We start from the raw sequence: 228884 nt of genomic DNA on the forward strand, positions 1-228884 counted from the left end.
GTCTAGTTGGGCGGGCCGACATGCCCGGGCGTCATTCCCGGCCGGTGGACGGGCCGGGGGATGGGGAGGAGCGGCGGGACGAACCGAGGTTGTGCAGATGTCGGGCGACGCGCCAGGCTGGGCCGCACCGGACCGAAAGGCGTACGCGCATGGCCATCTTGAACTTCCACCTCGTCGTCTCGGGCGACCTCGCCGCGGCCCAGCAGGCTACGCGGACCGCCCTCGACGCCGCGGGCTTCACCGTAACCGAGCAGGCGGACCACTGGAAGGCCGCGCACGGCAGCGTCGCCAAGACGATGTTCCTCGGGCTGCGCGCGCACGAGGCCGACGTGCGCGAGGTGCTCGACGTGCGCTTCGCCGACCTCGGCGGCACCGTGCGCGTCGACCTGCACCGCCCGATCTTCCAGCCGGCCGGCGGGAGCGACGACGGACTCGAGCAGCTCAAGCTGCACAAGGCGTATCAAGACGTCGTCGCCGAGGTCGAGGCCGACCTGCAGCGCCAGGGCGTGCTCGTCAGCGCCGACGTCTGACGCCGTCGCATGCGTGTGGTCGTCGCCCCCGACAAGTTCAAGGGCACGCTCAGCGCGCGCGAGGCGGCGGAGGCGATGGCCCTCGCGGTGCGCGACCGCTGGCCCGGGGCGCAGGTCGAGGTCGTCCCCATCGCCGACGGGGGTGACGGAACGCTCGACGCCCTGGGCGGCGCGAACCGCGACGACGAGGTCACCGGACCGCTCGGTGCGCCCGTGCGCGCACCGTGGCGCCTCGACGCCGAGCGGGCCGTGATCGAGTCGGCCGCGGCATCCGGGCTCGTGCTCGCCGGAGGCGCGGCGCTGAACGATCCGTGGGCTGCGACGAGCCGGGGCGTGGGGGAGCTCCTCGCCCTCGCGCTCGACGCCGGCGCCCCGCGCATCATCGTCGGCATGGGCGGCTCGGCGATGACCGACGGCGGACGCGGAGCGCTGGAGGCGCTCGGCGATCGCGTCCCCTTCGAGCCCGGCCGGGTCGTGGTGCTGACCGACACCACGGCCGCCTTCGGTGACGCGGCGCGGGTGTTCGCGCCGCAGAAGGGGGCGGACGCCGCGATGGTGCGACGCCTCTCGGCGCGGCTCGAGACGGATGCCGACGAGTGGGCCGCGCGATTCGGGCGCGACGTGCGCCGCGTTCCCCGCACGGGTGCCGCGGGAGGCCTCTCGGGGGCGCTCTGCGCGGCGGGGGCGGAGCTGGTCGACGGAGCCGCCGCCGTCGCCGACGCGCTCGGACTCGAGACGGCGATCGCCGGGGCCGACCTCGTCGTCACGGGCGAGGGCGCGTTCGATGAGACGAGCCTCTCGGGCAAGGGTCCGGGGCATGTGCTCGCGCTCGCCGCGGCTCATGGGGTGCCGGCCGCGGTGGTCGCGGGCGTCATCCATCCGGACGTGGCGGGCGAGGGCGTGGTCTCGCTCGTCGACGCCGTGGGCGTGGAGCGGGCGCGGAACGAGCCCGCCGCCGCCGTCCGGATCGCGACCGCGGCGATGTTGGAGCGCTGGGGCGACGGCATCCCTTCGTGACCGCGGGCCGGATGCCGCGTCGCCCCGCCGGGGGACGTCGCGCGGCGACGCAGGCTCGCCGGCATTCGTCCGGGCCCTCGTCGCGAGACGGCACGCGCCGCGATCCGTGGACATGGCGGTGACGGCATCCCGCTGACGCTCGTGAAGGATGCCGCGGCCGGCGTCGTGCGAGGAGGGGGCCGCGCGCGTCGATGGGCGTAGCCTCGTCTCGTGACGTCGCGCCCCGCCGAGATCGCCTCGGGCCCGCCCCTGCGGTGGTCGGCTCTGAGCGCGACGGGTCGTCGGGTGCTCTTGGACCTGCTGGTGCACGGTCCCCGCTCGCGCATCCGCATCGCCGAGCGCCTCGGGCTCTCGCGGGCGAGTCTCACGCGGGTGGCGCGCGAACTCGTCGACGGCGGTCTCGTCCTGCCGGGAGACATGCTCGCGAGCGCGTCGCGCGGACGACCGGCCGAGGAGCTGCACCTGCGCCCCGGCGCGGCGCACTTCGTCGGCGTCAAGGTGACCGCGGAGCGGGTGTACGCGGTGGTCACCGACCTCGCGGCGACCGTCGTCGACGAGCTCGAGATCGCCCTCGCCTCGCCGGCCGAGGGCGAGGTCGTCGACGCGATCGTCGAAGCGACCCGGACGCTGGGAGCCCGGCACGGCACGATGTCGGCGCTGGGCGTCGGGCTCGCGGCCGACGTGCTGCGGCGCGAGGGGGAGCCGCTCGTGGCGAGCTCGCCCCTGCTCGGGTGGAGCGCTCCCGTTCCGCTGGCGCGGCTGCTGGCCGCGCGGGTGGGGATGCCCGTCACCATCGCGAACGACGTGCACGCGTTGACCGCGGCCCATCACTGGTTCGGCAGTGGCGTCGACCATCGCTCCGTGGTGGTCTACGGCGTGGGTGCCGGCATCGGGTGCGGGGTCGTGATCGACGACGAGCTGGTGCAGGGTTCCCACGGGCGCAGCGGCCGGGTGGGGCACACCCGCATCGCGCGGACGGGGCGCCTGTGCACGAACGGGCACCCGGACTGCGTGCACAGCTTCGTGAGCATGCCGGCCATCGAGGCCAACGCGGGCGTGGCGCCCGGCGACTACGCCTCCGCGCTCGAGCGGGCGCGAGTGGCGGACGGGCGCGAGCGGGAGGCGTTCGCCTCCGCGGCCTACGCCCTGGGGGCGGCGGTGGCCGAGACGGTGAACCTCCTCGACCCGGAGCTGGTCTCGCTGATGGGCGAGGGTCTCGACATGCTCGACCTCGCACCCGCCGCGTTCGACGACGGGCTGGTCGAGCATCTCGAGCAGGTTCCGCGGGCGAGCGTCCGCATCGATCGACCGCAGTTCGCCTTCGGCCTGTACGCGCGCGGTGCCGCGGCGACGGCGATCCGCGAGCTGCTCTCGGTCTGACCCCGCAGACGCCACCCCGGGCGCGGGGTGTCCTTCGCGTGCGCGCGACGATGTTTTGTTTCACAGGTTGACAAAATAAGGCGCGGCAGCGAGGGTAGGACGCGAGCACCCGGGGGTCGGCCCCGGGAAGCATCGGCCGCACCGTCGCCCGGAGCCGGTCGCACCTACAAAGGAGTAGTTCGTGAAGCGCAGCAGTCTCTTCCGCGTCGGCGCCCTCGCCGGAGCGTTCGCCGTCGTCCTCACCACAGCCGGCTGCGCCGGTGATGCGGGGCAGTCGTCGGGTCCGGTGACCCTCGAGTACTGGGCATGGGCGCCCGGCATCGGCGACGTCGTCGCCGTGTGGAACGAGGAGCACCCCGACATCCAAGTGAAGGTGGTCGAGGCCGCGGGCGCCGACGACATGATCGCGAAGCTGCTCGCGGCGCAGCGCGCGGGCGAAGGGCCCGACCTCGCACAGGCCGAGTATCAGAAGCTGCCCAACATGGTCGTCAGCGACGTCGCGCTCGACATCAGCGAGTACTCCGACACGTTCGCCGACGGGTTCTCGGAGGGCGCCCTGAGCCTGGTGACCGTCGGAGACGGCGTCTACGCCGTGCCGCAGGACACGGGCCCCATGATCTTCATGTACCGCAAGGACATCTTCGACCAGAACGGGTGGGCCCCTCCGTCCACCTGGGACGAGTACGCCGCTCTCGCGCAGACGGTGAAGACCACGCTCCCCGGGACGCTGCTCGGCGGCTACCCCGACGACGCATCGACGATGGCGGCGTACGCGCAGCCCCTCGGCGCCGAGTGGTGGGCCACCGAGGGCGACGCCTGGAAGGTCGGCATCGACGAGGCGCCCACCCAGCGCGTCGTCGACTTCTGGCAGCCGCTGGTCGAGCAGGGCCTCGTCGACACCACGCACTTCTTCACCCCCGAATGGGGCACGAAGATGAACGACGGCAGCATCCTCAGCTGGACCGCGGGAGCGTGGGCGCCCGCCGCCGCGTTCTCGGTGGCTCCCGACACGGCGGGCCTCTGGGCCGCCGCCAAGATGCCCACGTGGGACGGCGAGAGCGGAACCGGGTTCATGGGCGGCTCCTCGGTCATGGTGACCAAGAACACCGAGCACCCGAAGGAGGCGGTCGAGTTCCTCCAGTGGCTCAACTCGAGCGACGACGGAACGCGGGGTCTCATCGACATCGGTCTGTTCCCGGCCTCCTCGGCCGGCCAGTCGCAGCTCGCGGATCAGCCCGTGCCCGACCTGGTGAGCGATCAGGCCGACTTCTGGGACCTCGCCGTCGGCATCGCCGAGAACAGCGCTCCCTTCACCTGGGGCCCGAACGTGCAGGTGGCCTTCGACGCCTGGTCCGACGGGGTGAAGGCCGCCACGCAGAACGGCGGTTCCTACACCGCCGTGTTGAAGACGGCTCAGGATGCCGTGGTCGCCGACCTCGAGAAGTCCGGTTTCACGGTCCAGTGATCGCCCCGCGGTGGGAGGGCGCACGCCCTCCCACCGCCCACCCAGGAGAACCAACCGTGACCACCACCGTCCCGCGCGCGGCCCCCCGGCGCACCTCCCTCCGGCCCCGTGTGGCCCCGTGGGCATTCCTCGCCCCCGCCCTCGCGCTCTTCACGATGTTCCTCGTCGTGCCCATCGGGTACGCGATCTACCTCAGCGTCATGCAGCTGCGCTCCAGCGGCGGAGCATTCGGCATCCGTCGGCAGACCTTCGTCGGTTTCGACAACTACGTCGCCTCGCTCACCGATCCCGAGCTCGTGGCATCCCTGGGTCGACTCGGGATCTTCGCCCTGATCTCGGTGCCGCTGACCCTCGGTCTCGCGCTGACGTTCGCGCTGCTGCTGGATCTGCCCGGGGTGCGCCTCGCCCGCTTCTCGCGCCTGGCAATCTTCCTCCCCTACGCGGTTCCCGGGGTGATCGGCGCGCTGCTCTGGGGCTTCCTCTACCTGCCCCGCACGAGTCCCGCGACCTACCTGCTGGAGGCCGTGGGGCTGCCCTCGGTCGACTTCCTCAACGGCTCCTGGCTCTACCTGTCGCTGTCGAACATCGCCGTCTGGGCGGGCGTCGGCTTCAACATGATCGTGATGTACACGGCGCTGCGGTCGATCCCGACCGAGCTCTACGAGGCGGCCAAGATCGACGGCGCCTCGGAATGGCAGATCGCCTGGCGCATCAAGGTGCCCCTGCTCACGCCCGCGCTCGTACTGACGTTCCTGTTCTCGATCATCGCCACACTCCAGGCCTACGGCGAACCGACGACGCTGCGGTCGATGTCGAACTCGATCTCGTTCAATTTCTTCCCGCTGATGAAGATCTACCGCGACGCCTTCAACCTCGACAACACCTCGGGGGCGGCGGCCGCCTCGGTCGTGCTGGCCCTGGGCACCCTGATCATCTCGCTCGGGCTCCTCCGCCTTCTGCAGCGCCGCACCTTCGGAGAGAACTGATGGCCACCCTCACCGCCGACGTCCCGACGACGACCGCGCCGCGTCCGCCCGCGCGCCGCCCGCGCCCCGCCGCCCGGGGCCGCGTCATCCCCAGCCTCGTGCTGCTGATGGGCGCGATCTACACGCTCATCCCGATCGTCTGGGTGATCACGGCCTCGACGAAGTCGCGCGGAGAGCTGTTCAGCACCTTCTCGTTCCTGCCCGGGACCGGGTTCTGGCAGAACCTCGTCGACCTGTCCACCTACGGCGGCGGCGTGTACTGGAAGTGGGCGGGCAACAGCCTGCTCTACGCCGGGGGCGGTGCGGTGCTGTCGACCCTCGTGTCGGCTGCCGCCGGATACGCGCTCGCCCGCTACCGCTTCCGGGGGCGCGCGGTGGTGTTCAACGTTCTGCTGGCGGGCGTGATGCTGCCCCAGATCACCCTCGCCATCCCGCAGTACTTCCTCATGGCCGAGCTGGGCCTCGCGAACACCTACTGGGCCGTGCTGCTGCCGAGCATCATCAACCCGTTCGGCATCTACCTGGCCACGATCTACGCGCAGTCGTCGGTGCCGGAAGAGACGGTCGAGGCTGCACGGCTCGACGGCGCCAGCGAGTTCCGCATCTTCCTGTCGATCGCGATGCCCGTGATGGTCCCGGGCCTGATCACCGTGTTCATGCTGCAGTTCGTCGGAATCTGGAACAACTTCCTGCTGCCGTTCATCATGCTCAGCAACGAACAGCTCTACCCCCTGACGACGGGCCTCTACCTCCTGCTGAACCGCGGAACCGGAACACCGGCGCTGTACTCGCTCGCGATCGTCGGCGCCCTGCTCGCCATCGTGCCGCTGCTGCTCCTGATGATCTTCCTGCAGCGGTTCTGGCGACTCGACCTCGTCAGCGGCAGCCTCAAGGGCTGACCTCCCCCCGCTCGCGCCTTCCCCTCACGAAAGAACCATGAACGACTTCTCTTCGCACGCCGCCGACCTGCCCGCCCCCACCCGCTTCGGCTGGATCGCCGACGGCATCGCCTTCGGGGCCGACTACAACCCCGAGCAATGGCCCGAGGAGCTCTGGCCCGAGGACATCGCCCTGATGCAGCTCGCGGGGGTCACCTCGGTGTCGCTCGGGATCTTCTCGTGGGGTCTGCTCGAAACCGCCGACGGGGTCTGGGACTGGGGGTGGCTCGACCGCATCATGGACCTGCTGCACGCCGGCGGCATCGGGGTGAACCTGGCCACCCCGACCGCGGCGCCGCCGATCTGGCTCCTGCGGGCGCACCCCGAGATCGCGACGGTGGATGCCGACGGCCACCGCACCGCGCAGGGCGGGCGCCTCGCCTGGTCGCCGAGCTCGGCGGTGTTCCGCCGCTACGCGCTGCGCGTCGTGCGCGCGGTCGCCGAGCGGTACGGCTCGCACCCGGCGCTGCGCATGTGGCACGTCAGCAACGAGATCGGCAACGAGAACGGGCGGTGCTACAGCGAGGAGACGGGCGCGGCGTTCCGCGTCTGGCTCGCCGAACGCTTCGGCGACGTCTCGCGCCTGAACGCCGCGTGGGGCACGGCGTTCTGGGGACACCACTACACCTCGTTCGACCAGGTCGAGCCCCCGCGCGGTGCGCGGACGGGGCACAACCCCGGTCTCCTGCTCGATTTCGAGCGCTTCACCTCCGACGCGTTGATCGCCCACTACCGCGCCGAGCGCGACGAACTGCGACGGATCACCCCCGGGATCCCGATCACGACCAACTTCATGGTGATGAACACCCCGGGCGCCACCGATCACGAGGTGTGGGCGCGCGAGGTCGACATCGTCGCGAACGACCACTACACGATCGGCGCCGACCCGTTCCGCCACAGCGAGCTGGCCTTCAGCGCCGACCGCGTGCGCGGCCTCGTCGACGGGCGCCCGTGGATGCTCATGGAGCACTCGACGGCGGCGGTGAACTGGCAGGGGGTGAACCGTGCGAAGTCCGCCGGCGAGATGGCGCGCGACTCCCTCGCCCACGTCGCTCGGGGCTCCGACGGCATCCTGTTCTTCCAGTGGCGGGCGTCGTCGGCGGGCGCCGAGCAGTACCACTCGGCGATGCTGCCCCACGCCGGGGCGGACTCGACGATCTTCCGCGACGTCGAACGGCTCGGCGCGACGCTCAAGGCCCTCGCGCCCGTGCGGGGGACGCGGGTCGAGAAGGCGCGCGTCGCCCTGCTGTTCGACCACGACATGGTCGCGGCCCTGCGCAGCGGCCGCAAGCCCAGCGACCTCGTCGACCCGATGGACATGCCCATCGCCGTGCACCGCGCCCTCACCCTGCGCGGTGTCGCGGTCGACGTGCTGCCGTCGTCGGCCGACCTCGACGGGTACGCGGTGGTGATCGTGCCGACGCTCTACCTCGTCGACGACGCGCTGCCCGCACGCCTCGAGCGGCTCGCGCACGACGGTGCCCACGTGCTCGTGACCTACCTCTCCGGCATCGTCGATCCCGAGAACCGCGTGCGCACCGGCGGGTATCCGGGCGCCTTCCGCGATCTGCTCGGCATCCGCGTCGACGAGTTCTTCCCGCTGATGCCCGGGGAGAGCGTGACTCTCGACACCGGCCACTCGGCGTCGGTGTGGCTCGAGAACGTCGACGCCCACGACGCCGAGGTGCGGGCTCGCGCGACGAGCGGCGAACGCGCCGGCGTTCCCGTCTTCACCCGCCGCACGATCGGCCGGGGCACCGCGTCCTACCTGGCCACCCGGCCCGACCCCGAAGGCCTCGACGCCGTTCTCGCTGAGGTGCTCGCCGCCGCGGGGGTCGTCCCCGTGGTCGCATCCGAGCCGGGGCTCGACGTCGTCCGACGCGTCGGAGAGGGCCGTTCCTACCTCTTCCTCATCAACCACACGGATGCCGAGCGCACGGCGTCGGCGTCGGGACGCGACCTCCTGACGGGGGAGCGGCACGACGGCACCGTGCGGGTGGCATCCGGAGCCGTCGTCGTCGTGGAGGAGGAGCGATGAAGTTCACCGACGGGTTCTGGCAGCTGCGGCCGGGGGTGCGCGCGCTGTACGCGCAGGAGGCGGTCGACATCCGCGAGGTCGAGACGATCGACGGTCCGGGCCTGCGCGTGCTGGCTCCGACCAAGGTGATCGAGCGCCGTGGCGACACGCTGAACCGGCCCGTGCTGACCACGACCCTGTCGTCGCCGGCGGAGGGGGTCGTGCGCGTGCGGATCGAGCATCACACCGGTCGGGGGCGCGGCTGCTCCTTCCCACTGCCCGGCGCGGGGACCGAGGCGGGGTCGGTCGATGCGGATGCCGGCATCCTGCGCTCCGGGACGCTCGAGGCGCGGGTGGCCGGCGGCGCGCCGTGGTCGCTGAGCTTCCGCTCGGGCGGTCGCACGCTGACATCCAGCGGCGCGAAGGCGCAGGCCTACGTCACGCTCGACGAAGGGGCGCAGGTCGACCGGGCGATCGTCGACCCGGCGGGATCGAGCCCTCCGCGCACCTTCGTCCACGAGCAGCTCGACCTCGGCGTCGGCGAGCTCGTCTACGGCCTCGGCGAGAGGTTCGGGCCGCTGGTGAAGAACGGCCAGTCCGTCGACATCTGGAACGCCGACGGCGGCACCTCGAGCGAGCAGGCCTACAAGAACGTGCCGCTGTACGTGTCGAACCGCGGGTACGGCGTGCTCGTCAACGACCCGGGTCACGTGTCGTTCGAGGTGGGCTCCGAAGCGGTCGAGCGCGTGCAGTTCTCGGTCGCCGGCGAGGCTCTCGAGTACTTCGTCTTCGACGGCCCCACCCCCGCCGACGTGCTCTCGCGCTACACCGCTCTCACCGGCCGACCCCCGGTCGTACCGGCCTGGTCGTACGGCCTGTGGCTGTCGACGAGCTTCACCACCGACTACGACGAGGCGACCGTCACCTCGTTCATCGACGAGATGGCCCGCCGCGAACTGCCGGTGTCGGTGTTCCACTTCGACTGCTTCTGGATGCGCGAGTTCCAGTGGTGCGACTTCGAGTGGGACCCCCGCGTCTTCCCCGACCCCGACGGCATGCTCCGACGCCTGCACGAGCGCGACCTGCGCGTGTGCGTCTGGATCAACCCGTACATCGGCCAGGCGTCGCCCCTGTTCGCCGAGGCGGCGGAAGCGGGCTATCTCGTGCGCCGGGCCGACGGCTCGGTGTGGCAGTGGGACCTCTGGCAGGCCGGCATGGGCCTGGTCGATTTCACCGACCCGGATGCCACCCGCTGGTTCCAGGAGCACCTGCGCCGTCTCGTGCGACAGGGCGTGGACTGCTTCAAGACCGACTTCGGGGAGCGCATCCCCCTCGACGTGGTCTACGCCGACGGCAGCGCCCCCGATCGCATGCACAACCTCTACACCGAGCTGTACAACCGGGCCGTCTACGACGTGCTGGTCGAGGAGCGCGGCGAAGGCGACGCGGTGCTGTTCGCCCGGTCGGCGACGGCGGGAGGGCAGAGCATGCCCGTGCACTGGGGCGGCGACTCGACGTCGACGTTCGCCTCAATGGCCGAGACCCTGCGCGGCGGGTTGTCGCTCGCGATGAGCGGCTTCGCGCACTGGAGCCACGACATCGGCGGCTTCGAGGGGCTCCCGGATGCCGCCGTGTTCAAGCGCTGGACCGCGTTCGGCCTGCTCGGCACCCACAGCCGCTTCCACGGCTCGGAGTCGTACCGCGTGCCGTGGCAGTTCGACGAGGAGGCGGTCGAGATCACGCGCCTGTTCACGAACCTCAAGATGCGGTTGATGCCGTACCTCTTCCAGCTCGGCCTCTCGGCGGCCGCCAACGGGGTACCGGTCATGCGGCCGATGATGCTGGAGTTCCCCGACGACCCCGCCGTCGCCCACCTCGACCGGCAGTACATGCTCGGACCCGACCTCCTCGTCGCCCCCGTGTTCTCGGCCGAGGGGGAGGTGGAGTTCTACCTCCCCGCGGGGCGATGGACGCACCTGCTGAGCGGCGAGACGGTCGAGGGAGGGCGATGGCGGCGCGAACGCCACGGCTTCGACAGCCTTCCGCTCTACGCTCGGCCGGGAGCCGTCATCCCCTGGGGTGCGCGGGTCGACCGGCCCGACTACGACTACCTCGACGGCCTCGAGTTGCGCGTCTTCCCCGGCGGCAGCGGCACGCGCGAGATCATCGTCACGACCCCCGACGGACGTGCGTCCGTCTTCCCCGTCGACCTCGAGGAGGCCCCCCGATGACCCTTCCTCCCACGGTCGGCGCCGCCGACTACCGCGACAGCGGACTCGTCTTCCCCGAGGGCTTCACGTTCGGCTCGGCCACGGCGTCGTACCAGGTCGAGGGGGCGGCGGCACAGGACGGCCGCCTCCCCTCCATCTGGGACACCTTCAGCAAGACCCCGGGCCGCGTCTGGAACGGCGACACCGGAGATGTGGCCTGCGACCACTACCACCGCTGGGAGGCCGACCTCGATCTCATGGCGGAGCTGGGGCTCGGCGCCTACCGCTTCTCGATCGCGTGGCCGCGCATCGTCCCCGAGGGCACCGGTGCGGTCAACCAGGCCGGGATCGACTTCTACTCGCGCCTCGTCGACGGCCTCCTCGACCGGGGCATCCATCCCGTCGCGACGCTGTACCACTGGGACCTGCCGCAGGCCCTGGAGGATGCCGGCGGCTGGCCCGTGCGCGCGACCGCCGACGCCTTCGAGCGCTACGCCGAGATCATGGGGGCGGCCCTGGGCGATCGCATCCACACCTGGACGACGCTCAATGAACCGTGGTGCTCGGCCTACCTCGGCTACGGCCAGGGCGGGCACGCGCCCGGTCGGCACGAACCGGCGGCCGCGCTCGCCGCGGTGCACCACCTGAACCTCGCCCACGGCCGCGCCGTGCAGGCGCTGCGGGCCACCTCGACCGGCGACCCGGCGTATTCGGTGACGCTGAACTTCCACGTGCCGCGGGGCCGCGGCGAGCAGGCGGGCGAGGCCGTGCGGCGCGTGGACGCCCTCGCCAACCGCGCCTTCACCGGCCCGATGCTGCGGGGGGCCTATCCCGACGACCTGCTCGCCGACACGGCATCCGTCACCGACTGGTCTTTCGTTCATGACGGCGATCTGGATGCCATCCGCCAACCCCTCGACGTGCTGGGCGTGAACTACTACTCCACCGTCACCGCGCAGATCTGGGACGGGGTGTCGCCGAAGCAGAGTAACGACGGACACAAGGCCGCCGCGGGAGGCACGGCGTGGCCCGGAAGCGACGAGGTGCTCGAGTTCCTGCCGCAGCCGGGGCCGTCGACCGCGATGGGGTGGAACATCGCTCCCGAGGGACTCGAGGAGCTTCTGCTGTCGCTGCATGAGCAGTTTCCGCAGCAGCCGCTCATGGTGACCGAGAACGGCGCCGCGTTCGACGACGTCGTGGCCGCCAACGGCTCCGTCCCCGACCCGGAACGGCTCGACTACCTCCGCCGCCACTTCACCGCCGCCCACCGCGCGCTCGAGCAGGGCGTCGACCTGCGCGGGTTCTTCGTGTGGTCGCTGATGGACAACTTCGAGTGGGGCTACGGCTACGCGAAGCGCTTCGGCATCGTGCGCGTCGACTTCGACACGCTCGAGCGCACCGTGAAGGACAGCGGTCGCTGGTACGCCGAACTCGCCCGCACGGGGGTGCTGCCGGCCTGAGGCGGGGGCGGATGCCGCGGCGTCGAGCGCGGTGGCCGTGCACAACGGCGGGTGGCGCGGTCGACACGCCGCCGCACGCGCGCCGGGAGACGGTGTGTCGGTGATCGGCCCGCCGTTGTGCACACGGGCGGGGGCCGCAGCGCGGCGTCGCTCCGGGCCGGAGCCGAGGCGCGACGGCCCGGCTCCGGCCGCAGCGTCAGGCCGTCTTCGCGATGCGCACCCGGATGTCCTTCATCAGCGGCTGGTCGCTCTGGCGGCTGTAGTCGTCGGGACCGAGCAGCACGTTCAGCTCCGGGAAGTAGCCGGCGGCGCTCCCCCGCGGAGTGTCGTACTCCAGGGCGCGGAAGGCGGTGACGCTGCGCACCGAACCGTCGCGCGAGGTCGCGACGATGTCGACGAGGTCGCCCTCGGCGATGCCGCGTTCTTTCATGTCGCGCCGGTTCATGAACACGAGCTCGCGGATGTTGCGCACCCCGCGGTAGCGGTCGTCGGCCGAGTAGATGGTCGTGTTCCACTGATCGTGCGAGCGCATGGTCTGCAGCACCAGCACGTCGGCCTCTTCGGGGATGACGTTGGGGAGGTCGGCCTGCGAGAACTCGGCCTTGCCGGAGGGGGTGCGGAAGTCGCGCTCGCGCGCGGGCTGCGGGATGCGGAAGCCGTACTGCTGCCGCACGAGCTCGTTGAAGCCCTCGAAGCCGGGCAGCGCCTTGGCCATCGTGTCGCGGATGCGGTCGTAGTCGCCCACGTACCACTCCCACGGGGTGGCCGAGTCGGGCATCGTCGCCCGCGCGATGCGGGCGATGATCTCGGGCTCGCTGAGCAGGTGCGGCGACGCGGGCTTGCGGGAGCCGAGCGAGAGCATGACCGAGCTCATGGCATCCTCGGTCGAGATCGACTGGGGGCCCGCCTCCTGCACGTCGCGCTCCGTCCGGCCGAGGCAGGGGAGGATAAGCGCCTCCTTGCCGTGGGTGAGGTGACTGCGGTTGAGCTTCGTGCTGACGTGCGCGGTCAGACCGACCCGACCCATTCCCTCAGCGGTGAGCTTCGTGTCGGGAGCAGCCCGCACGAAGTTGCCGCCCATGCCGAGGAACACCTTGAGGTCGCCGCGGTGCAGGGCCGCGACCGTGTGGACGGTGTCGAGTCCCGGCTCACGGGGCGAGGTGATGCCGCACACCTCGTCGAGCTTCGCGAGCCATTCCTCGGTGGGCTTGTGGTTGATGCCGCACGTGCGGTTGCCCTGCACGTTGCTGTGTCCGCGCACGGGGGAGGGGCCGGTGCCCTTGCGTCCCACGTTCCCGCGCAGCAGGAGCAGGTTGACGATCTCGCGCACGGTGTCGACGCCGTGCTGGTGCTGGCTCACGCCGAGGCACCAGCTGATGACGCACGCCTTCGAGGCGAGGTAGACGGCGGCGGCGGAGCGGATCTCGGCCTCGGTGAGTCCCGCCTGCTCGACGAGCTCGTCCCACGACGTCGCCTCGACGAGGGCGCGGTAGTCGTCGAGACCGCTGGTGTACCGGTCGAGGAAGGCCTGGTCGAGGGCGGTGGGGTCGGTCTCCGACGCCTCGAACACGACCTTCGCCATTCCGCGGACGAGCGCGAGGTCGCCGCCCGGGCGCACCTGCAGGTTCATCGTGCTGGTCGGCGTGGAGTGGAAGGTCGCCATGTCGACGATCTCGTGCGGCACGATCGTGCGGGTGCCCGCGACCTCGCGGAGCGGGTTGACGTGCACGACCTGAGCACCGCGGTCGATGGCCTCGGCGAGGCTCGTGAGCATGCGCGGGGCGTTGGAGGCCGCGTTGACGCCGAGCACGAAGAGGGCGTCGCACGCCTCCCAGTCCTCGAGGTCGGCAGTGCCCTTACCCGTGGCGAGGGATGCCGTGAGCCCACGGCCCGAGCCCTCGTGGCACATGTTCGAGCAGTCGGGGAGGTTGTTCGTCCCGAGCTCCCGCGCGAACAGCTGGTAGAGGAACGACGCCTCGTTGCTCAGTCGGCCGGAGGTGTAGAACGCCGCCTGATCGGGAGAGTCCAGGGCGGTGAGGTGCTGGGCGATCATGCGGAACGCGTCGTTCCAGGAGATCGGCACGTAGTGGTCGGTCGCGGCGTCGTACGCCATCGGCCCCACCAGGCGCCCGGCATCCTCGAGCTCGAAATCGCTCCACTGCGACAGCTCGCTCACCGAGTGCTCGGCGAAGAACTCCTTGCCCACGCGCTTGTGGGTCATCTCCCACGTGACGTGCTTGATGCCGTTCTCGCAGATGTCGAGCGTGACGCCCTTGTCGTCGGGCCACGCGCACCCCGGGCAGTCGAAGCCGCTCTTGGGGTGGTTCATGGTGAACATCGCCTTGGTGCCGGCGAGGGGCTGACGCTGTTCGTAGAGCACCTTGCCCACGGTGAGGGCGGCGCCCCACCCGGCGGCGGGGTGCTCGTAGGGGCCGGTGCTCGACCACTCGCCGTCGACCTGCGGCCCGAGGCCTCCCTGGCGCGGTTCCTCGGTCATCAGCCCGAACGACTCACCCATGCTTACCCTCCGTGGTTTCCGGCGCCGAGTCGGTGGCATCCACACACCGCGCGCACGTTCGTCAGCGTACGCCCGCGACCTCTTCGGTCACGGGGGTTGTGGACGGGGCCATGATGCGATCCATCCGCGTGTACAGGTTCATGCTCGAGCCGCGCACGAAGGCGGCGAGCGTCAGGCCCGCGCGCTCGGCCAGCTCGACGGCGAGCGACGACGGCGCCGACACGGCCGAGAGCATCGGGATGCCGGCCATCACGGCCTTCTGCACGAGCTCGAAGCTCACGCGGCCCGACACCTGCAGCACCGTGCCGCGCAGGGGCAGGCGGTCGTTCAGCAGCGCCCAGCCGACGACCTTGTCGACGGCGTTGTGCCGACCGACGTCTTCGCGTGCGACGAGCAGCTCGCCCGTGGTGCCGTCGAAGAGGGCGGCGCCGTGCAGGCCGCCGGTCTTGTCGAAGGTCTTCTGCTGTTCGCGCAGCCGGTCGGGGAAGGCCGCGACGTCGTGCGCGGACACCGTCAGCTCGTCGCTCGAGACGTCGTAGGTCGACACCTTCTCGACCGCCTCGATCGAGGCCGTGCCGCAGACCCCGCACGAGCTCGTCGTGTAGAAGGAGCGTGCGATGTCGGGGGAGGGCAGGGCGACGCCCGGCGCGAGCGTCAGGTCGAGCACGTTGTAGGTGTTGCCGTCGGCGCCCCCCGTACCCGGGCCCCCGCAGTGGATCGCGCGGGCGAACTGGTCGCCGCGGCTGATCACGCCCTCCGAGACGAGGAAGCCGGCCGCGAGCTCGACGTCGTGGCCCGGCGTGCGCATCGTGACGGCGAGCGGCGATCCCGCGACGCGGATCTCGAGCGGCTCTTCGACCGCGATGGCATCCGGTCGCTGGCGGTTCGCGCCCTCGAGGGTGATGCGCGTCACCCGGCGCGACGTAGTGAGGCGGCCCATGTCAGGACCGCGCCGACGGAAGCAGGGGGGACATGGGTCGAGCGTACGCCCGGCAGACGCGGACCGGCCCGGGAACCCCACGTTCCCGGGCCGGCGCCGAAGCGCCCGCGATCAGACGGTGACGGTGCGACGACCCAGCACGCGCACCACGGCTCCGGCCACGAGGGCTCCGGCGATCGGGGCGAGGATGAAGACCCACAGCTGGCTCAGCGGCAGCGCGCCGCCGTAGACGGCGGTGGCGATCGAGCGCGCGGGGTTCACGCTCGTGTTGCTGATCGGGATGCTGATGAGGTGGATGAGCGTCAGCGTGAGGCCGATCCCGATCGGCGCGAACGCCTGGTACTCGGCCTTGGCGGTGACCGAGAGGATCACCGCGAGGAAGATGCCGGTGAGCACGGCCTCGGCCACGAAGACCGCCGCCAGACCGTATCCGCCCGGGCTGCCCTCGCCGAAGCCGTTCGAGGCGAAGCCCGCCTCCTGTGCGGCCGCGAAGCCGTCGGGACCCCCGGCGAGCACGAGGGCGATGACGCTGGAGGCCAGGATGCCGCCGATCAGCTGCGCGAGGATGTACCCCGGCACGTGGCGGGCGTCGGTGCGACCGGCAGCCAGCAGGCCGAGGGTCACGGCGGGGTTGAAGTGGCCTCCGCTGATGTGGCCCACCGCGGCGATGCCCGCGACCAGGGTCAGGCCGAAGGCGAGGGCCACACCGAGGAAGCCCACGCCGGCCTGGTTGTCGTCGGCGCTGGGGAAGTTCGCCGCGAACAGCGCTGTGCCCACTCCGCCCAGCACCAGCAGGAAGGTGCCGAACAGCTCCGCGGCGTATCGCGCGGGCGACGACCAGCTGCCCGCCTTCTGCCGCTGCTGCTCCGAGGTGGAGTCCGCGATGTCGACCGGCTCGTTGCGCTTCTTGTCCTTCTTGCCCATGATGCTCCGTTCTGTCTGTTCCCACGGGTGTGTCGGGGGGATGACGTTGCGAGCAGGGCGAGTGTCACACCCGAGTTCTCCGGATGCCGCCGCAACCTCCGAATCATGGCGACGTGAAACGAACGGATCGTGCCGCTTGACCGGCCCGCCAGGACAGCGATATACGGCGTAAGCGCATTCGCTCACATACACAACGCGAAAGGAATTTCAATCCCGGCGTGACGATTCCGAAAGCCGGTACGTCTTAGTGGTGTAGGCCGAAGCGCCCACCCCGAAACATCGGGTCACGACATCGAAAGGCACGGACATGGCTGAGAACGCCCCCACCACCCCCGCTGCGCAGAACGTCCCCCAGGCGGCGTCGCGTGTGAACCGTCCCCTCGCCGCACGCGGTCAGGAGACCCACACCGAGGGCAAGACCACGATCGCCGAGGGCGTCGTCGCGAAGGTCGCCGGTATCGCGGCCCGTGAGGTCAACGGCGTGTACGCGCTCGGTGGCGGCGGAGCCCGCGCCCTCGGCGCCATCCGCGACGCCATCAACGCCACCGACCTAACGCAGGGCGTCAAGGTCGAGGTCGGCGAGACCCAGGCCGCCGCCGACGTCACGATCGTCGTCGAGTACGGCGCCCCGATCCAGGAGGTCGCCGACCAGGTCCGCGGCCGCGTGGCCGGTGCGATCAGCCGTCTCGTCGGTCTCGAGGTCGTCGAGGTCAACGTCGATGTGAACGACGTCCACATCCCGGGCGACGACAACAACGACGCCGAGTCCGAGAAGCGCGTCCAGTGAGCGCCACGACGAAGGGCGCTCTCGCCGGTCTCGTGCTGGCCCTCAGCGCCCTGATCTTCGGCTTCTGGGGATTCATCCTCGTCGCCCTCTTCATGGCGATCGGTGTGGTCGTCGCCCGTATCACCGCGGGTGAGATCGACTTCCGCAACGTCGTCAACGCCTTCAAGGGTCGGAGCACATCGTGACCACCGTCACCGCTTCCCCCGGGGTCGGCAGCCGCAGCGCGGTTGCCGGCCCCGGCCTCCCGGCCGGCCGGGTGAACATCGCCGACCGCGTGCTGCAGAAGACGGCCGAGCGGGCCGCCGCCGACATCATCGGGGTGGATGCCAAGGGCGTCCACGTCGAGATCGTCTCGGCCCGCGACACCGCCGCCGTGCGCGTGACGTCGCCGTTCCCGGTGCCGCGCCTCGACGACACCGCGGCCGTGCAGGCCGCCACCCCCGTGCTCGAAGCGGCCGCCGCCGCCCAGAGCGAACTGCGCACGCGCCTGTCGCGGCTGTTCGGCCGCGAGATCTCGCGCGTCGACCTGACCATCTCGGGCGCCACCGCCCCCCAGCGAAAGCGAGTGCTGTGATGCTTGACGCCGTGCTCCGCACCGTCGTGCGTCGCGAGACGCACTCCCCGCGCACCGTGGCCATGCTCGTCGTGGTCGTGCTGCTGCTGCTCGTCCTGGCGTATGCCGCCGTCGAGATCATCCTCGCCCTCACCGGCGCCCAGCCGCTGCTGGTCTCGCCCGGCGAGGCGCTCAACGCCGTCGTCGCGGCCCCCACCGCTCTCATGCCGGTCGCGTTCATCTTCGGCGGCGTCGTGCTCGCGATCCTCGGACTCATCGTCCTCGTGATCGCGCTGAAGCCCGGACGCCTGTCGCGCCACGAGATGGAGTGGGGCCAGCGTGCCGTCGTCGTCGACAACGGCGTCGTGGCATCCGCCCTCGCTCAGCACCTGAGCAACGAGTCCGGCATCGCCCGTGACGACATCGTCGTGGGCGTCGCCCACCGCTCCGTCGACGTGACGGTGCGGCCCCCGGTCGGCATCCCGGTCGACGAGGCGCAGCTGCGTCGCATCGTCGATGACGAGGTCGCCGCCTACAAGCTCACCCCCGCCGTGCGCACCCACCTGCGCGTCGAGCGTCCCGACACCAAGGAGTCCTGATGAACGCCACGCGTCGCGGTCTGAACCGCTTCATCCTGTTCCTGGTCGCCCTCGTGCTGCTGGGCCTGGGCGCTCTCGCGCTCGCCGTCGGGCTGCTGCCCGGTGGCACCGACACCTGGACCTCCGTCATGGGCGGGTTCCAGGGCTGGCTCGAGTCGCTCGGCCGTGAGTCGGCGGGCTGGGGCGCCGTCGCCGCCTTCGTGGTGCTGGCGATCATCCTCATCGTCATCGCGTCGGCCGCCGTGCGCGGACGCCGTCAGGCGCCGCTGCAGTCCACGGGCAGCGCGAGCGACGCCGGTCGCATCACCGTCACCGACGGATTCGCCTCGGAGGCGCTGAAGAACGCCCTCGCCGAGCGCGACGAGATCCTCTCCTCGCGCATCACGGCCGGCGAGATCAAGAACGAGTCGGTGCTCCACGTCGCGGTCACCCCGCGACAGAACACCTCGCCGCGCCAGGTGGCCGAGCACGTCGACACGCTCGTGACCAACCTCGCCGCCCTGACGGGCCAGAACCTGCGCGCCTACATCTCCATCCACTCGGGCCTGCGCGCGAAGCTCGCACGCGACAACACCCGCGTGCACTGACCCCCACGAGGAGCCGTCATGACCACCATCGATGCCACCATCGACCCGCCCGACCTGGATGCCGCGGCGAGCCTCGCCGCCACCGCGGCCGGTTCGGTCCCGGGCGTCCACGCCCTGGGCAGCCTGCTGGGCCGCGCGTCGGACGCCGTCCGTGAGCGCGTGGGCCTCGCCAGTACCGCCCCCGGCGTCAAGATCGACACCGACCGCGCCGACTCGGTCACGGCCACGATCTCGCTGGTCGTCGACTATCCGCACAAGCTGCACGAGGTGTCGGATGCCGTGCGCACCGCCGTCCGTACGGCCCTCGAGCCCCTCGGGCGGGGACGAATCGACGTCGACGTGGTGGTGACCGGTGTCTTCGGCCCCTTCGACCGCGACGTCGTCGAGGAGGCGGAGCAGAAGGCGGATGCCGCCGGCGACCGCGCTCGCGAGATCGCTGGTGACGTCAAGGAGAAGGCGGATGCCGCCGGCGACCGCGCTCGCGAGATCGCCGGAGACGTCAAGGAGCGGACGGATGCCGCGTCGGCGACCGTCCGCGAGAGGACGGCCGACGCTGCCGCCGTCGTGCGCGAGAAGGCCGACGACGCCGCGAAGGCCCTCGGCGACGCGAAGGACGCCGCCTCCGACCTCGCCGCCGGAGCGGCCGCCGCGGCCGGCGAGTTCGGTCGTCAGAACGCGGAGGCCGCGCGCCGCGAGCAGGCGGAGGCCGACACCGAGCGCGCAGCGCGCGAGCTCGAGCCGACCGACGAGGGCTCGGCCCTCGACGCCCCCGCACCGGCGGCGGACGACGACCGCGGCGATGTGCGAGACGTCGTCGCCGAGGCGCTCGAGGATGCAGCGGTCGACATCGCGATCGCGGCCGACGAGGTGCGTGCCGACGACGAGACGCCGGCCACCGACAGCGTGCAGTCGGTCGTGGAGGACGAGCGGCCGCAGAACTGACGGTTCGAAGACAGGGCCCCGCTTCGGCGGGGCCTTGTGCTGTCTCACCCCGCGCGCGCACAACTCCTGAAACTCAGGGCGGGGCCGCTTCCGCAGCCCCGGATCGACGCGGCCCGCCCGGCTTCGCCGGTCGATTTCTCCGGAGTTGTGCACGACGGAGCGGACACCGCGCCGGGGCGAGCGATAGCCCGAGGCGCGCGCACAACTCCTGCAAAACCGAGCTGGGCCGGTTCCGCGGCCCCGGAATGACGCGGACGGCCGGACCTTCGCGATCGGTTCTTCCGGAGTTGTGCGAACGGCGGAGCCGACACCGCGCCGGGGACGAGCGATCGGTGTGATCGCGCGGTGACCTCGGCGCGTGCTCCCCCGGATCGTGGCACTTCGGCCGGGCCCCCCGGCGCCCCGGGCGGCGTCAGAGCGCGCGGAGATACCGCCGCGTCATCCACGCCTGCACGCGGCGCCCGAGTGGAGCGCCGACACGCGTGAACCACCGGCCGGGGCGGGAGAACGCGGCGATGTCGAACGCGACCTCGCCCGACGGCTCCAACGTGAGCGTGAACCTCTCCTCGCCGCGCTCGGGATGCCCGGGCAGCGTGCCGTAGGCGAACCCCGCCACGGTCTCGGTGCGTTCGGCCCACACCACCAGACACGGGATGCGGAAGCTCAGGATGCCGACCCCCAGCCGCATCGTCACGCGGGTGCCCTCGCGCATCGGGGTCTCGCTCAGCTCGACGCGCGCTCCCGCGCGGCGCTGCGCCTCGCCAGCGAGGAGGGCGTCGGCGGCCCGCGCGAAGACCTCGGGGCCGCGGCCGATCACCCGGCGGGCGCGTACGTGGTGGTAGCCCGCGGGCATCTCGCCGGCGGTCGCGCCGACCTCGGCGTAGGTCAGGGCATCCATGCGCACACGGTAGCCAAGGTGCGGTGCCGTGACGCACGGCTTGCGCCGCGGCGCCACGCCCGTCCGAGCCGTTGCCGCCGCGCCTACGCTGAGCACATGCCCCTGTCCCGTCCCCGGTTCCTCGCGTGATCGACGTCAGCGAGCACCTCGCGGCGATCCTCGAGGCGGTACGGCCCCTCATCCCTGAGTCGCGCGACGTCGCCGCCGCGCGCGGCCGGGTGCTCCGGTATCCGGTCTCGGCCGCCGTGGACGTGCCGGGCTTCGACTCCTCCGCGATGGACGGCTTCGCCGTGCGCGACCTCGACGCCCCGGCCACCCTGCGCGTGGTCGCCGACCTCCCCGCCGGCACCGACCTCGACCCGCCGATGGATGCCGGTGACGCCGCCCGCATCATGACCGGGGCGCCCGTGCCCACCGACGCCACCGCCGTCGTCCCCTTCGAGGAGACCGCGCGGGGGCTGGCCGGGGGCCTCGAGCCCGTCGAGGTCGTCGTCGCCCCGCGGGCGCCGGGGGCGCACATCCGCCGCCGCGGCTCGGACGTGCGGCAGGGGGATCTCGTCGTCGAGGCCGGCGTGCGCCTGACCGCCGCCCGGATCGGCGCGATCGCGGCATCCGGAGTCGGCACCGTCGAGGTGTCGCGCGCCGCCCGGGTGGCCGTGGTGTCGACCGGCTCCGAGCTCGTCGCGCCGGGCACCGAGCTGCGTCGTGGCCGGATCCCCGAGTCGAACAGCGTGCTGCTCGCCGGTCTCGCCGAGGAGGCCGGGGCCGACGTCGTGCTGCGAACGAGCGTCGACGACGAGGGCGACGGTCCGCGCCGGGCGATCGCGGCCGCGGAGGCAGCGGGGGCCGACGTCGTCGTCTTCTCCGGGGGCGTGAGCGCCGGGGCGTACGAGGTGGTGAAGAACACGCTCGGCGACCTCATGCGCTTCGACCGCGTGCGCATGCAGCCCGGAAAACCGCAGGGCTTCGGGCGCACCCCCGCCGGCACCCTGCTGTTCGGGCTGCCGGGCAATCCCGTGAGCGCCGCGGTGTCGTTCGAGCTGTTCGTGCGTCCGGCACTGCGTGCGCTGGAGGGCGACGTCGAGCTCGGGCGCGCGCAGGTGCGGGTGGCGCTCGCCGGGGGGTGGCGGGCGCGCCCGGGCAGAACGCAGTACGTGCCGGTGTCGCTCGACCGCTCCGATCCGCAACGCTGGCGGGCGACCCCGACGCCGCGCGGCACGCGGGGCCTCGGTCAGGCCGAGGGACTGGCCGTGATCCCCTCGCGCGACGACGACCTCGCCCCCGATGCCCTCGTGACGGTCGCCCTGTGGTGAGCGTCGACGCGATCCTGCTCGCCGGCGGTCGCGGGTCGCGGGTGGGCGGCGCCGTGAAGCCGCTGTTCGAGGTCGGGGGATCGACGCTGCTCGCCGCGGCGATCGACGCCGTGCGGGCCGGCGGGACGGGACGCGTCGTCGTGGTCGCACCGGTGCTCGACGCCGCGCTCGACGTCGATTGGGTACGCGAGGATCCGCCCTTCGGCGGCCCGGTCGCCGCCGTCGTCGCTGCGCTGCCGGCGGTGGATGCCGACGAGGTCTACGTCATCGCCTGCGACCTCGCCGCACCGGCCGCGGCCGTCCACCGGCTCACCGCCCCCATCCCGCCCGGGGCCGACGGGGTGTGTCTCGACGACGGCCGACGACAGTGGCTCATCGGCCGGTACCGCACCGGGGCGCTGCGGGCAGCGGCATCCGGTCTCCCCGGTGCGGGCCGCGATGCGTCGATGCGGGCGCTGCTCGGCGGCCTGTCCATCGCCGCGATCGCGGCCTCCGCGACGGAGACGCGCGACATCGACACGTGGGACGATCTCCGGAGAGCCCGAGGAGGAGCCATGACCGAGAACCGCACCCTGCCGCCCGAGGCGCTGAACGAGTGGAGTGCCGCGCTCGCCGAGCGCTTCGGCCTCGACGACGGCGACATCCCCATCTCGCTCATCCTCGACCTCGCCCGCGACGTCGCCAACGGCGTCGCGCGCCCCGCGGCTCCGCTCAGCGCCTTCGTGGCGGGTCTCGTCGCGGGTCGGGCCGGGGGCTCCGTGGCCGACACCGAGGCCGCCGTCGCCGCCGTCGTCGAGATGGCGCGCGAGTGGGAGAACCGCTGAGCCCGATTCCGGAAGGGCTCGTTGTCGTGCTCGGCGTCGTCGCCGGACTCGTCATCCTGTGGCTCGCGCTCGTGGTGGTGCTGTGGGTGCAGCAGAAGATTCGACGTCGGCGATCAGCCGCGACAGGTTGTTGCGCGCCTCCACGACGTTGTACATCACGGCGGCACCCTAGCCACCTACCTGGCTAGATCGACCTCATCGCCCCACGTATTCACCCCGCGGGCGAAGCCGCATGGCGGGCTCGGCGTACTCCGCGGCGATGTGCGCGATCCACCCCGCCAGCCGGCCGATGACGAAGATCGTGCTGGCGGCGTCCTCGGGCAGGCGTGCCCCGGATGCCAACGCGGCCAGCGCCAGATCCACGTTGGGCCGCAGCCGCGCCCGCGCGCCGACGACCTCCGAGAGCCGGTGCACGGCATCCATCGTCCCCGCCCCGTCGGGAAGCGCCGCGATGAACGGGAACAGGGCGTCGGCGCGGTCGTCGACGCCGCGATAGAGCGGATGGCCGAAGCCCGGGATGCCGTTGCCGTCCTGCAGTGCTTCGGCCAGGGCCCGTTCGGGGTCGAGGCCTCGTCGCACGCGCGTGAGAAGGCGCGCGGTGCGGGTGGCCGCCGAGATGTGCAGGGGGGAGTCGGCGGCGCCGAGCGCGGCGCTGACGGCGGCGTATCCGTCGGCGCGCGCCGAGGCGGCCACGCGCGCGGCGAAGGTCGACACGGCGAGGTCGTGATCGATGAGCAGCACCAGAGCCGCGTTGACGGCGGGACCGACGGATGCCGGGGCGTTCCACGCGCGCGTCAGCGACAGCGCGATGTCGGGGTCGGGGTCTCCGCCGAGGGCCACCGGGAGTCCGGTCAGCAGCGTCCATCCGATGCGGTGCAGCGTGGCCGGTGATGCGTCGTGCCGCAGGGGATCGTCGGCTGCGAAGCCGGTGAGGGCGGCGCGGAGGCGGTCCATGGCCCCGGCGTGCGGAGGCAGCGCCGCCACCATCTCCCGGGCGCTCCCGATGGCGGGGTCGGGGGCGTCGACGCGCTCGGCGTCCCAGAGCCACGCGACGATCTCGGCGAACGGACGCTCGACGAGGTCGCGGGCGCGGCGCCCCCGGTAGAGCAGCTCGTCGTCCTCGATGTCGGCGATGTCGGTGTGCACGACCCCCAGCGGCATCCCGGTGGTGGGGTGGGTCGGTGCCTGCGCGGCCGCGCGTCGCCTCCCGGTCGCGAAGGCCTCGACCTCGAGGGCGTCGAAGGTCGAGCCGCGCGCGTCGCGCTCGCGGCCGAGCAGCCCGCGGGAGACGTAGGCGTAGACCGTCTCGGGCTTCACGCCGAGTCGGGCGGCGGCCTGCGCGGCGGTGAGGCGGGGGAGGGGCGCTGTCATCTTGATCCGATCAACGTTGACGCTTTCGACGTCATGTTCGCACACTGAGCGCATGAGCGACCTGATCGATGTGCCCCGCGGACTCAACGGCGTCGTGGCGGCCGAAACCGCCATCAGCGACGTCGACGGCGACGCCGGTTTCTACCACTACCGCGGCCACTCCGCGGTCGACCTCGCGCGCACGCGCCGCTTCGAAGACGTCTGGCACCTCCTCGTCGTCGGCGCCATGCCCGACGATCCGGGCGCCTTCGCCGAGCGGATCGCCACCGCGCAGTCCGATGACCGGCTGGCGCCCCTTCTCTCCGCCGTGCGCGCGCAGAGCGACCAGCCGCTCGCGGTGCTGCGCGCGGTGTGGACGCTCGCGGCATCCCTCCGTCGCTGCCCATCGCTGTACGACCTCGACGAGGCCGGGAGGCTCGACGAGGCGATCGCCTTCGCCGCGATGGCACCGCTCGCCCTCGCACCGTCAGCGGAACGGATGCCGGCGGGCCGCGGCGTCGTGTCCGACTACCTCGAGCGGGTCACGGGGGCCACCCCCCACGAGGCGCACGTCCGCGCTTTGTCGGCCTACCTCGTCGCGGCGATGGACCACGGCTTCAACGCCTCGACGTTCACGGCCCGGGTCATCGCCTCGACCGGGGCCGACATGGCATCCTGCCTCACCGGTGCGCTCGGCGCGCTCTCGGGACCGCTGCACGGGGGAGCCCCGGCGCGGGCCCTCGACAGCCTCGACGCCGCCGGCGACGACCCCGCCGCGTGGATCGCGGGCGAACTCTCCGCCGGGCGACGCCTCATGGGCTTCGGGCACGCGGTGTACCGCACGGCCGATCCGCGGTCGGAACTGCTCCGCGAAGTCGCCCGGGGCCTCGGCGGCGACCGGGTGGTGCAGGCGCTGGCGTTCCAGGCGGAGGCGGAGCGGCAGCTCGCCGTCCGGCATCCCGAGCGCCCCCTCCGGGCCAACGTCGAGTTCTACGCCGCGGTCGTGTTGGAGCAGTGCGGCATCCCGCGCGAGATGTTCACCCCGACCTTCGCGCTGGCCCGCACGATCGGCTGGACGGCGCACGTGCTCGAACAGGCGCGGGACCCGAAGATCATCCGACCCGCGGCGCGGTACGTGGGGCCGGGGTCAACCCGCTGACGCGGGGCCGCCGGGCCCGCGGCGCGGCCGTGCGGCGGGCGGTGGCCTCGAGCGGCCGTGTGGCGGGCGGGGTCCTCGTCGGGGCCTTGCGCCATGCGGTGGCCCCGACGCGGTCGTGTTCCGTCGTGCGGAGTCGACCGGCGACGCGCCGAGCGCTGCCGCCGCGCGGCGGCGTGTCGGAGCGCGGCTCCGCTTGACGGTACGGTCCCTCGACGCACGGCTCGCCTCCGCACGACGGCACGGTTCCTCGACGTACGGCTCGTCTCCGCACGACGGCACGGTCCCTCGACGCACGGCTCGCCTCCGCACGACGGCACGGCCCCTCGGCGCCCGGCCCGCCTCCCCGGACGATCGGTCGGATGCCACGGACGAACGGCCCGGCGCGAACCGCGGTCGCCCGCGAGCATCGGAGGATGACCACCACCGCTCCCGTTCCCACGCCCGTCGTCGGGCCGTCCACGATGCGCTACGGCGGCCTCATCGTCGTCATGCTGCTGAGCTTCCTGCTCGTCACCGCGGAGTTCCTCCCCAACGGCGTCCTCACCGAGATGGCCGCCTCACTGGGCGTCACGGCGGGGCAGGCCGGTCAGACGGTCACCGTCACCGCGCTCGCGGGGCTCCTCTTCGCACCGACCGTGGGGCTGCTGCTCCCGCGTCTCGACCGCCGCACGCTGCTGATCGGAGCGGCCGCGTCGGCCACCGTCTCGAGCCTCGTCGTGGCCGTCGCGCCGAGCCTGCCGGCGATCCTCGTCGCGCGCTTCCTGCTCGGAGCCGCGATCAGTGCGTTCTGGTCCATGTCGATCACGGTCGCCGCCCGCCTGTCGAGCCCCGACCGCATCGGTCGCGCGATGATGTTCGGCTCGGCCGGACTCTCGCTGGCCACGGTCGCGGGCGTGCCGATCGGGGTGGCACTGAGCGAGGCGCTCGACTGGCGCCTGGCCTTCCTGCTCATCGCCGTCGCCACCGCGGCCGTGGGTATCGGCGTGCGCGTGGCGCTGCCCCCGGTGCCGCCGGCCGCGGCGTCGAGCCTCGGCATCCTGTTCGACACCCTCCGGCGGCCCGGCAACATCGGAGGCATGGTGGGGCACGTGCTCGTCGTGCTGGGGCACTTCGTCGCGTACACCTACGTGCGCCTGTCGCTCGAGCGCATCCCCGACGTCGGCGCGGGCACGATCGTACTGCTGCTCGCGCTGTTCGGGGTGGGCGGATTCGTGGGCAACATCCTTGTCGGCCTCGTCGTCGACCGCGCCTTCGCCCGTCTCTCCGTCGTCGGACCGCTCGCCATCGCCCTCGCGATCGCTGCGGTCATGCTGCTGCCCGGGTCGCTCGTGGTCGTCGCGATCGCCGTCTCGGTGTGGGGCTTCTTCTTCTCGTCGTGGCTGATCATCGTCAACACGTGGGTCGGACACCGCATGCCCGACCGCCTCGAGGCCGGGGGCAGCCTCGTCGTCACGGGGTTCCAGCTCGCGATCACCATCGCGGCGGGTGTGGGCGGCATCCTCGTCGACGCCACGAGCGTGCAGACGGTGGATGCCATCGGCATCGCGCTCCTCGTCATCGGCGCCGTGCTGTTCGGCGTCTCGCTGCGCGAGCGGCGGTCCGTCCGGGGCTGAGCCGCGGGCGGGGCGGGGTTTGGGGCGCGTTCCTTCGTTCGGGGCGGCAGTTTGGCGCCCCAAACGCCGGAATGCGCCCCGAACCCGGCCGGGGCTGGCGGGATCGCACGAACCCCGCCAGGGACGCGGGATCGCGTCCCGAACCCCGCCGGGTCCGCGGAACGCGCCCCGAACCGGCCCGGGGTCGCGGCCGCGTGGGGGCCGCCGGGAGGGCCGCAGCGACGTCCTGGGTTTGGGGCGCGTTCCTTCGTTCGGGGCGGCAGTTTCGCGCCCCACACGCCGGAATGCGCCCCGAACCCGGCCGGGGCTTGCGGGATCGCGCCCCGGACCCCGCCGGGTCCGCGGAATGCGCCCCAAACCCGGCCGGGGCTTGCGGGATCGCGCCCCGAACCCCACCGCTCGTCCCGCGCGGGTCAGACCGCGAGCTCGCGCCGACCCGCCCGCCACGCCGACGGGGCGACACCGACGTGACGCCGGAACGCGCGCCGGAAGCCCTCGTCGGAGGCGTAGCCCAGTGCGCGGGAGGTCTCGGAGACGCCGGTCCCGGCATCCAGCAGCTCTTTCGCCCGCCGCATGCGCACCTCGGTCACGTACGACGCGGGCGAGGTGCCGAAGACCTGTCGGAACCGCGCCGCGAACACCGACCGCGACATCGCGCCCAGGGCTGCGAGGTGATCGATGGTCCACTCGCGGCCGGGGTCGTCGATGACCGCCGAGACCACCCGAGCGAGGAAGGGGTCGTCGGTGCGGGGCGGCCAGGTCTGCTCGCGCGCGGTCGCCGCCCACGCGCGCAGGGCCGAGAGCAGCACCGTCGTGACCATGAGCTTGCAGATCGTGGTGTCGCCGCCCCGCGGACCCATCGCTCCGGGAGCCGGGATGCCGAGATGCGCGGCCAGGCCGGCGGCGGCGGGCTCGGCGCGCGCGAACTCGCTCACGAAAACGACGGGCGGCAGCGCCCGGGTGTCGCTCGTGGGGGTCAGAGTGAGGGGCACCACGGTGACCTCGGCTCCGGACTGCGACGTCAGGGTGAGGGCGTGGCATCCGAGCGCGACGACGGCGTCGCCGGCGAGGAGCGTGCGGTCGCCCTCGATGGCCGCCGCTGAGCCGGAGGGGGCGTCGACCGCGCAGACCGACCGCTGGGAGGCGCGGCCCGTGAGCTCGCCGGCGCGCAGGTAGACCAGGGCGGCGTCGCCGCGGGCCAGGGTGAGACGTTCTCCGGCGTCGAGGCGTTGCCGCCGGGCGTGACCGGGCGACACGTCGATGCGCGAGAAAGCGCGTTCGAGAGCGTGCGACGGCGTCATGTCACGGTCGAACCCCGAGCCCGGTTCGGCTATTCCACGGCGACGCGCGCCTCACCCGACTGGCACCCCGAAGCCACCTGTCCGAGGATGGACGCATGCGATCCCCCCGCCCGCTGCTTCTCGCCACGCTCCTCGGCGCCGGTCTCGTGCTGTCCGCCTGCACGGGTCCGACGGCATCCGAGACCGGTCCCGTCGACGCCGCTTCGGCGGCCCCCGCTTCGCCGACCGCGGTCCCCACTCCCACCGCCACCGCCTCGGCATCCCCCGAACCCGGCCCCGTCGAACGGTTCGAGTCGTGGTGGACGGCGGTGCGCGCCGCCGACACGGTGGCCGCCTGCGGCGCCCTCGCCGAGCCCCTGCAGCAGCGCATGATCCAGGAGTACAACGACACCGTCGGTGCCGGGATCACCGACTGCGCCACGCTCATCGCGCAGACCTCGGCGCTGTATGCCGCGACCGGAATGTCTGCCGACGTCGATGTGCAGGTCGTCTCCGAGACGGCGTCGGACGCGGTGCTCGACGTCACCTACGCCGGTGGCGATTGCGGCACGGTCCACCTCGACCGCTCGAGCGGGTCGTGGATGCTGACCGAGCTCAGCATGGAGTGCGCCGGCTGACGCCTCAGTTGAGCAGTTCGCTGAAGAAGCCGATCGAGATCGAGAGCAGACCCGCCGCGACCCCGGCGATGAAGCCCGCCGCGGCGAGCTCGCGCGCCATGCGCGCATTCAGACTCAGGATGCCGCACACGAACGACACCGCGGCGAGCACCCACATGCCGATCTGGATCCACGGCATCTCGTCGACCTTCGAGATGGTCTGCACCGTGGCGATGAACAGGTACCAGGCGATGACGATCGCACCGGTGACGATCGCGATGATCGACACGGCCCGCAGGTCGCCCTTCGGGGTGGGCGGCGGGGCGGGTTCGTCGCGCGGCGGGACGTCGGTCGCCGGTTCGAGCGAATCGGGGAGATCCTCGTCTGCCATGCGTCGATCCTCCCAGGTCGAGGGGTGAATCGGGGATGCCTTGTCGCGCCGTCGTTCTCGTGCGACGCGCTCGCTCACGCGGGTCGCGCCGTACTCCCGCCGCGCGAGGCGGCCTAGGCTCGACGCGATGAGAACCGTCGGGATCGACCTCGCCGCGGGAGCGCCCGGCACCGCCCTCGCCGAGCTGGAGTGGGCGGACGGCCGCGCGGTGCTCACGCGCCTCGAGATCGGCATCCAGGATGCCGACATCGTGGCATCCGTCGCCTCCGGTGACGCGTGGCTCGGGGTGGACTGCCCGCTCGGCTGGCCCGACGCCTTCGTCGACTTCGTGCGCGCGCACCACGGCGCCGTCGAGCCCGAGCTGGGGCCCGTCGAGGGTCACGCCGACTGGCGTCGACCGCTCGTCTACCGCCGAACCGACCACGTCGTGCGCGAGCGCATCGGGCGCTGGCCGCTGAGCGTGTCGACCGATCGGCTCGGCGTCACGGCTCTTCGCGGGGCGGGGCTGCTCCGGCGCCTCGCCGCCGTGGGCTTCCCCGTCGATCGCGCGGCCGAGGGACGCCTGTTCGAGGTGTACCCCGGCGGGTCGCTGCGGCTGTGGGGCTTCGACACGACGGGGTATCGGGTGGATGCCGCCCGCCGCGCCGTCCTGCTCGACACCCTGACCGCGCGAGCGCCGTGGCTCGACGTGGGGCCCTTCGCCCCGCTCGCGGTCGCGAAAGCGGACGCCTTCGATGCCGTCATCGCGGCGCTGGCGACGCGCGCCGGGGCACTCGGGCTGTTCGAGGCGCCGGACCACGAAGCCCTCGACGTCGCGCGGCGGGAGGGGTGGGTCGTGTTGCCGGACGGTCCCCTGGAGGGGCTGATCGCCGGCGCGTGAGCGCGCGTCGTGGGCGTCTCAGGCGAGCATCTGAAGCTTCACGTGCGCCCCCGTCGGGCGCGCGCGGCGAACGCGTCCACGGCATCCAGGATCTCGAATGCCTGCCAGATGCGGTTGCGGCTTCCGCCGCCGACCTGGGTCAGCACTCCTGCTGCGGCGAGCTTGCTGATCGCCGTGCTCGCGGCGACCGTGCTGATGACGAGGGTGGAAGCGACCGACGCCGCAAAGGATAGGACCGTAGCCTTTGCTTGGGGCTCTCCAATCCTGCCCTTCCGGCCGATCGGAGAACCCGTCACGCGGCGGACAAGCTCGCGATCAGCCCCTCGACGCGACCCTTGATCTCGTCGCGGATGCGCCGCACGGCGTCGAGGTCTTGACCTGCGGGGTCGTCGAGCTCCCAGTCCTCGTAGCGCTTGCCCGGGAAGATGGGGCACGCGTCGCCGCAGCCCATCGTGATGACCACGTCGGACGTCTTCACGGCGTCGACCGTGAGCACCTTGGGCTGGTTCGCCGAGATGTCGATGCCCTCTTCCGCCATCGCGTCGATCGCGGTGGGGTTGATGGCGTCTTTCGGCGCGGATCCGGCGGAGAGCACGTCGATTCGGTCGCCGGCGAGCTGCTGCAGGTAGCCGGCGGCCATCTGCGAGCGTCCGGCGTTGTGGACGCAGACGAAGAGGACGGTGGGGCGGGTCATGATCTCGCTATCTTTCTCGGTCGAGGTGAACGGTTGGTGACGTACGGGGTGAAGGGTCATCCGCGCCCGTTCATCGCGCTGCGCCGCTCGATCAGCACGGTGTCCCGCCACTGCCCGGCCCACGGACCCACGAGGGAGCGCGCGATCCGCTCGCGTCGGCCCACCTCGCGGAAGCCGAGGCCCTCGTGCAGGCGGAGGGATGCCGTGTTCTCCGGGAACACGCTGGACTGGATCGTCCAGACCCCGTTCATCTCGGCCGAGGCGATGAACGCCCGCACGAGAGCGGCACCGATGCCCCGCCCCTGTGCGCGAGCGGCGACGTACACGGAGTGCTCGACGACACCGCGGTACGCGGCGCGGGCCGATACCGGCGACGCCGCCACCCACCCGACGACCGCGTGCGCGTCATCGACGGCGACCAGTCGACCGAACCGGGCCTTGGCCTGGTCGAACGCGTCCCAGGTCGGCGTCTCGGTCTCGAAGGTGGCGTTGCCGCCCTCGATGCCCTCACGGTAGATGTCCTCCACCGCGGCCCAGTCCGCTCGTTCGAGCGCGCGCACGAGCGTCATGTCAGCAGCACCCACCGGCATCCGTCGAGCACACGCCCGTGGCCGGCAGCGTCAGCTCGACGCGAGAAGCCGAGGACATGTCGCCCGCGAGCCATGCCACGATCGAGCGCACCTGCTCGTACCCGGTGGCCAGTAGGAACGTGGGCGCGCGGCCGTACGACTTCATCCCGACGAGGAAGAAGCCGTGCTCGGGGTGCGTCAGTTCCCGGAATCCGTGCGGCTCGACGGTGCCGCACGAGTGCACGTTCGGGTCGATGAGCGGGGCGAGCAGGCGCGGCGCCTCGACGACGGCATCCAGATCGGTGCGGATCTCGCGCAGCGGGGCGAGGTCGGGCCGGAACCCGGTCGCGTTGACCACGACGTCGGCGGTCACCTCGGCGAGTTCGCCGCGTCGTGTTCCGGAGAGGTGGATGCCATCCGGTCGGGCCTCGACACGGCCGATCTCGAAGGAGTCGATCTTGTCGACGGCGCCGGCCTCGACGTACCGGTCCACGCGCGCGCCGAGCTGCGCGCGGCCGACGAGCTCGTCGTCGGCCGACGACGACACGCGCACGGCGCCGGCGTTGCGGATGAGCCAGGTGATGCGCGTGCCGGGGGCGTCGCGCTGCAGGCGGACGAGCGAGATGAGGGTGTTCGCGGCGGAGTGCCCGGCGCCGACGACGATCGTGTGCCGGCCCGCGAAGCGTTCGCGCTCGCGGCCGAGCACGTCGGGCAGGGCGTGCGAGATCCGCGCGTCGTCGATGGTGGGCAGGCCCGTCGACAGCAGTGAGTTGGGCGAGTCGTACGTTCCCGAGGCGTCGAGTACGGCCCGGGCGAGAAGCTCTCCCTTCGGGGTGCGCACGAGGAACGGGGTGTTCTCGCGGTCGGCGGAGCGCGTGCGGTCCATCCCCTCACGCGCGACTCCGGTCACCCGCGCGCCGTAGCGGATGTGGGCCGCGATGGCGGGCAGCTCCGCGAGCGGGCGCAGGTAGTCGTCGACGAGCTCTCGGCCCGTCGGAGCGCGACCCTCGGCCGGCATGGTCCAGCCGGCGGCCTCGAGCAGGCGGCGGGCGACGGGGTCGACGACCTCGCGCCAGGCCGAGAACAGGCGGGTGTGGCCCCACTGCTGCACGGCGGCCGCGGGAGTGGATGCCGCCTCCACGATGACGAAGGCGATCCCCCGGTCGGCGAGGTGCGCGGCGGCAGCGAGGCCCACGGGCCCCGCGCCGATGACGACCACGGGAAGGGCCGCGAGGCGGTCCGTCGTCCGGGGTCGCGGAGTGAGGGTGAGCGTCGACATGGGACTCCTCGTGCATCGATGACTGTCGATGCCCCATCGTGCCCGCATCCATCGATGGATGTCAATATCGACTACTATCGATGTATGACCACGCTGCCACTCCTGCCGTCCGCTGCCTGCTGCGTGTCCAGCGGGGGCGCCCCGATGTCGGTCGCCGACGCCGAAGGGCTCGCCGGGCGGCTGAAGGCCCTCGGGGACCCGACTCGGCTGCGCCTGCTGTCGATCGTCGCGAGCGCTGCCGAGCAGGAGGCCTGCGTGTGCGACCTCACCGAGCCTGTCGGGCTGTCGCAGCCCACGGTGTCGCACCACCTCAAGGTGCTGACCGAGGCGGGATTCCTCACGCGCTCGAAGCGCGGAACGTGGGCGTACTACCGGCTCGTGCCCGGTGCGCTCGACGCCGTCGCCGGGGCGCTGCGCATCGACGCCTGAGTCGACTCAGCGCCCGAACAGCCGGGAGAAGAACCCGCCGCCCTCGGCGGCGGCCTGCTTCTCGTGCCCCTCGCAGCGGTCGCGCCGGGGAACGCCGGCCATCACCTGATCGACGTGCTGACCGCACCCGGCCCACGTCGCTTTCCCACACGTCTTGCACGTCGCCTGTCGGCACATCTTCGGCATCCTTCCGTTCTCGGCCGCGGTCGCGACCGGCTCGACTATACCCCCGGGGGTATAAGGTAGAGGACATGAAGACGGTCATCATCGGCGGGGTCGCGGCGGGAATGAGTGCGGCGACGAGGTTGCGGCGACTCGACGAGACCCGCGAGATCACGGTCTACGAGCGCGGCGCGTACGTGTCGTTCGCGAACTGCGGACTGCCGTACCACGTGGGCGGGGTGATCGCGGAGCGCTCGTCGCTCCTTCTGCAGACGCCGGAATCGCTCGCATCCCGCTTCGCCCTCGACGTGCGCGTGCGGCACGAGGTGGTCGCCATCGACACGGCCACCCGAACGGTGACCGTGCGCGATATCGATGCGGCCACCGAGAGCGTCGAGACGTACGACGACCTCGTGATCGCCACGGGGGCCGCGGCTGCTCCGGGGCCGTCCGCGGGGGCCGTTCCCACGCACACGCTGCGCAGTGTCGACGACGTCGACCGCGTGCTCGAGGTGCTCGCCGACGCCGGTCCGCAACCGAGCGTCGTCGTGGCGGGAGCCGGCTTCATCGGGCTCGAGGCGGTCGAGAACCTCGTCGCGCGCGGCGCGCGAGTGACCCTGGTGACGCGCGGTCGGCAGGTGCTGTCGCCCCTGGATGCCGAGATGGCCGCGCCGCTGCTGGCCCTCCTCCGTGAGCACGGCGTCGACGTACGGCTCGGCTCGACCATCGTCGGTGCGGAGCCGGGGCGCGTCCTCCTGGATGACGGCGGGACCGTCGAGGCGGTGCTCGTCGTCGAGGCGAGCGGAGTGCGCCCCGATCGCGGCCTCGCCGAGGCCGCCGGTCTCGAGGTCGGTCCGACCGGCGGGATCGCCGTCGACGCACGGCAACGGACCTCCGCCCCGCACGTCTGGGCCGTGGGCGACGGCGTCGAGAAGCGCGACCACGTCGACGGCGAGCCTGCGCTGGTGACCATGGCGGGCCTGGCCAACCGCCACGGCCGGGCGGTGGCCGACGACATCGCGGGCCTCGAGCCGGCCCCGGCGCGTCCCGCGCTCGGCACCGCCGTGCTGGGACTGTTCGGCGCGACCGTCGCCTTCGTCGGGTGGAGCGAACGCCGACTCATCGCCGACGGGCGGGCGCACCGCGTCATCCACACGCACCCGGCCTCACACGCGACCTACTACCCGGGGGCGCAGGCGATGGCGATGAAGCTGCTCGTCGATCCCGCGTCCGACCTCATTCTCGGCGCCCAGATCGTCGGTGGCGACGGCGTCGACAAGCGCATCGACGTGATCGCCGTGGCCATGGCGGCCGGGCTGACGGCATCCGCTCTCTCGCAGCTCGAACTCGCCTACGCTCCGCAGTACGGCTCGGCGAAGGACCCCGTCAACATGATCGGGTACGTCGCGCAGAACCTCGCCGAGGGGACGACGGATGCCGTGCAGTGGCACGAGCTGCCGGCGGCGCTCGACGCCGGGGCCGCCCTCGTCGACGTGCGCACCCCCGCGGAGTTCGCCGCGGGGGCCATCCCGGGGGCGGTCAACCTGCCGCTCGACGATCTCCGCGCCCGCCACGGTGAGATCCCCGACGGCCCGGTGATCGTGCACTGCCAGGTCGGGCAGCGCGGACACACGGCCGCGCGGCTGCTCACACAGCTCGGGTACGACGTGCGTAATCTCGACGGCGGATACCGCACCTGGCTCGCCGGCCGCGAGGCAATGTCCTCGACCCTCGCTGAAGGAGAACACGCATGAGTGACCGCAGCCTCCACGATCCCCAGGCCGTCAAGAAGGTCGCCAACCGCCTCCGCCGCGCGCAAGGGCAGCTCGCCGCGGTGATCGCTGCCGTCGAGGGCGGCGGTGACTGTCGCGAGGTCGTCACGCAGCTCGCCGCGGTGAGCAGCGCGATCGACCGCGCGGGTTTCGCGATCATCTCCACGGCGATGAAGCAGTGCATCACGGACACGGATGCCGATGATGCCGACGCCGCGGGCGACGCCGACGCCCCCGGCCGACTCACGGTCGAGGAGCTCGAGAAGCTGTTCCTCACGCTCGCCTGAGCGGGGGAGCGGGACCGGAGCGCCGCGATGCTCCGGTCCCGCCGCCGCTCACAGGGAGGCGAGCAGGTCTTTCATCGTGGCGATCTCGGCCGTCTGGCTGTCGACGATCGAGCGGGCCAGGTCGACGACCTCGCTGTCCTGTCCGTCGTCGATCTCGTCCTGGGCCATGTCGACGGCACCCTCGTGGTGCTCGATCATCTGCTCGAGGTACAGACGGGCGGCGTCGCCGCCCTCGGCATCCGCGAGTTCCTGCATGTCGGACTCCGACATCATCCCGCCGTGATCCATGCCGCTCATGCCCCCGCTCATCGACACGCCCCAGTCCGAGAGCCAGCCCTTCATCGTCTCGATCTCGGGGCCCTGGGCGGCCTTGATCTGCTCGGCGAGGGCGGTGACGCGGTCGTCGACACCCGCCTTGGCGAGCACGGTGTCCGACATCTCGATGGCCTGCTCGTGGTGCGGGATCATCATCGTGACGAACATGATGTCGGTCTCCGACGCCTCGGCGGCCGTGGTGGCCGTCGCCATCGGGCCGGAGCCGTGATCCATGCCGGGCATGGACCCGGATCCGCTCGTGCCGGAGCATCCCGCGAGGGCGAGCGCGGCGGCCAGAGGGAGGGCGGCTGCAGCCGCGAATCGGGTCTTCATTGGGTTCTCCTTGTCTTTCGCCCGCGTGCGGGCGCTGTGGGGTGAGGGGTCGCGCGGTGTCGCGCGCAGCTCACGTCCGACAGACGCAGAGGGAGATCAACGAGGGGGGTCGGCCGGGGGCGGAACGCGCGCGGCGTCGCGTGCCCTCGGGAGTCAGGAGGTCGCGCAGGGCGAGCCGGCGGAGCACCGACGTCGCCGCGAAGACGAGGAGGGCCGCCGCCACGAGCGCGAGGATGCAGCCCATCTCGGACATGGCGTGGTCGCCGCCGCAGTCCTCGCAGACCGGATCCGCGGCATCCGTCGCCTGTGCGCTCATCGTTGCCAGGCTCGTGTCGACCGGGTGGACATGATCCGACGCCGCCGAGGCGTCGATCGCGGCGGTGCCGTGATGACCGGTCATCGTGGCCCGGTCGTTGAGGACGTGCATCGCGAGCAGGCCGACGATGAGCGCGGCCGCGACCATCGCCAACACGGCGACGAGCGCCGGTCGCCGTGCATGGGCGTCGCGTAGAACCGATGTCCCTGCGAGCATCGTCCTCCTCCTCTCTTCCAGGCTAGGCGGTGACTCAGCGCCCGGGGTCGTCCGCCGGCCTCAGGTCGAGCCTCCGGAGCAGCTGCGCGTTGACGGCGACGACGATGGTCGACAGCGACATCAGGATCGCCCCGATCGACATCGGCAGCACGAACCCGATCGGTGCGAGCACGCCCGCCGCCAGCGGCACCGAGAGCAGGTTGTATCCCGCGGCCCACCACAGGTTCTGCGTCATCTTGCTGTAGGCGGCACGCGACAGGTCGATCGCGGACAGGACGGCGCGGGGGTCGTCGTGCGCCAGGATCACGCCGGCGGAGGCGATCGCCACGTCGGTCCCCGCCCCGATGGCGATGCCCACGTCGGCCTGAGCGAGAGCCGGGGCGTCGTTCACGCCGTCGCCGACCATCGCCACCGTCCTCCCCTCGCGCTGCAACTGCTCGACCTTCGACGACTTGTCCTCGGGGCGCACGCCCGCGAAGTACCGGTCGATCTCGACGGCCTCGGCCACGGACGCGGCGACGGCCTCGGCATCGCCCGTGATCATCACCACCCCGACGCCCCGATCGCGCAGCGACCGCACGGCGCTGATCGACTCGGGGCGCACCTCGTCAGCGAGTCGCAGGGCACCGGCGACCGCACCGTCGACCACGACGTGCAGGATGATCGCACCCTCATCGCGCCACGATCGCGTCTCGTCGATCTCGTCGAGACCCTTCTCCTCGAGCAGGTGCGGTCCGCCGACCTCGACGACTCTGCCCTCGACCCGGGCGCGCACGCCGACGGCGGGAGCGGAGGAGAAATCGTCGGCGCGGGGCACCGTGAGCGCCTCGGCCTCCGCGGCGGCGACGATCGCCCGGGCCAGCGGGTGCTCGGAATCGGATTCCGCCGCGGCTGCCCACGCGAGCACGCGGTCCGCGTCGGCGTCGGAGGTGGGAGCGACGGCCGTCACCGCGGGGGCGCCCGCGGTGAGCGTTCCCGTCTTGTCGAAAAGCACGGTGTCGACGGCCCGCATGCTCTCGAGCGCGAGACGGTCCTTCACGAGCACACCGGCCCGCGCGGCCCGCTCCGTCGCGATGGACACCACCAGCGGGATGGCGAGGCCGAGCGCGTGAGGGCACGCGATCACGAGCACGGTGATCGTGCGCACCACCGCTTCGTCGGGCAGGCCGATGAGCGTCCAGGCCACCGCCGTGATGACGGCGGAGCCGAGCGCGAACCAGAACAGCCACGCGGCCGCACGGTCGGCGATGCGCTGCGCGCGCGACGACGAATTCTGCGCGTCCGACACGAGCTTCTGGATGCCGGCGAGGGCGGTGTCGTCGCCGACCGCGGTGATGCGGACCCGTACGCCCGAGTCGGTGGCCACCGTGCCCGCGACGACGGCATCGCCCTCGGCGCGGCGGACCGGGCGCGATTCGCCCGTGATCATCGACTCGTCCATGCTCGCCGAGCCCTGGACGATCTGTCCGTCAGCGGGCACCCGCGCCCCCGGACGCACCACGACGACGTCGTCGACGCGGAGCTCCGCCGGCGCAACGGTGACCGTGGCGTCGTCCTCGACGCGTTCGGCCTCGTCGGGAAGGAGCGCCGCGAGCGAGTCGAGCGCGGAGGTCGTCTGCGCGAGCGACCGCATCTCGATCCAGTGCCCGAGCAGCATGATCACGATCAGGAGGGCGAGCTCCCACCAGAAGTCGAGTTCGTGATCCAGGATGCCGAGACTCGCCCCCCACGATGCGACGAAGGCGACGGTGATGGCCAGCGCGATGAGCAGCATCATGCCCGGCGCGCGGGAGCGCACCTCCGACACGGCGCCGGTCAGGAACGGCGATCCGCCCCAGACGTACATCACGGTGCCCAGAGCCGGCGAGATCCACCCGAGCCACGCGGCATCCGGCAGCGGATAGCCCAGCAGCATCGCGAACATCGGCGAGAACGCGACGACCGGCACGGCCAGCACGAGCATGATCCAGAACAGTCGTCGGAAAGCGGCAACGTGATCGCCGTGCCCTCCGTGCCCTCCGTGCCCTCCGTGCCCGCCGTGCCCGGTATGGGCGGCATGTTCCTGGTGGTGCCCGTGCTCCGCGTGGTCTCCGGGTGCGGAACGCATCGACTCGTGCTGTCCCGCGCGTCCCTGGTCGGAGGGCGCAGCGTGGACGTGATGATCGCTCATGAGTCCTCCTCTCGTGCCGACCCGGCGAGCGTATACCCCATGGGGGTATAGAGGGGCCGCCTTGCGCCAGGACTCTCCCCCGGTTAGCGAATCCGGGCGGCCGGCTGTCTGAGAGTCGCTGCGGCGCGCCGTCATGAGCCCCTTGCCGCACGGGTCGATCACCGCTAACGTGCAACCAAATGGTTGAACAACAGAGCGACGCCGACATCGACCGGGTGTTCCACGCCCTCGCCGATGCCACGCGGCGCGACATCGTGCGGCGCACGCTGGTCTCCGAGCAGTCGGTGACTCAGCTCGCGGCGGCCTACGCGATGTCGTTCGCGGCGGTGTCGAAGCACATCGCCGTGCTCGCCGAGGCGCGGCTCATCACCAAGCGCGCGGAGGGGAGGGTGAGGCTCGTGCGTGCCGATCCGTCCGCGATCGCCCGGGCGCAGCAGCTGCTCCGCTCGTACGAAGACCTCTGGCGCGGGCGCGTCGACCGGCTCGACGCGCTGCTGTCCGAAGAGGCGGATGCCGCGGCATCCACAGCGGTCCCGCCCACAGAGCCACCGGGTGGAGCGGCATCCACCCCTCGACCCGCCGCAGTTCCGACCACAGGGACGCCGCCCGCCACGGCATCCGCCCCCGAAACCCCCGCGCCCTGACCCGACGAAGGAGTCCGTCATGCCCGTCACATCCGTCGAGAGCGACACCGAAGCGCTCACCATGACCCTGATCGCCGACTTCGCCGTCGGCCCGGACCGCCTCTGGGCGGCGTTCACCGACCCGCGTCAGCTCGAACGCTTCTGGGGTCCTCCCGGGTGGCCGGCGACGTTCGACGCGTTCGACTTCACGGTCGGCGGGCACGCGAAGTACTACATGACGTCTCCGCAGGGCGAGCGCGCGGGCGGAGCATGGGAGTTCACCGCGATCGACGAACCCCGCGGGTTCGAGGTCATCGACTCCTTCGCCGACGAGAACGGCGAGCCCCTCGAGGGGATGCCGTCGATGCGCATGGTCTTCTCGTTCGAGGCCACGCCCGAGGGCTCGCGGATGACGAACGTCAGCCGCTTCGACTCCCTCGAGGCGCTCGAACAGGTCGTCGCGATGGGCGCCGTCGAGGGCTCGACCCTCGCGATGAACCAGCTCGACGCCGTGCTGCAGGGCCTTCGCGAGTTCGCCCAGGGCAAGGGGACGCGGCTCGAGGTCCTGAGCGACCAGCACGTGCGCATCACACGCCTGATCGACGGCCCGCGCGAGCTGGTGTGGCGCGCGCACGTCGACCCCGACCTGATGCGGCAGTGGATGCTCGGCCCCGACGGCTGGCGCATGACCACGCACGAGGTCGATCGGCGCGTCGGGGGTGGATACCGCATCGCCTGGGCCCCCGAACCCGGCACCGAGGGGGAGCCCTTCGGTTTCGACGGCGAGATCCTGCTGCTCGACGATCCCCGGCGCATGGTGCAGACCGAGCACATGACCGGCACCGACTTCCCCTCGACGGTCAACGACCTTTCGCTCTACGAAGAGGACGGGGCGACGCTGCTGACGCTGCTGATCGAGTATCCGGATGCCACGACCCGCGACATGGTCCTGGCCACCGGCATGATCGACGGCATGGAGGAGAGCTACCGCCGTATGGAGCGCGTGGTCATGGGGTGAGGGGGGATGCCGCGGCGCCGAGGCCGTGGCATCCGGCCCTCGATCGGGCCCCTGTCGAAGCTCGAAGTCGCACGCGGTGCTCGCAGACTCCGCCGGGAGATCTGCGAGCACCGCGCCGTTCTGCGAGCTCCGGGGCGAGCGTCAGCTCGAGATGTACCCGTTCGGGTTCAGCACGTACTTGCGCGGGGCGCCCTTGTCGAAGTCGGCGTAGCCCTGCGGGGCCTCGTCAAGGCTGATGGGCGTCGCGTTGACGGCCTTCGCGATCTGCACCTTGTCGTGCAGGATCGCCATCATCAGCTGCCGGTTGTACTTCATCACGGGGCACTGACCGGTCGTGAACGACAGCGACTTCGCCCAGCCGAGCCCGAGTCGCAGCGACAGCGACCCGACCTTCGCCGCCTCGTCGACTCCACCGGGGTCGCCCGTGACGTACAGGCCCGGGATGCCGACCCCGCCGCCCGCCGCGGTCACCGTGAACAGCGAGTTGAGCACCGTCGCCGGGGCTTCATGACCCGCATCGGCCCCGTGGCCGCGTGCCTCGAACCCGACCGCGTCAACCGCGGCATCCACTTCGGGGACGCCGAGGATCTGCTCGATCTGCTCTCCCGGGTCGCCCTTCGACACGTCGACGCTCTCGAACCCGAGTGAGCGCACCTGCGCGAGGCGCTCCGGGTTGAGGTCGCCGACGAGCACCGCGGCCGCACCCAGCAGCTGCGCGCCGACGGCGGCGGCGATGCCCACCGGTCCCGCGCCGGCGATGTAGACCGTCGATCCGGGGCGGACGCCCGCGGTGTACGCGCCGTGGAAGCCCGTGGGGAAGATGTCGGACAGCATCGTCAGATCGAGGATCTTCTCGAGCGCCTGCTCGCGGTCGGGGAAGACCAGCAGGTTCCAGTCGGCGTAGGGCACGAGCACGTACTCGGCCTGACCGCCGACCCAGCCGCCCATGTCGACGTACCCGTAGGCACTGCCGGGGCGGTCGGGGTTCACGTTGAGGCAGATGCCGGTCTTGCCCTCCTTGCAGTTGCGGCAGCGGCCGCACGCGATGTTGAAGGGGACCGAGACGATGTCGCCGACCTTGACGAACTCGACGCCGGGTCCGACCTCGACCACCTCGCCGGTGATCTCGTGACCGAGCACGAGCCCGGCCGGAGCCGTGGTGCGCCCGCGCACCATGTGCTGGTCGGAGCCGCAGATGTTGGTGGAGACGGTGCGCAGGATCGCACCGTGGGGGACCTTGCGGCCCACGTTCGCCGGGTTGACGCCCGGCCCGTCCTTCAGCTCGAACTCGGGGTAGTCGGTGTCGATGACCTCGACGACTCCGGGCTCCTTGTACGCGACTGCTCTGTTCCCTGACATCTTCGTCCTCTCCGGCCGGTCACCCGACCGATCGTGTCGTGCAGGCGGGATCCGTGGATCCCCGCCGCGCGGCATCCGGTGGGGATGCATCGACGCGGCGTCTGCCTCCAGACAACGCCGAGGTCGAGCGTCGGACAAGACGGGTGCGGCTTCGCGCCGCGAGGCGTAAGGTGCAGGGCTTCGAGCGTCAGGCCGCCGGAGCCGCCCTGCGCACGAGAGCGCGGATCGTCTCCTCGACCTCGGGCGTGACCTCGACCACCGCGTACGACACCGGCCACATCGGGCCGTCGTCGAGCTGGGCCGAGTCGTCGAAGCTCACCGTGCCGTAGCGGGTCTTGAACTTGGATGCCGGCTGGTAGAACACCACGACCTTGCCGTCCTTGGCGTAGGCGGGGAAGCCGTAGTACGTCTTGGGCGTCAGGTGCGGCGCTTCGGCGAGCACGATGACGTGCAGCCGTTCGGCGACCGCACGGTCGACGCCGTCGAGCTTGTCGATGGCCTCGAGGCAGGCCTCGTTCTCCTTCTCGAGCTTCGCTGCGCCCTTGAGACCCTTCATCGCCTTGAGTTCCTCGGCGCGCTGTTTCATCGCCGCGCGTTCTTCGTCGCTGAATCCCGCTCCACCTGTGGCCATGGCATCCGCCCTCTCGTCGGTCTGGGGGCAGGATAGCGCCGCGGTCGGCGCGAACACAGGGCCGTGCCGTGGGTCAGGCCTGCCGCAGCCCCTCTTCCAGCGCGACCCACGCGAGCATCGCGCACTTCACTCGCGCGGTGTACTTCGACACCCCCGACAGGGCGGCGGCATCCGCGAAGGTCTCTTCGTCGAGGGGGATCTTGCCGCGCGAGCGCAGCGACTCGCGGAACCGCTCGATCAGGGCCCGGACGTCGGCGGTCGGCATCCCGTCTTCTCCCCCGTCTTCCTGCAGCAGGGCCACGAGCATGGATGCCGACGACTGCGAGATCGAGCAGCCCGCGCCCTCCCAGGTGACGGATGCCACGCGGTCGCCGTCGACGTCGACGCGGAGCGTGATCTCGTCGCCGCAGATCGGGTTGCGCTGGTGCACGGTGGCGCTGTGCGCTCCGGGCTCGGCGAGACCGAAGCCGCGGCGGTTCTTCGCGTGGTCGAGGATGAGCTCCTGGTACAGCGACTCGAGCCCGCTCATGCGCGTGCTCCCGCCGCGCCGACGCCGAAGAACCCGCGAACGCCCGAGACGGCGTCGAGGAATGTGTCGATCTCGGCCTCGGTCGTATGGATCGCGGCGCTCGCGCGCACCGACGCCGTCGCACCGAAGCGGCGGTGCAGGGGCTGCGCGCAGTGGTGTCCCACGCGGACGGCGACCCCGCGGGAGTCGAGGAACTGCCCCACGTCGTGCGCGTGGACCCCCTCGACGACGAAGGCCTGCAGGGCGACGCGCTCCGCGGCATCCGTGTCTCCGAGCAGCCGGATGCCGTCGATCGAGCGGAGCCCCTCGCGCATGCGCTTCTCGAGCGCGGCCTCGTGCGCGTGCGCGGCGGCGAGGTCGTGCTCGCCGAGCCAGCGCACCGCGGCGGCCAGGGCCACGGCCTGCGACACCGGCTGCGTCCCGGCCTCGAAACGCTGCGGCGGCGGGAGGTACTCGGCCTCGTCGAGGGTGACGGTGGTGATCATCGACCCGCCCGTGGTGAACGGCGGCAGGGACTCGAGCACCTCGTCGCGACCCCAGAGCGCGCCGATGCCATAAGAGCCGTAGACCTTGTGTCCCGAGAACACGGCGAGGTCGACCCCGGATGCCGGCAGGTCGAGCGCGAGGTGCGGAGCCGACTGGCACGCGTCGAGCACGGTCAGAGCGCCGACGGCGCGGGCGAGGGTGACGAGCTTGGCGACCGGGTTCACGATGCCGAGGACGTTGGAGACGTGCGGGAAGGCGACGACCTTCGTGCGCTCGCCGATGAGGTCGGCCGCGGCGTGCATGTCGAGCATGCCGTCGTCGAGCACGGGGATGTGACGCAGGCGCGCGCCGGTGCGCCGGGCGAGCTCCTGCCACGGGATCAGGTTGGCGTGGTGCTCGGCCTCGGTGACGACGATCTCGTCGCCCTCGCGCAGGCGCCCCGCGTATCCGAGCGAACCTGCGACGAGGTTGAGGCCGCCCGTGGCCCCGCTCGTCCAGACGAGCTGCTCGGGCTCGGCGCCCACGAAGTCGGCGACCGTGATGCGCGCGTCTTCGAACAGCTCCGTCGCCTCGGCGGCGAGCGTGTGGGCGCCGCGGTGCACGGCCGCGTTCGCCCGCTCGAGGAAGTCGCGCTCGGCGTCGAGCACGGCGCGCGGCTTCTGGCTCGTCGCGCCGGAGTCGAGATAGACGAGCGGGTAGCCGTCGACCTCGGTCTCGAGGATCGGGAAGTCGGCGCGCACGGCGTCGACGTCGAAGGCAGGGGTCACTCTTCTAGGCTACGCGGCGGCGGATGGCCGGGCGCGTTCCGTCAGGGTCGTCGGGCTCCCCGCATGGAAAGCGTCAGGGCCCCACATCCCGGGACGGCGGGGGCGTAGACCGGATGCCATGACCCTCACGGCCTTGCTCCCGACCCTCCGCTCCAGCATCCCGGCGCCCTTCGACGCCGCGGCGTGGCCCGCCGGCTCCGCCCCGACGCTCGACGACGTCACCGTGCGCGCGATGTCGGTCGGCTGCTTCGCCGAGATCTGCGGCACGCCCTGCGTGTGCACGGGCCCGGCGGTGATCCCGGCGTCGGGCGGGGTGGCATCCGCGGTCCAGTCGACGACGGTGGTGGTCGCGACGGTGGTGGATGCCGCGTCCGACACCGTGCGGCTCGACGCGTGCGTCGCGGGTCTCGACGTGACCTGGCGCGAGGCGCGACTGATCGGCCGGGTGTCCCGCGCGTACGACGAGCGGTACGCCGTGGTCGACGCGCACGGCGACTCGTGCGGAGCGGTCGTGCTGCCGGGGGACCTGCGCGTCGGCGATCGCGTGGCCGTCCCCTGCCCCGGATGCCACACCGTCGGCGAGGTGCGCTGATGCTGCTGCACTCGATCGTCTACGCGTGCCGCTGCGCGCGGGTTCAGGCGGAGTTCGAGGCCTGCGGGGTCGACGACGCCGCCGAGGCCGAGCCGAGCTCCTGATCGTCCGTCCGTCGGCGGCCCGGATCAGCGGGGATCCGGCCCCGCATCGGCGGTTCTTCCGGAGTCCGGCTCACCGTCTGCTCCCCATCGGTGCCTGCCCGCGCGGGCCGCGGTGTTCGCCCTACGCCGTGTGCCCGTCGGCGGTTCACCCCGCCTCCCGCGAGCGGGACGCGCCACGCCCCTCACACCACCAGCCGATACCCCATCCCCTGCTCTGTGAGCAGGTGCGCCGGGTTCGACGGGTCGGCCTCGAGCTTCTTGCGCAGTTGCGACATGTACAGCCGCAGGTAGCCGCTGTCGGCGACCTGCTCGCTCGCCCAGATCTCTTTGAGCAGCGTCTGGCGCGTCACGAGCGAGCCGGGGTTGCGGGCCAGGAACTCCAGCATCCGCCACTCCGTCGGGGTCATGTGCACCCGGGCGCCGCCGCGCAGCACCGCCTTCGCCGACAGGTCGACCTCGACGTCGCCGAAGCGCACGACCGCGTCTCCGGATGCCGGGACCGACCGCCGCGCGTGCACCCGCAGACGCGCCAGCAGCTCGTCGATCTGGAACGGCTTGGTGACGTAGTCGTCGGCACCGGCGTCGAGGGCCTCGACCTTGTCGGCTGAGCCCGTACGGCCCGAGACGACGATGATCGGCGCCGTGGTCCAGCCGCGCAGGGCCTCGATCACCTGCACGCCGTCGAGGTGCGGCATCCCGAGGTCGAGCAGCACGATGTCGGGATGCGCCTGGGCGGCCAGCGTGATCGCCGCGGCGCCGTCGGCGGCGGCGACCACGTCGTAGCCGTGGGCGGCGAGGGTGATGCGCAGGGCGCGGACGAGCTGCGGGTCGTCGTCGGCGATCAGGACCTTCACGGGGCGTCCTCTCGGGTTCCGGATGCCGCGGGCCGCGCGGCGGGGAGGAACGGGGGGCGCACGGAGGTCGCGGGCGGGGATGCCGCGGAGCGGGCGCTCGCCGCGGGCGCGGGCTCGGCGACGCCGGTGTACGGGTCGTCGGCGGGGCCCTCGTCGGAGACCGGCAGCGCGATGACCATCGTGAGGCCGCCGCCGGGGGTGTCCTCGGGGGTGAGGGTTCCGCCCATGCCTTCGGCGAAGCCGCGGGAGAGGGCGAGGCCCAGGCCGAGGCCCGCGGTGTTGTCGGTGTCGCCGAGGCGCTGGAACGGCGAGAACATGTCCTCGCGGCGCTCGGCGGCGATGCCCGGGCCATGGTCGATCACGCGGATCTCGGCGGTGCCGCCCAGACGGCTCGTCGCGATGCGCACGCGTCGACCCTCGGGCGTGTAGCGCTCGGCGTTGGTCAGCACGTTCACGAGCACGCGCTGCAGCAGCACCGGGTCGGCGCGCAGGGCGGGGAGATCGGGATCGAGGGCGAGCTCCACGGCATCCGGGCCCAGGTCGAGCTCGTCGAGTGCGGTGAGCACGACCCCGGCGGCATCCACCGCCGTGAGCGACACCGCGAGCACGCCGGCCTGCACGCGACTGACGTCGAGCAGGTCGGTCACGAGCACCGACAGGGTCGCGAGGCTCTCGTCGGCGGTCTCGAGCAGCTCGCGGCGGTCGTCGGCCGAGAGGTTGTCGCCCGCGGCGCGCAGGCCCCCGAGGCTGGCGACGGCGGCGGCGAGCGGGCGGCGCAGGTCGTGGCTGACGGCCGAGAGCAGGGCGCTGCGCACCTGGTCGGTCTCGGCGAGGGCCCCGGCCTCGGCGGCGGTCTCGGCCAGGTCGGTGCGCTCGAGGGCGGCGGCGAGCTGTGCGACGACGACGTCGAGCAGGCGCCTCTCGCCGGCATCCAGGTCGCTGCCGTGGAGCTCGAGGCGCGCGCGGTCGTTGCCCACGGACACGATGGTCGAGCGGCCGTCGCGGACGGGTTCGCCGTCGGTGGCCAGCGTCGACCCATCGGATGCCACGAGCCGCACCCCCGCGAGCCCGAACGCCTCGCGGGCGCGGCTCACCAGAGCCGGCACGGCGCTCTCGCCGCGCAGGACGCTACCGGCCACGGTGGCGAGCAGCTCCGCCTCGGCGGCGGCACGGCGGGCCGCGCGGGCGCGCCGGGCGGCCTGATCCACGACGACGCTCACGAGTGTCGCGATGATCACGTAGAGCGCGAGGGCGATCGCGTTGGCCGGATTGCTGATGGTCACGGTGTACAGCGGCTCGATGAAGAGGAAGTTCAACGTGACACCCGACAGCACGGCCGCGAACACCGCGGGCCAGATCCCGCCGATCAGCGCCACGATCACGACGAGCAACTGATAGACGAGCACGTCGGCGGCGACGGAGTCGTCGGTACCGGTCGACAGCAGCAGCAGGGAGATGAGCGGTCCGCCCACGAGCGCGGTGACGAAGCCCAGGATGCGACGCTTCGCGCTGAGCGCGGGACCGGTGAGGCGGGGGAGGGCGAAGCGGCCGCCGGCGCGCGCGTGGTTGACGATGTGCACGTCGATGTCGCCGGAGAGACGGATGACGGTCGCGCCGATGCCGGGACCGGTGAGGGCGGCCGCCACCCGACCGCGGCGGCTCACGCCGATGACGAGCTGCGAGGCGTTGACCGATCGGGCGAAGTCGACGAGCGCGGTGGCGGGGTCGTCGCCGACCACCTGGTGATACGTGCCGCCGAGCGTCTCGACGAGCGCGCGCTGCTCGGCGAGGGCCCCGGGGGCGCTCGCGCGCAGGCCGTCCTGCGTCGACACGTGCACGGCGAGCAGCTCGCCGCCCGCCGACCGCGCGGCGATGCGCGCGCCGCGGCGCAGCAGCGTCTCGCCCTCCGGTCCGCCGGTGAGGGCCACGACCACGCGCTCGCGCGCCTGCCACGACCCCTCGATGCCGTGCTCCGAGCGGTAGCGCTGCAGAGCGGAGTCGACCTCGTCGGCCAGCCACAGCAGGGCGAGCTCGCGCAGTGCCGTGAGGTTGCCGAGGCGGAAGTAGTTCGACAGGGCCGCGTCGATGCGCTCGGCGGGGTACACGGAGCCCGCGGCCAGGCGATCGCGCAGCGATTGGGGTGCGAGGTCGACAACCTCGATCTGGTCGGCCGCGCGCACCACGGCATCCGGGACCGTCTCGCGTTGCACGACGCCCGTGATCTTTTCGACGACGTCGTTGAGGGAGGCGATGTGCTGCACGTTGACGGTCGTGATGACGTCGACGCCCGCCGCGAGCAGCTCCTCGACGTCGATCCAGCGCTTGTCGTTGCGCGAGCCGGGCGCATTGGTGTGCGCGAGCTCGTCGACGAGGGCGATCTGCGGATGCCGGTCGAGCACGGCATCCAGGTCCATCTCGTCCAGCGCGACCCCGCGGTGGGCGACGGTTCGCCGGGCGACGACCTCGAGCCCCTCGGCCTGGGCGGCGGTGGCGGCGCGTCCGTGCGTCTCGACGACGGCGATCACGACGTCGCGTCCCTCGTCGCGGAGCCGGCGGCCCTCCTCGAGCATCTCGTACGTCTTGCCGACGCCCGGGGCCATGCCCAGCAGCACGCGCAGCCGCCCGCGCTTCACGATGCGCCTTCCACCCGCGAGGGCGACCCCGCGCGGCGTGAGGTCCCTGAGCCTGTCGGAGGGACCGGCGTGGCTGGGGTCGCGGTGGTTTCGACGGGCTCAGCCACCTGGTGGGCAGTCGGCTCGATCGGAACCCAGGTCCCTGAGCCTGTCGAAGGGACCGTGGCCCCCGCGGCCGCGTCGACGCGCTCCGCGCTCGCTTCCGGCGCACGGCGCCGCCGCCGCGCGAGAGGCGCGACGGCGGCGGGTGACAGACGCATGTCCCTGATTCTCGTCGTCAGAGCGCGTCGAGCGCGCGATTGAGCTCGAGCACGTTCACGCGGGCCTCGCCCAGGTAGCCCAGGTCGCGGGACTGCACGTGCTGCTGCACGAGCGCCTCGACGTCGGAGACCGGGATGCCGCGGGCCTCGGCGACCCGCGCCGCCTGGCGCTGCGCGTTCGCGACGGAGATGTCGGGGTCGAGGCCCGAGCCCGAGGCGGTCAGGGCGTCGGCGGGGATCGACCCGGAGCCGTCGAGCTCGCGGGACGCCGCCTGACGCTCCTCGATCGAGGAGATGAGGTCGTCGTTCTCGGGGCCGAGGTTCGATCCGCTCGAGGCGGCGGAGTCGTAGCCGTCGCCGGCGGCGGAGGGACGCGACTGGAAGTACTCCGGCAGCGCCGCGCCGTCGGCATCCGTGAAGGACTGACCGATCAGCTGCGAGCCCGCGACCTGCCCGTCGGCCGAGCGTACGAGCGAGCCGTTGGCTTGGAAGGGGAGGGCGACCTGTCCGACGGCGGTGATGACGAGCATGTAGCCGACGCCGAGCAGGACGGTGAAGACGAGCATCGCGCGGACGGCGACGCCGGCGGTACGCAGGGTGGTGCGCATGAGGGGGCCTTTCAGAAGCCGGGGAGCAGGCTCACGACGAGGTCGATGAGCTTGATGCCGATGAAGGGGACGATGACGCCGCCGAGCCCGTAGACGAGCAGGTTGCGGCTGAGGATGCTCGACGCGCTCGCGGCGCGGTACTTCACGCCGCGCAGGGCGAGGGGGATGAGCACGATGATGACGATCGCGTTGAAGATGATCGCGCTGGTGACGGCGGATGCCGGCGAGTGCAGGCCCATGACGTTCAGCACGGCGAGTCCGGGGAACACGCCCATGAACATCGCCGGGATGATCGCGAAGTACTTCGCGATGTCGTTCGCGAGCGAGAACGTCGTCAGCGCGCCGCGCGTGATGAGCAGCTGCTTGCCGATGCGCACGATGTCGATGAGCTTGGTCGGGTCGGAATCGAGGTCGACCATGTTGCCGGCCTCCTTCGCGGCCGAGGTGCCCGTGTTCATCGCCACGCCCACGTCGGCCTGCGCCAGGGCGGGGGCGTCGTTGGTGCCGTCGCCGGTCATCGCGACGAGATTGCCGCCCTCCTGCTCGCGCTGGATGAGGGCGAGCTTGTCTTCGGGGGTGGCCTCGGCGAGGAAGTCGTCGACTCCGGCCTCGGCGGCGATCGCCTTGGCGGTGAGCGGGTTGTCGCCCGTGATCATCACGGTGCGGATGCCCATGGCCCGCAGTTCGCCGAAGCGCTCGCGCAGCCCGTCTTTGACGACGTCCTTGAGGTGGATGACGCCGAGCACGCGGCCGACGCCGGCGGAGGTGGCTGAGCCCGTCGAAGCCACCGGGAGCTGCGGGGTGCCGGTCCCTTCGACAGGCTCAGGGACCTCGGTTGCAGGGGAGGTGGCTGAGCCCGTCGAAGCCACCGGGAGCTGCGGGGTGCCGGTCCCTTCGACAGGCTCAGGGACCTCGGTTGCAGGGGAGGTGGCTGAGCCCGTCGAAGCCACCGGGCGTCCCGCCGGAGTCCAGGTCGCGACGACCAGGGGCGTGCCGCCCGACTGCGAGATGGCATCCGTCGCGCTCTGCAGCTGCGCCCGCAGCGCCTCGGGGACGGGGGAACCAGATGCCGCGAGCCACGCCACCACGGCAGACGCGGCGCCCTTGCGCACCTGCGTGCCGTCGACGAGGTCGAGCCCCGACATGCGCGTCTGCGCCGTGAACGGAACCGGCTCGGCCCCGCGGGGCATCTCGGCGACGATGCCCTGCGCGGCCGCCAGCTCGACCACCGACACGCCCTCGGGCGTGGGGTCGGCCTGCGACGACAGCGAGGCGTACTCCGCGAGCTCCGGGCCGCCGACGCCCTTCATGGCGACGAAGGCGGAGGCGCGGCGGTTGCCGTAGGTGATCGTTCCGGTCTTATCCAGCAGCAGAGTGGTGACGTCTCCCGCGGCCTCGACCGCGCGGCCCGACATGGCCAGGACGTTGCGCTGCACGAGCCGGTCCATGCCCGCGATGCCGATCGCGCTGAGCAGCGCGCCGATCGTCGTCGGGATGAGGCACACGAGCAGCGCCACGAGCACGGGGATCGAGACGGGCGATGCCGCGTACGAGGCGATCGGGTTCAGCACGAGCACCACGACCACGAACACGATCGACAGGCTCGCCAGCAGGATGTTCAGCGCGATCTCGTTGGGCGTGCGCTGGCGCGAGGCGCCCTCGACGAGGGCGATCATGCGATCGACGAACGTTTCACCGGGCTTCGACGTGATCGTCACGACGATGCGGTCGCTGAGCACGCGCGTGCCGCCGGTCACGGCGCTGCGGTCGCCGCCCGACTCGCGCACGACCGGGGCCGATTCGCCGGTGATGGCCGACTCATCGACGGTCGCGATGCCGTGCACGATGTCGCCGTCGCCGGGGATGAGCTCCCCGGTCTCCACCAGCACGATGTCGCCGACGCGGAGGTCGCCCGAGGGCACGTCCTCGGTGGAGGCTCCGGATGCCGCGGGGTCGGCCGTGGCGTCGTACGACACGACGCGGCGGGCCGAGGTGGTCGTGCGGGTCTTGCGCAGGGTCGCGGCTTGCGCTTTGCCGCGGCCCTCGGCGACCGACTCGGCGATGTTCGCGAAGAACACCGTGAGCCACAGCCAGACGGCGATGCCCCAGGTGAACCCGAACGGCAGCTGCTGGTCGGACGCTGAGCCCGTCGAAGCGTCCCCGAGGAACGGCTCGGCGATCGCGATGAGCGTGGTCAGCGCCGCGCCCACCCACACGAGGAACATGACGGGGTTGCGCCACTGGGCGGCGGGGTTGAGCTTCTTCGCCGCGCCCGGGAGGGCGGCGACGATCTGCGCGGCGCTGAACGCGCGGCGCGGGGCGGGGGCGCCGGACCCTTCGACGGGCTCGGGGGCCGACGACCCTTCGACGGGCTCAGGGATCGTGGAAAGGGAAGTGGACATCAGCGGGTCAGTCCTTCAGCGAGGGGTCCGAGAGTGAGGACGGGGAAGTAGGTCAGGGCGGTGACGATCACGGCGACACCGGCGAGCAGGCCCGCGAACTGCGGGCGGTGCGTCGGCAGCGTGCCGACCGTCGCGGGCACGGCGTCCTGGGCTGCGAGGGCACCGGCCAGGGCCAGCACGAACACGATCGGCAGGAACCGGCCGAGCAGCATCGCCACCCCGAGCGCGGTGTTGAACCACGGGGTGTTGGCGGTGAGGCCTGCGAAGGCGGAGCCGTTGTTGTTCGCCGCCGAGGTAAAGGCGTAGAGCACCTCGCTGAGTCCGTGCACACCGGGGTTCCATATCGACGTCGACTCGACGTCGGAGCGGATGGCGGGGATGCCGAAGCTCAGCGCGGTGCCGGCGAGCACCAGGGTGGGCGTGACGAGGATGTAGAGGCTCGCGAGTTTGATCTCGCGCGGCCCGATCTTCTTGCCGAGGTACTCGGGCGTGCGGCCGATCAGCAGTCCGCCGACGAACACGGCGATCACGGCGAGGATCAGCATGCCGTACAGGCCCGAGCCGACGCCGCCGGGGGCGACCTCGCCGAGCATCATGTTGATCATCGGCATCATGCCGCCCAACGCCGTGTAGCTGTCGTGCATCGAGTTGACGGCGCCGGTCGAGGTGAGCGTGCTCGTCGAGCCGAACAGCGTCGAGCCGAAGATGCCGAAGCGCACCTCCTTGCCCTCCATCGCCGCGCCGGCCAGCCCCGGCGCGGTTCCCGCGCCGACCGTCTCGGCCCACGTGAGCAGCGCGGTGGATGCCACGAAGATCGCCGCCATCACGCCGAGGATCGTGTAGCCCTGGCGGTCGTCGCCGACCATGCGGCCGAAGGCGCGGGGGAGCGAGAACGGGATCACCAGCATGAGGAAGATCTCGAAGAGGTTCGTCCACGGGGTCGGGTTCTCGAACGGGTGCGCGGAGTTGACGTTGAAGAAGCCGCCACCGTTGGTGCCGAGCAGCTTGATCGCCTCCTGGGATGCCACCGGCCCGCCCGGGATCGACTGGGCCGCACCCGTGAGGGTCGTGGCATCCGTGAATCCGGTGAGGTTCTGCACGACGCCGCCCGCGAGTAGCACGACGGCCGCGATGACCGCGAACGGCAGCAGCAGGCGGAACGTGCCGCGCACGAGATCGACCCAGAAGTTGCCGATCACGCCGCTGCGGCGGTACGCGAAGCCGCGCACCAGGGCGACCGCGACGGCGATGCCGACGGCGGCCGAGACGAAGTTCTGCACCGTGAGCGCGGCGAACTGCACCGTGTAGCCCAGGGTGGACTCGCCCGCGTACGACTGCCAGTTGGTGTTGGTGACGAACGAGACGGCGGTGTTGAACGACAGGGCTTCGCTCGGGGCCTCGATCCCCAGCGCGAACGGCAGCACCGGCTGCAGGCGCATCAGCGCGTAGACGAAGACCACGCCGACGACCGAGAACAGCAGGACGGAGCGCAGGTAGGCCTGCCACGTCTGGGCGCTGCGCGCGTCGACGCCGATCAGGCGGTAGAGCCCGCGCTCGACGGCGAGATCGCGCTCGCCGGTGTAGATGCGGGCGATGTGGTCACCGAGGGGGCGGTAGGCCAGGCCCAGGGCGACGATGAGGGTGAGGCTGGTCAGGACGATCGACCAGAGGGTTCCGGCATCCATGGGTCAGAACTTCTCGGGACGGACGAGGGCGACCACGAGGTACACCACGGCGGCGACCGCGAGGACCGCGGCGAGGATGGAGAAGAAGATCACGGCCGGTCGCCCCCTCGCGTCCGAGTGCGGGGCGCCGAGGAACGGGCGTCGGGGCCCAGCTTCTCGACCCCCTTGGCGACGAGGGCGAACAGCGCGAACAGCGCGACGGTCGCGGCGAGGAAGACGGCATCGAGCACGACGACTCCAGGTTCGGATACACAACCGCGGCAGCACCGCGGGCGCCGCGGGGCGGCACGTGTGTCGATACAACTCCGCCGGGGCGCGGCATCCTCGGGCCCTAACGCTTTCCCTACGGGTCGCTGACGGACGCATACGGAGTGCTTACGGGGTCGCTGGAACCGCGGGCCGCGCGGGTCGCGGTGCACAACTCCTGCATGGCGTGCCTCCACGGGAGCCGAAACCGTCGGGACGCCGATTCTGCAGGAGTTGCGCGCCGACCGCGCATGATGGAGGCATGGCCGACATGGACGTGCGCGTGACCGCGGGACTCACCATCCCGGCGGCCGAGCTGTCGTGGCGGTTCTCGCGCTCGTCGGGTCCGGGCGGTCAGGGCGTGAACACCGCGGACTCCCGGGTGGAGTTGATGTGGGATGCCGCGGCATCCGCCGTCCTGTCGACGGTGCAGCGCGAGCGTGTCTTCGAACGGCTCGGCCATCGCCTGGTCGACGGCGTGATCACGATCGCGGCGTCGGAGGAGCGCGCTCAGCTGCGCAACCGCGACGCCGCACGTGCCCGCCTCGCCGCCCTCGTGGCCGAGGCGGTGCGGCCGCCGGCGCCGCCGCGTCGCGCGACGAAGCCCACCCGCGGGTCGCAGGAGCGGCGCCTGAAGGCCAAGCAGCGCCGCACCGACGTGAAGCGGATGCGGCGGCGGCCGACCGACTGACGCGCGCCCTCTCCATCCCACAGCCGAGTGTCCAGAACACCCGGACGTTTTTCGAACGCGTCCGGGTGTTCTGGACACTCGACGGCGCTCCGGTCCACCGGATGCCGAAGGCCCGCGTCGCGGAACGCCGAACGCCCCCGCCGCGCGGGCGAGGGCGTTCGGACGGGGCTCAGGATGCCGAACCCGGCGGCGTCTTCTTCGACTTGGTCGCCGGCACCTCGGCGACTGGCCGACCACTGCGCTGCTGGCCGGGCAGGGGCCGCGAGCGGCGGCCGTAGATGAGCTCCGAGGAGTCCAGCAGCCACGGCACCAGCGTGATCGAGACGCCGTGCACCAGCATGAGCTGCTGCGCGAGGCGGCGGGAGCGTCGGTTGTGCAGGATCGACTCCCACCAGTGCCCGACGATGAACTGCGGCAGGTACACCGTCACGACGGCCGAGCCGTTGTTCTCGCGGTACTTCTTGATGAAGGTCGACACCGGCGAGCTGTAGGTGCGATACGGCGAGTCGATGATCACGAGGGGCAGGGGGAGGTCGTGCTCCGCCCACTCTTTCTGGAGCTTCGCGGCATCCTCGTCGGTGATCGCGACGTGCACGGCGAGGGTCTTGTCGTGGTTGGCCGCCAGGGCGTAGTCGATCGCCTTCATGACGGGCTTCTGCAGGCGGTTGACCAGCACGATGGCCACGTCGCCCGACGAGCCGAAGTGCACGTCGTCGTCCATGCGGATCTCGTGCTCGACGTCGCGGTAGTAGCGATTCACGCCGATCATCAGCACCGCGAGGATCGGGATGGCGATGAAGACCAGCCACGCGCCGTGCGTGAACTTCGTGATGGTCACGATGAGCAGTACGAGCACGGTCATGCCGGCGCCGACGGAGTTGATCCACAGGCCCGAGATGGCCGAGCGGCGCTCGATCGCCGCGGACTGCTGCTTCGCGGCCTCGGGCGAGAGCGTCTTCAGCCCCCGCAGCGCGCGGCGCCAGTGCCGGACCATGCCGATCTGGCCGAGCGAGAACGACACGAAGACGCCGATGATGTAGAGCTGGATCAGCGTGGTGAGGTTCGCCTGGTAGACCACGAGCACGCCGATGGCGACGATGCCGAGGATGATCATGCCGTTCGAGTACACGAGGCGGTCGCCGCGGGTGTTGAGGGCCTTCGGGGCGTAGCCGTCGCGCGCGAGCACCGACCCCAGCAGGGGGAAGCCGTTGAAGGCGGTGTTGGCCGCGAGCAGCAGCACGCACGCGGTGGCGGCCTGGATGACGAAGAACGGGATGCTGCCCATGCCGAAGGTCGCGGCGGCGACCTGCGCCATCAGGCTCGGCTGCGGGTTGTTGGCGCAGTCGAAGCCGATGAGGTTGCAGGGGTTCTCGGCGTAGTGCACGCCCGAGATGAGCGCGAGAGCGGTGAGGCCGACGAACAGGACGATGGCGATGCCGCCCATCATCGTCAGCGTCGTCTGGGCGTTGCGGATCTTCGGCATCCGGAACGCGGGCACGCCGTTCGACACGGCCTCGACGCCCGTGAGGGCGGAACAGCCGCTCGAGAACGCGCGCAGCACGAGCAGGATCAGCGCGGCCTGCGTCAGCGATTCGGCCTGCACCTCGTACTGGGCGCTCGAGGCGACGGGGGCGAATCCGAGGAAGGTGCGGCCGAGGCCCACGACGATCATCAGTCCGACCGACCCGATGAAGAGGTAGGTGGGGATCGCGAAGACGCTCGAGGCCTCGCGCACGCCGCGGAGGTTGACGATGACGATGAGGATGACGAAGCCGACCGCGATCTCCACCCGGAAGGGGTTGAGCTCGGGGAGCGCCGAGATGATGTTGTCGACTCCGGATGCCACCGACACGGCGACCGTGAGCACGTAGTCGACGAGCAGGGCCGCCGCCACGACGACACCCGGTACTTCGCCGAGGTTCTTGCTGGCGACCTCGTAGTCGCCACCGCCCGAGGGGTAGGCCTTGATGAGCTGACGGTAGCTGAGCACCACCACGACCAGCAGCACCACGACCGCCACCGCGACCCACGGGCTGAGGGTCAGCAGAGCCGTCCCGCCGATGAGGAGGATCATCAGCAACTCCTGCGGGGCGTAGGCCACGGAGGAGAGGGCGTCGGAGGCGAAGATGGGCAACGCCATCTTCTTGGGGAGGAGCTGCTCGTCGAGTTTCTCGGAGGTGAGGGGCTCGCCGATCAGGATGCGTTTCGCGATCGGCGTCTCTTCGCCGTCAACGCGACTTTCGTCAGTCACGGCGCGCGACACTACGCGCACTCGGGCCGCTGCGCAATCTGACGCGCAGGTCGTTCAACCACTGGTCGCTGGAACGTGACCAACGAATGCCTCGGATGCCGCATTCCCGATATCCGGAAAATGATTCATCGGGCAGCGATCCGGGCGATGAAGGCGGCCACGGCGTCCGCGCCAGCGTGGTCGTCGGCGGAGATCGTGACGACGGCATCGTCGACGAAGACGACCAGCTGTCCGTAGGCGCCGTGCAGGCGCCACGCGCCGCCCGGACCCTCCCAGCCGGAGAGGGCGTAGAGGCGGTACCCGTCGCCGGCGCTGCCGGTGTCGATCCACCCGGAGTGCATGGCATCCACGGTTCCGGGCGAGACGAGGACGCGCCCGTTCCAGACTCCTCGATCGCGGATGAGCAGGCCCAGGCGCGCCATCTCCTCGGTGCGCAGGGCGATCCCCTCGCCGCCGAGCACCCGCCCGTTCGGGCACCTCCGCCAGGAGACGTCGGCAAGGCCCAGGGGGATGAACAGGCGCGGGCGCAGGTAATCCTCGACGTCACCGGTGCGCTGCGACAGGGCATGCATGGCCGTGTACGTGCTGGCGTTGGAGTACTGGAAGACGCGACCCCGTGAGGGGCGCGAGAGGAACTCGGCGGACAGGTCGGGCCAGTCGGTCATCATCGTCTCCGACCACGGCAGGTCGATCCCGCTCGACATCGACAGCAGGTGACGCAGGGTCACGTCGTCGGCCGCCGTGCCGGGGAGGAGACACGCGACCGGCTCGTCGAGCGACACGAGCCCCTCGTCGGCCGCGATACCCGCGGCCAGCACCGCGACCGCCTTGGCGACCGAGTGGATCTCCTCGCGCACGTCGGGCGCCCAGCGGTGGGTGGCGACGTCGTCTCCGACACGGACGTGCAGGCCGTGGGCGTCGAAGTCGACCCCGGCGATGTGGTCGACGAGGGCGTCGCGGAGGTCGTCGGCCTGGAGCATGTGCACAGGGTACGCGGGGCGTAGTGGCATCCCTCTGGCGTGCGTTCCGAACCCCGAGAAGATGCGGAGGCGGGGAGCATCGCGTGATGCCCCCCGCTTCCCCTGCGTCGGATCCCTACTTCGCGAGCTGCGGGTACAGCGCCTCGAGGGGCGCCGACAGCGCCGCCTTCACCTGGACCGAGGTCTCATCGGCCAGCACCTCGTACTCTCCCGCCTCGGTGGCGTCGAACACCTTCGCGACGAGCACGGCGGGGTCGAGCTTCGGGTCGGTCGATCCCGCGGCCATCGCCGTGTCGACCCAGCCGACGTGCACGCCTACGACCTGCACGCCGGCGGGGTGCAGCTCGAGGCGCATCGAGTTCGTCGCCGACCAGAGGGCCGCCTTCGTCGCCGAGTAGATGCCGCCGACGGCGTACCAGGCCATTGCGGAGTGGATGTCGATGATCGCGGTCTCGCCGGCCCTGGCCGACAGCAACGGGGCGTAGGCGCGCGCGAGCATCAGGGGCCCGACGAAGTTCGTCTCGATGTTGCTGCGGATCTCTTCGTCGGTGTGATTCAGGATGCCGAAGCTCGAGGGCGACGCGCCGGCGTTGTTGATCAGGATCGTGACGTCGGGGGCTGCGGCGACGGCGGCCTCGATCGATGCGGCATCCGTCACGTCGAGCGGCAGGGGGAAGATGCGCTCGTCGACCCAGGTGCGGGGGGTGCGGGCGGTGGCGTAGACCTTCGCCGCGCCGCGGGCGAGCGCCTCGCGCACGAACTGGGTGCCGATGCCCCCGTTCGCGCCGGTGACGAGGACGGTTGCTCCGTCGAGTGAGGTCATGAGGGTGTTTCTCTTCCTTGTCGGGGTCAGGCGTGGGTCGTCGGACAGGTCGTCACCGGGCCGAGGGTGGGAGAATCGAGAAGGCCTTCGACGTTAGTGACTACGCTCATAACCGGGGCTACTCAGCATTAATTCCCGGAGGAGCGAAGATGTCACCGACCTCACCGCCCGTGGGCCGTCGCGAGCGCAACAAGCAGGAGAAGCTCGAGCGCATCATGGCCGCCGCGGGTGCACTCTTCGCCGAGCGCGGCGTCGACGACGTCACGACGCAGGAGATCGCCGACGCCGCCGACATCGGCACCGGCACCCTCTTCCTCTATGCAAAGACCAAGGGGGAGCTGCTCCTCCTCGTGCAGAACGCGCACTACTCCCGCGCCCTCGACGAAGGTCGCAGCGCCGCGGCGGCGGCATCCGGGGCGGTCGACGGTGTCCTCGCGCTGCTGGCGCCGGTCGTCGCGTGCAACCGGGCGCAGGTCGACAACGGCCGCACGTACCTGAGGGAGATGATCTTCGGTGACGCGGCGGAGCCGCACCACGCGGAGGCGCTCCGGGTCGTCGGCGAGAGCGAGCAGACCCTCATCGATCTGATCGTCACGCGCGCCGGACGCAGCGAGGGCGATGCGGCGGTGTTGGCGCGGGTCATCTCTTCCGGGCTGTTGGTCGCGATGGCCTCGGCGCCGACGGCGGAGACGAGCGTCGACGAGATCCTCGCGGTCGTCCGCGCCCAGGTCGAGGCGATCCTCCGCGGCGTCGAGGACGATGAGCGGGTGCCGGCCACGTAGCCCGTACCCGCCTCGTGATCGCGCCGCGTCAGTCGTCCTCGCCGGAGATCCCGACGGGCGCTTCGCTGAGGGTGTCCGCGGTGTCAGCTCTCCGGATGCCGGAGGATCACGCTGCCCGACACGGGTCAGGCGCGGACGTCGTCGAGGAATTTCGCCGCGACCGGCGCGAACTCCTCCCAGTACTGGAAGATGCCACCGTGCCCGGAGTTCGGGTAGATGATCAGCTCGGAACCGGCGATGCGGCGGTGTAGGTCCTCGGAGAGGATGCTGGGGACCATGCGGTCGTTGTCGCCGTTGGCGATGAGCGTGGGGGACGTGATCACCGAGAGGTCGGACGGCGCGGAGCGGCCGAACGCCACGATTGCCTTCAGCTGCGTGCTGAACGCCCTGGTGGAGATCTTCTCGTCACGGTCGACGGTGCGCTCCGTGAGTCGCTCGACGAACGCCTTCCCGGCCCTCTTGCCCTCGGCGTCGCGGTTAAAGAACAGGAACTCCTTCGGGTCCGAGCGTGTGATGACCGACCGGAAGATATCCCCGTAGGTCGTGCCGACGACCTTGTCCATGTCTTTGCCGCCGCGGGGGCCCGTGCCGGTGAGGATGAGACCGCGAACGAGGTCGGGGTGCGTTACCACGAGGTCCTGGGCGATCATCCCGCCCATCGAGAACGAGAACACGTCGATCTTCTCCAGGCCGAGACCCCGGGTGATGAACCGGTAGGCGTCATCGGCGGCGGTGTCGATGGTGTCGGGCACGCGGCCGCTGGAGGCTCCGACGCCGAGCTGGTCGAACGTGATGACGTGACGGGTCTTCGCGATCGCGTCGATGATGCGGGGGTCCCAGTTGTCGAGGGTTGCGGCGAGGTGGACGAAGAAGACGACGGGGATCTCCTCCCTCGGACCGAGTTCGCGGTAGGCGAAGGTGTCCGGGCCGACCGTGACGGTCTTCGCGGGGGCCTGGGCGTACGAGGTGATGACCTTTTCGTTCATGGGAAGACGTCCTTGGGTTCAGTGATGAGTGCGAGGGATGCCGGAGCGCGGGGGGAGGGGGTCACGCGCCGAGGAGGACGGACTTTCCGCGGATGCCACCGCGGTGCAGTGACTCGAGAGCCTTCGGCGCGTCGTCGAAGGGCGACGTGGCGCCGACGATCGGGCGGATCGCCCCGGCATCCACGAGGTCGGCGATCTTCCGTAGCTGCTCGCCGTCGGAGCGCATGAAGAGGAATTCGTAGGTGACGCCGAGCTTCTTCGCCTGCGCGTTGACCTTCCTGCTCAGCGCGCCGGTCACGAGACGCAGAACCGGGTTCAGGCCGATCTGCCGGGCGAACGCGGGCGTCGGCGGGCCGGCGATGCCGACGGCCATACCGCCGGGGCGCAGCGCCCGCAGCGACTTCGCCAGGTTCTCACCGCCGAGGCTGTCGAGCACGAAGTCGTACCCCGACAGCTCCGCCGAGAAGTCCTGGCGGGCGTAGTCGATCACGACGTCGGCGCCGAGGGAGCGTACGAACTCCGCGTTCTTCGCCGAGGTGGTCGTCGCCACCTCTGCGCCGAGGTGCTTCGCCAGCTGGATGGCGATCGTCCCGACACCCCCGGCCCCACCGTGGATGATTACCTTCTGCCCGCCCTTCACCCGGCCCTTCTCGACGAGGGCCTGCCACGCGGTCAGGGCGACGAGGGGAAGGGATGCCGCCTCGACGAGATCGATCGAGGAGGGGACGCGGGCGACATCCGCCTGGTCGACCGCGATGCGCTCGGCAAAGGTGCCAATCCGGTGATCGCGCGGCCGGGAGAACACCTCGTCGCCGGGCGAGAAGGAGCGCACCTGCGCACCCACCCGGATCACCGTCCCCGCCACGTCGTGGCCGAGCGTGAACGGCGGTCGGTAGGGGAGGAACGCTTTGAAGTCGCCGACGCGGATCCGCTCGTCCAGGCCGTTGAGCCCGGCCGCCGCCACCGCGATGAGGACGTCGTTCGGGCCGACGGTGGGCTCGGGGACGTCTGCTTCGTGGAGGGGCTTCTTGTAGCCGTCGATGACGAATGCACGCATTCCGGTATTCCTTTTCTGGGAGAGGGGTTCGGGTCCTGCGTCAGGCGCGCAGGAAAGATCGGATCCGGCCGGTGACGGCGGCCGGGTGCTGCGAGACCGCGCCATGCCCGGCATCCGGGAAGCTTCCCGCTTTGCGAGTAGACTCATTATTGACTCAACTCAGTCAAGAGTCAAGGAGGCGACATGAAACCGCAATCCGGTTCGGTCGGACGACGTGAGAAAGCGATGGCCGACAAGCGGAAGCGCATCCTGGATGCGGCGCGGTCCCTCTTCGCGGAGCGCGGGGTCAGCCGCGTCACCACCCAGGAGGTTTCCGAACGCGCGGACATCGCGATCGGGACGCTGTTCCGGTACGCGGCGACCAAGGCGGAGCTGCTCATCATGGTGCAGAACGAGAAGTTCCGCGCCGCCATCGACGACGGCCTCGCGGCATCCGGATCACCATCGCTGAGCGGCGCGTCGACGGAGGACCAGGTCATGGCTCTCCTCTCGCCCGTCATCGACTGCGTGCGCGAACAGCCCGAGAACGGTCGTCAGTACCTGCACGAGTTGGTCTTCGGCGACCCGCGGGAGCAGCATCGGAGCGCGGGCCTGGCCGAGGCCTGGCGGCTGGAGGCATCCATCGTCGACCTCCTGCGCATGCTCCCCGACGTCGATCAGCACGCGCACACCGCCCTGGCGCGGGTCATCACGGCGATCATCCACGTCACGATGACGGCGACCCTCCACCTCGACGACACCCCGGAAGAGGTGAAGGCCGTCGTGCGGTCACAGCTCACCGCCGTGCTGCGGTCGCCCGCAAGAACCGGGGGGTGAACGTGGACGTCTGCCCGCATTCCCTATGCTCGCGGAGTGCACAACATCGTCGGGTCGGGCCTGCTCGCCATCTTCGCGGGCGCGGTCGTCGCGGTGCTGGCGTTCGTGCCGTTCGTCGCCCTCAGCTACCGCCGCCGCGGGGGACTGACGCTGTGGCGCACGACGCTGTGGGCGGGCGCCGCGGTGTACTTCTGGGCGATCTGGACCTACACGCTCATCCCCCTGCCGGATGCCGAGGTCTACCGCTGCGCGGGCGTCAACCTCCGGCCGTTCGAGTTCGTCGACGAGATCCGCTCCGCCGTCGCCGTCTCGGGGCGCTACCTCACCGATCCCGTCGTGCTGCAGGTGGCGCTGAACGTGCTCCTCTTCCTCCCGCTGGGCTTCTTCCTGCGGGTGCTCGGCGGGCGCGGCATCCTGATCGCGGGGCTGGCGGGTCTGGTCGTCTCGGGGATCATCGAGACGACGCAGCTCACCGGCGTCTGGGGGATCTTCCCGTGCGCGTACCGCGTCTTCGACGTCGACGACCTGATCGCCAACACGTCGGGGGCCTTGCTGGGTTCGCTCCTCGCCTTCGCGGTGCCCACGCATCATCGGGGAGCGCAGAAGACCCCGGATGCCGAGCACCCCCGTCCGGTGACCCGTCGCCGTCGGCTGCTGGGCATCGCGTGCGACGTCGTGGGCGTGTGGCTCGTGGGCTTCGCCGTTTCGGTGACCGTGCAGGCGGTGATCGCCCTCGCCCTGGGCGATGCCGCGACCTTCTCGACCGACGAGGTGGCCTCGCTCGCGGGAACCGTCTCGTCGGCCGCGGTGTGGCTGGTGACCGTGCTCGCGACGGGCCGCTCCGTCGGCGACCTGGCCACGCGCGTGCGCTTCACGAACGGGGTGCTCCCGGCCTGGGTGGCGAGGCCGCTGCGGTTCCTCACGGGGGCCGGGTTCTACGTCGTGCTCGCCGGGCTCCCCGCCCCGTGGTCTCTGTCGGCCTTCGCGCTGGCTCTGGCCACCGGAGCCCTCGTGGTCGTGTGGCCCGACGGACGCGGCCTCACCGGGTGGATCGGGCGCCGTCGCCTGGTCGACGATCGCGCGGGGGTGGTGAGTCCGTCGGTCGACGGGGCGTCGCCGACTCGGGGGAACCTCCGCCCATGACAAAGATTGCCATGCGTGGATAAACTGGCTTCGTGGCCACCATGAACATCTCGCTCCCCGACGACTTGCGGGCTTTCGCCGATGCTCAGGTGAGTTCGCACTCGTTCGCGTCCAGCAGCGAGTACGTGCGGGAACTCATCCGCCGGGACCGAGAGAACGCCGTCGTTCGCGAGGCGGTCCTGGAGGGGATGCGGTCCGGTGAGGGCTCGGAGATGAACGCCGACTACTTCCGGACGCTTCGAGCGCGCGTGAACGACCCGTCGTGACCCGGGTCGTCACGTCTCGCGCAGCCGACGTCGACATCGCTCGAGCCGTCGAGCACTATCGGGACCAGGCCGATCTCGAGACGGCGTCTCGCTTCATCGACGCCCTGGAGCAGGCGACTCGCCGCCTCGCAACATTCCCCTTATCCGGGTCGGCGACGGCCGAGGTGCGCACCGGCATCCCCGGCCTTCGCGCCATCGGAGCGGAGGGCTTCCCCTTCCTCCTCTTCTACACCTGCGACGACGATGCCGTCCGCGTCCACCGCGTGTTGCACGAGCGGCGCGACATCGACACCGAGTTGCGGCCCTGGATCTGACGATCCCGATGGACGTCACCGGTTCGCGGCGAACTCCTCGGCCAGCACGCCCATCAGCACCTCGTCGTGGAAGCGGCCCCCGTGGAACGCCACGGCTCGGCGCAGTCCCTCACGCACGAACCCCGCCTTCTCGTAGGCCCGGATCGCCCGCGTGTTGAAGGCCCACACCCGCAGCTCGACCTTGTGCAGGCCCAGCTCGTCGAAGGCGTAGCGGAGCATCGTGCGGGTGGCATCCGTCCCGTAGCCGCGGCCGACCGCGTCGGGGCCGAGGATGATCGCGAAGGTCGCGACGCGTGCCGGCAGGCTCCCTCCCCACAGCGTGGCGTGGCCGATGAGGTGACCGTCCTCGTCGTCGACGCTGAAGCCCGCGCCGCCGGCGGAGTCGTTGCGGCTCCACGCCTGGAACATCTCCCGCACGGATGCCACGGGCCGGTGCTGCACGCCGCCCTGCTGCAGGACGGCGGAATCATCTCGGCGCCACCAATCGACGAGAGGGTCGAGGTCGGCATCCGTGGTCGCCCTCAGCCGTACGCGCTCGCCGCGCAGGATCCCGCCGCCGTAGGCGAGGGCCGAATCGGTGTCGTGCAGATCGTCCATGCGTCGACCGTAGCCAGCCGCCGACGCCGCAGCGGGGAGGAGGGTCAGGCGAACATCTGGCGGAGAGCACGAAGATCCCCGTCGTCGAGAGCGCGGGCGATCACGTCGGCATCGTCGGCCACGGGGAAGAGTCCCGCCAGATCGTCGCGGAAGATCACGCGCATCGCGTCGAGATCGTCGGCATGGGCGGCGACTCTCATCGCCTCGACGGCCCGCTGATACGGGATCTGCTGGTACCCCCCGGGGGCATCGGGCGGGCTGAAGAAGGGGATCCACGGAAGGGATTCGTCGGGGTGCAGGAGCAGCACATCGCCGGGCTGGATCACGCGCGTGTGGTTGAGATCGGCGATGGCCAGGGGGTTGGCGATGCAGAAACGGTCACCGATCGCATAGAGGGAGTCGCCCGGTTCGACGGTGTAGGCCCTGACGACCCCGTCGTCGTCGACTGCTACGGGGCCCGCGGCGAGCTCGCGCGGGCCGCGGTCGGTCAGGTCGCCGTTGAGGCTCGCACTCATCCTGCCGAAGTGGAGCCACCGCGGGGCGTCGCATCCCTCGGGGTCGTTCCGCGGGATGCTGACGCCGTTGCCGACGTCCACGTAGTCGTCTCCGAGCCCGGCGGGACCGGCGCCGGTGTCGGCGTCCTGCGAATCGGATGCCGTGATCCCGGTCGGAGACGGGGCGGCCACCGCCGCGGCGATCGATGTCACCTGCGCGACTGCGGCTGACACGGCGGGGGCGGCCAGGGCGACGAGCCCTCCCACGACGAGGAGCGACACCCCGGTCGCGATCGCCGTTGCCCTCCTCATGCGATCACCCTACGGGAGAGCCTCGGCGGATGCCGGGGTCCTGCGCACGCGGTCCGCAACCGTGCGGGGACGCCGTCTCCGATTGCCGGTGACCGAGGGGAGGGGTACCGCCAGCCCCGCGGAGACGGCCCGCCCGACGAGGGGGCCCCGCCGCATCACCCGTCGCGCTAGCGTGACCGCATGAGAGAGCCGCTGTCGCCGGCGGACGCCCGCATCCTGGCGCTGGAGTCCGACGTGGTGCGCGGCCACGCCCTCAAGCTGCTCGTGCTCGAGCCGGGCGAGGCGGTCGATCTCGCGGCGCTTCGCGCGAGCGTCGCCGAGCGCCTGCCGGCCTTCCCCCGCGGTCGCCAGGTCGTGGTCGACGACGACGACGGCCCGACGTGGGTCGACGTGGGCGAGGTCGAGGTCGCGGAGCACGTCCGACGATACGCGGCCGACGACCCGGCGGCCCTGCGCGCGGTCGTCGGGCGACTCATGTCGGAGCCCCTCGACCGCTCGCGACCACTGTGGACGATCGACCTCATCGGCCCGCTCGACGACGGACGCGAGGCCGTCGCAGTGCGCCTGCACCACGCGCTCGCCGACGGGCTGACCGCCGTGCGCTTCCTCGAGACGGTGGTCTTCGAGCCCCACGACGCCCCGGCGCACGAGGTCGGCATCCGCGATCCCGCTGCGCGCCCGACGCGCTGGAGTGAATGGGAGCGGATGCCGGTGACCCTGGCCCGCGAGCTCGGGCACCCCGGCTCGCACTCGCCGTTCGATCGCCCGCTCACCGCGCGCCGCGCCCTGGCCTTCGTCGACGTGCCCCTCGCGGAGGCACGGGCCGTCGGCGCCTCGCGCTCCACGCACGCGACGGTTAATGACGTGCTCCTCGCCGTGATCGCGGGGGCGCTGCGGCGGCGGCTCCTCCACCACGGCCACACGCCGCGCGTGAACGCCCAGGTTCCCGTGAGCCTGCACGAGGAGGGGGAGGATGCCGCGGCATCCGGCAATCGCGACTCGTTCGTCGACGTGGGCCTGCACCTGCACGAGCCCGACGACCTGCGGCGTCTCGACCTGCTGAGCGCCGAGATGCGCGCGCGCAAGAAGGGCCGCGACGCCCGGGCGCTCGACGAACTCTTCCAGGCGCTCGCGTCGGCGGGACCCCTCGGAACCCTGGCGCGCGGCCTCGCCGACGACCCGCGCGAGTTCGCCCTCGCGATCTCGAACGTTCCCGGTCCGCGGGTGGCGGTGGCCGTCGCGGGTCGCCGCGTGGGACACGTCTACACGTCGTCGGAGCCGGGCCCCCGGCACGCGCTGCGCGTCGCCGCGATCTCGAATGACCGGTGGCTCGGCGTGGGGTTCTGCGTCGATCCGGCCGCCGTGCCCGACGTCGACCTGCTCGCCGACGCCGCGCACGACGCGTGGGAGGCGTTGCGCTCCGGCTCGACGTGACCTGCGCGGCCTCGCGCGTGCATAACGGCGGGGATCTCGTCTGACACGCCGTTCCCGGATGCCGTCACCCGGCGCGTCGCGATGGCAACCCGCCGTTGTGCTCGGCCGCGGCGCCCGCGCGCCCACCGACCTGTCTCGATGACGGACCACCCCCGTCGAACCGCGCCGCGCGCCGAATAGGGTGGGTGAGAAGGAGTCGCATGTCGTCGAGAGCAGGGCGCGCCCAGCGCGCGGGACGCGGTATCGCCGCGGCCGCTGTCGCGACCTTCATCGCGACCGTCTCCCACGCCTCGGTCGGCGCGGCGCTGCCGCCCGCACTGAACGTCGCGATCGCGCTGTGCCTCGCCGCCCCCGTGTGCGTCATGCTCGCGGGGCGCTCGATGTCGTGGTGGCGCCTGTCGATCGCCGTCGTGCTGAGCCAGGCGCTGTTCCACGGCATCCTGGCGCTCGATCTGCGCGGGGACGGGGTGGCGGCGACCGGCGGGCATCACGGGGGAGCCGCGCTGCTGCTCGATGCCTCGGCGTCCGCGCACCTGCCTGCGGCCCACGCGGCGCACTCGCCGTGGATGTGGGCTGCGCACGCTCTCGCCGCGGTCGTCACGATCCTCGCGCTGGGGCGCGGGGAGCAGGCGGCGCGCGCGATCGTGCGATTCCTCGTGGCGGCCGTCCGGGCCCTGCGGCCTGTGCTCGGCCTCGGGCCGGAGACGGATGCCGTGCTCCCCGCGCCCGCCGCTCCGCTTCTGACGAGGGCGATGACGGTGTTGTCGCCGATGAGGCACCGGGGTCCGCCGCGCGCGGCGTGATCCTCGACACCCTCATCTTCGGCGCGTCCGTCTGATCGGCACGCCCTTTTCAGAAAGCAGCATCCATGTCTCGCAAGACCACTCTTCGTCGTGCCCTCATCGGGCTCACCGCCGGCGCGGCACTCGCCGTCGCCGTCCCCCTGGCGGCCTCGGCGCACGTCACCGTCAACCCCAACACGGCCACTCCCGGCAGCTACGCGACGGTGAACTTCCGTGTTCCCACCGAGTCCGAGACGGCATCCACCGTCAAGGTCGAGGTCGCCCTGCCCACCGACACCCCGCTGAGCGCGGTGCTCGTCGAGCCCGTCCCCGGCTGGACCGCCACGGTCGAGAAGGGCGCCCTGCCCGCGCCGGTCGAGGTCGACGGCAACACCATCTCGGATGCGGCGTTGAAGATCGTCTGGCAGGCCGACCCCGGGGTCGGCATCGGTCAGGACCAGTTCCAGATCTTCTCGGCCGTGCTCGGACCGGTGCCCGACACCGGCCACCTGCTGCTGCCGGCGACCCAGACCTACTCCGACGGGGAGGTCGTCGACTGGGCCGCGACGCCCGACGAGGTCGCGGCCGACGACACGCTCGAGCCCGCGCCGGTGCTCTACATCAACGACACCCCGCCGACCGCCGAGCACAGCCACGGCACCTCGACGTCGACGTCGTCCGCAACGGACGATCACTCGAGCGAGGCGAGCGCCACGACGAGCGATCCCTCGTCGGGCGTCGCCCTGGGCCTCAGCATCGCCGCCCTGGTGGTCGCCGCGGCCGGTGCCGTGCTCGGCGCCCTCGCCTTCGCGCGTCGTCCGAAGCGCGCGTGAGCATGCGCTCCCGCAACGCGCTGCGTCGCGTTCTCGCCGGGGCGGCGGTGATCGCTGCGGCGATGACCGCCGCCCTGGGCGGGGCCACGGCCGCCTCGGCGCACGACAGCCTCGTCTCCTCGACGCCCGCCGAGGGCGACAGCGTTTCGTCGCTGTCGGAGGTCACCCTCGATTTCAGCGCCAACCTGCTCGGTACCGACGGCGGCAACCTCGTCATCGTGGTGGGCCCCGACGGGCGGCACTACGAGAGCGCGTGCGCGGAGCTCGCCGGTCCCACGCTGACGACCTCGGTCGCGCTCGGCGCCCCCGGCGACTATCAGGTCGAGTGGCGCGCGGTGTCGTCCGACGGTCACCCCGTCTCGGGCGTCATCCCGTTCACCTACACCGGCGAGAGCGTCTCGTCGGGGGCGGAGGAGTCCCCGTGCGCCGCCGCCGTCGGTGCGGGGGAGGCCGCGCCTTCGACCGACACCCCGACCTCGGCCGGTATGTCGGGCCTGACGATCGGACTTCTCGCGGGCGGCGGTGCCGTGGTCATCGTCGGCATCCTGATCGTCATCATCTTGCGCACGCGGAGCCGCGAGGACTGAGGCGGTTCCGCCCGCCGACGGGCGTCCGCGGCGGGCGGGCCGTCACGCGGAGGTCGACTGTGACGCGCCGGGTGGTGGCATCCGGATGCCGGGGTGTCGGTGTCGGAGTCCGCGCGACGGTTCGCGGGGTCCGTGTGGCGGGTGTGCTCGTCGTTCCGTGGCTTCGGGGGCGTGCCGTCGTGCGGAGTTCGGTCACGACGCGCCGGGTGGTGGCATCCGGATGCCGGGGTGTCGGCGTCGGAGTCCGCGCGACGGTTCGCGGCGCAGTGCGACACGGCCCGGATGCCGCGGCCTACAGGCTCCCGCCGGGCACCGAGAACGTGTCGCAGGCGTTCACTCCGCCCTGCCTGCCGGCGTCGAACCACCGCGTGCGCTGCTCGCTCGAGCCGTGCGTGAAGCTCTCGGGATTGGTCACCTGGCCGGCCTCGGCCTGGATGTGGTCGTCGCCCACCGCGGCCGCCGCCGACAGGGCGTCGGTGATCTGCTGGTCGGTCGGGGGCTGCAGGTAGGGCGTGCCGTTCTCGTCGACCTGTTCGCCGGCCGCGGCGACCCAGGCGCCGGCGTAGCAATCGGCTTGCAGCTCCGTGCGCACGCCGTTGCTGTCGGGCCCGGTGCCGTTGTTCGGGTACTGGTCCATCACCCCGGTCAGGTTCTGCACGTGGTGGCCGTACTCGTGCGCGAGCACGTAGAGCTGGGCCAGGGGCCCGGCGGTGGTGTCGTACTGCTCCCGCAGAATCGAGAAGAACGTCGGGTCGACGTACACGGTCTCATCGGGCGGGCAGTAGAACGGCCCCGTCGCGTTCGACGCCGTCCCGCACGAGCTCGAGGTCGCCTGGTCGACGATGATCAGCTGCGGCTGGCGGTAGCCGTCGAGGCGTTCCTGCCAGAACTGGTCGATGCTGAGGGTCGCGGCCGCGAGGCGGCAGGTGTCGTCGTTGTTGGCATCCTGTCCGGTCGAGCAGTTCGCGATGGACTCGCCACCGCTCTGCGGGGCGGCGGGCGCCCCTCCACCGAGCAGCCCGGTGAGATCGGTGCCGGTGAACGCCGAGATCAGGAGCACCACGATCGCGCCGAGGCCCACCGCGCCGCCGCCGACGGCCGCGACCGTGCCGCCGCGCCGCTTGGCCGAATTCCCGCCGACGCGGGCATTGTCGTTGAACGTCACGACGGTCACGGTACGCGCGCCCGCGGTCGCGGATACAGGGCTGGACTTCCCGCCGGAGACCGCTCCGACCAGGACTTCACCGATTCCGCAACCCCCTGAAACCCGCTGACCGGGAGCGTACCGTCGCCCCCGAGTAGCAGCGCAGCCCCGGCGTCCGCTCCTCGTTGCGAACCAACGATCGGAGTCCGTCATGCCCGTCACCCGCCGTACCTTCCTCGCCGGATCGGGGGCGCTCGCGCTGCCCCTGCTTCTCGCCGGCTGCGGCTTCGTCCAGTCCGCGCCCGCCGAGAAACGGCAGGGCACCCTCACCTTCACCACCTGGGGGACGGATGCCGAGCTCGCCGGCTTCCGTGCCGCGATCGCCGCCTTCGAGGCCGCGAACGACGGTGCCACGGTGGAATTGAACGCTGTGCCCTACGAGCAGATGTTCACGAACATCGACGCGCAGCTGCAGGCGGGCAACCCGCCCGACATCTTCCGCGTGCCGTATTACACGTTCGGCGCGTACGCCGGTCGCGGGCAGCTGCTCGACCTGAAGCCGCTGCTCTCCGCCGACCGCCAGGGCCAGTTCACCCCGCAGGCCTGGGCGGCCGTGCAGAACGGCGACGGCACCTTCGGCCTGCCGCACCACACCGACACCTCGGCGATCCTGGTCAACCTCGACCTGTTCCGCCAGGCGGGGATCGACCCGTCGGAGATCCCCACCTCGGCGGAAGATGCGTGGACGTGGGAGCAGCTCGACGCCCTCGGCGAGCGGCTCCGCAGCGGACTCTCCGCCGACCGCTGGCCGTGGGCGTACAACTGGCAGGGCAACGGCGTGACCCGCTGGCTCAGCCTGCTGTTCCAGTCCGACGGCGCGTTCCTGGAGTCCGACCAGAAGACCCCGGCGATCGATTCCGACGCGGCGCGTGAGGCGGTGGAGTTCTCGAGCTCCTTCTTCACGAAGAACTACGTGCCCGCCAACAACACCATCGCCTCCTCGAGCTACGCCGCCGAGTCGTGGTTCTCGCAGTCGGTCGCGATGGTGTGGTCGGGGGCCTTCCAGATCCCGGATGCCGACACCACCGCCGACTTCGAATGGACGGCGACCTACGCTCCGCGCAACGTCCGCGCGGGCAGCGACTTCGGCGGTAACGCGCTCGTCGCGACCGCGAACACGCAGCAGCCCGAACTGGCCGCGGCCTTCCTCGAGTTCGTGACCGACGCCGATCCCATGCGGGACTTCTGCCGCGCGGCATCCCTGCTCCCCACGCGCGCCGATCTGCTGAACGACCAGCTCGAGTTCGACGTGCGTCCCGAGCTCGCGCCCGTCTTCGCGGGTCAGGCGGCCCTCGTGCAGCCGCAGGACGTCGCCCAGGTGGCGAGCCCATCGATGTCGGCGATCATCCCGGTGCTCAAGCAGCAGCTCGACCTCGCCTTCACCGGAGCACAGGATGCCGCGACCACGGTGACGAACCTGCAGTCGGGCATCGGGGCGGCCACCGGTGGCTGAGACCGCGCTCGCGCGGCCGGGCCTCTCGAGACCGGACCGCCCGGAGCGGGGGGAGCGTCCGCGCACCCGCCGCCCCGGCGCCGGGCGCGAGGCCCTCGCGGCCTACGGATTCCTCGCGCCGAACTACCTGCTGCTGCTGGTGTTCGTGCTCGTGCCCCTCGTGGGCGCGTTCCTGGTGAGCCTGCAGCGCACCGACGGATTCGGCGCGGGCACCTTCACCGGTCTCGACAACTACGCTCGGCTCGCCGGCGACCCGCTGTTCTGGCGGGCACTGGGCAATACCGTGCTGTTCACGGCGCTCGTCACCCCCCTGTCGATGCTCCTGGGGCTGATCGCGGCGACGCTGCTGAACTCGGCGCTGCCGGCCCGACCGCTCTGGCGGTCGATGCTGATCCTTCCGATGGCGGTGTCGGGTGTGGCGACGGCGCTCATCGGGGTGCTCGTGTTCGATCAGAACTCCGGCATTTTGAATCGCATCCTGACCGCGGTGGGGCTCTCGCCGGTCACCTGGCAATCCGATGCCGTTCCGGCCTTCGCGACCATCGTGCTGGCGACCGTGTGGTGGCGCACGGGGTTCAACATGCTGATCTACCTCGCGGGACTCCAGGGCATCGGCCCCGACCTCTACGAGGCGGCGACCCTCGACGGGGCGGATCGGCTGCAGCGCTTCCGCAACGTGACGGTGCCGCTGCTGGGACCGACGTCGTTCTTCCTCGTCGTGCTGAACGTCATCTTCTCGTTCCAGGTGTTCGACATCGTGTTCGTGCTCACCGGCGGGGGCCCCGGTGGGGCCACGTCGGTGCTGGTCACCTACGCGTACGAGACCGGCTTCGTCACGCGTGACCAGGGCTACGCCGCCGCGATCGGCATGGTGCTGTTCGTCTTCGCCCTCGTGTTCGCCGCGGCGCAGTACCGCGCCTCCCGCACGAAGGACGTGGTCGAGTGAGCGTCGACGAGCGGATGCCGTCCGTGTCTCCCGTCGCACCGCCCACAGCGAGCGCCGGCCGGCGGGCCGCCACCCGGTCGCGTCGCGGCGGGATGCTGGTGCGCACGCTCATCGTGGCGGTGATCGGGCTGGCCGCCATCTCGCCGCTGTACTGGATGCTGGCCGTGGCGTTCTCGTCGCGCGCCGAGCTGCTGGGCGGTCGCGAGCTGCGCCTGTGGCCGCGCGAGGTCACTCTCGAGAACTTCGAGCGGGTGTTCGCATCGTTCCCGGTGGCGACCTGGTTCGGCAACTCCGTCGCGATCGCGGTGGTGGTCACCCTCATCTCGGTGACGACGAGCCTGCTCGCCGGGTACGCCTTCGCGCAGCTGCGCTTCCGCGGGTCGACGGCGCTGTTCTTCCTCGCGCTTGCGACCCTCGTGCTGCCGGTGCAGGTGATCATGGTGTCGCTGTTCCGCATCGTCACGGCGACGGGCCTGTACGGCACCTACTGGGCGGTGATCCTGCCGGTGTCGGCATCCGCGTTCGGACTCTTCCTCGCGCGGCAGTTCATGCTCGGCATCCCGCGGGAGCTCATCGAGGCCGCCCGCCTGGACGGTGCCGGTCACCTGCAGACGTTCACCCGGGTGGTGCTGCCGCTGTCGAAGCCGCTGATCGCGGTGCTGGTGTTCATGAGTCTGCTGTCGTCGTGGAACGACTTCGCCTGGCCCCTGATCGCCCTGCGCGAGAACCGCCTGTTCACCCTGCCGATCGGCCTGCTGTACCTGCAGGGGCAGTTCGGCAGTGACTACGGAGCGACGATGGCCTACGCGCTGCTGAACGTGGTGCCGATCGCGATCGTCTTCCTGGTGTTCCAGCGGTACTTCGTGGCGGGCTTCGCGCGCAGCGGCATCAAATGACCGGGCGAGTGTCCAAGACACGCCGCATCGCGCGAGACCCCTGCGGCGTGTTTTGGACACTCGACGGATACGACCGCGGGGACTCAGCCCAGGAACTCCCGCGCCGCCACCACGAGGTTCTCGACCCCGCGGTCGATCGTGGGCTGCATCACCGGGGCGAAGAACGGCGAGTGGTTGGTGGGGATGTCGCGCTCGATCGTGCCGCCGGCCAAGGCATCCGCGAACTTCTGCGGGTCGACGCCGCCCCAGAACCAGAACACCAGGGGCGCGCCCGACTCGCGGGCGAACCACGACACGTCCTCGCTGCCGGTGAACATGCCCGGGTCGACCACGCCGCCCTCGCCGAACGCCCGTCGGAACGCGGCCGTCAGGCGGGAGGTGGCATCCGGGTCGTTGATGGTGGGCGGGAGGGTGTGGTCGGTGCTGATCGTGGGTTCCTGCTCGGCCCCGGATGCCGCGGCCTCGGCGCGGATGATGCGCTCGACCTTCGTCATCACGCGCTCGCGCGCCGCGTCGTCGGGATAGCGCAGGCTCAGCTCGAGCTTCGCCTCGGCCGGGATGATGTTGTTCTTCAGCCCCGCGTGGATCGAGCCGACCGTGACGACGGCGACGTCGCGCGGGTCGACCTCGCGCGACACGACGGTCTGCAGGCGCATCACGGTGGCGGCGGCCATGACGACCGGATCGATGGTCGAGTGCGGACGCGAGCCGTGACCGCCGCGACCGTGCAGCACGACGGTGAGCCCGTCGGATGCCGCCATCTGGGTGCCCGGGCGCACGCCGATGACGCCCGCGGGCAGGGGCGTGACGTGCTGGCCGAGCACGATGTCGGGCTTCGGGTAGCGCTCGAGCACGCCGTCGGCGATCATCGCCTGCGAGCCCGCGCCGTACTCTTCGGCGGGCTGGAACACCGCAACGACCGTCCCCGACCACTCCGACGTGGTGGCGACGAGCCGCTCCAGGGCGCCGATGAGCGCGGTGACGTGCATGTCGTGCCCGCACGCGTGCATGACGGGCACGGCGTTTCCGGCGGGGTCGGTGCCCCGGGCGGTGCTGGCGTACGCGAGGCCGGTCTGCTCCTCGACGGGGAGGCCGTCCATGTCGGCGCGCAGCCACACGACGGGACCGGGACCGTTGTCGATCTTCGTGACCACGCCGGTGCGTCCGACGCCCTCCTCGACCTCGAGGCCGAGATCGGCGAGGTGGCGCGCGATGACGCCCGCCGTCCTCGTCTCTTGGAACGACAGCTCCGGGTGGGTGTGCAGGTCGGTGTAGAGGCTTTCGAGGTCGACGCTCATGCCCCGAGCCTAGTTCGGGGCATGAGCGTGCGCCGGGGAGGTTCCGCTGTTCAGTCTTCGATATCGGGTTGCCGCCGAATGAACCGGTCCATATTCGGGACGGTGAAACTGACGTAGCCGCGGCGCTCGGCGTAGATGATTCCCTTCTCGATGAGAGATTGCCTCGCGGGGCTGAGGGAGGCGGGAGCCACGTGCAAGTGGTCGGCGATGGCGGCGGTGCTGGCGACCTCGCCGCCGACCGCGACGATGGTGCGGAGGTATTGCCGTTCCGAGGGCGTTGTTCGATCCCACCGGGCGGGAAAGAACCCTTGGTCGAGGTCGGCGTTCCCCTCAGCGATTCCCGCGCGCGCGATCTCGAGGTCGATGTGCCGGTCGGGCGTGAGGTCCCACACGGCTTTGCCATACGTCTGGAGGAAGAAGGGATACCCCTGCGCTTCGTCCACGATCGCGGCGACAGCCTCCGAGGAGAATCTGGCCCCCAATTGCTCCGCTGGTCGGATGACTGCCTCTGTCGCGGATGAGGGCGAGAGTGCGCCCACCTCATGGAGGGCGAACCGCTCGGAGTACGACCGTGCTTCGGCCAGGGTGCGCCGCAGGGTGGGGAGGCCTGCACCGATGACGTAGAAGGGCCAATCCGCCTGCGTCGCTTTGTGCTGGACCGCGAGAAGGGCCGTCAGGAGGTCGCCGTCGAGGTCTTGCATCTCGTCGACGAAGATTGCCAGCGCGCTGTGGTTCTTCTGCAACGGTTCGGCGAGATCCGCGACGAGCTCTTCGAGGTCGACCTCGATGAGCCCCGAGTTGGCGCGGTGGTCTGACGGCTCTACCCCCAGGTTCACAGACACTCCCGCCACGGTCAGCGCGAATGAGGAAACAGTCGACACAGCCGCTCTGACGTCGGCCACCGCCGTCCGGAAACGCGCCATTTTGCGACCCGCCATCGCGACGCCTCGCGCGAGGGACTGGCGCGATACGAGCTTGCCGGCGGCCCCGGGGCGAGCTTCGAACTGCACCGTCACCCAGCCGGCCTGATCGACATTTCTGTGCAGTTCGTTCAAGAGCACGGTCTTGCCCACCCCGCGCAGCCCGTAGGTGATCAGACCGCCGTCGTTCCGACGCGCGCGACTTTTCGCGACCATGAGATCGACGAGATCGATTTCCGCTTGCCGGCCGACCAATTCAGGTGGGCGCACTCCTGCGCCGGGACGGAAGGGATTCAGCTCGTGAAGCACGACGCAACTCTAGAACTCTCTACCTAATATCTAGCTCGATCGCTAGATATTTCACCCGCCACCCACCCACCCATCGGGTGACGGAACCGACGTCAGGCTGTCGTGAGGCGCGGCCCAGGTCGGCTCGCGACGGGGTCCACCTCGCCCGACCCGGTCAGGCGGTGCCCGACCCACCGGAGACCCGAGACGCACCGCGCTACCGGATGCCGCCGACGCTCGCAAGCCGTCCGGTGCGGTCAGGTCCGGCGGCGACGCTAGGCGCATGACGACGACACACTTCGACTACCTCATCGTCGGCGGCGGGATGGTCGCCGACACCGCCGCGCGCGGCATCCGCGAGATCGACGCCGACGGATCGATCGGCATCCTGAGCGACGACGTCGACGAGCCGTACACGCGCCCCGCGCTCAGCAAGAAGCTGTGGACCGACGACGAGTTCACGTGGGACAAGGTGCCGCTGGGCACCGCCTCCGACACGGGCGCCGACATCCGTCTGCGCACGCGCGCCACGGCCATCCGCCCCGACGCGCACGAAGTGGATGCCGACGGCGAGACCTTCTCGTACGGCAAGCTCCTGCTCGCGACCGGGGGCAAGCCCGTGCCCCTCCCCATCGACGACAGCTCGAACGGGGAGCGGGCGCTGTCGTTCCGCACCGCCGAGGACTATCGGCGACTGCGCTCCCTCGCTGAAGACGTCGATCGCATCGCGGTCGTCGGCGGCGGGTACATCGGCTCCGAGCTCGCGGCGGCACTCGTGCAGAACGGCGTCGACACGGTGCTCATCCACACCGGCGCGGTGCTGGGCGACGCGGTCTTCCCCGCCGCGCTCGCGGAGCGTTTCGAGAAGCTCTTCCGCGACGCGGGCGTCGAGATCGTGGCGGGGTCGAAGGTCGAGGGCGGAACGGCGGATGCCGACGGCGTCACGCTCGCGCTCGAGAACGGCGACGAGGTGCGCGCCGACGCCGTCGTGAGCGGTCTCGGCATCGAGGTGGCCACCGACCTGGCCGACAAGGCCGGCCTCGCGGTCGACGACGGGGTGCACGTGGACGCGCAGCTGCGCACCTCGGGTGACGACGTGTACGCCGCGGGCGACGTCGCGAGCTATCCGGACCGCCTGCTCGGACGCCGCCGGGTCGAGCACGTCGACAACGCCAACGAGCAGGGCAAGGCGGCGGGCCGCAACCTCGCCGGTGCCGCCGAGCCGTACACGCACACGCCGTACTACTACTCCGCGGTCTTCGGCATCCGGTACGAGGCCGTCGGAACGCTCGACTCCTCGCTCGAGACGGTGGAGGACTGGATCGACGCCGACCGCGGCGTCGTCTACTACCTCGACGACGACCGTGTCGTGGGCGTGCTGCTGTGGAACGTCGAAGAGGCCCGGGATGCCGCCCGCTCGGTGCTGGCGGAGGCCGACACCCTGACGCGCGACGACCTGGTGGGTCGCATCCGCTGACGCGGGCTCGGGCCGGGCCGGCGACGGCCCGGCCCCGTCCCGTCGTTCCTCGGCGGGGGTCGGCGGTGTCGCGTCATCGCTCGACGGGTCTAGCCTGGACGCGCGCTGTGAGTCTCACGGTGCGTGACACCCGGGAGCACCCCACATGGCCACAGCCGAGCTTCGTCTCACCCTGCCCGTCGACCGTGCCCGCGATGCGGTCGCGGCCGCCCTCACGGAGCAGGGCTTTTCCGTGCAGTCGACCCCGAGCGGATCGCTCGACGTCTCACGGGGCAGCCTGGGCACGACGCTCGTCGCGGGGGCGTTCGCCGGTCAGGACATGCACGTGCGGTTCGACGTGCACGTCACGGAGACCGCCGAGGGCGCGCTCGCCTCGTTCGAGCACTCGGCCGCCGGCGGATTCCTCAAGGGAGGGGCGGTCGGCGCCGCGAAGGTGGGAGACGTCGTCCGCGAAGCCGCACACCTCGCCGGCGCGCGCCTCGCATCCCAGGGGTTCCTCGTCGGCGCCGAGGGAGTCTCGACTCCCGCCGGCCCCACCGGGCCGGAGGCACGGGATGCCGCGGCTCCTCCCTCCGGCGACGCCACCGGAGCGCCCACCCCGAGCTGGCCCGCAGCGGCCGCCCCGACGGCTCCCGCCGACTCGGGGGCACCCGTGCCGCCGGCAGCTCCCGCCCCGCCCTACACCGCGGCGGAACCCGCATCCCAGAACGGATACCCCGGCTACCCGGGCTACCCCGGAGCTCCCGCGCCGTCGGGCTCGGCCTACGCTCCCGCAATGCCGCCCTCCACAGCGGGAATATCGCCGTACGCCCCGGGCGCGGCATCCGGGAATCCCGAACGGACGAACGGCGTGGCAATCGCCGCGATCATCATGGGCTTCGTACTGCCGATCGGGGGGATCATCGCCGGTGCCGTCGCCCTCGCGCAGATCAAGCGCACGGGTGAGAAAGGCCGCGGTCTCGCGATCGGCGGGATCATCGCGGGCGGCGTCATCACGGTCCTCACGATCCTCGCCACGGTCGCCTTCGTGCTGTTCGCGATCCTCGGCGCGGGTGTCGCCGCTTCGTCGGCCGACCCGTTCGACCTGCCCGCGGAGCCGGGGGACGGCGGCGTGACCATCGGCCCGAGCGAGCAGGCGCCCGGCGACCTCTACACGCTCGCCGTGGGCGCGTGCCTCGACGACATCCCGAGCGGCTTCATCTCGCCCTCCAACCTCGTCGACTGCGCGCAGCCGCACACCTACGAAGTGTTCGGCAGCTTCTTCCTCGACGACGGCGCCTTCCCGGGTGACGACGCGATCGAGTCCTCGGCGTACGAGGGATGCGACGCCGCCTACCCCGACTACGTCGGCGTCACGTGGGACCAGTCCGCGCTCGCCTACTCCTTCGTCTCGCCGAGCGAAGAGACGTGGGCCGAGGGCGATCGCGAGATCTCGTGCCTGCTGTACGACCCCGCGGTCGATCAGACCACCGGATCGTTGCGGGGCGCCGCGCGCTGAGGCGAGCCGGCTCGGTGTGCAGTGCTGGGTGCCTCGCTCTGGCGGGCGGAACTACGCGGGCCTTCATCTCGGCTCGCGCATGTCGCGTGTGGGCGTGCTGACCACCGCGAGAAAGGATCTGCCGACGTGGTGACCGTGGTCGAGTGGGCGACGATCGTTCGTCCCGTCGGACGATTCCCCTGGGCGGCCTACCTCTTTCCCTTTGTCGCGATCGTGGGGATGTCCGCGTGGGGCGCCCAGTCCGCCGTCGCGCTCTCGAAGGGGTTCCTCGAGATGGCCTTCTGGATCTCCCTCGGGGTGATCCCCGTGGTCGGCGCGGGTCTCCTCCTGTCACGCAAGCTCGCGGCCGTTCGCAGCGAGGCCCGCGCGGCGACCGACCGCGTCCCGGATTCCGAGATCCGTCTGTTCTCTTCCTCCGCCATCGGCGACGGGATCTCCGGGTGGCGGGACTGGCGGAAGAGCGATGTGACGGGAGAGGGCTTCCTGCAGATCGGACAGCACGACCTGCGGATCTGGACCGCGAGGGACGGTCTCGAACGCATCTCTGCCTGGGACCGTGTCGGGTACGTCGAGGACGTCCGGCTGTGGGGGAGAGGGGTGTGGTCGCCCCAGCTGCGGGTGTGCTTCACCGACGGTTCGCAGTTCATCGCCTCCCTCGACCACGCGGGTCTGGCGAGCGTCCTCGGGGTCAGCGGTTCGGAGATGCGACGCCTGGGCGAGGTCTTCGAGAGCCGAGTTCCCGGGCTCTGCGCGCGGGTGCGAACGGCCTAGACCCGTGCGCCGCTGGACGCTCCTGGCGCTCGGGGCCCGCAATGCCCGGCGCCCCGATCGTCGCGGAATCCCGGTCCTACGGTGACCGACGTCCCGGGTCTGCGGCATTCATCCTCCGGGCGACCGCTCGCCGGAACCACACGCCTGCACCTCCGCCGGCCGCTCGCAGCGGCGCTTGAGGCGGTCGCCGCCACCCCGCAGGAACGGGAATGCGCCGTCCGCCGGATCAGCGCGACGGCGGCGCCGTCGAGCCGCGGTCGACCAGCTCGAACGGCAGGGTTCCGCGACCTCGAGCGGGCTCGGCGCCGTCGAGCTCGGCCAGAACGGCGTCGGCGGCGCGTTCGCCCTGACCCCGGGCGAACTGATCGACGGTGGTCAACCCGAACCAGCGGCCCAGCTCGTGACCGTCGACGCCGATGACCGAGACGTCTTCCGGCACGCGCAGCCCGCGCCCACGCGCGGCGAGAATCGCACCGATGGCCATCTCATCGGATGCCGCGAAGATCGCCGTCGGCGCGGCGGGCGACGAGAGCGCCCGGTCCGCGGCATCCGATCCGCCCTCGATCGTGAAGTCGGCGGGCTCGAACAGCGCTCGCTCGATCCCGGCCTCGGCGAGGGCCTCCTCGAAGCCCCGACGACGGAGCCCCGGCACCGTCGCCCCGGCATCCCTCACGGCATCCGCCCCGATGTGCGCGAGTCGGCGGTGCCCCAGTTCGAGCAGGTGCGTGGTCGCGAGGCGTCCGACGGCCAGGTCGTCGACCGTCAGGGTGGTCAGCAGGGGATTGGGGCCGGCGATCGCGACGATCGGAACACCGAGGCCGCGCAGCGACGCCGACTCCTCGGCATCCAATTCGAGGGCGATCGTGATGACCGCGTCGATGCGGCGGCGGCGCAGGTGGTCGTCGAAGACGCGGCGGCGTCCGGTCGCATCGGTGCTGACGCTGTAGAGCGTGATGTCGTACCCCTGGCGCACGAGGGCGTCGGAGATACCCGCCAGCACGGTGCTGAAGAACCACCGGTCGAGGAAGGGCACGACCACCCCGACCGCTCGCGTGCGCCCCGAAGCGAGGCTCGACGCGGCAGCCGACACCACGTAACCGAGCCGGTCGGCCGCCGCGAGCACGCGGTCCCGCGCGGCGGCCGAGACGGGCCCGCGCCCGCTCAACGCCCGCGAGACCGTGGCCGTCGAGACCCCCGCCGCGCGGGCGACGTCATCGATACCGGCCACGGTCTCGCGCGTTGTCGAACGGACGGATGCCGCGGCTCAGGCCGCCGCGATCCAGACGGTCGTGTCGGTGGGCAGGCGCTCGCCGTCGAGGGGGCCGCTCGCGACGAGCACCTCTCCGGCGGGCAGCTCGACGGCGTCCTCGCCGAGGTTGGCGACCACGAGCAGCGAGCCGTTGCGGAACGCCACGACGTCGTCGCCGAAGCCGTCGACCCACTCCAGGTCGCCGGCGCCGAGGTTCCGCGCGCGACGCTCGGAGAGCAGCGCGCGGTAGAGCGTCAGCGTGGACGAGGGGTCGTCGACCTGCTGGTCGAACGCGAGTTCCGCCCACTCGGCGGGCTGGGGGAGCCACGATTCGCCCGTGCCGTTGAAGCCGTACGCGGGCGCGTCGGCGGTCCAGGGCAGGGGCACGCGGCATCCGTCGCGGCCGTAGCGCTCGCCGTTCGTGCGGAACCACGTCGGGTCCTGACGGGCGTCGTCGGGCAGGTCGATGACCTCGGGGAGGCCCAGCTCCTCGCCCTGGTAGAGGTACGACGAACCGGGGAGGGCCAGCATGAGCGAGGTCGCGGCGCGGGCGCGGCGCAGACCCTTCACGGGGTCGGGCTTGCCGGGTGACTTCGGGCCGATGCCGGCGCCCTGCGGGTTCTCGGCGGTCAGCGCGAGGCGCGAGGCGTGGCGCACGACGTCGTGGTTCGACAGCACCCAGGTGCTGGGGGCGCCGACGGCGCCGTACTCGTCGAGCGAGTCCGTGATCACGGCGCGCAGGGCCGCGGCATCCCAGTCGGTCTCGAGGTAGTGGAAGTTGAACGCCTGGTGCATCTCGTCGGGCCGCACCCACAGCGCCGTCTGCGCGACGGTCGGCAGCCACGCCTCGGCGCACAGCGCGCGGTCGCCGTCGTACTGGGCGAGCACCTCGTGCCACTCGCGCCACACCTCGTGCACGCCCGACTGGCCCCAGTACGGCACCTCGGCGGCGTCGCCGCCCATCGATCCGCCGTCGGGGTCGGGGGTGTAGTCGGGCAGGCCCTCGGCCTTGATGAGGCCGTGCGCGACGTCGACGCGGAACCCGTCGACCCCGCGGTCGAGCCAGAAGCGCAGCACGTCGCGGAACTCCGCGCGCACCTCGTCGTTGGTCCAGTCGAAGTCGGGCTGGCTCTCGTCGAAGATGTGGAGGTACCACTGCCCCGGCGTGCCGTCGGCCTCGGTGACGCGCTTCCACATGCCACCGCCGAACACGCTCTCCCAGTTGTTCGGGGGGAGCTCGCCGTTCTCGCCCTTGCCGTCGCGGAAGATGTACCGCGCGCGCTCGGGGCTGCCGGGGGCGGCCTTCAGCGCCTCCTGGAACCACACGTGCTGATCGCTGGAGTGATTCGGCACGAGGTCGACGATGACCCGGATGCCGCGCTCGTGCGCGCCCGCCAGCATCGCGTCGAAGTCGGCCAGGGTGCCGAAGATCGGGTCGACATCGCGGTAGTCGGCGACGTCGTAGCCCGCGTCCTTCTGCGGCGAGGTCTGGAAGGGGCTCAGCCAGATGGCATCCACCCCGAGGTCGCGCAGGTCGTCGAGGTGAGCGGTGACGCCGGGCAGGTCGCCCAGGCCGTCGCCCGAGGCGTCGGCGAAGGAGCGGGGGTAGATCTGATAGATGACGGCGGTGCGCCACCACTCGGAGCCCGGGGCCGAGACGAGATCGGCGCGCGCGCCCTCCTGCGTGAAAGTCATGGCGTACAGGCTACTGCAAGCGCTTACAGTCGCGTCAAGCGCGCGGTCGGATTGCTCCGGTGAGCCATCGAGTGTCCATGACATCCGGATGGTCTGCGGAAACGTCCGGGTGTTCTGGACGCTGGGGCGCGGGGCGCGGGGCGCGGGGCGCGGGGCGTGGGGCGCGGGGCGCGGGGCGCGGGGCGTGGGCGCGGGGTGCGAGCGCAGGGAGGGGGTGACGGGATGCCGCGATTAGGCTGGAACCCGTGCCCGACGCCTCCGCCCTCACCCGCGCTGAATCGCTGATCACCAGCATCCCCGACTATCCGAAGCCGGGGATCGTGTTCCGCGACATCACCCCGCTGCTGACGGATGCCGCGGCCCTGCGCACCGTCGTCGAGGCGCTCATCGAGCCCTTCGCGGGCCGCTTCGACGCCGTCGCGGGAGTCGAGGCGCGCGGGTTCCTGCTCGCCGGGGCCGCCGCGATCGCCGCGGACGTGGGGCTCATGCCGATCCGCAAGGCGGGCAAGCTGCCTCGCCCCGCGGCGTCGATGTCGTACGACCTCGAATACGGCTCGGCGCAGATCGAGATGCACGACGACAACGCCGCGGGCGCCCGCGTCCTGCTGCTCGACGACGTGCTCGCCACCGGCGGCACCCTGCGCGCCGGACGCGACCTGCTCCAGGCGGTGGGCAGCGAGGTCGTCGGGATCGCGACGCTGCTCGAGATCGACGGCCTCGGCGGCCGCGAGGTGCTCGGCGACGACGTGCACGCGGTCTTCCGCGTCTGAGGCGCCCCTATCGAGGTGCGGTCGCCGTTCGGCGACGTGCGCAACTCCTGAGATTCCGGGTGTTGCGGGGCGGGATGCCGCGCATTTGCGCGGTCGCCGGGTGCGCGGCTCTCGAATCTTCCGGAGTTTGGCTCGGCCACGGGCGCGGAAGCCGCGAGCGCATCGCGCGGACTCAGCCCCCGCGCGCCGCGGAGCCCCTCAGCCCAGGACGCTCGCGCCCAGCTCCACCGGGCTGCCCTCGATGTTGCCGACGATCCCGCGGATGACGCCCGTTCCGTCTTCGCGGCGGAGGCCGTCGTACCACGCCTGGGTCGCGGCGACGTCGAAGGCGTGCGTCTCGTGCGCGCGCTTGCGGGCGCGCAGCACCAGGTCGCCTGCCCGCTCGGTGCGGATGCGCTCGTAGCGCTTCAGCGAGTCCTCGATGCCGAGGGTCGACGTGGCGAAGACGATCCCGAGCGCGAAGCTGTCCTCCAGCGCCGAGCAGGCGCCCTGGCCGATGTCGGGGGCGGTGTTGTGCGCGGCGTCTCCGAGGATCGCCACGCGCCCGCGCACCCAGGTATCGAAGGGGTCGATGTCCCAGATCTCGACGCGGTTCAGCGATTCGTCGGGGTCGATGCCGTCGAGCAGCGCCCGCACGCCGGGGGCGCCCCACTGCCCGAACGCGTGCTCGAGCGCGGCCATGCGGTCCTCGACCACGCCCGAGGGTCCGGGCACGTCGACGAAGAAGTAGAAGCGATCGCCGGCGACGGGCATGACGGCGCAGCGCTTGCCGTCGCCGACGTAGGTGGTCCACTGGTCCAGGGGACCGATCCGCTCGTCGGCGGCGACGAGGCCGTTGTAGTTGACGTACCCCGAGTAGCGGCGTTCCGGGCGGATGCCGGTGAGCTCGGTGACGTAGTCGCGCACGAGCGAGCGCGCCCCGTCGGCGCCGATCAGCAGGTCGGCGGTGTCGGTCGAGCCGTCGGCGAAAGTCGCGGTGACCGTCTCGCCGTCGTCGGCGACGGCGACCAGCTGACGGCCGAGGTGGATGTTCGCCGGGCCGACGGCATCCATCATCAGCGCCTGCAGGTCGGCGCGGGCGACGGGGTAGGGGCGTTGGCCCGTCCGCTCGGTGACGGGGGACAGACTGAAGCGGCAGAGCTCGTCGCCGGTGTGGCCGTCGTAGTACGCCATGTCGTCCATGCGGCCGCCGAGGGCGGCGACCTGCGGGCCGAGACCCAGCCAATTGAGCACCTTGACGCCGTTCGACCACAGCGACAGGGCGGCGCCGACCGGGCGGTTCTCGCGCATGCGGTCGTAGACCACGACCTCGTGACCCAGCTTCTGCAGGGCGAGGGCGGCGGAGGTCCCGCCGACCCCCGCGCCGATGACGATGACCTTCATGACTCTCCTCAGCTGCCGCGGTAGGTCGAGTAGGCGAACGGACTCAGCAGCAGCGGCACGTGCAGGTGGGCCTCGCCGCTCACGGTGAACGCGACCGTCGCCACGGGGTGGAACGACGCGACCCCGCGCGCGCGGAAGTACGCGCCGGTGGCGAACGTCAGCGCGTAGTCGCCGTCGGCCAGGAGCTCGGGGCCGAGCGCGAGGCGGCCGTCGGCGTCGGTGATCGCCTCGGCGATGAGCGCGCCGTCTAGGTGGGCCAGCGTGACGGCGACTCCGGCTGCGGGCGTGCCGGCCGTGGCATCCAGGACGTGGGTGGTGAGGTGCGTCATCGCGCGACTCCTCGGGCGCAGGTGAGGGCGGTGGCTCCGCGGGCGCAGCCCCGGGCGACGGGTGCGCGGAGGGGAGCGGGGGTGCGGCGCGTCATTCCGCCGCCTCCGGCTCGTCGGGGGCGTCGTCGGCGAAGGCGGTGCGCAGGCGCAGCAGGGCGATCTCGGCGAGCTGTCGCGTCGCCTCGATCGTCTCGGCGTCGGGGTCGTTGGCGAGCCGTCGTTCGAGCTCGGCGCGCATCTCGCCCGGCGTGCGTCCGGCTGCGCGGATGAGGAAGACGCGGCCGAAACGCTCCTCGTATGCGGCGTTCCCGGCGGCGATCGCGGCGACGTCGTCGTCGGCGGCGGATGCCATGGATCCCTGTTCGCGACGGGATGCCGCCGCCTCGGCGCCGGTGCCCGACACCCTCGCGCCGATGCGGGGGTGCGCGTGCAGGGCGGCGGCGAGGTCTTCCGGCGACCAGGTCGAGGCGAGGTCGCCGGCGTAGGCGACGAGGGCGTCGACGCTCGTGTACGGCCGACCGGCCACGACGGCGTCGACCCAGCCCGGGATGTCGGCCCACACGCGCACGACGGCCGTGGCCTCCGCGTCGTCGAGGGCATGGAAGTCGTGCAGGTGCATGCCGGTCAGGCTAGGCGGCGCGCGTTACGGGGCTGTGGCGCGATGTGTCGGCGATGTTGCTGTGGGGAACATTCCGGGGTCAGGCATCTCCGCGCAGTCCGCGGGCGAAGGCCTGAACGACAGCCGTTCGTCGTGCGCCGTCTTCCGGTAGCCCGAGGAGCTCTCGGGCGAGGTGACGCGAGTCGAGCTGAGCGAAACGCGCGGCCAGATCATCTGCATCCTCAGGATCCAGTTGTCGGCGCACGTCGCCGCCGAGGAGGGCTGCGGCGCCTTGGGCCAGATCGAAACCGTAGAGCTCGGCGACGTCGATGTCGTCGCCGTAAAGGCGATCGAGGACGTCGTCGCTTTCCGCATACCAGTCGAGCGCGACGGCCAGGTCCTTCGCATCTTTGTCGTCGGGCGACCGGTCTGCCCAGGCGCGAACCTTGAGGAGCGTGTATCCCTCGGGCTGAGGGAGGCGGATCGATTCGCCGCTCGCGAGCTCCAGCGACGCAGCCCGATCGAAGACTTCGCGGAACCCGAAGACGACGATGTCCTCCTCCCGTGGTGCGGGCCGGGTGAGGCCGCGAGGGTCTTCGGCGACGGTCCCGAAGGGCACGATGTCGACGGGGAGATCGGCGATTCGGTAGGCGATGTCGTTGTCTCGGATCGAGGGAAACGTTTCGCCGATTCGCTCGAACTGCTGCCAGGACGCGATCGCGATCGCCAGGTCCAGGTCATCGGTCTGTCGAGTCGGGGTCGTTCTTCCCAGCGCGGAGTGGATGGCGTCACGACACCGCGCCCCGACGAGCATGATTCCGGCGGGATCCACGCCCGCCCTGCTCACCAGCTGATGGACTGCCTCCGCGACGTCATCGAGGAGGCGGTGATCAAGCCGCGCGAAGTCGAGCATTGTTGCCGCGGAGGTGGTGAGCCGCTTCTCGTTCCCGGGAATCGCCGGACGCGAGGAGATCGGCGTAGACGAGAAGTGGGGGCGCGACGAGTACTCGTGTACCTGCGAAGGTTTCCGCGGGCACCGGCTCGGTCCAGAACTTCTGCCGTACGAAGATCGTGGGCTCGAGATCGTCGCTCGCCCACCGGCCCGTCCGTGCGGCGTCTCGGGGGATGCCGTCCGTGTAGATGGTCCAGGTCATGTGCCTTCTGATCCACGGTGCTACGGCCTCTCCACTGAGATACAGCGGCGGCCCGTCGTCGGGGAGAGCGGATGGGTCGAATTCGCCGCGGAAAGTTCGCGTGTTCTCTCGTGACCCGAGGCCGCTCGAGAACGCTGCTGACCACCCGTCGATCAGTGAGTCGATGTTTCGGAGTGACCCCGAATCGCGCGGGCCGAAGGTGTCGAGGTAGTTGGCCGTTTCGAGTGCAACGAGTGTCTTCTGCGTGAAGCTCACCGAAACCCCGGCGGCGCGGGCGAGGTCTTGCAGCCGTCCGGAGAGAAGGTCGGGCCAGCTGATCGCCGCGAGAATGACCTGCGATCGTTTCTCGGTGAAGAGCGAGGCGCTCTTCGTCGGCTTGCGGAGTTCTCCCGGTGTGCGGGGGGTCCGCCCGCGCACGTCGATGAGGGTATCTCCGAACGCGAGATAGCCGTTGCCTGCCTCGTCGAAGTAGTTGATGCCGGCGCCGCGCAGGTGATCGGCGTTGCGCGGAGTGATGCGGGCGCCGAGCGCGAGGACGGGGGCTCCGAAATCGAGGGGCATTACCCGCTCCACGTCGTCGAGGGTGAGGGGTGAGGCCCCAATGGCCGTCATCGCCTGATGCTGAGCCCCGCGGGTCACGATGAGTGAGGTCACGGGATTGTCGGCGGAGGGGATCTCCCCGACCAGGTCGACGCCGTACTCCTGCACCCTGCTCCGAATCTTCTCGCTGTCCACTTTTCCTCCCAGGAGAATTCTCTCAGGAGGAAATTTTTCTCGCAAGGAGAAATTTCCTACCGGAAAATCAGGCGTGCACGATCAGCCAGTGCGCCACGGCATCCGCGGTGCCGGTGTTGTGCAGGCGGTGAGGGACCGAACAGGGGTAGCTGATCGCGTCGCCGGCGCGGAGGATCACGCGCTCGGCCTCAAAGTCGATGGTGAGCTCGCCCGCGACGACCGTGCCGACCTCGTACCCCTCGTGGTGGAACAGGCCGTCGGCGCCGTGGGCGGAGGCGCCGGGCGGGTAGATCGACTCGAAGTAGTCGACGCCGGGGGAGGAGCCGGGGGTGAGCCGGCGGAACGACACCCCGCTGTCGAGCACGATGTCGGGAGACTGCCCCGCGCGCTGCAGGGTGAAGCCCGACGGGCCGGCGGGTTCGACGGGGCGGTCGGATGCCGGGTCGAAGGCCGCGACCAGGGGAACGCCGAGGGCGTCGGTGATGGCGATCAGGCGCGAGACGCTCGGCTGCATCACGCCGCGCTCGATCTGCGAGACGGCGCTGGGGGAGATGCCCAGCGACTTCGCCAGCGCTCGGGCCGAGATCCCGCGCGCCTGCCGCAGGTCGCGGACCCGCGCCCCGACGGATGCCGAGGGCTCGGTCGTCGTGGTGCCCGCGGGCGAGGAGCCGGTCGTCGCGGCGTCGTGATCGACGGCGTCGGCGAGGGGCGGCTGCGTCATGCCCCGAGTCTAGGGAGCCTCTCGACGTGAAGGAGCGACTTCACATGCTCGTTACATGAGCGAAACCGGCCGCGCCGTGTGAACCCATAACTTCACATCAGAGCTCCACTCCGGCCGCGGACTCCACGTCGTGGCATCCATCGCCCTGAGAGGAATGACATGACATCGACCCCGCTCACCGGTCCCCACGATCTCGTGGAGGCCGCCGGCCACCCCCACGGGGGCGGCAACATGAAGCCCCACTACGACGACCGCCTCGCCAACGAGGACCTCGCGCCGCTGCGGAAGCAGAAGTGGTCGAGCTACAACATCTTCGCGTTCTGGATGAGCGACGTGCACTCGGTCGGCGGCTACGTCACCGCCGGTTCGCTGTTCGCCCTCGGCCTGCAGTCGTGGCAGGTGCTGGTGGCGCTGATCGTCGGCATCGTCATCGTGCAGGTCTTCGCGAACATGGTCGCCAAGCCCAGCCAGAAGACCGGCGTGCCCTACCCCGTGATCAACCGCGTGGTGTTCGGCATCCGCGGGGCCAACATCCCCGCGATCATCCGCGGCCTCATCGCCATCGCCTGGTACGGCGTGCAGACGTTCCTCGCGGCGGAGTCGCTGAACATCGTGTTCCTGAAGTTCATCCCGGGCTCGGCCGCCCTGCTCGACGTGTCGTTCGCGGGACTGTCGGCACTCGGCTGGATCTCGTACGCGATCCTCTGGACGGCGCAGTTCCTGCTCTTCTGGAACGGCATGGAGGTCATCCGCCGCTTCATCGACTGGGCGGGACCGGCGGTCTACCTCGTGATGATCGTGCTCGCGGTCTACCTCGTGTCGCAGGCCGGCATCCAGAACATCTCGTTCACCCTGTCGACCACGCAGCTGGACTTCTGGGCCTCGATCCCGGTGATGTTCGCCGCGATCGCGCTGGTGGTGTCGTACTTCTCCGGCCCGATGCTGAACTTCGGCGACTTCGCCCGCTACGGCAAGAGCTTCCGCGCGGTGAAGAAGGGCAACTTCTGGGGCCTGCCCGTCAACTTCCTCTTCTTCTCGCTGCTGACCGTCATCACGGCATCCGCCACCGTCCCGGTGTTCGGCGACCTCATCACCGACCCGATCGCGACCGTCGAGCGCATCGACACGCCCTTCGCGATCCTGCTCGGCGGCCTCACGTTCGTCACCGCGACGGTCGGCATCAACATCGTCGCCAACTTCATCTCGCCCGCGTTCGACTTCTCCAACGTCGCTCCGAAGAAGATCTCGTGGCGCGCGGGCGGCATGATCGCCGCCGTCGGCTCGACGTTCCTGATGCCGTGGAACTGGTACTCCAACGCCGACGCCATCCATTACTCGCTCGGCGTGCTGGGTGCGCTGATCGGCCCCCTGTTCGGCATCCTGATCGCCGGGTACTACATCGCCGCCCGCCAGCGCGTGAAGGTCGACGCGATGTTCACGATGGATGCCGCCGGGCCCTACTGGTACCGCAACGGCTTCAACCCGAACGCGGTCAAGGCCGTCATCGCCGCGGGCGTTCCGACGGTCGCGATCGCGATCTTCCCGAAGCTCTTCGCCGACCTGGGCCTGTTCGACGTCTCGGCGATCAGCGACTACAGCTGGTTCATCGGCTGCGGCCTGGGATACGTGCTGTTCCTCCTGTTCGAGCGCCGGGATCCCCGCATCCCCACCTTCGACGGCGAGACGGAGGGCATCTCCGACGGCACGCTCGACCAGACCGACACCGTGGCCGCGCCCGCCTCGGTCGCCTCGCCCCCCGCTCCCGCCGAGGTTCCGGTGCTCGCGATCGAGACCCCGGATGCCGTGCCCGGGGCGGGTCCGCTGCCCCGATCGGCCGGGGGATCCGCGCGGGAGGCGCTCGCGTGAGGATCCTGCTCATCAACCCGAACACCTCCCGGGCGATGACCGCGAAGATCGCGGCCGCCGCCCGGGGGGTGGCCGGGCCCGGCGTCGAGATCGAGGCGGTGTGCCCGACGAACGGGGCCGCCGCGATCGAGAGCCACACCGACGAGATCGCCGCCGCCGCCGCCGTGGTCGAGCTGGTGGTCGCCGACCGCGACGGACCGACCCCGGCCGACGCGTACGTCGTGGCGTGCTTCGGGGATCCGGGACTCGACGCGGCCCGCGAGCTCGTCGCCGCGCCCGTGGTCGGCATCGCCGAGGCGGCGATGCACCTGGCCGCGATCTCGGGGCGGCACTTCGGCGTCGTGACGACGCTCAGCCGCACCCTCGGGCGGGCGCACGACCTCGTCGCCCGGTACGGCATGGAGCGGTCGTGCGTGTCGCTCGCGGCCACCGGCATCCCGGTGCTCGATCTCGAGGACACCGGATCGGAGGCGGTTGCGACGATCGAGCGCCTCAGCGCCGACGCGGCCGCGGGCGGGGCCGACGTGATCGTGCTCGGCTGCGCCGGGATGGCCGACCTGTGCGCCGAGCTGACGGCCCGCGTGGGCGTGCCCGTGGTCGACGGGGTCGCGGCCGCCGTGGGCATGGCATCCGGGATGGTGCGCATGGGCCTCGGTACGAGCAAACGCGACGAGTACGCGCTGCCGCCGCGGGTGCCGGTTGCGGGCGCGGGTTCGGCTTCGGGTGCCTCGGGTGCCCCGGGTGACCCGGGTGCGGGAACGGCGTCTGCGAGGGCGGCTTCGGGAGCTGCGACCGCTTCGAGGTCCGGAACTCTGGGGTTCGGGGCGCGATCCGCCGTTCGGGGCGAGTCTCTCGCGCCCCGAGGTGCGGAATCCGCCCCGAACGGTGCGTCGCGGGCGGCGGGCTCCGCTACGAACGGTGAGGCGCCCGCGGCTCCTCCCCAGACGAGCGATTTCGCGGTGTTCGCGTGAATGTTGATGACGGTTACATTCGCGAAACGCGGGGCCCCTAGCGTGAACGGCATGAGCACTCGGATCGCCGCCCGTCGGGTCTATCTCGACGGCGCCTTCGCGCCCGCCACCGTCGTGATCGACGACGGCCTCATCGTCGCGATCGAGGAGTTCGACGCCGCCGCCGACACCGTCCTGCCGCAAGACGCGACGCTGTTGCCCGGCCTCGTCGACTCCCACGTGCACTTCGACGAGCCCGGCCGCACCGAGTGGGAGGGCTTCGCCACCGGCACCGCGGCCGCCGCGGCGGGCGGGGTCACGACGGTCGTCGACATGCCCCTGAACAGCGTGCCGGTCACCACCACCGTCGAGGCCCTGGGGGCCAAGCGCGCGGCATCCCGCGGAAAGCTCGCCGTCGACGTCGCGTACTGGGGCGGAGCCGTGCCCGAGAACCTCGGGTCGCTGCGTGCGCTCGCCGACGCCGGCGTGGTCGGGTTCAAGTGCTTCCTCTCGCCCAGCGGCATCGACGAGTTCGGCCATCTCGACGCCGACCAGCTCGAGCGCTGCCTCGCCGAGCTCGCGGAGTTCGACGGGCTCCTCATCGTGCACGCCGAAGACCCCGCCCACCTGCACGCCGACGGAGCCCTGGGGCCGCGCTATCGCGACTTCGAGCGGAGCCGGCCCCCGCTCAGCGAGCGTGCCGCGATCGAACGGGTCATCGAGGCCGCCCGTCGCACCGGAGCCCGCGCGCACATCGTGCACGTGTCCGACGGAGGGGCGCTCGACGCCGTGCGGGCGGCGAAGGCCGAGGGCGTGCGCCTGAGCGTCGAGACGTGTCCGCACTACCTCACGCTCGACGCCGAGCGGGTGCCCGACGGCGCGGCCGCCTTCAAGTGCTGCCCGCCCATCCGCGGCGGCGTCAACCGCGACCTGCTCTGGGCGGGGGTCGTCGACGGCACGATCGACGCGATCGTCAGCGACCACTCCCCGGCGACGGTCGATCTGAAGAGCAACCCCGACTTCGGCCTCGCGTGGGGCGGGATCGCGGGTCTGCAGACGGGCCTGTCGGCCGTGCACACCACGGCGCGCGAGCGGGGCCTGGCCTTCGAGACCCTGCTGCCGCTGATGACGACCGGCCCCGCGCGCATCGCCGGGCTCGCCGGTCTCGGCGTCATCGAGCCGGGCGCCCCCGCGCACCTGGTCGCCTTCGCCCCCGACGAGGAGTTCGTCGTGGATGCCGCCCACCTCGAGTACCGCAACCCCGTGTCGCCGTGGCACGGGGCGACGCTGACGGGGGTGGTTCGCGAGACCTGGCTACGCGGAGTCTCGACCTACCGCCGCGGGGCGCCGGTGACCGAGCGCGAGGGGCGCGAGATCCTCCGCGCGACCGCGACGGTGCAGGCGTGAGCGCCGTGACCGAGGCCTCGGGGCCCGTGCCGATCCTGCAGCCCGGTGTCGGCGCGATCCCCGGCGATCACTACGTCGCCGCCACCCCCGCGACGGTGCTGTGGGGGCGCCTCCCGTGCGCGACCGACGCGGCCGTGCTCGAGATCTCCTCGGGCGAGAGCGTCACCTTCGACACGGTCAGCCACGAGGGCATCCTCGACGACCAGGGCAAAGACCCCCGCGCCTACTTCGCGACCCACGGGGTTCCCGCCGAAGAGGTGCTCGACGACGCCGTCGAGATCGCGGCATCCGTCGCCCGAGACCCCTTCGCCGACGGACCGCACGTGGTGGTCGGGCCCGTGCACGTGCGCGGGGCGCACCCCGGTGATCTGCTCAAGATCACCGTCGAGACCCTCGCGCCGCGCGTGCCCTACGGCGTCATCTCGAACCGCCACGGCAAGGGCGCCCTCGTGGGGGAGCTGCCCCGCGGCGAGCACAACGTGAGCGTCTTCGCGGCGGTGTCGGAGCGCGACGGCGTCCTGCACGGCACCCTCCCGATCGTCGACGGTGGCGAGCCGGTGGTGGCCTTCCCGCTGGCGCCGTTCCTGGGCACCATGGGCGTGGCCGTGGCCGCCGAGGAACGGCCGCACTCCGTCCCGCCGGGCCCGAACGGCGGCAACATCGACATCAACCTCCTCGTCGAGGGGACGACCCTCTTCCTGCCGGTGCAGGTCGAGGGAGCGCTCGCCTACGTCGGCGACCCGCATTTCGCGCAGGGCGACGGCGAGGTGGCGCTCACCGCCCTCGAGGCCTCGCTGCGCGCCACGCTGCGCTTCGAGGTGATCCCCGCGGATGCCGCCCGCGCGGCGTTCGGCGAGGTCACGGGCCCGCTGGTGCGCACGCCCGAATACCTCGTGCCGACCGGCATGGATCCCGACCTCGACGCGGCGATGCGCGCGTGCGTGCGTGCCTCCCTGGCGCTCATCGAGGGGCGGTGGGGCATGGCCGAGCACCTCGCCTACGCCTACCTGAGCGCCGCGACCGACTTCGACATCTCCCAGGTGGTCGACATCGTCTCGGGTGTGCACGCGCGAATCCGCGAGGCGGACTTCGCGGGCGTCGCGGCCGTCGAGCCCGAGGCCATGGCATCCGAATCCGCATCCGCATCCGGATCCGCATCCGTCCCCGAGGGAGACACCCCGTGACCCCTGCTCTGGCCGCCGCCCTCGCCCGCGTCGAGGCGCCCGCCCGTCCGGATCCCGACCGCGTGTCCCCGACACGCGTCGCGGCGGGGCGACCGCTCGGCGTGTTCCGGTCGCTCGGCGCACGCCGGTCATTCGACGCACGCCGGTCGCTCGGCGCACGCCGGGCGCGAGGGGAGGAGAAGCGATGACCGAGACCGTCCCCGCCGACCTGCGCGCGGCGTTCGACGCCTACGAGAGCGCGATCGTGACGAACGACCTCGACGCGCTGGATGCGTTCTTCGCTCCCGGGCCCGACACGCTCCGCGGCGACACCGCCGGGCTGCTGGTGGGGCACGACGCGATCAGCGGCTTCCGCGCGCTGCGCGGCGGCGTTCCGCCCCGCGACATCAGCGAGGTGCATTACCGCCCCCTCGGCGACGACGTGGCCCTTCTGATGTCGGTCTCGGCCTTCCGCGGGGGAGGCCGCGGGCTGCAGACGCAGGTGTGGCAGCGGATCGACGGACGCTGGCTCATCACCGCGGCCCACGTCACCCCGCGCACCCCCGCCCTCGACCGCACGATCTGGCGCAGCGTCGGCGATCCCTTCCTCCAGGGCGCCTGGGAGGGCCCGCTCGAAGGACTCACCGTCGCGGTCAAAGACCTCTTCGCCATCGCCGGATTCCGCATCGGTGCGGGCAACCCGACCTACCTCGAACAGGCGCGGCCCGAGAAGGCCACGGCTCCCGCCGTCGCCGACCTGCTGCGGGGTGGGGCGTCGCTGCGCGGCATCGCGCGCACCGACGAGTTCGCCTACTCGATCGCCGGCGACAACGCGCACTACGGCACCCCGCCGAACGGCGCCGTCGTCGGGGCCCTGCCGGGAGGTTCGTCGAGCGGACCGGCCTCCGCCGTCGCCCTCGGCCACGCCGACATCGGCCTCGCGACCGACACGGCCGGTTCCATCCGGGTGCCCGCCTCGTACCAGGGGCTGTGGGGGCTCCGCACGACCCACGACCTCGTGCCGCGCCAGGGCATGCTCCCGCTCGCGCAGTCGTTCGACACGATCGGCTGGCTCACGCGCGACGGCGAGACCCTCGAGCGCGTGGCCGACTGGTGCCTCAGCTACGACGGCTCGGCCTCGACCGAGAACGTCTACGGCGCATCGGGCGCCGACCTCCCCTGGCGTTTCCTCGTGCCCGAGGAGATCCTCGACTGCGTCGACGCCTCGACCCGCGAGGCCTTCTCGAAGCTGCTGGCCGCCCTGGCGGCATCCGACGATCCGCCGCCCTTCCGGGCGGTGCACGCGGGCGACCTGGATGCCGCCTTCACCGCGTTCCGCACGGTGCAAGGCGCCGAGGCGTGGCGCAACGACGGGGAGTGGATGCGCGCGCACCCCGGGGCCGTGGGCGCCGCCGTCGCGGAGCGCTTCCGCGTCGCCGCGCGGATCACCGCCGATCAGGAGCGCGCCGCTCGCGCCGAGCTCGAACCGATCGCCGCCGACCTCGCCGAGCTCGTCGACGACGCCGTGCTGATCTTCCCCACGGTGCCGGGGCCCGCGCCGCAGCGCACCGCCGACGTCGACGCCGTCCGCGCGGCGACTCTGCGCATGACGGCCCCCGCCGCGATCGCCGGGCTCCCCGCCGTGTCGGTGCCGCTGCTGAGCGTGGAGGGGGCGCCGGTCGGCGTCTGCCTCGTGTCGCGCGCGGGCACCGACCTCGCCCTCGTCCGCCTCGCCCGTCGTCTGGCCGCCCTCGCCGCCGTCCCGCCCCACCCCACGGAGTCCTGATGTCCCACCTCCCCGGCCCGATCGACCCGCCCGCGCGCCTGCTCATGGGCCCCGGGCCCATCTCGGCCTACCCGAGCGTGCTGCGCGCGATGGGCGCCCCGCTCGTCGGGCAGTACGACCCGTTCATGACCGCGACGATGACCGAGACGCAGGAGCTGTACCGCCGGGTCTGGGGCACCGACAACGACGCGACCCTCCTCGTCGACGGCACGAGCCGTGCAGGCATCGAGGCCGCCATGGTCTCGCTCATCCGCCCCGGCGACCGCGTGCTCGTGCCCGTGTTCGGGCGTTTCGGGCACCTCCTCGCCGAGATCGCCGAGCGCGCCCTCGCCGACGTGCACACGATCGAGGTGCCCTGGGGACAGGTGTTCCCGGTCTCGGCGATCCGCGAGGCGATCGCGCGCGTGAAGCCGCACCTCGTCGCGTGCGTGCAAGGCGACACCTCCACCACGATGCTCCAGCCGCTGGAGGAGATCGGCGAGATCTGCCGCGCCCACGGCGCCCTGTTCTACACCGACGCGACGGCCTCGCTCGGCGGGAACCCGTTCGAGATGGACGCCTGGGGGCTCGATGCCGCGACCGCGGGCCTGCAGAAGTGCCTCGGCGGGCCCTCCGGCTCGGCGCCGATCAGCCTGTCCGACCGCGCCGTCGAGGTGGTGCGCTCGCGCGCCCGCGTCGAGGCCGGCATCCGCGAGGAGGGCGACGCCTCGGCATCCGACTTCATCCGTTCGAACTACTTCGATCTCGCGATGATCCTCGACTACTGGGGACCGCGGCGCCTGAACCACCACACCGAGGCGACCACGATGCTCTACGGCGCGCGCGAGTGCGCGCGCGTGCTGCTGCTCGAGGGCCGGGATGCCGTGATCGAACGACACCGGCTGCACGGCGACGCGATGCTCGCGGGCGTCGAGGGCCTCGGCCTCACGGTCTTCGGCGATGTCGCGCACAAGATGACCAACGTCGTCGCGGTGGAGATCCCCGAGGGGGTGGTCGGCGACGCGGTGCGCGCGGAGCTGCTCGGCGACTTCGGCATCGAGATCGGCACCTCGTTCGGTCCCCTGCACGGCCGCGTCTGGCGGATCGGGACGATGGGGTACAACGCCCGGAAGGATGCCGTGCTCACCACGCTCGCGGCGCTCGAGGCGGTGCTGCGCCGTCACGGCGCCGCGGTGGCCGCGGGCGGGGGAGTGGAGGCGGCGCAGGGCGTGTACGCCGGAGCCGGATCGTGACCGCCGCCGCACGCGTCCCCGCCGCGGGGGCAGCCGCCGGTCCGGTGCTCGCCGCCGTTTCCGCCGCGCCCGTCGGCACCTGCGGTCCCGCCGAGCGGCGAGGCCCCGCATGACCCTCGCGACGCGCCTGCAGGTCGCTCCGGAGCGCCTCGCGGCCGCGGCCCGCCGCGTGATGGGCCGCTGCGAGGAGCTCGCCCGCGTCACGGCGACCCCCGGGAGCATCACGCGCGTCTACCTCTCGCCCGAGCACGCCCGGGTCAACCGCCTCGCCGCCGAGTGGATGCGCGAGCTCGGCATGACGACCCGGCAGGATGCCGCCGGCAACCAGGTCGGGCGGCTCGCCCCGACCGGCGCCCTCGACGCGCCCGCGCTGCTCCTCGGCTCGCACCTCGACACGGTTCCCGACGCTGGACGCTTCGACGGCATCGTCGGGGTGCTGATGGCGCTCGAGGTCGTCCGGCTGTTGCGCGACGTCGACGCCGAGGGGGCGGCATCCAGTCCCTTCCCGTTCGCGCTCGAGGTCATCGCGTTCAGCGACGAGGAGGGCACGCGGTTCGGCAAGGCCCTGCTGGGGTCGTCGGCGGTGGCCGGGCAGTGGGATGCCGCCTGGTGGGACCTCGCCGACGCCGACGGCACCACGCTGCGAGAGGCCTTCCGCGAGTTCGGCCTCGATCCCGGTCGTATCGGCGAGGCAGCCCGCCGACCCGACGAACTCGTCGCCTACCTCGAGGCGCACATCGAGCAGGGGCCCGAGCTGCACCGCAGCGGGCAGGCGCTCGCCGCGGTGTCGTCGATCGCGTCGGCCCGGCGCTTCCAGCTCGTCGTCGAGGGGGAGGCCCGGCACGCCGGCGGCACGCCCTACGACATGCGGCGCGACGCGCTGCTCGGCGCGAGCGAGGCCGCCCTCGCCGTCGAACGCATCTGCCGCGGCGAGCACCACATCATCGGCACGGTCGGCCAGCTCGAGGCCTTCCCGGGCGCCGTGAACGTCGTGCCGGGGGAGGCGCACTTCTCGCTCGACCTGCGCGGCGAGTTCGACGACACGCGCGACCACACCTGGGACGAGATCTCGAACGAGCTCGATGCGATCATGGGGCGCCGCGGCCTGCGCTGGCACGCCCGCGAGGTGCACAGCGCCCCCGCGGTGTTCTGCGCGCCGCTGCTGCAGGACGTCGTGCGCGCGGGCATCGGGGGCGAAGCGCCCACGCTGTTCAGCCGCGCCGGACACGACGCGATGTCGATCGGCGCGATCACCGGCGTCGGCATGCTCTTCCTCCGCAACCCCGACGGCATCAGCCACCACCCCGACGAGGCGGTGACCGGCGCCGACGTGGCGGCGGGGCTTCGCGCTCTCGCCGAGGCTGTGCTGCACCTGGGCGCGGAGGTGCGCTGAGCGGGCGGACGCGCCGATAGTGCGGGAGTGCGGGCGCTCCGGTGCCGCGTGCACGGTGGCGGGCGGGAACGCCGACACCCGTCCTCGCGGCGGGGCTGCCCGGCGTGTCGGGGTCGGGGCCCGCGGTCGTGCACGCCGGTCGGACGCAGCGGGCAATGCGGCCACGGCTGCCGGGGTGCGAGTGAGGGGCCACTCGCGGCGAAGTGGCCCGCACCTCTCCCATCGAGGTTCGGCGAGGATGGTGCCATGACCGAGACTCCCGGCATCCTGCAGCTGCTCGCCTTCGCCGCCGAACCCGGCGGCGGCAATCCGGCCGGAGTGGTCCTGGATGCCACGGCCCTCGACGAGGCGCGGATGCAGCGCATCGCGGCCGACCTGGGCCACCCCGAGACGGCCTTCGTGGGTCGCCGCGACGGCCGTCGCGCGGCGGTGCGCTACTTCTCGCCCGGGGCCGAGGTCCCCTTCTGCGGGCACGCCACCATCGCCACGGCGGTCGCGCTCGCCGAGGCGGAGGGCACCGGCCCCTTCACGTTCGACACCGCGGCCGGCGTCGTCGAGGTCTCGACCGACCGCGACGCCGAGGGGCGCATCCGTGCCGGGTTCACCAGCGTCGAGCCATACACGATCGACCTCGAACCCGACGTCGCCGACCGACTCCTCGGCATCCTGGGCCTTCGCCGCGCCGATCTCGACGAGCGGATGCCGTTCGCCCAGACCTTCGCCGGCAACCTGCACCCGGTGGTCGCGATCGCGTCGCGCGAGGTGTTTGACGCCTTCACGTTCGACCCCGCACGGCTGCGGACGCTCATGGACGAGCGCGGATGGAAGGGAACCGTCATCACCGTGCACGTCGCGGGCGACCTCGCCGACGGCCTCGTCGCGGAGGCCCGCAACCTCTTCCCGGTCGGCGACATCACCGAAGACCCCGCCACCGGCTCCGCTGCCGGTTCGCTCGGCGCCTACCTGCGCGAACGTATCGGTGTACCCGCGCCGTTCGCCTTCACCGTGCGGCAGGGTCGCCACATCGGGCGGCCGAGCGTGCTCGAGGTCGAGGTTCCGGCATCCGGTGGCATCCGGGTCTCCGGAACGGCTGTGCCCCTGGAGGGCTGAGCCTGGCGCGCCGGGCATGTCCCACTTGTGGACGGTTGAGCCTGGCCGCACCGGCCATATGTGGGACATGCACCAGCCATGGGTGGGACGAGGGTGCGGCCCCCCGCTGACGCTTGCGCCTGTCGTCTGCGCTCCGCTCGCCGCCTGCGCTCCGCCCGCAGCCTGCGCTCCGCCTGCCGCGCCGGGCATGTCCCACTTATGGTCGGTTCAGTCCGCGTGCACCGGCCATATGTGGGACATGCACCAGCCGTAAGTGGGACGAGGGTGCGCCCGCCCCGCCTGCCGCCTGCGCCTCGCTTGCCGCCTGCGCTCCGCCCACCTCCTGTGCCCCGCCCGCCACGCCGGGCATGTCCCACTTCTGGTCGGTTGAGCCTGGCCGCACCGGCCATGTGTGGGACATGCACCAGCCATAAGTGGGACAAGGGTGCGCCCGCCCCGTCCGCCGCCCCATGTCCCCGGCCTCGCCTGCCGTTCCCGCCCCGTCCGGCGCCCCATGTCCCACTTATGGTCAGTTGAGCGCGCGCGCACTCGCCATAAGTGGGACATGCACCGCCATTTTCGGGACGAGGCCTCGACCCCCTCCACGCACAGCCCCGCCCCCCGCCGCGCGCGCACAGTTCTGCCCCACGCCGCGCGCGCACAGTTCTGCCCCACGACGCACGCGCACAGCCCCGCCCCACGCCGCACGCGAAGCCCCCGCCCCCACGTGACGCGCGAGCGCGGTCAGCTTCCGCCCGTGAGCCTCCACACCCGGTCGCGCGAGAACGGCAACTCGTACCCGCGGCGGCCGACCGCGCGTGACACGGCGTTGCCGATCGCTGCTCCCACGGGGTTGTACGGCGACTCGCTCATCGACTTCGCCCCGAAGGGGCCGAGGCTGTCGTCGGTCTCGGTGAAATACACCTCGGTGTCGGGCACGTCGGCGAACTGCGGGACGCGATACGTGCGGAACACCGGGTTCTGCACCACGCCGTCCTCGAGCAGCACCTCCTCGTACAGCGCTCCGCCCAGAGCCTGCGCGGCTCCGCCCTCGATCTGTCCGCGGCACTGCGCGGGGTTGATGACGACGCCGGCATCCGCCGACTGCACCGACTGCAGCACCTTGACGGTCCCCGTCTCGGGATCGACCGCGACGCGCGCCGCGTGCACGTTGAATGCGAGCGAGCGCAGATCGCCGAATTCCGCGCCATCCGCCGTGAGCCCCTCGTCGTCTTCGCCGGCTCCGGCCGCGACGATCCGCTCCCACGTGACGACCGCGTCGCCCACCCGGATCCCGGATGCCGTGAACTCGACGTGCGCGGCATCCTCCTCCGCACCGTGCTTCGGCGAGGCGCCGGTCCCTCCCGACGCCCCCGCGAGCGCGCCGGTGGGCGGGACGTCTCCCCGGAAACCCGCCTCGGTCTGCCCGCGGCCTGCCGCCTCGAGTCCCCGCGAGGCTCCTGCCCCGCGGCCTGCCGCCTCGAGTCCCCGCGAGGCCCCTGCCCCGCGGCCTGCCGCCTCGAGTCCCCGCGAGGCCCCTGCCCCGCCGCCCGCCGCCTCGAGTCCCGACGGAGCCCCCGCCCCGACGAGCACCTGCTCCCCGCTCGCGAGCTCGGTCGCGATCGCGACCATGCGTCGCCGCAGCGCCGTGCACGCAGCGAACAGGGCCTTGCCCGCGACCACCGTTCCGGCCGAGGCGAAGGCGCCCGTGTCATGACGGACGGCGTCGGTGTCGGCGGCCCACAGCTCGAGGCGCTCGAGCGGCGCGTCGAGCACGGTGGCGGCGATCTGCCGGTGCACGGTCGAGGTGCCGTTGCCGAACTCGGCGGTGCCCACGCGCAGCAGGTAGGTGCCGTCGGCGCGCAGGGTCGCGGTGGTGTGCGCGATGTGCCCGCGCGGCGCCATCGTGGCGATCATGGCCGCCGCCATCCCCTCGCCGACGAGCCACCCCTCGGGAGCCTCGACGTCGTTGCCGCGGCGCAGCGCCTCCTGGGCGAGGTCGAGGCACTGGTCGAGCCCGTAGCTGCCCCAGATCAGGTCTTCCTCGTACTTCTCGTCGTCGTCGGGGTGCAGCGGATCGCCCTCGCGGACGGCGTTGATCCGGCGGAGGTCGAAGGGGTCGAGGCCGAGTTCCTGGGCGAGGGCGTCCATCGCCGACTCGACGGCGAACACCACCTGCCCGAGCCCGTACCCGCGGAACGCCCCCGACGGCGGATTGTTCGTGTAGACCGCTTCCGCGTCGATCCACTTCGTCGGCACGCGGTACAGCGTCGTCGACTCGGCGCACGAGTGGAACAGCACGCCGATCGCGTGATTGCCGTAGGCGCCGGTGTCGCTCAGCACGTCGAGCTTCATCGCCGTGAGGGTGCCGTCGGCATCCGCCCCCAGGGTCGCGCGCACGCGCATCGGATGCCGCAGCGACGCCCGCACGAACTGGTCGGTGCGCGAGAACTCGTAGGCCACCGGACGCCCGAGCTTCAGCACGGCCAGAGCCGTGAGGTCTTCGGTGAACAGCTCCTGCTTGCCGCCGAATCCGCCGCCGACCCGTGTCGCGTAGACGCGCACGCGGTCACGCTCGAGGCCGAACACGTGCGCGAGCTCGTTGCGGGCGAGGAACGGCACCTGCGTCGACGAGCGGATGACGAGCCGTCCGTCGTCGTCGAGCCAGCCGACCGCGCCGTGCGTCTCGAGAGCGGCGTGGGTCACGCGCGAGGAACGCCATTCGCCGGTCACCGTCGCGTGGCTCGCGGCCAGGGCCGCGTCGATGTCACCGCCGTGACCGGTGTGGAAACCGGCGACCACGTTGCGTTCGGCCGCCATCACCCGCTCCTGGGGCGTGCGGTCGGGGTGCAGCAGCGGTGCCCCCGGTCGGCGGGCCTCCTCGGGGTCGAACACCGCGGGCAGCACCTCGTAGTCGATGTGCACCGCGCGGCAGCCGGCATCCGCCGCCTCCGCCGTCTCGGCCACGACCGCCACCACACGCTGGCCCACGTGCCGCACGACGTCGTCGAGCATGCGGGTGTCGTCGGGGTCATCGGTGCGGTGCTCGTGTCGGCCGGTCGAGTAGCGCACGTCGGGAACGTCGGCGTGGGTGAACACGGTGACCACTCCGGGGACGGCGAGGGCGGCCGCGGTGTCGATGGCCACGACGCGCGCGTGCGCGTGCGGAGACGTCACGACGCGCAGCACGAGCGGGGGTCCGCCGGGCACCGGCTCGTCGAACGTGAACGGCTCGCGGCCCTGCACGATGCGCCGCGCCGCCTCGGGCACCGTCGAGCTGCCGACGCGTCCGGTCGTCGCAGCGGGGGATGCCGGGGCGTCGCCGTGACCGGGGCAGGTACCGCCGCAGCCATCAGCCGGGGCGGGGGCGGTGGCCCCCGTCTCGCGCACGGGGCCGAGCACCGAGGCTCGGATGGCCTCGCGGATCGGGCGGTATCCGGTGCACCGGCACAGGTTGCCCTTCATGCGGCGGTCGAGGTCGTCGAGATCATCGGCGGTGAGGGTGGATGCCGTGACGCTCATGCCGGGGGAGCAGAAGCCGCACTGGAACCCGAAGCCCGTCGCGAGCGCCTCCTGCACGGGGTGCAGCTCGTCGCCGGGGGCGAGGCCCGCGGCGGTGGTGATCGCGCGTCCCTCCAGCCGCATGGCCGGGATGATGCACGAGTGCGTCGGCATCCCGTCGAGCAGCACCGAGCACGCGCCGCAGTCGCCCGCGTCGCAGCCCTTCTTCACCTCGACATGGCCCGTCTCGCGCAGCAGCGTGCGGGCGCTCTGGCCCGGCCGCGGCTCCGCCTCGAGGGGGGAGCCGTTGACGTGGAACTTCATGCGACGGCCTCCCCGGCGGTGCTGTTCCGGCGCCCCCGCGCCGCGGGTCGCCGTCCGACGAGCGATGCCGCCGTCATGCCGCACCCCGCTGCGACGCGCGCGCGAAATCCGCCCGCAGCCGCTCCGCGAGCACGACGCTCACCCCGCGGCGCCAGTCGGCGCTGCCGAGCGGGTCGGTGTAGAAATCGGTCGCGCCTGCCACGGCATCCCGCAGCTCGCCCGCACCGGGCACGCGCGCGAAGCGCAGCACGCGCGGGCGACGCACCGCCGCCGTCACGACGAACACGCTCGATCCGTCCGGATCGACGCGGGCGGTGACCACCGCACCCGAGCGACCGAGTTCGGCCAGGGCGATCTTGCGCAGTCCGACCTGCGCGGTGAGGGCGCGCAGCGGGACGTCGAGGGCGCGCACGATCTCCCCGGGCGCGAGCGAGGTCGCGGCGTTGTCGATGACGAGGTCGGCCACCGCGATGCGGCGCTCGCCGCCGTCGGGCGTCCACACCAGGGCCGTGGCATCCAGGGTCGACAGGAGGGCGATCATCGCCCCGGCAGCGAACGCCTGGCACACGTTGCCACCGACGGTCGCGGTGTTCCAGATCTTGAACGACGCCAGCAGGGCGTCGGCGGCGGGGCGCGCGAGCGCGAGGGAGGTCCACGCCGGCGGGGCCTCGTGCTCGACCCACGCCAGCAGACGCGCGATCGTGCAGGTCGCGCCGATCCGCAGGCCCTCCTCGCTCACCTCGAGGTCGGGCCAGTCGAGGCCCGTGAGGTCGACGAAACCCGTCGTGCCCGGCTGCGGCTCGCTCATGAGCCACGTGCCGCCGGCGATCACGACCTCGCCGTCGCGCAGGGCGAGGTCGGCGCGCGAACGGGCGACGCGGTACGAGGTGACGCTGGTGATGTCCATGCTCAGCCCGCCTTGATCCGGCCGATCCAACGCCCGTCGGTGAGCGTGTAGTGCTGGCGCGTGCTCTGGCCGAGGGCGTCGCCCCGCCAGAAGGTGAGCGTCACGGGGCGGACGCGGAAGCCCACCCAGCGCTCGGGCGGCTCGAGCTCGGGATGCGCGGCGTCGAACTCCGCCCACAGGTGACGGCGTTCGAGCACGTGCAGGTGGGCGTTCTCGTCGGTGTTCAGCCACGCGAGCAGCTGCAGGTAGCGCGAACGCTGGCGGTACACCTCGGCGGCGTCGGCGGTGCTGACCCGCTCGACGATCCCGCGCACGACGAGCTGGCGCCCCACCTCGGGCCAGGCGACCGACATCGCCGCGACGGGATTCGCGGCGATCTGCGCGACCTTCGCGCTCGCGGCGTCGGTGTGGAAGTACAGCCCCGTGAGGTCGCGGTCGCTGACCAGCACGTGCCGCAGCGAGGGCAGGCCGTCGCGGCCCATCGTGGCCAGGGCGGCGAGGGGTCGCAGCTCGCTGTCGTGCGGCGGCAACCACCGCACGAGCAGCGCGAGCGGGTCGTCGACGAGCGTGTCGACGTCGTCGACGTCGGAACCGAACGTGGTGCCGGCCGTGATCATGGCGACCTCCGGGGATGCTGCGGGTATCGACGAGCGTAGGCAGCGCGCGTTTCCGCGATGTTGCCGCCATGAACATTCGTCGAAACACGGCGTTCGTACACTCCCCGCATGAGCGTGCTGCCCCTCATCGACTCCTGCCCCAAGCGCATGGAATACGGCCCCTGCGGCGGGGTGGGCTTCGACGGCTCCTGCGAGGTCGACGCCGCGCACCGCTGCGCGTTCGTCCACCGCCCGACCGTGCCGTGGTCGGGGCTCGATCGCACCACGGCGGTGGGGCCCGGACCGCGCACCGCCGCCGCCACCGCGACCCTCGCGGCCCTCGGCACGCGCCCGTGGATCGTGGCCGACCTCCCGGCGCGGGCGCTGAGCGTGGCATCCATCGACGGGTGCGCCGCGATCCTGAGCGGAGAGGTGGATGCCGTCCTGGCCGGCGACGCGGGGAGTGCGCGGGTGCAGTTCCCTCCCGCCTATCGGGCGCACCTGCTGCAGCGGCGGGGCCTGCGCGTGTGGACCGGACTGAACATGCGCGACCGCAACCGGGTGGCGATCGAGGGCGAGCTCGCGGCCCTCGCGGTCGAAGGCGTCGCCGGGGTGCACTGCGTGACCGGCGACCACACGCGCACCGGTCACCGACCCGACGCGGCGCCCGTGTTCGACCTCGACTCGACGGAGGCGACGGCCCTGGCTCGCGCAGCCGGACACGTGGTGTCGGTCGCCGCGTCGCCCGCTGCCCCGCCGGTGGACCGGCGCGCGGCCCGCCTGCGGGAGAAGCAGCGCGCCGGTGCCGACGTGTGCTTCGTCAACCACGCCGGAGGGGCGGCGCCGGTGCGCCATTTCATCGACGAGGCGGGCGACGGCATCCGCTTCATCCCCTGCATCCCGGTCGTGGTCGACCACGCCTCGGCCGACCTGTTGGAGTCGTTCACGACGCTCGTGCTGCCCGCGGGCTTCCTCGCGCGGGTGCGCTCGGCCCGCGACCCGCGCGCCGAGGGGATCGCCCTCGCGGTGGAGATGGCGCAGGAGATGCTCGCGCTTCCCGGCGTCGTGGGCGTGAACCTGTCGGGCGGTCGCGAGGGAGCCGAGGAGTCGTTCGCCGAGGCGCTCGCCGAGATCGCGCGCCGCGTGCGCTGAGCCCGCGCGAAAGTCGTCGAGTGTCCAGGAAACGCCGTGCCGCACCCCCGAGAGCCGGCGTGTCTCGGACACTCGACAGTCGATCGAGGCGTGGTGGGAGGTCGCGCGCTTCGTTCGCCGCGCCGTCCCCGCGCGGGTAGACCGGCGCGGTGGAGGCCGTCGAGTGTCCAGGAAACGCCGTGCCGCACCCTCGAGAGGCGGCGTGTCTTGGACACTCGACGGGTCGGCGCGGCGCGGCGTCAGCGCGTGACGGCGGGGGAGAGCTCCGCCGCGACCGCGACCAGGTGCCCGCCCTTGCGCTCCGCGCGGGCGATGCGACGCGGATCGGCGGCGTCGCGTTCGAGCAGACGCCACGGGTGAGCGTCGATGTCGGCGCCGCCCGTCGCGCACGCCAGCAGGGCGAGGGGCTCGAGGACCCGCCACCGGCCCCGCGGGCGCTGCATGTCGACGATGCCGGCGCGTCCACCCGGACGCACCGCGGCGCACACGCGTCGCCAGGCCTCGTCGCGTGCGGGGATGACGCTCAGCGCATAGGTCGAGAACACGGCATCCACCCCGCGCCCTCCGTTCGCGTCGAGCAGGACGGAGGGGTCGAGGGTCCCGGCGTCCGCCGACACCAGGGTCACCGTCTCGGACCATCCCGACGCGGCGATGCGGCGGCGGGCGACGGCGAGCATGTCGGGGCTGCGGTCCACGCCGATCACGCGTCCGGTGGGGCCCACGGCCGCGACGAGACCGGCGAAGTTCAACCCGGTGCCGCAGCCGAGGTCGACCACGGTGTCGCCGGGACGCGGATCGAGAAGACGGATGCCGGCCTCCCGGCCCGCCCGGTAGACCCAGCGCTCGCCCGAGAGCACGTCGTACCAGCGTGCACCGAAGCCGTAGCGGCGCAACGGTGTGGTCATCGCGCCACCTCCTGTTCCGACCACCCTAGGCTTCGGGAATGGCCTCCGTCTCGCGTCGTCGCGCCCGTCCGCTCACCGCCGTCGAAGCGGGTCGGGGGGACTGGGACCTCGTCGTGATCGGAGCCGGCAGCGCCGGGCTCGTCGGGGCGCGCACGGCGGCCGTGCTCGGGGCGCGTGTGCTGCTCATCGAGGCGGACGGGTTCGGCGGCGAATGCCTGTTCACCGGGTGCGTTCCCTCGAAAGCGCTCATCGCCGCGGCCGACGCGGCGCAGGACGCACGGGATGCCGGGCGGCTCGGCATCCACGCCGGTGACGTCCGCGTGGATTTCGCCGCCGTGATGGCGCACGTGAAGGGCGCGATCGCCGCGATCGCACCCGTCGACTCGCCCGAGACCCTCGCCGAGACGGGCGTGTACACCCTGCGCGGTCGCGCCCGCTTCGACGGCCCCCGCTCGCTGGTCGTCGAGGGGGTCGGCATCCGTTTCCGTGACGCGCTCGTCGCGACCGGCAGCGCACCGGTCGTGCCCGAGGGGGTCGACGTGCTCACGAACGAGACGCTGTGGGACCTCGAGGAGCTGCCGGAAACGCTGCTCGTGCTCGGGGGAGGAGCGATCGGATGCGAGATGGCGCAGGCCTTCGCTCGCCTCGGCAGTCGCGTGACCCTCGTGCACCGCGGCGATCGTCTGCTGCCGAAGGAGGATCCCGCCGCGAGCGCCCTGGTGCTGTCGGCCCTGCGCGCCGACGGCGTCGAGGTGCGCCTCGGGACGACGCTCTCCGGGGCGGAGCGCGAGCACGGGCGCACCACTGCGCGGCTCGACGACGGCACGACGGCGGTCGCCGATCGGGTCCTGGCCGCTCTCGGCCGCCGCGTCGACACGACGGGACTGGGGCTGGACGCCGCGGGCGTCGACCTCGACGCATCGGGCGCGATCGCGGTCGATCGCACGCTCGCGACGAGCAATCCGCGCGTCCGCGCCGCGGGCGACGTCACCCCCCTCCCGAGGTTCACTCACACCGCGGGGATGTTCGGCAGCGTCGCCGCGACCAACGCCGTGCTCGGTCTGTCGCGTCGCGTGCGTCTCGATGACGTTCCGCGGGTGACGTTCACCTCGCCCGAGGTGGCGGCGGTGGGGGTGTCGACGGCGGATGCCGCGACGCGGGGCCTGCGCGTCGTCGAGACCGCGCACCACGACCTCGATCGCGCGATCGCGGAGGGGCGCACGGACGGGTTCACGCGCCTGGCGGTCGATCGGAAGGGGCGCGTGGTGGGCGCCACGATCGTGGGCCCGCGCGCGGGGGAGTCGCTCGGTGAGTTGTCGACCGCGGTCTCGAGAGGGCTCACGGTGCGCGATCTCGCCGGCGTGCTGCACGCCTATCCCACCTACTCCGACGCCGGGTGGAACGCCGCCGTCCGCGACGCGCAGGGGGCGTTGCGCGCGGGGATCGTCGCTTCGGCGATCCGGCTGCTGCGGCGCGTGCGGCGGCGGCGAGGCTGACGCGGCGGGGCGGATCCGGCGGGCCGAGGCGGCGGCGCTGATCCGGCGGGGCTGATCCGGCGGGGCTGACGCGGCGAGGCCGATGCGCAGCCGAGGGGCGCCGAACCGGCGCCCTTCACCGCAGCAGGCGATACCCCACGACGACGCGCTGCACGGCACTGACCCCGACGAACAGCCCCCACACGAGCGCGATCCACCCCGCCCAGAACGGCAGGATCAGCCACAGCGCGTGCACCACGATCGTCTCGGTGCCCTCGGCGATGCGCCCGAGGAACGACAACGACCGGCCGTCGTCGATCCGACGCCCCGTCCGCTCGGCGATCGAGGAGAACGCCAGGAACGCCGTGCCGTTGACGTAGTAGGCCACCAGCACGAGCAGGAACGGCCACCACGGGATGCCGAACGCCGCCGTCGCCCCCCACGCGACGCCGAAGACGCCCGCGCCGTACGCGATGAAATCGGCCGCGATGTCGAGGAAACCGCCCGCCTCGCTCTCACCGCCGTCGCCGCGCGCCCGTCGCCGCCGGGCGAGCGTGCCGTCGAGACCGTCGGCCACCCGTGACAGCAGCCACAGCACGACCGCCGCGCCCCACCACTGCGCCGCCGCCGCCCCGGCCGAGGCGAGGGCGAGCGCGAGGCCGGCGACGGTGAGTCGATCGGGCGTGATCCCGGGGCGGTCGAGGGCGGCGGCCGCGGTCTCCAGGGGACCGGAGAGCACCGCACGCATCGCGCGGTCAAGCACCGGGCGCCCCCGCCTCGCGACGGCGGCGCACGACGGCCCCCGCGACGAGACCGCCGATCACCAGCACGCCGATCGCGGCCAGGGCGATCCAGAAGCCGGGCCCCAGCTCCCAGCCGAACGCGCCGAGCGCGACGTACGCGGCCGACCCGGGGAGGATGCCCACCGCGGTTCCGATCGCGTAGTCGCGTCGACGCACCGAGGTCAGCCCCGCGCCGTAGTTGATGAGCGTGAACGGGATGACGGGGATCAGGCGCGCACTCAGGACGGCGAGGAGTCCGCGTCGGCCGATCGCGGCATCCAGGCGGGCCACCCGTGCCCCCGTGAAACGTTCGACCGCCTCGCGCCCCAGGGCACGACCGATGACGAAGGAGGCCGCGGCGCCGATCAGTGCACCGACGTAGACCATCGCGAATGCGACGGGGAAGCCCCAGACGATGCCCGCGGCGATACCCAGGACGTTCTTCGGCGCCGGGCTCAGCGTGAGCGCCGCATACAGCAGCGTGAAGAGCGCCGCACCGGTCCATCCGGCCTGGCTCGACCACGTCCTGATCTGTTCGACGTCGTGCGGGACGAACACGAACCCAACCGTTGCGACGACGGCGACGAAGACACCGAGAAGCGCCAACCGGAGGAGGGGGCGACGCATCGCACGGCGCGCAGGCGCGTCGGTTCCGTTCGGCTCCATCGATTCTCCTCCGCTTCCCCATACCCTAAGTCCGCGCGCGACCAGCGGTCGCCGGTCCCGACCGAGGAGCCCCATGACCCCCCTTCGACGCCGACGTCGTCTCGCCGCGATGACCGTGACGACGGCATCCGCCCTGTTCGCCCTCGCCGGATGCGCCGCGCCCGCGGCCCCCGAGACGGCGGAATTCGCCGACTGGGATGCCGTGCTCTCGGCCGCCCAGGGCCAGACCGTGCAGCTGTGGATGTACGGCGGCGACGACCAGGGCAACGCCTACGTCGACGACGTGCTCGCCCCCGCGGTCGCCGAATACGGCGTGACCCTGGAGCGCGTCCCCGTCACCGACACCCGCGATGCGCTGAACCGGGTGTTCACCGAGCTGCAGGCGGGTCGCGAAGACGGCAGCGTCGACCTCGTCTGGGTCAACGGCGACAACTTCCGCACCGGTAAGGAGGCGGGAGCCTGGCGCTGCGGGTGGACCGGCATGCTGCCGTCGATGGCGAACACGTCCGCTGACGACCCGCTGCTGCAGTCCGACTTCGGCACGCCCGTCGACGGGTGCGAGGCGCCGTGGCACAAGGCGCAGTTCACGCTCGCCTACAACGCCGAGGCGATCGCCGACCCGCCGACCACCCTCGCGGGGGTCCTCGACTGGGCCGATGCCCACCCCGGCCGCTTCACCTACCCGGCGCCGCCGGACTTCACCGGATCGGTCTTCGTGCGCGAGGCCCTCGCGAGCGTGTCGGGCGGGGCCGACGAGGTACCCACCGCCTACTCGCAGGACGCCTACGACGACCTCGCACCGGCGCTGTGGGACCGCCTCGACGCCCTCGCGCCGAACCTGTGGCGCGGCGGCGACACCTACCCCGCGAACGAGACCGAGCTCGGCCAGCTCTTCGCCGACCGGCAGGTCGACATGACCATGACCTACGGCCCGGCGACGCTCACGGGCCTCGTGGCCGACGGGACCTACCCCGCCCAGACCAAGGTGCTGACGCTCGAGGACGGCACGGTCGGCAACGCCAGCTTCCTCGGACTGCCGGTGAACTCCGACGCCGCGGCGGGCGCGATGGTCGTCGCCAATGTCGCCCTCTCGGCCGAGCAGCAGGCGAAGAAGGCCGAGCCCGACGTGTGGGGTCAGTTCCCCGTGCTCGACCTGAACGCCTTGTCGGCCGAGGACCGCGCCCTCTTCGATGCTCTGCCGGCCTCGCCGGTCGTGCCCGCGTACGACGAGCTCTCGCGCAACGCGCACGGCGAGCTCGCCGCCGAATGGGTCCCCGCCCTCGACGACGGCTGGCGGCAGAACGTGCTCTCGCGGTGACCTGGGCGCCCGTCGCGCGGCGCCGTGGCTCGCCCCGCGAGAGGCTGCGCGGGGCAGTGCTGGTGCTGCCCGCCGTCGTTCTCGCCCTCGTGGTGCTGGGCGGCGGCATCGGCGCGACGGCGCTGCAGGCGTTCGGTCTGCTGCCGGTGGTGGGACAACCCACGCCCGGGGTGGCGGCCTTCACGGCGCGTCCCGGCGAGCTGCTCGCCGCGGTCGGCGTCTCGGTGAGCGTCGCCGCGGTCAGCACCGTCCTGGCGGTGGTCATCGGCACCCTCGCCGCCGTCGTGATCGTCTCCCGCACGCGCAGCAGCCGCGCGGTGGCGGCTCTCGGCACGCTCACCGTCACCGTCCCGCACCTGATCGCCGCGGCCACCGTGGGCCTGCTGCTGTCGGACGCCGGTGTGCTGCCCCGACTCCTCGGCATCCCCCCGGAGTCGTGGGCGCCGTGGGTCGGCGGTCCGCTCTGGGGGGCCGCGATCGTCGAGCTGGCGTGGAAAGAGTCGGCATTCATCGCGCTGATCGTCACGGGCACGCTCGCGACCCGCATCCAGACCTACGACGAGACCGCGGCCCTGCTCGGGGCCGGCCGCGCGCAGCGGTTCCGCCATGTGCTGCTGCCGCTGACGGCGCCGACGATCCTCATCGGCGCGGCGATCAGCTTTGTCTACGCCCTCGGGTCGTACGAGGTGCTGTGGCTTCTCGGTCGCACCTCGCCCGAGCCGCTCCCGGTCCTGGCCGTGCGCCTGTTCCAGGGCGTGTCGCTCGACTCGCGGCCCGAAGCGGCGGCGGTCGCCCTCGTCACGAGCGTGCTTGCGCTCGCCGCGGTGGCCCTCACCTTCGCCGCCCTCCGACGGACGGCGGCGTGGCGGTGACCGCCGTCGACAGTCCCCTCACCCGCCCCCGCGGCGCCGGCCGGATCGTGCGCCGCACGTTCGCCGTGGTCCTCGCGGTGTGGTTCGCGCTCCCGCTGCTGCCGCTCGTGCTGTGGTCGTTCGCCGATCGCTGGAGCTTCCCGTCCGCGCTCCCCACGGAGTTCGGCATCCGTTCCCTCGACCAGGCGATCGCCTTCGGCGCGGTGCCGGCGCTGGGCCGCTCCCTCGTACTCGGTGTCGTCGTCGCGGTCGCCGCGACCCTGCTGGGCGCCCTCGCCGCTCGAGCGCTCACCTTCGGAGCGGTGCCCGGGGCGCGGTTCGTCTCGGTGCTGCTGTTCGCACCCATCGCCCTTCCCCCCTTCGCCGCCGTGCTCGGCGTCAACATCGTGCTTCTGCGCGCGCACGTGCCCTCGGCCGTCGGGGTGGCGATGGTGCTGACCGTCATGGCGCTGCCGTACACGGCGTTCGTCATGCGCACCGCCTACGGCGCCTACGACCGTTCGTACGAGGAGGAGGCGCGGCTGCTCGGCGCGGGCCGCCTGCAGGTGCTGCGGCGCGTGCAGCTGCCCCTGATCGCGCCGGCTCTCGCGCGCGCCGCGTTCCTGGCGTTCCTCGTGGCGTGGAGCGACTACATCGTCACCCTCATCGTGGGCGGGGGCGAGGTCGTCACCCTGCCGATCGTCGTCGCCTCGGCGGCCGCGGGTCTCGGCAACGACGCCGCCGTGGCTCTGATGTCGCTGTCGGCGGTCGTGCCCCCCGTCCTGCTGCTGATCGGCGTCCTCGCCTGCGGTCGCCGCCGCCCCCGAACCCGGAAAGAGGTGGTCGCGTGAGCGCCGACCTGGTCCTGACGGGACTGACGAAGACGTTCGCCTCGTCGACGGCCCCCGCCCTCGACGACCTGTCGCTGACGGTCGCCGCGGGCACCTGTACGGCGGTGCTCGGACCGAGCGGCTCCGGCAAGTCGACACTGCTCCGCGTGATCGCGGGGCTCGAGAACCCCGACCGCGGCACGGTCTCGATCGCGGGGCGCGATGTCGCCGACGTCGTCGCCGAGCGGCGCGGGGTCGGCATGGTGTTCCAACGGTCCCTGCTGTTCCCGCACCTGTCGGTGCTCGACAACGTCGCCTTCTCGGATCGGGTGTCCGGGATGCCGCGTGCTCGCGCCCGCGAACGCGCCGAGCGTTATCTCGACACCGTGCGTCTCGCCGGATACGGCCGGCGTCGGGTCGGGGAGCTGTCGGGCGGGCAGGAGCAGCGCGTCGCGATCGCCCGGGCCCTGGCCGCCGAGCCCGCCGTGCTGCTGCTCGACGAGCCCTTCAGCGCTTTGGATCCGGCCCTGCGCGCCGACATGCACGATCTGCTCGAGGCGGTGCGCGCCGACGTGGCTCCGACGATCCTGCTGGTTACGCACGACCGAGACGAAGCGGCGCGGGTGGCCGACCGCATCGCGCTGGTCGAGCACGGCCGCCTGCTGCACGAGGGCACGGTCGTCGACGCCTACCGCCGCCCGGAGAGTCTGCGCGCGGCCGAGCTCATGGGCACGCGCAACGCCGTCCCCGGGGAGGTGCGCGGCGGCATGCATCGCAGCGCGCTCGGCGAGGTCGCCGCGGTCGGCGTCGCCGACGGTCGCGCGACGCTCGTGTTCCGCCAGGAGGACGTGCGCGTGGGCGAGGCGGGGGATGCCGCTTCCCTCGGCCTCGTCGGAACGGTCGAGGCGCGGCGGCCGGTGGGTGCGCGCAGCGAGGTCACCGTGCGCGCCGGAGCGCTGACGCTGCACGCGGAGGTGCCGTCGGTCTCGCCCCTGCGGCCGGGCGACGAGATCGCGGTGTCGGTCCCGGTCGAGCTCGCGCACGTCGTCGCGGGCTGAGGCGGCCCGTCGCGCCACGGAACGTTCCGGAGGCCGCGCCGAACGCCGCGGCGCAGTCGCTCCGGCGGCGGGTCACGGCATCCGCACGCGCCTCACGCCGTGCGAGACCCCGTCTCGCGCACCGCGGTCAGCCCCGACGGGCGAGCCGTCACCGTCGCACCCGGGCGCACCGTCGGCAGCGGAAGGATGCGGCGAAGCTCCTCGTTCTCCTTCGGGTCGAGCACCGAGTGCTGCACGCACGCGGGCACGAGACGCCCGTCCTCGGGGTGCGCCATGGCGTACATGCACGCGCCCAGGCGCTCCTGCGTCTCGCGCAGCAGCGGGTCGTCGGCGACGACGCCCTCTTCCATGAGCTTCCACGCGGGCGCGACCTGCTCGGCATCCATGAAGTTGTGGATCACGAACGTCTTGAACGACACCTTGCCGCGGCGCGCGGCCGACACGACCTTTCGCAGACCGCCCGCGCGGTGCAGCACGCGCGACATCAGGCCGATCAGCGGAGGGATGTCGCCGGGGTGCGAGGCGAGGGCGCGCACGACCTTGACCGCCAGGACATGACGCGGGATACCGCCGAAGATCATGCCTCCGAAGTGTGCGAGGAACCGGTCGCGCGCCGCGATGTCCTTGGGGTCCTCGGGGTCGAGAACCGGTGCGAAGGTCTTGCCGACGCGCACGCCCACGGTCGAACGGTTGCAGCGCGGATCGCCGAACTGCGTGGCCTGCCACGGCAGCTTCTGCCCCGCGCCGGCCTCGATGCGCTCCCAGACCGCGTCGATCGTGACCTCTCCGAAGTCCTCGCGCCAGCGGCGGTCGTCGCCGATGAAGGCGGCGGGCTGGAACGACATCATGTCGAAGGGCATCTCGAGCACGTCGCGCGTGACCTGCTCGACTTCGCCGACGTTCGACGGGGTGACCGTCATGTTGTGGGCGAGGTAGCTGCTGACGCCGTGGTCGCGCTTGAGGTCGACGAACATGCGCGCGAACTTCTCGCGGAAGGGGTTCAGCTCGGCTTCGCCGCGCGGGCGGACCGCGCCCCGGCGGCCGCGCATCAGGGAGTCGAAGTGCGCCGCGAACGACACCTTGTCGAAACGCGGCTTGCCCTCCTCGTCGAGGACGACGTCGAGCAGGTAGTCGTAGTCGAAGTCGCCGTGCGTCATCGACATCGGCTCGCGGCCGACGGCGCGCATCGCGAGCAGGGATCGCGCGTGATCGTCCGCGCTGAGAAGGCTGACCTCGCCGCCGATGAGCTGCGCGTGCGCGCGGGGTCCGCGCACCTCGCGCAGGTAGTCCATCTGGCGGGTGACGTTGTCGACGGTGTGCTCCCCGTCGATGCGCACCTTGTTGGCATCCGCCGAGTGGTAGCAGGGCGAGCACGTGAGATTGCACTTCGGGAAGACCCCGTGCGTGCCCTCGCACCCCACCGCGCTGCGCCCCAGGAGCTGGCTGGGCGTCTTGGCGTGCTCGGGCAGCTCCGCCCATCGCCGGTCGAGGGCCCGGCGGGTCTCGGGGTGGATGGGGCGGGTGTCGAGTTCGAACCGCCGGAGGGTCGTCGCCAGTCGCATGTCGTCCTTTCGTGGCGTCGTCGCACTACGAGAAGTGTTCGCCGCGCGCCCGGGTTCGGATTGCGCAGGCCTCCATCCTGCCCTCCTTCCGCCCGATCGGCGCGGGCGAAACGGGCCGGGTCAGCGGATGCCGGCGACGCGGCGGAGGGCGACGGCGCTCGTGACCGCCCCCGCCACGCGGTCCGTGTGCCGCAACGACAGGGCGTTGGAGTTCGGCCGGGTGAAGGCTCCGGCCTCGAGCCCCGCGGTGAACGGGCCCAGTGCGAACAGCGTCGCGTGCGCCGAGCCGTCGCGGCCGATCACCCGCCCGTCGGGGTCGGTGTCGATGCGTCCGAGCGAGCCGCTGAACTGCTCGTCGGACACGTACACCTCCCGCCCGTGCCGGGTGGCGAGCTCGCGCAGGGCCGGGTTGTCGCTCGCGGCCGCCGCGGGTGCGGGCAGCCACGCGTCGACGAGCGCGGAGGCGACGATCTCGCCGCCGTGACGGGGGGAGGTGGCGACGAAGCCTCGGGTCGGGTCGAGGTGCACCGACAGCTCGGGCCCGAGGAAGCGCACGACGCCCGCGTCGGCGAGCGCGAGCAGCTCCTCCAGGCGGTGCGGCGGTGGTCCCGACGCGACGTAGCTGAAGAACGTGTGCCACGTGACGGGCAGGTCGACCGCTCGCGAGCGCGCGCTCCACCGTTCGACCGGGATGTCGCCGAGCGCGAGGAACGAGCCCAGGATCGTCAGGAACAGCGCCTGCGTCGCGCTGTGCTGCGCCGAGGTGCGCAGCAGCAGGTCGTCGGCGATGTGCCGCCGGACGCGCGCGTGAACCGCCCGCTCGTCGGGGAAGGTCTCCTCTCCCAGCGGCACGTCCAGGAGCGGAACGTCGAACCGGTCGAGGGGATCCGGCACCACCTCGGCGACCGCGCGGCGGAGCGCCGCCGTATCGCCGTCGACCGCTCGCAGCGTCGCGCGGAACGCCTCCCAGGTGGTGCCGACGCGTTCGGGGTGCCCGGTGAAGAGCTCGCGGTAGTGCCCCCGCACGAGCTCCCGCGCGATGAGCGGCCACACGTCGTCGAGGAAGTCGATGGTGCCGGGCCGAGCCAGCAGCTCGGCGATGGCCGCGGGCGTCAGGACCTCGCGCTCGGGCGGATCGCCCTGCACCTGCGACGTCACCTTCGATCGGTAGGGCACGCCGCGCCGCGAGCCGAGGTGCAGCCGCGGCTCGCGCCCCGAGGGGGTGTAGACGAGCGTGCCGCGGGCGTTCCGCGAGAAACGGCCTCCGCGCCCCTGGGTCAGCAGCACCACGGCATCCACCGACGCCAGTCCCATCCCGCGCACGATGACGTCGTCGCCGGGGGCGAGGCGCGTCAGGTCGGCGTCGGCGGTGAAGTCCGGCTCGAGGTAGGCGAAGCCGGCGGCGGCGCCCGCGGCGCTCACGTCGAGGGCGGTGCCCTCCGGCTCGCGTCCGTTGTGCCCGACCGCGTAGACGACGACGTCGGCATCCAGGCGGATGCCGTCGGCGAGCGCGACCTCCCACCCCTCGGGGGTCTCGTCGACCCACTGCACGCTGCCCGGATGCCATCGCACCTCGACTCCCGGGGGCGCGATGGCGACCGTGCGGCGCCAGAACCAGTCGAGGTACAGGCTCTGCAGGCGGCGCGTCGGGAAGCTCTCGCCGCGCAGACCGTCCACCTCGTCGGCCAGCTCGGGATCATCGATCCGCACGTCGGGCAGGCGCCCGTCGCGCACGCGTTCCGCCCACTCGATGAGCGAGGGTCCCGAGCGCACCGGACCGGAGATGACGCAGCTGTCGTCGGTGAAGACCGTCACGTCGCGCGCCATCGAGTTGAGCTTCAGCAGCGGCGACTGCGCATACCGCCAGATGCGCCCGCCCCCGGGCGGGAACGGGTCGACGAGCGTGATGCGCAGGGGCACGGCGTCGGCGCGCGTGCGCCGTGCGAGCAGGCGCTCCACGAGCATCACCGCCCGCGGTCCCGCCCCGACGATCACGAGGTCGCTCACGGCGCGGTGACCCGTTCGCGAACCGCCGGCAGCCCCAGCAGGTCGTGCAGGGTGGCGCCCTCGTCGTACGAGCGTCGGTACGACCCGCGCTCCTGCAGCAGCGGCACGACCCGGTCGGCGAATTCGTCGAGGCCGTGCGGGGTGACGTGGCCGACCACGGTGAACCCGTCGGTCGCGCGCTCCTGCACGTAGCGGTCGATCTCGGATGCCACGTGCTCCGGCGTCCCCACGAAGGTGTGGTTCGCGGTCAGACGGATGACGAGCTCGCGGATGCTGAGGTTCTCGGCCGCCGCCTGCTCGCGCAGCTTCCCGACCCGGGCGCGGATGGCCGCGTGCCGACCCGCGAAGCCCTGCGCGGTCTCGACGCCCGTGTCGGGTTCGACGTCGGGCAGCGGTCCGTCGGGGTCGTAGCCGCTGAGGTCGCGGTTCCAGATCTGCTCGAGGTACGTGATCGCCGTCTGCGGGCGCACCTGCGCCAGGGCGATCTCGCGCGAGCGCTCGCGGGCCTCGTCGGCGGTGTCGCCGAGCACGAAGGTCGCGGCGGGGAGGATCTTCAGGGAGTCCTCCTCTCGACCGTGCGCGGCCAGCCGTCCCTTCACGTCGCGGTAGAACTGCTGCGCGTCGGCGAACTCGGTGTGCAGCGAGAAGATGACGTCGGCGTGGGCCGTGGCGAAGTCGCGGCCGTCGGCCGAGTCCCCGGCCTGCACGATCACCGGCCGCCCCTGGGGCGAGCGCGGCACGTCGAACACCGCGTCGACGTCGAACAGGCGCGACGCGTGCCGCACCCGCGCGATCGCTCCCGCCCGCAGGAAGGCCCCGGTCTCGGCATCCGCCTCGATCGCGTCGTCGCGCCACGACGACCACAGCGCCTTCGAGATCTCGGCGAACTCCGACGCCCGTACGTAGCGGTCGGCGTGATCGAGGTATCCGCCGCGGCGGAAGTTCGCGCCGTGGAAGGCGTCGGAGCTGGTCACGGCGTTCCACCCCGCGCGACCGTTCGAGAGCAGGTCGAGGGTGCCGAGCTGCCGGGCGAGCTCGTAGGGCTCGTTGAAGGTGGTGTTCAGCGTCCCGACGAGGCCGATGTGCTCGGTGACCGCGGCGAGGGCCGTGAGGATCGCGAGGGTGTTCGGACGCCCGGCGACGTCGAGGTCGTGCAGTCGTCCACGGTGCTCGCGCAGACGCAGCCCCTCCGCGAGGAACAGGTAGTCGAACAGGCCGCGCTCGGCGGTGCGGGCGAAGTGCTCGAACGACGAGAAGTCGATCTGGCTCCCCGCGGCCGGATCGGTCCACACGGTCGTGTTGTTCACCCCGGGGAAATGGGCGGCGAGGTGGATCTGCCGACGGGTCATGCGCCGACCTCCTGACGGGCGTAGCGACTGGCGGGGCGGGGGAGTCCGAGACGCTCTCGCAGCGTGGCGGCACCGTCGTCGGGACGCAGGATGCCCGCTTCCGCCGCCCGCGGGACCACCCGATCGGCGATCGCCTCGAGGTCGACGGGCACGCGGGCCGGGCGCAGGCGGATGCCGTCGACCCCCGCCGCGGCGAGAGCGCGGATCTCCTCGACGACGTCGTCGGCGGTGCCCACCACGACGCGCGCGTCGGTCGTGAGCGGCGCGCGGTCCTGGAGGCGGCTCCACACGGCGTCGGCGGCCTCGCGCGTCTCCTCCACGAGCACGAGCAGGTCGGCGAAGACGCGAAGCGGCTCCTCGAGCGCGCGCACGGCGTCGGCGGCATCCCGCAGCTCGTTCAGGATGCCGGTGGCCGACGCCGCGTCGGAGGGGGTGACGAACACGAGGTCGGCGTGCTCCGCGGCGAAGAGGTACGGCACGCTCTGATGGGCGAGAGCGGTGATGAGCGGCTGGCCCTGCGGGGAGCGCGGCACGATCGAGGCGCCGGTGATCGAGAAGAACTCGCCCGCGAAGTCGGCGTTGTGCACGCGGTCCCGGTCGAGGAACCTCCCCGAGGCGACGTCGCGCACGATCGCGTCGTCCTCCCACGAGTCGGCGAGGCGTCGGATCACCTCGGCGACCTCGCCCGCCTCGCGGAATGCGGCGAGCAGCGCCGGGTCGTCCTCGACGCGGCCCGAGGCGGGAAGGCCGGTGGGTCCGTCGGCGCGGCGGCCGAAGTTCGCCCGCTCCTGCTCCGTGGATCCGGCCACGAGCCGCACGCCGCCGCGTCCCCGGCTCGCGTGGTCGAGCGTCTGCAGGCCCGTCGCGAGGTGGAAGGGCTCCGGGTGCGCGGTCGTCGCCGTGGGCACGAGGCCGATCCGTCCCGTGGCAGGTGCCAGGAACGACGCCAGCAGCACCGCGTCGAGACGCCCGCGCACGCGGTCGCGCCGGGTCTCGGCATCCGGTTCGCCCGATCGTCCGCCGAGGCTGAGCGCATCCTCGATCGTGGCGAACAGGAGGCTCGCGTCCTCGGCGGTGCGGATGAGGTCGCGCCAGTAGCCGGCCGACGTCAGCTCGGCGGGGCGCGCGCCGGGCTCGCGCCACGCGGCGGGATGCCAGCCGGCCCCGTCCAGGGCGACGGCGAGGTGGATGCGGTCGGGCATCGGGGCTCCTTGTTCTGCGGGTGGCGGGGTCGTCATCACTGTCGCGCGAGGGCGGCGCGGGGCTCAATCGATGACGTAACGCAACGCCTCGCAGCGACACGTTCGCGCGAGTGCGGCGCAACATAACGGCTCCGGAGGGACGTCGCACGCCGCAGCGCTCTCCGTGACGTTTCACGACTCCGCGTTTCCTCCCATGACGTGTGACGACTCCGCGTTTCGGTCGAGATGAGCGCGCCCGCTCCGGCCTCTAACTTCGGCCGGAGCCCCGCCGTCCAGCCTGGTCCCACCGTCATCGAGAGAGGCCCGTCCATGAGCGCTCCCACCGCCCTCGCCCCGCTCACGGGCGTATCCGCCCTCCTCGATGCCGTGGGCGCGGATGCCCCGCACCTCGACGTGCGCGCGCCGTCGGCCGCCACGGCGTCGTTCGCCTGGGACGCGGGCACGGCCCCGCGACAGGGTGAACCGGCCGGCGACGGGCCCGCCGTGGCCGTGCCGAGGACGGTCGCCGAGGTGCAGGAGCTCGTGCGACTCGCCGCGCGGTACGGAGTGAGCGTCGTCCCGCGCGGGGCGGGGACCGGGCTGTCCGGCGGCGCCGGCGCACAGGCCGACCAGCTGGTGATCTCGACCGACCGCCTCGACCGGATCGTGGAGGTCTCGCCGGCCGACGAGGTCGCGGTGGTCGAGCCCGGCGTCCTCAACGCCGCCCTGAACGACAGGCTCGCCCCGCTCGGCCTCTTCTACGCCCCCGACCCGGCGAGCTGGCGCATCTCCACGATCGGCGGCAACATCGCCACGAACGCCGGGGGCCTGCGCTGCGCGAAGTACGGAGTGACCCGCGAGTCGGTGCTCGCCCTCGACATCGTCCTCGCCGACGGCAGCCTCGTCTCGGTGGGCCACCGCTCGATCAAGGGCGTCACCGGTCTCGACCTCGTCTCGCTCTTCGTCGGGTCCGAGGGCGTGCTGGGCATCGTAGTCGGCGCGACCGTCCGCATCCGTCCGCTCCCCGTCGCGCGCCGCACCGTGACGGCGTTCTTCGCTTCCACGGCGGAGGGGGTCACGGCGATCGGAGCGATCACGGCGTCGCGCGTGCGTCCGAGCGTCGTCGAATTCCTCGACGAGCCCACGCTGGTCGGCATCGACGCAGCGCAGAACTCGGACCTGCGTGCTCGCGGCGCGGCGCTGCTGCTCATCGAACTCGACGGCTTCGGCATCGACGAGCAGACCGCCGAACTGACCGCCGCGCTCGAGGCGGCCGGCGCCCGTGTGCGGGTGGAGAGCGAGACGGATGCCGAGGTGTTCTGGGAACTGCGACGATCGGGGCGCAGGTTCGACGAGCGTTCCTGGTTCGCGGGCGGCGACGTCGCCGTGCCGAAATCACGCATCGCGGAGATGTTCGCGGGGTTCTCGGCCATCGAGTCCCGTCACGGCGTCGAGATCAGCGCGGTCGCCCACGCCGGCGACGGGAACCTCCACCCGGTGGTGACGCTCCCGATCCCCGCGGGGGCCGACCCCGCGAACCCGCCTGCCGCGCTGCACCACGCCGTCGACGACATCGTGCGTGCCGCCCTCGCCCTCGGCGGCACGGTCAGCGGCGAGCACGGCATCGGCACCGTCAAGCGGGCGCTCGCCGCCGAAGAGCTCGCCGACCGGGTGCGCGCGGCGCAGTTCGCGATCAAATCGGCGCTCGATCCCGTCGGACTGTTCAACCCCGGCAAAGCCCTGTAACCCTCCCCACAGTCAAGGAACGTCACGTCATGACCATTCGCCTCCGTCGCCTCACCGGCGTCGCCTCCGTCCTCGCCGCCGGCGCCCTCGTGCTCAGCGGGTGCGGCGCCGGTTCCTCCTCCGCCCCGGCCGAGAGCTCGACCCCGCAGACCGGGGGAGACCTCGTGTTCCTCATCGATTCGCTCGGCGCCACCTGGATCCCCAACAACAGCTCGATCTCCAGCTATCAGGGACAGATCTGGGGAAACGTCACCGACAAGCTCGTCTACGTCGACGCGGAGGGCGCGCTGAGCCCGTGGATCGCCGAGAGCTGGGACGAGAACGCCGACAAGACGCAGTTCACGCTCCACCTGAAGGAGGGGGTGACGTTCTCCGACGGCACCCCGCTCGATGCGGCCGCGGTCGTGGCGAACATCGACATCTGGGCGAAGGGGCGGCCCGACGAGGGCATCAACCGCATCGGCCTGTTCCCCTCGGCCAACTACCTCGGCGCCGAGGCGGTGGATGCCACGACGGTGACCGTGTCGTTCTCGGCACCCACGCTCAGCTTCATCCCCACGCTGGCTTACCACGGCTCGATCCTGCTCTCGCCGGCCACCCTCGCCCTCCCCTCCGACCAGCAGGCCGATCTGACCAAGGACATCGGCAGCGGGCCGTTCGTCGTCGAGACGGTCGCCGACGGCGACAGCGTCGTGCTGAAGAAGCGCGACGACTACGACTGGGGTCCCGAGGCGCTCGGGCACGACGGTCCGGCGTACCTCGACACGATCACGTACAAGCAGGTCGCCGAGCCCTCGCTGCGCACGGCCTCGGTCGAGTCGGGCCAGGCGCAGGTGGCCTACAACGCCAGCCCGCAGGACCTGGACGCCCTGAAGCAGGAGGGGCTCACCGTCGAGACGCCGCGCTACCTCGGCTTCGTGAACGGATACGCGCTGAACACCGCGGTCGCTCCGTTCGACGACATCCGCGTGCGCCAGGCGGTGCAGCACGGCATCGATCGCGACGAGATCCTCTCGACCGTCTACACCGCGGACTGGCACGCCGCCGAGTCGTTCATCCAGAGCACCGTGCCCGAGGCGACCGATCACGGTGCCGACTTCGCGTACGACCCCGACGAGGCCGCCGCCCTGCTCGACGCGGCGGGCTGGGTGAAGGGCGCCGACGGCACACGCACGAAGGGCGGGCAGAAGCTGACGTTCACGCTCTACCCCAACCCCTACCTCCAGGCCTCGCAGGCCGTCGACGAGCTCGTCGATCAGCAGCTGTCCGCATTGGGCTTCGAGGTGAACCTCGAGACCTACGACGTGCCCACCTACGGGCAGAAGGTCATCGGCAACGCCACGGTGCCCGCGACCGAGATCACGCGCAGCTTCGTCGACGTCGGCACGGTGGCCGGGGTGCTCACGGCGCAGAAGAAGGGAGACGAGGACTGGTTCAAGCTCGGGACCTCGGATGCCACCCTCAACGACCTGTCGACGCGTATCGCCACGGCCACCGACCGCGAGGCGCGAGCCGCCGTGGCCGACGAGCTGCAGGGCTACGTGCTGAAGCAGGCGTACTTCGTCCCCCTGACGCAGATCGTGCAGCGCATCTACGTGCAGGCCCCCGAGGTGAGCGGCGTCGCCTACAACGGTCTCGCCTACGCGTACTACCTCGACGCCTGGCTGAACGACTGACCGCGGTCGGGGGCGCGTGCGCGGCATCCGTCCCCGATCCTCGTCCCGAGAAAGGAGCGCGCATGCTTCGCACCTACGGCCGTTTCGCGCTGCGGCGCACCGGTCAGGCGATCGTCGTCGTGCTGCTGGCGTACCTGTTCACGTTCGCCGTGATCAGCGTCCTGCCCGGCGACCCCGTCACCAGCACCCTCCGCAACCCCGACAACGGCTTCACGGAAGACGACATCGCCCGCATCGTCGCCTACTACGGGCTCGATCAGCCGTGGTGGGTGCAGCTGTCGTCGTCGCTCGGCCGCTTCGTGGTGGGCGACCTCGGCGTCTCGCTGCGATCCAACCTGCCCGTCGGTTCGCTCGTCGTCGACGCCCTCGGCTCGACCCTGAGCCTCGCCGCGGTCGCCCTGCTCGTCGCCGTCGTGCTGGCGGTCGTCATCGCGTACGGCACCCAGTTCCTCCCCCCTCGCCTGGGACAGGGCGTGCTGCGGTCGCTGCCCTCGCTGTTCCTCTCGGTGCCGAACTTCGTCATCGGCCTCCTGCTCATCCACGTGTTCGCCTTCGGCCTCGGGCTGTTCAGCATGATCGACACCGAGACGCCGTGGGGGACCTTCTTCGCGGCCGTGGCACTCGGCATCCCGGTGTCCGCCCAGCTCGCGGAGGTGCTCATCGCCTCGCTCGACCACGAGTCGCGGCAGGAGTACGTCGCCGTGGCGCGCTCGCGCGGACTGCGATCGGGGGCGCTGTTCCTGCGGCACCTCGCGAAACCATCGGCGCTGCCGACTGTGACGGTGCTCGCACTGATCGTGGGCGAGCTGCTCGGCGGGGCGCTCATCACCGAGGCGATCTTCGGACGCGTGGGTGTGGGCACCCTCGTGGAATCGGCCGTCGCGAGCCAGGACCTGCCGGTGCTGCAGGCGGTGGTCTCGCTCGCCGCGCTGGTCTTCGTGGTCGTGAACCTCCTCGCCGACCTCGCCTATCCGCTGCTCGATCCGCGCGTGTCGATCGCTTCCCGCGGTCGCGCTGCCGGCGGCGCGTCCAGCTCGGACGGGCCCGCGGCCTCACCGGAGGCGTCGACTCGGTCGCGGCGCGAGGAGGTGGGCGTCGCATGACCGCCGTCTCCGCCCTCGTGCCGCGCTTCTCGATCGCCCGCGTCCGCGGCATCCGTCCGCGCGTTCCGGTGAGCGTCGTCGTGTCGTTCCTCGTCGTGGCGGTGGTGCTCGGCTGGTCGCTCGCCCCGACGCTGTTCACCTCGCAGAATCCCGCGCTCGGGGTGCCGGCCGACAAGCTCCAGGCCCCCGGCGCCGCGCACCCGCTCGGCACGGACCACCTGGGTCGCGACCTGTTCGCCCGCATCGTCTTCGGTGCCCAGTCGTCGGTGACGAGCGCCCTGGTCGCCGTGGCGATCGGCGTGATCGTGGGCGGCGTGATCGGTCTGCTCGCGGGCTTCCTCGGATCGTGGATCGACGTGGTGCTCGCGCGCTTCGTCGACGTGCTGCTGGCGATCCCCGCCTTCCTCCTCGCGGTCGTGATCGTCAGCTCGCTCGGCTTCCAGACCATCAACGCCGCGATCGCCACGGGGGTCTCCGCCGTGGCCGTGTTCGCCCGCGTCATGCGGGCGGAGGTGCTGCGGGTGCGCTCCGCGGTGTTCGTCGAGGCGGCACGGCTGCAGGGAGGCTCGCGCCTGCACGTGCTGTTCCGCCACGTGCTGCCCAACGCCTCGCGCTCGCTCGTGCCGCTCGCGGTGCTGCAGTTCGGACTGTCGATCCTCGTCATCGCGGGGCTCGCGTTCCTCGGCTACGGCGACCCGCCCCCGGCATCCGATTGGGGATTGCTCATCTCGGCGGGCAAGGACTACCCGCGCGCGCCGTGGCTCGTGCTGTGGCCGGCCCTGGTCACGGTGGCGACGGTGCTGTCCATCAACCGCATCAGCCGGTGGCTTCGGAGGACCTCATGACCATCGCACTTCCTTCCGCTCGGAAGGCGACTGTTCCGGCCCCCGCCCTCCTGCGGGTGCACGATCTGTCGGTCTCTTATGCGCGCACGACGGTGGTGCACGAGGTGTCGTTCGCGATCCCGCGCGGGGGCAGTCTCGCGCTCATCGGGGAGTCGGGTTCGGGCAAGTCGACGATCGCGCGGTCGGTGCTGCGGCTGCTGCCGCGCGGTGTCGGGCGGGCGGAGGGACGCGTCGAGCTCGACGGCACGGAGGTGCTGGGCCTGTCCGAGGGGGCGTTCCGGCCGCTGCGCGGGCGTCGGATCGGTTTCGTGCCGCAGGACCCCTCGCACGCGCTCAACCCCGTCCGCACGGTCGGCGCGCAGGCGCACGAGGCGGCTGCGCTCGCCGGTCTCCGCGACGCGCGGGAGCAGCGCGAGGCGATCCTCGACGTCTTCTCGCGCGTCGGCCTGCCCGACCCGCGTCGCGCGTACGACTCCTACCCGCACCAGCTCTCGGGCGGCATGCTCCAGCGCGTACTCATCGGCCTCGCCGTGCTGCCGCGTCCCGACCTGCTCGTCGCCGACGAGCCGACGAGCGCCCTCGATGTGACGATCCAGAAGCGCATCCTCGACCTGCTCGCAGACCTGCGCGCCGACCTCGGCATCGGGTTGCTGCTCATCACCCACGACCTCGCGATCGCCGCCGAGCGCACCGACGAGATCGTCGTGCTCAAGGACGGTCGCGTGCAGGAGGCCGGGGCGACCCGCGCCGTGTTCGCCGCGCCGACCTCGCCCTACACGGTGCAGCTGCAGGCCGACGCGCCCGCACTGAACCCCGACCGCTACCGACGCGATCTCGACGACCGCGGGGTCGACGCGTGGACCACCGACACCGCGTCGGCCCGCATCGACGTGAGTGGGATCTCGAAGAGCTTCGTCGTCGACGGCACGGCGCGGCCCGCCGTGTCGGGGGTGTCTTTCCGCGTTCCCCCCGGCACCACGCACGCCCTCGTGGGGGAGTCGGGGTCGGGGAAGACGACGACGGTGCGGTTGCTGCTCGGCCTCGAGACGCCCGACGCCGGGCGCATCCTCGTCGACGGACAGGCGGTCACGGGGCGCCCCGACGCGGAGCTGCACGGCATCCGACGCCACCTGCAGCTGGTGTATCAGAACCCCTTCACCTCCCTCGATCCCACGTGGAGCGTCGGGCGCATCGTCCGCGAACCCCTCGACCGGTATCGCGTGGGCACGCGGCGGGAGCGATCGACGAGAGTGACCGAGGCGCTGGATGCCGTGGGCCTGCCGCCCCACCTGGCCCGTCGTCGCCCCGACGCCCTGTCGGGCGGCCAGCGTCAACGCGTCGCGATCGCGCGCGCCCTCGTGCTCGAGCCCGATGTGATCGTGCTCGACGAGCCCACCTCGGCGCTCGACGTGACGGTACAGGCGGGGGTGTTCGACGTGCTGCGCCGCCTGCAGCGCGAGCGCGGTCTCACCTACCTCTTCGTCTCGCACGACCTCGCGCTCGTGCGGCAGATCGCCGACACCGTCTCGGTGCTCAAAGACGGTCGCGTCGTCGAGGCCGGTCGGGTGGACGACGTGCTCTCGCATCCGCGTGAGGAGTACACCCGCGCCCTCGTCGACGCCATCCCGTCCCCCGACCTCCGGAGCTCCCGATGACCGTGCTGTCCCCTCCCCGTTCCCGTCCCGCGCTCATCGAGGCGTTCACCGCGCCGAAGGGATTCGGCGATCAGACCCTGCGCGATCGCCGCGTGGATGCGATCGAGCTGCTCGGCGGCATCCCGGATCCGTCGGTGCTGCCGACCGCCGAGCTCGCGGAGGCGACCGCACGCGTGCTCGCCCGGCCGGGAGCGTCGTCGCTGCAGTACTCCCGCACGGAGGGGATCCCGGGGCTGCGCGAGTGGATCGCCGCGCGCGAGGGCGTCGACGTCGCGCGCGTACTCGTCACCAACGGCGGCTTCCACGGGCTCGCGCTCGCCGTGCAGGCCGTGCTCGAACGCGGCGACCTCGTCGCCGTCGACAACCCCGTGTTCCCGCTCTTCCTGCGCGGGCTGGAGCTGGCCGACGCGCGGGTGCTGCCGATCCGCGTGGGTGCCGAGGGCCTCGACATCGACGAGCTCGCCGCGCGCCTGCGCGAGGGGGCGCGCCCCGCCGCGGTGTACACCGTGCCCGAGTTCCACAACCCCTCGCAGTCGTCACTGCCGACCGCGCGACGGCGTGAGCTGGTCGCTCTGGCCGAGAAGTACGGCTTCGTCGTGTTCGCCGACGACCCCTACCGCGAGCTGCGATTCCGCGGGGAGCCCGAGTCGCTGACCCCCTTCCACGACTCCGACCACGTCATCCACGTCAACACGTTCACCAAGACGCTCGGCCCGGGGCTTCGGCTGGGGTGGATCGTGCTGCCGCCGCGTCTGGTCCCGGATGCCGTGGCCCTGCGCAGTCGCCAGGACTCGCATTCGTCGACCTTCGTCCAGGCCGTGATCGCGGAGCTGCTCACGAGCGACGCGGAGCTGTTCGACCGGGTGCTGGGTCGGGCGCGGGCGTTGTACCGCTCCCGCGCACACGCGCTGGCGGACGCGCTGGAGGCGGAGGCGCCCGGGGCGTTCGAGGTCACGGTGCCCGACGGTGGGCTGTTCCTCTGGCCGCGCGTGAACGACGACGCGATCGACGCCGACCGCCTCGCCGCCGACGCGAGCGCCGAGGGCGTTGAGTACCAGCGCGGCGCCTTCTTCCCCTCGGGACCGGGGACGGATGCCGACCGCCACCTGCGCCTGGCCTATGGCGACACCGATGAGGAACGGCTGCGCGAGGCCGCACGCCGACTGGGGCGGGCGGTGGCGCGGCAGCGCTGAGCCGCGGCTCGTGCGCGCCCGCTCGGCGCTGCGCGTGAAGTCGGTGATGTGCGCAACCTCGGTCCGAACGGGCGGATGCCGGCGGAGGATGTGCGCATCGCGGAGGTTGTGCGCGCGGGCCGTGCCGGTGGGTGCCGCACGCAGGGTCAGGGGTTCGCGCTACGTCAGTCCGGGCTGCCGGCCGAGGTCGGGCCGCCGACCTGCGGCGAGTCACTCGCCCGGCGCCCACCCCAGGAGCGGGCCGAGTCGGCCCGCGATGTCCTCGAGGATCTGCACGTAGTCGTCGGCGGCGAAGTCGAAGGGCAGGGCGAACGCCACCTCGTCGACCTCGGGGAACGCCCGCGACGACAGCAGTCGCTCGGCGATCTGCTCCGACGTGCCGACGAGATCTTCGGCGAACAGCAGTCCGCGCGGGCCGTGGGGGATGCCGATGCGCCCGCGCCGCGCCTCGGCGTACGCCTCGTACCGCCGGCGCTGTTCGGGTGACGCCGTGTCGGTCGGGACCACCACCAGCCCCTGCGAGACGCGGGCACGCTCACCGGCGTGGTGCGTCTCGCGGTAGAGCAGGATCTGCGCGTGCTGCTCCCGGTCGAAGTCGGTGGTCTCTCCCGCCTGAACGACGCTGCTCGTCAGGAGGTGGAAGTCGTTCTCGGCCGCCCACGCCGCCGATCGGGCGCTGCCCGCCCCGTACCAGAGGCGTTCCGCCAGGCCGGGCGAGTGCGGCTCCACGCGCTCGGAGAACTCCTCGATGCCCTCGGTGCCGGCCCGGGCGCTGATCGCATCCCCGGCGATGAACCTTCGCAGCCGCGCGAGGCGTTCGTATCCGAAGTCCTCGTGCTCGACGGTGTCGGGGTACAGCGCCGCGGCGACGTCGTCGAGGCGAGGCGGCGGCCCCACCGAGAACCCCGGCTCGAGGCGCCCGCCCGAGAGCACGTCGACCGTGGCCAGGTCTTCCGCCAGTCGCAACGGGTTCTCCCACCCGAGCGGGATGACCGCGGTGCCGAGGCGGATGCGGCTCGTGCGCTGGGTAGCCGCGGCGAGCACGGCCACGGGCGAGGAGATGCCGTACTGCAGGTGCCGATCGCGCAGCCACGCGCTGTCGAAACCGAGGCGCTCGCCGCGCTCGATGATCGACAGGGTCGTCTCGTGTCCGGCCCGCGGATCGTCGCGATCGAACAGGCCGATGGTGAGGAAGCCGAGGGAGCGAAGGCGGCGGGTCACGGCATCGACGATAGAGGGCGCGGCCTTCGACGCGCTTCGTTCTCCGTCACCACGCGCAATATGCGCATATCGCGCGACTTGCACATCTAGTTGCGCAAATTGCGCGACTCGCTTAGTCTCGGATCACGAGGTCACCCGACCCACCTTCCCGCGTTCGACGCGGCATGTGGCGCGACGCGGCATCGACGACGAGGTCGCGAGGGAGTGGCACAGGAATGAGCGAGACGCTGTCGGGCGACGACCTCCGCACGGTCGACGAGGCGCGAGCGAAGTACGCCGCCGTCCTCGGCGAACTCGACGGGCTCGTGCGGACCGCGCCGCTGATCGGGACCGGATTCTCCGTCTGCAACGACCACATCTGCTCCGTCGGCGAGGCCGAGTTCGCGGCGATCGTCGAGGCGCAGGACGACGACGACCAGGAAGTGCGCGACCTCGCCCGATGGCTGCACGATCGTATCCTCAACGGTCGCGGAGGCGAGGTCCTCGCAGCGCGTCGGGGATTCGACTGGATCGCGCGCACGTTCCGGGGCACGCCCACGATGGGCGGGACCGGCGCGCAGGTCTCCCGCGTGCTGGCATCCCTCGGTGTGCAGAGCGTGCTCGCGCTGACGGATCGGACCGCCGTGCAGCTCGAGACGATGGACGACGGGCTCCGCGTCGTCGGCGACGACGGCGACCTGCACTCGCCCCGCGAGATCACGCCGTCGACCGAGCGACCGAACGACCCGATCTTCGTCTTCCAGTTCACGCAGGGCGTGCGGCTGCGCGCAGCCACCGACGATGCCGACGAGGTGACGACGCGCCGCTCGACCCGCATCATCCTGCGTGCCCCGGCACGCACCCTCGATCTGGACGATGCCTTCGCCGCATACGTCGAGGGACAGGGGGTGACGACGGTCCTGCTGTCCGGCTTCCAGACGGCTGCGCCGTCCGCCGTCGAGCCCACGCGTGCGTGGTTCGAAGACCGGTTCGCGGGGCTCGCCGAGCGCCGCCGCCTCGTGCACTTCGAGATCGCCGAGTACGAGAGCCACGAGCACGCCCGCTCCACCGTCACGGCGCTGGCCGGGTTCGTCAACAGTCTCGGCATGTCGCTCTCGGAGCTCGATCAACTGGCATCCACGTCCGATCCGGTCGAGGCGGCGGTCGCCATCGCGAACGAGCTCGGACTGGACCGTCTGAGCGTGCACGCCGACGATTTCGCCTTCGTCGTGACCACCGGCGATCCCGCGCTCGAAGAGAAGGCGCTGCTGACCGGGTGTCTGCTCGCCGCGACCCGCGCGGTCACCGGAGCCCCCGTGCTGCCGCGCGAGATGCCGGCCGGGACCGCTCTCGGCTCCCTCCCGGCGTCGCTACACCGCGAGTCGCCGGATCCGCGCTACCGCCTCGTCGCGGTGCCCTCTCCGTACACGCCCTCGCCCCGCGTGACGCTCGGCCTCGGCGACACGTTCGTCGCCGGGATGCTGCTCGCGCTCGCGCCCCGCTGATCCCGCCCCTGACCTCGACAGACCACCCACGAGAAGAAGGTCCCTCCGTGTCTCACTCCACCTCTGCTCCGCTGCCCCACGACGTGGGCAAGGTCCGATCGCTGCGCCGGTCGACGACCGCCGACGGGTTCTTCACGCTGTGCGCGATCGACCACCTCTCCGACTTCCAGATCCTCATCGATGACGACCCCTCGAAGGTCACGTACGAACAGACGGTCGAGGGGAAGCACCGGGTGATCGCCGGCCTGCGCGAATCGGTGAGCGGCTTCCTCGTCGACCCGCAGTACTCCTACGCCCAGTCGGTGCTGTCGGATGCCATCGGGAGCGACATCGGCGTCATGGTCAGCCTCGAGGACGACGGCTATCTCGGCGACGCCACCGAGCGGGCCACGCGGATGCGCGAGACGTGGAGCGTCCGCCAGGCGAAGCTCGCCGGGGCCGACGTCGCGAAGCTCCTGTGGTTCTACCGCCCCGAGTCCCCGTACGCCGCGCAGCAGCGCGATCTGGTCTCCGCGCTGGCGGAGGAGGCCGCCGACTGGGCGATGCCCCTCGTGGTCGAGCCCATCTGGCATCCGCTCGCCGGGGAGGACCCCACGTCGTCGGCGTGGAAGCAGGCGCGCATCGACGGGATCGTCGAGTCGGGCCGGCTGGCCGTGGAGCTCGGTGCCGACGTGCTCAAGACGGAGTTCCCGGGCTACCTCGGCGCCGGTGGCGACGTTTCGCGCGCCGAGGACGCCCTCGCGCAGTTGGATGCCGCGATCGACGTCCCCTGGGTCATCCTCTCGGCGGGCGTGGACTTCGCCGAATTCGCCGACCAGGTCGAGCTGTCGTCGAAGGCGGGCTCCAGCGGGTGGCTCGCGGGCCGCTCCATCTGGCGCGAGGCCGGAACGGCGACCACCGACGAAGCCTGGAACGTCGGCATCGAGCTGGCGCGGCAGCGCCTGCAGGACCTGACGAACATCACCCGCACCCACGCGCGGCCCTTCCGCCCCTCGCTCTCCGCGGAGGGCGTCTCGAGCGGGTGGTACGAGACGTACCACGCCGAGGCCGCACGCTCCTGATCCGACGACGTCCGAAGAAGAACGCAAAGAGGTCATCATGTCGAACGCCATCACCACTGATCTGCTCATCGCCGGCGAGCTCACCGCCGGTCACGGCGCGCCGCGCGAGGTGCGCAACCCGGCGACGGAAGAAGTCGTCGCCGTCGTGCACGACGGCAGCACCGACGACCTCGAGCGCGCGCTGGCCGCCGCCGACCGCGCGTGGGGGCCCTGGGCGGCGACGCCGCCGGGGGAGCGGGCCGCGATCCTGCGCCGCATCGCCGATCTGCTCGACGAGCACGCCGAGGAGCTCGCGCAGCTGTTGGTCGCCGAGGTGGGCAAGCCCATCTCGGAGGCTCGGGGGGAGACCGGCGCCACATCGGGGTACTTCCGCTACACGGCCTCGTTGCTCGAGACCCTGACCGACGAGATGGGCTACACCCCCAACAGGGGCGAGAGCCTGTGGGTCCGTCGCCGACCGCACGGCGTGGTCGGGGCGATCATCCCGTGGAACTACCCCTCGGCGCTGACCTCGCGCAAGATCGCCCCCGCGATCGCCGCGGGCAACGCCATCGTGGTCAAGCCCGACGAGAAGACGCCGCTGTCGGCGCTCGCGGTCGCCCGGATCATCCATGAGAGCGGCCTGCTGCCTGACGGCCTCGTCAACGTGGTGACCGGACCGGGCGAGGTCATCGGATCGGCCCTCGTCACGAGCCGGACCACGCAGATGATCTCGATGACCGGCAGCACGTTCGCCGGCAAGGCGATCCTGGCGGCTGCGGCATCCCAGGTGAAGCCCGTCTCGCTCGAGCTGGGAGGCAACGCCCCTCTGATCGTCATGCCCGACGCCGACCTCGATCACGCGGTGGCCGAGACCGTCGCGTCGCGGCACGCGAACAACGGGCAGGTCTGCATCTGCGCCGAGCGCATCTACGTCCATCGCGACGTGTACGACGACTTCGTCCAGCGCTACGTCGCCGCCGTCGGCGAGCTCGTCGTCGGCGATCCGCTGTCCGAGTCCACGCAGCTCGGCCCCAAGGTCAGCCGCGCCGAGCTCGAGAAGACGCAGGCCCTGGTCGAGGAGTCCGTCGCGCAGGGCGCGCGGGTCGTGCTCGGCGCGGACCTTCCGGATGCCGAGGCGTTCCGGGCCGGCTACTGGATGAACCCCGTCGTGCTCGCCGACGTCACCGACGAGATGGCGGTGTTCACGCACGAGGTGTTCGGGCCCGTCTCGCCCATCAGCTCGTTCGACACGTGGGACGAGGTCGTGGCCCGGGCGAACGACACGAACTACGGGCTGTCGGCCTACGTCTTCACCTCGAGCCTCGACACGGCTTTCCGCGCGAGCGACGACCTCAGCTTCGGCGAGGTGTACGTCAACCGCACGGGCCCCGAGGAGATGAACGGGTTCCACATCGGCTTCCGCGAGAGCGGACTGGGCGGCGACGACGGCCCGCACGGGTTCGATCAGTTCTTCCGCCGTCAGACCACCTACGTCCGACACACCTCGCAACGCCCCTGATGTCGATGCACATCGACGGCGAGCCGGAGACGCGGCGAGGGGTGGCGGTGATCGCCGACGACCTCACCGGGGCTCTCGACGCGGCCGCCCCCTTCTCCGCACACGGCTTCACGACCCAGGTCATCCCGTCGTCCGCCATCGACGCCCGCTCCGGTCACGGGGCCGACGTGCGCATCCTGTGCTCCGACACCCGCGACCTCTCGCCGTTCGCCGCCGCGGACAAGAGGGATCGCTGCATCGATCTCGTGCTCGAGGCCCCGGCGATGCGCCTCGGCCTGAAGATCGACTCGCTCCTGCGCGGCTCCATCGCGGCCGACATCCGGGCGGTCGTGTCGCGGCTCGAGCAGCCCGGGCCGGTCTTCCTCGCGCCGGCGCTGCCGGAGCAGGGCCGGGTCACCCGGGAGTCCCGCGTCGTCGTCGACGGGGTCGACCTCGACGACACGGAGAGCTACGTGCGATTCGCGGCACCGACCGCGCGCCTGCTCGCCGAGCAGACGGGTTTCGCGGTCCGCGTCGTGGGCCTCGACGAGCTGCGCTCCGACGCCTTCGGCAGCGCGGTCGTCGGGGTTCCGCATCCGCGCCCGGTCATCTACGTCTTCGACGCGGAGACGGATGCCGACCTCCGCCGCATCGTCGAGATCGGGGTCGCATCGTCCGTCGCCCTGTGGGTCGGTTCGGCCGGACTGTTCCGACAACTGGCGATCGAGCTGTCCGGGTCGGACACCGCGACGCGGGACGACGGATCCGCTCCGACTCTCCCCGCGCTCACCACCCAGCGCGATCCGCGCATCCTCGTCGTGTCGGGGAGCGCCTCCGCGCGGTCGTCGGCCCAGCTCGAGGCGCTCGTGGCCGACGGGGCGGTCGCGTGCTACGCCGAGGATCCCAGCGACGTCTCCCGTCTCATCCGCGAGTTGCGCGCGGCGCTCGCCACCGGAGCCGTCGCGGCGATCGGGGTGCAGCGCCCCGTCGACGACACACTCCCGCTCGATCCGAAGCACGCCCGTGTCATCGCCGCCGTCGTCGCGGAGCTGCGCGGGTACGTCGATGGGATCGTGGTCGTCGGCGGCGAGACCTCCCGCCAGAGCTTCAAGCAACTGGGCGTCCTCACGCTCCACGTGACGGCATCCCTCGACGGCGGCATGGCCGCGGGTCTCGCCGAGCCCGGGCTGAACGCTCCGCAGGCGGCCTTCCCCTTCGTCTCGAAAGCCGGATCCTTCGGCGACGACGAAGCCCTCATCCGCGCCGTCACCCATCTGCAGCGGCAACTCGAAGGAGCACAATGACCAGTCCACGCATCGCCATCACCATGGGAGACCCCGCGGGCGTCGGCCCGGAGATCATCGTGAAGGCCCTCGGGGACCCCGCCGTGCGCGAGACGACCCACGCCGTCGTCATCGGCGACCTGGCCTGGCTGCGCGAGGTCGCCGGCATGCTCGGCTCCGACGTGGAGTTCACGGCGGTCGAGCACCCCGACGAGGCGGACTTCGACGGTGCGGCCGTGCCGGTCGTCGATCTCGCCAACGTGACCCCCGAGGTCGCCTTCGGCCAGCTCTCGGCCGCCGCGGGCGACGCCGCCTACCGCTACATCGCGCGCGCCGTCGACCTGGCCGTCGACGGATCCGTGGATGCCATCTGCACGGCGCCCCTGAACAAGCAGGCGCTGCACCTCGCGGGGCACATCTACCCGGGGCACACCGAACTACTCGCCGATCTGACCGGTACCGAGGAGGTGTCGATGATGCTCAGCGCGCGGTCGCTGCGCGTCATCCACGTGACGACCCACCTCGGCCTCATCGACGCGATCGACCGCATCGAGCCGGGCCTGGTGACCCGCACCATCGAGCGTGCCCACCGGACCCTCGTCGACGCGGGGGTCGAGAAGCCCCGCATCGCGGTCTGCGCGATCAATCCCCACGGCGGTGAGAACGGCCTCTTCGGGTACGCCGAGGAGGAGCTGAAGATCGCGCCCGGGATTGACAAGGCGCGCGAACAGGGCATCGACGCCCAGGGCCCCGTGCCCGCCGACACGGCGTTCTTCCGCGCGGTCCGCGGCGACTTCGACATCGTCGTGGCGATGTACCACGACCAGGGGCACTGCCCCGTGAAGGTGCTCGGCATCGATGCCGGGGTCAACATCACCGTGGGGCTCCCCGTGGTGCGCACCTCGGTGGACCACGGAACCGCTTTCGACATCGCCGGCACGGGGATCGCCGACGGGGCGGGCATGACCGAGGCGCTTCGCCAGGCTGTGCTGCTCGCCCGAGTGCGATAGACACGTTCTCATGCGACACAGCGCGTCACCGTCGTCCGCCGACGCCGTCCCGGCCTCGCCGGGTGCCCGCGGCGCCACCCGGGCACGCCGCGAACGCATCGTCGCCATGGTGCAGTCGGGCGAGACGGCGGTCGAGAGCCTCAGCGCCGTCCTCGCCGTCTCGCCGTCGACGATCCGGCGCGACCTGGCCGAGCTGCGACGCGACGGGCGCATCACCCGCACCTACGGCGGAGCCCTGCTCACGGGCCACGGACACGAGAGCACGGTCGACGAACGCGACGGCCAGGCGTGGGAGCAGAAGCACGCGATCGCGCGGCGCGCCCTCGAACTCGTCGCCGACGGCGACACCGTCTTCCTCGACGGCGGCACCACGGTCGGTCAGCTCGTGCCCGGGCTGACGTCGTTCCGCAACCTGACGGTCATCACGAACTCCCTGACCGAGCTGCCCACGCTCATGGAGGCGCCGTTCACGGTGATCTTCCTCGGCGGTGAACTGCGCCGACCGAGCCAGAGCACGGTGGGACCGCTTTCCGAGGAGGCGCTGCGCCGGGTGAGCGCCGACCACGCGTTCCTCGGGGCCGACGGCATCGTCGCGGGCCGCGGCATCTGCGAAGCCGACCTGACGCAGACGATCATCAAGGAGTCGATGTCGCGCAACGCCCTGCGCACGCACGTGCTCGCCGACTCGTCCAAGCTCGGCAACGCGCCCTTCACGGCATGGGCCGTGTTGTCCGGGGGCTACACGCTCATCACCGACGACGGGGCCTCGCCCGAGCAGCTGCGTCCGTTCGAGCAGGACTCCGGCGTCGAGGTGATCGTCGTTCCCGCCGGTGCGGCGAAGCGACCCACCGGCCCCTCCGTCTGAGCGGCGTGACGGGGGATCCCCGTTCCGCCGCGGTCCGAGCCGCATCGCGAGCCTCGGCCTCCCGTCCTCCGTGCTTCACGGTCGGGGGACAGCCCCCGCCCATCCGAGGCGTCGCGCTGGTGATCGCATCGGCGCGCCCGTCGGACGCGCCTCGGGCCGGGCTGCACCGCCGGGGCCCGGCATCCCGCCCGCCCGTCGGTGCGACGACGACGCCCCCGGCCACCGCGGAACGGGTATTCCGCGGCAGCCGGGGGCGTCCTCGCCTCGGTCAGTCGACGAGACGGATCACGCGATCGGCGTGGCGCGCGGTCGAGTGGATGAGGTCGGCGTTGATCTGGTCCGAACCGAGGGTCCAGAACCGCGCGTCGTCGATGGATTTCCCGAATGCCTGATGGCGCCGGATGAGGCGCTCGTGGCGCAGGTCCTCCGCCGGGGCGAGGAACCAGACGGCATCCACGGCCGCCCGGGCCTTCGGCCACGCGTCCTTGTCGAGCAGCAGGTAGTTGCCCTCCGTGACGACCAGGGGCGTTTCGGGACGGATGCCGATGCTCGAGCCGATCGGCTCCTCGATCTCGCGCCGGAAGACCGGGGCGTAGATGACGGCATCCGTCGGCTTCTGCGCGTGGATGCGCTCGATCAGGTGGGCGTAGCCGTCGTCGTCGAAGGTGTCGTGAGCACCTTTGCGATCACGTCGTCCGAGCGCGAGAAGGACCTCGTTCGCGAGGTGGAAACCGTCCATCGGGACGAGGACGGCGCTCTCGGAGCCCAGGGCGTCCACGATGTGCGCCGCCACCGTCGACTTGCCGGCTCCCGGAGCGCCGGTGAAGCCGAGGATGCGGCGCGTGCCGGGCACGGCGAGCGAGCGGGCCTGGGCGACGACCTCGTCGAGGGTGAGCTCTTCGACGGTCGGGGTGAAGGGCGTGGTCATGGTCGAACCTGTTTCTCGGCCTCGGAGGATGACGGGCCGGACGGAGAGGGGGCGGAGGGGGAGGGGGCGGCGGTCGACGGGGTACCGAGGGTGGCGAGCCACTCCCGGGGTCCCATCGTCGCCACTCGCCGCCCGGCGATGCGGGCGGCGAAGCCGATGCGCTCGCGGATGTCGGTGTCGGCGGCGGCGACGGCGAAGGCGTAGGCGCCGTGGAAGACGTCGCCGGCCCCGAGCGTATCGACCGCGTCCACGGGCGGCACCTCGACCTGGCCCGCAGACCGGTCGCGCTCCGCGTAGTCGACGGCGCCCGCTCCGTGGGTCGTCACGACCACACCGACCCGGCGGCGCAGCTCCTGCGCGCTGCCGTCGGCGGTGTCGGTGCCGGGCATGCGGAAGTCGTCCGAGCAGAGCATGTGCGGATCGAGGTCGATGAGATCGTCCATCACCGGTTTCCACCGTCCGGCGTCGACGACGACCGGCACCCCGACCGTTTGCGCGGCTCCGGCGACGGCTACCGCGAGGGCGGGGTGGTGCCCATCGATCAGCACGACGTCGGCGTCCCCGACGAGAGCCTGCGCGTCGGCCTGCGCGGGGGCGGCGACGTTCGCGCCGGTCGCGTCGATCGACACCACGCTGCGCTGAGCTTCGGCGGGGTTGACGCTGACGGCCGACACCGCCGCGCGATCCCGGTCATCGGGCGTCAGATCGACGATCCGCACACCGTGACCCTCGAGGTCTGCGACGATGACCTCCGCGACCGGGCCGCGCCCGATCGCCGTGACCAGGGTCGCCTCCCCGCCCAGCGCGGCGAAGGTCACCGCCGCGTTCGCCGCAGGTCCCCCCGCCGCGAGGAACTGCGCCGTGGCGGTGACCTTCTCGTTCGGCGCCGGAGCGCGGTCCACGACGTGGACCACGTCCAGCGTCGTCAGTCCGACGAAGACGCCTCGTGGCTCAGACACGTCCCGCGCGCTCGTCGTCGGTGGGCCGCTCGGCACCGGTCATCAGGGCGACGACCTCCGACATGCTGCGCTGCTTCGGATCGACCACGCCCGCCCGCTGGCCGAGGCGGTGCACGTGGATGCGATCCGCGATCTCGAACACGTGCGGCATGTCGTGACTGATGAGGATCACGGGGATGCCACGGTCCTTGATCGAGCGGATGAGGTCGATGACCTGTCCGGACTCCTTGACGCCGAGAGCGGCCGTCGGCTCGTCCATGATGATGACGCCGCGCCCGAAGGCGGCGGCGCGGACGACGGCGACGCCCTGTCGCTGACCTCCGGACAACGTCTCGACGGCCTGGTTGACGGACTTGATCCCGATCTTCAGATCGGCCAGGTGCGCCGACGACTCCTTGCGCATCCGCGGCATGTCGAGCTGGCGGAACAGCGACCCCCGGATGCCCTTGCGCCGCACCTCGCGGCCGAGGAACACGTTCGAGGCGATGTCGAGCGCCGGGATGACCGCGAGGTCCTGGTAGACCGTCTCGATGCCCTTGGCCCGGGCGTCGCGGGTGTTGTGGAACACCACGCGCTCGCCGTTCATGCGGATCTCTCCGGCATCGGGGACGATGGCGCCCGCGAGGGCCTTGATGAGGCTCGACTTGCCGGCGCCGTTGTCGCCGACGACCGCGAGGATCTCGCCGTGACGCAGCTCGAAGTCCGCTCCGTTGATGGCGGTGACGCTGCCGTACCGCTTGACGAGGCCGCGCGCCTCGAGCGCGTACGGCGAGGGGGTCTGCCCCTGTGCAGAACCGGTCATGAGGTCCTCCTACGTGCGAACTGGTCGACGGCGACAGCGATGATGACCAGGATTCCGGTGGCGATGTTCTGGTAGAGGCTGTCGACGCCGGCCTGGGTGAGGCCGTTGCGCAGCACGCCGACGATGAGCGTTCCGATGAGCGTTCCGATGACGCTGCCGCGTCCGCCGAAGAGGCTCGTTCCGCCGATCACCACGGCCGTGATGGTCTCGAGGTTGGCGTTCTGGTAGGCGTTCGGGTCGGCATTGGGGATGCGCCCGAGGGCGGCCCACGCGGCGATCATGGCGATGATGCCGGTGACGAGGTAGACCGAGAAGAGCGTGCGGTCGGACTTGATGCCCGACAGCTTCGCGGCGGTCATGTTGCCGCCGACGGCGTAGACGTGCTTGCCCCACGCGGTCTGCGAGAGCGCGTACCAGACCAGCGCGTAGACCAGCAGCATCGCCACGACGCCGTAGGTGGTGGAGAAGGAGCCGATGCGGAACGACGTGCCGAGGAAGGTCAGCGGACCTTCGGGCACCTGGTAGGTCTGCGAGCCCGCGAACAGACGTGTCGCCGCTTGGATGGCGGTGAACGTGCCGAGCGTCACGATGAACGGGGGCAGGCGCAGGACGGTCACCAGACCGCCGTTGACGGCGCCGAGCGCCATACACACCAGCAGGGTGGCGCCGAGGGCGACGAAGGGGCCGGTGGTGCCGAGGGCCTGGGCGGCGACGAGGGTGCCGAGCACCGCGACGGAACCGATCGACAGGTCGATGCCCGACGTCAGGATGATGAGCGTCTGGCCGACGGCGAGGATGCCGACGACCACCGACTGCTGAAGGATCAGCGAGACGTTGTTCGGGTTGAGGAAGGTCGGGGTGATGATGCTGAAGATGAGGATGGCCAGCAGGAGCGCGCCGATGGGGCCCAGCAGGGGCTCGCGGATGACGCGCTCGAGCAGTGAGCGCGACTTCTGCCCCGGGGTGACGACCGCAGAGGTCGGGGTGGAATTCATGATGTCCTTCACGTGTCGAACGTGGCTGTTAAGGGGGAACGTGGCCAGGGGGCGATCAGCGCAGGCGATCGCCCCCGGCACGTGTGCTCGTCAGCGGAGGCCGATCAGCCCCAGCAGTTCTCGGCTCCCCAGGTGGTGTCCTTCGACTCGACGCCGTCGACGGGCTTGTCGGTGACCAGCTGCGACCCGGTGTCGTTGAAGCCGGACGGCTTGGTGCCGTCCTTGGCGTACTGCACGACCGCCTGCACGCCCTGCTCGGCCATCTTGGCCGGGAACTGCAGGACCGTCGCGCCGATGATGCCCTTCTTCACGTTCTCGATACCCGTGCAGCTGCCGTCGATCGAGCCGATCGTGACCTGGTCGGTGAGGCCTGCCGACTTGATGGCCTCGTAGCCGCCGGCTGCGGCGGGCTCGTTGATCGTGTAGAGAGCGTTGATCCCCGGCGCGCGCTGGAGGAGGTTCTCCATCGCGGTCTGCGCCTTGGTCTGGTCGCCGTTGGTGTCGGCCTGGCCGACGATCTCGCTCGATCCCTCGGTGATGCCCGCGCCCTCGAGGAAGCCGTCGTGACGGAATGTGTCGACGGTGCCGCCGGGGGTGCCGTCGAGCATCGCGAGCTGCGGGGTCTTGTCGCCGAGGGCGGCACGCACCCACTTGCCCTGCAGGACGCCGGCCTGCTTGTTGTCGGTCGCGAAGGTCGCGTCGACCGCGTCCTCCGGGTCGGTCGCGGTGTCGAGCGCGATGACGATGACGCCCGCGTCGCGCGCCTGCTTGATCGCGTTCAGGATGCCGGACGACGAGTTGGGCGTGATGAGGATGCCCTTCACACCCTGACCGACGAGGTTCTCGATCGCGGCGACCTGACCCTCGTTGTCGCCGTCGAAGGCGCCGGCGAGGGCGATGAGCTCGGCACCCTCGGACTCCGCGGCGGCCTTCGCCGACTCGCGGATCTTGACGAAGAAGGGGTTGGAATCGGTCTTGGTGACGACGCCGATCTTGATGGCGTCGCCGCCACCCGAACCACCGCTGCCGGAACCGCCGCTGCAGGCGGTGAAGATCATGGAACCGGCGATGACGGCGGCTCCGAGCGCCACCATCCTCTTGGATCGCTTGAACATCTCGGGGACTCCCTTGGCCTCTGTGAACCGGGCAACTTTGTCCGGCTCGGCTACCGTAAGGCCGCGCAAGGGCTTGCGCAAGCGCTTGCTATTTATTTCTGCCACGCTATCGTGGGCGGTACGGTTGGGCGGATCCCGCCGAGCAGCACACCCGGTGTCAGGCGCTCGGGACGGATTCGAAGACGATGGAGTTACCCGATGGCAACCATGGACGATGTCGCCGCGCGTGCCGGCGTCTCGGGGACGACGGTCTCGCACGTTCTCAACGGCACGCGCTATGTGAGCGACGCCACACGGGCGAAGGTCGAGGCGGCCATCGCCGAACTCGGGTACCGCCACAACATGGCCGCGCGCGCCCTCGCGGCTGGCCGCAGCCAGACCATCGGGCTGTCGATCTCCGCGCTGACCAACCCCTACTTCGGCTCCCTCGTGCACGCCATCGAGAAGCAGGTGACCGAGGCCGGCTACATGCTCGTGTCCGGTGACTCGCACGACGACGCCACCATGGAGAAGCGCGTCGTGGAGTCGTTCCTCGATCGCCGGGTCGACGGCATCATCATGGCCCCCTCGGTCGGCGCGGAATATCGGACGATTCCGCAGATCACCGCCTCGAACACCCCGCTGATCCTCATCGACCGCAACGCGCCGGTCGACTGCGACCAGATCACGCCGGAGAACATCGATTCGTCGTACCTGCTGACCCGTCACCTCCTGGAGAAGGGGCACCGTCAGGTCGCGGTCGTCACCGGTCTGGCGGGCCTCGGGTCGACCTCCGAGCGGTATCAGGGCTACGTCCGTGCCCTGGCCGACTTCGAGATCGAGGTCGACGAGACCCTCGTGCTCAACGGAGCGTCGAAGGCCGACGTGGCGCAGGAGGCCGTCGTCCGCCGGTTCCGCGAACCGCACGGACGTCCGACCGCCCTCGTCGTGATGAACAACGCCATGTCGATCGGAGCCATCCGCGGTCTGCGTTCGCTCCACCTCGCCATCCCCGATGACGTGGCGTTCTGCGGGTACGACGACTTCGAATGGGCCGACCTGTTCGAACCCCAGCTGACCACGGTCGCTCAGAACGTCGAGGAGATGGGCTCAAGAGCCGTCGAGCTGCTCTTCCAGCGCATCTCCGGCAACGATGCTCCCGCGCGACGCCTTCAGGTGCCCACGACCTTCCGTCACCGTCATTCGTGCGGATGCCGCTAGCGCGCGGCCGCCCCCTTCCCTCCGCGGCGCTGCCCAGCGCCTGCACCCCCGACCATCGTTTCGAAGGAGAACCCGATGCCCATCGCCACCCCCGACGTCTACCGCGACATGCTCGACCGGGCGCGTGAGGGCGGGTTCGCGTACCCGTCGATCAACGTCACGAGCTCGCAGACCCTCAACGCCGCTCTGCAGGGGTTCGCCGAGGCGGAGAGCGACGGCATCATCCAGGTGTCGGTCGGCACCGCGCTCTACCTCTCCGGAAATCGCGTGCAGAACCGCGCCCGCGGGTCCAAGGCGCTCGCCCTGTACGCGCACGAGGTGGCGGCCGACTACGGCGTCAACGTCGCGCTGCACACCGATCACTGCGCCTCCGAGAACCTCGACGACTGGGTGCGCCCGCTCCTGCGCGATTCGATCGAGCGGCGTTCCCGCGGCCTCGAGCCGCTCTACCAGTCGCACATGTGGGACGGTTCGGCCCTGCCGCTGGCGCAGAATCTCGCCGTGGCGCGGGAGCTGCTCGACGAGTCGGTGCGGGCGAACACGCTCCTCGAGATCGAGGTCGGCGTCGTCGGCGGCGAGGAGGACGGCGTCGAGCACGAGATCGACGACAAGCTGTACAGCACCGTCGACGACGCGCGCGAGACGGTCGCCGCCCTGGGGGCGGGAGAGGCCGGTCGCTACCTGACCGCGTTGACCTTCGGCAACGTGCACGGCGTCTACAACCCCGCCTCGGTGCACCTGCGCCCCGAGATCCTCGGCGAGATCCAGTCGGTGATCGGCGGCGAGGTCGGGCGGGAGAAGCCGTTCGACCTCGTGTTCCACGGCGGATCGGGGTCGTCCGACGCCGACATCGCCACCGCGGTCGCCCACGGTGTCGTCAAGATGAACATCGACACCGACACCCAGTACGCCTTCACCCGTTCGATCGCCGGCCACATGATCGGCAACTACGACAAGGTCCTGAAGATCGACGGCCGCTACGGCGACAAGAAGGCCTACGACCCGCGCAGCTGGGGCAAGACCGCCGAGACGGCGATGGCCCGACGCGTGGTCGAGGCCGCCGTCAGCCTGGGCTCCGCCGGTCGCACCGCGCGCTGAGCGGAGGCGGGTCGGGCACCCTATGCCGGCGTCCGCACCGCCGCGAAGCGGTTGCGCCGCCGCAGCGCGAAGCCCAGCTTCTCGTACGCCGCGATCGCGTTCACGTTTCCCGCGGCGGCGTGCATCATCGCTCGGTCGCCGCGCTGCTGGATGTGGAAGGCCACATCGAGCACGAGACGCGAGGCGAGCCCGTGACGCCGGTGGTCGGCATCCACCGCGACCGCGCTGATCTCGGTCCAGCCGGTGGGGTGCAGGCGCTCGCCCGCCATCGCGACGAGCCGACCTTCGCGACGGATGCCGATGTACCGGCCCAGCTCGTACGTGCGGGGCCGGAACGGGCCGGGCTGATTGCGCTCGACGATCGCGATCATGTCCGCGGCGTCGGCGGCTCCGAGCTCGATCGCCTCCTCGAAGGGGCGTGTCTGCAGGGCGTCGGTCTCGACGAGCTGCACACCCTCGCCGCCACCCAGGAACTCCCAGCCCGCCGGGAGCTCTCCCTCGTAGCCCGACAGGCCCACTTCGGCGCCGGGTCCGACGAGGTCGCGCAGGGCGTCCCACACTCCGGGCTCGTCCCACGAGCGCACGGCGACGAAGGGGGCGACGTCCTCGGGATATCGACGCACGAGATCGCCGCCGATGGCGAACGAGGCGTGCGGGCCGGCGAGGGAATGCCACGCGGCGTTGTCGAGGACGGTGGCGTCGGCGTGCGGGGTGTCGAGGGCGGGAGCGGAGGTCACCGGGACACTCTGCGCCGGTCGAGCTGGGCGTGCAAGTCGGGAGTCACTCGGCGCAACTCGGGGACGGGCATGTGACGGAGCGTGAAGACAGACGTCGATCGGTGACGGTCCACGACACCGCGTTTCGCGCGGCTCGCCTGCGCGTTGCCTCGGGCTGCATCCTCGGTCCACGGCATCGACGATCAGCGTTCGAGCCGATGTTCACGACACGAGAGAGAGGACGCCGAGTGAGCGAGACACCCGGGCCCCGCGGTCTGCTCGCGCGTTACGTCGGCGCGCGTCTCGGGCAGGCCCTTCTCGTGCTGTGGGCGGCGTACACCCTGTCCTTCCTCGTGCTCTACGCGCTGCCGAGCGATCCCGTCGCACTGCTGGCGGGCGGGGACGCCACCGACATCTCCTCGGCTCAGCTCGACGATCTGCGTCAGCGCTACGGGCTCGACCAGCCGCTGTGGGTGCAGTATCTGGTGCACCTGCGAGGCGTGATGACGGGTGATTTCGGCACGTCGATCTCGACGGGGCGTCCCGTGTCGGCGGTCATCGGCGAGGCCATCCCCCCGACCGCCCAGCTCGCGGGTCTCGCGCTGGTGGTGGCGGTGCTCCTGGGCGTCGGTATCGCCGTCGCGGCGACCTTCACCCGCGCACGGCGACTCTCGTCGTTCCTGCTCGGGCTGCCGTCGCTCGGCGTCGCCGTGCCCTCCTTCTGGCTCGGACTGGTGCTGATCCAATGGCTCTCGTTCCAGCTCCCCCTCTTCCCCGCGATGGGCGGCAAGGGCTTCGCCTCGCTGGTCCTGCCGGCGGTCACTCTCGCGGTCCCGACGAGCGCCGCGATCGCTCAGGTGCTTTCGAAGAGCCTGGCCGTCACGGTCGATGAGCCGTACATCGACACGGCGTGGGCGAAGGGGGCGGGGCGGGTGCGGGTGCACCTGGCGCACGCGCTGCGCAACGCCGCCCTGCCCGCGCTCACGGTCGCCGGTCTCGTGATCGGTCAGCTGCTGTCGGGGACCGTCGTGACCGAGACGGTGTTCTCCCGCCCGGGCATCGGTCGCGTCACCGCGCAGGCGGTGCAGCAGCAGGACGTCCCCGTCGTGCAGGGGATCGTGCTCTTCGCTGCGGCGGTCTTCGTGCTGGCCACCCTCGCCGTCGACCTCGTCTACCCGCTCCTCGACCCGCGCATCAGGCTGAGCGCCGGGTCCGCGCGCCGCGGACGACGGCGGCGGATGGGTGCGGCGCCCGAGCGGGCTGTCCCCGCGGACGCCGCGCTCGAGCGGGCTGTCCCCGCGGACGCCGCGCCCGCGCCGGCCCGCACCGCCGACGCCGAGGACGCTGTGCTCCTCCCCTCAGATGCCGATGAGCCCGAGTCCCTCGAAAAGGTGGTGACCTGATGTCCGAAACCGCAGCCCTCGTCCCCGGCCGATCTCAGCAGTCGGCGGATGTGTTCGCTGCGACCGCCGACGATCGCTTCGAGGACGCCGTCGTCGCGCGACGGACCGGCGAACCGGCATCCCGCGCTCGACGGTTCTCCGCGGTCCTCCGGCACCCGCTCGTGGCGGCCGCGCTTCTCTGGCTGCTCGTCATCGTGATCGCGGCCGTATGGCCCGCGCTGCTCGCCCCCGGCGATCCTCTCGGTGGCACACCTGCCGATAACCTGCAGGCCCCGTCATGGGCGCACTGGTTCGGCACCGATCAGCTCGGCCGCGACCTCTACACCCGCGTCGTCCACGGCACGGCCCTGACCGTCTCCGCCGCGGCGATCGCTGTCGCCGTCGGCGTCGTCGGAGGCACGACCCTGGGGCTGATCAGCGGGTTCGTGGGCGGTCGCGCGGATGCCGTCATCATGCGCGTCGCCGATGTCCTGCTGGCGATACCCGGCCTGCTGCTGTCGCTCGCCCTCATCACGGCAGTCGGTTTCGGCACGGTCAACGTCGCGATCGCGGTCGGAATCGCCAGCGTCGCCTCGGTCGCCCGCGTTCTGCGTTCCGAGGTGCTGAGGGTGCGTACTGCGTCCTACATCGAGGCGGCGCGCGCCTCCGGCAACGGGTGGACCGCGATCCTGCTGCGCCACGTGCTGCCGAACGCGATCGCGCCGGTCGTCGTGCTGGCGGTGCTCGAGTTCGGTTCGGCGATCCTCGCCGTCTCGGCGCTGAGCTTCCTCGGCTACGGAGCGCCCCCACCCGCGCCCGAGTGGGGGGCTCTCGTCTCGGGGGGCCGCGACTACCTCCGCACCGCATGGTGGCTCACGGCCTTGCCGGGTCTGACCATCGCGGTGACCGTCCTGGCCGCCAATCGCCTCTCCCGGGGCCTCGACAGAAACGGACGGGCACCCCGATGAACCTCCTCGAGATCGACGGCCTCGCGGTTGCGTACCGCACGCCGGACGGAGCGATCAATGCGGTGCGTGAGGTGAGCCTCGCGGTGGCCGCGGGCGAGACCGTCGCGATCGTGGGTGAGTCCGGGTCGGGCAAGTCCACGACCGTGCACGCCCTCGTCCGGTTGTTGCCCGCCGCGGCGCGTATACGCGCGGGGGCAGTGCGTTTCGACGGTCAAGATCTCGTCGCGGCGTCCGATCGCGAGCTGCGAGCCGTGCGTGGGCGCCGCATCGGCTTCGTCCCGCAAGACCCGTCGGTCAGCCTCAATCCGGTGGTGCGCATCGGCGACCAGGTGGCCGAAACGCTGCGCGTGCACGGCCTCGCCGACCGTCGCACGGCCGCAACGCGCGCCGTCGAGGCGCTCGAGCACGCGGGGTTGCCCGACGCGGCGCTGCGCGCGCGGCAGTATCCGCACGAGCTATCGGGCGGCATGCGTCAGCGCGTGCTCATCGCGATCGCCATCATCGGCGACCCCGCTCTGATCATCGCCGACGAGCCGACGAGCGCCCTCGACGTCACCGTGCAGCGGCAGATCCTCGACCACCTCGACGCGCTCAAGCGCGAGCGCGGGGCGAGCCTTCTCCTCATCACCCACGACCTCGGCGTCGCGGCCGACCGCGCCGACCGCATCGTCGTGATGACCGACGGACGCATCGTCGAGCAGGGGACGCCCGCCGAGGTGCTGGGCTCTCCGCGGCATCCGTACACGCGCCGACTGATCGCCGCGGCCTCGAGCCTGAACACGGCGGCACCGGATGCCGCGAGCCCGCGCCGGGATGCAGCCGACGGCGGCTCGGACTCTCCGGCATCCGTCGTTCCCGTGCTCGAGGTGGACGGCCTCGTGAAGGAGTTCCGCCTCCCCGGCGGCGGAGCGGTGCAGCGCGCCGTGGACGGCGTCGGCTTCCGTCTCGAGCGGGGCCGCACCCTCGCCCTCGTCGGCGAGTCGGGTTCGGGCAAGACCACGACGGCGCGTCTGGCCCTGCGCCTGACCGACCCCACCGCGGGGAGGGTACGCGTGGGCGGCGTCGACGTGACCGCGCTCACCGGTCGGCCGCTGCGCGAACTCCGGCGCCGGGTGCAACTCGTGCAGCAGAACCCCTACGCGGCGCTGAACCCGCGGTGGAGCGTCGAGACGATCGTCAGCGATCCACTCCGCGCGTTCGGCGTCGGCACGCGGGCCGAGCGGCGCGCGCGTGCCGCGGAACTGCTCGACCTCGTCGCGCTGCCCGGGTCCGCGATGCGACGGCAGCCGGCCGACCTCTCCGGCGGGCAGCGCCAGCGCGTTGCGATTGCGCGGGCCCTCGCGATCGAGCCCGAACTGCTCGTGCTGGATGAGCCGGTGTCGGCGCTCGACGTGTCGATCCAGCACCAGATCCTCACCCTTCTCGCCGAGATCCAGCGCGAGAAGAGGCTCAGCTACCTGTTCATCTCGCACGACCTCGCGGTGGTGCGCCAGATCGCCCACACCGTGGGCGTCATGCGCCGCGGCCGCCTCGTCGAGATCGGCGAGGTCGACGACGTCTTCATTTCACCCGCCCACGACTACACCCGCTCGCTCCTGGATGCCATTCCGGGACGCGCTCTCCCGTCACTCACCCCTTTCGCCTGAGGAGCACCATGACCACCCGACGCACCACCCTCGCGGCGGCCCTCGCCGTGACCGCGGCCCTCGTCCTGACCGCGTGCGGGAGCACCGCCGCCGGCCCCGGCGCCGTGGCATCCACCGAGCCCGTCCAGGGTGGCGAGCTGACCTTCGCCATCGCGAACGACCCCATCTCGCTGAACCCCTCCGGGACCGGCTCCGGCAACGACACCCTGTACGTCACCCGTCAGCTCGTGGACTCGCTGCTCTACCAGAACCCCGAGACCGGGGCCCTCGACCCGTGGCTGGCGACCTCCTACACCTCCAACGCCGACGCGACGGAGTTCACCTTCGCCCTGCGCGACGACGTCACGTTCTCCGACGGCACGCCGTTCACCGCCGCCAACGTGAAGGCGACGTTCGACGACATCATCGCGGCGGGAGCGCTCAGCCAGGCGGTCAGCAGCTTCGTCGGGTACGCCGGGACCGACGTGGTCGACGACCACACGGCCCGCGTCCGGTTCTCGACGCCGAACGCCGCGTTCCCCAACTCCACGGCATCCGTGGCCCTGGGCATCGTCGGGGACGCGACGCTGAAGGTCCCGTACGACCAGCGCGCCGACGGGGCGGCTCTGGTCGGCACCGGTCCCTTCACGCTGAAGATCTACACGAAGGACACCGCCACGGTGCTGACCGCGCGCACCGACTACGCCTGGGGCCCGACGGCGCTCGGCAACGACGGTCGCGCGCGACTGGACACCGTGACTTTCCAGATCGTGCCCGAAGCGGGCGTGCGCACCGGCAGCCTCACATCCGACCAGGTGGATGTGGCCGGGGGCATCCAGCCGAACGACGTGGCCTCGATCGAGCAGGCGGGGTATCCGCTGGTGTCGCGGGGCAACCCCGGCGTCACGTTCGGCATCTCGTTCAACGTCTCGCACCCGGTCGTCGCCGACCTGTCCGTCCGGCAGGCGATCGCCGCCGCGATCGACGCGAGGACCGTCCGTGACACCGCGCTCAACGACTCATTCGCGGTCGCCACCAGCGTCCTGGCGAAGAACACGCCCGGCTACGCCGACCAGAGCGCCGCGTTCGCGTACGACCCTGCGCGCGCCGGGAAGCTGCTGGATGCCGCGGGCTGGAAGGCCGGAGCCGACGGCATCCGCGAGAAGGACGGCGCGAAGCTGCGGCTGAAGCTCTGGTGGATCACCAACTTCGGACCCAACCAGACCTCGCTCGAGCTGATCCAGCAGGAGCTCAAGGCCGTCGGCGTCGACCTGCAGCTGCAGAGCGGCCCGGTGCCCGACTTCCTCGAGGCGCAGAAGAACGGCGATTTCGACCTCGTGTGGGGAAACCTCTCCCGCGCCGACGGCGATGTGCTGCGCACCACTTTCTCGAAGGCGACCACGCGGTACCGCATCGACGACCCCGCCCTCGAGACGCTCCTGCAGCAGCAACTCGCCACGAGCGACCCGACCGCACGCGACGCCGTGCTCGCCCAGGCGCAGGCGCGGATCGCGAGCCAGGTGTACCAGATCCCGGTGCACGAACTCACCTCCATCCTCGGCACCCAGGAGTCGGTGCACGCGGTGACCCTCGGTGCGGACTCGCGCCTGGACTCGCTCGTGGCCGCCTGGAAGAACGACTGACCCCGTCCATCTGCAAGGAGCGCCTCACATGACGTCATCGACCCCCTTCCACCTCGGCGTCGCCCTCGAGGGCACCGGCTGGCATCCCGCCGCGTGGCGCGAGCCCTCCGCACGGCCCGACGCCCTCTTCACCGCCGAGTACTGGATCGACCTCGTCCGCACCGCCGAGCGGGGCGACCTCGACTTCGCCACGATCGAGGATTCGCTCGCCCTTCAGTCCGAGCGGTTCCTGGTCGCCGACGAGCGCACCGACGAGGTGCGCGGGCGTCTCGACGCGGTGCTCATCGCGTCGCGGGTGGCCCCGCTGACCTCGAGGATCGGGCTGATCCCGGTCGCCACCGTCACGCACACCGAACCGTTCCACGTGTCGAAGGCCATCGCCACGCTCGACTACGTCAGCGAAGGACGCGCGGGTTTCCAGGTGAAGGTCTCGGCTCGGGCCGACGAAGCGGCGCACATCGGCCGTCGACCCCACCCGGGCGACGTCGCCGTCGATGACCCGGCCTTCCGCGCCTTCGTCGAGGAGGCGTTCGACGAGGCCGCCGATGCGGTCGAGGTCGTGCGCCGGCTCTGGGACAGTTGGGAGGACGACGCCGAGATCCGCGACGCCGCGACCGACCGGTTCCTGGATGCCGACAAGGTGCACACCATCGACTTCGAGGGTCGCTTCTTCTCGGTGCGCGGCCCCTCGATCACCCCGCGACCGCCGCAGGGGCAGCCGGTGGTCGCCGCCCTCGCCCATGCCGCGGTGCCCTACCGTCTGGCCGCACGAGCCGCCGATCTCGTCTTCGTCACTCCCGCCGACGCGGTGCACGCCCGCGGCATCCTCGATGAGGTGCGCGCGGCCGAGCGGGAGGCCGGTCGCGAGGGCGAACCCCTGCGCGTCATCGCCGACCTCGTCGTGCTGCTCGACGCGCCCGATGAGACGGGTGCGGCCCGCCTCGCCCGCCTCGACGGCCTCGGCCGGTCGCTCGTCTCCGACGCACGCATCGTCACCGGCTCGGCATCCACCGTCGCCGACGTGATCGACGATCTCGTCGCCGCCGGCTACGCCGGGGTGCGGCTGCGCCCGGGCGTCGTCACCGACGACCTGCCCCGCATCGCTGACGACCTCGTACCCGAGCTGCGCCGCCGCGGGCTCGCCGAACCCTCGACGCACACATCCCTGCGTGGCCGTCTCGGACTGCCCGTGGGCTTCCCCAGCCGCTACGCCGCTCCCGTCGCCTGAAAGGACGAGACCACCATGACCGCGCGCAAGCAGATCATCCTCGCCGCCTACGTGGGCGGCGTGAACGAGCACACCGCCTGGGAGCACCCGGATGCCGGGAGCCAGATCGCGTTCTCGACCTTCCGCCACGTGGCGCAGACCGCCGAGCGCGGCCGCTTCGACTACTTCTTCCTCGCCGAGGGCCTCGCCCTGCGTGCCCGTGACGGGCGCATCTTCGACCACGACATCGCCGGCCGCCCCGACACCCTGCCGGTGCTCGCCGCGATCGCCGCGGTGACCGAGCACCTTGGTCTGGTCGGCACGCTCAACGCCACCTTCAACGAGCCGTATGAGCTGGCCCGTCAGATCGCGAGCCTCGACCATCTCTCCGGGGGCCGTGCCGGGTGGAACGTGGTCACCTCGTTCGACGCCTACACGGGGGCGAACTTCCGCCGCGGCGGATTCCTCCCGCACGCCGACCGATACGTCCGCGCCGAGGAGACGGTGGCCACCGTGCGCGAGCTGTGGGACTCGTGGGCCGCCGACGCCATCGCGGCCGACAAGGACGCCGGGGTCTTCCTCCGCGATCCTCGCGCCGGCGAGTTCTCGCACCACGGCACCCAGTTCGACATCGAGGGGCGTTTCACCGTGTCGCGCAGCCCCCAGGGTCGCCCGGTCATCGTGCAGGCGGGGGTGTCCCCGCAGGGCCGCGATTTCGCGGCATCCACCGCCGACGCGATCTTCTCGCCGTACTCGAGCCTCTCGGAGGGGCGGGCGTTCCGCGACGACATCCGCGAGCGTGCGGCACGGTTCGGCCGCGACCCCGAGCACGTCAAGATCCTTCCGTCCGCCGGGTTCGTGCTGGGCGACAGTCGGGCAGATGCGGAGGAGAAGGCGCGTCACATTCTCGAGCAGCAGCTGAGCGACCGCACGATCCAGGTGACGTTCGAGCAGGTGTGGAACCGCGACCTCTCGGGCTACGACCTCGACGGTCCGGTGCCCGACATCGATCCCGATCCCGAGGCGCCTGCGTTCATCCAAGGCCGCGCGTTCATCTTCCAGGATCGTTTCCGGACCGTGCGCACGTGGCGAGAGCTCGCCGAGCAGAAGGGTCTCACGCTCCGCGGGCTCGCGCACGAGGTCGCGCGCGCACCCGGGTACATCGGCACGCCCGAGCAGGTCGCCGACCAGCTCGACACGTTCGTGCAGGAGGGCGGCGCCGACGGTGTCGTTCTCGGCTCTCACGTCGTGCCATCGGGTCTCGACGAGTTCGTCGACCGCGTCGTCCCGCTCCTGCAGGAGCGCGGGTCGCTGCGCACCGAGTACGAGGGCACGACGCTGCGCGAGAATCTCGGACTCCCTCTTCCCTCGGCCGCCCTGGCCGCGGCCCTCTGAGCGACGGGACGATCATGAGCATCACGACGCAGGCGCCCCTCGACCGCGCGCAGTTCGCCCGCGAGTGGGAGGGCTGGCACCGCGCCCACGAGGAGCACCGCGCCGACCCGCACGGCTTCCTCGCCGTGACCGCGCTGTTCTGGATCCCCGAGGTTCCGGCGTTCCTGCCGGGGATCCCGGGCCGCTGGCACACCTCGCCCGACGGTCCGGTGGTCGAGCTCGGCGACGGCGAGTCCCTCCGCGTGGAGGGAGTGGATGTGACCGGTCGCCACGCCTTCGGGCCGATCCCCGAGCGCGGGGGACTGACCGTCGGGTTCGACGAGGGCGTGATCGAGGTCGCGCGACGCGGAGGCCGCGACATCCTGCGCCCCCGCCGGCCCGACTTCCCGTACCTCGGCTCGTACGCGGGCACGCCCACCTACGTCCCGAACCCGCGCTGGCGCGTCGACGCCCGGTTCGTGCGGTACGCGGCACCTCGACCGCACGAGGTGGGAGCCGCCGTCGACGGGCTCTCGCACGTGTACGAGTCCCCGGGGTACCTCGAGTTCGACCTGCGGGGCGAGACGTTCCGCCTGGTCGCCTTTCCCGGCCACGCTCCGGGCACCCTGAACGTGCTCTTCACGGATGCCACGAGCGGGCTCACCACGTACGCCGCGAACCGCTCGCTCTCGGTTGCCGAACCGGATGCCGACGGCCGGACGGTCGTGGACTTCAACCGCGCCGTCAATCTGCCGTGCGCGTACACCGACTTCGCCACCTGCCCGCTGCCGCCCGCGGAGAACCGCCTGCCCATCGGTATCGAGGCGGGGGAGAAGACGCCCCTGGCGCGGACGCACGGTGTGGTCACGGCGCACGGCATCGAGCCGGCGGGAGCCTCCTCGTGAAGTTTCAGCTTCTCGACATCATCCCGTTCTACGCCAACCCCCTTCACCGGTGTGCAGGTCAGCCCCGCCGACCGCTTCGCACAGACGGTCGAGGCGGCCGTGCGGGCCGAACAGCTCGGCTTCGACGCGGTGAGCGTCGGCGAACGGCACGCCGGACGGTTCTTGTCGTCGTCGCCCACCGTCGTGCTCGGCGCCATCGCCGCGCGCACGTCGCGCGTGCGGCTGAACTCCGGGGTGACGGTGCTCTCGGTGCTCGACCCCGTTCGGGTGGCTGAGGACTACGCCACGATCGACCAACTCTCGCGCGGGCGCGTGGAGCTCACGATCGGCAAGGGCAACGAGGTCGCGCAGTTCCCGCTGTTCGGTCTCGAGATCGACGACCAGTGGGAACTGCTCGCCGAGAAGTACGAGCTGTTGCGCGCCCTGTGGCGCACCGAGGAGCTCGACTGGTCGGGCGGCGAGTTCACCCGCCCGTTGCGGGCCACGACCACCCTGCCCCGACCCTTCGCCGGGCCGCCGCGGGTGTGGCACGGGTCGGCGACGACGCTCTTCTCGGCGGCGCTGGCGGCGCGTCACGGCGACCCTCTGTTCAGCGCGAACGCCATCCAACCGCTGCAGAACTACGGCGTGCTCGTTGATCACTACCGCGACGAGTACGCCAGACATGGTCACGATCCGCGCACGGCGTACGTCGGCGCCGGTGCGGGCGCGCTGTTCCTCGCCGACACGAGCCAGGAGGCGGTCGAGCAGTACGGCCCGGTGTACGAGGCGATCGTGGCGGCGACCAACGTCCCGGGCAACAACACCCCCTTCCGCGACATGCAACACGCCGTCGCGGAGGGCCCGGCGCTGGTCGGTACGGCGCAGCAGGTCATCGACAAGATCGCGACGTTCCACGGCAGGCTCGGCCACGACCTGCAGTCGATCAGCCTTCCCACGACGGTCCCGTTCGCGCAGCAGCTCGAGATCCTGGAGCGCTTCGCGACCGAGGTGATCCCGGTGCTGCGCCGCGAGCTGCCGACGACCCTGTGGACAGACGCCGACCCCGCGGGGCTCCGGCCGGACATTCCGGCATCCCCTCCGGCGGGGACCGAGGGTGCCGTCGGCCGGGCTCCCACCTTGGCGGGCGCGGCGTCGTGAGTCCGGCGGCGGCCGAGTCGCGCGGCGCGGATCCTGTCGATGCGCGGACAGCGCTCGCGTGCTGCCTCGCCGCGGGCTTCGCGACCCTGCTGGACGCGACCGTGGTCGCCTACACCGCGCCCACGGTCGCGTCGTCGCTGGATGCCGCGACCTCGGGCGTGCAGTGGTTCCTCGCCGCGTACTCCCTCACGTTCGGGTTGGGGCTCGTGCCCGCGGGGCGTCTGGGCGACGCCTTCGGGCGACGGGAGCTGTTCGTGGGCGGACTGCTGGCGTTCATGGTCGGCGCGGTCGCGTCGGCTCTGGCGCCGTCGGTCGCGCCCCTCGTCGTGGGGCGTCTCGCCCAGGGGCTCGGGGCGGGGTTCATCAGCGCGCAGGTGCTCGGGATCATCCAGGACACCGCTCACGGTTCGGCGCGCGTGCGCGCGCTCGGCGCCTACAGTGCCGTCGGCGCGCTCGCCGCGATCGTGGGGCCCCTGGTGGCGGGCGTCCTGCTGTGGGTGCTGCCTTCCGACCTGGGATGGCGTCTGGTGCTGGTGGCACCGGTTCCGTTCGCGGCCGTCGCCGCCTGGCGCGGTCTACGGTCCCTTCCCCGCTCGAGCCCCGCACGCCTTGCGACGGGGCTCGACGTGCCCGGCATCGTCCTGCTCGGTGCGATCGTCGTGGCGGTGACCCTCCCGGTCATCGACCCGGGGATGCCAGGCCCCCTCGTTGTCGGCACGCTCGGGGTGGTCGCCATCCTCGTGGTCGCCCTGATGCTCTGGGAACGCGGGTATGCGCGCCGTAGCCGACTGCCCCTCTTCGCTCCGGCGCTGTTACGCTCCGCGGGGTTCGTGGCGGGCAACGTCGTCGCGCTGCTGTGGTTCGGGAGCCTCCTCGCGCTGTCGACGGTCATCGCCGTCTTCTTCCTGCAGGCGGACCAGCTGCCGGCGTTCGTCATCGCCGCAGGTCTGGTTCCCGCCTCGCTCGCCCGACTCTTCACGTCGCGGGCGAGTTCGGCGATCTTCGCGCGCTTCGGGCCCGCGGTGGTCGCGGCGGGCCTCGCGATCGAGCTCGTCTGCTTGCTCGCTCTCGTGGCCGCGACCCTCGTGTGGGACGGAGGCGCGCTCTTCGCCGCGATCGTCGTGATCCAGATCGCGATGGGGTTCGCCGGCGGCCTCGTCGAGCCGGCCCTGCGCGCGGTCACGCTCGGGTTCGCCCCGGCGACGCTGCACGGTGTCGCGGCATCCTTCCTCCAGTTGACGCAGCGGCTCTCGGCGACCTTCTTCGTCGCTCTCGCCACCGGCATCGTGCTGGGCGTGGGCGCCGCGCCGACGACGGGATCCCTGCGGGTGGCCGTGGTGGTGTGCGCGGGGGCCGTATCGGTTGCGCTCGGGGTGGCGTGGTGGTCGCGACGGGGGCGCGTGGCTGGCAGCGGCGCCCGGACGGACGAGCGCCCCGTGTTACCGGCGGTTTCGCCGCCCTCCGCGGGTCTCGGCGGGTCCGGTGATACTGGCGTCATGACGGTGGCGCGAACCGAATGGCTGATCGAGCGGGTCGACTGGTCCGACGAACGCGCCGTGGCTCTGCGCGCCGCGATGGACGACGAGATCGCCCCGCGCTACGCGGAGGTGTTCGCCTCGTTCGACGACGAGACCGCGGCCCTCCTCGCCCAGGACTTCGCGGTCGACCCGACCACGATCGTCGAGGTCGTGCTCGTGCTCGACGACGACGGCGAGGCGGTCGGCCACGCGGCGCTGCGCGCTCTGGGCGACGAGCTCGAGGTCAAGCGCGTCTTCGTGCACCGCCGCGCGCGAGGCCACGGAGCCAGCCGTGCCCTCATGGCCGCCCTCGAAGAGCTCGCCCGCGCGCGAGGGGCCGGGCGCCTGATCCTGCAGACCGGTGACCGCCAGCCCGAGGCGATCGCCCTGTACGAGCGAATCGGATACCACCCGATCGAGACCTTCCCGCCGTACGTGCGTTTCGCGGGGTCGCGGTGCTTCGCCAAGACGCTGACGCCCGCCCGCGTATGAGCATCGACTCGATGGACGTCGCCGTCATCGGCGCGGGCGCGATGGGTGCGGCGACCGCCTGGCAGCTCGCGCGTCGCGGCGTGTCGGTCGAGGTGTTCGAGCAGTTCGAACCGGGTCACGTGCGCGGTGCCTCTCATGGCGCCTCCCGCAACTTCAACGTCGCCTACGACGAGCCCGGCTATCTCTCCTGGCTGCGCGAGGCGCGGGCGCTCTGGCGGGAACTCGAGCGCGAGAGCGCGACCGCCCTGCTGCAGGTGACGGGCATCGTGAACCACGGCGGTGGCCGCGATCTCGTGCGTGCGGCGCTGGCGATCCGCGCCGGCGGGTTCGGCGCCGACCTGCTCGACGCTCGCGAGGCGGGTCGGCGGTGGCCCGGCATCCGCTTCGACGGGCCGGTGCTGCACACCCCCGACGCGGGACGCCTGGATGCCGATGCGGCGGTCGCTGCGCTCCTCTCTGGCGCGGTGGCGGCCGGTGGCCATGTGCACTGGCGAACCCGGGTCGACGACCTCGCCGTGCGGGACGACGACGGTGTGGAGTTCCGGGCAATCGGCGACGCGGGGGAGCGCGTGGTCCGCGCCCGGCGGGTCGTCGTGACCGCCGGCGCATGGACCACACGGGTGCTGAAGTCGACGGATGCCGCGGGCGTCCTGCCCCGGCTCCGGGTCACGCAGGAGCAGCCGGCGCATTTCGCGCCGCACGATGCGTCGACGCCGTGGCCGGGGTTCAACCACCTGCCGGCCCCCGATGCGGCGGAGACAATGTGGTTCCCCGCGGGGATCTACGGCATGCTCACCCCCGGCGAGGGCGTGAAGGCCGGATGGCACGCCGCCGGCCCCGAGATCGACCCCGATCGGCGCAGCTTCACCCCCGATCCTGCGCTGACCGCCGCGCTCGTGCGATACGCCCGTGAGTGGCTGCCCGGCGTCGACCCCGGCGCCTTCACCGAGGTCACCTGCACATACACGTCCACGCCTGACGCGCGCTTCGTGCTCGAGCGGGTGGGGCCGGTCGTGATCGGCGCGGGCTTCTCCGGCCACGGCTTCAAGTTCACCCCGGTGATCGGCCGGATCCTTGCCGACGCGGTCGGCCGGGACTGACGTATCGGCGGCGACACCGAGGCCGGAGTCCGTCAGTTCCTCGTTGCGGACCCCGATGGATACCTCATCCGGTTCCAGGAATCCGTCGGGCGGAGGGACGTGTGGTGACCGCCCGGCGACCATCCGAGATCCCGTGGTGACCACGTCCTCCGCCCCTGTCGCGCAAGAAGGCGTGCCAGGCTCCTGCCCGCCGAGCGCCCACTCCGGAGACCCTCGCGCGGCTGTGTCGGCGCCTCAGGCGAGCGGGGCGGTGGGCCCGCGCCGGGGGAGCGTCTCGGTGTACACGATGCTCGTGGTGGTGTCACCGAATCGCGCGAGGTCGTCGACGAACTGCTGCAGCTGGGGCATCGACGTGGCGACGAGCCTGATGATGTAGCAGTCCTCGCCCGTGATGCGAAGGCACTCCAGCACGTGCGAGCTGGCTTCGAGATGGTCGAAGAACGGCTGGTGGTGATTTCCGAAGTACTTCAGACGGACGACGGCCTGCAACGGGATCCCCACCGCGGCGATGTCGATCTGCGCACGGTAGCCCACTAGGACGCCCTCGGATTCGAGTCGCCGGACGCGCTCGGTGGTCGCCGACGCGCTCAGTCGGGCCCGGCGCGCGAGCTCTGTGAACGTCACACGTCCGTCGCGCTGCAGCTCGCGGATGAGGACCCAGTCAATGTCATCCAGATCAACGGCCATGAGGGCAACCTAGCGTTGATTTCACGGTCTCAAACCCCGAACGCCGTGGTCTCTGCCTTCACCTCCTCGCCCGCTCGGGTCAGGCTTGTCGTATCGGGTTCGAACGAGGAGAGTACGGATGACGGTGCGGCAGGTTCGGTTCTTCTTCGTGGATGTCTTCGCGGCTCGACCGCTCACGGGCAACCCGCTCGCGCTCGTGCCCGACGCGGACGGGTTGGAGGAGTCGGCGATGAAGGCGCTCGCTCGCGAGTTCCATCAGTCCGAGACCACCTTCGTGTTGCGGCCCACGCGCGACGATGCGCGTTGGCGGTTGCGATCGTTCACGCCCGCGGGATTCGAGGTCGGCGGGGCGGGGCACAACGCGCTCGGCGCGTGGCTGTGGCTGGCCGATGCGGGACGGGTCGACGACGGCGATCACGTGCAGCAGATCGGTGACGAGCTGCTGCCGGTGACGGTCTCCCGCCGGCCCGATGGAATCCATGTCGCGATGACGCAGGGGTCGCCGCGGGTGAGCGAGCCCGTGGCAGATGCCCCCGCGGTCGCGGAGGCCCTCGGCATCGGCGCCTCCGCCATCGATGCCGAGCTGGCCGTGCGGGTGGGCTCGACGGGTGTTCCCCACCTCCTCGTTCCCGTGCACGGGGCCGAGGTCGTCGACGCTGTTCGGCCCGACGCCCGCGCGCTGCTGTCGGTCCTGAGGGCGGCGGGAGCCGAGGGATGCTACGTGTACAGCATCGACTCCCGCGGCGACGCCGGTGAGGGAACGGACGCGGACGCGTACGCGCGGTTCTTCAACCCCACCGTGGGCATCGTGGAGGACCCCGCGACCGGCACCGCCGCCGGACCTCTCGCCGCGCATCTCGTGCGGGCGGGACGCCTCCCCGACGGCGCGGACGTGCGTATCGACCAGGGCCACGCCCTGGAGCGGCCGAGCCGGCTCGTGGTGAACGTCGCCGGCGATGCCGTCACCCTCCGCGGCTCGGGTGTCGTGTCGGGAGAGGGGCTGATGCGGCTGTGACCGCATCGGAGGCCGACCGCGATGAGGACCGCAGGCTCGCGGAGGCGGTCGAGATGGCTCTGGATGCCGCGCGCGCGGGCGAGCTGCCCTACGCCTCGCTGCTCGTCGACGCCGAGGGAACGGTCGTGGCGCGGGCGTGCAACACCGTACGCAGCACGGGCGACATCACGAACCACCCCGAACTGATCCTCGCGCGCCACGCGGCGCTCACCCGCTCTGCGGAGGCCTGTCGTGCCCTGACCCTTTACACCAGTTGCGAACCCTGCGTGATGTGCCGCAACGTCATCGCCCGCGCCGGCATCGGCCGCGTCGTGTTCGCCCTCTCCACCGAGCAGCTCCACCGACTGCAGCCGCCGGGTGAGCCGCGCCCCGACGCCGCGCGCGTCGAGTACCGGGGCCCGAGCATGTTCGACCGAGCCCAGACGCCCGTCCGCGTCTTCTACGACTCCGTGTGACGGCCAGCGCGCCGCCTCTGCCACGTTGCGGCCATCGTCGCCACGGGACACGGTCGCGGCATCCCCCTTCGACGCGGCGACAATCGTGGAGTGGAGGGATCAGACCGCCAGGCTGACCCGCCGCCCGCTGCGTCTCACGAGAACAGCTCGTCGGCACCCCCCTGCCGCCGGCTCGTCACGTTCCGCAGAACGTCACGAACGGTGTCGCGGTGTCGGGCGGGATCGCCGAGAGTCGCTGGGCGAGCGGGGTGCCGTGCGCGGTGAAGGGGGAGCGCACCAGATCGACCAGCTCCCCGAACGGGCCGAGATCCCCCTCCACCGCCGCGGCCAACACCTCGTCCACGATGTGATTGCGCGGGATGATCGCGGGGTTGGCGGCATCCAGGCGTCCGGCATCGGGTCGGAGCGACTGCCATCCGTCGAGCCACGCCTCCACGGCGGGTCGCGCGGGGGGAGGGAACAACCCGCGCACGCCGGACCGGTCGTCGCGCGCGGTTGCGCCGAGCGCCCGCCAGAACCGCGGGAAGTCCGTCCGGTGCGCCGCCAGGAGTGCCAGCGCCGTCCGGGCGGTCTGCTCCACCGTCACGTCGGCGACCGTCGGGGCGAGGCCGAGCTTCGCGCGCAAGACGGCGATCCACCGGTCGCGGTAGCTCTCGTCGAAGCGCGCGACGATGTCCGCCGCGATCGCCCGCCCCTGCGCACCGTCACGGGCGAGCAGCGGGGCGAACGCCTCGCCCAGCCGCTCGAGATTCCACCGCATGATCTCGGGCTGGCGCCCATAGGCGTAGCGGCCGTGGTGATCGATCGAGCTGAAGACGGCGTCGGGGTCGTAGGCATCCAAGAATGCGCACGGTCCGTAGTCGATCGTCTCGCCGCTCACGAGCACGTTGTCGGTGCTCAGCACGCCGTGGACGAAGCCCGCGCCCATCCATCCGGCCGTCTGCCCGGCGACCGCGTCGACGATGCGGGTCAGCACGCCGCGGTACGGGTGGCTGTCGTCGGAGGCGTCGGGGTGGTGGCGGGAGATGGCCAGGTCCGCGAGGCGCCCGAGCACCGAACGGTCGTCCAGGACGGCGGCGTACTCGAACGACCCGTAGCGGATGTGACTGCGGGCCGTTCGAACGAGCACCGCACCGGGGAGCGTCACCCCGTCGAGCGAACGCGGCGAGCCCGTGGCGACGACGGCCAGCGCCCGGGTGCTCGGCAGGCCGAGGGCGTGCATGGCCTCGCCCAGGAGGAACTCCCGCAGCATCGGGCCGACGGTGGCGAACCCGTCGACTCTCGACATCGAGGTGGGGCCGATGCCCTTCGCGTGGATGTCGCGGAGCTGCCCCGACGCGTCCCGCCGTTCGCCGAGCAGGGCGGCGCGCCCGTCCCCGAGGATCGGGCGGAACCGGCCCCACTGGTGCCCCGCGTACACCTGCGCGACGGGGTGGGAACCGGGCGCGCGGACACCGCCGGTGAGGAACCGCAGACCTTCCTCGGTCTCCAGCGTCCGCGGGTCGATCTTTAACTCCCGCGCGAGAGCGTCGTTCAGAGCCAGCAGACGCGGGTGCGGCGCGAGCCGCGGGTCTACCGGACGTGACAGCTCCGGCAGGCTCCGGGCCCACACGGACTCGAGTCGGGGGAGTGCGGCGGCGACCACCGTGCGGGGGAGCACGTGGTCACTCAGAGGTCGAGGCCGAAGGCGCGCAGGTCGATCACGTGCCCCGGCTCCACCTCGATCGGGTGCTCGCGTTCGATCAGGCGGCGGAAGCCGAGCTTGAGGTACAGCGCGTGGGCGCCGAGCATCTCGGGACCGCTGTTCATGACCACGCGCACCGCGCCGCGCGCACGGGCGAGCGCGATCACGTGGTGTGTGAGGGCTTCGCCGACTCCCCGGCCGCGCGCCGCGGGCGCCACCGCGAGCTGGCGGAAGTCCAGCTCGCCGTCGCGGGCGAGTTCCGACAGGCGTTCGCCGGGCCGCGGGACCCACACCGTGCCGACGAGGTCGCCGGCGGCGTCCACGGCCACCCACACCTCGCCCTGCGCGAGCCGTCCTTCGATGTCGGCGAGCGAGGCGAGATACCCCTCGGTGAGCCCGTCGTAGCTGTGGCGGTAGGCGTCGACCGTGACGCTTCCGGCCTCCGCGTACTCGTGCGGTGCGACCGGGCGGATGGTCAGCGCGCGTTCGGCGGGCACGTCGTGGTCGACGTGGGGCGAGGTGGTCATGGCATCCATTCTTGCGAGGCCGGGAGGGGACAGGGGGCGCACGCAACGTGGCCCGGTCGCGGACGACCGGGCCACGCGCGAGGGTCAGGACTTCGGGAGTCCCGGAGGGTTGATCTCGCTCTCGTCGACGCCCTCGGACTCGAGGCCCCAGGCGTCGAGCACCTTGGCGTAGGTTCCGTCGGCGATGTAGGCGTTCAGTACGAGGTTGACCGACTCGATGAGGCCGTTGCCCTTCTTCGTCGCCGCGGCGATGTCGGCCGCGAACGGCCACCCGCCGGGGATGATGCCGACGAGCTTCGTCTCACCGGTCTCACGCGCGGCCCAGGCCGCCGTGGCGTTCGGACCGAACGTGGCGTCGACGCGGCCGGACTGCAGCGCGAGGGTCGCGGCGGCGGTATCGTCGTAGTAGTTCAGCTCGGCGGGGGCCTTGCCGGCGGCGGTGAGCTCCTCGTTCCACTTCAGCAGTACCTTCTCCTGGTTCGTGCCGGAGCCCACGACGATCTTCAGTCCCGAGATGTCGTCGGCCTCCTCGATCTTCGAGATCGAGCTGTCGGAGCGCACGTAGAAGCCGAGCAGGTCTTGGCGGTAGCTGGCGAAGTCGTACAGCTCCTTGCGCTCTTCGGTGACCGTGACGTTCGAGGTGATGAGGTCGTACTTTCCCGACTGAATGCCGAGGGGCCAGTCGGCCCACGCGACCACGACCGGGTTGTACTCGAGGCCGAGGCCATCGGCGATGAGCTCGCCGATGTTCGGCTCGGTGCCGGCGACGTCGGCCGCGGTGGTGGTGCCCTCGGGCTGGTAGCTCAGCGGCGGGACGAAGGCGCCGATCGCCACCGTCAGCTTGCCGGGCTCGATCGGGGTGAACCCGCTCGCCTTCAGCGCAGCGACGGCCTCCGGAACGGCCTCGCCCGTGATGCGGGGAATCTCACCGGTGTCGGGGTTCGCCGACGCGGTGGTGCTGGGGGCGGCGGCGGCCTCCGCCTCGGCGGGGCGGTTGAAGATCGCGAGTGATCCGACGCCGACGAGCGCGGCCACCGCGACGACGGCGACGCCGATCGCGATGCCCTGTTTCTTGCTGAGTGCCATGTTGTGTCTCCTTGGGAGGGTGGGATGCCGCGAGGCCGGGTCGGTCGCGGTGTCTGGTGGGGGTGGCTGAGCGTGTCGAAGCCACCGGGGTGCTGCGGGTGCCGGTCCCTTCGACGGGCTCAGGGACCTCGGGGTGCAGGAGAGGTGGCTGAGCCTGTCGAAGCCACCGGCGGACAGCGGCCGGTCAGCCGAGCACCTTCGCGAGGAACTCGCGCGTGCGCGGGTGCCGCGGTCGAGAGAGCACCTCGTCGGGCGAGCCCTGCTCGATGACCCGGCCGTCGTCGAGGAACACCACGCGATCGGCCACCTCGCGGGCGAAGCCGATCTCGTGCGTCACGATCACGAGCGTCGTCCCGAGCTTCGCCAGATCCCGGATGACGTCGAGCACTTCGCCTACCAATTCGGGATCCAGTGCGCTCGTCGGCTCGTCGAACAGCAGCACCTTCGGTTGAAGGGCGAGCGCGCGGGCGATTGCGACGCGCTGCTGCTGGCCGCCCGACAGCTGCCGCGGATACGCGTCGGCCTTGTGCGCGAGCCCGACACGGTCGAGCAGGCCTCGGGCGAGCTCGAGGGCGTCGCTCTTACTCAGCCGTTTGAGGGCGATCGGCGCCTCGATGACGTTCTCGATCGCGGTCAGGTGCGGGAACAGGTGGAAGTTCTGGAACACGATTCCCACCTGCGTCCGTCGCTGCAGGATCTCGCGCTCGCGGAGCTCGTGCAGCTTGCCGTGGCGCAGCTCGTAGCCGATGAACTCCCCGTCGACCGTGACCGACCCGGCATCCACGGTCTCGAGGTGGTTGATCGTGCGCAGCAGCGTTGACTTGCCCGAACCGCTCGGGCCGAGCAGAGCGACGACCTCACCGGGCTGGACCGTCAGATCGACGCCCCTCAGCACCTCGGTACCGTGGAACGACTTGTGAACGTTGCGGATGTCCACCAGTCCGCGGGTCACGGTCGCGGCGGTCATGCTCCGGCTCCTCGCGTCTCGACGTCGTCGGTGGATGCCGGTGCTTCGGCATCCGTTCGTCTCCGTCGTTGCGGCGGGGCGGTGTCGTCACCCAACCGCGCCCACTGCGCGGCCACCCAGCCGCGGGCCCGCTGCACCGGCGTCGGGGGCAGGGCGCGGGCCGAGCCGCGGGCGTAGTGCCGCTCGATGTAGTACTGCGCGACGCTCAGGATCGTGGTGATGAGCGTGTACCAGACCACCGCCACCAGCAGCAGCGGGATCACGCGGCTGTTGCGGTTGTAGATGACCTGCACCGCGTAGAACAGCTCGGGGATCGCGATGACGAAGACCACCGACGCACCCTTCACGAGACCGATCACCTCGTTCGTGGCGTTGGGGACGATCGATCGCATCGCCTGCGGAAGGATGATGCGGAACAGGCGACGGGATGCCGGGATGCCGAGCGCGGCGGCCGCCTCGTGCTGACCCGGGTCGACCGAGACGAGCCCGCCGCGGATGATCTCCGCCGAGTACGCGGCCTGGTGCAGGCCCAGGCCGAGGATCGCCGCGGCGAAGGCGCTCACGAGCTGCACCGTGGGGAACTCCACGATCCAGAAGTCGGTCGTGAACGGGGTTCCGAGGCCCAGCGTCGGGTAGAGGTAGCCGAGGTTGTACCAGACGATGATCTGCACCACGAGCGGCACCGAGCGGAAGAACCAGATGTAGCCCCACGCGACCGCGTTCAGCAGCGGCGAGGCCGACAGACGCCCGAGGGCCAGGAGCGTGCCGAGCGAGAAGCCGACGACGGCCGAGATCGCCGTGAGCGAGAGCGTGTATCCGATGCCGATCAGCACGGGCTCCGAGAAGAAGTACTCGGCGAACGTCGCCCACATGTACCGGTCGTTCGTCACGAGGCTCCAGGCGAACTGGGCGACGACGAACAGCAGCAGGGCGCTGAGGATCCAGCGCCACCAGTGGCGGACGGGGACGACGGCGATCGTGCCGAGATCGACCGTGGCGGTCGGCCCGGCGGGCGGGGCCGTGCGGTCGGCGGGGGCCGGCGCGGTGGTGGTCATGACGTGCTCCTCGGACTCCGTTTCGGCGCGGGGCGCCGGTGGGTTGCGTCACGGTACGACGGCGTCGGAGGGCGTCGCGAGGTGCCCATTCACACGTCGCAACGGCCCGCCACGCACCGCAATGCGACGCCATGCGCGGTAACACGCTGGACGGCGACTGCGGGGTCGGGTACGTCCGGCTCACGCCGCGCGACCGCCGCGCGGAGCCGTGCACAACTCCTGCATTTCCTGCGGCGGAAGTGGTTACGGGCCTTCGCCCCGCGCTTCTGCAGGAGTTGTGCGTGCCGGGCACCGAGCGTCGGCTCAGGCGCCGCGCGGAGCCGACCGTCGGCTCACGCGCCGCGCGGAGCCGACCGCCGGCTCACGCCTCGCGCAGGATCCGCGCCGTCACCCGCGTACCGAACGCGAGCGCCTCCACCGGCACCCTCTCGTCGGCCGCGTGGAACTGCCCGAACACGTCGAAGTCGGCGGGCACGCGCAACGGCACGAATCCGTAGCCGCGGATGCCGAGCCGGCTCAGGTGCTTGTTGTCGGTGCTCGCCGGCAGCAGGTACGGTACGACCACCCCGTCGGGGTCTTCCGCGGTGATCGCGCGCTGCAGAACGTCGACCAGGGGCGCGTCGACCGACGCCTCGATCGCGGCGATGTCGCGTGCCCAGGTCAGCTCGATGTCGTCGCCGACGACGGCGGCCAGCTCGGACCGCACCACGTCGTGCTGCCCGGGCACGATGCGCACATCGAGCGTCGCGCTCGCCGAAGCGGGGATGACGTTGGCTTTCCCGCCCGCCGCGAGCACCGTCGGGGAGGCGGTGTTGCGCATGCCGGCATCGAGGAGGGATGCCGCGAAACCCAGGTCGTCGATCCGCCCGCCCGCGCGCTCCCAGGTGTCGACGAACCGTTCGAGCGTCGCCGTGCGCACCACGGGGAACGTGTGCGCGCCCACCGCGGCGACGGCCCGCGCGAGCCGGACCACGGCGTTGTCGGCGGTGGGACGCGAACCGTGCGCGGCCCGGCCGCGGGCGGTGAGAGTCGCGGTCGAGACGCCCTTCTCCGCCGTGGCCACCAGGTACGCGCGGCGGTCACCGGGGAGAGGGAGCGAGAATCCGCCCACCTCGCTGAGCGCCTCGGTCGCCCCGGCGAACAGCTCGGGGCGGTGCTGCACGAGCCACCGAGCCCCCCACACGCCCCCGGCCTCTTCGTCGGCGAAGAAGGCGAAGATCAGATCGCGGCGCGGCACGACCCCGTCGCGGCGGAACGCGCGCGCGATCGCGAGCAGCATCCCGGCGAAGTCCTTCATGTCGACCGCTCCGCGGCCGTAGAGCATGCCGTCGTGGATCTCGGCCCCGAAGGGCGGGTGCGTCCAGTCTGCGGCGTCGACCGGCACCACGTCGAGGTGGGCGTGGGCCACGAGGGCACCGGCATCCGGGTCCGAACCGGTCAGGCGGGCGATCACGCTCGCGCGTCCCGGCACGGGTTCGACGAGGGTGGTCGCGTAGCCCGCGTCTTCGAGCTGCGCCTGGACGAATCGCGCCGCGCGCGTCTCGCCGTCGCCGATGGTCGCGGGGTCGCCGGTGTTGACGCTGTCGATGCGGATGAGGGCGCGGACGAACTCCAGCGCCTCGGCCTCCAGGGGCGACACGGGTCAGTGCTCGTGGGGGCGGGCGTCCTCGCCGAGCTTGAATGCGAGGCGGCCGTGCGCGTAGCCGCCGCCCGCGCGGATGGCGGTGGCGACCCATGCCGCCTCGGCGAGCTCGGCCTCGGTCGCTCCGGCCTTGACCGCGTTCTGCGAGTGCCCGTCGATGCAGTAGACGCACTGCGTGGTGATGCCGACGGCGAGGGCGATGAGCTCGCGGTACTTCAGCGGGATCGCCCGGCCCTCGGGGGCGAAGACGGCCTGATCGAACGCGGCGAAGGCGGCGAGGATGTCGGGCGTCTCGTTCTTGTAGACCTTCGTGTAGGTCTTGTCGGCGGTGCGGTCGAAGTAGTCGGACATGTGCTCTCCAGGTCGGGAACGGCGGGCGGATGCCACGCCCCACCGTAATCACCGGGCTCGGATGAGCCGCGGGGCCGCCGTCACGCGCGGTCACACGTCGCGGTCCGCTCCGCCCCGGCGTCAATGCATGATCATCCCGCCGGTGACGTTGATCGCCTGACCGGTGAGGTACCCGCCCGCCGACGAAGCGAGGAAGTGGGTCACCCCGGCGACGTCCTCCGGGATGCCGAGACGGCCGAGCGGCGACTTCGCGCTCCACGCGGCGACGTCGGCCTCCGACCGGGTGTCGGCGCCCATCTCGGTGAGGACGTATCCGGGGCAGACGGCGTTGACGGTGACGCCGTGGCATCCCCATTCCTGGGCGCCCGCGCGGGTGAGTGCGACGACCGCCGCCTTCGACGCCGCGTAGTGGCCCTCGCCGCCGCCACCGTGCTTCGCGGCCATGCTGGCGATGTTGACGATCGCGCCGGCGCGAGCCTCGAGCATGACGGGCGCAACGGCCTGCATCGTGACGAGCGTGGCGCGGGCGTTGATGTCGAGCACGCGGTCCCAGTCGTCGACGGAGATGTCGAGGAGGGCTGCGTGCTGGAAGATACCGGCGCAGTTGACGAGCACGTCGACGCCGCCGAGGGTCTCGACCGCCTCCCCGACGGCGCGGCGCGTGTCGAGGGGGTCGCTCAGGTCGACGGCGACGAAGACGGATGCCGTGCTCTCGGCGGGGGCGCGACGGTCGAGCACCGCGACCCGGGCGCCGTCGTCGAGGAAGCGGCGCACGATCGCTGCGCCGATGCCGCCGGAGCCGCCGGTCACGATGACGCGCTGCGACATGGTTCTCCCTTCGCGAGGCGTCGGGTCGCCTCGAGCGTCACCGTACGCCCGCGCTCGAACGCGCCCGCGACGCGCGCGTTTCCGCGGCGTAACGCTCACCCCGCCAGCATCGCCCACACCTCGGCCGCGTCGACCTCGAGCCGCGCGTCGGTGCCACGCGCGCGCCACGCCTCGCGATCGAACACGAAGGCCCGCTCGACCTCGAGCACATAGAGGCGTTTGGTGGGCACCGCCAGCACGGAAACCGGATCGTCGTCCCCGGCATCGCGGGGCAGCCGCGCGGCCAGGACCGAGCGGATCGCCGAGGCCTCGGCATCCACCTCCCTCGCCGCGAAGGCCAGCTGCACGCCGTCGGCATCGGCAGGTTCGGCCGAGGAGTCGTACACGACCCCGGATGCCAGGCCCGACGCCGCGATCGAGCGCGCGTGGCGCGATGAGACGTCGGACTCGACGTACAGGCCGCGGGGGAGGAGCCGGTACTGCGCGGCGGCGGTCCACGGGCCGTCGGCGTCGGCGGTGCCGATCACGACGAAGCGCTGGGCGCGGAGGATCGCGGCGGCGCGCTGTGCGGGAGAGGCCATGCGGACATCGTCGGGGGCGTGCGCGACGCGGGTGTTTCCACGCCGTAACGCTTGCGCGGCTCGCGCCGTGTCACGTCGCGCGCGCGCCTACGCTCGCATCCGAGGCGCCGCCGCTCGTCGAATGTCCACGACACGCCGCATCCGGCCAGCCTGTCGAGTGTCCAAGACACGCCGCGCGGAACCGGCCGCCAACGGCGTGTCGTGGACACTCGAACCTCATCGAGAACGAACCAGGAGCACCGTGAGCGACAGCGTCCACCCCGCCATCACCGACCCCGACGTGCGTGCGCATCTCGCGCGCCTCGCCGCGCAGGCCGGCACGATCCCCTCAGGGGCCACGGATGCCGACGGCGACGACGCCGCGCGCCTCGCCGAGCTGCGCGCGAACCCGTCGTGGGTGCGGCTGCCCGACGACGAGGCCCTCGAATCGATCGACCTGGATGCCGACGGTCTCGCCCTGCGCCTGTACCGGCCGCGCGGCGGTCACCGCGGGACGCTCGTCTTCGCCCACGGCGGGGGATGGGTCGCCGGCGACCTCGACAACAACGACGCGCTGTGCCGCGCGCTCGCCGCGGCGACCGGGGCCCAGGTGCTGAGCGTCGACTACCGCTTGGCGCCCGAGCATCCGTTCCCGGCCGGACTCGACGACCTCGATCGCGCGCTGCGCTTCGCCGCCGCCGGCGCCGGCGGACTCGTCGACCCGTCGCTGCTCGGCGTCGCGGGCCACAGCGCCGGGGGCAACCTCGCCGCCGCTCTCGCCCTGCGTGCGCGGGAGGGTCGGGCTCCCGGCATCCGGGTCCAGGTGCTGCTGTGCCCCGTGCTCGACGCGCCCGACCCCGACCGGCCGAGCTACCGCGCGCACACCGAGAACCTCCCGCTGACCGCGAAGGGGATGCAGTGGTACTGGGGGCTGTATCTCGGCGGCGCCGCGGGGGCGGCCGCGCCGGCGGGCGCCCCCGCTCCATCGCGAACGGATGCCGCGGATGCGGTGCCCGTCGAGGCGGCGCCGCTCCGTGCGTCGGAGCTCGCCGGTTCGGCTCCGGCCGTGATCGTCGCGGCGGCCGTCGACCCCCTGTCGGACGAAGCAGAGGAGTACGCCGCGCGGCTGGCGGCATCCGGCACCCCCGTCGAGTTCGTGCGACGCGAGGGGGTGCCGCACCTGTTCCTGGTGTTCCCGTCGACGCCCGCGCGCGACGAGGTGCTGGCCGCGGTCGCGCCCGCGGTGCGCGCGGCGTTCGCCTGACCCCCTTGTCCCACTTGTGGTGGGTGCGGCGGTGTGTGACCGGCGTTTTGTGGGACATGCACCGCTAGAGGTGGGGCGAGGTGCGGGGGTGGCGCTGGGCTGCGGACCCTTGTCCCACTTGTGGGGGGTGCGGCGGTGTGTGACCGGCGTTTTGTGGGACATGCACCGCTAGAGGTGGGGCGAGGTGCGGGGGTGGCGTTGGGCTGCGGGCCCTTGTCCCAGTTGTGGTGGGTGCGGCGGTGTGTGACCGGCGTTTTGTGGGACATGCACCGCCAGAAGTGGGACGAGGGGCTGCGGTGGCGCCGACATGCACCGCCAGAAGTGGGACGAGGCCTCTCGCAAACCACTCGCCGCACGCCCGGAACACCGCGGAAACACGCCATTGTTACCGTCATCAACATGTCGCTCCTGGTCACGAACGCACGTCTCATCACGGTCCCCGCGGGCACCGACGACCCCGGCTACATCGAGCGCGGATACATGCTCGTGCAGGACGGACGCATCGCCGCGATCGGCGCCGGCGACCCCGACCCGGGCATCACCGCCGACGAGATCCTCGACGTCGACGGCAAGTTCGTGGCCCCCGGCTTCGTGTCGAGCCACAGCCACCTCTTCACGAGCGGCTCGCGCGGCCTCGGCGTCGACCAGACGCTCTACGGCTGGTGCACCTCGATGTTCAGCGTCCTCAACAACGCCTCGCCCGATCAGATCTACTGGGCGACGCTGCACGGATCGCTCGACTTCCTCGCCAACGGCGTGACCACGGCGTACAACTTCACCGACCCCCTCCTGCCGTGGGAGCCCATGGTCGAGGGCAAGCGCGCCGACGGCGGCGGCATCCTGCGCGACCACGCGTGGCACACCCGGCAGGCCGATGGATGCCTCGACGCCGGGCTCCGCTTCGTCGACTCCATCGCGCTCGATGCCACCGTGGGCACCGACGACGAGATCTTCGCCCGGTTCGAGGCCTCCCTCGACCACGTCCTCGCGATGGACCCCGACATCGCCCTCGGCGCCTCGATCATGGGCCAGGTGCAGTGGTCGACCCGGCCCGACGCCGCCGAGATCGAGGTCGCGGTGATGGACCGGTTCGGCGTCACCAACCAGGCGCACTTCCTCGAGACGTACGAGGCGATCGAGCACCAGCAGACGAAGTTCCAGCTGTACAAGAACGCCGGAGCCCTGCGCCCCGGCATGATGTTCGGCCACTTCATCCAGACGACGCCCGAGATCATCGCGGATGCCGCCGCCGGCGGCGCCAGCATGTCGTGGCAGCCTGCGTCGAACGGGCGTCTCGCGTCGGGCATCGCCCACGTTCCCGAGATGCTCGAGCAGGGGATGAAGGTCGGCATGGGGCTCGACGACCAGGCCTGCACCGACGTCGCCGACCCGTGGCAGAACATGCGCATGGGGATGTTCATGCAGCGCGCCCGTACCCACGACCCGCTGTCGATGATGCCCGAGCGGGTCCTGCGCCTGCATACCCTCGGGGGCGCGGAGATCATGGGCGTCGACGACCGCGTCGGCAGCCTCGAGGTCGGCAAATTCGCCGACTTCGTCGTGGTCGACCCGCGCACGCCCGACGTCGGCCCGCTGTGGAACCCGGTGCGCAGCTACGTGCTCGCGTGCGGCCTGCGCAACCTGCAGCAGGTCTACGTCGGCGGCAAGCTCGTCAACGAGAACGGCGTCTCGACCAACCCTCTCGCGGTCGTGGCATCCCGCGTTCTGCACGAGGAGCTGCCGGCGCTCGCGGAGGAGTTCGGCGTCATCCTGTAGGACTCCGTCTCGTCGCGGCCGCCCCCGTCGATATCCGTCCCGCGAGCACAACGGCGGACGCCGCGGCCGACACGCCGCACTCGACCGTCTGGCGGCGGTGTGTCGTCGCCAATGTCCGCCGCTGTGTACGCCGCGCGGCATGACGTGATGGCGGGCGCGGCGACGGCCGTCGTGCCCGGCGAGGGTCGCGGCGCGTGCTCCGACGCGAGCACAACCGCAGGCGCAATGCCCGACACGCCGCACTCGACCGTCTGGCGGCGGTGTGTCGTCGCCGACGCCCGCCGTTGTATACGCCCGACACCTGGCCGTCGTTCCCCCGACACTGGCCGCCCGTGTGCACGGGGGCCGATCCCGCCGGCGGGTCTCCGATTCCGAGGCTCCGCCGTCAGCCCCGCGCGATCCGCAGCACCCACTCGCCCGCCGCGGCGATCCCCGCCGCCAGCGCCAGCGACACCGCAATCGTCACCAGCGCCGCGGCCGGGCCCGTGGCATCCAGAGCCGCTCCCGCGATCACACCGCCGATCGGCACGCCGAGCGACATCGCGGCGGTGGGGTAGGCGAGGGTCTCGGTCACGCGACCCTGCGGGGCGCGAGCGGATGCCACGAGGATCCCCGACACCATCACCGGCGACACCGCGAGCCCCAGCAGCAGGATCACCCCGAACAGCACCGGAACCGACCCCTGGGCGAAGGGGAGCCCCACGGCGACCACGGCGGCCAGCGCCGCGAAGCCGATGTAGCGGGCGGCGGGCGAGAGCTGCCACGACCGCGCCCCCGTGATGACCGAACCGATCGCGATCGCCACGGCGAGGGCGCTGAACGCCGGCCCCGCGAGCCACGGCCGCTCGCTCAGCTCGGCCCAGCCGACGAGGCTCACGTCGAACGCCCCGAACACCCCGCCCAGGGCGACGCACGCCACCGCGATGGGGATGACGCCCGCGGGCGGGAGGACCAGACCGCGGCGCCGAGGGCCCCGCGGGGTCGGCGGGGGCTGCGTGCCCCGCTGCGCGGCGAGCCAGACGCCGCCGATGACCCCGAGCCCGAGCGAGCCGAGCATCGCCACGGCGGGATCGATCGCCGCGGCGATCGCGGTGATGGCGGGCGGCCCGGCGATGAAGACCATCTGGTCGGCGATCGTCTCGAGGGCGAGAGCGGCGGTGCGCTGCGAGGGCGGGGCGAGCACCGTCCACCGCGCGCGCACGGCCGAGGTCAGATCCGGGGTCGCCGCCCCCGTCACGAACGCCGCGACGAGCCAGGTCCAGAACGGCGCGCCGGTCAGCACGAGGGCGAGGAATGCGGATGCCGCGAGCACGAGGCATCCCAGCGATACGAGGATCACACGGGCCTGGCCGAACCGGTCCATGCGCGACGACCACAGCGGGGCCGCGATCGCCATTCCGCCCACGAGGGGAGCGACCACGAGCCCGGCCGAGGCGAAGCTGCCGGTCGTCGCCGACACGAGCAGGATGATGCCCAGCGACAGCGTCGCCCGGGGGAAGCGGGCGAGGATGCCGGCGGCGACGAAGCTGCGGGCCCCGGGCAGGCGCAGCACCTGACCGTATGCGCGGACGCCCTGGCCGGTCTCGGAGGCCACGCTCACGCGCGCACCGCCGAGACCACGGCATCCGGCATCCGGTCGTGGCCGCGCGCTGCACAACTCCTGCAGGACGAGCCCTCCGAACCGTTCTCGGCGCGAAGAAGTCGGATCTGCAGGAGTCGTGCACGCCCGCGGTGACTCGCGATCCCCGCTCGAGCCGCAGCGTCCGGCGCCCCGTCCGACCCGGCCGCCGCACGACTCCTGCAGGAGCGGCCCGCCGGGAGGGATCCGGCGCGGAATCGTCGGATCTGCAGGAGTCGTGCGCGCCTCGAGCGACTCACGCGGTGTAGTCGAATCGGCTGATCTCCTCGAGCGCCTCGACGACGAACGACACGCTCTGCTCGAACAGCTCCGCACCGTGCGCGGCGTTCGCGCCCGTCGGGTCGCCGAGCACGCCGGTCGGCCCGAAGTCGTTCGAGAGCCACCCGAAGGTCACGGGCTTGCCGTTGAAGCCGATGTGCCGGAAGTCGCCGATGAGCGCCGGAACGGTGGCCTCGAACTGCGTCGCGTCGACCAGCTCGGGGCGCAGGTGCATGATCATGCTCGTCTCGCCGTGCCCGGCGTGGATGCCGGTGCCGTGCTCGTCGGGCCCCCCGTCGGTGCCGTCGAACGAGGGCACGCGCGCGGCGGGCATGAAGAACGTGCGCAGACCGAAGCGGCGCCGGAGCTCCCGGTTCGCGACGTTCAGCAGGGCGACGTTTCCGCCGTGGCCGTTGAGGAACACGAGGGTGCGCGCGCGGGTGGTGAGGATCGATCGGCCGATGTCGACGACCGTCTGCAGCATCGTCTCGGGCGTGAGCCACAGCGTCCCCGGGGCCCACGAGTGCTCGTCCGACTTCGTGATCGACAGGGTCGGCAGCTGCCAGACGTCCAGCCCCTGCGCGGCGGCGCGCGCGACGGCGGCGGTCGCGGAGGCCTCGGCGACGATGGCATCCGTGGCCAGGGGCAGGTGCGGTCCGTGGTGCTCGATCGCGCCCGTGGGGAGCACGAGGATCGAGTCCTCGGTCAGCGCCTCGGCCGCGGCCGGTCCGCTCAGCTCTGCGAGAAGTCGGGTCATGAGATGATCGCTCCCTTGCGCGCGCCGGTGTAGTCGGGGTTGAGCTTGCCGGGGTTCAGCAGCCCGTTCGGGTCGGTGACGCGGGCCGTCTCGATCGTCTGCTCGACGTTGAAGTCGACGTTCCACTGGTGCGGATTGTGCACGCCCACCCCGATCGCGTTGAGCTCGGCGATGCCGCGGTACACGTCGTCCTCGCTCACGTAGGGGGCGGCGAGCATCCCGATCGGGAACGCCTTGGTCGACTCGATGTGCAGCTTCGATCCGGGGAAGACGCTCTCGACGGCCTCGATGTCGTCGGCGAGGGGAGCGCCCGCCACCTCGAGGTGGAACACCTCGTGCGGCTGGCTCTTCTGGTACCACTCGATCGGGTGGTTGTAGCTGAGCATCGACAGGCGGATGCTGGCCTGCGGCCCCTCGCGCACGGCTTCGACCCGGCCGCCGGCGCCCTCGATGATCGCCGTGACGGTGTCGATCTGGGTGGCATCCAGGATCACGCGCAGACTCGACCGCCCCTCCGGGATCGCCTCGTCGGCGGGGAGGGATGCCGAGATCTCGGGCCCGTCGCCCGAGACCAGGCGCGGTGAGGGGTCGAGGGTGCCGATGGTCTGCACCACGGAGAGGGTGCCGGCGAAGTCGGGGAAGCTCGCCCACAGGCCGCGCCACTCGCGCAGCGGTTCGAGGCGGACGGTCGCGCGGACGATGATGCCGGCGGTGCCGTAGTTGTGCACGTATTTCTGAGCGTCGTCGCCCTCGACGTGGATGATCTCGGCGCTGCCGTCGGCGTGCACGACGTCGAGCGCGGCGACGAAGCCGCGGTCGTTGGAGCCGTACGCGATCGATCCGGTCCCGCCCGATCCGCCGGAGAGGAAGCCGCCGATCGTCGACTGCGCGGTCGAGGGGTACATCCACAGCGCCTGGCCCGCGGCCCAGGCGGCCTGCTCGAGCAGCACCATCGGCGTGCCCGCCTCGGCGGTGATGTAGCCGTCGCCCACCTCGACGATCGCCTTGGCGCGGGTGGTGTCGATCACGAGACCGCCGTGCATCGGGATCGCCTGCCCGTAGTTGCCGGTGCCCTTGCCGCGCACGGTGATCGGAACCCCGTGACGGGATGCCGCCGCCACGGCCGTGGCGATCTGCTCGGCGTCGGCGGCGAAGACGACGAGGTCGGCCAGGCCCAGGGGGAGTTTGGCGGCGATGATCGGCGACATCGGCGAACCGTCGACGCTGGCGCGTTCGCGAACGCGCGGTTCGGTGCTGACGGCGGCCGGGCCGAGCAGGTCGAGCAGTTCGTCCTCGAGGGAGAGGACGCGGGTGGCGGTGTCGCTCATGGGTGTTTCTCCGGGTGGAACGGGCGGGGGAGGGATGCCGTGGGGGCGGGGGGCGGCTGAGCCTGTCGAGGCCACCGGGGGTGTCGCAGTGCGGAGGTGGCTGAGCTTGTCGAAGCCACCGGGGGTGTCGCGGGTTCCGGTCCCTTCGACAAGCTCAGGGACCTGGGTCTCGCGGGGTGTCGTGGGTTCCGGTCCCTTCGGCAGGCTCAGGGACCTGGGTGTGGCGGAGGTGGCTGAGCTTGTCGAAGCCACCGGGGGGCCAGTGGGTTCCGGTCCCTTCGACAAGCTCAGGGACCTGGGTCTCGCGGGGTGTCGTGGGTTCCGGTCCCTTCGACAAGCTCAGGGACCTCGGTCCAGCGGGGTTCGGGCCGCCCCGCCGGGCGGCCCGGCCCGCCGAGGCGGACCGGGCCGTCGGGTCAGAACGAGATGCTCGTGTCGATGAACTCGTTCGTGTACAGGTCGGCCGGGGTGTAGCCCGACGCCGGCGGGGTGCCGAGGTCGGTGTAGACCTTGCCGGCCTTGTCGAAGAAGTCCGCGAAGCGGTCGTCGTCGAAGTTGCCGTAGGTGGAGTCGGGGCCGTTGCCGACGAGGCCGAGGTCGACCTGCGTCTTGACGGAGTAGTCGGCCACGCCCTGCGTGTACGTCCAGCCGGTGGCGTACTCGTCGACGAGCTTCAGAATGAGGTCGTTGGCTGCCGACGGGTCCTTGTAGTACGCGACGCCGGCCTTCTGCAGCACGGGGACGAGCTTCGAGAGGCAGGGCGACAGCTCGTCGAACTTGTCGGCCTTGACCGACACCGACGACTGGTAGGTCTGCCATCCGGCGTCGTGGATCAGGGCGAAGTCGACGGGCTTGCCCCACGCCGAGACCTCGTTCTGGTACACGTACGGCTCGGCCGAGGCGAAGCCCTGCTGCATGTCCTTGCCGCCGGCGGCGACGAAGTTCGACGGCGTGCCGTCGTACGAGCCGTCGAGGATCGCCGAGTCGGCGAGGCCGGCGCTCTTGAGGTACTCGATGTACGCGGAGCCGTCGAAGTAGCGCCACACGCCTCCGTTCGCGGACAGGGCGCCCTTGACGTCGTCGATCGTCTTGACGTCGGGGTAGGTCTCCGGGTCCCACATGACCATGGTCGGGCTGATGTCCAGGGGCGCGAAGACGGCCTTGGTGGGGGTGGTGGAGGAGAGCTGGATCGCCTCGTCGGTGCTGATGTAGCCGAGGGTGATGGCGTCATCCTGGTACATCTGCGCCGAGACCGTCTGGAAGCCGATGGCGGGGCCGCCGGCGCGGATCTCGAGGTTGACGCCGGTGTACTCGCCGTCCGACATGAGGGGACCGGTGACCGCCTTGGTGTTGGCGTCGATCTCGTAGTCGTCCTTGATCATCTCGTAGAGGTGACCGTGCTCGGCCTCGGGGTTCCAGTCGGTCTGGACGACGATCGTCGAAGGGCAGTCGGCCGAGAGGTCGACCGAGCCGATCTCCATGTCGGAGGAGGCGGCCGGGGCGCTCTCCGCCGCGCTTCCGGCGCAGGAGGTGAGGGTCAGGGCGATCGCGACGGCGCCGGTGACGGCGGTGCCGCGGAGGAGGGTGGAGCGCTGCATGCTGGTTCGCTTTCTGTGACGTCGGTGGTGCTCGGGTGCGGGAGGGGGAGCTGCGGGTTTTCGGGTACGCCGGATGCCGCCTCCCGTACGGGCGCACGGGAGGGACGGCGCGGCGCTATGGCATCCGGGGGTCTAGAGGGCGCTTTCGTACCAGCGGCCGACGGCCACCTTCGACAGCCAGCCGAAGAAGGCGAAGATCGCGACACCGAGCAGGCACGCCGCGAGGATGGCGGCGAACAGCTCGGCGCTCTGCAGGCGCGACTGGTAATTGGCGATGAGCGAGCCGATGCCCGGCTCGCCGCGGCGGAAGAAGTAGTCGCCGACGATCGCGCCGATGACCGACAGTCCCGCCGAGGTGCGCATGCCGACGAAGATCGAGGGCAGCGCCGCCGGGAGGGTGAGCTTGGTCAGCACCGTCCACTTGTTCGCCTTCTGGAGGCGGAACAGCTCGCGCTGCGACTTGTCGACCGACTGCAGGCCGAACAGCGTGTTCGACACCATCGGGAACAGGGCGATGAGCACGCACACGATGACGCGGGCGGTGAACTCGTACCCGAACCAGAAGCCGACCAGCGGCACGAGCGCGAGGATCGGGATGCACTGCAGCATCACGGCGTAGGCGTAGGTCGAGCGCTCGACCCACCGCGCCAGCGACATCGCGATCGCCCAGCCGATGCCGAGGATCATGGCCACCGCGAGGCCGGTGAGGGCGACGCCGGTGGTGCGGAACAGGGCGATCCAGATGTCGGAGCCGACCTGCGGGTCGAAGAAGCCCATCGTGAACATCTCGTGGGGCATCGGCATGAGGAAGCCCTTGCCCGACGCGGCCAGCGCGATCGACACGCCGTACCAGCCGCCGAGCAGCACGACGAGCACGGCGAGCGGGGGGCCGACGACGCCGAGGCGCGAGGCGAATCCCCGTCGGGGTGCGGCCGCGCGCGGGCGGGGCGGCTCGAGGGGAGGGGTGGATGCCGGGGGTGCCGCCGTCGTGTCGACGACGGGCTCAGCGGAGGTGGTGCTCATGAGTGTCCTTCCCGGAGGGCGTGGGAGACCTCGCCGACGAGCTTCGCGAACTCGGCGGTGTAGCGGATCTCGGGGTCGCGCGGCATGTCGAAGGGGACCTCGAAGGTGTCGACGAGGTGGCCGGGGCGTCCCGACATCACCACGACCTTCGTGGAGAGGTAGATGGCCTCCGAGACCGAGTGGGTGATGAAGAGCCCCCCGAACTTCTGCTCGACGAAGATCTTGATGAGCTCGTCGTTCAGGCGTTCGCGGGTGATCTCGTCGAGCGCGCCGAACGGCTCGTCGAAGAGGAAGAGCTCGGGGTCGAGCGTGAGGGAGCGGGCGAGCGAGGCGCGCATCTTCATGCCGCCCGACATCTGCTTGGGCAGGTGCTTCTCGAAGCCGTTGAGGCCGACCAGGTCGATCGCCCACTTCGCCTTCGGGGTGCGAACGCGCTTGGGCTGCCAGTTGAGCTCGGCGAGGAGCTCGACGTTGGACTGCACGTCGCGCCAGGGCAGGAGCGTCGCATCCTGGAAGACGTAGCCGATGCGATCGGTGTTCACCGTCGCGGTTCCTTCGCTCGCGGATTCGAGACCGGATGCGATGCGCAGCAGCGTCGACTTGCCGCAGCCGGAGGGGCCGACGACGCTGACGAATTCGCCGCGCTGGACGGTGAGGTCGACGCCCGAGAGGGCGGTGGTGCCGTTGGGGAACGTCATGGCGACGTTGCGGAAGTCCAGGATCGGCGCGGTGGGATCCGCGACGGACACCGGGGCGGGGGAGGCCAGGGTCACGGGGGCGCTCTCTTTCGGTGGGGTCGGGTTACGACGCCGTCGCGGGTGCGGCGGTGCGGGTGGGTTCGGACGAGGAGATCGGGGCGGTCTCGGTCGACACGCGGGTGCGGCTGACCAGACGTCCCCGGTGGATGACGACGCGGTCGGCGCTGGCGAAGGCGACGGCCTCGCCGAGCGACTCGGCTCTCACCGCGACGAGGTCGGCCCGCGCTCCGGGGACGGGTCCCGCGAACGGCAGGCCCATGACCTCGCGCGCCCCGACCGTGACGGCTTCGACCGCGTCCTCGGGGGCGAGGTGCCCGGCGCTGACGAGCAGCGAGGCGGTCTCGAGGTGATCGCAGCGGCCCACGGGGTTGAACGGGTCGCGCACGTTGTCGGCTCCCGCGGCGACGCGCACGCCGGCGGCCTTGAGACGGCCGATCGGCGCGATCCCGCGCGGCACGGCGTGCTCGGCATCCCAGCCCTGCAGGTACAGGTTGGTGATGGGCAGCGCGATGATCCCGATCTCGGCCTCGCGCACGGTGTCGGCGAGGGAGGTGAGCTCGGTCGCCGGCATCATGCTCAGGCGCACGCAGTGGCCGGCGGTCCGGGGGCGGTGCCAGCCGGTGACGGCCCGCGCGTAGGCGGCGAGGGTGTCGGCTCCGGCGAGGCTCTCGTCGGTGTGCAGGTCGAGGCCGACGTCGCGGCGCCGGGCGAGGGCGACGAGACGCTCGAGGTCGGCGGTCGGATCCTCGGCGAGGTGCGGGGCGCCGCCCACCAGGTCGACGCCGGCGTCGAGCGCGGCCTCGAAGACCTCGTCGGCGACGGTCGGGCCGCCCAGGGCGACGAGCTCGAGGTCCATGATCCCCGCGAGCTCGGCCCGCAGCCGCACGAGGGCGCGGACGCCGGTGAGGGCGTCCTCCCCGCGCAGGAGGTCGACGTGGGTGCGCACGGAGGTGATCCCGGATGCCAGCATCCGCAGCGCCGTCGATCGCGCCCGGCGCAGCGTGTCGTCTTCGTCGAGGGTCAGGGCGAAGGCGTGCCAGCTCTCGATCGCGCGCTCGAGATCCCCGAACGGCGGCTGGATGGCATCCCACGACTGCGACTTGTCGAGGTGCGCGTGCGGTTCGGCGCCCGCGGCGGTGACGACGTATCCCTCGAGGTCGAGGACGACGCCGTCGGTCTCGGGGAGGGGGCTGCCGGCCGGGACCACCGCGAGCACCTCGTCGCCGTCGAGCGCGATGTCGACGACATCGCCGGAGGCGAGGCGCACACCCCGCAGAGCGGCGATGGAGGCGGGTGGAACGGCGGACACGGAGACCTCCGGGAAGTCGGGATGACGGGAGTCGAGACGGGGCCACGGCGACGGGGCGAGCCGCTCGGGGCGGCTGCGTCAGTGTTGGTGTGAGCAACATCCGGCGATGATCCGATGCTAGGAAGCGTGCGTTTCCGCCGTATTTCTCCCGCGTGACCCTCTCGACAAAGTTGTCGGACAGGCTGAGGCGGACGTCACCCCCGCTCCGACCCGTGCGCTCGCCGCCCCGCGCTCGCCGCTCGCGCCCCCGCGCACTCGCCGCTTGCGCGCTCGCCGCTCGCGCGCGACGAGCCGCGCGAGCACAGGAGATCACGCGAGAACAGGCCGCGTCGGCGCCGGCCGGTCCTGTTCCGACACGATCTCCTGTCTCCGTGGACTGGATGCCGGACCGGATGCCGCCCCGCTTCGCCGCTCCGCATAGCCGGGGGGCGACCGCACCGAATCCCCGCGTCGCGGCGATCGGGCCGAGTCAGAGCTCCAGCGTGATCCGCTCGCACGCCGCGCGCGAGACGCACGGCATCATCGTGCGGTTCGCGTCCTGCTCCTCGGGCGAGAGCACCGAGTCGCGATGCTCGATCTCGCCGTCGACGACGGCGACCTCGCACGTGCCGCACGTGCCCACGCGACAGCTCGAGGGCACGACGATGCCGTTCTCCTCGACCACGTCGAGGATCGACCGCTCGGGCGGGACCGTCACCGTCAGCCCCGACATCATGAGGTCGACCTCGAACGGCTCGCTCCACACCGGCGGGCCGAGCACCTTCGCCTCGAACCGCTCGACGTGCAGGCTCCCGCGCGGCCAGCCCGCCATCGTGGCATCCAGCGCCTCCAGCAGGCGCGCGGGCCCGCAGGCGTACACGACCGCGCGCGCGACGGGGGTGCCCAGGCGCTCGGTCAGGTCGAGGCGGCGCCCCTCGTCGGCCGCGAACATCTCGACGCGCTCGCCGTAGCGGGCCTCGAGCTCGTCGACGAAGGCCATCGTGGAGCGGGACCGTCCGACGTACAGCAGCGTCCAGGTCGCACCGGCGGCCTCGGCCGCCTCGACCATCGGCACGATCGGGGTGATCCCGATGCCGCCGGCCACGAACACGTAGGAGCGACCCGCCGTGGGCGCGAACAGGAAGTGGTTCGCAGGGCCCCGCACCCGCAGCGTCGCGCCGACCCGCGCGTTCTCGTGCAGCCACACCGAACCCTCGCGCTCGCGCAGCACCCCGATGCGCCACGTGCCGCGCTCGGTCGGCGAACCGCAGAGCGAATACTGCCGCTCGAGTCCGTCGGGGAGGATGACGTCGATGTGCGCCCCCGGCGACCAGTGCGGCAGGGTTCCGGTCGCCCGCTCGAGATCGAGCACGACGACCCCGTCGGCGGCATCCCGTCGTTCCCGCACCACGGCGTCGAAGCTCACCCCTGCGCTCACGCGTTCTCCTCTTCCTCAGACGTCGGTCGGATCGTCGGCGCCGTCGCCGTGGACGACCTCCTTGACGATCAGCAGGCGGTACGGCGAGCCGTCGGGCGAATGCCAGCGATGCGGGGTGCCCGAGCGGCAGTAGACGGAGTCGCCGACGTGGAGCGTGCGCTCTCCGAACGCGCCGAACGAGATCACGATCGAGCCCTCGAGCACCGTGAGGAACTCGTCCTCGTCGTGCACGTAGTGATCGCCCGGCTGCGGGTTGCTGCCGGTGAACTCGAGCGGCTCGAAGCGTCGAGGGCCCTCCGCGAGCAGGCGGGCGGTGCCTTCCGCGTACGGACCCGTCACGCCCTCGCCGGCGGCGACGAACGACGGCTGCGCGTCGGCATCGGCGCGCGGCGGCTCCGAGCCCGCGATCAGCTCGACCCGACTCGTGCCCAGGGCCCGCGCCAGGCGCTCGAGGCTCGCCATGCTGGGGCGGGCGAGCCCGCGCTCGAGCTGGCTGAGGAAGGGGTGCGACAGCTCGGCCGCCTCGGCCAGCTGGGTGAGCGTGAGCCCTCGCGCCTTGCGCAGGCCGCGCAGGTGCGCGCCGAGACGCTCGTCGCTCGTGGGGGTCTGCGGGGTGGGGGTCGAGTGCGCGGACGAGAGGGGGATCGCCGGTGGTGCCATGGACGTCATCGTGCCACCCTCTCGAAGAGTCGGGCGACGATCTCGCCCTCGTCGGCCGTGACCAGCCGGCCCTCGTCGACCACGACGCGACCGGCGACGAGAACCGAGCGCGGACGCCGCCCGGGCGAGGCCCACAGCAGGCCCGCGACCGGATCCGCCACGCCCGCGTCGGCCACTCCCGACACGTCCCACAGGCAGAGGTCGCCCGCCGATCCCGGCGTGAGGCGCCCCAGATCGCTCCGTCCGAGGCCGTCGGCGGAGCCCGCCGTGGCCATCGTCAGCACCTCGGATGCCGGCAGCTGGGGCCCCACCAGCGCCGACACCTGCATCGCCAGGCGCGCGTCCGCGAGCAGGTGCCCCGCGTCGTTGCTGCCGCCGCCGCTCGTGCCGAGCCCCACCGGGATCCCGGCGTCGAGGAGGCGCCGGACGGGCGCGACCCCCCACCCCATGGGCACGTCGCAGCCGGGAGCGTGGGTGGCGGTGACCCCGGATGCCGCGAGACGGGCGATCTCGTCGGGCGTGACGTCGCACAGGTGGGCGAGGGTCACGTCGGGCCCCAGCCATCCCCACTCCTCGAGCAGGTCGAGCGGCCGTCGCCCGTATCGCTCGAGGGCGATCTCGACGTCGACCACCTCGTTCGCCTGCGTGCGTCGGCGCAGTCCGTGGCGTCGAGCGACCTCGCCCAGCAGGGCGAAGGTCTCGCGCGGATCGCTGTGCACGCCCGCGGGCCCGACCGCGATCTGGAGCATCCCGTCGGCCGAGACGCCCCCGACGCCGTCGGGCACGAGCGCCGACACGATCGCCTCGGCCGAGATCGCGGCCTCCTGCGGGTCGTCGCGGGCCGCGCCACGGACGAACGCCACGCGTGCGCCGAGGTCGGATGCCGCGGTCGCCGCGCCCCGCGCGATCCCGACCGTGTCCGCGCCGCTCGGCCACGTCAGGTGGTGGTCGGCGACCGTGGTCACCCCGCTCAGCAGGGCCTCGGCGAGACCGGCGCGCGCGGCGAGGAGAGTCAGTTCGGGGTCGACGACCGCGTCGGCGTACGCCGCCGCCATCGCCGGCAGCCAGTCGCGCATCGGGATGCCCCGGGTTCCGGGAAGGGTGCGGAACGCGGTCTGCAGCAGGTGATGGTGGGCGTTCACCAGACCCGGCGTCACGACGCACCCGCTCGCGTCGACGACCCGCGCCCCGGTGAGGTCGGCCGAATCCACGACGCGTCCGTCGGCGATCACGACGTCGCCCGTGCGCACGCGCGCGGAGTCCTCGACGACGGCGACCGCGCCGCGGACGACGACGACGCTCATGCGCTCCTCACGGCGCACGATCCGGCATCCGCCTGCGACGCGTCGCCGCGGTGCAGGCGCCCGGTCAGGCCCTCGCTCAGCGGCCGCGCGTCGGCGGCGTTGCGGGACGAGACGATCTCGGCGATCACCGACAGCGCCGTCTCCTCGGCGGTGGCCCCGCCGAGGTCGAGACCCAGGGGCGAATGCAGGCGTGCGAGCTCGGCATCCGTCACTCCGACCCCGCGCAGCAGGTGCGCCCGCCGCGCGACGGTCGCCCGCGCCCCCATCGCGCCGACGAAGCCGACCGGCATGCGCAGCGCCGTCCGCAGGGCGGGCACGTCGAGTCGCTCGTCGTGCGTCAGCACGCACACCGCGGTGCGCTCGTCGGCGTCGTCGAGGGAGGCGAGGAAGTCGTGAGGCGCGGCGACGACGACCTCGACGGCGTCGGGGAAGCGCTCGCGGGTGGCGAGCAGCGCCCAGTCGTCGCACACCGTCACCGCGAATCCGGCCGCCGCTCCCAGGCGGCACAGGGCCGCGGCATGCTCTCCGGCGCCGAGGATGATCAGGCGCGGGGCGGCGGGCCGCTCGAGAACGAGCGGTTCTCCGTCGAGCTCGAGGCGCACGCGCGCGCCGCGTCCTGCGCGAGCCGCGTCGAGCGCCGGGCGGATGCCGTCGTCGAGCGGGTAGGCGACGACGTCGACCGCGCCGCCGCACGCGAGGCCCGCCGCAATGGGGGTGACGATGCCGTCGTCGGTGAAGCCGAAGCGCGCGCGGCGCACCGACCCGGTGCGCAGGACGTCGAGTCCGAGCATCACGGCATCGTTCTCGACGCAGCCGCCCGAGATCGATCCGATCACGCGCGCGTCGCGCGTCACGACGAGGGTGGCGCCCACGCCGCGCGGTGCGCTGCGCACGACGGCGGTGACCGTGACCGCCGCGAGAGGCACCCCGGCATCCATCAGGGGCACCAGGTCGGCGGCCAGATCGAGCATGGGGGCGACGGTAGTCGGGGCGTGTTTCGCGCACGCTACGCTGTCGTGACCATGCCCGCCGCGCCCCCCGTCGCCGTCTCGGGACTGGTCCTGGCCGCGGGGGCGGGTCGTCGTTTCGGCGGGCCCAAGGCCCTCGCCCGCACCCCGGCGGGAACGCCGTGGGTGGCTCTCACGGTGCGCGCGCTGATCGAGGGCGGATGCCGCGACGTCACCGTCGCGCTCGGGGCCGGCGTCGATGAGGCGGCGGCGCTCGTGCCCGCGGAGGCGTCGATCGTGCGGGTCGAGGACTGGAAATCGGGGATGGCGGCCTCGCTGCGCGCGGGACTGGCCGCCCTGTCGTCGGGGTCGGCGCTCGCGGCCGTCGTCGTCCCCGTCGACACCCCCGAGCTGGTGCCGGCGGCCGTCGCGCGCGTCGCCCGCAGAGCCGCCCCCGACGCCCTCGCCCAGGCCGCCTACGACGGTGCGCCGGGGCATCCGGTGCTGCTCGGACGGGCCCACTGGGCAGCGGTGTCGAGCGCCGCGCGCGGCGACGTCGGCGCGCGTCCCTACCTGATCGCGCAGGGCACGACGCTCGTCGAGTGCGCCGATCTGTGGTCGGGTGCCGACCGCGACGTGCGCTGACGGCTGATCAGGGCGCGTTTTCCGGCAATTCCGGCGGCTCGGTCACGGTCCGATCACGGGCCCGGACAATTTTGACGTGGCTATAGACAAAACCCTCGGCGATGGATATTTTTTCGGAGCCGTCATAATTCGACGGACCAGAGTGCCGGGACGAAGACGTACCCGATCCGACGCCGGGGAGGGCGCGGGTGCGGACCATACGGTCCCTGCTGTTCAGAGAGGAACGCAGATCACATGCTGAAGAAAATCCTGACCGGTGCGGCCATCGCGGCGCTCGCCGTGGGTCTCGGGGCGTGCAGCTCCACGCGCCCTGCCGACGGAGGCGGCGACGCCGCCGGTGCCAGCGGCGACTGCAACGTCGGCATCGCGATGCCGACCCGCAGCCTCGAGCGCTGGATCAACGACGGTGAGCAGCTGCAGAAGAAGCTGCAGGACGCCGGGTGCACCGTCGACCTGCAGTACGCCGACAACAAGACCGACCAGCAGATCAGCCAGATCCAGAACCAGATCTCGGGTGGCGCGAAGATCCTCGTCATCGCCGCGATCGACGGCTCCACGCTCGGCCCGGTCCTCGAAGAGGCCAAGTCGCAGAACGCCACGGTCATCGCCTACGACCGTCTCATCAACGGCAGCGAGAACGTCGACTACTACGCCACGTTCGACAACTACAAGGTCGGCACCCTGCAGGGCCAGTACATCGAGGAGCAGCTGGGCCTGAAGGACGGCAAGGGACCGTTCAACCTCGAGCCCTTCGCCGGCAGCCCCGACGACAACAACGCGAAGTTCTTCTTCGCCGGCGCCTGGGACGTGCTCCAGCCCTACGTGGAGAAGGGCCAGCTGGTCGTCCCCAGCGGCAAGTCGCCCGCGAACGACGACGCGTGGGCGTCGATCGGCATCCAGGGCTGGGCCTCCGACAAGGCCCAGGCCGAGATGGACAACCGTCTGTCGTCGTTCTACGGCGACGGCAAGAAGGTCAACGTGGTGCTCTCGCCCAACGACAGCCTCGCCATCGGTATCGAGGCGTCGCTGAAGTCGGCCGGCTACACCGCCGGAGCCGAGTACCCGATCATCACGGGTCAGGATGCCGACAAGGCCAACGTCAAGGCGATCCTCGACGGCCTGCAGTCGATGACGGTCTGGAAGGACACCCGTGCCCTCGGTGACCGCGTCTTCACGATGATCCAGGAGATCAAGGACGGCAAGGAGGTCGAGGTCAACGACACCAAGACCTACGACAACGGCAAGAAGGTCGTGCCCTCCTACCTGCTGACCCCCGAGGTCGTCGTCAAGGACGACGTGCAGTCCAAGCTCATCGACTCGGGCTTCCTGAAGGCCTCCGACGTCGGGCTCTGAGCCCCACCGGCCGGGGCGGGTCCCTCCCGCCCCGGCCCTCTCGCGGCGGGGCGGGTTCTCCCGTCCCGCCGCTCGATCCTCGCCACCTCGGCGAGGGAGCTGACGGAGGAAACACACCATGACCGAACCGATCCTGCGCATGGCGGGGATCTCGAAGTCGTTCAACGGCGTGCCGGCCCTGGCCGACGTGTCGGTCGACGTGCACCGCGGTGAGGTCCACGCGATCTGCGGCGAGAACGGCGCGGGCAAGTCGACCCTGATGAAGGTTCTCAGCGGCGTCTATCCGACGGGGTCCTTCGAGGGCACGATCACCCTCGAGGGCGAGCGGATGGAGTTCCGCTCGATCAACGACAGCGAGGCCGCCGGCATCGTCATCATCCACCAGGAGCTGGCGCTCAGCCCCTACCTCTCGATCGCCGAGAACATCTTCCTCGGCAACGAGAAGTCCAAGCGCGGCGTGATCGACTGGAACGCCACCAACACCGCCGCCGCCGACCTGCTCAAGCGCGTCGGCCTGCGCGAGAACCCCGCGACGAAGATCTACGAGCTCGGCGTCGGCAAGCAGCAGCTCGTCGAGATCGCCAAGGCGCTGGCCAAGGAGGTCAAGCTCCTCATCCTCGACGAGCCCACGGCCGCCCTCAACGACGACGACTCGGCGCACCTGCTCGACCTCATCGACCAGCTGCGCACGCAGGGGATCACCTGCATCATCATCAGCCACAAGCTCAAAGAGGTGCTGCGCATCGCGGATCGCATCACGATCATCCGCGACGGCCGCACGATCGAGACGATGCACCGCTCCGATCCCGAGACCGACGAGGGGCGCATCATCCGCGCCATGGTCGGCCGCGACCTCAACAGCCTCTTCCCGCCGCGCGAACCCGACATCGGCGAGGAGCTGTTCCGCGTCGAGAACTGGACCGTGCACCACCCCGTCGACACCGAGCGCGTCGTCATCCAGGACGCGTCCTTCATGGTGCGCGCGGGCGAGATCGTCGGCTTCGCGGGTCTTATGGGCGCCGGTCGCACGGAGCTCGCGATGAGCATCTTCGGCCGCATGTACGGCACGGGCATCTCGGGCGAGGTCTACAAGAACGGTCAGCAGATCGACGTCCGCACCGTCGACGCCGCGATCAAGCACGGCATCGCGTACGCCACGGAGGACCGCAAGAAGTACGGCCTCAACCTGATCGGCGACATCCAGGTCAACGTCTCGGCATCCGCCCTCGCCCGGCTCGCCCGGCTCGGGGTGGTCGACCGGTACCGCGAGTACAAGGTCGCCGACTCGTACCGCTACAAGATGAACATCAAGGCGCCCAGCGTCGCCGCGATCACCGGACGCCTCTCCGGCGGCAACCAGCAGAAGGTCGTCCTGTCGAAGTGGATGTTCACCGGACCCGACGTGCTCATCCTCGACGAGCCCACCCGCGGCATCGACGTCGGGGCCAAGTACGAGATCTACGGGATCATCAACGAGCTCGCGGCCCAGGGCAAGGCCGTCATCGTCATCTCGTCGGAGCTGCCCGAGGTCATCGGCCTCTCCGACCGCATCTACACCATCTCCGAGGGGCGCATCACGGCCGAGGTCAGCCGTGACGACGCCACGCAGGAGACCCTCATGCGGCACATGACCGCCGGAAGGAACTGACAGACATGGCCACCGCATCCACCCAGACGGTCGACGCGCCGACGCAACCCGGACCGCGACGTCGCGGCCTGCTCGCGCGCATCAACTTCCGTCAGTTCGGCATCCTCGCCGCCCTCGTCATCATCATCGTGCTGTTCCAGGTGCTCACGGGCGGGCGCCTGCTCATGCCGGGCAACGTCAACAACCTGATCCAGCAGAACGCCTACGTGCTGATCCTCGCGATCGGCATGGTCATGGTGATCATCGCCGGCCACATCGACCTGTCGGTCGGTTCGGTGGTCGCCATGGTCGGCGCGATCGCCGCGATCGCGATGAACCAATGGGGCCTGCCCTGGTTCGTCGCGGTCCTGCTCTCGCTCGTCGTGGGCGCCGTGGTCGGGGCGTGGCAGGGGTTCTGGGTCGCCTTCGTCGGCATCCCCGCGTTCATCGTCACCCTCGCGGGCATGCTGCTCTTCCGCGGCCTCACGCTGGTGCTCCTCACCGGCGGCACGATCAGCGGCCTGCCCGACGGGTTCACCGCGATCGGCGCGGGCTGGCTGCCGCCGTTCCTGGGCTACCTCGGCAACTGGGACGCCCTCACCCTCGTGCTCGGCGCCATCGCGTGCGTCCTGCTGATCGTCCAGCAGCTGCGCACGCGGGCGACGCTCCGCCGCCTCGAGCTGCCCCGCGAACTGGCGTGGTCGTTCTGGCTGAAGAACGCCATCGCGGTCGTCGCGATCATGGCCGTCGCCTTCACGATCGCCGCGTACAACGGCACCCCGATCGTGCTGATCATCCTCGCCGTGCTCGTCCTGGCCTACACGTTCGTGCTCAACCGCACGACCTTCGGCCGGCACATCTACGCGATGGGCGGCAACCTCTTCGCCGCCGTGATGAGCGGGGTGAAGACGAAGTGGGTCAACTTCTTCATCTTCGTCAACATGGGCGTGCTCGCGGGCCTCGCCGCGGTGGTCAGCACCGCACGCGCCGGTGGCGCCGTGGCATCCGCCGGTCAGAACTACGAACTGGATGCCATCGCGGCGGTGTTCATCGGCGGTGCCGCCGTGCAGGGCGGCATCGGCACGGTCGTCGGGGCCGTCGTCGGTGGTCTGGTGATGGGCGTGCTCAACATGGGCCTGTCGATCCTGAGCGTCGACGCCGCGTGGCAGATGGCCATCAAGGGCATCGTGCTGCTCCTGGCCGTCGCGTTCGACATCTTCAACAAGCGCCGCAACGGCGGTGTCTGAGCGGATGGGGAGCGCGGCCTCGCGGCCCGCTCCCCATCTGCTCCGCCCGCTTTTCCGCCCGGACCCCCGCGATGCGATGATGGGGGAGGTGTCTCCCTCATGACTCCTGCCGTGTTCGAGCCCGCAACCCCGCTCGCGCCGCCGGCTGGCCGTACGACGAACGACCTGATCCGTCAGCAGAACCTCGCGTCCGTCCTGTCGCTCCTCCACTCCCGGGGAGCGCTCTCACGCGCCCAGCTCGGGGCGACCACGGGGCTGAACCGCTCCACCGTCACCGGTCTGATCATGGAGCTCACCGAGCTCGGCCTCGTGCGCGAGGCCCCGGGCGGAGAGCGCACCGGCAAGGTCGGCCGCCCCACGCTCGACCTCGAGCCCGAAGACCACGTCGCCGCCCTGAGCGTGCGGGCCGAACCGCACGCGGTCACGGTGGCCCTGGTCGGTCTCGGCGGCGTCGTCCACGCCCGCCTCCGTCACGACACCGCCAGCGCCCCCTCGCCGCGGCGTTTCGTGCAGATCGTCGCCTCGTCGGTCGAGGCCATGCGGGCCGACATCGACCGGCACTATCGCGTCGTGGGCGCGGGTCTCGCCGTGCCGGGCCTGGTCAACGCCAACGGTTCGGTGCTGGTGTCGCCGACCCTCGGGTGGAAGCGCGACCCCGTCTCGGCCCGCTTGAGCGACGAGCTCGGGATGCCGGTGACCGCGGGCAACGACGCCAGCATCGGCGCTCTCGCCGAGTCCCGGTTCGGCGTCGGGGTGGGCGTCGGCAACCTGCTGTACCTCGGCGGCGCGATGCACAGCATCGGCGGCGGCCTCATCATCGACGGGACGCTGCTGCGCGGCACCTCCGGCTACGCCGGCGAGCTGGGGCACACGGTCGTCGACCCGCGCGGCCGGGCCTGCGTCTGCGGACGCCGCGGCTGCCTCGAGGCCGAGGTCAGCCTCGACATCCTCGAGCCGCTGCTCGGCCGTCGCAAGCTCGACGAAGACGAGCTCGACGTCGAACTCGGTGTCGCGCGCAACCCGCGCGTGATGACCGAGGTCACCCGTCAGGTCGAGATGCTGTCGCTGGCGCTCACCAACTTCGTCAATGCGTTCGCCCCCGAGACCGTCGTCCTCTCGGGCTATCTCGGCGCCCTGCTGTCGGTGAGCCGCGAACGTCTGGCCGACGCCGTGCGCGTTCACCCGCTCGGAGCCGAGGGACGCGCGATCCGCCTCGAGCGCGCCCACCTGCGCTCGCGTCTGATGCTCATCGGCCCCGCGGAGCTCGCCTTCGCCGACCTGCTGTCGAACCCGGCGGGCTTCCGCGGCTGACCCCGCGCTCCCGCGAGTCGACGCCGCCCCGCGCTCGCGCGCCACCCGCAGTCTCCGCGATCCGCCCCGCCCCGTCCATCGTGCGATCCACGTCCGAGGTCGGATGCCGTATCCCGAGCGTTCATGCCCGCGTCGAGACCCTCGCCTAGCGTCGCCGGGTGCGCTCGACCCGATGGGCGCCGCCGGGAGGTGCGGGTGGACTCCGAGTTCGTGCGTCGACCGCTGTGGCCGTGGCTGTGCGCGGTGGTCGTCGCGGTGGTCGGTGTGGCGGTGCTGTGCACGCAGGCGCAGGCCATGGCCCGCGATGCCGAACGGCATCCGGCTCCGACTGCTGCGCCGACTGGAGGGGCCGAGGTGGCCGGTGCCCCTCGCGACGTCGATGCGGCGGGGGCCGAGGTGGTGGGTGCCCCTCGCGAGGCCGCTGCGGCGGGGGTGGCTCCGTCCTCATCCGAGATTTCGTCCTCGGCCGACTCGCCCTCCCTGCCGGCCGTCGGAGGATCCGCAGACGTCATCGCCGCGGACCCGACCTGGGTGTCCACGATCGCCGCGCGCACCGGCATCCCCGCCCGCGCGCTGCGCGCCTATGCCACGGCCGCGCTCACCCTCCGTGTCGAGCAGCCCGGGTGCGGCCTCGGATGGAACACCCTCGCGGGTCTCGGTGCGATCGAGTCCGGACACGGAACTCACGCGGGCGGGCGGCTCCGCGACGACGGCTACCCCGATCCGCCCATCCGAGGGATCGCCCTCGACGGATCCGCGAGCGCGTCGATCGCCGACACCGACGGCGGGAGCGTCGACGGGGACGCCACCTGGGATCGCGCCGTGGGGCCCCTGCAGTTCATCCCCTCGACGTGGCGGTCGTGGGGCGTCGACGCGAACGGCGACGGCGTCGCGGATCCGAACCAGATCGACGACGCGGCCCTGGCCGCGGGGCGCTATCTGTGCGCGGCCGGCGAGATGACGAGCCCGGCGGGCTGGCGTCGGGCGGTGTTCTCGTACAACCATCTCGACAGCTACGTCGCCGACGTCGCGGCCACGGCGAACACCGCCGCCCGCCTCGCGGGTTGAGCCCCGACCGCTGCGCGCGGACCTGCTCCGATCGCAGATGGATGCCGGAGCCTTGGCGCGGTCAGCGCGTCGCCGCTCGCGCTCGGCGGCGCGCGGCGATGCGGTGACCCCAGCGGTTCATCGGGGCCTCGACGAAGCGGTACGACGCCCACGCCAGCAGGAGGGCGCCGGTCAGCCCGACGGGATACTGCACCCACGACGGGATGCTCGGCGGGAGTCGCTCGAGGGTGTTGAGCACGAACGCGTGCGTCAAGTACAGCGAGTAGCTCACCGTGCCTACGAACAGCAGGGGCCGTGCGCTGAGCGCGGCCGCCGCGGCTCCGCGCGGTGCGGTGAAGAGCGAGATGATCGTCAGCGCCCACAGCAGTCCGTAGGGCACGTACCACGGCCCGCCCAGCGCGATGTCGGGGGAGAGGACCAGCCCGAGACTGGCCGCGAGCAGGAGCCAGGTCGTCCAGCGACGCCCGAGCATGCGGCCGAGCACGGCGAAGGAGGCACGATGGTGCAGTCCGACGGCGACGAGGACGCCGAAGATGATGTGCGCGTAGGGCTGGACCACCCGGGCGAGGGGCGTGCCGAACCCGACCGCGCTCACGACGCTCGCCGACACCAGCAGGATCGGCACGAGCACGGCCCATCGGCGGCGCAGAAGCAGGAAGCCGACCACCGGCCACACCAGGTAGAACTTGTCCTCGATGCCGATGGACCACGCGCCCGAGAAGGGCGCCTGACTGTCGACCGTGTTGGTGAGCTGGACGATCTCGGGAAAACCGAGCAGGTAGCCCGGGAGGGCGCTGACGAACTCGACGCGGCGATCGGCCTGCGCCCCCACCACGAAGATGAGTGCGCCGTACACGGCCAGCACGAGCACGTACATCGGCAGGATGCGGAAGGCCCGACGGATGTAGAACGCTCCGAAGTCGACGGGACGCTCATCGCTCTCGCGCAGGAGCAGCGTCGTGATGATGAAGCCCGAGATGACGAAGAAGAGCGTGACCCCGACCCCGCCGTGCACGGCCTTCCAGGGCCCGGAGGCCTCGACATGTCCCGTGAAGACGAGCAGGATCGCGATCGCCCGCAGGCCGTCGAGGGGAAGCAGCCGAGTGGTCTGGCGGAACGCGGAGTACGTCGTCTCGACGGCGTGAGTCATCTCGTCCTTTCCGTGCGCAGAGGGGCGCACCTTCGGCGCATCTCGGCGTCGGCGTGATCAGAGGTCGTTCTCCGCGAGGATGCCTCTCGCGCGACCCGGCGCTCGGGGGCGGGTGGCGCGAGGGGCGGATCCACGCGCGATGGCCAGGGCGGATTCACCCCATCCCTCACACGCCGCATGCGACGCGCGCGCTCCCCGAGGGAGCTCTCTCGGAAGCCCGCGTCCTCCCCGCCGCGGGTGCGGGTGACCGAGGAGGTGAAGTGCGGGGTTTCGCGTGCTCTTCCCGGTGGGCGCTCGCGGGCGCGGTGTCTGTCGTCGCCGCCAATGGGACGGGAACGAGGTGGGGAGGCGCGAATGCCGGGCGCTGTGAGATTGGTAGCTTCCCCCGGGAGCCTCGACGATTCCCGCGGCTTCGTTCGAGAGGCCATCGCGAGGAGAAGTCATGCGGATTGCCAGTGTGGTCGCCCACGTCCCGTATTCGGGGATCGCCCACGCGGGTGGACAGTACGTTCTCGCCCACCTCCGCGCCCTTCGTGCTCTTGGGCACGAGGTCACCGTCGTGGCTCCGGGCTGGCGGGGCAACGACGAGGCGGCCGAGCGCCTGCGGGCGGAGCTCGATGTCGAGGTCGTGGTCTGCGCACCGCGCGTCGACGGACGGCTGGCCCAGTGGCTGGACACGCAGCAGATCCGGCTGTTCCCTGTGCGTCCTCCGCGCCGGTTCCGACAGGCGCTCCTGCGTTCCGAGAGGGTGCGCGATGCTTTCCGGCAGGCCGAGCTCATCGAGGCGCACTGGACGGAGATGTCATGGATCAGTCGGGCGGCGCGGACCGCACCTGACGCGCGACGTGTCGTCATCGCTCACGACGTCATCACCCAGACGTTCGAGCGCATCTTCGCCAGGGAGCGCAGGGGGTCGCCGAAATGGATCCTCGGCCTCTGGCGCAACGCCAGCGTGGTGCGTGACGAGGGCCTGCTCTACCGATCGATGGACACCGTGATCGTCTTCAGCGAGAAAGACGCGGGGTACGTGCGCCGCCTCGGTGCGGCGCCGAGCAACTCCCTCGTCCTGCGGCCCCCGTTCGCGGGATCCGATGGTGTCGGCGTCACCGGGATCCCCGCAGACCCGCCGACCGTCCTCTTCGTGGGAGCCTTCTTCCGCGACGTCAACGTGGAAGCAGCGGAGTGGCTCATCGACGAGATCATCCCGCTCGTGCGTGCGGAACGCCCCGACGTCCGGTTCATCCTGGCGGGTGCCGATCCCACCCCCGGCATGATCGCGGCGGGCGAGCGCGACCCGCTCCTCGAGGTGACGGGAGAGGTGGCGACGCTGGACCCCGAGTACGCCCGTGCGACGGCCGTCGTCGTTCCCCTCCGCATGGGGGCAGGGCTGAAGTTCAAGACGGTAGAGGCGATGATGCGCGGCATCCCTGTCGTAGCGACGTCTGTCGGCGCGGAAGGATTGGTCGGTGAGGGCGAGACCTCGGGCCTCGTCGTCGCCGATGATGCCGAAGACCTGGCGGCGGCGCTGCTGCGGGTGCTGAACGACCCCTCGGCGGCCTGGGAGGCTGCTCGCGCCAGCCGGGACTGGGCGCAATCGGTCTTCGGGATCGAGACCTACCCCGCACGCCTCGAGGCGGCGCTCCTGGGTCAGGGGGTCGAGCGATGAGCGTTGCGGTGGTGGTCCCCAACTGGAACGGTCGCGAAGACCTTCGCGTATGCCTGGATGCTCTCCGTCGTCAGACCATGGCGGTGGAGATCGTGGTCGTCGAGAACGGCTCGACGGATGGCTCGACGGAGATGCTGCGTGCGTCCTACCCCGACGTGACGCTCCTGCCCCAGCGGGTCAATCTGGGGTTCGCCGGCGGGGTCAATGTCGGTCTCCGTTACTCCCTGCGTCAGGGGCACGAGCACGTTGCGCTGCTCAACAACGACGCTGTCGCCGACCCGAGCTGGATCGAAGAGCTCGTCGCCGTGATGACGAGCGATGACCGTATCGGGATGGTCGCGAGCAAGTTCGTCACGATCGACGGTGAGCGCCTCGACAGTACCGGGGAGTGCTACTCGAGCTGGGGGCTGCCCTTTCCTCGCGGTCGCGACGAAGAGGACCTCGACGCGTACGACGACGCGGTGCAGATCTTCGGCGCGAGCGGGGGATCGACCCTCTACCGCGCCGAGATGCTGCGTGACATCGGGCTCTTCGACGAGGACTTCTTCGCCTACTTCGAAGACGTCGACATCAGCTGGCGAGCGCAGTTGTGGGGATGGGGTGTCCGTCTCGCGCCGCGTGCGATCGCGCGCCACCGCATCGGCGCCACGAGCTCGCGGATGCCCGGCTTCACGACCCATCAGACCCTGAAGAACCTCGGGTGGCTGATGATCAAGAACGTCCCGATGAGCCTCCTGCCGACGGTCGCGCCCCGACTCCTGCTCGCGACCACCATCACCTTCGTGCGAGCAGTCGTGCGGGGCCAGGGGCCGACGGCGGTGCGGGCGGTGGTGATCGCCGTGCGCAAGACACCCAAGAAACTCCGGGAGCGCGGCGACATTCAGCGCGGGCGCCGTGTCGATGACGCCGTCGTGCGGTCGTTGCTCACGTGGGACCTGCCCCCGCGCTCCCACAACCTTCGGCGCCTGCGGGCTGTGGTGACGAGTCCGGTGCGGGCCTTCCGTCGCGGACGGACGCCGGACTCACCGGTGCAGCAACGGAAGAGTGCCCCGCGCTGATTCACCACGCTGCTCACCCGTTCTGCCGACGCGAAGCGGTGTGAGCATCGGGCTCTGCGTCGCGATGACGAAAAGGGGGACGAGCATCGCGGCGAACAGGTCGTCGGGTGCTTCGACGCGCCACGCCGACTCCGTGATCGAGAGGCCGGCGAGTACGCACAGGAATCCCAGCGCGGCGACGCTCTCTCGCGTGGGGAGGCGTGTCGCGATCCGCGCGCTCCGATAGACGACGAAGCCGAAGGTGGCCACCAGGAGGAGGCCACCGGTCACCGTGTACGTGACGAAGACGTTGTGCCCGTGCCCTGCCGCCGTGGTCAGAGCGTCTTTGAGGACGTCGTAGTTATCGGTGAACCAGGAGTGCCCGAGGCCGTCCAGCCAGCGGACACCGGACAGCTGCGAGAGCGTGAACTGCCAGATGGCACCCCGCAGGGTGAACGCCGTGGGATCCGTGGTCGTGAGCGGGATGACCACGACGGCGGCGCAGAGGCCGAACAGCAGCATCCCGGTGACGGCGCGCCAGGAACGGCGCAGCAGCGTCGCGAGCAGCACGACGACGAACCACACGATGACGCCCGTCACCGCCGTGCGCGACGCCGACCAGAGGATCGCCATGATCAGGACTGCGGCCGTCGACCATCGCAGATACCAGCGCGAGAACAGGTGTGTGAGGGGGAGCGCGAGAGCGAGGAAGAGCCCGTTGCCGTTCGGGTGGGAGAAGAAACCGGCCAGCAGTGGCAGGTCGAGGAGGGCTTTATCGGTGGCGAGGTCGAAGCTCTGGGGCATGTACACGAGCCGGGGAGCCACGGCGGTGAGCACCATCGAGGCCGCCGCGAGCCCCGTGGCGAGGAGGGCGTAGAGCCGCAGGTCGCCGACGCGCACCTGCAGCGCCCAGATCGCGATCGCGATGCCCATGGGCAGCAGCACCTTCTCGGAGACGGGGCGGGCATGCGAGAACTCGTCGAACGCGATCCAGAGCGAAGGCAGAAGAACGACGACAAGCGGGGTGATGTCGGCGCGCACGAACATGACGCGGAAGACGAGGAGGAACAACGTGATGCCCGCAGGGACGAGGAAAGCGACCCACCAGGCGTCGACGACGGCCTGGGCGATCGTGAACTTCACGCCCTCGACCGCCTTGGTCCGATCCATCGTCAGCGTCTGCGCGACCGGGCCCGAGATCGAGACGCCCCACAGCACGAGGAGCGTCAGGTAGGAGGACAGTCGGGAGCTCGAGCTGCGGACGGAGCCGCCGGTTCGGAGTGCGCGCCGTGTCGGAGCCGCGGGGGGCGGGAGCGGTCGCTGCACGGTGACGGCCGAGGAGGTCATCCGCACAGAGTAGGAGCGCGCGGCGCGACGACTCCCCGCCGGCTCAGGGGACTGGGCGGGTGAAAACCCGCGCTCAGAACGGCGGTGACGGGGGAGGCGGTTCCCGCCGCGCATAGGCTGCCCCGGCGCGCGACCCTCCGTGCGCGAGACGAGGAGAGAGACGGACGTGACGCCCGAGGCATCCGCAGGCGCACGAGCCCGGGGGGCGACGCTCCTCCTGTCGACGCAGTGGGTGCGCTACCTCCTCCAGATCGTCAACCTCGTCGTGCTGGCTCGCCTGATCGGTCCCGGCGACTTCGGAGTCGTCAGCCTGGGGCTCGCCCTCGTCGGCATCGCCTCGGTGCTGGGCGACTTCGGTCTCAGTTTGGCCGCGCTGAGGGAGAGTTCGCTCAGTCAGCAGCAGAAGAGCAATCTGCTGTGGATCAACAGCGGAATCGGTGCCGTGTCGGCCCTCGTCGTCGGGCTGTGCGCGGCGCCCATCGCCGCGGCTTTCGACGACGATCGCCTCGTCGTCGTCGTGCTGCTCGCGGCGCCCGCCTATCTCCTGCGGGCGGGGGCGGTGCAGTTCCTCGTCGAGCTGAACCGCCGGGAGCGCTTCTCGCGGTTGGCCGCCGCCGAAGTGGGTGGAGACGCGATCGGTGTGGGAACCGCGGTGGTCCTCGCCCTGGCGGGATCGGGCTACGTCGCCCTCGCCGTACAGGGGACGGTCGCGGCGGCGGTCACCCTGCTGTGGGCCTCGGTCGCCGCGCAGTGGCGCCCGAGCCTCCCGCGACGGGCCGAGATGCGCTCGCTGTTGACCTTCGGCCTGTCGACGCTCGGCGCCCATGCCGCGCAATACGTGACGACCAACGTCGACACGATCATGCTGGGCGCTTGGTATCCGGCGTCGGTGGTCGGCTTCTACTCGCGCGCCTACCAGCTCGTCATGCTGCCGTTGCAGCAGGTGGCGGCGCCGCTGACGAGGGTCGTCCTCCCGCGGCTGGCTCGGGTCGCCGACGACCTCTCGACGCTCAACGACGAACTGCTCCGGGCGCAGCGTCTCGTGAGTCACGTTCTGCTCGGTGTCACGGGTCTGCTGGTCGTCGGGGGTGCGCCGCTGATCGAGGTCGTGCTGGGCGCCGAGTGGCTCCCCGCCATGCAGTTCCTCCCGGTGCTGGCGGTGGGAACGGTCTTCCAGACGATCGCCTACGCCTACTACTGGGGCTTCGCCGCCCTCGGGCGGTCGGGGGCGCTGTTCTTCTCCGAGCTCATCGGACGCGTGCCGATGGTGCTGCTCATCGTGCTGCTCGCCCCCCTCGCCCCCACCGGTGTCGCCTGGGGTGTCGTCGCGGGGCAGGTGCTCATCTGGGCTTCGGGGACCTTCGTCTTCGCTCCGCGTGCGGGCCTGCGGAGAGGCGCGCTGCTGCGGAGCGCCGTCGTGCCGCTTCTGGTCAGCGGCGGAGCGACCCTGGGGTCGTGGGGAATGGATGCCGCGTTCTTCGCCGACCTCCCCGCGATCTTCCGTCTGGCGAGTGTCACCGCGACCTGGGCGGTGGCGGCCGGGCTGCTGATGTTCCTCTGCGGACGCAGCGACGCCCGATTGATGCGCGAGACGCTCCGCACGATGCGTCCGCAGCGGTCGTCCTGACCGCCCTCACCCCCCCCGACGCCCGCCCCGCGCGGCTGCCCACCGCCTCGACACGGTCGAGTGTCCACGACACTCCGCCTCCCCCCGCCGCCGAACGGCGTGTCCTGGACACTCGACGGGACAGACGGACGCGGGGGGGGGGGGAGAGAGAGAGAGAGATCAGCCGTTGAGCACGACGTTCAGCGGCTGCTCGCCGGCGGCGAGGCGATCGATCTGCCGGCGGACGAGACGCGCGATGCGCGGGCGCATGGCATCCGTCGCCCCTCCCACGTGCGGCGCGATGAGCACTCCCGGAAGATCCCACAGCGGGTGGCCCGCGGGCAGCGGCTCGGGGTCGGTGACGTCGAGCGCGGCGCGGAGGCGACCGCGGCGCACGTGGTCGACCAGGGCGTCGGTGTCGATGAGGGGTCCGCGACCGACGTTGACGACGAGCGCGCCGTCGGGCAGCGCCGAGAGCGCCGCGTCGTCGAGGACGTGGCGCGTCGACTCGCCCCCGGGGAGCGAGGCGATGACGATGTCGGTGTCGGCGAGCACCTCGGCGAGCTTGCCGAGGGGGAACACCTCGACGTCGTCCTGCAGCCGGCCGTGCGAGGCGATCGCGCGCAGGTGCACCTCGAAGGGCTTCAGACGCGCGGCGATCGCGCGTCCCACACCGCCGAAGCCGAGCAGGGTGACGCGGGCGTCGGCCAGTCCGGGCGCCCCGCCGCCGGTCCACTCGCCGCGATCCTGGGCGCGGACGACGTCGGGCAGCCGTCGTTGCGCGGCCAGGGTGAGGGCGAGGGCGAGCTCTGAGGTCGCGGTTTCGTGCACGCTCGCCGCGTTGGCGAAGACGATCCCCTCGGGCAGACGCCCCTCGACGTTGTCGTAGCCGATCGACTGGCTCTGCACGAGGCCGACCTCGATCTCCCGCAGGCGCTCGATCACGCCGGTCATCGACATGTACGGCGGAACCACCATGTCGAAGCGTTCTCGAGGGGCGGCATCCTGCATGTCCCACACGATCACCTCGACGCCGTCGGGCAGCTCGCCCAGATCGTCGCGCAGCTGAGCGGTGGGAACGGACACGAGGAGCGGGGTCGAAGTCGTCACCCGATCGACGCTACCCGCGCCGAGGGTGCTCCGGCCCCGGTGGACACGACGCAGGAGTCGTGTGCGCTGTCCGGGCCCGGGTGGATCAGGGCGGTGTCACGCGGCGGCGGTCCGGCGTCGTCCGCGTCTCCCGCCGCCGCGCGACTCAGGCGACGGTGACCGGTGCCGCCGAACGGCGGCCGATCTGCACTCCCACCGGCACGTCGTAGGCGAGGTACTCCGCGAGCAGGCGGTCGGAGTCGTGCTCGAACAGACGGCGCGAGAGGGCGGCGGCGAGCTTCGTCGCGCCGCCGACGAGGCCGGGGATCTGGTGGCTCAGCATGCCCTGGCTGATCCGCGCGCCGTGGTTGAACATGTGGATGCGAGAGAGCGCCGAACGCCCGGGAGCGCTGCGGCTGACGAGACCGAAGTCGTCGTCGAGGTACGGGAACGAGGCGAGTCCCGGGTTCTGCGCCGCATCCGCGGGGGGCAGGCGATCGCGCCACAGCACGGCATCCGCGGCGACGCCGGCCAGCTCGGGGCGCCGAGCCAGGTCGGCCACGATCCCCGTCGCCGCGAGCACGACGTCGTAATGATGGATGCCGTGGGGAGTGGTCACCGCGATCTCCTCGCCCGTCCACGAGACGTCCTCCCACGGCGACGAGGTGAGGAAGCGGAACGCGTCGAACGCATGTGCGCGCCACAGGGCGTTCTGCGTCGCGGGCTGATCGACGGCAGAGAGGTGCACGTTGAACGCCCACTTCTGCGCGTCGGTGAAGGAACCGTAGTTCTCGATGAGCCCGGCGAACTCCATCCAGCGGTACGGGCTCACCTGCGGCATCGACGGGCGACGCATGTGCACATCCACGCTCGCGGCCCCGTGCTCGAGGGCGGTGGCGGCGTTGTCGAACGCCCCGGTGCCGGCCCCCAGGATGCCGATGCGCAGGCCCGCCAGGGCGGCGAAATCGATGTCGTCGTGCGTGTGGTGCACGCGCTCGGCGGGTAGCCCGTCGAGCAGCGCGGGAAGGTGGCGTCCCCCGGCCCCCTCGATGCCCGTGGCGAGCACGACGTGCCGGGCGGGCAACATCCACTCTCCGTCGGGTCCGTCGAGGTGCAGGGTCAGCGGGTCGTCGGCGCCCGCGACGGCGAGGGATCTCACGCGCGTGGAGGCGACGGTGGTCACGGCGGAGGCGTCGCGGTACCAGTGCAGGAATCCCTGCCACGCCACGGTCGGGAAGTACTCGATGGCCTCCCAGGCCGCCTCGCCGTAGACGGCTTCGAACCACGCGCGCGGGCTCACCGCGGGGGTGCCCCACGTCGGCCAGGCGATGTCCTTCGGCGTGCGCAGCGTGTGCATGCGCGCGTAGGTGGTCCACGGCCCGGCCGCCTCGGCGGGTGCCGCATCGACCACGACGACGTCGTCGATGCCCCGGCGCCTCAGGCCCCGGGCGAGCACCAGACCGGCTTGACCGGCGCCGACGACGACCACCGGCCGCACGCCGTCGCGGGCACCGGCCCACGAACGACCGTCGCCCGCGCTCAGCTCCGCCTGATGCGCCGCCTCGCGCTCGAGGGCGGCGAGGCGCGCGGCGGCATCGGGCAGAGGGGTGAGCACTCTCACTCCCCGTCGATCACGACGCGCACGCCGTAGGCGTCGTCGAGACGGTGGTTGTGGTGATCGGAGACGTTGGTGTCGTCGAGCTCGAGGTTGACGAAGTCCATGCTCGGGTCGTCGAAGAAGGGCCCGGCGTGCCAGGTGCCCTTGCGCATCGTGATGGCGGTGCGCGGCGGGATGCGGAAGGCGCGCAGGTCGTCGAGGGTCGGCTCCTCGACCCCGGGGGCCGCCACGGCGATCGTCCACTCGACGTCACCGACCGCCATGAGCGTCTGCGTGGTCTCGAGGTGACGGGTGACCCGCACGAATTCGGCGGGCTTGTCGTCGAGGTGCATGAGGTAGAAGCGCGGGATGCCGCCGGACACGTCGAGCACGGCCTCCTCGGCCGTGAACGGGGTGCCGTCCTCCATGGGCGTCAGGACGACGCCGTAGGCCTCGAAGGCCTCGGCGGAGACGATCTCGGATCGCAGCGGGTGGACGGTCAGGGTGTCGGTCATGACGGCTCGCTTTCGTCGGGTAACCCCGACGTTACGCTTGTCCAACAAGAGTTCGAGACCCTTGTCGGACAAGTTCACCGTGCTGTTACGCGGCCGAAACGCTCAGGCTCGCACGCGCCGGATCAGCGCGTTGCGCAACCCCGGGGGTGCCGGGAGCTGGACCTCCCGCGACCAGTAGCCGATCGCGTCGTCGGCGCCGTAGCCGCAGTAGGTCATCTCGATGACCGGCGTCGCCGGCGCCGTCGACAGCAGCGCCGCGCGCTCGGCATCCAGGCCGCTCGCCTCGATCCACAGCGTCTCCCACGCGACGCGCACGCCGTTCGCCGCTTCCGCGAGGGCGAAGACCGGGCTGTGGGGATCGACCTCGGCCTCGCGCGTGACCGGCACGAGATCCTCGGCGAGGGCGTACGGCTGCCCGTCGACCCGCCACATCTTGACCGTGCGCAGCACGCTCGTGCCGTCGGGAAGGTCGTCGAAGCGGTGGATGCCGGGAGTCAGGGCGACCCGCTCCGACGACACCAGGTCGAGGGTCGCGTCATAGCCCGCCGAGCGGATCGACAGGAGATGGTCGAACTGCTGGTCGATGCGCCGCCCGACGCCCGGTAGGCGGCGGTTCGGCGAAGTGCGCGCCCCCTGCGTGCGATGGACGTACCCCCGCTCCTCGAGGCGGATCAGCGCCTCGCGCACCGAGTTGCGGCTCGCGCCGGTCAGCTCGGCCAGGCGCGGCTCGGAGGGCAGGGTGTCGGCATCCGCTCGCCAGAGGTGCAGGATGCGATCGATGAGCGCGTCCTGATCGGGGGCGCGCTTGTCGGTCACGGCGGGACCGGATCAGGCGGCGGCGTTCACCGCGGCGGCGATCGCCGACGTGAAGAAGCCGAGACCGTCGACGCCCGAGCGCATGGCGGCCGACGTGCCCGGGCCGAAACCGGGCTCGACCGCGTGCTCGGGGTGGGGCATGAGGCCCACGACGTTGCCGCGCTCGTTCGTGAGGCCGGCGATGTCGTCGAGGGAGCCGTTGGGGTTCACGCCCAGGTAGCGGAAGGCGACGAGGCCCTCGCCGTTCACGCGGGCCAGGGTCTCGGCATCCGCGATGTATCCGCCGTCGGCGTTCTTCAGCGGGATGACGATCTCGTCGCCCTCGGTGAAGTCGCTCGTCCACGCGGTGGAGGCGTTCTCGACGCGCAGGCGCTGATCGCGACGGATGAACTGCTGGTGCGCGTTGCGGATGAGGCCGCCGGGGAGCAGGTGCGCCTCGACGAGCATCTGGAAGCCGTTGCAGATGCCGAGCACGGGCATGCCCTTGGCGGCGGCGTCTTTGACCTCGGCCATGATCGGCGCGAAGGCGGCGATGGCACCGGCCCGCAGGTAGTCGCCGTAGCTGAAGCCGCCGGGCAGGACCAGGGCGTCGACGCCCTTGAGGTCGTGCTCGCCGTGCCAGAGGGCCACGGGCTCGCCGCCCGCGAGGCGGATCGCGCGCTGCGCGTCGCGATCGTCGAGGGAGCCGGGGAAGGTGATGACCCCGATGCGTGCGGTCACCGCTCGATGACCTCGACGTTGACGACGTCTTCGATGACGGCGTTCGAGAGCATTTCGTCGGCGAGCTCGCGGGCCCGGGCGAGAGTGGCCTCGTCGACCTCGCCCTCGACGGTGAGCTCGAAGCGCTTGCCGATGCGGACGTCGGAGAAGCGGTTCTCGCCGAGCCGCGACAGGGCGCCGGCGACGGCCTTCCCCTGCGGGTCGAGAAGCTCGGCCTTGGGCATGACGTCGACGACGATGGTGGGCACTGCAGCTCCAGAAGTCGGGTGGCGTTGTGGGAGTCATCTTACGCGAGCGCCCGGTCCGGCGTGGTGCAGGCTGAACGGCCCGGGGCGCCACGCGGTGGGCTCGCAGCGACCTCGACGCGTCGGGGGAGCCCGGCGTTGCGTGCACGGCGAGGTCCACGCTCGCGCTTTCGCCGCGCCGCGGGCTCCTCCCACGCGCATCCCCGCTCCGCCGCGGGGTCATCCTGCTCGATAAACGCCCACCGTGCCGAGAAACGCGCGCCGGGAGCGTTTCGCGGTACGCGCGGCGTTTATCGCGGCCTGGGGTGCGGCGATGGGATGTGGGAGCGCTCTCTTGACGTCGTGGGAGCGATCCCATATTGTCGCTCTCGATCAGTGAGAGCGCTCCCACACCTCGCACGTGGGAGTACGACACCGGTCAGCACCCACCACAAAGGAGTGATCTGTGAACACCCATGCCCTGCGCCGGACCGCGCTCGTCGCCGCGGTCGCGTCCACCTCCGCCCTCGTCCTCGCCGGCTGCTCCGGCGCCGGGGGCTCCGCCTCGGGCGGAGACGGCGACGTGACCCTCACCATCGCCACCTTCAACGACTTCGGGTACACCGATGCGCTCCTGCAGGAGTACATGGACGCGCACCCGAACGTGAAGATCGTGCACAATAAGGCCGCGACCAGCAACGAGGCCCGCGAGAACTACTTCCAGAAGCTCGGCAAGACCGGCCTCGCCGACATCGAGGCCATCGAGGTCGACTGGCTGCCCGAGGTCATGGAGTACGCCGACCTGCTCGCCCCCGTGCCCGACGACCTCAAGAGCCGCTGGCTCGACTACAAGGTCGAGGCCGCGACCAGTGCCGACGGCAAGCTCGTCGGCTACGGCACCGACATCGGACCCGAGGGCGTCTGCTACCGCTCCGACCTGTTCGCCGCGGCGGGCCTGCCCACCGATCGCGCCGAGGTCGCCAAGATGCTCGAGGGCGACTGGTCCACCTACTTCGCCGCGGGCGACAAGTACGTCGCGGCGACCGGCAAGGCGTTCTTCGACTCGGCCGGTGGCACGTACCAGGGCGCGATCAACCAGGTCGAGGCCGCCTACGAGAACCCGGATGACGGCTCGATCATCGCCACGAGCAACCCCGAGGTCGAGAAGATCTACGACCAGGTGCTCGCCGCCAGCGCGACGCAGTCCGCGCACCTCGGCCAGTGGTCCGACGACTGGTTCGCCGGCCTGTCGAACGGCGCGTTCGCCACGATGCTCTGCCCCGGCTGGATGCTCGGCGTGATCGAGGGCAACGCGCCCGAGGTGACGGGCTGGGACATCGCGAACGTCTTCCCCGGCGGGGCGGGCAACTGGGGAGGGTCGTACCTGACCGTCCCCGGCAACGGCAAGAACGTCGAGGCGGCGCAGGAGCTCGCCGACTGGCTCACCGACCCCGAGACCCAGGTCAAGGCGTTCGAGAACGCGGGCACCTTCCCGAGCCAGACCGACGCGCTGAAGGCCGACGCCCTCACCGGCAGCGTCAACGCCTACTTCAACGACGCCCCCGTCGGCGAGATGCTCTCCGAGCGCGCGCAGGCCGTGAAGGTCTCGCCGTACAAGGGCCAGTTCTACTTCCAGATCAACGACGCGATGCAGAAGGCCTTGACCCGCGTCGAGGACGGCACGCAGAGCGCCGACGAGTCCTGGAAGCAGTGGGCGAGCGAGGTCGACGCCCTGTCCTGACCGCGCGAACGGATGCCAGGGGGTCGCACCCCTGGCATCCGTCGCCCGTCCCCCTTCTCGCGTGAGGGGCTGGTGATCGTCGCCGAGGCATCGTCGCCGGCGACGGATTTCCGCCCCTCACGCGGCAGAAACGGAGCACAAGCCGTGACCAGCACACTCGAGCGACCCACGCCGGTCGCCGCGCCCCGGGCCCGCGAACCGCGGCGCCTCGGCTTCGGCCGGAGCCGCCGCAGCGCGTGGGACCTCAAGCTCTCGCCCTACCTCTACATCTCGCCGTTCTTCATCCTGTTCGCGATCACGGGTCTGTTCCCCATCGCGTACACCGCCGTGATCTCTTTCATGGACTGGGACCTGGTCCGCAACTCCGGCGAGTTCATCGGTTTCGACCAGTACGCGTGGGTGCTGTCGCAGCCCAAGTTCTGGATCGCGCTGCGCAACACCTTCAGCATCTTCCTGCTCTCCAGCGTCCCCCAGCTGATCATCGCGATCTTCATCGCCGCGATGCTCGACCAGAACATCCGCGCCAAGACCTTCTGGCGCATGAGCGTGCTGATCCCCTACGTCATGGCCCCCGTGGCGGTGGCCCTCATCTTCAGCAACATGTTCGGCGACCAGTACGGCGTGGTGAACACCACGCTGCAGAACCTCGGCCTGCCCGCCGTCCCGTGGCACTCCGACGCGTTCGCGAGTCACATCGCCATCGCGACGATGGTCAACTTCCGCTGGACCGGGTACAACACCCTCATCCTGCTCGCCGCGATGCAGGCGATCCCGCGCGAGTACTACGAGGCGGCGACGGTCGACGGTGCCGGCAAGGTCCGCCAGTTCTTCTCCATCACGCTGCCGAGCCTGAAGCCCACGCTGATCTTCGTCATCATCACCGCCACCATCGGCGGCCTGCAGATCTTCGACGAGCCGCGCATGTACGACCAGTACGGCACCGGCGGCGCCGACAACCAATGGCTCACCGTGACCCTGTGGCTCTACAACGTCGGATGGGGAGAGTGGAACTTCGGCCGTGCCGCAGCCCTCGCCTGGATCCTGTTCCTGATCATCCTCGCCATCGGCGCGATCAACATGATCGTCACGCGCGTGCTCGTGCGCGACGACGGCACCCGCGACCCCCGCAGCCGCCGCGAGCGCCGGGTGCAGGCGCGCGCCGCGAGACAACGAATGATGGCGGATGCCGCATCGGTCGGCATCCGCGGAGAGGAGACGCGTCGATGACCGCCGTCAACGCCGCCCCCGTCCCGATCGTGGAGCGCGACGCCTCGTCGCCCGCGCGCCGGCGCCCCCGCGCGGTGCGCGGCTCGCGGCCCGGCTGGATCGTCTACGCCACCCTCGGCGCGGTGCTGCTGGCCAGCGTCTTCCCGTTCTACTGGTCGTTGCTCATCGGCTCGGGCGACTCGTCCACGATCCGCGACGCGAACCGCTCGTGGATCCCCGGGGGGAACTTCTTCGCCAACGCCGCTGCGGTGATCGGCGACCCCGCGGTCAACTTCTGGCCCGCGCTGCTCAACTCGATCATCAGCTCCGGCCTGATCGCGGCATCCGTCGTCTTCTTCTCCACCCTCGCGGGATGGGCGTTCGCGAAGCTGCGCTTCCGTGGCGGCCCGTGGCTGCTGGTGTTCGTCGTGGGAACCATGGCGGTGCCGATGCAGCTGGGGGTGGTTCCGCTCTACATCCTGTTCAGCGAGCTCGGCTGGACCGGGCAGCTCGGCGCGATCATCATCCCGGCCCTCACGAGCGCCTTCGGGGTGTTCTGGATGACGCAGTACCTGCGCCAGGCCGTCCCCGACGAGCTGATCGAAGCGGCACGCGTCGACGGGGCGAGCTCGTTCCGCACCTTCCTCACGGTGGGGGCGCCGGCCGCGCGTCCCGCGGCGGCGATGCTGGGACTGTTCACCTTCGTGAGCGCCTGGAACAACTTCTTCTGGCCGTTCATCGTGCTCGACCGCCAGAACCCGACCCTGCCGGTGGCTCTCTCGCTGCTGCAGTCCAATTACTTCGTCGACTACTCGATCGTGCTCGCGGGAGTGCTGCTGTCGACGATCCCGCTCCTGCTTCTGTTCGTCTTCGCGGGCAAGCAGCTGGTCAGTGGCATCATGCAAGGGGCGGTCAAGGGATGACCCTCGCGCCCACGGAAGGAACCCGAACAATGTCCGACACCCGAGCCTTCCCCGAGGGCTTCCTCTTCGGTGCCGCCACGGCGGCCTACCAGATCGAGGGGGCGGCGTTCGAAGACGGCCGCACCGCCTCGATCTGGGACGCCTTCAGCCGTGTCCCGGATGCCGTGATCAACGCCGACAACGGCGATGTCGCGTGCGATCACTACCACCGCTACGCCGACGACGTGCAGCTGATGAAGCAGCTCGGCCTGCAGACCTACCGCTTCTCGACCTCGTGGTCGCGCGTGCGCCCCGACGGCGGCCCGCTTAACGCGAAGGGCGTCGACTTCTACAAGCGTCTCGTCGACGAGCTGCTGGATGCCGGCATCCTGCCCTGGCTGACCCTGTATCACTGGGACCTCCCGCAGGCGCTGCAGGAGAAGGGCGGGTGGACCGTGCGCGAGACGAGCGACCGGTTCACCGAATACGCGCTCGACATGCACGACGCCCTCGGCGACCGCGTCGACGTGTGGACGACCCTGAACGAGCCGTGGTGCTCGTCGTTCCTCAGCTACACCGCCGGCATCCACGCCCCGGGGCACTACTCGCAGGCCGAGGGCATGCTCGCCGCGCATCACCTGCTGCTCGGGCACGGTCAGACCGTGCGGGAGCTGCGTTCTCGCGACGCCTCGCTCAACCTGGGGCTCACTCTGAACCTCACGGTGGCGGATGCCGTCGACCCGGCCGACCCGGCCGACCTCGACGCCGCGCGCCGCATCGACGGGCAGTTCAACCGCTGGTTCCTCGACCCGATCTTCCGCGGGTCGTACCCGGCCGACATCATCAGGGATTTCCGCGACACCGACGCGGAAGCCGTGGCGCGCTGGCAGGAGGCCGTCCAGCCCGGCGACCTCGAGGTCATCTCGACCCCGATCGACTCGCTCGGCGTGAACTACTACCACGGTGAGCTCGTCGGCGGCACACCGCCCGAGGTCGACCCGCCCGGGGGCGATGCTCCGACGGTCCGCCCGATCGGGGTCCCCTTCCCGGCGCACGAGAAGCTCTACTGGCACGACCGCGGACTCCCGCGCACGAACATGGGCTGGGAGGTTCAGCCCGAGGGCCTCACCCGCCTGCTCGAGCGCGTGAGCGGTGAGTACGTGGCCGAAGCGGGCGTGGCGCTGTACGTCACCGAGAACGGGGCGGCCTACGACGACGAGATGGTCGACGACGACGGCGAGAAGCGCGTGCACGACGTCGACCGCGTCGAGTTCGTCGAGGCCCACCTCGGAGCCGTCCTCGACGCCGTGGACCGCGGTGTCGACGTGCGCGGCTACTTCTACTGGTCGCTCATGGACAACTTCGAGTGGGCCTGGGGCTACGCCAAGCGGTTCGGCATCGTGTACGTCGATTACCCGACGCAGGAGCGCGTGCTCAAGGACTCGGGTCGGCAGTACGCTCGCATCATCGCCGAGCGTGCTCTGGCCGCGGTCCCCGCGGTCTAGAGCTCGCCCGCCGGGTTCGCAGGAGGCAGGGCTATGGAGATCGCTCCCGTTCGCGGTACCGCCACGATCGAAGAAGTCGCGGCGCGGGCCGGTGTCTCCCGCTCGACCGTGTCACGCGTGGTCAACGGTTCCACGGCCGTGTCTCCCTCCGCACTCGAGGCCGTGCGCCGCGCGATCGACGAACTGCAATACGTTCCCAATCGCGCGGCGCGCTCTCTCGCCAGCCGGCAGACGCGGGCGATCGCGTTGGTCATCCCCGAGCAGACCGACCGCTTCTTCGGCGATCCGTTCTTCGCGTCGATCGTCGCCGGCATCGGCGAAGTGATCGGCGAGAGCGACTACATCATGAACATGCTGATCGCCAGCGACGACGCGAGCGCCAAGGCGCTCGGCTACCTCCGAGGGGGCAGCGTCGACGGGGCGATCGTGGCCTCGCACCACACCAGCGACACCTTCCTCGATCGCGTCGCCGACGTGGTGCCCGTCGTCTACGGCGGGCGACCGGCGCGGGTGCGCGCCGACGACTACTACGTCGACGTCGACAACGTCGAGGGCGGTCGAGTCGCCACCGCCTACCTGCTGGCCCGTGGGCACCGCCGCATCGCGACCGTGTCGGGACCGGACGACATGCCCGCCGGCATCGACCGTCTGCAGGGGTTCCGCGACGCGATGGCCGAGGCGGGAGTGGAGCCCGTCGCCGTCGAGAACGGCGACTTCACCGAGATGGGCGGCGCGCTGGCCATGACGCGGGTGCTGGCGTCGGGCGAGCGGCCCGACGCGGTCTTCGTGGCGAGCGACCTCATGGCGCGCGGCGCCTACACGGTGCTGCGCGAGAAGGGCCTGGAGCCCGGTCGCGACATCGCCGTCATGGGCTTCGACGACTCCGCGGTGTCGACCGCCCTCAGTCCCGCCCTGACCACCGTGCGTCAGCCCTCGCTCACGCAGGGGAGGTACATGGCATCCGTTCTGCTCGACATCCTCGCCGGGCGTCCCGCGGCCCACGCCACGATCCTGCCCACCGAGGTCATCGAGCGCGGCTCCGCCTGATCACTCCCACCGCGCGGTGTCGGGGTCGATGCCGTGCGCGCGGGCGCTCGCCTCGATCGCGTCGCGCAGCCAGGCCGCGAGTCCGGGGCGGATGCCGTCGTAGTGCGCCGCGAAGCGGGGGTCGTCGGCGTACATGCGACCGAGGTGCACCTGCATCTGCCGCGTGAGGGGGAAGTACTGCGAGAACACCTCGCGGTGGCGCTCGACGAGCGCCTCGGCCGCCGGATCGCCGGGCCGCACGCCGGCGTCGACAGCGGCCCCCAGCTCGTGGTCGAGGTCGGAGACCAGGCGTGTCACCGCCGCCCAGTCGTCGGCGGAACGGGATGCCGAACGCTCGGCGTACTGCTGCCATTGCCGCGATCCGCCGTAGGCGTCCCGCGCTTCGGCGGGCCAGCCCGTGTCCCAAGCCGGTCCGAACGTCTCGCGCTGCTCGTCCTCGGACAGCAGGATGCCGTGCTCCTGCGCCGCGATCATGCGCTCGAGGTCCTCGTCGAGGACCTGCAGCTGCGCGATGCGCTGAGCGACCTGGGCCCGCTGGACGCGGAGCTGATCGGCCACGTCTCCGCCCGGCTCGTCGAGCACCGCGCGGATGGCATCGAGGTCGAGGCCGAGTTCTCGGTAGACCAGGATGCGACGGAGGCGATCGAGGTCGTCGTCGGTGTAGAGCCGGTAACCGGCGCTCGAGCGCGCAGCCGGTCGCGCGAGTCCGATCTCGTCCCAGTGGTGCAGGGCGCGCACGGTCAGACCGAGTCGTGCGGCCGTCTCGCCCACCGGCATCCCGTGCTCAGCCATGCGACCCATCCTCGTCGATCCCGATGCCGACCGAGCGGAGATTCCGCCCCTCGGCGGACGCGGGGTCGAACACCTTGGCCGCGGTGAACAGCACGCGTGCGTTCTCGGGGGTGACGACCTCGACGTCGCGGGTGTTCCACGGGGTGTCGAGCATCTCGGGGGCGGCGCCGAGGGCACGCAGCGACGACATCAGCGGCTCGATCTGGTCGAGGACGCACGCGAAGCTCACGCGAACGGGCGACGTCTCCGGGGCTGGCTCGCCGACCACGAGGAGGACGTCTTGGAACGCCCATCGGCGCATGTGCACCATCTGGCCCGGGATGCCGAAGAGCTCGATGAATCCGAGACCGCGGGTCCAGAAGTCGACCGATGCCGTCAGGTCGGCGGTCGGCAGGGTGACGAACATGGGCATGCCGTAGATCCCCCGGTACACCGGCGGTGCGACGGCATCCGGCCCCGGAGCGGGGACGGGGCTGATCTTGAAGGCATCGAAAATGTCGTTCATGACCCCAGGGTCGGCCCTCACGTCGCGTGAGGGTCAAGCGTCACGCGGCCCGACCACTCGACTCGGTGAGCACGATGGGCCGCGTCCGCGTCGGAAGCCCCCTCGGGCGAGCGGTCCGCTCTCGATGCGTGTGCGTTCGGGGGCCGCCCGCGCGTCGCCTCGGGGCGGAGGAGGTCAGCGCCGCGGCGACTCCGGCTGCTGGTACACGTCGGGGACGTCGTCGCCGTCGGCATCCACCTCTTCGGCGAGAGCCAGCTGCTTGTAACGGCGGTTCCGTACGAGCAGCACGGCCGAGGCGAAGACGGATGCCAGCAGGGAGGCCGCCATGATCGCGATCTTCGCGTCGTCGGTGTGCGGGGAGCCGGCCGGGAAGCTGAGCTCCGCGATCAGCAGTGACACCGTGAACCCGATGCCGGCGAGCAGACCGACGCCGGCGAGGTCGATCCATTTCAGCGCCGGGTCGAGGCGCACCTTCGTCACGAGGGTGAGCAGGCGCACGCCCAGCAGGATGCCGAGGGGCTTGCCCAGCACGAGACCGGCGACGACGCCGATGGTGACCGGGTCGGTCAGCGCGCGCACGACGCCCTCGCCGCCGCCCACGGCGACACCGGCGGCGAAGAACGCGAAGATCGGCACGGCGATGCCGCTCGAGAGCGGGCGGAAGCGGTGTTCGAACTGCTCGGCCAGGTCCATGCCGTGGTGGTCGGGCTGGCGGCGCGAGGCCGCCACGGGAATCGTGAACGCCAGGGCGACACCGGCGATCGTGGCGTGCACGCCCGAGGCGTGGAGGAACGCCCAGGCGGCGAATCCGATCGGCAGCAGCACGACCCACGCGCCCCACGCGTTGCGCGAGAACCACGCGCGCGCGCGGTGCGCGATGACGCCGTAGACCACGACGAGCGCGGCGAACACGGCGAGAGGGATCAGCGCGATGTCGGTCGTGTAGAAGATGGCGATGATCGCGATCGCGATGAGGTCGTCGACGACCGCGAGCGTCAGCAGGAAGATGCGCAGCGGCCCGGGCAGGTGCGAGCCGACGAGAGCGAGGACGGCCACGGCGAAGGCGATGTCGGTGGCCGTGGGGATCGCCCACCCCGCCAGGAGGCTCGGCTGCGTGTGCACGATGGCGACGTAGATGAGGGCGGGCACGGCCACACCGGCGAACGCCGCGGTCACGGGGACGATGGCGGTGCCGAAGCGACGGAGACTGCCGGAGACGATCTCGCGCTTGAGCTCGAGGCCCACCATGAAGAAGAAGATCGCCAGGAGGCCGTCGGCCGCCCAGGATCCGACGCTGAGCTCGAGGTGCCACGGCTCGTATCCGAAGCGGAAGTCGCGCAGCGCGAAGTAGGCGTCGGCGGCGGGGGAGTTGGCCCAGATGATCGCGATGATCGCGGCGACCACGAGCAGCATCCCGCCGACGGACTCGCGGCGCAGCAACGTGGTCACGCGGTGGACTTCGCGGTAGCCCGGCCAGCTCGGCGCGCGCGTGTGGGTCTCGGTCATGGGGAGTATCCCTTCCGGGGTCGATCGACAGATCGTCGACCAGACTTCCCGACACGCCTCCACCAGTTTACCGGAGGCCGCCTGGGGGACTTCCGAGGGTATGCTGCCGCCCCGGATCCCGCGTTCGTGCCGAGCGCGCACAGTGCAATGCTGCAGCCGCGTGTGCGCTCGACACGAACGGGTGATCTCGGGCCCGGGATGCCGCGAGTCCACCTGCGCGGCGGATCAGGCCGACACAGCCGCCGGCTGCTTCAGGATCAGGCGATCGCCGTTCCAGCCGACCGGCATCGGGTCGGTGATGCCGCCCACGAAAGCCCCGTCGGGGCCGACGTTGCGGAAAGCGAGCAGCTGCCACCGGCCGTCGCGGTCCTGGATCAAGCGACCGACGTAGAGGTCGTCGTCGGTGAGGGGCGTCGCGGTCGAGATGTCGAACGGGCCGAGGACGCTGTCGGCGGCGACCGCCCACACCGCACCGCGCGGGTGGCGCTCGCGCACAGCACCCATCGCCTGGGCGGGCATGCACGAGAACAGCAGCACCGCGCGGCCGTCGACTTCTTCGACCTGGGTCACTTCGAGCTGCCCGAAGCCCTTGTCGCTGGGCTCGCTGACAGGGGCCTGGAGCGTCCACGTCTCGAGATCGGGCGAAGTCGCGTGGGCGACGACGCCGCTGCCGTTGAGCGGTCCCCGAGGCGCCCGGGCCGTGACGTACATGTGCCAGCCGCGGCCGGACGGGTCGGCGAAGACCCATGGGTCGCGGAAGGCTTCGTCGTGCCACTCGGTGGTGGCGAGGCGTTCGTAGGTGTGTCCGTCGGCCTCCAGGACCGGGTTGGTCGGGTTCTTGTGCCAGGTGAAGAGGTCGTCGCTGGTCGCGTAGCCGATGCGTTGCACGTTGCGTCCGTCGTCGCCGAGGCGCGAGCCCGTGTAGAAGAGGAACCAGGTGCCGTCCTCGCGGCGCACGGTCGAGCCGGTCCACGTGGCGAGGGCGTCGAAGTCGTCAGCCCCGCCGCGCACGAGGGCGTCGGCGACGCGGTCCCACGACACGAGGTCGGTCGACACGGCGTGGCCCACCGAGGCGCGGTAGTGACGATCCTCCGGGTCGTGCAGCGCGCGCGAGGCGTAAAGGAAGAACAGGTGGTAGCGGTCACCGTCGTCGGCGAACCAGAAATCCCACACGTAGGAATCGGCGAGATCGAACACGTCAGGCACTCTCTTTCAGCACAGCGGACTGCTGCAGGTCTTCTCGGGTCGGGGGGTCCATGCCCTCTCGCCCGACCGTGATCGCCGCGGCGGCCGCGGCGCGTCGGAGGAGGGGAGGCAGGGTCTTAGCGTCCAGTCCGCGGACGCTCTCGCGCAGCGCGGAGGTGTCGCCGGGGATGTTCAGGATGCCGTCGAGCAGCGTCCCCATGAAGGTGTCGCCGGCACCGACGGTGTCGACCACTCGCGTGGACACGGCGGGGATCTCGACGGTCGCGTGGGCGGTGACGCCGAGGGCACCGGCATCCCCGTCGGTGATGACGCCCAGACCGGCGCCCGACGCGACCCATTCGCGGGCCACGTCGGCGGCGGCGACGCCCGGATAGAGCCACTCGACGTCCTCGGCGCTGGCCTTCACGATGTCGCTCAGGATGACGAGCGCCTCGACGCGGGCGCGGGCGTCGTCGACACCACCGGTGAGAGCGGGGCGGATGTTCGGGTCGTAGCTGACCAGCCCCGTTTCGCGAGCACGCTCGGCGGCCGCACGCACCTCGTCGGCGCCGGGCGCGAGGGTTGCGGCGACCGAACCGGTGTGGAAGATCCGGGCGACCGGGATCTCGAAGCGCGGGGGCAGCGTCCAGTCGATGTCGAAGTCGTAGGTCGCGTTGCCGCGCTCGTCGATCACGACGTGGGCGGTGGCGGTGCGCTCGGGCGACCCCGCGGTTCGAAGATCGACCCCGGATGCCGAGAGCCACGCATTCAGGGCGCGCCCGCGCTCGTCGTCGGCGACGCGGGCCATGAGTGCGGCGTCGCGCCCCAATCGCCCGAGGGCGACGGCGACGTTGGCCGGGCTTCCGCCGGGGCGCTCGGCCGCCCCGGCGGAAGTGGTGACGATGTCGATGAGTGCTTCTCCGAGCACGACGACATCGAGCGGACGGCTCATCCCTTGACCCCGGAGGCGGCGATGCTGCTGACGAACGCGCGCTGGAAGACCAGGAACACGATCAGCACGGGCAAGGTGATGAGGGAGGTGTAGGCCATGACCTCGCCCCACGCGGTGTTGAGCTGGAAGAAGTACTGCATACCGACCATGACCGGGCGCAGTTCCTCCTTCTGCACCACCATGAGCGGCCACAGGTACTGGTTCCATGCCGGCAGGAAGGTCAGGATCGCTACCGTCGCGAACGCCGGTCCCGACAGGGGCACGATGATGCGGCGGTAGATGGTGAACCAGCTCGCCCCGTCGATGCGGGCGGCCTCGTCGAGGGACTGCGGGATCGTCGAGAAATACTGAGCGAACAAGAAGATCGAGAAGGCGTTCGCGATGAACGGCACGATCTGCACCTCGTAGGTGTTCAGCCAGCCGAAGTCGTACTTCAGCACGCCGCCCTCCATGACGAGGGTGGGCAGCTGGTTGACCCAGTAGACCATCGGCACGGCGATCGTCTCGAAGGGGACGATGAGCGTCGCGATGATGAGCGCGAGCACGACGACCCGGCCCTTCCACCGCAAACGGGACAGTGCGAATCCGGCGAGCGAGTTCACGATCAGGCCGAGTCCCACGGTGAGCACCGTCACGAGGATCGAATTGAACAGGAACTGCGCGACCGGTACGCGGTCGAAGACGCCGAAGTAGTTGTCGAGGCTGATCTCGCCGGTGGGCAGGAACGCCGCGGGGGAGTTGATGTCGCGAAGGATCTGCGCGTCGGGCTTCAGGCTCGAGACGAACATGAACACCAGCGGGAAGAGGAAGAACACCGCGAGAATCGACATCGACACGTAGGTGAGGATGCGGCCGTTGCGCCCCTCCGACGAGCGGGTGCGGGTGCGGGTGGGCGGGGACTGACGCGCGGGGCGCGAGGCGCGGGCGGCGCCGCCGGGGCGCTCGAGGGTGCTGGTCATGTCAGTTCTTCTCTCGGGTCAACCAACGCTGGATGAGCGCGATGATGAGCACGGCGACGAAGAACAGCAGTGAGATGGAGGCCGCGTAGCCGATCTCCTGCTGTTCGTACCCCTTGCGCACGGCATGGAACACGACGGTCGACGTCGAGTTGAGGGGACCGCCCTGCGTCATCACGTCGACCTGCACGAACAGGCCGAGAGCGGCGATGGTGATGGTGACGAGGACGAACACCATCGTCGGGCGCAGGCCCGGCCAGGTGACATTGGTGAACTGGCGCCAGCGGCTCGCGCCGTCCATGCGGGCGGCTTCATACAGCTCCTCCGGGATGGTCTGCAACCCCGCGAGCCAGATGATCATGTGGAAGCCGACGGCCTGCCAGATCGACAGCACGATGATCGCGCCGAGCGCCGTGCTCGGATCGTTCAGCCAATCGGCGCCCTTCAACGCCCCGAAGGTGAGCGTGTCGATCATCGAATTGATGAGGCCGTCACTCTGATACATGAATCGCCACAAAATCGACACGACGACGATCGAGGTGACGACGGGAATGAAGAAGACGACGCGGAAGAAGGTCGTGCCGCGAAGGCGCTGGTTCACCAGCACCGCGAGAAGCAGACCGAGACCGGCCTGGACCGGGACGACGACCAGCGCGAACAGGAAGGTGTTCAGCGCCGACTGCAGGAACACGGGGTCCGCGGTGAAGGCCCGGAAGAAATTGTCGAGCCCGACGAAGCGCGGTGGGTTGGGCGAGATCAGGCGGGCGTTGGTGAACGACAGCGTGAAGGCCAGCAGGACGGGGACGATGAGGAAGAGCAGGAGCAGGAGGGCGGCCGGGGCCATCATCGCCAGGCCCGCCCACGTTTCGCGTCCCCGGGAGGAGCGGAAACGGCTGAGGGATCGGCGCGGCTGCTTCGCCGCGGCGACCGGAGGAGACACGGTCATCAGGTTCTTCTTTCGCGGGGCGCGGTGGGGGCCCGAGGCGGACCCCCACCGCTGGTCGCGGCGTTACTTCGCGCCGTAGCCGTCGTTGGACTCGATGTTGGTGTCGATCTCGGTGACCGCGGCATCCAGAGCCGACTGCACATCGGCGCCATTCATGATGTCCTTGGCCGCCGTCTCGAACGTGGTCGAGATCACCGCGTAGGCGGGGGTCTCGGGCCGCAGCACGGCGTACTCTTTCGAGAACTCCGCGAACGGACGCAGAGCGCCGTCGGTGGAGTTGAAGTACTTCGACGCCTCGGTGGCCGCCTCGGTGGCGGGGATCACCAGCTGCTCGTCGGCGAACTGGGTGATGTATTCGTCGTTGAAGCTGAACTCCAGGTACTCGCGCGCACCCTCGGGATCGCTGCACGAGGCCGAGATGCCCCATTGCCACGAGCCGCCGCCGATCTTGGAGCCGTTGCCGAGGTCCGGCGGCGGGAGGATCAGGAGATCATCGCCGACGGCATCCACCGCGGCCAGGCCGTTCCACACACCGGTGTAGCTGAGCGCGACCTTTCCGTCGACGAACTCCTGGTTGCCCACAGTGCCGCCGCTGTTCGCGTATCCCTTCGTGAAGAGGTCCTGGAACCAGGTGCCCCACTTCACGGCGTCGGGCCCGTTGAGGGCACCGTCGGCGGAGAGCATCGTGTCGCGGTCGATCAGGTCTCCGCCGAAGCTCTGCAGGAAGGGGGAGTAGGCGTAGGGCCACCACTCGCCCTTGTCCTCGGCGCCGAGGTCGATGGGCGTCTCGTAGCCGGCGGCCTTGAGGGTCGCGAGAGCGGCGTCGAACTCCGCTTCGGTCCAGGGCTGCTCGATCGATGGGATGCGGATGCCGTTGGCATCCAGCACCGACTTGCGCGCGAAGATGCCGAGGGCGGCGTCCCAGTATCCGGCGGAGTAGATCTCGTCGTTGTACTTTCCGACCGCGGTGGGAAGCAGCTTGTCGGTGATGTCGCTCGAGATGTTCAGGGGCTGCAGGTAGTTCGCCCACGCCCAGTTCGGCATGATGGGGCCGTCGAGGTCGAGCAGGCAGGGAAGGTCGCCCGAGGCAGCCGCCGCGACGATCGCGTCGTTGTATGCGCCCTGCGGGAACGACTCGGTCTTGACCTCGTACTTCTCCTGCGAGGCGTTGAAGTCGCTGATGATCTTCTCGTAGACGGCGAGCTCGGCGGGGTTTCCGGCCGAGTGGGTCCACATGGTCAGGACGGTGCGACCGTCTTCGGTCGTCGCGCTGCCCTGGCCGGCCTGACCGCAGCCGGTCATGACCAGCGCGGCAGCGACGCCCATCGCGGCGAGCGGGATGAAGGACTTCTTCATCGGGTTCCTTTCGGTGTACGACGACATCGCTGTCGTCATCGTGAGGGGACGCCGGGGTGGCGTCAGTCCGCGACCCGGGGGTCCCGCGCGCTGCCGAGGTGCGCGGGAGGGCCGACGGAAGCCCGACGGACGATCGGGCAGTCCATGAGGTGGGGGGATTCGGTGTCCGTTTCGCGGAGGCCGAGGGCGACCTCCATCGCCCAGCGGCCCATGGCCGTGTGGGGGAGCGAGACGGTGGTCAGGGGCGGATCGAGCTCCGACGCGACGAGCTGCTGATCGTCGTAGCCGACGATGGACAGGTCTTCGGGGATCCGGATGCCGTGTCGGTGCGCCCACGTCACGACTCCGGCCGCGATGCGGTCGTTGTAGGCGAAGACTCCAGTCGGGCGCTGTGCGGGCTCGAGCGCGAACAGCTCGGCGGCGGCCTGCTGCCCGCCTGCGGCCGAGGTCGGTGAGAAGACGTGGAGGGCGGGGTCGGGGTCGATGCCGGACTCGGCGAGCACGTCGAGGTAGCCGCGCAGGCGGAGTTCGGCGGCCACGGGACGGTCTTCGTCGTTGTCGATGTAGGCGATCCGGCGGTGTCCGGCGTCGACGAGCTCCTGAGTGGCGACTCGGCCGCCGGAGTAATCATCGGGCACCACGGCGGGATAGCCGCCGTCCTCGGGGCGGCAGTCGAGGAACACCGTGCCGGCGGGAAGGCCCGCGGGCGCCGGGATGACCCGGTGGTACATCGAGGCGTAGACCATGCCGTCGACGCGGTGGTTGACCAGGGTCGAGATGGCGTCGGACTCGATCTCAGGGTGGCCATCGGTGTCGACGAGGATGACGAGTCGGCCGTTCTCGCGAGCGACCTCCTGCGCGCCGGCGAGCATGCGGCCGGCGAACGGGGTGGTGGCGATGCGATCGGAGACGAGGCCGATCGTGCCGGTGACGCGGGTGCGCAGACTCCGGGCGATCGGGTTGGGCGAGTAGCCCACCTCGTGGGCGACGCGGCGGACCCGCTCCTTTGTGTCGTCGGAGATGCGCGACTCGGCGTCGTTGAGCACGAGCGAGACGGTGGCGGGGGAGACTCCGGCCGCCTTGGCGACATCGGCGAGACGAACTCGGGTCATCTCTTCATCCTCCCTTGGATAATCGATTTATCTCGCTGATAAACCGATTTATCAGCGACCGAGATCAGTGTGCGGGGTAGGGCGTCATCGTGTCAAGTAACGGTGACGTAACGGGGCTGCGTCCCGGCATCCATCGCCCCTCGAAATCGCGTGATCGCGACGAGACCGCACGCCCGGGTTGTGCAGCATCGCGTGCACTCGCCCGGGGCGTGTGATCTCACGCACCGAATACCGCCGCGGCGGCCGTCGCCGGTGGCGGCAGGCTGACCGGTGGGCCGGTGCGCGATCACACGATGACGACGAACGCACACGCTCCGAAGCTGCGGGAACGTGTGCGTTCGAGGCCAACGTGTGATCTCGGCGCGGCATACCGCGCCCGGCCGCGTCAGCTCGGGTCACCGCCCAGCGGGCCCACGGCGGGGATCGGGCCGCCGTCGTCGGCGCCGGTCTTGCGGGCGCGGGCGATGGCGTTGCCGAGGTGGTAGATCACCAGGGCGGCGACGGAGCCGAGCACGATCGCGCCGAGCTGGAAGTCGCCCCACTGCATCGTGAATCCGGCGATCGCGAGCACGAGAGCGACGGCGCCGGTGTACTGGTTGACCGGGCGCGAGAAGTCGACGCGGTTGTCGACCCAGATCTTGATGCCGATGATGCCGATCAGGCCGTAGAGCGCGGTGGTCACTCCGCCCAGCACGCCCGGCGGGATGGTGTTGAACACCGCGCCGACCTTGGGCGAGAGGCTCAGCACGATCGCGGTGAGACCGGCGACCCAGTACACGGCCGTCGAGTAGACGCGGGTGGCGGCCATGACGCCGATGTTCTCGCCGTAGGTCGTCGTACCCGAGCCGCCGAACGTGCCGGCCAGGGTCGTGGCCACACCGTCGGCGATGAGGGCGCGACCGGTGGAGCGGTTTGCCGTGGCATCCGTCATCGCGGCCACGCCGCGAACGTGACCGACGTTCTCGGCCACGAGCACCAACACGACGGGCAGGAACATCGCGATGACCGACCACGTCGCGGGAGAGGCGAAGTCGGCGATCTGGAAGGTCGGCAGGCCCACCCACGGCGCCTGCTCGACGACGGAGAAGTCGATGAGGATCTCGCCCGTGGTCAGCTGGATGATCACCGTGGCCACGTAGCCGACGATCACGCCGAGGAAGATCGAGATGCGTCCGAGGAAGCCGCGGAAGAGCACGCTGAACAGGATCACCGCGACGAGGGTGATCGTGCCGGGCAGCGGCTGCACTTGGAAGTTCGACCACGCGACGGGTGCGAGGTTGAATCCGATCAGCGCGACGATGGCCCCCGCCACGACGGGCGGCATGACCTTGTCGACCCACCCGAGGCCGACGAACTGCACCACGAAGCCGATCGCGGCGAGCAGGACGCCGACGGCCACGATGCCCGCGAGGGCGGAGCCGGTGCCGGCGGTGGTCGTGGCGGCCGTGATGGGTGCGATGAACGCGAACGACGAGCCCAGGTAGCTGGGGAGGCGGTTCTTCGTGACGAGCAGGAACAGCAGGGTGCCCACACCCGAGAACAGCAGCGTCGTCGACACCGGGAAGCCGGTGAGCACGGGGACGAGGAACGTCGCGCCGAACATCGCGATGACGTGCTGGAGTCCGATCGCGATCGTCGCCCCCCAGTTCAGTCGCTCGCCCGGGGCGACGACGGCTCCGGGCGCGACGGTGCGGCCGTCGCCGTGCAGCTTCCAGCGGAACATGGTTCTCCTTGCGGGGGTGTGGTCGGGGGCCCTTCGACAGGCTCAGGGGCCGGTGCTCGGCCTCGTCGGTCGATGTCGACGCGGTGGCCGAGCCTGTCGGAGCGATGGCCGATCCTGTCGGCGCGGTGGCTGAGCCTGTCGAAGCCTCCGCGGGCGGATCAGGATGCCGTGAGCAGGCCGAGCAGCGTCGCGTAGCGGTCGCGGGTGCGCTCGACGATCTCGGCGGGGAGGGCGGGAGGATCGCCCTGCTTGTCCCAGTTCTCGGACAGCCAGTTGCGCACGATCTGCTTGTCGAAGCTCGCCATGCGCTCGGCCGGGGTGGACCCGGTGCGCCAGGCCTCGGCATCCCAGTAGCGCGATGAATCGGAGGTGAGCACCTCGTCGGCGAGCGTGAGCACGCCCTCGGCGTCGTAGCCGAACTCGAACTTCGTGTCGGCGAGGATGAGGCCGCGCGCCTCGGCGGTGGCCGCCGCGCGGCGGTAGATCTCGAGCGACAGGTCGCGCAGGGCGGCGGCGGTGTCGGCGCCGACGATCTCGACCGAGCGCTCGAAGGTGATGTTCTCGTCGTGCTCGCCCATGGGCGCTTTCCACGCCGGCGTGTAAAGCGGTTCCGGAAGGCGGTCGCCATCGTGCAGTCCCTCGGGAAGGGGGATGCCGCACACCGTGCCCTCCGCGCGGTACTCGGCCCAGCCCGAGCCGGTGAGATAGCCGCGCACGACGCACTCGATCGGTTGCATGTCGAGCGAGCGCACGAGCATCGCGCGCCCCTGCACGGCATCCGGGATCAGAGGTTTCGCCTCGTCGCCCTGGAGTGCGTGGTCGGCGGCGAGGTGGTTGGGGACCGAGCGGCCCCCGTCGGCGCCGGAGAGCTGGTCGAACCACCACAGACTGAGGGTGGTCAGCAGGACTCCCTTGTCGGGGATGCCGGGGGAGAGCACCTGGTCGAACGCGCTGACGCGGTCGCTCGCGACGACGAGGAGGTGCGCGGGGGTGGCGTCATCGGCGGTGTCGGCGGGGACGTAGAGGTCGCGCACCTTGCCGGAGTAGACGTGGCGCCAGCCGGCGAGCTCGAGGGGGGAGGCGGAGGTCACCCGCTCATTATTGCGGGTACGCGAGAGGCGCACTCACGCGAATTCTCGCACAACGACGTTCGCGGCGCCTGCCCCCCGGGAGTCGCGGGGGCTCTCACTACCCTCGGAGGAATGACCGATGACACCTCCGGACCCGCGGTAGCCATCGATCCTCACGCGGGCAGCCGGCACAAGACCATCCGCGGCTGGGTGTTCTGGCCCGCCGCCGTGATCGCGCTGGCGTTCATCGCCTTCGCGCTCTTCTTCCCCGCCGCGGCCGAGGCCACCTTCGATACCGTCCAGACGACCATCGTGTCGACGTTCAACTGGTACTACGTGCTGATCGCGGCGTTCTTCGTCGTGTTCGCCCTGGCGATGGGTTTCAGCCGGTTCGGCAACATCAAGCTCGGTCAGGACGACGACGAGCCGGAGTTCTCGACGATGTCGTGGTTCGCGCTGCTCTTCGCCGCCGGCATGGGCATCGGCCTGGTGTTCTACGGCGTGAGCGAGCCGCTCAGCCACTTCGTCTCGCCGCGCCCCGGTGTGACCGGCACTCCCGCTGAGCTCGCACAGCAGGCGATGTCGCAGACCTTCCTGCACTGGGGCGTGCACGCGTGGTCGATCTACGTGGTGCTGGGTCTCGCCCTCGCCTACGCCTTCCACCGTCGCAAGCGGCCGCGCACGATCCGCTGGGCGCTCGAGCCGATCCTCGGTGCGCGTCTCGTGCAGGGCGGCTGGGGCAACGCGGTCGACGTCGCGGCCCTCGTCGGCACGCTCTTCGGGGTGGCGACCTCGCTCGGACTCGGCGTCATCCAGATCAGCGCCGGCCTGGACTTCCTCGGGGTCGTCCCGCCCTCGATCATCAGCCAGGCCGTCATCATCGGCATCATCACCGGCTTGGTGCTCTTCTCCGTGCTGTCGGGCGTCGGCAAGGGCATGAAGTGGCTCTCGAACATCAACCTCGTGCTCGCCGGGGTTCTGATGCTCTTCCTGCTCTTCGTCGGTCCCACCGAGTTCCTCCTGCGCGACGTCGTGCAGTCGATCGGCAATTACATCCAGAGCTTCGTCGGCCTCTCGTTCACCGTCAGCGCGTACGCGGGCGACGACGGCGTCGCCTGGCAGGGTGCGTGGACGGCGTTCTACTGGGGCTGGTGGATCTCGTGGGCCCCCTTCGTCGGCATCTTCATCGCACGCATCTCGCGCGGTCGCACCGTGCGCGAGTTCGTCGTCGGTGTGATCCTGGTGCCCACGCTCGTCGGCATCCTGTGGTTCACCGTGCTCGGCGGTACCGCGATCTACGGCGAGCTGACCGGAACGGCCTCGTACACGGGTGCGGACGGGTCGGTCGACGTCTCGACGGCGCTGTTCCAGATGCTCGAGGGCGTGCCGGGCTCCGCGGTGCTGATCGTCGGATTCCTCATCCTCATCGCGGTGTTCTTCGTGACCTCCGCCGACTCCGGGGCGCTCGTGATGAGCATGATCGCCACCGGGGGCGAGGAGGAGCCCAAGAACTGGGTGCGCGTCTTCTTCGCGCTCGCCACCGCGGTGATCGCCTTCGCCCTGCTCATCGCGGGAGGCCTCACCGCCCTGCAGACCGCGGCGATCAGCATCGCGCTGCCGTTCAGCGTGGTGCTGCTCGCGATCTGCTGGGCGACGGTCGTGGCCTTCCGCCGCGAGATGAAGGCCTACGACAAGGCCGAGCGCGCTCAGTTGCGCGACTCGATCGGCAAGCACTACGGCCTCGAGGTCGAGGAGCCCAACCAGCGCGGCATCTTCGGCCTGCCCGCGCGGTGGCGCCGTCACCGGTCGGCCAGCGCTCCGGCCGGGACCCCCGCGGACGCGCCCGTCGCGGAGAAGGATGCCGCCGAGGCGGTGTCCGGCTCTCCCTCGTCGACTTGAGCCGAGTGCCCGTTCCGCGAAGACGCCGCCCCGGTCCGCCGGTGCGGCGTCTTCGTCATGAGGCGGCGTGACGCCGCGCGCAACCCCACCGGGCGCGGCATCCGTCCGGCGTTGACTGTCCCCGACATGCCGCGCTGCGCGCACCCCGCCGACGTGTCCGGGACACCCGACGTTCATCCGAGGGGTTCGTGGTCGCGGCGAAACGGGCGTATAGTCCATGTGGACTAGTCGACACGGACCATGAAGGGGGACGGATGCCGGAGACCAGCCGCCTCACCCCCGTGGGAGTGATGATCCTCGCGACGCTGCGCGAGGGCGACATGCACCCGTACGAGATGGTGCGCCTGCTCAAGGAGAGGCGCGACGACCGTCTCGTCCCTCTGCAGAAGGGCACGATCTACCACACGGTCGCCCGCCTCGAACGGGACGGCCTGCTCGCCGAGGTGGGCGTCGACCGCGAAGGCAACCGGCCCGAGCGCACGACCTACACACTCTTGGATGCCGGTCGCCACGCGGTGGAGGAGTGGGTGCGCGCCGAGCTTCCCCAGATCGAACGGGCGAACGACTTCCGGGTGGCCCTGTCGGAATCGCACAACCTCGACCGCGACGAGGTCATCGCTCTGCTCGACCGGCGCCGCGAGCTGCTCCTGGCCTCCGTGGAGGAGCACCGCACCGGCCTGTCCGCCTCGGCCGTCGCCGAGACCCCCGAGCAATTCCTGGTCGAGCTGCAGCGGCAGTCCGCTCTGCTGGACGCCGAACTCGCGTGGCAGGACTCCCTGCGTGCGCGCCTCGCCGATCGTTCCCTTCCGTGGGGCATCGCCGAAATCCCCGAACACATCAAGAAGAAGCACCGCGTCTCAAAGGAGACCACCCCATGACCGACTCCCGCGCCGCCTCCGCGGCATCCGCCCCCACCGGGTCGACCCGCACCACCGAACGCAGCCCCTGGCCCGCCCTCTGGGCGCTCGTCATCGGGTTCTTCATGATCCTGGTCGACACCACGATCGTGTCGGTCGCGAACCCCGCCATCAAGGCGGCCCTCGACCCGAACACCAACAACCTCGACAACGTGGTGTGGGTCACCAGCGCCTACCTGCTCACGTACGCCGTGCCGCTGCTGATCACCGGCCGCCTCGGCGACCGCTTCGGCCCGAAGAACGTCTACCTCACGGGCCTCGCGATCTTCACCCTCGCTTCGCTCGCCTGCGGTCTGGCCCCCTCGCTCGAGGTGCTCATCGCCGCTCGCGCCGTGCAGGGCCTGGGCGCCGCCCTCATGACCCCGCAGACGATGGCCGTCATCACCCGCACCTTCCCGCCGCAGAACCGCGGTGCGGCGATGGGCCTGTGGGGCGCCACCGCCGGTGTCGCGACCCTCGTCGGCCCGCTCGCGGGCGGTCTGCTCGTCGACGGCCTCGGCTGGGAGTGGATCTTCTTCATCAACATCCCCGTCGGCGTGATCGGCTTCATCGCCGCCGTGATCCTCGTGCCGCAGCTGCCGAAGACCGCGCACAAGTTCGACATCCTCGGGGTGGTCCTGAGCGCGGTCGGCCTCTTCCTCATCGTCTTCGGGCTGCAGGAGGGCGAGCACTACTCGTGGGCCACGTGGATCTGGGTCATGGTCGCCGCCGGCGTCGCGGTCATGGGCCTGTTCATCTGGACGCAGGCGCGCAGCAAGGGCGAACCCCTCGTGCCCCTCGACCTCTTCCGGGAGCGCAACTTCTCGGTCGCGAACCTCGCGATCGCCGCGGTGGGCTTCACCGTGACGAGCATGGCCCTGCCGCAGATGTTCTACCTGCAGCTCGCGCGCGGCCTCACCCCCACCGAGTCGGCTCTGCTGCTCATCCCGCTCGCGATCCTGTCGGGCGTGCTCGCCCCCTTCGCCGGGAAGCTGCTCGACCGCACCGACCCGCGCTTCCTGCTCGTGCCCGGTCTGCTCCTGGTGGGCGGATCGCTCGGAATCTACGTCGCGCTCATCCTGAACGATGCCCCCATCTGGGCGTTCCTCATCCCGTCGGCGCTCATGGGCGTCGGAAACGCCGGCATGTGGGGCCCGCTCGCCACGACCGCGACCCGCAACCTGCCGCCGCGTCAGGCCGGTGCCGGTGCGGGCATCTACAACACCACCCGCACCGTGGGTTCCGTGATCGGCTCGGCATCCATCGCCGCGTTCATGCAGGCGCGCCTCGAGGCGAACCTTCCCGGCGCGGCCGACGCCGACGCGAGCTTCGGCGGCGGAACCCTGCCGCCGCAGGTGGTCGAGGGCTTCTCCACCGCCATGGGCCAGTCGCTGGTGCTGCCGATCATCGTGATCGGTGTCGGCCTGATCGCCGTGCTGTTCATGCGTCGTCCGTCGGTGATCCGCCCGCACGGGGCGCCGCGTGATGCGGCCCCCGCACAGCAGGCCGCGCAGGCCGCTCCCGCTGCCGCGGGGGAGTAGGACCTGGACCCCGGACGCCGTCACCCCGCGCGGGTGGCGGCGTTCGGCGTCGGGTGCACCAGGACGGCACCGTCGATCAAGCCGCGGTACGTCTGCTGCCACGCGAGGGTCTGGACGCCGCCACGGCCGCGGCATCCTCGACGCGTACCCGCTCGATCGCGATCCCCGTCGTCATCGTCGCGTGCCGATGAGCGCCCCTACCGGACGTTCGCCTCCTGTCGCGCGCGTGTGCGTCTCGTCCACGCGGAAGCCAGCGACCTCCACCCGACGGGAGAGCTCGACGACGGGCCAGCGCCAGGCGCGGACGACGGCGTGGTCGAACGCCTCGATCTCGGGCCCGACGAAGAAGCCCAGGAGCAGGCTCCCTCCCGGACGCATTGTGCGCGCGAACTCGTCCAGCGGCGCCGAGATCGCCTCGGGCTCGTGGTGGACAGTCGAGAACCACGACAGGATGCCGCCGAACACGCCGTCGGCAGCGTCGAGCCGATCGATCGTGCCCACATCGAACCGGATGCCGGCATGCGCGACCCGCGCGTGCTCCACGAATCGCGGCGCGAAGTCGACTCCGCGCACGTCGAGGCCGAGGTCGGTCAGGTGCTGCGTCCAGTGGCCGGGGCCGCAGCCCGCGTCGAGCACCGGGCCCGCAAGCGCCGCGGCCACGCGTCGACGGTCGCCCGGTCGACCGGATGCACGGCATCCATCGACCCGAGTGCCGCGATGTAGTCGGCGGCGCGGGCGTCGTAGGCCGCGGCGGTCGAGGTCATCGTCCGGGGGCTCAGTCCTGCGCGACCCTCGCGGCGATGTCGGTGCGGAACTGTCCGCCCTCCAGCCCGATGCGCTCGAGACCCGCATAGGCCGCCTCGCGCGCCTCGGCGAAGGTGGTTCCGGTCGCGACCACGGACAGCACGCGTCCGCCCGTCGCGACCAACTCGCCGTCGCGGTCGGCGGTGGCGGCGTGGGCGACGTGCACGCCGTCGACCTCCTCGGCCTCGTCGACACCGGTCAGCACGCGTCCGGTGAGCGGTGCCTCGGGGTATCCCTCGCTCGCGAGCACGACGGTCACGGCGGTGGCCTCGGCGAACGCCGGGCGGGGCTCGTCCTCGAGCGTTCCCGAGGCGGCCGCGAGCAGCAGTCGCGACAGCGGGTCGACCAGGCGCGGCAGCACGACCTGCGTCTCCGGGTCGCCGAAGCGGGCGTTGAACTCGATGACCTTCACGCCCTGCTCGGTGAGGATGAGTCCGGCGTAGAGCAGCCCGATGAACGGGGTGCCCTCGGCATCCATCTGCCGGATCACGGGCTCGGCGATCACGCGCGTGACGTGATCGACGAAGGTGTCTTCGTCGCCGAAGCGCTCCGAGAGCCACGGCAGCGGCGAGTAGGCGCCCATGCCGCCGGTGTTGGGGCCCTCGTCGCCGTCGCGCAGGCGCTTGAAGTCCTGCGCGGGGCTGAGGGGCGCGACGTGGTCGCCGTCGCTGAGGAAGAACAGCGAGACCTCGGGGCCGGAGAGGAACTCCTCGATGAGCACGGCGCCGGTCGGCAGATACGTCTCGGCGTGGGCGATCGCCGCGTCGCGGTCGGAGGTCACGATCACGCCCTTGCCCGCAGCCAGACCGTCGGCCTTGACCACGTGGGGCGCGCCGTACTCGTCGAGGGCGGCGGTGACGGAGGCGAGGTCGTGCGCGCGCGCCGAGCGTCCGGTGGGCACGCCCGCGGCATCCATGATGCGCTTCGCATAGGTCTTCGACCCCTCGAGTTGGGCCGCCGCCTTGCCCGGACCGAAGACCGGGATGCCGTGCGCGCGCAGCGGATCGGCCACGCCCGCGACGAGCGGCGCCTCGGGGCCGACGACGACGAGGTCGATCGCCTCGTCCTTCGCGAAGGTCAGGACGGCGGTGGGGTCGAGGGGATCGAGGTCGACCAGGTGCGCCTCGCGCGCGATGCCGGCGTTGCCCGGCGCAGCGAAGATCGCGTGCGAGGCCTCCTCCGAGCGCAGGGCGAGGATGATGGCGTGCTCGCGCGCGCCCGAACCGAGGACCAGGATTCTCACCTGGCCAGCCTACCGAGCGGCGGGCGTCGGCTCCCGCGCGGGTTCACGGGACGTCGCTTCCGGTTCGCCGCGGGCTGGCGTCGGTTCGCCGCGGGCTGCCGTCGCGGGGTGCGGGCGCAGGCTCCGTGATGCGCGCAACCTCCGTGGGGAGGGGCGTCGGGGAGCTGAGAGTGTGCGCATTGCTGAGGTTGTGCGCGGGGTCCCCCGGGCCCGGCTGCCGCGGGCTGATCCCGGCCACCGGGGGCTGGCGTCGGGGGGGGGGGGCGCGGGCGCAGGCTCCGTGATGCGCGCAACCTCCGTGGGGAGGGGCGTCGGGGAGCTGAGGTTGTGCGCATTGCTGAGGTTGTGCGCGGAAACCCCTCGGAGCCGCCGCGTCCCGATCGCCGCAGCCCGTCGCGCCGCCCCCCGCCTGGGCCCCGGCCCTGCCGCGCGCCCACCGGCCCCGGGTACCGTGGATGCCATGCCTCCCCGCCGCATCGAGACCGGAGACGGACGCGAGGCGCTCGCCGCGGTCGCCGCCGGAGACGCCCCGCGCCCGGCGACCGCCACCGCGGTGCGCTACCTGCTGCAGCTCCTGGCCGAGAAGGCGCCGGGGAACTCGGTCGAGATGCGCGTGCCGCCCTTCGGCGCCGTGCAGGTGATCGAGGGCCCCCGCCACACGCGCGGCACCCCGCCCAACGTCGTCGAGACCGACGCCGCGACCTGGATCGCCGTCGCCACCGGCGAGGAGCACTGGGCGGATGCCGTGGCCGCCGGCCGCATCGTCGCCTCCGGCGTGCGCGCCGACCTGAGTGCGCTGCTCCCGCTGCGCCCGTAGGCCCCCGCCGCCCGCCTCACCGCCCCGCCGCCCGGCCCGGCCGGCCCGCGTCCCCGTCCCGCCCCGCCCGCCCCGCCGC

The 228884-nt window shown here is 71.5% G+C and carries 208 protein-coding genes and 1 pseudogene (1 of these 209 cut by a window edge); 104 read left to right on the plus strand and 105 right to left on the minus strand.

The genetic code is table 11. The features are described from left to right. Window positions 1-22, minus strand: the 5' portion of a protein-coding gene (gene purL / locus RWH44_RS07580; protein WP_437127272.1) for a phosphoribosylformylglycinamidine synthase subunit PurL. The gene continues 2381 nt to the left of window position 1, outside the view; 22 of the gene's 2403 nt are visible here — the first part of the coding sequence; the start codon lies at window positions 20-22; the stop codon falls past the left edge of the window. 127 nt (window positions 23-149) lie between these two features. Here purL and RWH44_RS07585 point away from each other — a divergent pair, with 127 nt between their 5' ends. The 9 genes from RWH44_RS07585 to RWH44_RS07625 all read left to right on the plus strand — a co-directional run bounded on the left by RWH44_RS07585 (window position 150) and on the right by RWH44_RS07625 (window position 12003). Continuing rightward, window positions 150-530, plus strand: coding sequence for a hypothetical protein (locus RWH44_RS07585; protein WP_316004092.1), 381 nt, complete (start codon window positions 150-152; stop codon window positions 528-530). A gap of 9 nt (window positions 531-539) precedes the next feature. Beyond that, window positions 540-1547: a glycerate kinase gene (locus tag RWH44_RS07590; RefSeq protein ID WP_316004093.1), complete on the plus strand. Its 1008-nt coding sequence runs from the start codon at window positions 540-542 to the stop codon at window positions 1545-1547. 210 nt (window positions 1548-1757) lie between these two features. Further along, complete coding sequence (locus tag RWH44_RS07595) at window positions 1758-2927, plus strand: ROK family protein (RefSeq protein ID WP_316004094.1); 1170 nt, start codon at window positions 1758-1760, stop codon at window positions 2925-2927. 181 nt (window positions 2928-3108) lie between these two features. Beyond that, entirely contained in the window at window positions 3109-4392 is a 1284-nt protein-coding gene (locus RWH44_RS07600) for an ABC transporter substrate-binding protein (RefSeq protein ID WP_316004095.1), read from the plus strand. Window positions 4393-4448: 56 nt separating this feature from the next. Further along, entirely contained in the window at window positions 4449-5378 is a 930-nt protein-coding gene (locus tag RWH44_RS07605; protein ID WP_316004096.1) for a carbohydrate ABC transporter permease, read from the plus strand. Then, window positions 5378-6277, plus strand: coding sequence for a carbohydrate ABC transporter permease (locus RWH44_RS07610; protein ID WP_316004097.1), 900 nt, complete (start codon window positions 5378-5380; stop codon window positions 6275-6277). The genes RWH44_RS07605 and RWH44_RS07610 overlap by 1 nt, the downstream gene beginning before the upstream one ends. Window positions 6278-6314: 37 nt before the next feature. Beyond that, window positions 6315-8354 (plus strand): beta-galactosidase, encoded by a 2040-nt coding sequence (locus RWH44_RS07615; protein WP_316004098.1) that lies wholly within the window; start codon window positions 6315-6317, stop codon window positions 8352-8354. Continuing rightward, a complete protein-coding gene (gene yicI / locus RWH44_RS07620; RefSeq protein WP_316004099.1) occupies window positions 8351-10564 on the plus strand; it encodes an alpha-xylosidase in 2214 nt (737 codons plus the stop codon). The genes RWH44_RS07615 and yicI overlap by 4 nt, the downstream gene beginning before the upstream one ends. Then, entirely contained in the window at window positions 10561-12003 is a 1443-nt protein-coding gene (locus RWH44_RS07625; RefSeq protein ID WP_316004100.1) for a GH1 family beta-glucosidase, read from the plus strand. Before yicI ends, RWH44_RS07625 begins: the two co-directional genes overlap by 4 nt. Window positions 12004-12199: 196 nt before the next feature. Here RWH44_RS07625 and RWH44_RS07630 read toward each other — a convergent pair whose 3' ends face one another. The 3 genes from RWH44_RS07630 to aqpZ form a co-directional block, all read right to left on the minus strand. Then, window positions 12200-14521 (minus strand): FdhF/YdeP family oxidoreductase, encoded by a 2322-nt coding sequence (locus tag RWH44_RS07630; protein WP_316004101.1) that lies wholly within the window; start codon window positions 14519-14521, stop codon window positions 12200-12202. A 61-nt stretch (window positions 14522-14582) separates the two neighbouring features. Continuing rightward, window positions 14583-15461: a formate dehydrogenase accessory sulfurtransferase FdhD gene (gene fdhD / locus RWH44_RS07635; RefSeq protein ID WP_316004102.1), complete on the minus strand. Its 879-nt coding sequence runs from the start codon at window positions 15459-15461 to the stop codon at window positions 14583-14585. Window positions 15462-15572: 111 nt separating this feature from the next. Beyond that, on the minus strand, window positions 15573-16385 hold the full coding sequence (aqpZ, locus tag RWH44_RS07640; RefSeq protein WP_316004103.1) for an aquaporin Z: 813 nt from the start codon (window positions 16383-16385) through the stop codon (window positions 15573-15575). A gap of 307 nt (window positions 16386-16692) precedes the next feature. Here aqpZ and RWH44_RS07645 point away from each other — a divergent pair, with 307 nt between their 5' ends. From RWH44_RS07645 to RWH44_RS07670, 6 genes are read left to right on the plus strand one after another with little or no spacing between them, the layout of a single operon-like run. Then, window positions 16693-17172 carry an Asp23/Gls24 family envelope stress response protein gene (locus RWH44_RS07645; protein ID WP_316004104.1) on the plus strand — a complete coding sequence of 160 codons (480 nt, stop codon included), beginning with the start codon at window positions 16693-16695 and terminating at the stop codon, window positions 17170-17172. After that, window positions 17169-17357, plus strand: coding sequence for a DUF2273 domain-containing protein (locus RWH44_RS07650; protein ID WP_076673182.1), 189 nt, complete (start codon window positions 17169-17171; stop codon window positions 17355-17357). Before RWH44_RS07645 ends, RWH44_RS07650 begins: the two co-directional genes overlap by 4 nt. Next, window positions 17354-17746 (plus strand): Asp23/Gls24 family envelope stress response protein, encoded by a 393-nt coding sequence (locus tag RWH44_RS07655; protein WP_298870280.1) that lies wholly within the window; start codon window positions 17354-17356, stop codon window positions 17744-17746. The genes RWH44_RS07650 and RWH44_RS07655 overlap by 4 nt, the downstream gene beginning before the upstream one ends. 11 nt (window positions 17747-17757) lie before the next feature. Beyond that, a complete protein-coding gene (locus tag RWH44_RS07660) occupies window positions 17758-18324 on the plus strand; it encodes an Asp23/Gls24 family envelope stress response protein (RefSeq protein WP_316004105.1) in 567 nt (188 codons plus the stop codon). Continuing rightward, window positions 18324-18911, plus strand: a complete 588-nt coding sequence (locus RWH44_RS07665) for a hypothetical protein (protein ID WP_316004106.1) — start codon at window positions 18324-18326, stop codon at window positions 18909-18911. The genes RWH44_RS07660 and RWH44_RS07665 overlap by 1 nt, the downstream gene beginning before the upstream one ends. 18 nt (window positions 18912-18929) lie before the next feature. Continuing rightward, a complete protein-coding gene (locus RWH44_RS07670; protein ID WP_316004107.1) occupies window positions 18930-19853 on the plus strand; it encodes an Asp23/Gls24 family envelope stress response protein in 924 nt (307 codons plus the stop codon). Between the two features lie 412 nt (window positions 19854-20265). Here the strand turns inward: RWH44_RS07670 and RWH44_RS07675 are convergent, their stop codons facing one another. Further along, window positions 20266-20751 (minus strand): DUF1990 domain-containing protein, encoded by a 486-nt coding sequence (locus RWH44_RS07675; RefSeq protein ID WP_316004108.1) that lies wholly within the window; start codon window positions 20749-20751, stop codon window positions 20266-20268. Between the two features lie 125 nt (window positions 20752-20876). Here RWH44_RS07675 and RWH44_RS07680 point away from each other — a divergent pair, with 125 nt between their 5' ends. Further along, on the plus strand, window positions 20877-22064 hold the full coding sequence (locus RWH44_RS07680; protein ID WP_316004109.1) for a molybdopterin molybdotransferase MoeA: 1188 nt from the start codon (window positions 20877-20879) through the stop codon (window positions 22062-22064). Beyond that, a complete protein-coding gene (locus tag RWH44_RS07685; RefSeq protein ID WP_316004110.1) occupies window positions 22058-22888 on the plus strand; it encodes an NTP transferase domain-containing protein in 831 nt (276 codons plus the stop codon). Before RWH44_RS07680 ends, RWH44_RS07685 begins: the two co-directional genes overlap by 7 nt. 195 nt (window positions 22889-23083) lie before the next feature. Here the strand turns inward: RWH44_RS07685 and RWH44_RS07690 are convergent, their stop codons facing one another. Continuing rightward, window positions 23084-24259 carry a citrate synthase gene (locus RWH44_RS07690; RefSeq protein ID WP_316004111.1) on the minus strand — a complete coding sequence of 392 codons (1176 nt, stop codon included), beginning with the start codon at window positions 24257-24259 and terminating at the stop codon, window positions 23084-23086. A gap of 52 nt (window positions 24260-24311) precedes the next feature. On the opposite strand from RWH44_RS07690, the gene RWH44_RS07695 reads away from it, so the two are divergent. Together RWH44_RS07695 and RWH44_RS07700 are read left to right on the plus strand one after the other, a co-directional pair. Continuing rightward, window positions 24312-25397, plus strand: a complete 1086-nt coding sequence (locus tag RWH44_RS07695; protein ID WP_316004112.1) for a citrate synthase — start codon at window positions 24312-24314, stop codon at window positions 25395-25397. Window positions 25398-25810: 413 nt separating this feature from the next. After that, window positions 25811-27010, plus strand: a complete 1200-nt coding sequence (locus RWH44_RS07700; RefSeq protein ID WP_316004113.1) for an MFS transporter — start codon at window positions 25811-25813, stop codon at window positions 27008-27010. A gap of 413 nt (window positions 27011-27423) precedes the next feature. On the opposite strand, the gene RWH44_RS07705 is transcribed toward RWH44_RS07700, so the two are convergent. Then, window positions 27424-28311 (minus strand): helix-turn-helix transcriptional regulator, encoded by an 888-nt coding sequence (locus RWH44_RS07705; RefSeq protein ID WP_316004114.1) that lies wholly within the window; start codon window positions 28309-28311, stop codon window positions 27424-27426. 95 nt (window positions 28312-28406) lie between these two features. On the opposite strand from RWH44_RS07705, the gene RWH44_RS07710 reads away from it, so the two are divergent. Beyond that, complete coding sequence (locus tag RWH44_RS07710; RefSeq protein WP_316004115.1) at window positions 28407-28928, plus strand: hypothetical protein; 522 nt, start codon at window positions 28407-28409, stop codon at window positions 28926-28928. A 4-nt stretch (window positions 28929-28932) separates the two neighbouring features. Here RWH44_RS07710 and RWH44_RS07715 read toward each other — a convergent pair whose 3' ends face one another. Further along, window positions 28933-29298 carry a hypothetical protein gene (locus tag RWH44_RS07715; protein ID WP_298870302.1) on the minus strand — a complete coding sequence of 122 codons (366 nt, stop codon included), beginning with the start codon at window positions 29296-29298 and terminating at the stop codon, window positions 28933-28935. A gap of 127 nt (window positions 29299-29425) precedes the next feature. Here RWH44_RS07715 and RWH44_RS07720 point away from each other — a divergent pair, with 127 nt between their 5' ends. Next, complete coding sequence (locus RWH44_RS07720; RefSeq protein WP_316004116.1) at window positions 29426-30178, plus strand: DUF429 domain-containing protein; 753 nt, start codon at window positions 29426-29428, stop codon at window positions 30176-30178. A gap of 38 nt (window positions 30179-30216) precedes the next feature. Here RWH44_RS07720 and RWH44_RS07725 read toward each other — a convergent pair whose 3' ends face one another. The 4 genes from RWH44_RS07725 to RWH44_RS07740 are packed head-to-tail and all read right to left on the minus strand — an operon-like array spanning window position 30217 to window position 32720. Beyond that, on the minus strand, window positions 30217-30474 hold the full coding sequence (locus RWH44_RS07725; protein ID WP_316004117.1) for a hypothetical protein: 258 nt from the start codon (window positions 30472-30474) through the stop codon (window positions 30217-30219). Beyond that, the gene (locus tag RWH44_RS07730) at window positions 30471-30872 is read right to left on the minus strand and encodes an arsenate reductase ArsC (RefSeq protein ID WP_298870309.1); all 402 of its coding nucleotides are present in this window, start codon (window positions 30870-30872) and stop codon (window positions 30471-30473) included. Before RWH44_RS07730 ends, RWH44_RS07725 begins: the two co-directional genes overlap by 4 nt. Window positions 30873-30928: 56 nt before the next feature. After that, on the minus strand, window positions 30929-31462 hold the full coding sequence (locus RWH44_RS07735; RefSeq protein ID WP_437127273.1) for a GNAT family N-acetyltransferase: 534 nt from the start codon (window positions 31460-31462) through the stop codon (window positions 30929-30931). After that, complete coding sequence (locus tag RWH44_RS07740; RefSeq protein WP_316004118.1) at window positions 31443-32720, minus strand: NAD(P)-binding domain-containing protein; 1278 nt, start codon at window positions 32718-32720, stop codon at window positions 31443-31445. Before RWH44_RS07740 ends, RWH44_RS07735 begins: the two co-directional genes overlap by 20 nt. A gap of 84 nt (window positions 32721-32804) precedes the next feature. Between RWH44_RS07740 and RWH44_RS07745 the strand changes: the two genes are divergently transcribed. After that, window positions 32805-33149: an ArsR/SmtB family transcription factor gene (locus RWH44_RS07745; RefSeq protein WP_316004119.1), complete on the plus strand. Its 345-nt coding sequence runs from the start codon at window positions 32805-32807 to the stop codon at window positions 33147-33149. 6 nt (window positions 33150-33155) lie between these two features. Here the strand turns inward: RWH44_RS07745 and RWH44_RS16115 are convergent, their stop codons facing one another. Beyond that, window positions 33156-33326, minus strand: coding sequence for a DUF8730 family Cys-rich protein (locus RWH44_RS16115; RefSeq protein ID WP_496196629.1), 171 nt, complete (start codon window positions 33324-33326; stop codon window positions 33156-33158). Window positions 33327-33400: 74 nt separating this feature from the next. Here RWH44_RS16115 and RWH44_RS07750 point away from each other — a divergent pair, with 74 nt between their 5' ends. Next, window positions 33401-35065, plus strand: a complete 1665-nt coding sequence (locus RWH44_RS07750; RefSeq protein ID WP_316004120.1) for an FAD-dependent oxidoreductase — start codon at window positions 33401-33403, stop codon at window positions 35063-35065. After that, complete coding sequence (locus RWH44_RS07755) at window positions 35062-35370, plus strand: metal-sensitive transcriptional regulator (protein ID WP_298870326.1); 309 nt, start codon at window positions 35062-35064, stop codon at window positions 35368-35370. Before RWH44_RS07750 ends, RWH44_RS07755 begins: the two co-directional genes overlap by 4 nt. A gap of 48 nt (window positions 35371-35418) precedes the next feature. Here the strand turns inward: RWH44_RS07755 and RWH44_RS07760 are convergent, their stop codons facing one another. The 3 genes from RWH44_RS07760 to RWH44_RS07770 all read right to left on the minus strand — a co-directional run bounded on the left by RWH44_RS07760 (window position 35419) and on the right by RWH44_RS07770 (window position 38720). Continuing rightward, window positions 35419-36018: a DUF305 domain-containing protein gene (locus RWH44_RS07760; protein WP_316004121.1), complete on the minus strand. Its 600-nt coding sequence runs from the start codon at window positions 36016-36018 to the stop codon at window positions 35419-35421. Window positions 36019-36088: 70 nt separating this feature from the next. Further along, a complete protein-coding gene (locus tag RWH44_RS07765; protein ID WP_316004122.1) occupies window positions 36089-36550 on the minus strand; it encodes a DUF6153 family protein in 462 nt (153 codons plus the stop codon). 34 nt (window positions 36551-36584) lie between these two features. Continuing rightward, window positions 36585-38720, minus strand: coding sequence for a heavy metal translocating P-type ATPase (locus RWH44_RS07770; RefSeq protein ID WP_437127274.1), 2136 nt, complete (start codon window positions 38718-38720; stop codon window positions 36585-36587). Window positions 38721-38899: 179 nt separating this feature from the next. On the opposite strand from RWH44_RS07770, the pseudogene RWH44_RS07775 reads away from it, so the two are divergent. Both RWH44_RS07775 and RWH44_RS07780 read left to right on the plus strand, forming a co-directional pair. Next, window positions 38900-39238, plus strand: a pseudogene (locus tag RWH44_RS07775) (ArsR/SmtB family transcription factor); the annotation flags it as partial. A 145-nt stretch (window positions 39239-39383) separates the two neighbouring features. Further along, window positions 39384-40361 (plus strand): SRPBCC family protein, encoded by a 978-nt coding sequence (locus tag RWH44_RS07780; protein ID WP_316004123.1) that lies wholly within the window; start codon window positions 39384-39386, stop codon window positions 40359-40361. A 141-nt stretch (window positions 40362-40502) separates the two neighbouring features. On the opposite strand, the gene fdhA is transcribed toward RWH44_RS07780, so the two are convergent. The 4 genes from fdhA to RWH44_RS07800 all read right to left on the minus strand — a co-directional run bounded on the left by fdhA (window position 40503) and on the right by RWH44_RS07800 (window position 44133). Continuing rightward, the gene (gene fdhA / locus RWH44_RS07785) at window positions 40503-41720 is read right to left on the minus strand and encodes a formaldehyde dehydrogenase, glutathione-independent (RefSeq protein WP_316004124.1); all 1218 of its coding nucleotides are present in this window, start codon (window positions 41718-41720) and stop codon (window positions 40503-40505) included. Between the two features lie 187 nt (window positions 41721-41907). Further along, a complete protein-coding gene (locus tag RWH44_RS07790) occupies window positions 41908-42351 on the minus strand; it encodes a hypothetical protein (RefSeq protein ID WP_316004125.1) in 444 nt (147 codons plus the stop codon). A gap of 73 nt (window positions 42352-42424) precedes the next feature. Beyond that, window positions 42425-42880, minus strand: a complete 456-nt coding sequence (gene sufU / locus RWH44_RS07795; protein WP_316004126.1) for a Fe-S cluster assembly sulfur transfer protein SufU — start codon at window positions 42878-42880, stop codon at window positions 42425-42427. Next, the gene (locus tag RWH44_RS07800) at window positions 42877-44133 is read right to left on the minus strand and encodes an aminotransferase class V-fold PLP-dependent enzyme (protein ID WP_316004127.1); all 1257 of its coding nucleotides are present in this window, start codon (window positions 44131-44133) and stop codon (window positions 42877-42879) included. The genes sufU and RWH44_RS07800 overlap by 4 nt, the downstream gene beginning before the upstream one ends. Before the next feature lie 118 nt (window positions 44134-44251). On the opposite strand from RWH44_RS07800, the gene RWH44_RS07805 reads away from it, so the two are divergent. Then, window positions 44252-44725: a hypothetical protein gene (locus tag RWH44_RS07805; RefSeq protein ID WP_316004128.1), complete on the plus strand. Its 474-nt coding sequence runs from the start codon at window positions 44252-44254 to the stop codon at window positions 44723-44725. A 286-nt stretch (window positions 44726-45011) separates the two neighbouring features. On the opposite strand, the gene RWH44_RS07810 is transcribed toward RWH44_RS07805, so the two are convergent. The 7 genes from RWH44_RS07810 to RWH44_RS07840 all read right to left on the minus strand — a co-directional run bounded on the left by RWH44_RS07810 (window position 45012) and on the right by RWH44_RS07840 (window position 53501). Then, window positions 45012-45683: a response regulator gene (locus tag RWH44_RS07810; RefSeq protein WP_316004129.1), complete on the minus strand. Its 672-nt coding sequence runs from the start codon at window positions 45681-45683 to the stop codon at window positions 45012-45014. Continuing rightward, entirely contained in the window at window positions 45680-48316 is a 2637-nt protein-coding gene (locus tag RWH44_RS07815) for a DUF4118 domain-containing protein (protein ID WP_316004130.1), read from the minus strand. Before RWH44_RS07815 ends, RWH44_RS07810 begins: the two co-directional genes overlap by 4 nt. Before the next feature lie 277 nt (window positions 48317-48593). After that, on the minus strand, window positions 48594-49184 hold the full coding sequence (gene kdpC, locus RWH44_RS07820) for a K(+)-transporting ATPase subunit C (protein ID WP_298870350.1): 591 nt from the start codon (window positions 49182-49184) through the stop codon (window positions 48594-48596). 11 nt (window positions 49185-49195) lie between these two features. Continuing rightward, complete coding sequence (kdpB, locus tag RWH44_RS07825) at window positions 49196-51586, minus strand: potassium-transporting ATPase subunit KdpB (RefSeq protein WP_316004131.1); 2391 nt, start codon at window positions 51584-51586, stop codon at window positions 49196-49198. Further along, the gene (kdpA, locus tag RWH44_RS07830; RefSeq protein WP_316004132.1) at window positions 51586-53271 is read right to left on the minus strand and encodes a potassium-transporting ATPase subunit KdpA; all 1686 of its coding nucleotides are present in this window, start codon (window positions 53269-53271) and stop codon (window positions 51586-51588) included. Before kdpA ends, kdpB begins: the two co-directional genes overlap by 1 nt. A gap of 3 nt (window positions 53272-53274) precedes the next feature. Next, a complete protein-coding gene (gene kdpF / locus RWH44_RS07835; protein WP_074696280.1) occupies window positions 53275-53364 on the minus strand; it encodes a K(+)-transporting ATPase subunit F in 90 nt (29 codons plus the stop codon). Then, complete coding sequence (locus tag RWH44_RS07840; RefSeq protein ID WP_316004133.1) at window positions 53361-53501, minus strand: hypothetical protein; 141 nt, start codon at window positions 53499-53501, stop codon at window positions 53361-53363. The genes kdpF and RWH44_RS07840 overlap by 4 nt, the downstream gene beginning before the upstream one ends. Window positions 53502-53788: 287 nt before the next feature. Between RWH44_RS07840 and arfB the strand changes: the two genes are divergently transcribed. Next, window positions 53789-54208 (plus strand): alternative ribosome rescue aminoacyl-tRNA hydrolase ArfB, encoded by a 420-nt coding sequence (gene arfB / locus RWH44_RS07845; protein ID WP_316004277.1) that lies wholly within the window; start codon window positions 53789-53791, stop codon window positions 54206-54208. A 169-nt stretch (window positions 54209-54377) separates the two neighbouring features. Here arfB and RWH44_RS07850 read toward each other — a convergent pair whose 3' ends face one another. From RWH44_RS07850 to RWH44_RS07860, 3 genes are all read right to left on the minus strand, one after another. Further along, window positions 54378-56471 (minus strand): APC family permease, encoded by a 2094-nt coding sequence (locus RWH44_RS07850; RefSeq protein ID WP_298870357.1) that lies wholly within the window; start codon window positions 56469-56471, stop codon window positions 54378-54380. 113 nt (window positions 56472-56584) lie between these two features. Beyond that, window positions 56585-57439, minus strand: coding sequence for a serine hydrolase domain-containing protein (locus RWH44_RS07855; RefSeq protein ID WP_316004134.1), 855 nt, complete (start codon window positions 57437-57439; stop codon window positions 56585-56587). 115 nt (window positions 57440-57554) lie between these two features. Next, window positions 57555-58262: an SDR family oxidoreductase gene (locus RWH44_RS07860; protein ID WP_316004135.1), complete on the minus strand. Its 708-nt coding sequence runs from the start codon at window positions 58260-58262 to the stop codon at window positions 57555-57557. Between the two features lie 149 nt (window positions 58263-58411). Here RWH44_RS07860 and RWH44_RS07865 point away from each other — a divergent pair, with 149 nt between their 5' ends. Then, window positions 58412-59044 carry a TetR/AcrR family transcriptional regulator gene (locus tag RWH44_RS07865; protein ID WP_316004136.1) on the plus strand — a complete coding sequence of 211 codons (633 nt, stop codon included), beginning with the start codon at window positions 58412-58414 and terminating at the stop codon, window positions 59042-59044. Window positions 59045-59169: 125 nt separating this feature from the next. Here the strand turns inward: RWH44_RS07865 and RWH44_RS07870 are convergent, their stop codons facing one another. Continuing rightward, on the minus strand, window positions 59170-60030 hold the full coding sequence (locus RWH44_RS07870) for an alpha/beta fold hydrolase (RefSeq protein WP_316004137.1): 861 nt from the start codon (window positions 60028-60030) through the stop codon (window positions 59170-59172). A gap of 61 nt (window positions 60031-60091) precedes the next feature. Next, window positions 60092-61087: an NADP-dependent oxidoreductase gene (locus RWH44_RS07875; RefSeq protein WP_316004138.1), complete on the minus strand. Its 996-nt coding sequence runs from the start codon at window positions 61085-61087 to the stop codon at window positions 60092-60094. Between the two features lie 183 nt (window positions 61088-61270). Here RWH44_RS07875 and RWH44_RS07880 point away from each other — a divergent pair, with 183 nt between their 5' ends. Genes RWH44_RS07880 through RWH44_RS07895 form a run of 4 tightly spaced genes read left to right on the plus strand, consistent with a single transcriptional unit; the run spans window position 61271 to window position 63626 of the window. Beyond that, window positions 61271-61903: a TetR/AcrR family transcriptional regulator gene (locus RWH44_RS07880; protein WP_316004139.1), complete on the plus strand. Its 633-nt coding sequence runs from the start codon at window positions 61271-61273 to the stop codon at window positions 61901-61903. Between the two features lie 36 nt (window positions 61904-61939). Continuing rightward, a complete protein-coding gene (locus tag RWH44_RS07885; protein ID WP_316004140.1) occupies window positions 61940-63046 on the plus strand; it encodes a VanZ family protein in 1107 nt (368 codons plus the stop codon). Window positions 63047-63087: 41 nt separating this feature from the next. Then, entirely contained in the window at window positions 63088-63312 is a 225-nt protein-coding gene (locus tag RWH44_RS07890) for a type II toxin-antitoxin system ParD family antitoxin (RefSeq protein ID WP_316004278.1), read from the plus strand. Next, window positions 63309-63626 (plus strand): type II toxin-antitoxin system RelE/ParE family toxin, encoded by a 318-nt coding sequence (locus RWH44_RS07895; protein WP_316004141.1) that lies wholly within the window; start codon window positions 63309-63311, stop codon window positions 63624-63626. The genes RWH44_RS07890 and RWH44_RS07895 overlap by 4 nt, the downstream gene beginning before the upstream one ends. Window positions 63627-63641: 15 nt before the next feature. Here RWH44_RS07895 and RWH44_RS07900 read toward each other — a convergent pair whose 3' ends face one another. Then, entirely contained in the window at window positions 63642-64223 is a 582-nt protein-coding gene (locus tag RWH44_RS07900) for a GNAT family N-acetyltransferase (protein ID WP_316004142.1), read from the minus strand. Between the two features lie 44 nt (window positions 64224-64267). After that, window positions 64268-65029, minus strand: coding sequence for a LysM peptidoglycan-binding domain-containing protein (locus RWH44_RS07905; RefSeq protein ID WP_316004143.1), 762 nt, complete (start codon window positions 65027-65029; stop codon window positions 64268-64270). A 180-nt stretch (window positions 65030-65209) separates the two neighbouring features. Between RWH44_RS07905 and RWH44_RS07910 the strand changes: the two genes are divergently transcribed. The 4 genes from RWH44_RS07910 to RWH44_RS07925 all read left to right on the plus strand — a co-directional run bounded on the left by RWH44_RS07910 (window position 65210) and on the right by RWH44_RS07925 (window position 68665). Continuing rightward, window positions 65210-66463 (plus strand): wax ester/triacylglycerol synthase domain-containing protein, encoded by a 1254-nt coding sequence (locus tag RWH44_RS07910; protein ID WP_316004144.1) that lies wholly within the window; start codon window positions 65210-65212, stop codon window positions 66461-66463. Window positions 66464-66663: 200 nt separating this feature from the next. Beyond that, window positions 66664-67266 (plus strand): hypothetical protein, encoded by a 603-nt coding sequence (locus RWH44_RS07915; RefSeq protein WP_316004145.1) that lies wholly within the window; start codon window positions 66664-66666, stop codon window positions 67264-67266. A 65-nt stretch (window positions 67267-67331) separates the two neighbouring features. Continuing rightward, window positions 67332-68078, plus strand: a complete 747-nt coding sequence (locus RWH44_RS07920; protein ID WP_316004146.1) for a YcnI family copper-binding membrane protein — start codon at window positions 67332-67334, stop codon at window positions 68076-68078. A gap of 2 nt (window positions 68079-68080) precedes the next feature. Beyond that, window positions 68081-68665, plus strand: a complete 585-nt coding sequence (locus tag RWH44_RS07925) for a copper resistance CopC family protein (RefSeq protein ID WP_316004279.1) — start codon at window positions 68081-68083, stop codon at window positions 68663-68665. A 292-nt stretch (window positions 68666-68957) separates the two neighbouring features. On the opposite strand, the gene ypfJ is transcribed toward RWH44_RS07925, so the two are convergent. Next, entirely contained in the window at window positions 68958-69830 is an 873-nt protein-coding gene (ypfJ, locus tag RWH44_RS07930) for a KPN_02809 family neutral zinc metallopeptidase (protein ID WP_316004147.1), read from the minus strand. 190 nt (window positions 69831-70020) lie between these two features. On the opposite strand from ypfJ, the gene RWH44_RS07935 reads away from it, so the two are divergent. The 3 genes from RWH44_RS07935 to RWH44_RS07945 all read left to right on the plus strand — a co-directional run bounded on the left by RWH44_RS07935 (window position 70021) and on the right by RWH44_RS07945 (window position 73164). Continuing rightward, window positions 70021-71322 (plus strand): ABC transporter substrate-binding protein, encoded by a 1302-nt coding sequence (locus RWH44_RS07935; RefSeq protein WP_316004148.1) that lies wholly within the window; start codon window positions 70021-70023, stop codon window positions 71320-71322. Beyond that, a complete protein-coding gene (locus tag RWH44_RS07940; protein ID WP_316004149.1) occupies window positions 71315-72268 on the plus strand; it encodes a carbohydrate ABC transporter permease in 954 nt (317 codons plus the stop codon). Before RWH44_RS07935 ends, RWH44_RS07940 begins: the two co-directional genes overlap by 8 nt. Window positions 72269-72360: 92 nt before the next feature. Further along, window positions 72361-73164 (plus strand): carbohydrate ABC transporter permease, encoded by an 804-nt coding sequence (locus RWH44_RS07945; RefSeq protein WP_316004150.1) that lies wholly within the window; start codon window positions 72361-72363, stop codon window positions 73162-73164. An 83-nt stretch (window positions 73165-73247) separates the two neighbouring features. Here the strand turns inward: RWH44_RS07945 and RWH44_RS07950 are convergent, their stop codons facing one another. Together RWH44_RS07950 and RWH44_RS07955 are read right to left on the minus strand one after the other, a co-directional pair. Then, window positions 73248-74462 (minus strand): amidohydrolase, encoded by a 1215-nt coding sequence (locus tag RWH44_RS07950; protein WP_316004151.1) that lies wholly within the window; start codon window positions 74460-74462, stop codon window positions 73248-73250. Between the two features lie 50 nt (window positions 74463-74512). Continuing rightward, window positions 74513-75691 (minus strand): DUF8462 domain-containing protein, encoded by a 1179-nt coding sequence (locus RWH44_RS07955; RefSeq protein WP_298870381.1) that lies wholly within the window; start codon window positions 75689-75691, stop codon window positions 74513-74515. Between the two features lie 262 nt (window positions 75692-75953). On the opposite strand from RWH44_RS07955, the gene RWH44_RS07960 reads away from it, so the two are divergent. The 3 genes from RWH44_RS07960 (at window position 75954) to RWH44_RS07970 (ending at window position 79416) form a co-directional block, all read left to right on the plus strand. Further along, the gene (locus RWH44_RS07960; protein WP_316004152.1) at window positions 75954-77147 is read left to right on the plus strand and encodes an NAD(P)/FAD-dependent oxidoreductase; all 1194 of its coding nucleotides are present in this window, start codon (window positions 75954-75956) and stop codon (window positions 77145-77147) included. 145 nt (window positions 77148-77292) lie between these two features. After that, on the plus strand, window positions 77293-78645 hold the full coding sequence (locus tag RWH44_RS07965) for a DUF4190 domain-containing protein (RefSeq protein WP_316004153.1): 1353 nt from the start codon (window positions 77293-77295) through the stop codon (window positions 78643-78645). A gap of 126 nt (window positions 78646-78771) precedes the next feature. After that, on the plus strand, window positions 78772-79416 hold the full coding sequence (locus RWH44_RS07970; RefSeq protein WP_316004154.1) for a hypothetical protein: 645 nt from the start codon (window positions 78772-78774) through the stop codon (window positions 79414-79416). A 226-nt stretch (window positions 79417-79642) separates the two neighbouring features. Here the strand turns inward: RWH44_RS07970 and RWH44_RS07975 are convergent, their stop codons facing one another. Then, complete coding sequence (locus RWH44_RS07975) at window positions 79643-80644, minus strand: LacI family DNA-binding transcriptional regulator (protein ID WP_316004155.1); 1002 nt, start codon at window positions 80642-80644, stop codon at window positions 79643-79645. Between the two features lie 36 nt (window positions 80645-80680). After that, window positions 80681-82360 (minus strand): glycoside hydrolase family 13 protein, encoded by a 1680-nt coding sequence (locus RWH44_RS07980; protein ID WP_316004156.1) that lies wholly within the window; start codon window positions 82358-82360, stop codon window positions 80681-80683. 245 nt (window positions 82361-82605) lie between these two features. On the opposite strand from RWH44_RS07980, the gene RWH44_RS07985 reads away from it, so the two are divergent. Further along, window positions 82606-83130, plus strand: coding sequence for an adenine phosphoribosyltransferase (locus tag RWH44_RS07985; RefSeq protein WP_298870390.1), 525 nt, complete (start codon window positions 82606-82608; stop codon window positions 83128-83130). Window positions 83131-83328: 198 nt separating this feature from the next. Here RWH44_RS07985 and hpxO read toward each other — a convergent pair whose 3' ends face one another. The 6 genes from hpxO to RWH44_RS08015 all read right to left on the minus strand — a co-directional run bounded on the left by hpxO (window position 83329) and on the right by RWH44_RS08015 (window position 88050). Beyond that, a complete protein-coding gene (gene hpxO / locus RWH44_RS07990) occupies window positions 83329-84513 on the minus strand; it encodes an FAD-dependent urate hydroxylase HpxO (protein WP_316004157.1) in 1185 nt (394 codons plus the stop codon). Between the two features lie 8 nt (window positions 84514-84521). Beyond that, window positions 84522-84842 (minus strand): hydroxyisourate hydrolase, encoded by a 321-nt coding sequence (gene uraH / locus RWH44_RS07995; protein ID WP_316004158.1) that lies wholly within the window; start codon window positions 84840-84842, stop codon window positions 84522-84524. 91 nt (window positions 84843-84933) lie between these two features. Then, window positions 84934-85461, minus strand: coding sequence for a 2-oxo-4-hydroxy-4-carboxy-5-ureidoimidazoline decarboxylase (uraD, locus tag RWH44_RS08000; RefSeq protein ID WP_316004159.1), 528 nt, complete (start codon window positions 85459-85461; stop codon window positions 84934-84936). Window positions 85462-85540: 79 nt separating this feature from the next. After that, entirely contained in the window at window positions 85541-86353 is an 813-nt protein-coding gene (locus RWH44_RS08005; RefSeq protein WP_316004160.1) for a hypothetical protein, read from the minus strand. Next, entirely contained in the window at window positions 86331-87329 is a 999-nt protein-coding gene (locus RWH44_RS08010) for a type IV toxin-antitoxin system AbiEi family antitoxin (RefSeq protein ID WP_316004161.1), read from the minus strand. Before RWH44_RS08010 ends, RWH44_RS08005 begins: the two co-directional genes overlap by 23 nt. A gap of 67 nt (window positions 87330-87396) precedes the next feature. After that, window positions 87397-88050, minus strand: coding sequence for a helix-turn-helix domain-containing protein (locus tag RWH44_RS08015; RefSeq protein ID WP_316004162.1), 654 nt, complete (start codon window positions 88048-88050; stop codon window positions 87397-87399). A gap of 159 nt (window positions 88051-88209) precedes the next feature. On the opposite strand from RWH44_RS08015, the gene RWH44_RS08020 reads away from it, so the two are divergent. The 8 genes from RWH44_RS08020 (at window position 88210) to RWH44_RS08055 (ending at window position 98957) form a co-directional block, all read left to right on the plus strand. Continuing rightward, a complete protein-coding gene (locus RWH44_RS08020) occupies window positions 88210-89916 on the plus strand; it encodes an NCS1 family nucleobase:cation symporter-1 (protein WP_316004163.1) in 1707 nt (568 codons plus the stop codon). Further along, on the plus strand, window positions 89913-90887 hold the full coding sequence (locus RWH44_RS08025; RefSeq protein ID WP_316004164.1) for an aspartate/glutamate racemase family protein: 975 nt from the start codon (window positions 89913-89915) through the stop codon (window positions 90885-90887). The genes RWH44_RS08020 and RWH44_RS08025 overlap by 4 nt, the downstream gene beginning before the upstream one ends. 51 nt (window positions 90888-90938) lie before the next feature. Further along, window positions 90939-92273: an allantoinase AllB gene (gene allB, locus RWH44_RS08030; RefSeq protein ID WP_316004165.1), complete on the plus strand. Its 1335-nt coding sequence runs from the start codon at window positions 90939-90941 to the stop codon at window positions 92271-92273. Next, window positions 92270-93457 (plus strand): acetamidase/formamidase family protein, encoded by a 1188-nt coding sequence (locus tag RWH44_RS08035; RefSeq protein ID WP_437127275.1) that lies wholly within the window; start codon window positions 92270-92272, stop codon window positions 93455-93457. Before allB ends, RWH44_RS08035 begins: the two co-directional genes overlap by 4 nt. Window positions 93458-93641: 184 nt before the next feature. Next, window positions 93642-95222 carry an AtzH-like domain-containing protein gene (locus RWH44_RS08040; RefSeq protein WP_316004166.1) on the plus strand — a complete coding sequence of 527 codons (1581 nt, stop codon included), beginning with the start codon at window positions 93642-93644 and terminating at the stop codon, window positions 95220-95222. After that, the gene (locus RWH44_RS08045; RefSeq protein WP_316004167.1) at window positions 95222-96454 is read left to right on the plus strand and encodes a pyridoxal-phosphate-dependent aminotransferase family protein; all 1233 of its coding nucleotides are present in this window, start codon (window positions 95222-95224) and stop codon (window positions 96452-96454) included. Before RWH44_RS08040 ends, RWH44_RS08045 begins: the two co-directional genes overlap by 1 nt. 109 nt (window positions 96455-96563) lie before the next feature. Further along, window positions 96564-97847, plus strand: a complete 1284-nt coding sequence (locus tag RWH44_RS08050) for an allantoate amidohydrolase (RefSeq protein WP_316004168.1) — start codon at window positions 96564-96566, stop codon at window positions 97845-97847. A 246-nt stretch (window positions 97848-98093) separates the two neighbouring features. Then, a complete protein-coding gene (locus tag RWH44_RS08055; RefSeq protein ID WP_316004169.1) occupies window positions 98094-98957 on the plus strand; it encodes a PhzF family phenazine biosynthesis protein in 864 nt (287 codons plus the stop codon). A 723-nt stretch (window positions 98958-99680) separates the two neighbouring features. On the opposite strand, the gene RWH44_RS08060 is transcribed toward RWH44_RS08055, so the two are convergent. From RWH44_RS08060 to RWH44_RS08070, 3 genes are all read right to left on the minus strand, one after another. Beyond that, on the minus strand, window positions 99681-102761 hold the full coding sequence (locus tag RWH44_RS08060; RefSeq protein ID WP_316004170.1) for a molybdopterin-dependent oxidoreductase: 3081 nt from the start codon (window positions 102759-102761) through the stop codon (window positions 99681-99683). A 73-nt stretch (window positions 102762-102834) separates the two neighbouring features. Then, on the minus strand, window positions 102835-103668 hold the full coding sequence (locus tag RWH44_RS08065) for an FAD binding domain-containing protein (RefSeq protein ID WP_316004171.1): 834 nt from the start codon (window positions 103666-103668) through the stop codon (window positions 102835-102837). 2 nt (window positions 103669-103670) lie between these two features. Further along, entirely contained in the window at window positions 103671-104285 is a 615-nt protein-coding gene (locus RWH44_RS08070; RefSeq protein ID WP_316004172.1) for a pyridoxine/pyridoxamine 5'-phosphate oxidase, read from the minus strand. Window positions 104286-104393: 108 nt separating this feature from the next. Between RWH44_RS08070 and RWH44_RS08075 the strand changes: the two genes are divergently transcribed. Continuing rightward, the gene (locus RWH44_RS08075; protein ID WP_316004173.1) at window positions 104394-105416 is read left to right on the plus strand and encodes a methylenetetrahydrofolate reductase C-terminal domain-containing protein; all 1023 of its coding nucleotides are present in this window, start codon (window positions 104394-104396) and stop codon (window positions 105414-105416) included. A gap of 239 nt (window positions 105417-105655) precedes the next feature. Here the strand turns inward: RWH44_RS08075 and RWH44_RS08080 are convergent, their stop codons facing one another. Then, window positions 105656-106321 carry a class I SAM-dependent methyltransferase gene (locus RWH44_RS08080; RefSeq protein WP_298870424.1) on the minus strand — a complete coding sequence of 222 codons (666 nt, stop codon included), beginning with the start codon at window positions 106319-106321 and terminating at the stop codon, window positions 105656-105658. 38 nt (window positions 106322-106359) lie between these two features. Here RWH44_RS08080 and RWH44_RS08085 point away from each other — a divergent pair, with 38 nt between their 5' ends. Further along, the gene (locus RWH44_RS08085; RefSeq protein ID WP_316004174.1) at window positions 106360-107817 is read left to right on the plus strand and encodes a dihydrolipoyl dehydrogenase family protein; all 1458 of its coding nucleotides are present in this window, start codon (window positions 106360-106362) and stop codon (window positions 107815-107817) included. Between the two features lie 115 nt (window positions 107818-107932). On the opposite strand, the gene RWH44_RS08090 is transcribed toward RWH44_RS08085, so the two are convergent. Both RWH44_RS08090 and RWH44_RS08095 read right to left on the minus strand, forming a co-directional pair. Beyond that, a complete protein-coding gene (locus RWH44_RS08090; protein ID WP_316004281.1) occupies window positions 107933-108544 on the minus strand; it encodes a CDP-alcohol phosphatidyltransferase family protein in 612 nt (203 codons plus the stop codon). A gap of 7 nt (window positions 108545-108551) precedes the next feature. Continuing rightward, entirely contained in the window at window positions 108552-109244 is a 693-nt protein-coding gene (locus tag RWH44_RS08095) for a TVP38/TMEM64 family protein (RefSeq protein WP_316004175.1), read from the minus strand. A 73-nt stretch (window positions 109245-109317) separates the two neighbouring features. Between RWH44_RS08095 and RWH44_RS08100 the strand changes: the two genes are divergently transcribed. From RWH44_RS08100 to RWH44_RS08115, 4 genes are read left to right on the plus strand one after another with little or no spacing between them, the layout of a single operon-like run. Further along, window positions 109318-110562, plus strand: coding sequence for an ABC transporter substrate-binding protein (locus RWH44_RS08100; protein ID WP_298870429.1), 1245 nt, complete (start codon window positions 109318-109320; stop codon window positions 110560-110562). Further along, window positions 110559-111434, plus strand: a complete 876-nt coding sequence (locus tag RWH44_RS08105) for an ABC transporter permease (RefSeq protein ID WP_316004176.1) — start codon at window positions 110559-110561, stop codon at window positions 111432-111434. Before RWH44_RS08100 ends, RWH44_RS08105 begins: the two co-directional genes overlap by 4 nt. Further along, the gene (locus RWH44_RS08110; RefSeq protein ID WP_316004177.1) at window positions 111425-112264 is read left to right on the plus strand and encodes an ABC transporter permease; all 840 of its coding nucleotides are present in this window, start codon (window positions 111425-111427) and stop codon (window positions 112262-112264) included. The genes RWH44_RS08105 and RWH44_RS08110 overlap by 10 nt, the downstream gene beginning before the upstream one ends. Further along, complete coding sequence (locus RWH44_RS08115) at window positions 112261-113301, plus strand: ABC transporter ATP-binding protein (RefSeq protein WP_316004178.1); 1041 nt, start codon at window positions 112261-112263, stop codon at window positions 113299-113301. The genes RWH44_RS08110 and RWH44_RS08115 overlap by 4 nt, the downstream gene beginning before the upstream one ends. A gap of 92 nt (window positions 113302-113393) precedes the next feature. On the opposite strand, the gene RWH44_RS08120 is transcribed toward RWH44_RS08115, so the two are convergent. From RWH44_RS08120 to RWH44_RS08135, 4 genes are all read right to left on the minus strand, one after another. After that, window positions 113394-114863, minus strand: coding sequence for a hypothetical protein (locus tag RWH44_RS08120; protein WP_316004179.1), 1470 nt, complete (start codon window positions 114861-114863; stop codon window positions 113394-113396). Window positions 114864-114983: 120 nt separating this feature from the next. Beyond that, window positions 114984-116870: an FAD/NAD(P)-binding protein gene (locus tag RWH44_RS08125; RefSeq protein WP_316004180.1), complete on the minus strand. Its 1887-nt coding sequence runs from the start codon at window positions 116868-116870 to the stop codon at window positions 114984-114986. Beyond that, on the minus strand, window positions 116867-118219 hold the full coding sequence (locus tag RWH44_RS08130) for an NtaA/DmoA family FMN-dependent monooxygenase (protein WP_316004181.1): 1353 nt from the start codon (window positions 118217-118219) through the stop codon (window positions 116867-116869). The genes RWH44_RS08125 and RWH44_RS08130 overlap by 4 nt, the downstream gene beginning before the upstream one ends. Beyond that, on the minus strand, window positions 118216-119421 hold the full coding sequence (locus RWH44_RS08135) for an LLM class flavin-dependent oxidoreductase (RefSeq protein WP_316004182.1): 1206 nt from the start codon (window positions 119419-119421) through the stop codon (window positions 118216-118218). The genes RWH44_RS08130 and RWH44_RS08135 overlap by 4 nt, the downstream gene beginning before the upstream one ends. A 309-nt stretch (window positions 119422-119730) precedes the next feature. Between RWH44_RS08135 and RWH44_RS08140 the strand changes: the two genes are divergently transcribed. From RWH44_RS08140 to RWH44_RS08165, 6 genes are all read left to right on the plus strand, one after another. Next, entirely contained in the window at window positions 119731-121146 is a 1416-nt protein-coding gene (locus tag RWH44_RS08140) for an FAD-binding oxidoreductase (protein ID WP_316004183.1), read from the plus strand. 29 nt (window positions 121147-121175) lie between these two features. After that, on the plus strand, window positions 121176-122822 hold the full coding sequence (locus RWH44_RS08145; RefSeq protein WP_316004184.1) for an ABC transporter substrate-binding protein: 1647 nt from the start codon (window positions 121176-121178) through the stop codon (window positions 122820-122822). Between the two features lie 62 nt (window positions 122823-122884). Further along, a complete protein-coding gene (locus RWH44_RS08150; RefSeq protein WP_298870446.1) occupies window positions 122885-123925 on the plus strand; it encodes an ABC transporter permease in 1041 nt (346 codons plus the stop codon). Further along, window positions 123922-124770 carry an ABC transporter permease gene (locus RWH44_RS08155; protein ID WP_316004185.1) on the plus strand — a complete coding sequence of 283 codons (849 nt, stop codon included), beginning with the start codon at window positions 123922-123924 and terminating at the stop codon, window positions 124768-124770. Before RWH44_RS08150 ends, RWH44_RS08155 begins: the two co-directional genes overlap by 4 nt. After that, window positions 124767-126425, plus strand: coding sequence for a dipeptide ABC transporter ATP-binding protein (locus RWH44_RS08160; protein ID WP_316004186.1), 1659 nt, complete (start codon window positions 124767-124769; stop codon window positions 126423-126425). Before RWH44_RS08155 ends, RWH44_RS08160 begins: the two co-directional genes overlap by 4 nt. Continuing rightward, window positions 126422-127618: an aminotransferase-like domain-containing protein gene (locus tag RWH44_RS08165; protein ID WP_316004187.1), complete on the plus strand. Its 1197-nt coding sequence runs from the start codon at window positions 126422-126424 to the stop codon at window positions 127616-127618. Before RWH44_RS08160 ends, RWH44_RS08165 begins: the two co-directional genes overlap by 4 nt. A gap of 210 nt (window positions 127619-127828) precedes the next feature. Here the strand turns inward: RWH44_RS08165 and RWH44_RS08170 are convergent, their stop codons facing one another. Continuing rightward, window positions 127829-128839, minus strand: a complete 1011-nt coding sequence (locus RWH44_RS08170) for an LLM class flavin-dependent oxidoreductase (RefSeq protein ID WP_316004188.1) — start codon at window positions 128837-128839, stop codon at window positions 127829-127831. Between the two features lie 215 nt (window positions 128840-129054). Between RWH44_RS08170 and RWH44_RS08175 the strand changes: the two genes are divergently transcribed. From RWH44_RS08175 to RWH44_RS08200, 6 genes are read left to right on the plus strand one after another with little or no spacing between them, the layout of a single operon-like run. Next, a complete protein-coding gene (locus tag RWH44_RS08175) occupies window positions 129055-130323 on the plus strand; it encodes an ADP-dependent glucokinase/phosphofructokinase (RefSeq protein ID WP_316004189.1) in 1269 nt (422 codons plus the stop codon). A gap of 47 nt (window positions 130324-130370) precedes the next feature. After that, window positions 130371-131384 (plus strand): hypothetical protein, encoded by a 1014-nt coding sequence (locus RWH44_RS08180; RefSeq protein WP_316004190.1) that lies wholly within the window; start codon window positions 130371-130373, stop codon window positions 131382-131384. Window positions 131385-131421: 37 nt separating this feature from the next. Then, window positions 131422-132885, plus strand: a complete 1464-nt coding sequence (locus RWH44_RS08185) for an aldehyde dehydrogenase family protein (RefSeq protein WP_316004191.1) — start codon at window positions 131422-131424, stop codon at window positions 132883-132885. After that, the gene (locus RWH44_RS08190) at window positions 132885-134168 is read left to right on the plus strand and encodes a four-carbon acid sugar kinase family protein (protein ID WP_316004192.1); all 1284 of its coding nucleotides are present in this window, start codon (window positions 132885-132887) and stop codon (window positions 134166-134168) included. Before RWH44_RS08185 ends, RWH44_RS08190 begins: the two co-directional genes overlap by 1 nt. After that, window positions 134165-135157, plus strand: a complete 993-nt coding sequence (gene pdxA, locus RWH44_RS08195; RefSeq protein ID WP_316004193.1) for a 4-hydroxythreonine-4-phosphate dehydrogenase PdxA — start codon at window positions 134165-134167, stop codon at window positions 135155-135157. Before RWH44_RS08190 ends, pdxA begins: the two co-directional genes overlap by 4 nt. Before the next feature lie 10 nt (window positions 135158-135167). Continuing rightward, window positions 135168-136022, plus strand: coding sequence for a DeoR/GlpR family DNA-binding transcription regulator (locus tag RWH44_RS08200; protein WP_316004194.1), 855 nt, complete (start codon window positions 135168-135170; stop codon window positions 136020-136022). Between the two features lie 268 nt (window positions 136023-136290). Here the strand turns inward: RWH44_RS08200 and RWH44_RS08205 are convergent, their stop codons facing one another. The 5 genes from RWH44_RS08205 to RWH44_RS08225 all read right to left on the minus strand — a co-directional run bounded on the left by RWH44_RS08205 (window position 136291) and on the right by RWH44_RS08225 (window position 140821). After that, the gene (locus tag RWH44_RS08205) at window positions 136291-136950 is read right to left on the minus strand and encodes a nucleoside/nucleotide kinase family protein (RefSeq protein ID WP_298870467.1); all 660 of its coding nucleotides are present in this window, start codon (window positions 136948-136950) and stop codon (window positions 136291-136293) included. Further along, window positions 136947-137909 carry a PfkB family carbohydrate kinase gene (locus tag RWH44_RS08210; protein WP_316004195.1) on the minus strand — a complete coding sequence of 321 codons (963 nt, stop codon included), beginning with the start codon at window positions 137907-137909 and terminating at the stop codon, window positions 136947-136949. Before RWH44_RS08210 ends, RWH44_RS08205 begins: the two co-directional genes overlap by 4 nt. Next, window positions 137902-138711 (minus strand): ATP-binding cassette domain-containing protein, encoded by an 810-nt coding sequence (locus tag RWH44_RS08215; RefSeq protein WP_116537706.1) that lies wholly within the window; start codon window positions 138709-138711, stop codon window positions 137902-137904. The genes RWH44_RS08210 and RWH44_RS08215 overlap by 8 nt, the downstream gene beginning before the upstream one ends. Continuing rightward, window positions 138708-139706: an ABC transporter permease gene (locus RWH44_RS08220; protein WP_298870472.1), complete on the minus strand. Its 999-nt coding sequence runs from the start codon at window positions 139704-139706 to the stop codon at window positions 138708-138710. The genes RWH44_RS08215 and RWH44_RS08220 overlap by 4 nt, the downstream gene beginning before the upstream one ends. A gap of 104 nt (window positions 139707-139810) precedes the next feature. Further along, the gene (locus RWH44_RS08225; RefSeq protein WP_298870474.1) at window positions 139811-140821 is read right to left on the minus strand and encodes a substrate-binding domain-containing protein; all 1011 of its coding nucleotides are present in this window, start codon (window positions 140819-140821) and stop codon (window positions 139811-139813) included. A 198-nt stretch (window positions 140822-141019) separates the two neighbouring features. On the opposite strand from RWH44_RS08225, the gene RWH44_RS08230 reads away from it, so the two are divergent. Both RWH44_RS08230 and fbaA read left to right on the plus strand, forming a co-directional pair. Next, window positions 141020-142021, plus strand: a complete 1002-nt coding sequence (locus tag RWH44_RS08230) for a LacI family DNA-binding transcriptional regulator (protein ID WP_316004196.1) — start codon at window positions 141020-141022, stop codon at window positions 142019-142021. A 75-nt stretch (window positions 142022-142096) separates the two neighbouring features. Further along, window positions 142097-143119: a class II fructose-bisphosphate aldolase gene (gene fbaA / locus RWH44_RS08235; protein ID WP_298870476.1), complete on the plus strand. Its 1023-nt coding sequence runs from the start codon at window positions 142097-142099 to the stop codon at window positions 143117-143119. Window positions 143120-143139: 20 nt separating this feature from the next. Here the strand turns inward: fbaA and RWH44_RS08240 are convergent, their stop codons facing one another. Continuing rightward, on the minus strand, window positions 143140-143856 hold the full coding sequence (locus tag RWH44_RS08240; RefSeq protein WP_316004197.1) for a GNAT family N-acetyltransferase: 717 nt from the start codon (window positions 143854-143856) through the stop codon (window positions 143140-143142). A gap of 227 nt (window positions 143857-144083) precedes the next feature. Between RWH44_RS08240 and RWH44_RS08245 the strand changes: the two genes are divergently transcribed. Genes RWH44_RS08245 through RWH44_RS08290 form a run of 10 tightly spaced genes read left to right on the plus strand, consistent with a single transcriptional unit; the run spans window position 144084 to window position 157188 of the window. After that, window positions 144084-145238: an ABC transporter permease gene (locus tag RWH44_RS08245; RefSeq protein WP_316004198.1), complete on the plus strand. Its 1155-nt coding sequence runs from the start codon at window positions 144084-144086 to the stop codon at window positions 145236-145238. Continuing rightward, window positions 145238-146185 (plus strand): ABC transporter permease, encoded by a 948-nt coding sequence (locus RWH44_RS08250; protein WP_316004199.1) that lies wholly within the window; start codon window positions 145238-145240, stop codon window positions 146183-146185. The genes RWH44_RS08245 and RWH44_RS08250 overlap by 1 nt, the downstream gene beginning before the upstream one ends. Beyond that, on the plus strand, window positions 146182-147831 hold the full coding sequence (locus RWH44_RS08255) for a dipeptide ABC transporter ATP-binding protein (RefSeq protein WP_316004200.1): 1650 nt from the start codon (window positions 146182-146184) through the stop codon (window positions 147829-147831). The genes RWH44_RS08250 and RWH44_RS08255 overlap by 4 nt, the downstream gene beginning before the upstream one ends. Before the next feature lie 8 nt (window positions 147832-147839). Continuing rightward, window positions 147840-149453 (plus strand): ABC transporter substrate-binding protein, encoded by a 1614-nt coding sequence (locus RWH44_RS08260; protein WP_316004201.1) that lies wholly within the window; start codon window positions 147840-147842, stop codon window positions 149451-149453. Window positions 149454-149481: 28 nt separating this feature from the next. Further along, window positions 149482-150681 carry an LLM class flavin-dependent oxidoreductase gene (locus RWH44_RS08265; protein WP_316004202.1) on the plus strand — a complete coding sequence of 400 codons (1200 nt, stop codon included), beginning with the start codon at window positions 149482-149484 and terminating at the stop codon, window positions 150679-150681. A 15-nt stretch (window positions 150682-150696) separates the two neighbouring features. Further along, window positions 150697-152055, plus strand: coding sequence for an NtaA/DmoA family FMN-dependent monooxygenase (locus tag RWH44_RS08270; RefSeq protein ID WP_316004203.1), 1359 nt, complete (start codon window positions 150697-150699; stop codon window positions 152053-152055). Window positions 152056-152069: 14 nt separating this feature from the next. Beyond that, a complete protein-coding gene (locus RWH44_RS08275) occupies window positions 152070-152939 on the plus strand; it encodes a DUF1684 domain-containing protein (protein WP_316004204.1) in 870 nt (289 codons plus the stop codon). Between the two features lie 51 nt (window positions 152940-152990). Beyond that, complete coding sequence (locus tag RWH44_RS08280) at window positions 152991-154079, plus strand: LLM class flavin-dependent oxidoreductase (protein ID WP_437127276.1); 1089 nt, start codon at window positions 152991-152993, stop codon at window positions 154077-154079. After that, window positions 154076-156088, plus strand: coding sequence for an MFS transporter (locus RWH44_RS08285; protein WP_316004205.1), 2013 nt, complete (start codon window positions 154076-154078; stop codon window positions 156086-156088). The genes RWH44_RS08280 and RWH44_RS08285 overlap by 4 nt, the downstream gene beginning before the upstream one ends. 11 nt (window positions 156089-156099) lie before the next feature. Beyond that, window positions 156100-157188, plus strand: coding sequence for an FAD-dependent oxidoreductase (locus RWH44_RS08290; RefSeq protein WP_316004206.1), 1089 nt, complete (start codon window positions 156100-156102; stop codon window positions 157186-157188). A 234-nt stretch (window positions 157189-157422) separates the two neighbouring features. Here the strand turns inward: RWH44_RS08290 and RWH44_RS08295 are convergent, their stop codons facing one another. Further along, complete coding sequence (locus RWH44_RS08295; protein WP_316004207.1) at window positions 157423-157875, minus strand: Lrp/AsnC family transcriptional regulator; 453 nt, start codon at window positions 157873-157875, stop codon at window positions 157423-157425. 118 nt (window positions 157876-157993) lie between these two features. On the opposite strand from RWH44_RS08295, the gene RWH44_RS08300 reads away from it, so the two are divergent. Beyond that, window positions 157994-158890 carry a PhzF family phenazine biosynthesis protein gene (locus RWH44_RS08300; RefSeq protein ID WP_316004208.1) on the plus strand — a complete coding sequence of 299 codons (897 nt, stop codon included), beginning with the start codon at window positions 157994-157996 and terminating at the stop codon, window positions 158888-158890. Then, the gene (locus RWH44_RS08305) at window positions 158887-159345 is read left to right on the plus strand and encodes a nucleoside deaminase (RefSeq protein ID WP_316004209.1); all 459 of its coding nucleotides are present in this window, start codon (window positions 158887-158889) and stop codon (window positions 159343-159345) included. Before RWH44_RS08300 ends, RWH44_RS08305 begins: the two co-directional genes overlap by 4 nt. A 175-nt stretch (window positions 159346-159520) precedes the next feature. Here RWH44_RS08305 and RWH44_RS08310 read toward each other — a convergent pair whose 3' ends face one another. From RWH44_RS08310 to RWH44_RS08350, 9 genes are all read right to left on the minus strand, one after another. After that, a complete protein-coding gene (locus RWH44_RS08310; RefSeq protein ID WP_316004210.1) occupies window positions 159521-161005 on the minus strand; it encodes a protein adenylyltransferase SelO family protein in 1485 nt (494 codons plus the stop codon). An 8-nt stretch (window positions 161006-161013) separates the two neighbouring features. Further along, entirely contained in the window at window positions 161014-161556 is a 543-nt protein-coding gene (locus RWH44_RS08315; protein ID WP_316004211.1) for a GNAT family N-acetyltransferase, read from the minus strand. 84 nt (window positions 161557-161640) lie between these two features. Further along, the gene (locus tag RWH44_RS08320) at window positions 161641-162642 is read right to left on the minus strand and encodes an ABC transporter substrate-binding protein (RefSeq protein WP_316004212.1); all 1002 of its coding nucleotides are present in this window, start codon (window positions 162640-162642) and stop codon (window positions 161641-161643) included. Window positions 162643-162826: 184 nt separating this feature from the next. Further along, window positions 162827-163609 carry an amino acid ABC transporter ATP-binding protein gene (locus tag RWH44_RS08325; RefSeq protein ID WP_316004213.1) on the minus strand — a complete coding sequence of 261 codons (783 nt, stop codon included), beginning with the start codon at window positions 163607-163609 and terminating at the stop codon, window positions 162827-162829. Beyond that, window positions 163606-164664, minus strand: coding sequence for an amino acid ABC transporter permease (locus RWH44_RS08330; protein ID WP_316004214.1), 1059 nt, complete (start codon window positions 164662-164664; stop codon window positions 163606-163608). The genes RWH44_RS08325 and RWH44_RS08330 overlap by 4 nt, the downstream gene beginning before the upstream one ends. A gap of 361 nt (window positions 164665-165025) precedes the next feature. Further along, window positions 165026-166303 (minus strand): M20/M25/M40 family metallo-hydrolase, encoded by a 1278-nt coding sequence (locus RWH44_RS08335; RefSeq protein ID WP_316004215.1) that lies wholly within the window; start codon window positions 166301-166303, stop codon window positions 165026-165028. Between the two features lie 3 nt (window positions 166304-166306). Continuing rightward, a complete protein-coding gene (locus RWH44_RS08340) occupies window positions 166307-166657 on the minus strand; it encodes a carboxymuconolactone decarboxylase family protein (RefSeq protein WP_264629741.1) in 351 nt (116 codons plus the stop codon). Window positions 166658-166777: 120 nt separating this feature from the next. Next, a complete protein-coding gene (locus RWH44_RS08345) occupies window positions 166778-167485 on the minus strand; it encodes an SDR family NAD(P)-dependent oxidoreductase (RefSeq protein WP_316004216.1) in 708 nt (235 codons plus the stop codon). A gap of 95 nt (window positions 167486-167580) precedes the next feature. Next, window positions 167581-168066, minus strand: a complete 486-nt coding sequence (locus RWH44_RS08350; protein WP_316004217.1) for a pyridoxamine 5'-phosphate oxidase family protein — start codon at window positions 168064-168066, stop codon at window positions 167581-167583. Between the two features lie 241 nt (window positions 168067-168307). Here RWH44_RS08350 and RWH44_RS08355 point away from each other — a divergent pair, with 241 nt between their 5' ends. Continuing rightward, window positions 168308-169309, plus strand: coding sequence for an alpha/beta hydrolase (locus RWH44_RS08355; RefSeq protein WP_316004218.1), 1002 nt, complete (start codon window positions 168308-168310; stop codon window positions 169307-169309). Between the two features lie 399 nt (window positions 169310-169708). Continuing rightward, on the plus strand, window positions 169709-171085 hold the full coding sequence (locus RWH44_RS08360; protein WP_316004219.1) for an amidohydrolase family protein: 1377 nt from the start codon (window positions 169709-169711) through the stop codon (window positions 171083-171085). 385 nt (window positions 171086-171470) lie between these two features. Here the strand turns inward: RWH44_RS08360 and RWH44_RS08365 are convergent, their stop codons facing one another. The 11 genes from RWH44_RS08365 to RWH44_RS08415 form a co-directional block, all read right to left on the minus strand. After that, entirely contained in the window at window positions 171471-172685 is a 1215-nt protein-coding gene (locus RWH44_RS08365; protein WP_316004220.1) for an MFS transporter, read from the minus strand. A 274-nt stretch (window positions 172686-172959) separates the two neighbouring features. After that, window positions 172960-173739, minus strand: coding sequence for a creatininase family protein (locus RWH44_RS08370; protein ID WP_316004221.1), 780 nt, complete (start codon window positions 173737-173739; stop codon window positions 172960-172962). After that, the gene (locus RWH44_RS08375) at window positions 173736-175067 is read right to left on the minus strand and encodes an FAD-binding oxidoreductase (RefSeq protein ID WP_316004222.1); all 1332 of its coding nucleotides are present in this window, start codon (window positions 175065-175067) and stop codon (window positions 173736-173738) included. The genes RWH44_RS08370 and RWH44_RS08375 overlap by 4 nt, the downstream gene beginning before the upstream one ends. 416 nt (window positions 175068-175483) lie before the next feature. Beyond that, window positions 175484-176665, minus strand: a complete 1182-nt coding sequence (locus tag RWH44_RS08380; RefSeq protein ID WP_316004223.1) for an ABC transporter substrate-binding protein — start codon at window positions 176663-176665, stop codon at window positions 175484-175486. Window positions 176666-176797: 132 nt separating this feature from the next. After that, the gene (locus tag RWH44_RS08385) at window positions 176798-177688 is read right to left on the minus strand and encodes an ABC transporter permease (protein WP_298870505.1); all 891 of its coding nucleotides are present in this window, start codon (window positions 177686-177688) and stop codon (window positions 176798-176800) included. Beyond that, entirely contained in the window at window positions 177685-178461 is a 777-nt protein-coding gene (locus RWH44_RS08390; RefSeq protein WP_298870506.1) for an ABC transporter ATP-binding protein, read from the minus strand. The genes RWH44_RS08385 and RWH44_RS08390 overlap by 4 nt, the downstream gene beginning before the upstream one ends. A gap of 28 nt (window positions 178462-178489) precedes the next feature. After that, window positions 178490-179755 (minus strand): amidohydrolase family protein, encoded by a 1266-nt coding sequence (locus RWH44_RS08395; RefSeq protein WP_316004224.1) that lies wholly within the window; start codon window positions 179753-179755, stop codon window positions 178490-178492. 469 nt (window positions 179756-180224) lie between these two features. Continuing rightward, complete coding sequence (locus tag RWH44_RS08400; protein ID WP_316004225.1) at window positions 180225-181172, minus strand: PDR/VanB family oxidoreductase; 948 nt, start codon at window positions 181170-181172, stop codon at window positions 180225-180227. Between the two features lie 15 nt (window positions 181173-181187). Further along, window positions 181188-181841: a helix-turn-helix domain-containing protein gene (locus tag RWH44_RS08405; RefSeq protein ID WP_316004226.1), complete on the minus strand. Its 654-nt coding sequence runs from the start codon at window positions 181839-181841 to the stop codon at window positions 181188-181190. Then, the gene (locus tag RWH44_RS08410; protein WP_316004227.1) at window positions 181838-183136 is read right to left on the minus strand and encodes an amidohydrolase family protein; all 1299 of its coding nucleotides are present in this window, start codon (window positions 183134-183136) and stop codon (window positions 181838-181840) included. The genes RWH44_RS08405 and RWH44_RS08410 overlap by 4 nt, the downstream gene beginning before the upstream one ends. Next, window positions 183133-184107 (minus strand): XdhC family protein, encoded by a 975-nt coding sequence (locus RWH44_RS08415; protein WP_316004228.1) that lies wholly within the window; start codon window positions 184105-184107, stop codon window positions 183133-183135. The genes RWH44_RS08410 and RWH44_RS08415 overlap by 4 nt, the downstream gene beginning before the upstream one ends. A 51-nt stretch (window positions 184108-184158) precedes the next feature. Between RWH44_RS08415 and RWH44_RS08420 the strand changes: the two genes are divergently transcribed. The 6 genes from RWH44_RS08420 (at window position 184159) to RWH44_RS08445 (ending at window position 191334) form a co-directional block, all read left to right on the plus strand. Further along, complete coding sequence (locus RWH44_RS08420; RefSeq protein ID WP_316004229.1) at window positions 184159-184728, plus strand: nucleotidyltransferase family protein; 570 nt, start codon at window positions 184159-184161, stop codon at window positions 184726-184728. 234 nt (window positions 184729-184962) lie between these two features. Next, entirely contained in the window at window positions 184963-186081 is a 1119-nt protein-coding gene (gene chvE, locus RWH44_RS08425) for a multiple monosaccharide ABC transporter substrate-binding protein (protein ID WP_298870525.1), read from the plus strand. A gap of 118 nt (window positions 186082-186199) precedes the next feature. After that, window positions 186200-187729, plus strand: a complete 1530-nt coding sequence (gene mmsA, locus RWH44_RS08430; protein ID WP_316004230.1) for a multiple monosaccharide ABC transporter ATP-binding protein — start codon at window positions 186200-186202, stop codon at window positions 187727-187729. Between the two features lie 5 nt (window positions 187730-187734). Continuing rightward, window positions 187735-188955, plus strand: a complete 1221-nt coding sequence (gene mmsB / locus RWH44_RS08435; RefSeq protein ID WP_298870528.1) for a multiple monosaccharide ABC transporter permease — start codon at window positions 187735-187737, stop codon at window positions 188953-188955. 99 nt (window positions 188956-189054) lie between these two features. Continuing rightward, a complete protein-coding gene (locus tag RWH44_RS08440; RefSeq protein ID WP_298870530.1) occupies window positions 189055-190266 on the plus strand; it encodes an ROK family protein in 1212 nt (403 codons plus the stop codon). Between the two features lie 195 nt (window positions 190267-190461). Further along, window positions 190462-191334: a lytic transglycosylase domain-containing protein gene (locus RWH44_RS08445; protein ID WP_316004231.1), complete on the plus strand. Its 873-nt coding sequence runs from the start codon at window positions 190462-190464 to the stop codon at window positions 191332-191334. 61 nt (window positions 191335-191395) lie between these two features. Here the strand turns inward: RWH44_RS08445 and RWH44_RS08450 are convergent, their stop codons facing one another. Next, on the minus strand, window positions 191396-192484 hold the full coding sequence (locus RWH44_RS08450) for an acyltransferase family protein (protein WP_316004232.1): 1089 nt from the start codon (window positions 192482-192484) through the stop codon (window positions 191396-191398). Between the two features lie 442 nt (window positions 192485-192926). Between RWH44_RS08450 and RWH44_RS08455 the strand changes: the two genes are divergently transcribed. Continuing rightward, on the plus strand, window positions 192927-194150 hold the full coding sequence (locus tag RWH44_RS08455) for a glycosyltransferase family 4 protein (RefSeq protein WP_316004233.1): 1224 nt from the start codon (window positions 192927-192929) through the stop codon (window positions 194148-194150). Next, window positions 194147-195208, plus strand: a complete 1062-nt coding sequence (locus RWH44_RS08460) for a glycosyltransferase family 2 protein (protein WP_316004234.1) — start codon at window positions 194147-194149, stop codon at window positions 195206-195208. The genes RWH44_RS08455 and RWH44_RS08460 overlap by 4 nt, the downstream gene beginning before the upstream one ends. Here RWH44_RS08460 and RWH44_RS08465 read toward each other — a convergent pair. Beyond that, entirely contained in the window at window positions 195173-196534 is a 1362-nt protein-coding gene (locus tag RWH44_RS08465; protein ID WP_316004235.1) for an O-antigen ligase family protein, read from the minus strand. The genes RWH44_RS08460 and RWH44_RS08465 overlap by 36 nt on opposite strands. A gap of 166 nt (window positions 196535-196700) precedes the next feature. Between RWH44_RS08465 and RWH44_RS08470 the strand changes: the two genes are divergently transcribed. Then, complete coding sequence (locus RWH44_RS08470) at window positions 196701-198161, plus strand: lipopolysaccharide biosynthesis protein (RefSeq protein ID WP_316004236.1); 1461 nt, start codon at window positions 196701-196703, stop codon at window positions 198159-198161. Between the two features lie 159 nt (window positions 198162-198320). Here the strand turns inward: RWH44_RS08470 and RWH44_RS08475 are convergent, their stop codons facing one another. The 6 genes from RWH44_RS08475 to purS form a co-directional block, all read right to left on the minus strand. Further along, on the minus strand, window positions 198321-199250 hold the full coding sequence (locus RWH44_RS08475) for a 2-hydroxyacid dehydrogenase (protein WP_316004237.1): 930 nt from the start codon (window positions 199248-199250) through the stop codon (window positions 198321-198323). A gap of 145 nt (window positions 199251-199395) precedes the next feature. Next, window positions 199396-200844: an FAD-dependent oxidoreductase gene (locus tag RWH44_RS08480; protein WP_316004238.1), complete on the minus strand. Its 1449-nt coding sequence runs from the start codon at window positions 200842-200844 to the stop codon at window positions 199396-199398. Between the two features lie 2 nt (window positions 200845-200846). After that, window positions 200847-201341: an ureidoglycolate lyase gene (locus RWH44_RS08485; RefSeq protein WP_316004239.1), complete on the minus strand. Its 495-nt coding sequence runs from the start codon at window positions 201339-201341 to the stop codon at window positions 200847-200849. A gap of 102 nt (window positions 201342-201443) precedes the next feature. Beyond that, on the minus strand, window positions 201444-202157 hold the full coding sequence (locus RWH44_RS08490; protein ID WP_298870539.1) for a GntR family transcriptional regulator: 714 nt from the start codon (window positions 202155-202157) through the stop codon (window positions 201444-201446). Between the two features lie 12 nt (window positions 202158-202169). Then, complete coding sequence (gene purQ / locus RWH44_RS08495) at window positions 202170-202877, minus strand: phosphoribosylformylglycinamidine synthase subunit PurQ (RefSeq protein WP_316004240.1); 708 nt, start codon at window positions 202875-202877, stop codon at window positions 202170-202172. After that, window positions 202874-203125, minus strand: coding sequence for a phosphoribosylformylglycinamidine synthase subunit PurS (gene purS / locus RWH44_RS08500; RefSeq protein WP_298870543.1), 252 nt, complete (start codon window positions 203123-203125; stop codon window positions 202874-202876). Before purS ends, purQ begins: the two co-directional genes overlap by 4 nt. A 442-nt stretch (window positions 203126-203567) precedes the next feature. On the opposite strand from purS, the gene RWH44_RS08505 reads away from it, so the two are divergent. The 5 genes from RWH44_RS08505 to RWH44_RS08525 all read left to right on the plus strand — a co-directional run bounded on the left by RWH44_RS08505 (window position 203568) and on the right by RWH44_RS08525 (window position 209502). Then, entirely contained in the window at window positions 203568-204842 is a 1275-nt protein-coding gene (locus RWH44_RS08505) for an ABC transporter substrate-binding protein (protein WP_316004241.1), read from the plus strand. Window positions 204843-204986: 144 nt separating this feature from the next. Beyond that, on the plus strand, window positions 204987-206069 hold the full coding sequence (locus tag RWH44_RS08510) for a carbohydrate ABC transporter permease (RefSeq protein WP_316004242.1): 1083 nt from the start codon (window positions 204987-204989) through the stop codon (window positions 206067-206069). Beyond that, window positions 206066-206971 (plus strand): carbohydrate ABC transporter permease, encoded by a 906-nt coding sequence (locus RWH44_RS08515; RefSeq protein WP_316004243.1) that lies wholly within the window; start codon window positions 206066-206068, stop codon window positions 206969-206971. The genes RWH44_RS08510 and RWH44_RS08515 overlap by 4 nt, the downstream gene beginning before the upstream one ends. Before the next feature lie 29 nt (window positions 206972-207000). Next, on the plus strand, window positions 207001-208455 hold the full coding sequence (locus RWH44_RS08520) for a glycoside hydrolase family 1 protein (protein WP_316004244.1): 1455 nt from the start codon (window positions 207001-207003) through the stop codon (window positions 208453-208455). 33 nt (window positions 208456-208488) lie between these two features. After that, window positions 208489-209502: a LacI family DNA-binding transcriptional regulator gene (locus RWH44_RS08525; RefSeq protein WP_316004245.1), complete on the plus strand. Its 1014-nt coding sequence runs from the start codon at window positions 208489-208491 to the stop codon at window positions 209500-209502. Here the strand turns inward: RWH44_RS08525 and RWH44_RS08530 are convergent, their stop codons facing one another. The 11 genes from RWH44_RS08530 to RWH44_RS08580 all read right to left on the minus strand — a co-directional run bounded on the left by RWH44_RS08530 (window position 209503) and on the right by RWH44_RS08580 (window position 221626). After that, a complete protein-coding gene (locus tag RWH44_RS08530) occupies window positions 209503-210294 on the minus strand; it encodes a MerR family transcriptional regulator (protein WP_316004246.1) in 792 nt (263 codons plus the stop codon). Further along, window positions 210287-210799 carry a VOC family protein gene (locus RWH44_RS08535; protein WP_316004247.1) on the minus strand — a complete coding sequence of 171 codons (513 nt, stop codon included), beginning with the start codon at window positions 210797-210799 and terminating at the stop codon, window positions 210287-210289. The genes RWH44_RS08530 and RWH44_RS08535 overlap by 8 nt, the downstream gene beginning before the upstream one ends. 174 nt (window positions 210800-210973) lie before the next feature. Continuing rightward, on the minus strand, window positions 210974-212305 hold the full coding sequence (gene nhaA, locus RWH44_RS08540) for a Na+/H+ antiporter NhaA (RefSeq protein WP_316004248.1): 1332 nt from the start codon (window positions 212303-212305) through the stop codon (window positions 210974-210976). A 225-nt stretch (window positions 212306-212530) separates the two neighbouring features. Beyond that, window positions 212531-213502, minus strand: a complete 972-nt coding sequence (locus tag RWH44_RS08545; protein ID WP_316004249.1) for a glycoside hydrolase family protein — start codon at window positions 213500-213502, stop codon at window positions 212531-212533. A gap of 1 nt (window position 213503) precedes the next feature. Next, complete coding sequence (locus RWH44_RS08550; RefSeq protein ID WP_316004250.1) at window positions 213504-214442, minus strand: carbohydrate kinase family protein; 939 nt, start codon at window positions 214440-214442, stop codon at window positions 213504-213506. Beyond that, entirely contained in the window at window positions 214439-215401 is a 963-nt protein-coding gene (locus RWH44_RS08555) for a carbohydrate ABC transporter permease (RefSeq protein WP_316004251.1), read from the minus strand. Before RWH44_RS08555 ends, RWH44_RS08550 begins: the two co-directional genes overlap by 4 nt. A gap of 1 nt (window position 215402) precedes the next feature. Further along, entirely contained in the window at window positions 215403-216344 is a 942-nt protein-coding gene (locus RWH44_RS08560; protein WP_316004252.1) for a carbohydrate ABC transporter permease, read from the minus strand. Between the two features lie 63 nt (window positions 216345-216407). Further along, window positions 216408-217700 carry a sugar ABC transporter substrate-binding protein gene (locus tag RWH44_RS08565; RefSeq protein WP_316004253.1) on the minus strand — a complete coding sequence of 431 codons (1293 nt, stop codon included), beginning with the start codon at window positions 217698-217700 and terminating at the stop codon, window positions 216408-216410. Between the two features lie 62 nt (window positions 217701-217762). Then, window positions 217763-218812, minus strand: coding sequence for a LacI family DNA-binding transcriptional regulator (locus RWH44_RS08570; RefSeq protein WP_316004254.1), 1050 nt, complete (start codon window positions 218810-218812; stop codon window positions 217763-217765). A gap of 385 nt (window positions 218813-219197) precedes the next feature. Next, window positions 219198-220535 carry a uracil-xanthine permease family protein gene (locus tag RWH44_RS08575; RefSeq protein ID WP_298870556.1) on the minus strand — a complete coding sequence of 446 codons (1338 nt, stop codon included), beginning with the start codon at window positions 220533-220535 and terminating at the stop codon, window positions 219198-219200. 158 nt (window positions 220536-220693) lie between these two features. Then, a complete protein-coding gene (locus RWH44_RS08580) occupies window positions 220694-221626 on the minus strand; it encodes a phosphoribosylaminoimidazolesuccinocarboxamide synthase (protein WP_316004255.1) in 933 nt (310 codons plus the stop codon). Window positions 221627-221737: 111 nt separating this feature from the next. Between RWH44_RS08580 and RWH44_RS08585 the strand changes: the two genes are divergently transcribed. The 3 genes from RWH44_RS08585 to RWH44_RS08595 all read left to right on the plus strand — a co-directional run bounded on the left by RWH44_RS08585 (window position 221738) and on the right by RWH44_RS08595 (window position 225941). Further along, window positions 221738-223504: a BCCT family transporter gene (locus RWH44_RS08585; RefSeq protein WP_316004256.1), complete on the plus strand. Its 1767-nt coding sequence runs from the start codon at window positions 221738-221740 to the stop codon at window positions 223502-223504. A 254-nt stretch (window positions 223505-223758) separates the two neighbouring features. Continuing rightward, complete coding sequence (locus tag RWH44_RS08590) at window positions 223759-224382, plus strand: PadR family transcriptional regulator (protein WP_316004257.1); 624 nt, start codon at window positions 223759-223761, stop codon at window positions 224380-224382. After that, on the plus strand, window positions 224379-225941 hold the full coding sequence (locus RWH44_RS08595) for an MFS transporter (protein ID WP_316004258.1): 1563 nt from the start codon (window positions 224379-224381) through the stop codon (window positions 225939-225941). The genes RWH44_RS08590 and RWH44_RS08595 overlap by 4 nt, the downstream gene beginning before the upstream one ends. A gap of 171 nt (window positions 225942-226112) precedes the next feature. Here RWH44_RS08595 and RWH44_RS08600 read toward each other — a convergent pair whose 3' ends face one another. From RWH44_RS08600 to purD, 3 genes are read right to left on the minus strand one after another with little or no spacing between them, the layout of a single operon-like run. Then, window positions 226113-226601: a class I SAM-dependent methyltransferase gene (locus RWH44_RS08600; RefSeq protein WP_316004259.1), complete on the minus strand. Its 489-nt coding sequence runs from the start codon at window positions 226599-226601 to the stop codon at window positions 226113-226115. Next, on the minus strand, window positions 226532-226705 hold the full coding sequence (locus tag RWH44_RS08605) for a hypothetical protein (protein ID WP_316004260.1): 174 nt from the start codon (window positions 226703-226705) through the stop codon (window positions 226532-226534). Before RWH44_RS08605 ends, RWH44_RS08600 begins: the two co-directional genes overlap by 70 nt. Window positions 226706-226716: 11 nt before the next feature. Then, entirely contained in the window at window positions 226717-227988 is a 1272-nt protein-coding gene (gene purD, locus RWH44_RS08610; RefSeq protein WP_316004261.1) for a phosphoribosylamine--glycine ligase, read from the minus strand. Between the two features lie 460 nt (window positions 227989-228448). Here purD and RWH44_RS08615 point away from each other — a divergent pair, with 460 nt between their 5' ends. Then, window positions 228449-228805 (plus strand): sterol carrier family protein, encoded by a 357-nt coding sequence (locus RWH44_RS08615; protein WP_316004262.1) that lies wholly within the window; start codon window positions 228449-228451, stop codon window positions 228803-228805. Window positions 228806-228884: the final 79 nt, after the last annotated feature.

This window comes from Microbacterium phycohabitans (assembly GCF_032464935.1).
GTDB classification, from domain to species: Bacteria; Actinomycetota; Actinomycetes; order Actinomycetales; family Microbacteriaceae; genus Microbacterium; species Microbacterium phycohabitans.

What these genes read in the sequence shown, in the direction of transcription:
- RWH44_RS07585 (WP_316004092.1), top strand. Translation starts at nt 150, where the DNA reads ATGGCCATCTTGAACTTCCACCTCGTCGTCTCGGGCGACCTCGCCGCG.
- RWH44_RS07590 (WP_316004093.1), top strand. Translation starts at nt 540, where the DNA reads ATGCGTGTGGTCGTCGCCCCCGACAAGTTCAAGGGCACGCTCAGCGCG.
- RWH44_RS07610 (WP_316004097.1), top strand. Translation starts at nt 5,378, where the DNA reads ATGGCCACCCTCACCGCCGACGTCCCGACGACGACCGCGCCGCGTCCG.
- RWH44_RS07615 (WP_316004098.1), top strand. Translation starts at nt 6,315, where the DNA reads ATGAACGACTTCTCTTCGCACGCCGCCGACCTGCCCGCCCCCACCCGC.
- yicI (WP_316004099.1), top strand. Translation starts at nt 8,351, where the DNA reads ATGAAGTTCACCGACGGGTTCTGGCAGCTGCGGCCGGGGGTGCGCGCG.
- RWH44_RS07625 (WP_316004100.1), top strand. Translation starts at nt 10,561, where the DNA reads ATGACCCTTCCTCCCACGGTCGGCGCCGCCGACTACCGCGACAGCGGA.
- RWH44_RS07630 (WP_316004101.1), bottom strand. Translation starts at nt 14,521, where the DNA reads ATGGGTGAGTCGTTCGGGCTGATGACCGAGGAACCGCGCCAGGGAGGC.
- fdhD (WP_316004102.1), bottom strand. Translation starts at nt 15,461, where the DNA reads ATGGGCCGCCTCACTACGTCGCGCCGGGTGACGCGCATCACCCTCGAG.
- aqpZ (WP_316004103.1), bottom strand. Translation starts at nt 16,385, where the DNA reads ATGGGCAAGAAGGACAAGAAGCGCAACGAGCCGGTCGACATCGCGGAC.
- RWH44_RS07645 (WP_316004104.1), top strand. Translation starts at nt 16,693, where the DNA reads ATGGCTGAGAACGCCCCCACCACCCCCGCTGCGCAGAACGTCCCCCAG.
- RWH44_RS07665 (WP_316004106.1), top strand. Translation starts at nt 18,324, where the DNA reads ATGAACGCCACGCGTCGCGGTCTGAACCGCTTCATCCTGTTCCTGGTC.
- RWH44_RS07670 (WP_316004107.1), top strand. Translation starts at nt 18,930, where the DNA reads ATGACCACCATCGATGCCACCATCGACCCGCCCGACCTGGATGCCGCG.
- RWH44_RS07675 (WP_316004108.1), bottom strand. Translation starts at nt 20,751, where the DNA reads ATGGATGCCCTGACCTACGCCGAGGTCGGCGCGACCGCCGGCGAGATG.
- RWH44_RS07690 (WP_316004111.1), bottom strand. Translation starts at nt 24,259, where the DNA reads ATGACAGCGCCCCTCCCCCGCCTCACCGCCGCGCAGGCCGCCGCCCGA.
- RWH44_RS07695 (WP_316004112.1), top strand. Translation starts at nt 24,312, where the DNA reads ATGAGCGACCTGATCGATGTGCCCCGCGGACTCAACGGCGTCGTGGCG.
- RWH44_RS07700 (WP_316004113.1), top strand. Translation starts at nt 25,811, where the DNA reads ATGACCACCACCGCTCCCGTTCCCACGCCCGTCGTCGGGCCGTCCACG.
- RWH44_RS07705 (WP_316004114.1), bottom strand. Translation starts at nt 28,311, where the DNA reads ATGACGCCGTCGCACGCTCTCGAACGCGCTTTCTCGCGCATCGACGTG.
- RWH44_RS07710 (WP_316004115.1), top strand. Translation starts at nt 28,407, where the DNA reads ATGCGATCCCCCCGCCCGCTGCTTCTCGCCACGCTCCTCGGCGCCGGT.
- RWH44_RS07715 (WP_298870302.1), bottom strand. Translation starts at nt 29,298, where the DNA reads ATGGCAGACGAGGATCTCCCCGATTCGCTCGAACCGGCGACCGACGTC.
- RWH44_RS07720 (WP_316004116.1), top strand. Translation starts at nt 29,426, where the DNA reads ATGAGAACCGTCGGGATCGACCTCGCCGCGGGAGCGCCCGGCACCGCC.
- RWH44_RS07730 (WP_298870309.1), bottom strand. Translation starts at nt 30,872, where the DNA reads ATGACCCGCCCCACCGTCCTCTTCGTCTGCGTCCACAACGCCGGACGC.
- RWH44_RS07735 (WP_437127273.1), bottom strand. Translation starts at nt 31,462, where the DNA reads ATGCCGGTGGGTGCTGCTGACATGACGCTCGTGCGCGCGCTCGAACGA.
- RWH44_RS07740 (WP_316004118.1), bottom strand. Translation starts at nt 32,720, where the DNA reads ATGTCGACGCTCACCCTCACTCCGCGACCCCGGACGACGGACCGCCTC.
- RWH44_RS07745 (WP_316004119.1), top strand. Translation starts at nt 32,805, where the DNA reads ATGACCACGCTGCCACTCCTGCCGTCCGCTGCCTGCTGCGTGTCCAGC.
- RWH44_RS16115 (WP_496196629.1), bottom strand. Translation starts at nt 33,326, where the DNA reads ATGTGCCGACAGGCGACGTGCAAGACGTGTGGGAAAGCGACGTGGGCC.
- RWH44_RS07750 (WP_316004120.1), top strand. Translation starts at nt 33,401, where the DNA reads ATGAAGACGGTCATCATCGGCGGGGTCGCGGCGGGAATGAGTGCGGCG.
- RWH44_RS07755 (WP_298870326.1), top strand. Translation starts at nt 35,062, where the DNA reads ATGAGTGACCGCAGCCTCCACGATCCCCAGGCCGTCAAGAAGGTCGCC.
- RWH44_RS07760 (WP_316004121.1), bottom strand. Translation starts at nt 36,018, where the DNA reads ATGAAGACCCGATTCGCGGCTGCAGCCGCCCTCCCTCTGGCCGCCGCG.
- RWH44_RS07765 (WP_316004122.1), bottom strand. Translation starts at nt 36,550, where the DNA reads ATGCTCGCAGGGACATCGGTTCTACGCGACGCCCATGCACGGCGACCG.
- RWH44_RS07770 (WP_437127274.1), bottom strand. Translation starts at nt 38,720, where the DNA reads ATGAGCGATCATCACGTCCACGCTGCGCCCTCCGACCAGGGACGCGCG.
- RWH44_RS07780 (WP_316004123.1), top strand. Translation starts at nt 39,384, where the DNA reads ATGCCCGTCACATCCGTCGAGAGCGACACCGAAGCGCTCACCATGACC.
- fdhA (WP_316004124.1), bottom strand. Translation starts at nt 41,720, where the DNA reads ATGTCAGGGAACAGAGCAGTCGCGTACAAGGAGCCCGGAGTCGTCGAG.
- RWH44_RS07790 (WP_316004125.1), bottom strand. Translation starts at nt 42,351, where the DNA reads ATGGCCACAGGTGGAGCGGGATTCAGCGACGAAGAACGCGCGGCGATG.
- sufU (WP_316004126.1), bottom strand. Translation starts at nt 42,880, where the DNA reads ATGAGCGGGCTCGAGTCGCTGTACCAGGAGCTCATCCTCGACCACGCG.
- RWH44_RS07805 (WP_316004128.1), top strand. Translation starts at nt 44,252, where the DNA reads ATGACCCTCACGGCCTTGCTCCCGACCCTCCGCTCCAGCATCCCGGCG.
- kdpC (WP_298870350.1), bottom strand. Translation starts at nt 49,184, where the DNA reads ATGCGCACCACCCTGCGTACCGCCGGCGTCGCCGTCCGCGCGATGCTC.
- kdpB (WP_316004131.1), bottom strand. Translation starts at nt 51,586, where the DNA reads ATGTCCACTTCCCTTTCCACGATCCCTGAGCCCGTCGAAGGGTCGTCG.
- kdpA (WP_316004132.1), bottom strand. Translation starts at nt 53,271, where the DNA reads ATGGATGCCGGAACCCTCTGGTCGATCGTCCTGACCAGCCTCACCCTC.
- arfB (WP_316004277.1), top strand. Translation starts at nt 53,789, where the DNA reads ATGGACGTGCGCGTGACCGCGGGACTCACCATCCCGGCGGCCGAGCTG.
- RWH44_RS07855 (WP_316004134.1), bottom strand. Translation starts at nt 57,439, where the DNA reads ATGCTCCAGGCCGACGACCTCCGCGACGCCCTCGTCGACCACATCGCC.
- RWH44_RS07860 (WP_316004135.1), bottom strand. Translation starts at nt 58,262, where the DNA reads ATGACCTCACTCGACGGAGCAACCGTCCTCGTCACCGGCGCGAACGGG.
- RWH44_RS07865 (WP_316004136.1), top strand. Translation starts at nt 58,412, where the DNA reads ATGTCACCGACCTCACCGCCCGTGGGCCGTCGCGAGCGCAACAAGCAG.
- RWH44_RS07870 (WP_316004137.1), bottom strand. Translation starts at nt 60,030, where the DNA reads ATGAACGAAAAGGTCATCACCTCGTACGCCCAGGCCCCCGCGAAGACC.
- RWH44_RS07875 (WP_316004138.1), bottom strand. Translation starts at nt 61,087, where the DNA reads ATGCGTGCATTCGTCATCGACGGCTACAAGAAGCCCCTCCACGAAGCA.
- RWH44_RS07880 (WP_316004139.1), top strand. Translation starts at nt 61,271, where the DNA reads ATGAAACCGCAATCCGGTTCGGTCGGACGACGTGAGAAAGCGATGGCC.
- RWH44_RS07890 (WP_316004278.1), top strand. Translation starts at nt 63,088, where the DNA reads ATGAACATCTCGCTCCCCGACGACTTGCGGGCTTTCGCCGATGCTCAG.
- RWH44_RS07900 (WP_316004142.1), bottom strand. Translation starts at nt 64,223, where the DNA reads ATGGACGATCTGCACGACACCGATTCGGCCCTCGCCTACGGCGGCGGG.
- RWH44_RS07905 (WP_316004143.1), bottom strand. Translation starts at nt 65,029, where the DNA reads ATGAGGAGGGCAACGGCGATCGCGACCGGGGTGTCGCTCCTCGTCGTG.
- RWH44_RS07910 (WP_316004144.1), top strand. Translation starts at nt 65,210, where the DNA reads ATGAGAGAGCCGCTGTCGCCGGCGGACGCCCGCATCCTGGCGCTGGAG.
- RWH44_RS07915 (WP_316004145.1), top strand. Translation starts at nt 66,664, where the DNA reads ATGTCGTCGAGAGCAGGGCGCGCCCAGCGCGCGGGACGCGGTATCGCC.
- RWH44_RS07920 (WP_316004146.1), top strand. Translation starts at nt 67,332, where the DNA reads ATGTCTCGCAAGACCACTCTTCGTCGTGCCCTCATCGGGCTCACCGCC.
- RWH44_RS07925 (WP_316004279.1), top strand. Translation starts at nt 68,081, where the DNA reads ATGCGCTCCCGCAACGCGCTGCGTCGCGTTCTCGCCGGGGCGGCGGTG.
- RWH44_RS07935 (WP_316004148.1), top strand. Translation starts at nt 70,021, where the DNA reads ATGCCCGTCACCCGCCGTACCTTCCTCGCCGGATCGGGGGCGCTCGCG.
- RWH44_RS07945 (WP_316004150.1), top strand. Translation starts at nt 72,361, where the DNA reads ATGCTGGTGCGCACGCTCATCGTGGCGGTGATCGGGCTGGCCGCCATC.
- RWH44_RS07950 (WP_316004151.1), bottom strand. Translation starts at nt 74,462, where the DNA reads ATGAGCGTCGACCTCGAAAGCCTCTACACCGACCTGCACACCCACCCG.
- RWH44_RS07960 (WP_316004152.1), top strand. Translation starts at nt 75,954, where the DNA reads ATGACGACGACACACTTCGACTACCTCATCGTCGGCGGCGGGATGGTC.
- RWH44_RS07965 (WP_316004153.1), top strand. Translation starts at nt 77,293, where the DNA reads ATGGCCACAGCCGAGCTTCGTCTCACCCTGCCCGTCGACCGTGCCCGC.
- RWH44_RS07980 (WP_316004156.1), bottom strand. Translation starts at nt 82,360, where the DNA reads ATGACTTTCACGCAGGAGGGCGCGCGCGCCGATCTCGTCTCGGCCCCG.
- hpxO (WP_316004157.1), bottom strand. Translation starts at nt 84,513, where the DNA reads ATGAAGGTCATCGTCATCGGCGCGGGGGTCGGCGGGACCTCCGCCGCC.
- uraH (WP_316004158.1), bottom strand. Translation starts at nt 84,842, where the DNA reads ATGACGCACCTCACCACCCACGTCCTGGATGCCACGGCCGGCACGCCC.
- uraD (WP_316004159.1), bottom strand. Translation starts at nt 85,461, where the DNA reads ATGCACCTGCACGACTTCCATGCCCTCGACGACGCGGAGGCCACGGCC.
- RWH44_RS08005 (WP_316004160.1), bottom strand. Translation starts at nt 86,353, where the DNA reads ATGCTCGACTTCGCGCGGCTTGATCACCGCCTCCTCGATGACGTCGCG.
- RWH44_RS08015 (WP_316004162.1), bottom strand. Translation starts at nt 88,050, where the DNA reads ATGACGCAGCCGCCCCTCGCCGACGCCGTCGATCACGACGCCGCGACG.
- RWH44_RS08020 (WP_316004163.1), top strand. Translation starts at nt 88,210, where the DNA reads ATGACATCGACCCCGCTCACCGGTCCCCACGATCTCGTGGAGGCCGCC.
- allB (WP_316004165.1), top strand. Translation starts at nt 90,939, where the DNA reads ATGAGCACTCGGATCGCCGCCCGTCGGGTCTATCTCGACGGCGCCTTC.
- RWH44_RS08040 (WP_316004166.1), top strand. Translation starts at nt 93,642, where the DNA reads ATGACCGAGACCGTCCCCGCCGACCTGCGCGCGGCGTTCGACGCCTAC.
- RWH44_RS08045 (WP_316004167.1), top strand. Translation starts at nt 95,222, where the DNA reads ATGTCCCACCTCCCCGGCCCGATCGACCCGCCCGCGCGCCTGCTCATG.
- RWH44_RS08050 (WP_316004168.1), top strand. Translation starts at nt 96,564, where the DNA reads ATGACCCTCGCGACGCGCCTGCAGGTCGCTCCGGAGCGCCTCGCGGCC.
- RWH44_RS08055 (WP_316004169.1), top strand. Translation starts at nt 98,094, where the DNA reads ATGACCGAGACTCCCGGCATCCTGCAGCTGCTCGCCTTCGCCGCCGAA.
- RWH44_RS08060 (WP_316004170.1), bottom strand. Translation starts at nt 102,761, where the DNA reads ATGAAGTTCCACGTCAACGGCTCCCCCCTCGAGGCGGAGCCGCGGCCG.
- RWH44_RS08065 (WP_316004171.1), bottom strand. Translation starts at nt 103,668, where the DNA reads ATGGACATCACCAGCGTCACCTCGTACCGCGTCGCCCGTTCGCGCGCC.
- RWH44_RS08070 (WP_316004172.1), bottom strand. Translation starts at nt 104,285, where the DNA reads ATGATCACGGCCGGCACCACGTTCGGTTCCGACGTCGACGACGTCGAC.
- RWH44_RS08075 (WP_316004173.1), top strand. Translation starts at nt 104,394, where the DNA reads ATGAGCGTGCTGCCCCTCATCGACTCCTGCCCCAAGCGCATGGAATAC.
- RWH44_RS08080 (WP_298870424.1), bottom strand. Translation starts at nt 106,321, where the DNA reads ATGACCACACCGTTGCGCCGCTACGGCTTCGGTGCACGCTGGTACGAC.
- RWH44_RS08085 (WP_316004174.1), top strand. Translation starts at nt 106,360, where the DNA reads ATGGCCTCCGTCTCGCGTCGTCGCGCCCGTCCGCTCACCGCCGTCGAA.
- RWH44_RS08090 (WP_316004281.1), bottom strand. Translation starts at nt 108,544, where the DNA reads ATGCGTGCGGTGCTCTCCGGTCCCCTGGAGACCGCGGCCGCCGCCCTC.
- RWH44_RS08095 (WP_316004175.1), bottom strand. Translation starts at nt 109,244, where the DNA reads ATGGAGCCGAACGGAACCGACGCGCCTGCGCGCCGTGCGATGCGTCGC.
- RWH44_RS08100 (WP_298870429.1), top strand. Translation starts at nt 109,318, where the DNA reads ATGACCCCCCTTCGACGCCGACGTCGTCTCGCCGCGATGACCGTGACG.
- RWH44_RS08120 (WP_316004179.1), bottom strand. Translation starts at nt 114,863, where the DNA reads ATGCGACTGGCGACGACCCTCCGGCGGTTCGAACTCGACACCCGCCCC.
- RWH44_RS08130 (WP_316004181.1), bottom strand. Translation starts at nt 118,219, where the DNA reads ATGACCCGTCGGCAGATCCACCTCGCCGCCCATTTCCCCGGGGTGAAC.
- RWH44_RS08135 (WP_316004182.1), bottom strand. Translation starts at nt 119,421, where the DNA reads ATGCCCGACCGCATCCACCTCGCCGTCGCCCTGGACGGGGCCGGCTGG.
- RWH44_RS08140 (WP_316004183.1), top strand. Translation starts at nt 119,731, where the DNA reads ATGAGCGCTCCCACCGCCCTCGCCCCGCTCACGGGCGTATCCGCCCTC.
- RWH44_RS08145 (WP_316004184.1), top strand. Translation starts at nt 121,176, where the DNA reads ATGACCATTCGCCTCCGTCGCCTCACCGGCGTCGCCTCCGTCCTCGCC.
- RWH44_RS08150 (WP_298870446.1), top strand. Translation starts at nt 122,885, where the DNA reads ATGCTTCGCACCTACGGCCGTTTCGCGCTGCGGCGCACCGGTCAGGCG.
- RWH44_RS08155 (WP_316004185.1), top strand. Translation starts at nt 123,922, where the DNA reads ATGACCGCCGTCTCCGCCCTCGTGCCGCGCTTCTCGATCGCCCGCGTC.
- RWH44_RS08160 (WP_316004186.1), top strand. Translation starts at nt 124,767, where the DNA reads ATGACCATCGCACTTCCTTCCGCTCGGAAGGCGACTGTTCCGGCCCCC.
- RWH44_RS08165 (WP_316004187.1), top strand. Translation starts at nt 126,422, where the DNA reads ATGACCGTGCTGTCCCCTCCCCGTTCCCGTCCCGCGCTCATCGAGGCG.
- RWH44_RS08175 (WP_316004189.1), top strand. Translation starts at nt 129,055, where the DNA reads ATGAGCGAGACGCTGTCGGGCGACGACCTCCGCACGGTCGACGAGGCG.
- RWH44_RS08185 (WP_316004191.1), top strand. Translation starts at nt 131,422, where the DNA reads ATGTCGAACGCCATCACCACTGATCTGCTCATCGCCGGCGAGCTCACC.
- RWH44_RS08190 (WP_316004192.1), top strand. Translation starts at nt 132,885, where the DNA reads ATGTCGATGCACATCGACGGCGAGCCGGAGACGCGGCGAGGGGTGGCG.
- pdxA (WP_316004193.1), top strand. Translation starts at nt 134,165, where the DNA reads ATGACCAGTCCACGCATCGCCATCACCATGGGAGACCCCGCGGGCGTC.
- RWH44_RS08200 (WP_316004194.1), top strand. Translation starts at nt 135,168, where the DNA reads ATGCGACACAGCGCGTCACCGTCGTCCGCCGACGCCGTCCCGGCCTCG.
- RWH44_RS08205 (WP_298870467.1), bottom strand. Translation starts at nt 136,950, where the DNA reads ATGACCACGCCCTTCACCCCGACCGTCGAAGAGCTCACCCTCGACGAG.
- RWH44_RS08215 (WP_116537706.1), bottom strand. Translation starts at nt 138,711, where the DNA reads ATGACCGGTTCTGCACAGGGGCAGACCCCCTCGCCGTACGCGCTCGAG.
- RWH44_RS08220 (WP_298870472.1), bottom strand. Translation starts at nt 139,706, where the DNA reads ATGAATTCCACCCCGACCTCTGCGGTCGTCACCCCGGGGCAGAAGTCG.
- RWH44_RS08225 (WP_298870474.1), bottom strand. Translation starts at nt 140,821, where the DNA reads ATGTTCAAGCGATCCAAGAGGATGGTGGCGCTCGGAGCCGCCGTCATC.
- RWH44_RS08230 (WP_316004196.1), top strand. Translation starts at nt 141,020, where the DNA reads ATGGCAACCATGGACGATGTCGCCGCGCGTGCCGGCGTCTCGGGGACG.
- fbaA (WP_298870476.1), top strand. Translation starts at nt 142,097, where the DNA reads ATGCCCATCGCCACCCCCGACGTCTACCGCGACATGCTCGACCGGGCG.
- RWH44_RS08250 (WP_316004199.1), top strand. Translation starts at nt 145,238, where the DNA reads ATGTCCGAAACCGCAGCCCTCGTCCCCGGCCGATCTCAGCAGTCGGCG.
- RWH44_RS08255 (WP_316004200.1), top strand. Translation starts at nt 146,182, where the DNA reads ATGAACCTCCTCGAGATCGACGGCCTCGCGGTTGCGTACCGCACGCCG.
- RWH44_RS08260 (WP_316004201.1), top strand. Translation starts at nt 147,840, where the DNA reads ATGACCACCCGACGCACCACCCTCGCGGCGGCCCTCGCCGTGACCGCG.
- RWH44_RS08265 (WP_316004202.1), top strand. Translation starts at nt 149,482, where the DNA reads ATGACGTCATCGACCCCCTTCCACCTCGGCGTCGCCCTCGAGGGCACC.
- RWH44_RS08270 (WP_316004203.1), top strand. Translation starts at nt 150,697, where the DNA reads ATGACCGCGCGCAAGCAGATCATCCTCGCCGCCTACGTGGGCGGCGTG.
- RWH44_RS08275 (WP_316004204.1), top strand. Translation starts at nt 152,070, where the DNA reads ATGAGCATCACGACGCAGGCGCCCCTCGACCGCGCGCAGTTCGCCCGC.
- RWH44_RS08290 (WP_316004206.1), top strand. Translation starts at nt 156,100, where the DNA reads ATGGACGTCGCCGTCATCGGCGCGGGCGCGATGGGTGCGGCGACCGCC.
- RWH44_RS08295 (WP_316004207.1), bottom strand. Translation starts at nt 157,875, where the DNA reads ATGGCCGTTGATCTGGATGACATTGACTGGGTCCTCATCCGCGAGCTG.
- RWH44_RS08300 (WP_316004208.1), top strand. Translation starts at nt 157,994, where the DNA reads ATGACGGTGCGGCAGGTTCGGTTCTTCTTCGTGGATGTCTTCGCGGCT.
- RWH44_RS08315 (WP_316004211.1), bottom strand. Translation starts at nt 161,556, where the DNA reads ATGACCACCTCGCCCCACGTCGACCACGACGTGCCCGCCGAACGCGCG.
- RWH44_RS08320 (WP_316004212.1), bottom strand. Translation starts at nt 162,642, where the DNA reads ATGGCACTCAGCAAGAAACAGGGCATCGCGATCGGCGTCGCCGTCGTC.
- RWH44_RS08325 (WP_316004213.1), bottom strand. Translation starts at nt 163,609, where the DNA reads ATGACCGCCGCGACCGTGACCCGCGGACTGGTGGACATCCGCAACGTT.
- RWH44_RS08330 (WP_316004214.1), bottom strand. Translation starts at nt 164,664, where the DNA reads ATGACCACCACCGCGCCGGCCCCCGCCGACCGCACGGCCCCGCCCGCC.
- RWH44_RS08340 (WP_264629741.1), bottom strand. Translation starts at nt 166,657, where the DNA reads ATGTCCGACTACTTCGACCGCACCGCCGACAAGACCTACACGAAGGTC.
- RWH44_RS08345 (WP_316004216.1), bottom strand. Translation starts at nt 167,485, where the DNA reads ATGTCGCAGCGCGTCATCGTGACCGGCGGCTCCGGCGGCATCGGCGCA.
- RWH44_RS08350 (WP_316004217.1), bottom strand. Translation starts at nt 168,066, where the DNA reads ATGGCCTCTCCCGCACAGCGCGCCGCCGCGATCCTCCGCGCCCAGCGC.
- RWH44_RS08360 (WP_316004219.1), top strand. Translation starts at nt 169,709, where the DNA reads ATGTCGCTCCTGGTCACGAACGCACGTCTCATCACGGTCCCCGCGGGC.
- RWH44_RS08370 (WP_316004221.1), bottom strand. Translation starts at nt 173,739, where the DNA reads ATGACCCGACTTCTCGCAGAGCTGAGCGGACCGGCCGCGGCCGAGGCG.
- RWH44_RS08375 (WP_316004222.1), bottom strand. Translation starts at nt 175,067, where the DNA reads ATGAGCGACACCGCCACCCGCGTCCTCTCCCTCGAGGACGAACTGCTC.
- RWH44_RS08380 (WP_316004223.1), bottom strand. Translation starts at nt 176,665, where the DNA reads ATGCAGCGCTCCACCCTCCTCCGCGGCACCGCCGTCACCGGCGCCGTC.
- RWH44_RS08385 (WP_298870505.1), bottom strand. Translation starts at nt 177,688, where the DNA reads ATGAGCACCACCTCCGCTGAGCCCGTCGTCGACACGACGGCGGCACCC.
- RWH44_RS08405 (WP_316004226.1), bottom strand. Translation starts at nt 181,841, where the DNA reads ATGACGTCCATGGCACCACCGGCGATCCCCCTCTCGTCCGCGCACTCG.
- RWH44_RS08410 (WP_316004227.1), bottom strand. Translation starts at nt 183,136, where the DNA reads ATGAGCGTCGTCGTCGTCCGCGGCGCGGTCGCCGTCGTCGAGGACTCC.
- RWH44_RS08415 (WP_316004228.1), bottom strand. Translation starts at nt 184,107, where the DNA reads ATGCTCGATCTGGCCGCCGACCTGGTGCCCCTGATGGATGCCGGGGTG.
- RWH44_RS08420 (WP_316004229.1), top strand. Translation starts at nt 184,159, where the DNA reads ATGCCCGCCGCGCCCCCCGTCGCCGTCTCGGGACTGGTCCTGGCCGCG.
- chvE (WP_298870525.1), top strand. Translation starts at nt 184,963, where the DNA reads ATGCTGAAGAAAATCCTGACCGGTGCGGCCATCGCGGCGCTCGCCGTG.
- mmsA (WP_316004230.1), top strand. Translation starts at nt 186,200, where the DNA reads ATGACCGAACCGATCCTGCGCATGGCGGGGATCTCGAAGTCGTTCAAC.
- mmsB (WP_298870528.1), top strand. Translation starts at nt 187,735, where the DNA reads ATGGCCACCGCATCCACCCAGACGGTCGACGCGCCGACGCAACCCGGA.
- RWH44_RS08440 (WP_298870530.1), top strand. Translation starts at nt 189,055, where the DNA reads ATGACTCCTGCCGTGTTCGAGCCCGCAACCCCGCTCGCGCCGCCGGCT.
- RWH44_RS08450 (WP_316004232.1), bottom strand. Translation starts at nt 192,484, where the DNA reads ATGACTCACGCCGTCGAGACGACGTACTCCGCGTTCCGCCAGACCACT.
- RWH44_RS08455 (WP_316004233.1), top strand. Translation starts at nt 192,927, where the DNA reads ATGCGGATTGCCAGTGTGGTCGCCCACGTCCCGTATTCGGGGATCGCC.
- RWH44_RS08460 (WP_316004234.1), top strand. Translation starts at nt 194,147, where the DNA reads ATGAGCGTTGCGGTGGTGGTCCCCAACTGGAACGGTCGCGAAGACCTT.
- RWH44_RS08465 (WP_316004235.1), bottom strand. Translation starts at nt 196,534, where the DNA reads ATGACCTCCTCGGCCGTCACCGTGCAGCGACCGCTCCCGCCCCCCGCG.
- RWH44_RS08485 (WP_316004239.1), bottom strand. Translation starts at nt 201,341, where the DNA reads ATGACCGACACCCTGACCGTCCACCCGCTGCGATCCGAGATCGTCTCC.
- RWH44_RS08515 (WP_316004243.1), top strand. Translation starts at nt 206,066, where the DNA reads ATGACCGCCGTCAACGCCGCCCCCGTCCCGATCGTGGAGCGCGACGCC.
- RWH44_RS08520 (WP_316004244.1), top strand. Translation starts at nt 207,001, where the DNA reads ATGTCCGACACCCGAGCCTTCCCCGAGGGCTTCCTCTTCGGTGCCGCC.
- RWH44_RS08525 (WP_316004245.1), top strand. Translation starts at nt 208,489, where the DNA reads ATGGAGATCGCTCCCGTTCGCGGTACCGCCACGATCGAAGAAGTCGCG.
- RWH44_RS08530 (WP_316004246.1), bottom strand. Translation starts at nt 210,294, where the DNA reads ATGGCTGAGCACGGGATGCCGGTGGGCGAGACGGCCGCACGACTCGGT.
- RWH44_RS08535 (WP_316004247.1), bottom strand. Translation starts at nt 210,799, where the DNA reads ATGAACGACATTTTCGATGCCTTCAAGATCAGCCCCGTCCCCGCTCCG.
- nhaA (WP_316004248.1), bottom strand. Translation starts at nt 212,305, where the DNA reads ATGACCGAGACCCACACGCGCGCGCCGAGCTGGCCGGGCTACCGCGAA.
- RWH44_RS08550 (WP_316004250.1), bottom strand. Translation starts at nt 214,442, where the DNA reads ATGAGCCGTCCGCTCGATGTCGTCGTGCTCGGAGAAGCACTCATCGAC.
- RWH44_RS08555 (WP_316004251.1), bottom strand. Translation starts at nt 215,401, where the DNA reads ATGACCAGCACCCTCGAGCGCCCCGGCGGCGCCGCCCGCGCCTCGCGC.
- RWH44_RS08560 (WP_316004252.1), bottom strand. Translation starts at nt 216,344, where the DNA reads ATGACCGTGTCTCCTCCGGTCGCCGCGGCGAAGCAGCCGCGCCGATCC.
- RWH44_RS08565 (WP_316004253.1), bottom strand. Translation starts at nt 217,700, where the DNA reads ATGAAGAAGTCCTTCATCCCGCTCGCCGCGATGGGCGTCGCTGCCGCG.
- RWH44_RS08570 (WP_316004254.1), bottom strand. Translation starts at nt 218,812, where the DNA reads ATGACCCGAGTTCGTCTCGCCGATGTCGCCAAGGCGGCCGGAGTCTCC.
- RWH44_RS08575 (WP_298870556.1), bottom strand. Translation starts at nt 220,535, where the DNA reads ATGTTCCGCTGGAAGCTGCACGGCGACGGCCGCACCGTCGCGCCCGGA.
- RWH44_RS08585 (WP_316004256.1), top strand. Translation starts at nt 221,738, where the DNA reads ATGACCGATGACACCTCCGGACCCGCGGTAGCCATCGATCCTCACGCG.
- RWH44_RS08590 (WP_316004257.1), top strand. Translation starts at nt 223,759, where the DNA reads ATGCCGGAGACCAGCCGCCTCACCCCCGTGGGAGTGATGATCCTCGCG.
- RWH44_RS08595 (WP_316004258.1), top strand. Translation starts at nt 224,379, where the DNA reads ATGACCGACTCCCGCGCCGCCTCCGCGGCATCCGCCCCCACCGGGTCG.
- RWH44_RS08605 (WP_316004260.1), bottom strand. Translation starts at nt 226,705, where the DNA reads ATGACCTCGACCGCCGCGGCCTACGACGCCCGCGCCGCCGACTACATC.
- RWH44_RS08615 (WP_316004262.1), top strand. Translation starts at nt 228,449, where the DNA reads ATGCCTCCCCGCCGCATCGAGACCGGAGACGGACGCGAGGCGCTCGCC.